The sequence below is a fragment of the Streptomyces sp. NRRL F-2580 genome (assembly GCF_000720115.1).
GTDB lineage: Bacteria > Actinomycetota > Actinomycetes > Streptomycetales > Streptomycetaceae > Streptomyces.
This window is the reverse complement of record NZ_JOIR01000010.1, coordinates 1-225506: the sequence shown is the minus strand read 5'-3', so window position 1 is coordinate 225506 and position 225506 is coordinate 1. Positions and strand designations below refer to the sequence as shown.

At 71.1% G+C, this 225506-nt stretch carries 221 protein-coding genes, 4 tRNA genes and 6 pseudogenes (1 of these 231 running past the window's edge); 75 read left to right on the top strand and 156 right to left on the bottom strand.

Features of this window, described 5'->3' with window-relative positions; all coding sequences use genetic code 11:
- The 3 genes in view from tsaD to tsaB are tightly spaced (at most 38 nt apart) and all read right to left on the bottom strand, a layout consistent with a single transcriptional unit that may run on beyond the window.
- Positions 1-270, bottom strand: the 5' end (the start) of a protein-coding gene (tsaD, locus tag IF88_RS0112890; protein ID WP_030710388.1) for a tRNA (adenosine(37)-N6)-threonylcarbamoyltransferase complex transferase subunit TsaD. It extends 900 nt beyond the left edge of the window; the window shows 270 of its 1170 coding nt (coding positions 1-270); it begins with the start codon at positions 268-270; its stop codon lies beyond the left edge, outside the window.
- The gene (rimI, locus tag IF88_RS0112885; protein WP_030710386.1) at positions 263-742 is read right to left on the bottom strand and encodes a ribosomal protein S18-alanine N-acetyltransferase; all 480 of its coding nucleotides are present in this window, start codon (positions 740-742) and stop codon (positions 263-265) included. The genes tsaD and rimI overlap by 8 nt, the downstream gene beginning before the upstream one ends.
- Before the next feature lie 38 nt (positions 743-780).
- The gene (gene tsaB, locus IF88_RS0112880) at positions 781-1443 is read right to left on the bottom strand and encodes a tRNA (adenosine(37)-N6)-threonylcarbamoyltransferase complex dimerization subunit type 1 TsaB (RefSeq protein WP_030710385.1); all 663 of its coding nucleotides are present in this window, start codon (positions 1441-1443) and stop codon (positions 781-783) included.
- Between the two features lie 187 nt (positions 1444-1630).
- Here tsaB and IF88_RS0112875 point away from each other — a divergent pair, with 187 nt between their 5' ends.
- Positions 1631-2188 carry a hypothetical protein gene (locus tag IF88_RS0112875; RefSeq protein WP_078892864.1) on the top strand — a complete coding sequence of 186 codons (558 nt, stop codon included), beginning with the start codon at positions 1631-1633 and terminating at the stop codon, positions 2186-2188.
- A 38-nt stretch (positions 2189-2226) separates the two neighbouring features.
- Here the strand turns inward: IF88_RS0112875 and IF88_RS45360 are convergent, their stop codons facing one another.
- From IF88_RS45360 to IF88_RS0112835, 8 genes are all read right to left on the bottom strand, one after another.
- Entirely contained in the window at positions 2227-2409 is a 183-nt protein-coding gene (locus tag IF88_RS45360; protein WP_063754790.1) for a hypothetical protein, read from the bottom strand.
- Positions 2410-2525: 116 nt separating this feature from the next.
- The gene (gene tsaE, locus IF88_RS0112865; protein ID WP_030710381.1) at positions 2526-3092 is read right to left on the bottom strand and encodes a tRNA (adenosine(37)-N6)-threonylcarbamoyltransferase complex ATPase subunit type 1 TsaE; all 567 of its coding nucleotides are present in this window, start codon (positions 3090-3092) and stop codon (positions 2526-2528) included.
- A complete protein-coding gene (locus tag IF88_RS0112860) occupies positions 3043-4254 on the bottom strand; it encodes an alpha/beta fold hydrolase (RefSeq protein ID WP_051836781.1) in 1212 nt (403 codons plus the stop codon). Before IF88_RS0112860 ends, tsaE begins: the two co-directional genes overlap by 50 nt.
- Complete coding sequence (alr, locus tag IF88_RS0112855) at positions 4251-5387, bottom strand: alanine racemase (protein WP_030710377.1); 1137 nt, start codon at positions 5385-5387, stop codon at positions 4251-4253. The genes IF88_RS0112860 and alr overlap by 4 nt, the downstream gene beginning before the upstream one ends.
- 142 nt (positions 5388-5529) lie before the next feature.
- A complete protein-coding gene (locus tag IF88_RS0112850) occupies positions 5530-6918 on the bottom strand; it encodes a bifunctional ADP-dependent NAD(P)H-hydrate dehydratase/NAD(P)H-hydrate epimerase (RefSeq protein ID WP_030710375.1) in 1389 nt (462 codons plus the stop codon).
- A gap of 26 nt (positions 6919-6944) precedes the next feature.
- The gene (locus tag IF88_RS0112845) at positions 6945-7313 is read right to left on the bottom strand and encodes a holo-ACP synthase (protein WP_030710374.1); all 369 of its coding nucleotides are present in this window, start codon (positions 7311-7313) and stop codon (positions 6945-6947) included.
- 23 nt (positions 7314-7336) lie between these two features.
- Positions 7337-9184 (bottom strand): glutamine--fructose-6-phosphate transaminase (isomerizing), encoded by a 1848-nt coding sequence (glmS, locus tag IF88_RS0112840; protein ID WP_030710373.1) that lies wholly within the window; start codon positions 9182-9184, stop codon positions 7337-7339.
- A gap of 108 nt (positions 9185-9292) precedes the next feature.
- On the bottom strand, positions 9293-10066 hold the full coding sequence (locus IF88_RS0112835) for a hypothetical protein (protein ID WP_051836779.1): 774 nt from the start codon (positions 10064-10066) through the stop codon (positions 9293-9295).
- A gap of 83 nt (positions 10067-10149) precedes the next feature.
- Between IF88_RS0112835 and coaA the strand changes: the two genes are divergently transcribed.
- The gene (coaA, locus tag IF88_RS0112830; protein WP_030710371.1) at positions 10150-11199 is read left to right on the top strand and encodes a type I pantothenate kinase; all 1050 of its coding nucleotides are present in this window, start codon (positions 10150-10152) and stop codon (positions 11197-11199) included.
- 16 nt (positions 11200-11215) lie between these two features.
- Entirely contained in the window at positions 11216-12190 is a 975-nt protein-coding gene (locus IF88_RS0112825; RefSeq protein ID WP_030710370.1) for a DUF389 domain-containing protein, read from the top strand.
- Between the two features lie 12 nt (positions 12191-12202).
- Here IF88_RS0112825 and glmM read toward each other — a convergent pair whose 3' ends face one another.
- From glmM to rfbB, 46 genes are all read right to left on the bottom strand, one after another.
- Positions 12203-13561: a phosphoglucosamine mutase gene (gene glmM, locus IF88_RS0112820; protein ID WP_030710368.1), complete on the bottom strand. Its 1359-nt coding sequence runs from the start codon at positions 13559-13561 to the stop codon at positions 12203-12205.
- A 135-nt stretch (positions 13562-13696) separates the two neighbouring features.
- Entirely contained in the window at positions 13697-14215 is a 519-nt protein-coding gene (rpsI, locus tag IF88_RS40255; RefSeq protein WP_030710366.1) for a 30S ribosomal protein S9, read from the bottom strand.
- A gap of 42 nt (positions 14216-14257) precedes the next feature.
- Positions 14258-14701 carry a 50S ribosomal protein L13 gene (gene rplM, locus IF88_RS0112810; protein ID WP_008739660.1) on the bottom strand — a complete coding sequence of 148 codons (444 nt, stop codon included), beginning with the start codon at positions 14699-14701 and terminating at the stop codon, positions 14258-14260.
- Between the two features lie 231 nt (positions 14702-14932).
- Entirely contained in the window at positions 14933-16201 is a 1269-nt protein-coding gene (locus IF88_RS0112805) for a glycosyltransferase family 87 protein (RefSeq protein WP_030710364.1), read from the bottom strand.
- A 69-nt stretch (positions 16202-16270) separates the two neighbouring features.
- Positions 16271-17899: an ABC-F family ATP-binding cassette domain-containing protein gene (locus IF88_RS0112800; RefSeq protein ID WP_030710362.1), complete on the bottom strand. Its 1629-nt coding sequence runs from the start codon at positions 17897-17899 to the stop codon at positions 16271-16273.
- A gap of 44 nt (positions 17900-17943) precedes the next feature.
- Positions 17944-18795, bottom strand: coding sequence for a tRNA pseudouridine(38-40) synthase TruA (truA, locus tag IF88_RS0112795; protein ID WP_030710360.1), 852 nt, complete (start codon positions 18793-18795; stop codon positions 17944-17946).
- A gap of 99 nt (positions 18796-18894) precedes the next feature.
- Positions 18895-19356 carry a 50S ribosomal protein L17 gene (gene rplQ / locus IF88_RS0112790; protein ID WP_030154710.1) on the bottom strand — a complete coding sequence of 154 codons (462 nt, stop codon included), beginning with the start codon at positions 19354-19356 and terminating at the stop codon, positions 18895-18897.
- A gap of 104 nt (positions 19357-19460) precedes the next feature.
- Positions 19461-20483: a DNA-directed RNA polymerase subunit alpha gene (locus IF88_RS0112785; RefSeq protein ID WP_007265920.1), complete on the bottom strand. Its 1023-nt coding sequence runs from the start codon at positions 20481-20483 to the stop codon at positions 19461-19463.
- Positions 20484-20632: 149 nt separating this feature from the next.
- Positions 20633-21037, bottom strand: a complete 405-nt coding sequence (rpsK, locus tag IF88_RS0112780; RefSeq protein WP_003956432.1) for a 30S ribosomal protein S11 — start codon at positions 21035-21037, stop codon at positions 20633-20635.
- 54 nt (positions 21038-21091) lie between these two features.
- Positions 21092-21472 carry a 30S ribosomal protein S13 gene (gene rpsM / locus IF88_RS0112775; protein WP_030710357.1) on the bottom strand — a complete coding sequence of 127 codons (381 nt, stop codon included), beginning with the start codon at positions 21470-21472 and terminating at the stop codon, positions 21092-21094.
- Positions 21473-21673: 201 nt separating this feature from the next.
- A complete protein-coding gene (gene rpmJ, locus IF88_RS0112770) occupies positions 21674-21787 on the bottom strand; it encodes a 50S ribosomal protein L36 (protein ID WP_003956441.1) in 114 nt (37 codons plus the stop codon).
- Positions 21788-21861: 74 nt separating this feature from the next.
- A complete protein-coding gene (infA, locus tag IF88_RS0112765) occupies positions 21862-22083 on the bottom strand; it encodes a translation initiation factor IF-1 (protein ID WP_003956442.1) in 222 nt (73 codons plus the stop codon).
- Positions 22084-22225: 142 nt separating this feature from the next.
- A complete protein-coding gene (gene map, locus IF88_RS0112760) occupies positions 22226-23077 on the bottom strand; it encodes a type I methionyl aminopeptidase (protein WP_030710355.1) in 852 nt (283 codons plus the stop codon).
- A gap of 92 nt (positions 23078-23169) precedes the next feature.
- Positions 23170-23817: an adenylate kinase gene (locus IF88_RS0112755; RefSeq protein WP_030710353.1), complete on the bottom strand. Its 648-nt coding sequence runs from the start codon at positions 23815-23817 to the stop codon at positions 23170-23172.
- Positions 23817-25130 (bottom strand): preprotein translocase subunit SecY, encoded by a 1314-nt coding sequence (secY, locus tag IF88_RS0112750; RefSeq protein WP_030710351.1) that lies wholly within the window; start codon positions 25128-25130, stop codon positions 23817-23819. The genes IF88_RS0112755 and secY overlap by 1 nt, the downstream gene beginning before the upstream one ends.
- Positions 25131-25317: 187 nt before the next feature.
- Positions 25318-25773: a 50S ribosomal protein L15 gene (gene rplO / locus IF88_RS0112745; RefSeq protein ID WP_008739693.1), complete on the bottom strand. Its 456-nt coding sequence runs from the start codon at positions 25771-25773 to the stop codon at positions 25318-25320.
- Position 25774: 1 nt separating this feature from the next.
- On the bottom strand, positions 25775-25957 hold the full coding sequence (gene rpmD / locus IF88_RS0112740; RefSeq protein WP_005313525.1) for a 50S ribosomal protein L30: 183 nt from the start codon (positions 25955-25957) through the stop codon (positions 25775-25777).
- Complete coding sequence (gene rpsE / locus IF88_RS0112735) at positions 25957-26562, bottom strand: 30S ribosomal protein S5 (RefSeq protein ID WP_030298218.1); 606 nt, start codon at positions 26560-26562, stop codon at positions 25957-25959. The genes rpmD and rpsE overlap by 1 nt, the downstream gene beginning before the upstream one ends.
- A 45-nt stretch (positions 26563-26607) precedes the next feature.
- Entirely contained in the window at positions 26608-26991 is a 384-nt protein-coding gene (rplR, locus tag IF88_RS0112730; RefSeq protein ID WP_030026334.1) for a 50S ribosomal protein L18, read from the bottom strand.
- Between the two features lie 2 nt (positions 26992-26993).
- Positions 26994-27533 carry a 50S ribosomal protein L6 gene (gene rplF / locus IF88_RS0112725; protein WP_030710347.1) on the bottom strand — a complete coding sequence of 180 codons (540 nt, stop codon included), beginning with the start codon at positions 27531-27533 and terminating at the stop codon, positions 26994-26996.
- A 20-nt stretch (positions 27534-27553) separates the two neighbouring features.
- Entirely contained in the window at positions 27554-27952 is a 399-nt protein-coding gene (gene rpsH / locus IF88_RS0112720) for a 30S ribosomal protein S8 (RefSeq protein WP_007265911.1), read from the bottom strand.
- A gap of 223 nt (positions 27953-28175) precedes the next feature.
- On the bottom strand, positions 28176-28361 hold the full coding sequence (locus tag IF88_RS0112715; RefSeq protein ID WP_003956452.1) for a type Z 30S ribosomal protein S14: 186 nt from the start codon (positions 28359-28361) through the stop codon (positions 28176-28178).
- Between the two features lie 5 nt (positions 28362-28366).
- Positions 28367-28918 (bottom strand): 50S ribosomal protein L5, encoded by a 552-nt coding sequence (gene rplE, locus IF88_RS0112710; protein WP_030388859.1) that lies wholly within the window; start codon positions 28916-28918, stop codon positions 28367-28369.
- Positions 28918-29229 carry a 50S ribosomal protein L24 gene (gene rplX / locus IF88_RS0112705; RefSeq protein ID WP_030008468.1) on the bottom strand — a complete coding sequence of 104 codons (312 nt, stop codon included), beginning with the start codon at positions 29227-29229 and terminating at the stop codon, positions 28918-28920. The genes rplE and rplX overlap by 1 nt, the downstream gene beginning before the upstream one ends.
- 2 nt (positions 29230-29231) lie before the next feature.
- A complete protein-coding gene (gene rplN, locus IF88_RS0112700; protein WP_008739701.1) occupies positions 29232-29600 on the bottom strand; it encodes a 50S ribosomal protein L14 in 369 nt (122 codons plus the stop codon).
- Positions 29601-29737: 137 nt separating this feature from the next.
- Positions 29738-30019, bottom strand: a complete 282-nt coding sequence (rpsQ, locus tag IF88_RS0112695; protein WP_030008467.1) for a 30S ribosomal protein S17 — start codon at positions 30017-30019, stop codon at positions 29738-29740.
- Positions 30019-30243, bottom strand: coding sequence for a 50S ribosomal protein L29 (gene rpmC, locus IF88_RS0112690; protein WP_008739703.1), 225 nt, complete (start codon positions 30241-30243; stop codon positions 30019-30021). The genes rpsQ and rpmC overlap by 1 nt, the downstream gene beginning before the upstream one ends.
- Positions 30243-30662 (bottom strand): 50S ribosomal protein L16, encoded by a 420-nt coding sequence (rplP, locus tag IF88_RS0112685; protein WP_008739704.1) that lies wholly within the window; start codon positions 30660-30662, stop codon positions 30243-30245. The genes rpmC and rplP overlap by 1 nt, the downstream gene beginning before the upstream one ends.
- A 5-nt stretch (positions 30663-30667) precedes the next feature.
- The gene (gene rpsC, locus IF88_RS0112680) at positions 30668-31510 is read right to left on the bottom strand and encodes a 30S ribosomal protein S3 (protein ID WP_008739710.1); all 843 of its coding nucleotides are present in this window, start codon (positions 31508-31510) and stop codon (positions 30668-30670) included.
- Positions 31510-31857 carry a 50S ribosomal protein L22 gene (gene rplV, locus IF88_RS0112675; protein WP_007265904.1) on the bottom strand — a complete coding sequence of 116 codons (348 nt, stop codon included), beginning with the start codon at positions 31855-31857 and terminating at the stop codon, positions 31510-31512. Before rplV ends, rpsC begins: the two co-directional genes overlap by 1 nt.
- 43 nt (positions 31858-31900) lie before the next feature.
- Complete coding sequence (gene rpsS / locus IF88_RS0112670; protein WP_008739713.1) at positions 31901-32182, bottom strand: 30S ribosomal protein S19; 282 nt, start codon at positions 32180-32182, stop codon at positions 31901-31903.
- 12 nt (positions 32183-32194) lie between these two features.
- Entirely contained in the window at positions 32195-33031 is an 837-nt protein-coding gene (gene rplB / locus IF88_RS0112665; RefSeq protein WP_008739715.1) for a 50S ribosomal protein L2, read from the bottom strand.
- Between the two features lie 39 nt (positions 33032-33070).
- Positions 33071-33394: a 50S ribosomal protein L23 gene (rplW, locus tag IF88_RS0112660; protein ID WP_030154694.1), complete on the bottom strand. Its 324-nt coding sequence runs from the start codon at positions 33392-33394 to the stop codon at positions 33071-33073.
- On the bottom strand, positions 33394-34044 hold the full coding sequence (gene rplD / locus IF88_RS0112655; RefSeq protein ID WP_030710344.1) for a 50S ribosomal protein L4: 651 nt from the start codon (positions 34042-34044) through the stop codon (positions 33394-33396). Before rplD ends, rplW begins: the two co-directional genes overlap by 1 nt.
- 4 nt (positions 34045-34048) lie before the next feature.
- Positions 34049-34693, bottom strand: a complete 645-nt coding sequence (gene rplC / locus IF88_RS0112650) for a 50S ribosomal protein L3 (RefSeq protein ID WP_007265899.1) — start codon at positions 34691-34693, stop codon at positions 34049-34051.
- 14 nt (positions 34694-34707) lie between these two features.
- The gene (gene rpsJ / locus IF88_RS0112645) at positions 34708-35016 is read right to left on the bottom strand and encodes a 30S ribosomal protein S10 (RefSeq protein WP_003948644.1); all 309 of its coding nucleotides are present in this window, start codon (positions 35014-35016) and stop codon (positions 34708-34710) included.
- Positions 35017-35485: 469 nt separating this feature from the next.
- Positions 35486-36586, bottom strand: a complete 1101-nt coding sequence (locus tag IF88_RS0112640) for a hypothetical protein (protein WP_030710342.1) — start codon at positions 36584-36586, stop codon at positions 35486-35488.
- 104 nt (positions 36587-36690) lie between these two features.
- The gene (locus tag IF88_RS47750; RefSeq protein ID WP_078892862.1) at positions 36691-37245 is read right to left on the bottom strand and encodes a hypothetical protein; all 555 of its coding nucleotides are present in this window, start codon (positions 37243-37245) and stop codon (positions 36691-36693) included.
- Positions 37245-38993, bottom strand: coding sequence for a peptidoglycan recognition protein (locus IF88_RS0112630; protein WP_051836775.1), 1749 nt, complete (start codon positions 38991-38993; stop codon positions 37245-37247). Before IF88_RS0112630 ends, IF88_RS47750 begins: the two co-directional genes overlap by 1 nt.
- Before the next feature lie 192 nt (positions 38994-39185).
- A complete protein-coding gene (locus tag IF88_RS0112625; protein WP_158754362.1) occupies positions 39186-40946 on the bottom strand; it encodes a hypothetical protein in 1761 nt (586 codons plus the stop codon).
- A gap of 115 nt (positions 40947-41061) precedes the next feature.
- Positions 41062-41961: a glycosyltransferase family 2 protein gene (locus tag IF88_RS0112620; RefSeq protein WP_030710334.1), complete on the bottom strand. Its 900-nt coding sequence runs from the start codon at positions 41959-41961 to the stop codon at positions 41062-41064.
- A 6-nt stretch (positions 41962-41967) separates the two neighbouring features.
- Entirely contained in the window at positions 41968-42411 is a 444-nt protein-coding gene (locus tag IF88_RS40250) for a DUF2304 domain-containing protein (RefSeq protein WP_063754789.1), read from the bottom strand.
- Positions 42408-43097 (bottom strand): glycosyltransferase family 2 protein, encoded by a 690-nt coding sequence (locus tag IF88_RS0112610; protein ID WP_030710330.1) that lies wholly within the window; start codon positions 43095-43097, stop codon positions 42408-42410. Before IF88_RS0112610 ends, IF88_RS40250 begins: the two co-directional genes overlap by 4 nt.
- Positions 43098-43165: 68 nt before the next feature.
- Positions 43166-44500: a lipopolysaccharide biosynthesis protein gene (locus IF88_RS0112605; RefSeq protein ID WP_199808067.1), complete on the bottom strand. Its 1335-nt coding sequence runs from the start codon at positions 44498-44500 to the stop codon at positions 43166-43168.
- On the bottom strand, positions 44497-45417 hold the full coding sequence (gene rfbD / locus IF88_RS0112600; RefSeq protein ID WP_030710328.1) for a dTDP-4-dehydrorhamnose reductase: 921 nt from the start codon (positions 45415-45417) through the stop codon (positions 44497-44499). The genes IF88_RS0112605 and rfbD overlap by 4 nt, the downstream gene beginning before the upstream one ends.
- The gene (gene rfbB, locus IF88_RS0112595; protein ID WP_030710326.1) at positions 45414-46391 is read right to left on the bottom strand and encodes a dTDP-glucose 4,6-dehydratase; all 978 of its coding nucleotides are present in this window, start codon (positions 46389-46391) and stop codon (positions 45414-45416) included. Before rfbB ends, rfbD begins: the two co-directional genes overlap by 4 nt.
- An 81-nt stretch (positions 46392-46472) precedes the next feature.
- Here rfbB and rfbA point away from each other — a divergent pair, with 81 nt between their 5' ends.
- On the top strand, positions 46473-47348 hold the full coding sequence (gene rfbA / locus IF88_RS0112590) for a glucose-1-phosphate thymidylyltransferase RfbA (protein WP_030710324.1): 876 nt from the start codon (positions 46473-46475) through the stop codon (positions 47346-47348).
- Positions 47345-47944, top strand: a complete 600-nt coding sequence (rfbC, locus tag IF88_RS0112585; protein WP_030710322.1) for a dTDP-4-dehydrorhamnose 3,5-epimerase — start codon at positions 47345-47347, stop codon at positions 47942-47944. Before rfbA ends, rfbC begins: the two co-directional genes overlap by 4 nt.
- A 180-nt stretch (positions 47945-48124) precedes the next feature.
- Here rfbC and tuf read toward each other — a convergent pair whose 3' ends face one another.
- The 5 genes from tuf to IF88_RS0112560 all read right to left on the bottom strand — a co-directional run bounded on the left by tuf (position 48125) and on the right by IF88_RS0112560 (position 53202).
- Positions 48125-49318: an elongation factor Tu gene (gene tuf, locus IF88_RS0112580; RefSeq protein ID WP_030710320.1), complete on the bottom strand. Its 1194-nt coding sequence runs from the start codon at positions 49316-49318 to the stop codon at positions 48125-48127.
- 146 nt (positions 49319-49464) lie between these two features.
- Positions 49465-51597, bottom strand: a complete 2133-nt coding sequence (gene fusA / locus IF88_RS0112575; protein WP_030710317.1) for an elongation factor G — start codon at positions 51595-51597, stop codon at positions 49465-49467.
- 39 nt (positions 51598-51636) lie between these two features.
- On the bottom strand, positions 51637-52107 hold the full coding sequence (rpsG, locus tag IF88_RS0112570; RefSeq protein ID WP_007265894.1) for a 30S ribosomal protein S7: 471 nt from the start codon (positions 52105-52107) through the stop codon (positions 51637-51639).
- Between the two features lie 2 nt (positions 52108-52109).
- A complete protein-coding gene (rpsL, locus tag IF88_RS0112565; RefSeq protein WP_007265893.1) occupies positions 52110-52481 on the bottom strand; it encodes a 30S ribosomal protein S12 in 372 nt (123 codons plus the stop codon).
- A gap of 337 nt (positions 52482-52818) precedes the next feature.
- The gene (locus tag IF88_RS0112560; RefSeq protein ID WP_234323503.1) at positions 52819-53202 is read right to left on the bottom strand and encodes a helix-turn-helix domain-containing protein; all 384 of its coding nucleotides are present in this window, start codon (positions 53200-53202) and stop codon (positions 52819-52821) included.
- Between the two features lie 381 nt (positions 53203-53583).
- Here IF88_RS0112560 and IF88_RS45355 point away from each other — a divergent pair.
- A pseudogene (locus IF88_RS45355) lies at positions 53584-53960 on the top strand (N-acetylmuramoyl-L-alanine amidase); the annotation flags it as partial.
- A 228-nt stretch (positions 53961-54188) separates the two neighbouring features.
- Complete coding sequence (locus IF88_RS0112550) at positions 54189-56657, top strand: YfhO family protein (RefSeq protein ID WP_234323502.1); 2469 nt, start codon at positions 54189-54191, stop codon at positions 56655-56657.
- Between the two features lie 109 nt (positions 56658-56766).
- Here IF88_RS0112550 and IF88_RS0112545 read toward each other — a convergent pair whose 3' ends face one another.
- From IF88_RS0112545 to IF88_RS0112500, 10 genes are all read right to left on the bottom strand, one after another.
- Positions 56767-60666 (bottom strand): DNA-directed RNA polymerase subunit beta', encoded by a 3900-nt coding sequence (locus IF88_RS0112545; protein WP_030710310.1) that lies wholly within the window; start codon positions 60664-60666, stop codon positions 56767-56769.
- 97 nt (positions 60667-60763) lie between these two features.
- Positions 60764-64246 (bottom strand): DNA-directed RNA polymerase subunit beta, encoded by a 3483-nt coding sequence (gene rpoB, locus IF88_RS0112540; RefSeq protein WP_030710308.1) that lies wholly within the window; start codon positions 64244-64246, stop codon positions 60764-60766.
- 587 nt (positions 64247-64833) lie between these two features.
- On the bottom strand, positions 64834-65217 hold the full coding sequence (gene rplL, locus IF88_RS0112535) for a 50S ribosomal protein L7/L12 (protein WP_030710306.1): 384 nt from the start codon (positions 65215-65217) through the stop codon (positions 64834-64836).
- Positions 65218-65327: 110 nt separating this feature from the next.
- Complete coding sequence (rplJ, locus tag IF88_RS0112530) at positions 65328-65858, bottom strand: 50S ribosomal protein L10 (protein WP_030710304.1); 531 nt, start codon at positions 65856-65858, stop codon at positions 65328-65330.
- A 309-nt stretch (positions 65859-66167) separates the two neighbouring features.
- On the bottom strand, positions 66168-67115 hold the full coding sequence (locus IF88_RS0112525; protein WP_030710302.1) for an LppX_LprAFG lipoprotein: 948 nt from the start codon (positions 67113-67115) through the stop codon (positions 66168-66170).
- 178 nt (positions 67116-67293) lie between these two features.
- Complete coding sequence (gene rplA / locus IF88_RS0112520) at positions 67294-68022, bottom strand: 50S ribosomal protein L1 (RefSeq protein WP_030710300.1); 729 nt, start codon at positions 68020-68022, stop codon at positions 67294-67296.
- Positions 68023-68110: 88 nt separating this feature from the next.
- Positions 68111-68545: a 50S ribosomal protein L11 gene (gene rplK, locus IF88_RS0112515; RefSeq protein WP_030710298.1), complete on the bottom strand. Its 435-nt coding sequence runs from the start codon at positions 68543-68545 to the stop codon at positions 68111-68113.
- Between the two features lie 164 nt (positions 68546-68709).
- Positions 68710-69624, bottom strand: coding sequence for a transcription termination/antitermination protein NusG (gene nusG, locus IF88_RS0112510; protein WP_030710296.1), 915 nt, complete (start codon positions 69622-69624; stop codon positions 68710-68712).
- A gap of 84 nt (positions 69625-69708) precedes the next feature.
- Positions 69709-69990, bottom strand: a complete 282-nt coding sequence (secE, locus tag IF88_RS0112505) for a preprotein translocase subunit SecE (protein WP_030710294.1) — start codon at positions 69988-69990, stop codon at positions 69709-69711.
- Positions 69991-70096: 106 nt separating this feature from the next.
- A tRNA-Trp gene (locus tag IF88_RS0112500) sits at positions 70097-70169 on the bottom strand.
- A gap of 248 nt (positions 70170-70417) precedes the next feature.
- On the opposite strand from IF88_RS0112500, the gene IF88_RS0112490 reads away from it, so the two are divergent.
- Entirely contained in the window at positions 70418-71644 is a 1227-nt protein-coding gene (locus IF88_RS0112490) for a pyridoxal phosphate-dependent aminotransferase (RefSeq protein ID WP_030710293.1), read from the top strand.
- A gap of 222 nt (positions 71645-71866) precedes the next feature.
- Positions 71867-72886: an adenosine deaminase gene (locus tag IF88_RS0112485; RefSeq protein ID WP_030710291.1), complete on the top strand. Its 1020-nt coding sequence runs from the start codon at positions 71867-71869 to the stop codon at positions 72884-72886.
- Here the strand turns inward: IF88_RS0112485 and IF88_RS40240 are convergent.
- The 10 genes from IF88_RS40240 to IF88_RS0112435 all read right to left on the bottom strand — a co-directional run bounded on the left by IF88_RS40240 (position 72876) and on the right by IF88_RS0112435 (position 78935).
- On the bottom strand, positions 72876-73292 hold the full coding sequence (locus IF88_RS40240) for a hypothetical protein (protein WP_030710289.1): 417 nt from the start codon (positions 73290-73292) through the stop codon (positions 72876-72878). The genes IF88_RS0112485 and IF88_RS40240 overlap by 11 nt on opposite strands.
- Positions 73293-73308: 16 nt before the next feature.
- A complete protein-coding gene (locus tag IF88_RS0112475; protein WP_078892860.1) occupies positions 73309-74424 on the bottom strand; it encodes a UDP-N-acetylmuramate dehydrogenase in 1116 nt (371 codons plus the stop codon).
- On the bottom strand, positions 74421-74819 hold the full coding sequence (locus IF88_RS0112470; RefSeq protein WP_030710285.1) for a DUF3291 domain-containing protein: 399 nt from the start codon (positions 74817-74819) through the stop codon (positions 74421-74423). Before IF88_RS0112470 ends, IF88_RS0112475 begins: the two co-directional genes overlap by 4 nt.
- A 111-nt stretch (positions 74820-74930) precedes the next feature.
- Positions 74931-76382 carry an MFS transporter gene (locus IF88_RS0112465; RefSeq protein WP_051836773.1) on the bottom strand — a complete coding sequence of 484 codons (1452 nt, stop codon included), beginning with the start codon at positions 76380-76382 and terminating at the stop codon, positions 74931-74933.
- Positions 76383-76462: 80 nt separating this feature from the next.
- Entirely contained in the window at positions 76463-77032 is a 570-nt protein-coding gene (locus IF88_RS0112460; protein ID WP_030710281.1) for a TetR/AcrR family transcriptional regulator, read from the bottom strand.
- Positions 77033-77464: 432 nt separating this feature from the next.
- Complete coding sequence (locus tag IF88_RS0112455) at positions 77465-77893, bottom strand: MaoC family dehydratase (protein ID WP_030710279.1); 429 nt, start codon at positions 77891-77893, stop codon at positions 77465-77467.
- 1 nt (position 77894) lies between these two features.
- Positions 77895-78347, bottom strand: coding sequence for a MaoC family dehydratase N-terminal domain-containing protein (locus IF88_RS0112450; protein WP_030710277.1), 453 nt, complete (start codon positions 78345-78347; stop codon positions 77895-77897).
- 141 nt (positions 78348-78488) lie between these two features.
- Positions 78489-78653 (bottom strand): 50S ribosomal protein L33, encoded by a 165-nt coding sequence (rpmG, locus tag IF88_RS0112445; protein ID WP_003956487.1) that lies wholly within the window; start codon positions 78651-78653, stop codon positions 78489-78491.
- A gap of 88 nt (positions 78654-78741) precedes the next feature.
- Positions 78742-78814, bottom strand: a tRNA-Met gene (locus IF88_RS0112440).
- 48 nt (positions 78815-78862) lie between these two features.
- A tRNA-Thr gene (locus tag IF88_RS0112435) sits at positions 78863-78935 on the bottom strand.
- A 452-nt stretch (positions 78936-79387) separates the two neighbouring features.
- Here IF88_RS0112435 and IF88_RS0112430 point away from each other — a divergent pair.
- Both IF88_RS0112430 and IF88_RS0112425 read left to right on the top strand, forming a co-directional pair.
- Positions 79388-80656 (top strand): amidohydrolase family protein, encoded by a 1269-nt coding sequence (locus IF88_RS0112430; RefSeq protein ID WP_030710275.1) that lies wholly within the window; start codon positions 79388-79390, stop codon positions 80654-80656.
- 53 nt (positions 80657-80709) lie between these two features.
- Positions 80710-81366 carry an SDR family oxidoreductase gene (locus IF88_RS0112425; protein ID WP_030710273.1) on the top strand — a complete coding sequence of 219 codons (657 nt, stop codon included), beginning with the start codon at positions 80710-80712 and terminating at the stop codon, positions 81364-81366.
- A 43-nt stretch (positions 81367-81409) separates the two neighbouring features.
- On the opposite strand, the gene IF88_RS0112420 is transcribed toward IF88_RS0112425, so the two are convergent.
- Positions 81410-81850, bottom strand: coding sequence for a DUF3574 domain-containing protein (locus tag IF88_RS0112420; RefSeq protein ID WP_030710271.1), 441 nt, complete (start codon positions 81848-81850; stop codon positions 81410-81412).
- Between the two features lie 590 nt (positions 81851-82440).
- Here IF88_RS0112420 and IF88_RS0112415 point away from each other — a divergent pair.
- The gene (locus tag IF88_RS0112415) at positions 82441-83601 is read left to right on the top strand and encodes a hypothetical protein (RefSeq protein WP_158754360.1); all 1161 of its coding nucleotides are present in this window, start codon (positions 82441-82443) and stop codon (positions 83599-83601) included.
- A 110-nt stretch (positions 83602-83711) separates the two neighbouring features.
- Here the strand turns inward: IF88_RS0112415 and IF88_RS0112410 are convergent.
- A tRNA-Tyr gene (locus IF88_RS0112410) sits at positions 83712-83793 on the bottom strand.
- Between the two features lie 199 nt (positions 83794-83992).
- On the opposite strand from IF88_RS0112410, the gene IF88_RS0112405 reads away from it, so the two are divergent.
- Together IF88_RS0112405 and IF88_RS0112400 are read left to right on the top strand one after the other, a co-directional pair.
- Positions 83993-84481, top strand: coding sequence for a YajQ family cyclic di-GMP-binding protein (locus IF88_RS0112405; protein WP_030009008.1), 489 nt, complete (start codon positions 83993-83995; stop codon positions 84479-84481).
- Between the two features lie 144 nt (positions 84482-84625).
- Positions 84626-85915, top strand: a complete 1290-nt coding sequence (locus IF88_RS0112400) for an APC family permease (protein WP_420710945.1) — start codon at positions 84626-84628, stop codon at positions 85913-85915.
- On the opposite strand, the gene IF88_RS0112395 is transcribed toward IF88_RS0112400, so the two are convergent.
- The 13 genes from IF88_RS0112395 to IF88_RS0112335 form a co-directional block, all read right to left on the bottom strand.
- Positions 85899-86423, bottom strand: a complete 525-nt coding sequence (locus IF88_RS0112395) for an SMI1/KNR4 family protein (RefSeq protein ID WP_030710263.1) — start codon at positions 86421-86423, stop codon at positions 85899-85901. The genes IF88_RS0112400 and IF88_RS0112395 overlap by 17 nt on opposite strands.
- Positions 86424-86477: 54 nt before the next feature.
- Entirely contained in the window at positions 86478-86870 is a 393-nt protein-coding gene (locus IF88_RS0112390) for a YccF domain-containing protein (protein WP_030710262.1), read from the bottom strand.
- Complete coding sequence (gene htpX / locus IF88_RS0112385; RefSeq protein WP_030710259.1) at positions 86867-87730, bottom strand: zinc metalloprotease HtpX; 864 nt, start codon at positions 87728-87730, stop codon at positions 86867-86869. Before htpX ends, IF88_RS0112390 begins: the two co-directional genes overlap by 4 nt.
- 216 nt (positions 87731-87946) lie before the next feature.
- Positions 87947-89488: an NADH-quinone oxidoreductase subunit N gene (locus IF88_RS0112380; protein ID WP_030710257.1), complete on the bottom strand. Its 1542-nt coding sequence runs from the start codon at positions 89486-89488 to the stop codon at positions 87947-87949.
- Positions 89485-91038, bottom strand: a complete 1554-nt coding sequence (locus tag IF88_RS0112375) for an NADH-quinone oxidoreductase subunit M (protein WP_030710255.1) — start codon at positions 91036-91038, stop codon at positions 89485-89487. Before IF88_RS0112375 ends, IF88_RS0112380 begins: the two co-directional genes overlap by 4 nt.
- Before the next feature lie 38 nt (positions 91039-91076).
- Positions 91077-93155 (bottom strand): NADH-quinone oxidoreductase subunit L, encoded by a 2079-nt coding sequence (locus IF88_RS0112370; protein WP_030710253.1) that lies wholly within the window; start codon positions 93153-93155, stop codon positions 91077-91079.
- Entirely contained in the window at positions 93152-93526 is a 375-nt protein-coding gene (gene nuoK, locus IF88_RS0112365) for an NADH-quinone oxidoreductase subunit NuoK (RefSeq protein ID WP_030710251.1), read from the bottom strand. Before nuoK (IF88_RS0112365) ends, IF88_RS0112370 begins: the two co-directional genes overlap by 4 nt.
- On the bottom strand, positions 93526-94128 hold the full coding sequence (locus tag IF88_RS0112360) for an NADH-quinone oxidoreductase subunit J (protein ID WP_051836770.1): 603 nt from the start codon (positions 94126-94128) through the stop codon (positions 93526-93528). Before IF88_RS0112360 ends, nuoK (IF88_RS0112365) begins: the two co-directional genes overlap by 1 nt.
- Positions 94125-94745, bottom strand: a complete 621-nt coding sequence (locus tag IF88_RS0112355) for a NuoI/complex I 23 kDa subunit family protein (RefSeq protein WP_037805836.1) — start codon at positions 94743-94745, stop codon at positions 94125-94127. Before IF88_RS0112355 ends, IF88_RS0112360 begins: the two co-directional genes overlap by 4 nt.
- On the bottom strand, positions 94742-95710 hold the full coding sequence (locus tag IF88_RS0112350) for a complex I subunit 1/NuoH family protein (protein ID WP_030710246.1): 969 nt from the start codon (positions 95708-95710) through the stop codon (positions 94742-94744). Before IF88_RS0112350 ends, IF88_RS0112355 begins: the two co-directional genes overlap by 4 nt.
- Positions 95707-97254, bottom strand: coding sequence for an NADH-quinone oxidoreductase subunit C (locus tag IF88_RS40235; RefSeq protein ID WP_051836767.1), 1548 nt, complete (start codon positions 97252-97254; stop codon positions 95707-95709). The genes IF88_RS0112350 and IF88_RS40235 overlap by 4 nt, the downstream gene beginning before the upstream one ends.
- Complete coding sequence (locus IF88_RS0112340) at positions 97251-97838, bottom strand: NADH-quinone oxidoreductase subunit B (protein WP_030710244.1); 588 nt, start codon at positions 97836-97838, stop codon at positions 97251-97253. Before IF88_RS0112340 ends, IF88_RS40235 begins: the two co-directional genes overlap by 4 nt.
- Positions 97829-98236 (bottom strand): NADH-quinone oxidoreductase subunit A, encoded by a 408-nt coding sequence (locus tag IF88_RS0112335; protein WP_030710243.1) that lies wholly within the window; start codon positions 98234-98236, stop codon positions 97829-97831. The genes IF88_RS0112340 and IF88_RS0112335 overlap by 10 nt, the downstream gene beginning before the upstream one ends.
- 147 nt (positions 98237-98383) lie before the next feature.
- Here IF88_RS0112335 and IF88_RS0112330 point away from each other — a divergent pair, with 147 nt between their 5' ends.
- From IF88_RS0112330 to IF88_RS0112300, 7 genes are all read left to right on the top strand, one after another.
- The gene (locus IF88_RS0112330; protein ID WP_030710242.1) at positions 98384-99565 is read left to right on the top strand and encodes a sensor histidine kinase; all 1182 of its coding nucleotides are present in this window, start codon (positions 98384-98386) and stop codon (positions 99563-99565) included.
- A gap of 250 nt (positions 99566-99815) precedes the next feature.
- Complete coding sequence (locus IF88_RS0112325; RefSeq protein ID WP_107050524.1) at positions 99816-101195, top strand: sensor histidine kinase; 1380 nt, start codon at positions 99816-99818, stop codon at positions 101193-101195.
- Between the two features lie 419 nt (positions 101196-101614).
- Positions 101615-102274 carry a response regulator transcription factor gene (locus IF88_RS0112320; RefSeq protein WP_030710237.1) on the top strand — a complete coding sequence of 220 codons (660 nt, stop codon included), beginning with the start codon at positions 101615-101617 and terminating at the stop codon, positions 102272-102274.
- A gap of 152 nt (positions 102275-102426) precedes the next feature.
- Entirely contained in the window at positions 102427-104370 is a 1944-nt protein-coding gene (locus IF88_RS0112315) for a 2-oxoacid:acceptor oxidoreductase subunit alpha (protein WP_030710235.1), read from the top strand.
- A complete protein-coding gene (locus IF88_RS0112310; protein ID WP_030710234.1) occupies positions 104363-105439 on the top strand; it encodes a 2-oxoacid:ferredoxin oxidoreductase subunit beta in 1077 nt (358 codons plus the stop codon). Before IF88_RS0112315 ends, IF88_RS0112310 begins: the two co-directional genes overlap by 8 nt.
- Positions 105440-105665: 226 nt before the next feature.
- Positions 105666-106610 carry an EamA family transporter RarD gene (gene rarD / locus IF88_RS0112305; RefSeq protein ID WP_030710233.1) on the top strand — a complete coding sequence of 315 codons (945 nt, stop codon included), beginning with the start codon at positions 105666-105668 and terminating at the stop codon, positions 106608-106610.
- 223 nt (positions 106611-106833) lie between these two features.
- Entirely contained in the window at positions 106834-108150 is a 1317-nt protein-coding gene (locus IF88_RS0112300; RefSeq protein WP_030710232.1) for a M28 family metallopeptidase, read from the top strand.
- Between the two features lie 99 nt (positions 108151-108249).
- Here the strand turns inward: IF88_RS0112300 and IF88_RS0112295 are convergent, their stop codons facing one another.
- The 5 genes from IF88_RS0112295 to IF88_RS46470 form a co-directional block, all read right to left on the bottom strand.
- Positions 108250-108666 carry a hypothetical protein gene (locus IF88_RS0112295; RefSeq protein ID WP_234323500.1) on the bottom strand — a complete coding sequence of 139 codons (417 nt, stop codon included), beginning with the start codon at positions 108664-108666 and terminating at the stop codon, positions 108250-108252.
- Positions 108663-108866: a hypothetical protein gene (locus IF88_RS0112290; RefSeq protein ID WP_234323499.1), complete on the bottom strand. Its 204-nt coding sequence runs from the start codon at positions 108864-108866 to the stop codon at positions 108663-108665. Before IF88_RS0112290 ends, IF88_RS0112295 begins: the two co-directional genes overlap by 4 nt.
- Before the next feature lie 117 nt (positions 108867-108983).
- On the bottom strand, positions 108984-110207 hold the full coding sequence (locus IF88_RS0112285; RefSeq protein WP_030710229.1) for a LolA family protein: 1224 nt from the start codon (positions 110205-110207) through the stop codon (positions 108984-108986).
- 241 nt (positions 110208-110448) lie between these two features.
- Positions 110449-111459: a polyprenyl synthetase family protein gene (locus IF88_RS0112280; protein ID WP_030710228.1), complete on the bottom strand. Its 1011-nt coding sequence runs from the start codon at positions 111457-111459 to the stop codon at positions 110449-110451.
- 298 nt (positions 111460-111757) lie between these two features.
- Positions 111758-111910 carry a hypothetical protein gene (locus tag IF88_RS46470; protein ID WP_158754358.1) on the bottom strand — a complete coding sequence of 51 codons (153 nt, stop codon included), beginning with the start codon at positions 111908-111910 and terminating at the stop codon, positions 111758-111760.
- Positions 111911-111948: 38 nt separating this feature from the next.
- Here IF88_RS46470 and IF88_RS0112270 point away from each other — a divergent pair.
- Together IF88_RS0112270 and IF88_RS0112265 are read left to right on the top strand one after the other, a co-directional pair.
- Positions 111949-112140 (top strand): annotated as a pseudogene (locus IF88_RS0112270) (MFS transporter); the annotation flags it as partial.
- 22 nt (positions 112141-112162) lie between these two features.
- Positions 112163-114169 carry a CocE/NonD family hydrolase gene (locus tag IF88_RS0112265; RefSeq protein WP_030710226.1) on the top strand — a complete coding sequence of 669 codons (2007 nt, stop codon included), beginning with the start codon at positions 112163-112165 and terminating at the stop codon, positions 114167-114169.
- A gap of 189 nt (positions 114170-114358) precedes the next feature.
- Here the strand turns inward: IF88_RS0112265 and IF88_RS0112260 are convergent, their stop codons facing one another.
- Positions 114359-115177, bottom strand: coding sequence for an HAD family hydrolase (locus tag IF88_RS0112260; protein WP_030710225.1), 819 nt, complete (start codon positions 115175-115177; stop codon positions 114359-114361).
- Between the two features lie 141 nt (positions 115178-115318).
- Here IF88_RS0112260 and fahA point away from each other — a divergent pair, with 141 nt between their 5' ends.
- The 9 genes from fahA (at position 115319) to IF88_RS0112215 (ending at position 124881) form a co-directional block, all read left to right on the top strand.
- Positions 115319-116542 (top strand): fumarylacetoacetase, encoded by a 1224-nt coding sequence (gene fahA, locus IF88_RS0112255; RefSeq protein WP_030710224.1) that lies wholly within the window; start codon positions 115319-115321, stop codon positions 116540-116542.
- 139 nt (positions 116543-116681) lie between these two features.
- Complete coding sequence (locus IF88_RS0112250; protein WP_030710223.1) at positions 116682-117452, top strand: GntR family transcriptional regulator; 771 nt, start codon at positions 116682-116684, stop codon at positions 117450-117452.
- A gap of 33 nt (positions 117453-117485) precedes the next feature.
- Complete coding sequence (locus IF88_RS0112245) at positions 117486-117713, top strand: 4Fe-4S dicluster domain-containing protein (RefSeq protein WP_030710222.1); 228 nt, start codon at positions 117486-117488, stop codon at positions 117711-117713.
- Positions 117714-117727: 14 nt separating this feature from the next.
- Complete coding sequence (locus IF88_RS0112240; RefSeq protein ID WP_030710221.1) at positions 117728-119074, top strand: ABC transporter substrate-binding protein; 1347 nt, start codon at positions 117728-117730, stop codon at positions 119072-119074.
- Complete coding sequence (locus IF88_RS0112235; RefSeq protein ID WP_030710219.1) at positions 119071-119946, top strand: ABC transporter permease; 876 nt, start codon at positions 119071-119073, stop codon at positions 119944-119946. The genes IF88_RS0112240 and IF88_RS0112235 overlap by 4 nt, the downstream gene beginning before the upstream one ends.
- 5 nt (positions 119947-119951) lie before the next feature.
- Complete coding sequence (locus IF88_RS0112230) at positions 119952-120704, top strand: ATP-binding cassette domain-containing protein (RefSeq protein WP_030710217.1); 753 nt, start codon at positions 119952-119954, stop codon at positions 120702-120704.
- Positions 120705-120715: 11 nt separating this feature from the next.
- The gene (locus IF88_RS0112225; protein ID WP_030710215.1) at positions 120716-123490 is read left to right on the top strand and encodes a fumarate reductase/succinate dehydrogenase flavoprotein subunit; all 2775 of its coding nucleotides are present in this window, start codon (positions 120716-120718) and stop codon (positions 123488-123490) included.
- 121 nt (positions 123491-123611) lie between these two features.
- Positions 123612-124190: a hypothetical protein gene (locus tag IF88_RS0112220; protein WP_037805783.1), complete on the top strand. Its 579-nt coding sequence runs from the start codon at positions 123612-123614 to the stop codon at positions 124188-124190.
- Positions 124191-124260: 70 nt separating this feature from the next.
- Positions 124261-124881: a Uma2 family endonuclease gene (locus IF88_RS0112215; RefSeq protein WP_030710212.1), complete on the top strand. Its 621-nt coding sequence runs from the start codon at positions 124261-124263 to the stop codon at positions 124879-124881.
- A 65-nt stretch (positions 124882-124946) separates the two neighbouring features.
- Here IF88_RS0112215 and nuoN read toward each other — a convergent pair whose 3' ends face one another.
- Genes nuoN through IF88_RS0112145 form a run of 14 tightly spaced genes read right to left on the bottom strand, consistent with a single transcriptional unit; the run spans position 124947 to position 140919 of the window.
- Entirely contained in the window at positions 124947-126593 is a 1647-nt protein-coding gene (nuoN, locus tag IF88_RS0112210) for an NADH-quinone oxidoreductase subunit NuoN (protein WP_030710197.1), read from the bottom strand.
- A gap of 5 nt (positions 126594-126598) precedes the next feature.
- Positions 126599-128191, bottom strand: a complete 1593-nt coding sequence (locus IF88_RS0112205; RefSeq protein ID WP_030710196.1) for an NADH-quinone oxidoreductase subunit M — start codon at positions 128189-128191, stop codon at positions 126599-126601.
- A gap of 1 nt (position 128192) precedes the next feature.
- Positions 128193-130133 (bottom strand): NADH-quinone oxidoreductase subunit L, encoded by a 1941-nt coding sequence (nuoL, locus tag IF88_RS0112200; RefSeq protein WP_030710195.1) that lies wholly within the window; start codon positions 130131-130133, stop codon positions 128193-128195.
- A gap of 9 nt (positions 130134-130142) precedes the next feature.
- The gene (nuoK, locus tag IF88_RS0112195; protein WP_030027720.1) at positions 130143-130442 is read right to left on the bottom strand and encodes an NADH-quinone oxidoreductase subunit NuoK; all 300 of its coding nucleotides are present in this window, start codon (positions 130440-130442) and stop codon (positions 130143-130145) included.
- Entirely contained in the window at positions 130439-131245 is an 807-nt protein-coding gene (locus tag IF88_RS0112190; protein ID WP_030710194.1) for an NADH-quinone oxidoreductase subunit J, read from the bottom strand. The genes nuoK (IF88_RS0112195) and IF88_RS0112190 overlap by 4 nt, the downstream gene beginning before the upstream one ends.
- Complete coding sequence (gene nuoI / locus IF88_RS0112185) at positions 131242-131853, bottom strand: NADH-quinone oxidoreductase subunit NuoI (RefSeq protein WP_030710193.1); 612 nt, start codon at positions 131851-131853, stop codon at positions 131242-131244. The genes IF88_RS0112190 and nuoI overlap by 4 nt, the downstream gene beginning before the upstream one ends.
- A 3-nt stretch (positions 131854-131856) precedes the next feature.
- The gene (gene nuoH, locus IF88_RS0112180) at positions 131857-133224 is read right to left on the bottom strand and encodes an NADH-quinone oxidoreductase subunit NuoH (RefSeq protein ID WP_030710188.1); all 1368 of its coding nucleotides are present in this window, start codon (positions 133222-133224) and stop codon (positions 131857-131859) included.
- The gene (locus IF88_RS0112175; RefSeq protein ID WP_030710185.1) at positions 133221-135725 is read right to left on the bottom strand and encodes an NADH-quinone oxidoreductase subunit G; all 2505 of its coding nucleotides are present in this window, start codon (positions 135723-135725) and stop codon (positions 133221-133223) included. The genes nuoH and IF88_RS0112175 overlap by 4 nt, the downstream gene beginning before the upstream one ends.
- Positions 135722-137119, bottom strand: a complete 1398-nt coding sequence (gene nuoF, locus IF88_RS0112170; protein ID WP_030710183.1) for an NADH-quinone oxidoreductase subunit NuoF — start codon at positions 137117-137119, stop codon at positions 135722-135724. Before nuoF ends, IF88_RS0112175 begins: the two co-directional genes overlap by 4 nt.
- Positions 137116-137898 carry an NADH-quinone oxidoreductase subunit NuoE gene (gene nuoE / locus IF88_RS0112165; RefSeq protein ID WP_037805778.1) on the bottom strand — a complete coding sequence of 261 codons (783 nt, stop codon included), beginning with the start codon at positions 137896-137898 and terminating at the stop codon, positions 137116-137118. The genes nuoF and nuoE overlap by 4 nt, the downstream gene beginning before the upstream one ends.
- On the bottom strand, positions 137895-139235 hold the full coding sequence (locus IF88_RS0112160; RefSeq protein ID WP_030710179.1) for an NADH-quinone oxidoreductase subunit D: 1341 nt from the start codon (positions 139233-139235) through the stop codon (positions 137895-137897). The genes nuoE and IF88_RS0112160 overlap by 4 nt, the downstream gene beginning before the upstream one ends.
- Complete coding sequence (locus IF88_RS0112155) at positions 139235-139993, bottom strand: NADH-quinone oxidoreductase subunit C (protein WP_030710178.1); 759 nt, start codon at positions 139991-139993, stop codon at positions 139235-139237. The genes IF88_RS0112160 and IF88_RS0112155 overlap by 1 nt, the downstream gene beginning before the upstream one ends.
- Positions 139990-140544: a NuoB/complex I 20 kDa subunit family protein gene (locus IF88_RS0112150; protein ID WP_030162005.1), complete on the bottom strand. Its 555-nt coding sequence runs from the start codon at positions 140542-140544 to the stop codon at positions 139990-139992. The genes IF88_RS0112155 and IF88_RS0112150 overlap by 4 nt, the downstream gene beginning before the upstream one ends.
- A 15-nt stretch (positions 140545-140559) precedes the next feature.
- Complete coding sequence (locus IF88_RS0112145; RefSeq protein ID WP_030010013.1) at positions 140560-140919, bottom strand: NADH-quinone oxidoreductase subunit A; 360 nt, start codon at positions 140917-140919, stop codon at positions 140560-140562.
- A 778-nt stretch (positions 140920-141697) separates the two neighbouring features.
- Between IF88_RS0112145 and IF88_RS0112140 the strand changes: the two genes are divergently transcribed.
- Entirely contained in the window at positions 141698-142537 is an 840-nt protein-coding gene (locus IF88_RS0112140; RefSeq protein ID WP_030710175.1) for a C40 family peptidase, read from the top strand.
- A 78-nt stretch (positions 142538-142615) separates the two neighbouring features.
- Here the strand turns inward: IF88_RS0112140 and IF88_RS0112135 are convergent, their stop codons facing one another.
- Positions 142616-143575, bottom strand: a complete 960-nt coding sequence (locus IF88_RS0112135; RefSeq protein WP_030710174.1) for a hypothetical protein — start codon at positions 143573-143575, stop codon at positions 142616-142618.
- Positions 143576-143598: 23 nt separating this feature from the next.
- Positions 143599-144009: a hypothetical protein gene (locus tag IF88_RS0112130; RefSeq protein WP_158754357.1), complete on the bottom strand. Its 411-nt coding sequence runs from the start codon at positions 144007-144009 to the stop codon at positions 143599-143601.
- Positions 144010-144260: 251 nt separating this feature from the next.
- Here IF88_RS0112130 and IF88_RS42035 point away from each other — a divergent pair, with 251 nt between their 5' ends.
- From IF88_RS42035 to IF88_RS0112105, 5 genes are all read left to right on the top strand, one after another.
- The gene (locus tag IF88_RS42035) at positions 144261-144713 is read left to right on the top strand and encodes a hypothetical protein (protein ID WP_030710171.1); all 453 of its coding nucleotides are present in this window, start codon (positions 144261-144263) and stop codon (positions 144711-144713) included.
- Positions 144710-146332: a peptidoglycan-binding domain-containing protein gene (locus IF88_RS0112120; protein WP_063754794.1), complete on the top strand. Its 1623-nt coding sequence runs from the start codon at positions 144710-144712 to the stop codon at positions 146330-146332. Before IF88_RS42035 ends, IF88_RS0112120 begins: the two co-directional genes overlap by 4 nt.
- A gap of 248 nt (positions 146333-146580) precedes the next feature.
- Entirely contained in the window at positions 146581-147240 is a 660-nt protein-coding gene (locus tag IF88_RS0112115) for an ABC transporter ATP-binding protein (RefSeq protein WP_030710169.1), read from the top strand.
- Positions 147237-148457, top strand: coding sequence for an ABC transporter permease (locus IF88_RS0112110; protein ID WP_030710167.1), 1221 nt, complete (start codon positions 147237-147239; stop codon positions 148455-148457). Before IF88_RS0112115 ends, IF88_RS0112110 begins: the two co-directional genes overlap by 4 nt.
- A 50-nt stretch (positions 148458-148507) precedes the next feature.
- A complete protein-coding gene (locus tag IF88_RS0112105) occupies positions 148508-148801 on the top strand; it encodes a hypothetical protein (RefSeq protein WP_030710165.1) in 294 nt (97 codons plus the stop codon).
- A 41-nt stretch (positions 148802-148842) separates the two neighbouring features.
- On the opposite strand, the gene IF88_RS0112100 is transcribed toward IF88_RS0112105, so the two are convergent.
- Positions 148843-150126 (bottom strand): geranylgeranyl reductase family protein, encoded by a 1284-nt coding sequence (locus IF88_RS0112100; RefSeq protein WP_030710163.1) that lies wholly within the window; start codon positions 150124-150126, stop codon positions 148843-148845.
- 97 nt (positions 150127-150223) lie between these two features.
- Here IF88_RS0112100 and IF88_RS0112095 point away from each other — a divergent pair, with 97 nt between their 5' ends.
- Complete coding sequence (locus tag IF88_RS0112095) at positions 150224-150751, top strand: GNAT family N-acetyltransferase (RefSeq protein ID WP_030710162.1); 528 nt, start codon at positions 150224-150226, stop codon at positions 150749-150751.
- 156 nt (positions 150752-150907) lie between these two features.
- On the opposite strand, the pseudogene IF88_RS40225 reads toward IF88_RS0112095, so the two are convergent.
- Positions 150908-151803 (bottom strand): annotated as a pseudogene (locus IF88_RS40225) (glutaminase).
- Between the two features lie 32 nt (positions 151804-151835).
- Positions 151836-152528 (bottom strand): demethylmenaquinone methyltransferase, encoded by a 693-nt coding sequence (locus IF88_RS0112085; RefSeq protein WP_030710159.1) that lies wholly within the window; start codon positions 152526-152528, stop codon positions 151836-151838.
- A gap of 265 nt (positions 152529-152793) precedes the next feature.
- Between IF88_RS0112085 and IF88_RS0112080 the strand changes: the two genes are divergently transcribed.
- Positions 152794-153690, top strand: coding sequence for a DUF3152 domain-containing protein (locus IF88_RS0112080; protein ID WP_037805773.1), 897 nt, complete (start codon positions 152794-152796; stop codon positions 153688-153690).
- Between the two features lie 46 nt (positions 153691-153736).
- Complete coding sequence (locus tag IF88_RS0112075; protein ID WP_199808066.1) at positions 153737-154102, top strand: response regulator transcription factor; 366 nt, start codon at positions 153737-153739, stop codon at positions 154100-154102.
- Here IF88_RS0112075 and IF88_RS0112070 read toward each other — a convergent pair.
- The 4 genes from IF88_RS0112070 to IF88_RS0112055 form a co-directional block, all read right to left on the bottom strand.
- On the bottom strand, positions 154068-154712 hold the full coding sequence (locus IF88_RS0112070; RefSeq protein WP_030710155.1) for an imidazolonepropionase-like domain-containing protein: 645 nt from the start codon (positions 154710-154712) through the stop codon (positions 154068-154070). The genes IF88_RS0112075 and IF88_RS0112070 overlap by 35 nt on opposite strands.
- Positions 154713-154725: 13 nt before the next feature.
- Positions 154726-155925, bottom strand: a complete 1200-nt coding sequence (gene mqnC, locus IF88_RS0112065; RefSeq protein ID WP_030710154.1) for a cyclic dehypoxanthinyl futalosine synthase — start codon at positions 155923-155925, stop codon at positions 154726-154728.
- A 78-nt stretch (positions 155926-156003) separates the two neighbouring features.
- Positions 156004-157812 carry a serine/threonine-protein kinase gene (locus tag IF88_RS0112060; protein ID WP_030710153.1) on the bottom strand — a complete coding sequence of 603 codons (1809 nt, stop codon included), beginning with the start codon at positions 157810-157812 and terminating at the stop codon, positions 156004-156006.
- 199 nt (positions 157813-158011) lie between these two features.
- Positions 158012-158875 (bottom strand): menaquinone biosynthetic enzyme MqnA/MqnD family protein, encoded by an 864-nt coding sequence (locus tag IF88_RS0112055; RefSeq protein ID WP_030710151.1) that lies wholly within the window; start codon positions 158873-158875, stop codon positions 158012-158014.
- A 237-nt stretch (positions 158876-159112) separates the two neighbouring features.
- Between IF88_RS0112055 and IF88_RS0112050 the strand changes: the two genes are divergently transcribed.
- Entirely contained in the window at positions 159113-159316 is a 204-nt protein-coding gene (locus IF88_RS0112050) for a cold-shock protein (RefSeq protein WP_030162033.1), read from the top strand.
- Between the two features lie 207 nt (positions 159317-159523).
- Here the strand turns inward: IF88_RS0112050 and IF88_RS0112045 are convergent, their stop codons facing one another.
- From IF88_RS0112045 to IF88_RS46465, 3 genes are all read right to left on the bottom strand, one after another.
- Positions 159524-161173 carry a lytic transglycosylase domain-containing protein gene (locus IF88_RS0112045; protein WP_030710149.1) on the bottom strand — a complete coding sequence of 550 codons (1650 nt, stop codon included), beginning with the start codon at positions 161171-161173 and terminating at the stop codon, positions 159524-159526.
- A gap of 228 nt (positions 161174-161401) precedes the next feature.
- On the bottom strand, positions 161402-164140 hold the full coding sequence (locus IF88_RS0112040) for a PKD domain-containing protein (protein ID WP_030710147.1): 2739 nt from the start codon (positions 164138-164140) through the stop codon (positions 161402-161404).
- A gap of 201 nt (positions 164141-164341) precedes the next feature.
- A complete protein-coding gene (locus tag IF88_RS46465; protein WP_158754355.1) occupies positions 164342-164515 on the bottom strand; it encodes a hypothetical protein in 174 nt (57 codons plus the stop codon).
- Between IF88_RS46465 and IF88_RS0112030 the strand changes: the two genes are divergently transcribed.
- Both IF88_RS0112030 and IF88_RS45345 read left to right on the top strand, forming a co-directional pair.
- Positions 164502-165098 carry a dihydrofolate reductase family protein gene (locus tag IF88_RS0112030; RefSeq protein WP_030710145.1) on the top strand — a complete coding sequence of 199 codons (597 nt, stop codon included), beginning with the start codon at positions 164502-164504 and terminating at the stop codon, positions 165096-165098. The two genes, IF88_RS46465 and IF88_RS0112030, sit on opposite strands and share 14 nt — an antisense overlap.
- 188 nt (positions 165099-165286) lie before the next feature.
- Complete coding sequence (locus IF88_RS45345) at positions 165287-166663, top strand: Kelch repeat-containing protein (protein ID WP_030710143.1); 1377 nt, start codon at positions 165287-165289, stop codon at positions 166661-166663.
- Between the two features lie 62 nt (positions 166664-166725).
- On the opposite strand, the gene IF88_RS0112020 is transcribed toward IF88_RS45345, so the two are convergent.
- From IF88_RS0112020 to IF88_RS0112010, 3 genes are all read right to left on the bottom strand, one after another.
- Positions 166726-167037 carry a hypothetical protein gene (locus IF88_RS0112020; protein WP_030710142.1) on the bottom strand — a complete coding sequence of 104 codons (312 nt, stop codon included), beginning with the start codon at positions 167035-167037 and terminating at the stop codon, positions 166726-166728.
- 124 nt (positions 167038-167161) lie between these two features.
- On the bottom strand, positions 167162-167785 hold the full coding sequence (locus IF88_RS0112015; protein ID WP_030710140.1) for a histidine phosphatase family protein: 624 nt from the start codon (positions 167783-167785) through the stop codon (positions 167162-167164).
- Between the two features lie 174 nt (positions 167786-167959).
- Positions 167960-169732, bottom strand: coding sequence for an AMP-dependent synthetase/ligase (locus tag IF88_RS0112010; RefSeq protein WP_030710139.1), 1773 nt, complete (start codon positions 169730-169732; stop codon positions 167960-167962).
- Between the two features lie 152 nt (positions 169733-169884).
- Between IF88_RS0112010 and IF88_RS0112005 the strand changes: the two genes are divergently transcribed.
- The 3 genes from IF88_RS0112005 to IF88_RS0111990 all read left to right on the top strand — a co-directional run bounded on the left by IF88_RS0112005 (position 169885) and on the right by IF88_RS0111990 (position 172588).
- Positions 169885-170895, top strand: a complete 1011-nt coding sequence (locus IF88_RS0112005; RefSeq protein ID WP_030710137.1) for an AraC family transcriptional regulator — start codon at positions 169885-169887, stop codon at positions 170893-170895.
- Positions 170896-171105: 210 nt separating this feature from the next.
- The gene (locus IF88_RS0111995; RefSeq protein ID WP_030710135.1) at positions 171106-171288 is read left to right on the top strand and encodes a hypothetical protein; all 183 of its coding nucleotides are present in this window, start codon (positions 171106-171108) and stop codon (positions 171286-171288) included.
- A gap of 136 nt (positions 171289-171424) precedes the next feature.
- The gene (locus IF88_RS0111990) at positions 171425-172588 is read left to right on the top strand and encodes a lipase family protein (RefSeq protein ID WP_030710134.1); all 1164 of its coding nucleotides are present in this window, start codon (positions 171425-171427) and stop codon (positions 172586-172588) included.
- Between the two features lie 118 nt (positions 172589-172706).
- Here IF88_RS0111990 and IF88_RS0111985 read toward each other — a convergent pair whose 3' ends face one another.
- From IF88_RS0111985 to IF88_RS0111970, 4 genes are all read right to left on the bottom strand, one after another.
- Complete coding sequence (locus tag IF88_RS0111985) at positions 172707-174617, bottom strand: AMP-dependent synthetase/ligase (protein ID WP_030710132.1); 1911 nt, start codon at positions 174615-174617, stop codon at positions 172707-172709.
- A 458-nt stretch (positions 174618-175075) separates the two neighbouring features.
- The gene (locus IF88_RS0111980) at positions 175076-175999 is read right to left on the bottom strand and encodes a DUF1648 domain-containing protein (protein WP_234323498.1); all 924 of its coding nucleotides are present in this window, start codon (positions 175997-175999) and stop codon (positions 175076-175078) included.
- A gap of 95 nt (positions 176000-176094) precedes the next feature.
- Entirely contained in the window at positions 176095-176442 is a 348-nt protein-coding gene (locus tag IF88_RS0111975) for a GntR family transcriptional regulator (protein WP_030710128.1), read from the bottom strand.
- Positions 176443-176486: 44 nt separating this feature from the next.
- Positions 176487-177377, bottom strand: coding sequence for an MBL fold metallo-hydrolase (locus tag IF88_RS0111970; RefSeq protein ID WP_030710126.1), 891 nt, complete (start codon positions 177375-177377; stop codon positions 176487-176489).
- Between the two features lie 134 nt (positions 177378-177511).
- On the opposite strand from IF88_RS0111970, the gene IF88_RS0111965 reads away from it, so the two are divergent.
- Positions 177512-177940: a MarR family winged helix-turn-helix transcriptional regulator gene (locus tag IF88_RS0111965; protein ID WP_030710124.1), complete on the top strand. Its 429-nt coding sequence runs from the start codon at positions 177512-177514 to the stop codon at positions 177938-177940.
- A 27-nt stretch (positions 177941-177967) separates the two neighbouring features.
- On the opposite strand, the gene IF88_RS49325 is transcribed toward IF88_RS0111965, so the two are convergent.
- A complete protein-coding gene (locus tag IF88_RS49325) occupies positions 177968-178336 on the bottom strand; it encodes a hypothetical protein (protein WP_324617193.1) in 369 nt (122 codons plus the stop codon).
- Positions 178337-179422: 1086 nt separating this feature from the next.
- Between IF88_RS49325 and IF88_RS0111955 the strand changes: the two genes are divergently transcribed.
- From IF88_RS0111955 to IF88_RS0111940, 4 genes are read left to right on the top strand one after another with little or no spacing between them, the layout of a single operon-like run.
- Positions 179423-179851, top strand: a complete 429-nt coding sequence (locus IF88_RS0111955) for a hypothetical protein (RefSeq protein WP_234323497.1) — start codon at positions 179423-179425, stop codon at positions 179849-179851.
- Complete coding sequence (locus IF88_RS0111950) at positions 179848-181236, top strand: hypothetical protein (protein ID WP_030710118.1); 1389 nt, start codon at positions 179848-179850, stop codon at positions 181234-181236. Before IF88_RS0111955 ends, IF88_RS0111950 begins: the two co-directional genes overlap by 4 nt.
- Complete coding sequence (locus IF88_RS0111945) at positions 181233-181553, top strand: hypothetical protein (RefSeq protein ID WP_051836758.1); 321 nt, start codon at positions 181233-181235, stop codon at positions 181551-181553. Before IF88_RS0111950 ends, IF88_RS0111945 begins: the two co-directional genes overlap by 4 nt.
- Positions 181550-181864, top strand: a complete 315-nt coding sequence (locus tag IF88_RS0111940) for a hypothetical protein (protein ID WP_051836756.1) — start codon at positions 181550-181552, stop codon at positions 181862-181864. Before IF88_RS0111945 ends, IF88_RS0111940 begins: the two co-directional genes overlap by 4 nt.
- 125 nt (positions 181865-181989) lie before the next feature.
- Here IF88_RS0111940 and IF88_RS0111935 read toward each other — a convergent pair whose 3' ends face one another.
- From IF88_RS0111935 to IF88_RS0111910, 5 genes are all read right to left on the bottom strand, one after another.
- Complete coding sequence (locus IF88_RS0111935) at positions 181990-183312, bottom strand: dicarboxylate/amino acid:cation symporter (RefSeq protein WP_030710112.1); 1323 nt, start codon at positions 183310-183312, stop codon at positions 181990-181992.
- Positions 183313-183684: 372 nt separating this feature from the next.
- Entirely contained in the window at positions 183685-183957 is a 273-nt protein-coding gene (locus tag IF88_RS0111925) for a DUF4229 domain-containing protein (RefSeq protein WP_051836751.1), read from the bottom strand.
- 151 nt (positions 183958-184108) lie between these two features.
- The gene (locus IF88_RS0111920; RefSeq protein WP_030710108.1) at positions 184109-184633 is read right to left on the bottom strand and encodes a GNAT family N-acetyltransferase; all 525 of its coding nucleotides are present in this window, start codon (positions 184631-184633) and stop codon (positions 184109-184111) included.
- 108 nt (positions 184634-184741) lie between these two features.
- Entirely contained in the window at positions 184742-185905 is a 1164-nt protein-coding gene (mqnE, locus tag IF88_RS0111915) for an aminofutalosine synthase MqnE (RefSeq protein ID WP_030710107.1), read from the bottom strand.
- A 60-nt stretch (positions 185906-185965) separates the two neighbouring features.
- On the bottom strand, positions 185966-186421 hold the full coding sequence (locus IF88_RS0111910) for an Lrp/AsnC family transcriptional regulator (RefSeq protein WP_030710106.1): 456 nt from the start codon (positions 186419-186421) through the stop codon (positions 185966-185968).
- A 122-nt stretch (positions 186422-186543) separates the two neighbouring features.
- Here IF88_RS0111910 and IF88_RS49025 point away from each other — a divergent pair, with 122 nt between their 5' ends.
- Positions 186544-186678, top strand: a complete 135-nt coding sequence (locus IF88_RS49025; protein ID WP_267884487.1) for a hypothetical protein — start codon at positions 186544-186546, stop codon at positions 186676-186678.
- Here the strand turns inward: IF88_RS49025 and IF88_RS0111900 are convergent.
- Positions 186675-187364, bottom strand: coding sequence for a UbiX family flavin prenyltransferase (locus IF88_RS0111900; RefSeq protein WP_030710105.1), 690 nt, complete (start codon positions 187362-187364; stop codon positions 186675-186677). The two genes, IF88_RS49025 and IF88_RS0111900, sit on opposite strands and share 4 nt — an antisense overlap.
- A 91-nt stretch (positions 187365-187455) precedes the next feature.
- Between IF88_RS0111900 and IF88_RS0111895 the strand changes: the two genes are divergently transcribed.
- Positions 187456-188070 (top strand): rhomboid family intramembrane serine protease, encoded by a 615-nt coding sequence (locus IF88_RS0111895; protein WP_030710104.1) that lies wholly within the window; start codon positions 187456-187458, stop codon positions 188068-188070.
- A 62-nt stretch (positions 188071-188132) separates the two neighbouring features.
- On the opposite strand, the gene mqnP is transcribed toward IF88_RS0111895, so the two are convergent.
- The 3 genes from mqnP to IF88_RS0111875 all read right to left on the bottom strand — a co-directional run bounded on the left by mqnP (position 188133) and on the right by IF88_RS0111875 (position 191057).
- Positions 188133-189056, bottom strand: coding sequence for a menaquinone biosynthesis prenyltransferase MqnP (mqnP, locus tag IF88_RS0111890; RefSeq protein WP_030710103.1), 924 nt, complete (start codon positions 189054-189056; stop codon positions 188133-188135).
- Positions 189057-189135: 79 nt separating this feature from the next.
- A complete protein-coding gene (locus tag IF88_RS0111880) occupies positions 189136-189603 on the bottom strand; it encodes a hypothetical protein (RefSeq protein WP_234323496.1) in 468 nt (155 codons plus the stop codon).
- Positions 189600-191057: a menaquinone biosynthesis decarboxylase gene (locus IF88_RS0111875; protein WP_030710099.1), complete on the bottom strand. Its 1458-nt coding sequence runs from the start codon at positions 191055-191057 to the stop codon at positions 189600-189602. The genes IF88_RS0111880 and IF88_RS0111875 overlap by 4 nt, the downstream gene beginning before the upstream one ends.
- Before the next feature lie 89 nt (positions 191058-191146).
- Here IF88_RS0111875 and IF88_RS0111870 point away from each other — a divergent pair.
- Positions 191147-191461, top strand: a pseudogene (locus IF88_RS0111870) (PLD nuclease N-terminal domain-containing protein); the annotation flags it as partial.
- Positions 191462-191498: 37 nt separating this feature from the next.
- Here IF88_RS0111870 and IF88_RS0111865 read toward each other — a convergent pair.
- Complete coding sequence (locus IF88_RS0111865; RefSeq protein WP_030710097.1) at positions 191499-191870, bottom strand: cupin; 372 nt, start codon at positions 191868-191870, stop codon at positions 191499-191501.
- Between the two features lie 157 nt (positions 191871-192027).
- On the opposite strand from IF88_RS0111865, the gene IF88_RS0111860 reads away from it, so the two are divergent.
- Positions 192028-192429, top strand: a complete 402-nt coding sequence (locus IF88_RS0111860) for a MarR family transcriptional regulator (RefSeq protein WP_107050532.1) — start codon at positions 192028-192030, stop codon at positions 192427-192429.
- A gap of 81 nt (positions 192430-192510) precedes the next feature.
- Here IF88_RS0111860 and IF88_RS0111855 read toward each other — a convergent pair whose 3' ends face one another.
- The 8 genes and pseudogenes from IF88_RS0111855 to hemL form a co-directional block, all read right to left on the bottom strand.
- Positions 192511-193014, bottom strand: coding sequence for an SRPBCC domain-containing protein (locus IF88_RS0111855; RefSeq protein ID WP_030710095.1), 504 nt, complete (start codon positions 193012-193014; stop codon positions 192511-192513).
- Positions 193015-193039: 25 nt separating this feature from the next.
- The gene (gene ccsB / locus IF88_RS0111850) at positions 193040-194131 is read right to left on the bottom strand and encodes a c-type cytochrome biogenesis protein CcsB (protein WP_030710094.1); all 1092 of its coding nucleotides are present in this window, start codon (positions 194129-194131) and stop codon (positions 193040-193042) included.
- On the bottom strand, positions 194128-195906 hold the full coding sequence (gene resB, locus IF88_RS0111845) for a cytochrome c biogenesis protein ResB (RefSeq protein WP_030710091.1): 1779 nt from the start codon (positions 195904-195906) through the stop codon (positions 194128-194130). Before resB ends, ccsB begins: the two co-directional genes overlap by 4 nt.
- A 13-nt stretch (positions 195907-195919) precedes the next feature.
- The gene (locus IF88_RS0111840; RefSeq protein ID WP_030710089.1) at positions 195920-196693 is read right to left on the bottom strand and encodes a cytochrome c biogenesis CcdA family protein; all 774 of its coding nucleotides are present in this window, start codon (positions 196691-196693) and stop codon (positions 195920-195922) included.
- Between the two features lie 4 nt (positions 196694-196697).
- Positions 196698-197336 (bottom strand): TlpA family protein disulfide reductase, encoded by a 639-nt coding sequence (locus IF88_RS0111835; protein ID WP_030710087.1) that lies wholly within the window; start codon positions 197334-197336, stop codon positions 196698-196700.
- 66 nt (positions 197337-197402) lie between these two features.
- Positions 197403-198717: pseudogene (locus tag IF88_RS40220) on the bottom strand (hypothetical protein).
- 220 nt (positions 198718-198937) lie between these two features.
- Positions 198938-199618, bottom strand: a complete 681-nt coding sequence (locus tag IF88_RS0111825) for a histidine phosphatase family protein (protein ID WP_030710085.1) — start codon at positions 199616-199618, stop codon at positions 198938-198940.
- Complete coding sequence (hemL, locus tag IF88_RS0111820; protein WP_078892852.1) at positions 199615-200937, bottom strand: glutamate-1-semialdehyde 2,1-aminomutase; 1323 nt, start codon at positions 200935-200937, stop codon at positions 199615-199617. Before hemL ends, IF88_RS0111825 begins: the two co-directional genes overlap by 4 nt.
- A 134-nt stretch (positions 200938-201071) precedes the next feature.
- Here hemL and IF88_RS0111815 point away from each other — a divergent pair, with 134 nt between their 5' ends.
- Both IF88_RS0111815 and IF88_RS43390 read left to right on the top strand, forming a co-directional pair.
- On the top strand, positions 201072-201680 hold the full coding sequence (locus IF88_RS0111815) for a hypothetical protein (protein WP_078892851.1): 609 nt from the start codon (positions 201072-201074) through the stop codon (positions 201678-201680).
- 472 nt (positions 201681-202152) lie between these two features.
- Entirely contained in the window at positions 202153-203985 is a 1833-nt protein-coding gene (locus IF88_RS43390) for an ice-binding family protein (RefSeq protein WP_234323495.1), read from the top strand.
- Between the two features lie 538 nt (positions 203986-204523).
- Here the strand turns inward: IF88_RS43390 and IF88_RS0111800 are convergent.
- The gene (locus tag IF88_RS0111800) at positions 204524-205909 is read right to left on the bottom strand and encodes a hydrolytic protein (RefSeq protein WP_234323494.1); all 1386 of its coding nucleotides are present in this window, start codon (positions 205907-205909) and stop codon (positions 204524-204526) included.
- A gap of 168 nt (positions 205910-206077) precedes the next feature.
- Here IF88_RS0111800 and IF88_RS0111795 point away from each other — a divergent pair, with 168 nt between their 5' ends.
- From IF88_RS0111795 to IF88_RS47740, 17 genes and pseudogenes are all read left to right on the top strand, one after another.
- Entirely contained in the window at positions 206078-206749 is a 672-nt protein-coding gene (locus tag IF88_RS0111795) for a helix-turn-helix transcriptional regulator (protein WP_030710077.1), read from the top strand.
- A gap of 178 nt (positions 206750-206927) precedes the next feature.
- Positions 206928-210113, top strand: a complete 3186-nt coding sequence (locus IF88_RS0111790) for a DUF11 domain-containing protein (RefSeq protein WP_051836802.1) — start codon at positions 206928-206930, stop codon at positions 210111-210113.
- Complete coding sequence (locus IF88_RS0111785; RefSeq protein WP_030710073.1) at positions 210110-210889, top strand: DUF4255 domain-containing protein; 780 nt, start codon at positions 210110-210112, stop codon at positions 210887-210889. The genes IF88_RS0111790 and IF88_RS0111785 overlap by 4 nt, the downstream gene beginning before the upstream one ends.
- Entirely contained in the window at positions 210886-212979 is a 2094-nt protein-coding gene (locus tag IF88_RS0111780) for an ATP-binding protein (protein WP_037805767.1), read from the top strand. Before IF88_RS0111785 ends, IF88_RS0111780 begins: the two co-directional genes overlap by 4 nt.
- Positions 212980-213136: 157 nt before the next feature.
- Positions 213137-214696 (top strand): phage tail sheath family protein, encoded by a 1560-nt coding sequence (locus IF88_RS0111775; protein WP_030710069.1) that lies wholly within the window; start codon positions 213137-213139, stop codon positions 214694-214696.
- A gap of 38 nt (positions 214697-214734) precedes the next feature.
- Positions 214735-215175, top strand: coding sequence for a phage tail protein (locus IF88_RS0111770; protein WP_030388073.1), 441 nt, complete (start codon positions 214735-214737; stop codon positions 215173-215175).
- Complete coding sequence (locus IF88_RS0111765; RefSeq protein ID WP_030710066.1) at positions 215172-215669, top strand: zinc-ribbon domain-containing protein; 498 nt, start codon at positions 215172-215174, stop codon at positions 215667-215669. The genes IF88_RS0111770 and IF88_RS0111765 overlap by 4 nt, the downstream gene beginning before the upstream one ends.
- Complete coding sequence (locus tag IF88_RS47220) at positions 215666-215824, top strand: DUF6760 family protein (protein ID WP_190184831.1); 159 nt, start codon at positions 215666-215668, stop codon at positions 215822-215824. The genes IF88_RS0111765 and IF88_RS47220 overlap by 4 nt, the downstream gene beginning before the upstream one ends.
- Before the next feature lie 1689 nt (positions 215825-217513).
- Positions 217514-218911 carry a hypothetical protein gene (locus IF88_RS0111755; protein ID WP_158754353.1) on the top strand — a complete coding sequence of 466 codons (1398 nt, stop codon included), beginning with the start codon at positions 217514-217516 and terminating at the stop codon, positions 218909-218911.
- Positions 218912-218943: 32 nt separating this feature from the next.
- The gene (locus IF88_RS0111750) at positions 218944-219369 is read left to right on the top strand and encodes a phage tail protein (protein WP_030710062.1); all 426 of its coding nucleotides are present in this window, start codon (positions 218944-218946) and stop codon (positions 219367-219369) included.
- A gap of 76 nt (positions 219370-219445) precedes the next feature.
- On the top strand, positions 219446-220171 hold the full coding sequence (locus IF88_RS0111745) for a LysM peptidoglycan-binding domain-containing protein (RefSeq protein WP_030710060.1): 726 nt from the start codon (positions 219446-219448) through the stop codon (positions 220169-220171).
- Positions 220168-221985 carry a VgrG-related protein gene (locus IF88_RS0111740; protein ID WP_030710058.1) on the top strand — a complete coding sequence of 606 codons (1818 nt, stop codon included), beginning with the start codon at positions 220168-220170 and terminating at the stop codon, positions 221983-221985. Before IF88_RS0111745 ends, IF88_RS0111740 begins: the two co-directional genes overlap by 4 nt.
- 53 nt (positions 221986-222038) lie before the next feature.
- Positions 222039-222356, top strand: a complete 318-nt coding sequence (locus IF88_RS0111735) for a PAAR domain-containing protein (RefSeq protein ID WP_030710057.1) — start codon at positions 222039-222041, stop codon at positions 222354-222356.
- The gene (locus tag IF88_RS0111730; RefSeq protein WP_030710056.1) at positions 222356-222778 is read left to right on the top strand and encodes a GPW/gp25 family protein; all 423 of its coding nucleotides are present in this window, start codon (positions 222356-222358) and stop codon (positions 222776-222778) included. The genes IF88_RS0111735 and IF88_RS0111730 overlap by 1 nt, the downstream gene beginning before the upstream one ends.
- Positions 222778-224748 carry a putative baseplate assembly protein gene (locus tag IF88_RS0111725; RefSeq protein WP_030710055.1) on the top strand — a complete coding sequence of 657 codons (1971 nt, stop codon included), beginning with the start codon at positions 222778-222780 and terminating at the stop codon, positions 224746-224748. The genes IF88_RS0111730 and IF88_RS0111725 overlap by 1 nt, the downstream gene beginning before the upstream one ends.
- Positions 224745-225317, top strand: coding sequence for a phage tail protein (locus IF88_RS0111720; RefSeq protein ID WP_030710054.1), 573 nt, complete (start codon positions 224745-224747; stop codon positions 225315-225317). Before IF88_RS0111725 ends, IF88_RS0111720 begins: the two co-directional genes overlap by 4 nt.
- 5 nt (positions 225318-225322) lie before the next feature.
- A pseudogene (locus IF88_RS47740) lies at positions 225323-225506 on the top strand (zinc-ribbon domain-containing protein); the annotation flags it as partial.

Sequence of the window (225506 nt, the reverse complement as noted above, 5' to 3'; positions counted from 1 at the left end):
TGCCCCCGCGAGGCCCGGTCCGGCCGTGACCGCGATGCCGTCGAGGTCGCGGGCGCTGACCCCGGCCTCCTTCAGGGCGCGCTCGATGGTGGGGACCATCGCCTCCAGGTGGGCCCGCGAGGCCACCTCGGGCACGACGCCGCCGAAGCGGGCGTGCTCGTCGACGCTCGACGCGATGGCGTCCGCGAGCAGGGTGGTGCCGCGGACGACGCCGACGCCGGTCTCGTCGCAGGACGTCTCGATTCCGAGGACGAGCGGTTCGTCAGCCATTGCTCTCACTGCTCTCAGTTCGTGCTTGTGCGGGGTCGGTCAGTCGCATGACGAGCGCGTCGACGTTGCCGGGCTGGTAGTAGCCGCGCCGGAAGCCGATGGGCTCGAAGCCGAAGCGCTCGTAGAGCTTCTGGGCCCGGGTGTTGTCCACCCGTACCTCCAGCAGCACCTCGGCGCACTCGAACGCGGTGGCGGCCCGCAGCAGGTCGGTCAGGAGCCGGGCGCCGAGCCCGGTCCCCCACTGGTCGCGGGCGGCCGCGATGGTCTGTACGTCGGCCAGGTCGCCGGCGGCGGCCAGCCCGGCGTATCCCACGAGCCGGCCCGACGCGTCCTCGGCCACGACGTAGCGGCGGGTGGCCTGCGGGCCGCGGGCGTGGGCGAGCTCGGACCAGAACATCCCGGCGGACCAGGCGTCCTCGGGGAACAACTCGTGCTCCAGTTCCAGCACGGGCCCGATGTCCCACCAGCGCATCTCGCGCAGGGAGTGCGGGGTGTGCGGGGTCGCCGGGGTCACTGCGGGGTGACCACCTTGTAGTTCTTGGGCACCTGCGCGTCGGGCCGGCGCAGGTAGAGCGGGGTCGGGGGCAGGAAGTCCGCCCCCGCCGCCAGCCGTTCCGCGGCCAGGGAGGCCAGCGCGGCGGCGGACTGGTGCTCGGGGCCGCGCGCGTCCGGGAACACCTCGGGGTACAGGAGCGCGCCCTGGCCCACCGCGGGCACACCCGCGACCTGCTCGGCGATCTCGGCCGGGCGGTCCACGGCGGGCTCTGCGACGCGCGTGCGCGGGTCCTCGTACCGGGCCCAGTAGACCTCCTTGCGCCGCGCGTCGGTGGCGACGGTGAAGGGGCCCTCGATCCCGGCGGTGCCGGCGGCGTAGGCGAGGCCGTCGAGCGTGCACAGCCCGTGCACGGGCACGCCCAGCACGGCGGCGAAGGTGGTGGCGGTGACGAGGCCGACGCGCAGCCCGGTGTAGGGGCCGGGGCCGACCCCGACGACGATGCCGGTGACGGCGTCGAGCTTCACCCCGGCCTCGGCGAGGACCCGGTCCACGGAGGGCAGCAGCAGCTCCCCGTGGCGGCGGGCGTCGACCTGGTTCGACTCGGCGAGGACGGTCTCGCCGTCGTGCAGGGCGACGGTGACGGCGGGCGTGGCGGTATCTACAGCGAGCAGGAGCACGCGAACAGCCTACGACTCCGGCGGCCGCGCCCCTTGCGGCCGGTCGAAAAAGGGGGGCGGCTGCTACCTTTCGACCGAGGGATCACTGAGGTATCGGTCGAGCCGTCGGCCGAACTGTCGGTCGAAGCATCGGTCATCGGTCGAAGCATCGGTCGGGGTGTCGGTCAGCGCGGAGAGGTGGAGCAAGGTGGCACGCAGCAGCTCGGGAATCGTGGCCGGGCTCACCATCGTGGCGGTGGCGGCGGTCGGTTTCCTCGGCTACCAGGCCTCCGCCACGGCGCCGCCGCGCCCCCCGAAGGCGGCCGCGCAGAACCCGGCCCCCGCTCCGAGCCAGCCCGCCGCCAAGCAGGACGCGGCGAAGCCGGTGCCCGTGCCGGAGGGCTCCGGCACCGGGACGCGCGTCGTGTACTCGGTGGGTCAAAAGCGGGTGTGGCTGGTGGGCGAGGCCGGGCAGGAGCCGAAGTCGTTCACGGTGATGCCGAGCACGGTGCATCCGAAGGCGGGCACCTACATCGTCGGTTCGCGCTCCGGTTCGGTCACCGGCTCGGACGGCGTGCCGATCGAGCACGTCGTGCGGTTCGCCACCGCCGAGGGTGTGGCGGTCGGTTTCAGTGCCCGGCTGGACGGCGCGACGCCGGCGCCCGACGCGGCGAAGAAGACCGGCGGGATCCGCATGACGCGCGCCGACGGCGACGCGATGTGGGCCTTCGCGACGATCAACTCGAAGGTCGTCGTCGTTCCCTGACCGGAACCCCGACCTTCACCCGTACGTGCGACTGCGACTCAGGCCGCTTCGGATTCCGGAGCGGCCTCTTCGCGTGCGGCGCCGTCCTGGGGCCCGCCCGGCACGTGTTCACGTGCGGGCGGTGTCGAGACGGCGGTGGCGGCCACTCCGGCGGCGAGCAGCGTCCGCATGGAGACGACGGACGGGCGGGGATCGCGCTGTGCTCCTGCTGGTGCCGACATGGCTGCCTCCTGGACCCCGGGACACCGAACTTAGGCATACCTAAGAAACTCTCGGTACCATGTCACCACGAGGGCTGCCACCAGCGCAATATCTTGCCGACGAGTTGTCGGTACGTTTACTCCGAGAAGGCGCCCGCCAGTGAGTCCAGCCCGGCCCCGGCGGTCCAGCGCGTCCCGACCCCGCGCACCGCGACCTCGCGCACGTCGTCCAGCACCTCCTCGTGGCCGACCGCGCGCGCGATCACCACGTGCAGGCGGTCGTCGGAGAGCTCCTCCACCTTGCCGTCGCCCCATTCCACGACGACCACGGACTCGGGCAGCGAGACGTCGAGGTCCAGATCCTCCATCTCGTCCAGCCCGCCGCCCAGGCGGTACGCGTCCACGTGCACCAGCGCCGGCCCGCCGGTCAGCGAGGGGTGCACGCGGGCGATCACGAAGGTCGGCGAGGTCACGGCCCCGCGCACGCCCAGGCCCTCGCCCAGGCCGCGGGTCAGCGTGGTCTTGCCCGCCCCCAGCTCGCCGGTCAGCAGGACGAGGTCGCCGGGGCGCAGCAGCGCGGCGATCCTGCGGCCCAACTCCTGCATCGCGTCCGGGGAGCCGACGGTGATCCGGGTCTCTGCGCTGCCCTCGGCCTCAGGTGCCGGCGCCTGGCTGCGCTGTGCTTCCAGCGGTACTTCTTCCATGCGCGCCAACGTTAGTCGGTGTGGGGACCGGGACCGCGCCGGTCTGCGCCAGCAGTCCGGTGAGCAGCCGCGTCACGGTCTCCGGGCGCTCCAGCATCATCAGGTGGCCGGTGGACTCCAGGACCACGAGGTCGGCGCCGGGCAGCGCCTCCTTGATGGCCACGCTGTGCCCCGGCGGAGTGATCATGTCCTTGTCGCCGGCGATGACGGTGACCGGGATGTCCGCGAACAGCCGGAGCGCGGCCGTCTTGTCGTGGGTCTGGAAGGCCGGGTAGAACTCGGCGACCACGTCGATCGGGGTGGCCTCGATGAGCCGCTCCGCGAAGCGCGTGACGCCCGGGTCCACGTCCCGGGAGCCGAAGGAGTACATCTTGATCATGCCGGCGAACAGGTCGGCGGTGGCCCGGCGGCCCTTCTCCACCAGCTCCACCTGCGAGCCGAGCGCCCTCAGCACGCCCGGCAGGATCCGGCGCACGGCGCCCACCCCGACGGACGGCAGCCCGTACGTCACCTCGCCGAGGCGGCCGCTGGAGGTACCGACCAGGGCCACGCCGACCACGCGCTCGCGCACCAGGTCGGGGAACTGCTCGGCGAATCCCATGATGGTCATTCCGCCCATCGAGTGACCCACGAGGATCAGCGGGCCCTCGGGGGCGGCGGCGTCGATGACGGTCTTCAGGTCGCGGCCGAGCTGCTCCATGGTCAGCGGCTCGCCGTCCGCCTGGGCGAGGCCGCGGGCGCTGCGGCCGTGGCTGCGCTGGTCCCAGTAGACCGCGCGGACCATTCCGCGCAGGGCGGCGCGCTGGAAGTGCCAGGAGTCCTGGCTGAGGCAGTAGCCGTGGCAGAAGACGACGGTGGCCGGGGACGCGGCCTTGCGCCGCAGCCGGCGCCGCTTGCCCTCGTCGGGCACCTCTTCGACCTCGTAGTACAGCTCGGTGGCGTCCTCGGCCCGGCAGGTCCCCTCGGTGCCGCGCAGGGAGCCGTAGTCCCCGGCGGCGTCGAGGGCCAGGCGCGCCTTCATGCGCATGCCGCGCCCCACGGTGATCCGCTCGACCGCGACACCGGCCGCCGCGCCTGCGGCTATCACGCCGATGGCGGCGCCGGCCCAGCCGGCCTTGCGCCAGTTCTCGCTCACGCCGCCGCCCTCACTCCGCTCGCTCAGCCGCCCAGGTACACCCGGGGCACACGGCCACCGATACGGGTGACGATCTCATACGCGATCGTGTGCGCCGCTTGTGCCCAGTCCTCGGCGGTGGGTTCACCGCGTTCCGCGTCCCCGAAGATGACGGCTTCGTCGCCGACGAGGGCGTGGTCTCCATCCAAGTCGACCACGAACTGGTCCATGGCGACGCGCCCGGCGACCTGGCGGATCCGGCCGGCGACGAGCACCGGACCGCGCCCGGAGGCGTTCCGCGGGATGCCGTCGGCGTAGCCGGCCGGGACCAGCGCGAGGTTCGTCTCGGTCCCGGTGACGTAGTGGTGGCCGTAGCTGACGCCGTGCCCGGCGGGGACGGTCTTGACCAGGGCCAGGGAGGCCTTGAGGGTCATCGCGGGCCGCAGGCCCAGCTGGGCCGGGGTGCCGAGCTCGGGCGCGGGCGAGACCCCGTAGACGGCCAGCCCGCAGCGCACCAGGTCGAAGTGGGACTCGGGCAGGGTGAGGGTGGCCGGCGAATTGGCGATGTGCCGGACCTCGGGCTCGACGCCCTCCTTCTCGGCGTACGCCAGCATGTCGCGGAAGGCGGCGAGCTGGAGCTGGATGGAGGGGTGGCCGGGCTCGTCGGCGCAGGCGAAGTGCGACCAGACGCCGGTGACCCGGACGGTCCCCTCGGCCTGGGCGGCGACGGCCGCCCCGACCAGGGCCTCCCATTCGGCGGGCTGGCAGCCGTTGCGGCCGAGGCCGGTGTCGGCCTTGAGCTGGATGCGCGCGGTCCGGCCCGCCGCGCGGGCTGCCGCGCGTACCTCGTCGAGGGCCCACATACCGCTGACGGACACGTCGATGTCGGCCTCGACGGCCTCCCGCCAGGGCCCGCCGGGGGTCCACAGCCAGCACATGAGGCGCCCCCGGATGCCGGCGGCGCGGAGCGCGAGGGCCTCGTCGGGCGTGGCCGTCCCCAGCCAGGTGGCACCGGCCTCCTGGGCGGCCTTGGCGCACTCCAGGGCCCCGTGTCCGTAGGCGTTCGCCTTGACCACGGCCATCAACTCGGCCCGGGGTGCCCGCTCGCGCAGTGCGCGCACGTTCTCCCGTACAGCACCAAGATCGATCTCGGCGTACACGCGCGTCGGTGTCTCGTTCATCGCCCCCAGTCTCTCAGAACCCCCACCCTGCCCTGCCTTTCAGCCCCCGCGCCCCTCCGGCTTCGCCGCGCCATTCCAGCCCCGCCGGCGTTTGAGGCGCGGGGCTCCGGGGGCCGGCCCCCGGCAGCGGCGCGGCGCGAGGTCACGGGCGGGCGGCGTTGCGCCACGCGGTGGGGAGGGCTTCGGCCAGGTGGTGGGCCAGAAGGGGGCCGCCGGTGAGTCTGGCGGCCAGGCCGTGGAGGTACGCCGCCACCGCACCCGCGTCCGCCCCCGACAGGCCCGCCGCCAGCAACGACCCCGCCAGCCCCGACAACACGTCCCCGCTGCCTGCGGTGGCCAGCCACGAACTCCCCGTCGGATTCACCCGAACCGCGCAACCGCCGGAGGCGACCAGCGTCGTCGACCCCTTCAGCAGGACCGTCGCCCCGTACCGGGACGCCAGCCTCCGCACCGCCCCCAGCCGCCCCGCCTCCACCGACTCCCGCGACACCCCCAGCAGCGCCGCCGCCTCCCCCGCGTGCGGGGTCAGCAGCGTCGGGGCCGTCCGGGCCCGCAGCACGTCCGCGTCCAGCCCGCGCAGCCCGTCCGCGTCGACCAGCACCGGTACGTCGCCCGCGAGCAGGTCCGCGACCTCGCCCGCGCGGCCCTCCCCCAGTCCCGGCCCGACCACCCAGGCCTGCACCCGGCCGGGCCCGATCAGCGTCTCCGGGTACCGCGCGAGCACGGCCTCCGCCGCCGGCCCCACGTACCGCACCGCACCCGCACCGCCCCGCAGGGCCCCCGCCACGGTCAGTACGGCCGCGCCCGGGTACTGCGCGGAGCCTGCGACGATCCCGACCACGCCCCGCCGGTACTTGTCGCTCGACGCCGTGGGCACCGGCAGCAGCCCCGCGACGTCCGCGTGCTGCAACGCCTCCACCTGCGGCGACGGCAGCTCCAGCCCGATGTCCACCAGCCGCACCACCCCCGCTCGCGAGGCCCCGGGATCGATCAGCAGACCGGGCTTGTACGCCCCGAAGGTCACCGTCACGTCGGCCGTGACGGCAGGCCCCGCCACCTCGCCGGTGTCCGCGTCCACCCCGCTCGGCAGGTCCACGGCCACCACCGGGACCCCCGACGGGATCCGTTCCACGAGCGCGGCCGCCGCAGGCCGCAGCCCGCCCCGCCCGCCGATCCCGAGCAGCCCGTCGAGTACGAGGTCCGCGCGGTGCGGGACGGCCTCCTCGACCCGGCCGCCGGCGGCCCGCAGCGCGGCCAGCCCGCCCGGGTGCATCCGTTCGGGGTCCATCGGCACCGCCGTCACCGCGGCCCCGCGCCGGGCGAGGCGCGCCCCGGCGTAGAGCGCGTCACCCCCGTTGTCGCCGGGCCCGACCAGCAGCACGGTCCGGGACCCGTACACCCGTCCGAGCAGCCCCGCGCAGACGGCGGCCAGTCCGGCCGCCGCCCGCTGCATCAGGGCGCCTTCGGGCAGCCGGGCCATCAGCTCCCGCTCGGCGGCCCGTACGGTCTCCACGCTGTAAGCAGTACGCATGGCACCAGCCTGCCCCACGGCGGGCGTCAGCCCTCGGCGATCACCACGGCGGAGGCGACGCCGGCGTCGTGGCTCAGCGAGATGTGCCACGACTTCACCCCCAGCGCCAGCGCCCGCGCCTCGACCGTCCCCGACACCCGCAGCCGCGGCTGCCCACTGTCCTCCACGTACACCTCGGCGTCGGTCCACAGCATCCCGGCGGGCGCGCCGAGCGCCTTGGCCAGGGCCTCCTTCGCGGCGAACCGCGCGGCGAGCGAGGCGGTCCCGCGCCGCTCACCGCTCGCCAGCGTCAACTCGGCGTCGACGAACAGCCGCCGCGCGAGGCCCGGCGTGCGCTCCAGCGCCGCGCCGAACCGTTCGATCTCCGCCACGTCGATCCCGACGCCGATAATCACGTGCTACAGCTCCATCCAGGTCACTACTCCACGGTCACGGACTTTGCGAGGTTACGCGGCTGGTCCACCTCGTTCCCCCGCGCCGTCGCCAGTTCGCACGCGAAGACCTGCAAGGGCACGGTCGCCACCAGCGGCTGGAGCAGCGTCGGCGTCGCCGGGATCCGGATCAGGTGGTCGGCGTACGGGACGACCGCCTCGTCGCCCTCCTCCGCGATCACGATGGTCCGCGCCCCGCGCGCCCGGATCTCCTGGATGTTCGACACGATCTTGTCGTGGAGCACGGAACGTCCGCGCGGCGACGGCACGACCACGACCACCGGCAGGTCCTTCTCGATCAGCGCGATCGGCCCGTGCTTGAGCTCGCCCGCCGCGAAGCCCTCGGCGTGCATGTACGCGAGCTCCTTGAGCTTGAGCGCGCCCTCCAGCGCCACCGGGTAGCCGACGTGGCGGCCCAGGAACAGCACGGTGTTCTTGTCGGCGAGGGAGCGCGCGAGCTGCCGTACCGGCTCCATGGTCTCCAGTACGGTGTCCACCGCCGCGGCGATGTCCGACAGTTCGCGGACCACGGCCTGGATCTCGTCGCCCCACTTCGTCCCCCGCACCTGCCCGAGGTACAGCGCCACGAGGTAGCAGGCGACCAGCTGCGTCAGGAACGCCTTCGTCGAGGCGACGGCCACCTCCGGACCCGCGTGCGTGTAGAGCACGGCATCCGATTCGCGCGGGATCGTGGACCCGTTCGTGTTGCAGACGGCCAGCACCCTGGCCCCCTGCTCGCGCGCGTGCCGCAGCGCCATCAGGGTGTCCATGGTCTCGCCGGACTGGGAGATCGCGACGACCAGCGTCCGCTGGTCCAGGATCGGGTCGCGGTAGCGGAACTCGCTCGCCAGCTCCGTCTCGCACGGGATGCGCGTCCAGTGCTCGATGGCCAGCTTCGCGATCATGCCCGCGTGGTAGGCCGTACCGCACGCCACGATCACGACCTTGTCGACCTCCCGGAGCACCGAGACCGGGATGCGCACCTCGTCCAGGGTCAGCGAGCCGCTCGCGTCGATCCTGCCCAGGAGGGTGTCGGCGACGGCCTTCGGCTGCTCGGCGATCTCCTTGAGCATGAAGTAGTCGTAGCCGCCCTTCTCGGCCGCCGAGGCGTCCCAGTCCACGTGGTACGCCCGCACGTCCGCGGGCGCACCGTCGAAGGTGGTCACCGTGACCCCTTCGCGGCGCAGCTCCACGACCTGGTCCTGGCCGAGCTCGATCGCGGACCGGGTGTGCGCGATGAACGCGGCCACGTCCGAGGCGAGGAAGTTCTCGCCTTCGCCGACGCCCACCACCAAGGGCGAGTTGCGGCGCGCGCCGACCACCACGTCCGGCTCGTCGGCGTGCACGGCGACCAGCGTGAAGGCGCCCTGCAGACGCCGGCACACCTGCCGCATGGACTCCGCGAGGTCGCCCGTCGCCGAGAAGTGCTCGGCCAGCAGGTGCGCCACGACCTCGGTGTCCGTCTCGGACTCCAGCCGGTGTCCGCGCTCGGCGAGTTCGGCCCGCAGCTCGGCGAAGTTCTCGATGATGCCGTTGTGCACGACGGCGACCCGCCCCGAGTTGTCGAGGTGCGGGTGGGCGTTGGCGTCGGTGGGCCCGCCGTGGGTCGCCCACCGGGTGTGCCCGAGTCCCGTGGAGCCGGCCGGCAGCGGGTGCCCGACCAGTTCCTTCTCCAGATTGACGAGCTTGCCGGCCTTCTTGGCGGCGGCCAGGCTGCCGTCCGAGAGCACGGCGACCCCTGCCGAGTCGTAGCCGCGGTACTCCAGCCGCTTGAGTCCGGCGATGACCACATCGAGCGCAGACTGCGCTCCCACGTAACCCACAATTCCGCACATAGGCCGCAGCGTACGCCGTAGTTGGCCCTGCGCCCCGTACCTGAACAAGACGAAAACCCCGCCCCGGCGACTGAGCCGGAGCGGGGTTGCCGTTCGGTCGGGCGGGGTTCAGCCGAGCTTCTTCACCTGCGCGGCCACGATGGCGGTCGGCTTCTCCGCGACGCCCAGGGCCGACGCGGTGTGGGTGGCCAGCACGTTGCCCTTGCGGACGACGACGGTCTCGGTCGTGACCTTCGTGCCCTCGACGTCGGCCTCCAGCGTCAGGGCGATCGCCTCGTCGCCCCCGGTGGCAGCGGAGGACACCACCTTGTCGATCTTGGTGTTCTCGCCCTCCATCGTCAGCGAGAAACCGCCCGCGCACGCGGTGGCCGCGGTCTTGACGGCCGCGAAGGCCTCCTCCGCGCCCTTGCCCTCGTACGAGGCGAGGGTCACCGAGGTCCGGGTGCCGGCGAGGGCCTTCAGCCCCGCGGTGGCCGCGTCCTCGGCGCCGGCGCCCTCCTTGGGCTTGGCGACGGCCTTCATCCGCGCCACACCGGCGGCCGTACCGACGGTGGCCGTGCCCTGCGTCCTGACCACGGGCTGGCACTCGGCCTTGTCGCCCTTCGCGGCCTCACCGATCGCCACCTCGTCCTTCGGGACGGCGACGACCACGTGGTCCGGCAGATCGGCCTTGGTCAGGATCAGGGCGGACAGCTCGGCGTCCGTCTTCGCCTTGGCGGCCGGGGCGGCCGGGGCCGACGAGGAGGCGGGCGCCGACGGCTTGGCATCGGCCTTGGTGTCGGCCTTGTCGGAGCCGCAGGCGGTGGCCAGCAGGGCCAGGTGCGCCGGTTGGTGAGCGGGGCGAGCCCCCTTTTGCCCCGAATCGAGCCCGCCCCGCCGCAACCCCCCGCCCGCCCCTCCCCCGCCCCCGCGCACGTGACCGACCACACCACCCACAACCGCCCCCGAGCCCCGACAATGGCGGTGTGATCACTTCGCCGCCACGAAGCAGCACGCCGGACGACGCAACGGAGCGACGCGGCCGGGAGGGGCACCCCACGCGCCCTGCCCACCGCCGGGGCCCCGAGGCCTCGCCGTACGTCGACCTCACCCGGGACGAGTGGAGCGCCCTGCGCGAGCGGACCCCGCTGCCGCTGACCGCCGACGAGGTGGAGCGGCTGCGCGGCCTCGGCGACGTCATCGACCTCGACGAGGTCCGCGACGTGTACCTGCCGCTCTCCCGCCTCCTGAACCTCTACGTCGGCGCCACCAGCAACCTCCGCGGCACCCTGAACACCTTCCTCGGGGACGCGGGCAACGGGCACGGCGCCCAGCAGGGCACGCCCTTCGTCATAGGGGTCGCAGGTTCGGTCGCCGTCGGCAAGTCCACCGTCGCCCGCCTCCTCCAGGCCCTGCTCGCCCGCTGGCCCGAACACCCGCGCGTCGAGCTGGTCACGACCGACGGGTTCCTGTACCCGATGAAGGAGCTCCAGCGGCGCGGCCTCACCTCCCGCAAAGGCTTCCCGGAGTCCTACGACCGCCGCGCGCTCACCCGTTTCGTCGCCGACATCAAGGCCGGGAAGGACGAGGTCAGGGCCCCGGTCTACTCGCACCTGATCTACGACATCGTCCCCGGCGAGGAGCTCGTCGTCCGCCGCCCGGACATCCTCATCGTCGAGGGCCTCAACGTGCTCCAGCCGGCCCTCCCCGGCACGGACGGCCGCACCCGCGTCGCCCTCGCCGACTACTTCGACTTCAGCGTGTACGTGGACGCGCGCCCCGAGGACATCGAGCGCTGGTACCTCAACCGCTTCCGGAAGCTGCGCGAGACCGCCTTCCAGAATCCTTTCTCCTACTTCCGCAAGTACACCCAGGTCTCCGAGGAGGAGGCCATGGAGTACGCGCAGACGATGTGGCGGACGATCAACAAGCCCAACCTGCTGGAGAACGTGGCACCCACCCGCGGCCGGGCCACCCTCGTCGTCCGCAAGGGTCCGGACCACAAGGTGCAGAAGCTGAGCCTGCGCAAACTCTGAAAGCTACGCTGCGGGCATGCTGCATCTGCGGATGATCACCCCGCACCACCTCACGGAGCGGGTGGTGGAGCTGATCGACCAGACGGTCGGCACCACCCACCTGGTCGTCCTGCCCGGAGCCGCCCGCGACCCGGAGGGTGACCTGGTGCTCTGCGACATCGCCCGCGAGTCGGCCGACGAACTGCTCCAGGAGATGCGCGCCCTCGGCGTCGACCGGACCGGTTCGATCGCCGTCGAGAACATCGACCTGTCGATCTCCCGGCGCGCCGACCAGGCGGAAGAGGAGGCTCCGGGCGAGGCCGCCGACGCGGTGGTCTGGGAACAGCTCGCCGAGTCGACGCACGAGGAGTCCACCCTCACCATCACCTACGCCGCCTTCATGATCCTGGCGACGATGATCGCGGCGTGCGGTGTCGTGCTCGACAACGCCGTGCTGATCGTGGGCGCGATGGCGGTCGGCCCGGAGTTCGGCCCGCTCGCCGGCATCTGCACCGGTCTGGTGCGGCGCAGACCCAAACTGGCCTGGCGCTCGTTCGTCGCGCTGGCGGTCGGTTTCACGGCGGCGATCATCGCGACGACGGTCTTCAGCCTGGTCATGGACGCGCTGGGGCTCTTCCACGAGCACCTGCTGGAGAACGAACGGCCGAACACCAGCTTCATCTGGCAGCCCGACCCGTTCTCGTTTGTCGTGGCGCTGCTCGCGGGCGTGGCCGGCATGCTCTCGCTGACGTCCGCGAAGGCCGGTGCCCTGGTCGGCGTGGCGATCTCCGTGACCACCGTCCCGGCGGGCGCCAACGCCGCCGTGGCCCTCAGCTACGGCGACCTCGGTCAGATGTGGGGCTCGGGCATCCAGCTGGCACTCAACCTGGGCGGCATCATCCTCTCGGGGACGCTCACCCTCATCGCCTGGAAACTGCTGTGGCGCACCCAGCACAACCGGATGATCCGGAAGCCGGGTGCGCCACGCAGACCTGGTGGAGGCGCCCTCTAGGAGGTGGGCCTGCTAGCCGAGCGCCGACTTCACGACGTCCGCGAGACGGCTGGCGATCGCGCGGGCCTGCTCGATGTCGGCGGCCTCGACCATCACCCGTACGAGGGGCTCGGTGCCGGACGGACGGAGCAGCACCCGTCCGGTGGTGCCCAGCTCACGCTCGGCGTCGGCCACGGCCGCCGCCAGCTCCGCGGAGGTGGTGACCCGGGACCTGTCCACGTCGGGAACGTTGACCAGCACCTGCGGCAGCCGCTGCATGACGCCCGCCAGCTCGGCGAGGGACTTGCCGGTGGCCGCGACCCGCGCCGCCAGCAGCAGGCCGGTCAGCGTGCCGTCACCGGTCGTCGCGTGGTCGAGGATGATCACGTGGCCGGACTGCTCGCCGCCCAGCGCGTAGCCGTGCTCCTTCATCGACTCCAGCACGTACCGGTCGCCGACCCCGGTCTGTACGACCTGGATGCCCTCGCCCTCCATGGCCAGCTTGAAGCCCAGGTTGGACATCACGGTGCCGACCACGGTGTTCCCGCGCAGCTGGCCGGCCTCGCGCATGGCCAGCGCCAGCACCGCGAGGATCTGGTCGCCGTCGACCTCCGCGCCGGAGCCGTCCACGGCGAGGCAGCGGTCGGCGTCACCGTCGTGCGCGATGCCGAAGTCGGCGCCGTGCTCGACGACGGCCGCCTTGAGCAGGCCGAGGTGGGTGGAGCCGCAGCCGTCGTTGATGTTCAGGCCGTCCGGCGCGGCGCCGATCGTGATGATCTCCGCGCCGGCCCGGGCGAAGGCCTCGGGCGAGACGTAGGCGGCCGCGCCGTGCGCCTCGTCCAGGACGATCTTCAGGCCGTCGAGGCGGTTGGGGAGGACCCCGATGAGGTGGGCGACGTACTTCTCGAAGCCCTCGGTGTAGTCGGAGACCCGGCCGACGCCGGAGCCGGTGGGCCGGTCCCACGGGGCGCCGGTGCGGTGCTCCTCGTAGACGGACTCGATGCGGTCCTCCAGCTCGTCGGCGAGCTTGTGGCCGCCGCGCGCGAAGAACTTGACGCCGTTGTCCGGCATGGCGTTGTGGCTGGCGGAGAGCATCACGCCGAGGTCGGCACCCAGCGCACCGGTGAGATACGCCACCGCCGGGGTGGGCAGCACACCGACGCGCAGGACGTCCACGCCCGCGCTCGCGAGGCCGGCCACGACCGCCGCCTCGAGGAATTCGCCGGAGGCCCGGGGGTCCCGGCCGACCACGGCCGTCGCCCGGTGGCCCGCGAAGGTGCCCGCTTCGGCCAGTACGTGGGCAGCCGCCACGGAGAGGCCGAGCGCGAGCTCCGCCGTCAGATCCGCGTTGGCAACGCCGCGTACACCGTCCGTCCCGAAGAGTCGTCCCACTGTTGTCCTCCCGAGTTTCCGCATCGCATTGTGACCGCTTGTGACAGGTTTTGCCGCTTGTGGCGGTAAACGAACCGCCCCGGCAGCACAGAGAGTGCTGCCGGGGCGGTTTCGTTGCAGAACAGCAGGCGCAGATTAACGCTTGCTGTACTGCGGAGCCTTACGGGCCTTCTTGAGACCGGCCTTCTTGCGCTCGACCGCACGGTCGTCGCGGGAGAGGAAGCCGGCCTTCTTCAGCGCCGGGCGGTTGTTGTCCACGTCCGCCTCGTTCAGCGCACGGGCCACGCCGAGGCGCAGGGCGCCGGCCTGGCCGGACACGCCGCCACCCGAGATGCGGGCGATGACGTCGTAGCGGTTGTCGAGCTCGAGCAGCTTGAACGGCTCGTTGACTTCCTGCTGGTGCACCTTGTTGGGGAAGTAGTCCTCAAGGGTGCGACCGTTGATCTTCCACTTGCCGGTGCCCGGAACGATCCGGACGCGGGCGATGGCGTTCTTGCGACGGCCCAGGCCGGCGGCCGGCTGGGGGTCGCCGAAGCGGCCGGCAAGGGACTCGGAGGTGTAGTCGCCCTCGACGACAACCTCGGACTCGCTGGTGTACTCCTCGACGTTGCCCTCGAACTCTTCGACGGTCGTCTCGGCGGTGGTCTCGGCCACGATGCTCCTCAGAATTTTCTACGTCTTAGGGGGTGGCCGGAACTACTGCGCGACCTGGGTGATCTCGAACGGCACCGGCTGCTGGGCAGCGTGGGGGTGCTGGTCGCCCGAGTAGACCTTCAGCTTCGAGAGCATCTGACGGCCCAGGGTGTTCTTGGGGAGCATGCCCTTGATGGCCTTCTCGACGGCCTTCTCCGGGTTGTTCGCCAGGAGGTCGTCGTAGCGCACGGAGCGGAGACCACCCGGGTAGCCGGAGTGGCGGTACGCCATCTTCTGCGACGCCTTGTTGCCGGACAGGTGAACCTTGTCGGCGTTGACGATGATGACGAAGTCGCCCATGTCCATGTGGGGGGCGTAAGTCGGCTTGTGCTTACCCCGCAGGAGGGCAGCGGCCTGGGTCGCCAGACGGCCGAGGACAACGTCCTGGGCGTCGATGACGAGCCACTGGCGCGAGATGTCGCCGGGCTTGGGGCTGAACGTACGCACGCGTATGCCTTCGCTTCTTCAGTGGTGGTATCCCACGGGCGCAAGCCCCACGGGAAGGTCCTGACAGGGTCACCACGGACGATCACGACAGCCCTCGTTCACATCGGGGACGCAACCCGTGTGAACCGCTGGTCATCGGTCCGGTGGACCGGCGCAAGGCCCTTTCACGTGAGAATGAGCAAGCCAATACGCATAACAAACCAGCAGGATACCCAAGCAGACCCGTACGGGTCAAAACGCGGTCCGCGATGCCGATTCTGCTGGCGTCGCGGCGCACTCCGGTTCGGTCCTGGGTGGGGACCCCGCAGTTGTTACTGGCCCCAGAATAACCCGACCGGAGCGCAGCACACGACGCGCCAGCAGAATCACGAGCCCGCACAGGGTCGCGCAGTCCTTGAAGGCGCGCCGCTTGTGGGCCAGCTCCGAGGGCCACGGGACCAGGGCCACCTGGGGCGTCAACGCCAGCCAGAACCAGGGCGATCGGGGCATCGAGCCCGGCCGCACCGCCGAGGCCAGCAGCAGCGGAAGCACCACCAGCAGGTAGTGGTCGAAGGACGGCCGCGACACCAGGAATGCGGCGAGCATCACCAGGCAGGCGGTCTCCACCAGCCGCAGCTCACCCCCGTCGGCCTCGTCCTGCCTGTGCCACCGCACCCAGACCGCCCACAGACCGGCCCCGGCCCCCGCGAACGCGAACAGCACCGCGAGCGGCTCGGGCACCCCCAGCCGCGGCAGCACCGCGATCGGCGAGGCGTCCCAGGGCAGCGCGTACGCGTCCTGCCCGTGGAGCAGGAAGGGCAGGGTCTTGGTGAAGAACAGCGACGGGCTCGGCATCATCAGCGCGCCGGCCAGCGAGAGCCCCAGCGGCACCAGCACCGCCGCGGCCAGCCCCCGCCACTGCCGGGCGAGCAGGAACAGCAGCCCGATCGGCACCAGCATCGGCTTGCACGCGATCGCCAGCCCGACCACCAGCCCGGCCGCCGCCCACGACCGCCGGTGCGCGAGCAGCAGCGCCACCGGCAGCGCGGCCGCCGAGATGGCGGTCCAGTTGCCGATCAGCACGAGGTTCACGTACGGCTTGTAGGCGAGGGCGAAGACCGCGAAACCGCCGACCGCGAAGCGCGAGCGCAGCGGCACCGAGAACATCCGCAGCGCGGCCAGCCAGCCCGCGCCCAGCAGCCCCGACATCCCGACCGGCAGGACCCACTGCAGCACCATCCGCGGCAGCAGGGCCTCCGGGACCGCCATGATCACGGCGCTGGGGAGGTAGAGGAAGCGCTTGTCCTCGTACGGGGACCCGCCCGCGAGCAGCGTCTGCGCCGCCTTGACCACGAAGGCGTTGTCCGAGCCCCAGTTCGCGCGCAGGCTCGTGGAGACGGCGACCCCGAGGAGCACCGCGAGGGAGAGCACCTGCAAGGACCGGGAGGCCGGCCGCAGCAGCCAGTCGATCAGCCGGCTCCCAGAGGCCGGCGTTCCGGAGGTCTGGTTCTCCCACTTCATCAGCCAGATGCTAGGCCGCAGCCCCACGACGCCTGCCCCTCACTCATCCGAGGGGGTGACGGTATCCCCCTAGCGCTTGCGTTCGACTCTACGTTCGTCCCAGACGGGCTCCTGAGTCTCCCGCACAACACCGTCCGAACCGAAGACCAGGTAACGGTCAAATGTGCGCGCGAACCAGCGGTCGTGCGTGACGCACAGCACAGTCCCCTCGTACGCCTCCAGGCCGTCCTGGAGCGCCTCCGCGGACTCCAGGTCCAGGTTGTCCGTCGGCTCGTCCAGCAGCAGCGCCGTGGTCCCCGCCAGCTCCAGCAGCAGGATCTGGAAGCGTGCCTGCTGGCCGCCCGAGAGCTTCTCGAACGGCTGGTCGCCCTGGCGCTCCAGCTCGTACCGGCGCAGCGCGCCCATCGCCGCGCCGAGCGGCTTCGCCGCCTCCGTCCACAGGATGTCGACGAGGGTGCGGCCGAACAGTTCGGGGTGGGCGTGCGTCTGCGCGAAGTGGCCGGGAACCACCCGTGCGCCCAGCTTCCACGTGCCCGTGTGCTTGACGTCCTCGCCGGCCATCAGCCGCAGGAAGTGCGATTTGCCGGAGCCGTTCGAGCCCAGCACGGCGACCCGCTCGCCGTAGAAGACCTCCAGCGAGAAGGGCTTCATCAGCCCCGTGAGCTCCAGGTTCTCCACCGTCAGCGCGCGTACGCCCGTACGCCCGCCCTTGAGCCGCATCCGGATGTCCTGCTCCCGCGGCGGCTCCGGCGGAGGGCCCGCCTCCTCGAACTTCTGGAAGCGGGTCTGCATCGCGCGGTACCGCGAGGCCATGTCGGGGCTGCTCGCGGCCTGGTTGCGCAGCCGCAGGACCAGGGCCTTGAGCCGGGCGTGCTCCTCGTCCCAGCGCCGCTTGAGCTCCTCGAAACGCGCGAAGCGCTCCTTGCGGGCGTCGTGGTAGGTGTCGAAGCCCGCGCCGTGCACCCAGACGTCGGAGCCCATCGGGCTCGCCTCCAGGCTGATGATCTTCTCGGCGGCCCGGGTCAGCAGCTCCCGGTCGTGCGAGACGAACAGCACGGTCTTGCGGGTCGCCTTGAGCTGGTCCTCCAGCCACCGCTTGCCGGGGACGTCGAGGTAGTTGTCCGGCTCGTCGAGCAGCAGCACCTCGTCCGGCCCGCGCAGCAGCGCCTCCAGCACGAGCCGCTTCTGCTCACCGCCCGACAGCGTGCGGACCTCGCGGAACTGCGCGGTGTCGTACGGGATGGCCAGCGCGGCCATGGTGCAGACGTCCCACAGGGTCTCCGCCTCGTAGCCCTGGACGTCCGCCCAGTCGCTGAGCGCCTGCGCGTAGGCCATCTGCGCGGCCTCGTCGTCGACGGTCAGGATCAGCTGCTCGGCCCGGTCCACGGCCTTGGCGGCCTCCCGGATCCGCGGCTGGGCCACCGACACCAGGAGGTCCCGCACGGTCGTCTCGTCCCGCACCGAGCCGACGAACTGCGACATCACGCCGAGACCGCCGGAGACGGTCACGCCGCCGCCGTGCGGCTGGAGCTCCCCGGAGATCATCTTCAGCAGGGTGGTCTTGCCGGCCCCGTTCGCCCCCACGAGGGCGACCACCGACCCCTCCCCCACGCGGAAGGAGACGTCGGGGAGCAGGACCCGCCCGTCGGGAAGGTAGTACTCCAGGTGGCTGACTTCGAGATGTCCCATGCCCGGCATTCTCCCGGTCCGGTGCCGATCCACCCAACCGGATTGGCGGGCGCTCAGCAGCAGCCGGCTCCGGGGAGGGTGCGCATGTTGCGGGCTTCCTTGCTGCGGGCGGCCAGCAGCTCGTCCGCCGGGTAGCCGACCTCCTCCAGGGTCAGCCCGTGCGGCTTGACCACGTGCACCGAGGAGTCCCGTACGGCGGCCCGCAGGACCTTGCCGGGCCAGTCGGTGGGCCGGTGCCCGTCGCCGACGTGCAGCAGGGCGCCCACCAGCGAGCGGACCATGTTGTGGCAGAAGGCGTCGGCGCGGACGGTCGCGGTGACGATCCCGTCCTCGGCGCGCTCCCAGCTGAGCTGCTGGAGCGTGCGGATGGTCGTGGCGCCCTCGCGCTTCTTGCAGTACGCGGCGAAGTCGTGCTCGCCGAGCAGCGGGGCGGCGGCCTCGTTCATGGCGTCCACGTCGAGGGGCCACTGGTGCCACAGCACGTGGCCGCGGCGCAGCGGGTCGACGCCCCCCTGGTGGTCGCCGACGCGGTAGGCGTAGCGGCGCCAGATGGCCGAGAAGCGCGCGTTGAAGCCCTCGGGGGCCTCGGCGACCTTCCACACCCGTACGTCGTGCGGCAGCCGTCCCGCGAGGCGGCGCAGCAGCTTGTCGTGGTGCTCGGCCCACACCTCCTCGGCGAGGTCGAACTGGGCGACCTGCCCGCGGGCGTGCACGCCCGCGTCGGTACGCCCGGCCACGGTCAGCTCGACCGGCTCGGACAGCCGCATCACGGTCTGCAGGGCCGACTCCAGCTCGCCCTGGACGGTGCGCAGCACGCGCTGCTTCGCCCAGCCGGAGAAGTCCTTGCCGTCGTAGCTCAGGTCCAGCCGCACCCGGACGTGCCCGGGCTCCACCTCGTCACTCACGTGACAGATCCTCTCAGAGTCACCGCAATGCAGAACGGGCCCGCCCCCGGAAGGGGCGGGCCCGTTCAGAGCCGATCAAGCAAGCGTGATCCCGGGGGATCAGGCCTCCTTGGTCTCCTCGGCGGGGGTCTCGACAGCCTCCGCCTCCTTGACCGCGCGCTTGGTGGCGGCCTCGGCCTCACCAGTGGCCTGCTGGGCGACCGTGAGGGCCTCGACCAGCTCGATCACGGCCATCGGGGCGTTGTCGCCACGACGGTTGCCGATCTTGGTGATGCGCGTGTAACCACCGGGGCGGTTCTCGTAGCGCGGGGCGATCTCGGTGAACAGCGTGTGCACGATGCTCTTGTCCGTGATCGTCTGCAGCACCAGGCGACGGTTGTGGATGTCGCCCTTCTTCGCCTTGGTGACCAGACGCTCGGCGTAGGGACGCAGGCGACGGGCCTTGGCCTCGGTGGTGGTGATGCGGCCGTGCTCGAAGAGCGCCTTCGCGAGGTTCGCGAGGAGGTGCTTCTCGTGCGCGGCGGAGCCGCCCAGGCGGGCACCCTTTGCGGGACGCGGCATTGTTACTCCTTCAAATCTGCACCGGCCGTGTCAGGTACCGGAGTCAGTTCCCTCAAGCGGTCGCGAGAGGGGGGTGCGGGGGGCGTGAGCCCCCCACAAGTTTTCTAGTACTGCTCGGTCTCGACGAAACCGGCGTCCGCGTCGTCGTCGGCGCCGAAGGCGTCGGCGGCGGCGGTCGGGTCGAATCCGGGCGGGCTGTCCTTGAGGGCCAGGCCCATGCCGGCCAGCTTCGCCTTGACCTCGTCGATCGACTTCGCACCGAAGTTGCGGATGTCGAGCAGGTCGGCCTCGGAGCGGGCGACGAGCTCACCCACGGAGTGGATGCCCTCGCGCTTGAGGCAGTTGTACGACCGAACGGTGAGCTCGAGCTCCTCGATCGGCAGCGCCAGGTCGGCGGCCAGGGCGGCGTCCGTCGGGGACGGGCCCATGTCGATGCCCTCGGCGTCGATGTTGAGCTCGCGCGCCAGACCGAACAGCTCGACCAGGGTCTTGCCGGCGGACGCCATGGCGTCGCGCGGGCGCATGGCCTGCTTGGTCTCGACGTCGACGATCAGCTTGTCGAAGTCGGTGCGCTGCTCGACTCGGGTCGCCTCGACCTTGTAGGTGACCTTGAGGACCGGGCTGTAGATGGAGTCGACCGGGATGCGGCCGATCTCCTGGCCCAGCTGCTTGTTCTGGACGGCGGAGACGTAGCCGCGACCGCGCTCGACGGTCAGCTCCATCTCCAGCTTGCCCTTGCCGTTGAGCGTGGCGAGGACCAGGTCCGGGTTGTGCACCTCGACACCGGCCGGGGGCGCGATGTCAGCGGCGGTGACCAGGCCGGGACCCTGCTTGCGCAGGTACATCACGACCGGCTCGTCGTGCTCCGAGGAGACGACCAGCTGCTTGATGTTCAGGATGATGTCGGTGACGTCTTCCTTCACACCCGGCACGGTGGTGAACTCGTGCAGGACGCCGTCCACGCGGATGCTGGTGACAGCGGCACCCGGGATCGAGGACAGGAGCGTGCGGCGCAGGGAGTTGCCGAGGGTGTAGCCGAAGCCCGGCTCCAGCGGCTCGATCACGAACCGCGAGCGGTACTCGTCGACGACCTCTTCGGTCAGCGAAGGACGCTGAGCGATAAGCATGTCTGTGTTCCTTCATTCGTGGACGCCCACTATTTGACGCCCGACGGGGTGCAGCCGGAGCTGCGGACTACAAGGGTACGGGCGGTACGTCCCCCGCGAGGGGTTCGTACCGCCCGGACACTCAAGAACGCACAGGTGCGTCCGCTGCGTCAGACGCGGCGGCGCTTCGGCGGGCGGCAGCCGTTGTGCGGGGTGGGGGTGACGTCCTGGATCGAGCCGACCTCGAGGCCGGTGGCCTGGAGGGAGCGGATCGCGGTCTCGCGGCCGGAGCCCGGACCCTTCACGAAGACGTCGACCTTGCGCATGCCGTGCTCCTGCGCGCGGCGGGCGGCCGACTCGGCGGCCATCTGCGCGGCGAAGGGGGTGGACTTGCGCGAGCCCTTGAAGCCGACGTGGCCGGCGGAGGCCCAGGAGATCACGTTGCCCGAGGGGTCGGTGATCGAAACGATGGTGTTGTTGAACGTGCTCTTGATGTGGGCGTGCCCGTGAGCGACGTTCTTCTTTTCCTTGCGGCGCACCTTCTTGGCAGCGCCCTGACGACCCTTGGGGGGCATCTAAATCTCCTACGGGAGGTGGTCGGTCCTACAGCGCAAGACCGCTGAACAGGACTACTTCTTGCCCGGCTTCTTCTTACCGGCGATCGCGCGACGCGGGCCCTTGCGGGTACGCGCGTTCGTGCTGGTGCGCTGACCGTGCACCGGGAGGCCGCGACGGTGGCGGATGCCCTGGTAGCACTGGATCTCGACCTTGCGACGGATGTCGGCCTGGATCTCGCGGCGGAGGTCACCCTCGGTACGGAGGTTGGCGTCCACGTACTCGCGGATCTTGACCAGGTCCTCTTCGGCCAGGTCACGAACGCGGGTGTTCGGGTTCACGCCGGTGGAGGCGAGGATCTCCTTGGACCGGGTGCGCCCGATACCGAAGACGTAGGTGAGTGCGATCTCCACACGCTTTTCGCGCGGGATGTCAACACCGGAAACGCGTGCCATTCAATGGCTCCTGTGTGTTCGGGGGTCTTCCGCAGAATCAGTCCCGACCGCCGACCACACCTGAATGGGTGGTGGTACGTCCGGGTCCCCGGCCCCCGCCGGAGGTGCCGCCGGCCCCTTGCAGGGCTGGGCGGATTCTGCGTATGTACGTTTTCTTACGTCGCGCGAAGAACTGCGTTAAGGCAGGTCGGTCGGCGTGCGTCAGCCCTGGCGCTGCTTGTGGCGCAGGTTGTCGCAGATGACCATGACCCGGCCGTGACGGCGGATCACCTTGCACTTGTCGCAGATCTTCTTGACGCTCGGCTTGACCTTCATGTTGGTGAGGTTCTCCGGGTCAGTGCCACCACCCGCACCGGGACAAGACGCCCAGGCAGGAGTGAGGACAAGATCTACTTGTATCGGTAGACGATCCGGCCACGCGTCAGGTCGTACGGAGACAGCTCCACGACGACCCGGTCATCCGGGAGGATGCGGATGTAGTGCATGCGCATCTTGCCGCTGATGTGCGCGAGGACCTTGTGACCGTTCTGCAGTTCCACCTTGAACATCGCGTTCGGGAGGGACTCGATCACGGTGCCCTCGATTTCGATGGCACCTTGCTTCTTGGCCACGCTTCGCCCTTCGAATCGGCTACCTTGATCGGCTCGGTGCGCCACGCTTGCAGGCATGGATGTGCACGAGAGCCGACGAGTCAGTCTACGTCAGGGCTCCCAGAAAGACGAATCCGGAAAGTGTGCCCCAGAGTGTAGATCATTACGCCAGAGGGTCCGGAGCCGTGGTGACTCCGTACTCCGCCAGCTTCGCCTTGCCGCAGTCCGGGCTGGTCAGAACGATCGGACCGGCCTCCGTCAGGGCGATGGAGTGCTCCCAGTGCGAGGACCAGGTGCCGTCGGTCGTGATGACCGTCCAGTCGTCCGCCAGTACCTCCGTCTGGGCGGTGCCCAGGGAGACCATCGGCTCGATCGCCAGGCAGATGCCCGGGACCAGCTTGATCCCCTTGCCCCGCTTGCGCGAGACGTAGTTCAGCAGGTGGGGGTCCATGTGCATCTCGGACCCGATGCCGTGGCCGCCGTAGTCCTCGATGATCCCGAACTTGCCGAGGCTGTGGTCACCGGTGGCGGGACGCGGCTGGCGCTTGATGTACGTCTCGATCGCCTTGGAGATGTCCACAAGGCGGTTGCCGAGCTTCATGGCGGCGATGCCGGCCCACATGGACTCCTCGGTCACCCGGGAGAGCTCCACGAGCTCAGGGGCGTGCCCAGTCCCCACGAAGGCGGTGTACGCGGCGTCGCCGTGCCAGCCGTCGACGATGGCGCCGGCGTCGATCGAGATGATGTCGCCGTCCTTGAGGACCGTCTTGTCGTCCGGGATGCCGTGGACGACGACCTCGTTCACCGAGGTGCAGATCGTCGCGGGGAAGCCGCCGTAGCCGAGGAAGTTCGACTTGGCGCCGGCGTCCGCGATCACCTTGCGGGCCACCATGTCCAGATCATGCGTCGTGGCGCCCGGAACGGCCGCCTCACGGGTCGCCGCGTGGATCGCGGCGACGACCAGCCCCGCCTCGCGCATCTTCGCGATCTGCTCGGGGGTCTTGATCTGGACCATGAAAAACGCCTTCCAGCCTCGGTACGAGTCTTCTCAACAGTACGGCCGCGATGCCCTGGGGACACCGCGGCCGTTCTTGCCCTACGGGGGTACTACTTCGGGAGGGCGTCCATCGCGCGCCGCGTGATCTCCGCGACCTCGCCGAGAGCCGGAATCGTCGACACGAGGCCCTGGGCCTTGTAGTAGTCGATGATCGGCTCGGTCTCCGCGTGGTAGACCGCGAGCCGGTTGCGGACCGTGGCCTCGGAGTCGTCTCCGCGCTGGTACAGCTCGCCGCCGCAGGTGTCGCAGACACCCTCGGTCTTCGGCGGCGCGTACGTGACGTGGAAGACGTGCGCGGAGTCCTTGCGGCAGGTCCGGCGGCCGGCGATCCGCTTGACGACCTCGTCCTCCTCGACCTCCAGGTCGAGGACGGCGTCCAGTCGCAGGTCGGCGTTCTTGAGGATCTCGTCGAGCGCCTCGGCCTGCGAGAGGTTGCGAGGGAAGCCGTCGAGCAGGAAGCCGTTCGCGGCGTCGGGCTGCTCCATCCGGTCCTTGGCCATGCCGATGGTGACCGAGTCCGGGACAAGCTCCCCTGCGTCCATGTAGGACTTGGCGCTCTTGCCCAGCTCGGTGCCCTGGCTGATGTTGGCCCGGAACAGGTCGCCCGTGGAGATGTGCGGGATCGACAGGTTCTTGGCAAGGAACGCGGCCTGCGTTCCCTTGCCCGCACCGGGCGGTCCGACGAGGACGATTCGCATCAGCGGAGGAACCCTTCGTAATTACGCTGCTGGAGCTGGCTCTCGATCTGCTTCACGGTTTCCAGACCCACACCCACGATGATCAGGATGCTCGTCCCGCCGAACGGGAAGTTCTGGTTCGCTCCGAAGCCGGCCAACGCCATCGTCGGCACAAGAGCGATGAGACCCAGGTACAGCGACCCCGGCCAGGTGATCCGGTTGAGCACGTAGCTCAGGTACTCGGCGGTGGGTCGACCGGCACGAATACCGGGGATGAACCCACCATACTTCTTCATGTTGTCTGCAACTTCCTCGGGGTTGAACGAGATCGCCACGTAGAAGAACGCGAAGAAGACGATCAGGAGGAAGTAGGTCGCGATGTAGTACGGGTGGTCGCCCTTGACGAAGTGCTTCTGGATCCAGGTGGCCCAGCCCGCGGTCGAGCCGCTGAACTGGACGATCAGTGCCGGGATGTAGAGCAGCGACGAGGCGAAGATGACGGGGATGATGCCCGCCTGGTTCACCTTGAGCGGGATGTAGGTCGAGGTACCGCCGTAGGCACGGCGGCCGATCATGCGCTTCGCGTACTGGACCGGGATCCGGCGCTGCGCCTGCTCGACGAAGACCACCAGACACACCATCGCCAGGCCGACCAGGATGACGACGCCGAACTCGACCCAGCCGTCGGCGATCTTGCCCTGGAGCTTGATCTGCCACATGGCGCCGATGAAGCCGGCGGCGATCGAGATGAACATGAGGATCGACATGCCGTTGCCGATGCCGCGGTCGGTGATGAGCTCACCGAGCCACATCACGACGCAGGTACCGGCGGTCATGGTGACCACCATGACGACGGTGGCGAAAATCGACCGGTCGGGGACGATGTCGCGGGCGGCGGAGCAGCCCTGGAACAGGGCACCCGTGCGGGCAGTGGCGACGAGGCCCGTGCCCTGCAGGATCGCCAGCGCGACCGTCAGATAGCGCGTGTACTGAGTGATCTTCGCCGTGCCGGACTGGCCCTCTTTCTTGAGGGTCTCCAGCTTCGGGATGACCACGGTCAGCAGCTGCAGAATGATGCTCGCCGTGATGTAGGGCATGATGCCGAGCGCGAAGATCGTGATCTGCAGCAGCGCACCGCCGCTGAACATGTTGACCAGACCGAACAGCCCGTTGCTGCTGCCCGCCTGGTCGACACAGATCTGAACGTTCTTGTAGCTCACGCCGGGTACCGGGATGTGGGACCCGAGCCGGAACAGCACGATGATGCCGAGCGTGAAGAGCAGCTTCTTGCGCAGGTCGGGCGTCTTGAACGCCCGGGCGAACGCGGTGAGCACGGTGCCTCCTGCGACCCCCGCGCTACTGCGTCAGAGGTGACGGTCTGAGGGATCGACGTATACGACAAAGCAATGGTGCACGCCACCTTACCGGCGAGTGTGCCTCCCGTGGAACGACCAACCGGGGATGCCCCATATGTGAGGCACCCCCGGTTGGGTTTTGAGCTATTCAGCCACTGAAATCGTCTTAGACGAGCTCGGTGACGGTGCCACCGGCAGCGGCGATCTTCTCCTTGGCGGAGGCGGAGACGGCGTCAACCGAAACCTGCAGCGCCACGGAGAGCTCGCCCTGGCCCAGGACCTTGACGAGGCTGTTCTTGCGAACCGCGCCCTTGGCGACCAGGTCGGCCACCGTGACTTCTCCACCCTCGGGGTAGAGAGCGCCGAGCTTGTCCAGGTTGACGACCTGGAACTCGGTGCGGAACGGGTTCTTGAAGCCCTTGAGCTTCGGCAGGCGCATGTGGAGGGGCATCTGCCCACCCTCGAAGCGCTGCGGGATCTGGTAGCGGGCCTTCTGGCCCTTCGTACCACGACCGGCCGTCTTACCCTTCGACGCCTCACCACGACCGACACGGGTCTTCGCGGTCTTGGCGCCGGGGGCGGGACGGAGGTTGTGGGCCTTCAGCGGGCTGTTCTCAGCCATGTTAGTCAACCTCCTCAACCGTCACGAGGTGGCGGACGGTGTGAACCATTCCGCGGAACTCGGGGCGGTCCTCCTTGACGACCACGTCGTTCAGGCGCTTGAGCCCGAGCGAACGCAGAGTGTCACGGTGGTTCTGCTTGCTGCCGATGTACGACTTCGTCTGCGTGATCTTGAGGCGAGCCATTACGCAGCACCCGCCCCGGCACGTGCACGCAGCAGAGCCGCGGGGGCGACGTCCTCGAGGGGCAGACCACGGCGAGCCGCGATCTCCTCGGGACGCTGCAGGCCCTTGAGCGCTGCCACGGTCGCGTGCACGATGTTGATCGCGTTCGACGAGCCGAGCGACTTCGACAGGATGTCGTGAACGCCGGCGCACTCCAGAACGGCGCGCACCGGGCCACCGGCGATAACACCGGTACCGGGGGAAGCCGGCTTCAGCAGCACGACGCCCGCGGCACGCTCGCCCGTGATCGGGTGAGGGATGGTGCCCTGGATGCGCGGAACCTTGAAGAAGTTCTTCTTCGCTTCCTCGACACCCTTGGCGATGGCCGCGGGAACTTCCTTGGCCTTGCCGTAACCGACACCTACAGTGCCGTCACCGTCGCCCACCACGACCAGCGCGGTGAAGCTGAAGCGGCGACCACCCTTGACAACCTTGGCGACGCGGTTGATCGCGACAACGCGCTCAACGTAAGCGGTCTTCTCGGCGGCAGGGCCACCGTCGCGACCCTTCCGGTCCCGCCGCTCGCCGCCACCGGCACCGCTTCCGCGGCGCTGGGGTCCAGCCATTGGATTACCTCTCTCTGTTACGTCCGTGAGTCCCGGAACCGGGGCTTAGAACTTCAGCCCGGCTTCGCGGGCGGCGTCAGCCAGAGCGGCAATGCGCCCGGCGTATCGGTTGCCACCGCGGTCGAACACGACGGTCTCGACACCCGCAGCCTTGGCACGCTCGGCGACGAGCGCGCCGACAGCCTGGGCCTGGGCGCTCTTGTCGCCTTCGCCACCGCGGATCGAAGCGTCCAGGGTCGACGCGGACGCCAGGGTGTGACCCTGGAGGTCGTCGATGACCTGAGCAACGATGTTGCGGTTGGAACGCGTCACGACGAGGCGCGGACGCTCCGCCGTACCCGAGACGTTCTTGCGGATGCGGATGTGGCGGCGAGCCTTGGCAGCGCGCTTGTACGCGTCGCCCTTGGCGATCTTCACACCGTATGCCATGGCTACTTACCAGCCTTTCCGACCTTGCGGCGGATGACTTCGCCGGCGTACTTGACACCCTTGGCCTTGTACGGGTCGGGCTTCCGCAGCTTGCGGATGTTGGCGGCGACCTCGCCGACCTTCTGCTTGTCGATGCCCTCGACCGTGAACTTGGTCGGCGACTCGACCTTGAAGGAGATGCCCTCGGGCGCCTCCACCAGGATCGGGTGGCTGTAACCCAGCTGGAACTCCAGGTCGGAGCCCTTCGCCAGGACACGGTAACCGACACCGCTGATCTCGAGAGCCTTGACGTACCCCGTGGTCACACCGGTGATCATGTTCGCCACCAGCGTGCGGGACAGGCCGTGCAGGGCCTTGTTCTGACGCTCGTCGTTCGGGCGGGTGACGTTCAGAACGCCGTCCTCGTCCTTGACGACTGCGATGGGCGCCTTAACGGTGTGCGCGAGGGAACCCTTGGGGCCCTTCACAGCGACCGTCTGGCCATCGATGGTGACGTCCACACCGGCGGGAACCTGGATGGGGAGCTTGCCGATTCGCGACATTGCTTTTCCTCCGTTCCCGACTACCAGACGTAGGCGAGGACTTCCCCACCTACGCCCTTCTTGCCTGCCTGCTGACCGGTCAGGAGACCGTGGGACGTGGAGATGATCGCCACGCCCAGGCCGCCGAGGACCTTCGGCAGGTTGGTGGACTTCGCGTACACGCGCAGACCGGGCTTCGAGATCCGCTTGATGCCCGCAATGGAGCGCTCGCGGTTCGGCCCGAACTTCAGCTCGAGGACGAGGTTCTTGCCGACCTCGGCGTCCTCGACCTTCCAGCCGGTGATGAAACCCTCCTGCTTGAGGATCTCTGCGATGTGCGACTTGATCTTGCTGTGCGGCATCACGACGGTGTCGTGGTACGCCGAGTTAGCGTTACGCAGACGCGTGAGCATGTCTGCGATCGGGTCAGTCATGGTCATGAAGTGGCCTTCGGCCTCTCTCGCCGGGGTTTCCTGTATGCGCCATCCCTCTCCCCACTCAGTGGCGGGACGGGTGCGGTGCGGGGACCTACGGCGTAGTAAGTCGTTATGGGCGGCGGACGCCCAACCACACAAGCCTAAGGCATGCGCGGCCGGGCACCCACCGTCCAGATGCTTACCGAGAGTGCCTGGTACCGCCCAAGTCCTTGCGGACGAGGGTGATTTACCAGGAGCTCTTGGTCACGCCCGGCAGCTCGCCACGGTGAGCCATCTCACGAAGGCAGACGCGGCACAGGCCGAACTTGCGGTACACGGAGTGGGGGCGACCGCAGCGCTGGCAGCGGGTGTACGCACGCACACCGAACTTGGGCTTGCGGGCAGCCTTCGCGATGAGAGCCTTCTTCGCCATCTCGCTTACGCCTCCTTGAAGGGGAAGCCGAGGTGACGAAGGAGGGCACGGCCCTCGTCGTCGTTGGTCGCCGTGGTGACCACGGTGATGTCCATACCCCGGGTACGGTCGATCTTGTCCTGGTCGATCTCGTGGAACATGACCTGCTCCGTGAGACCGAAGGTGTAGTTGCCACGGCCGTCGAACTGCTTCGGCGACAGACCACGGAAGTCACGGATACGCGGCAGCGCGAGCGACAGCGTACGGTCCAGGAACTCCCACATGCGGTCACCACGGAGGGTGACGTGGCAGCCGATCGGCTGACCCTCGCGCAGCTTGAACTGCGCGATGGACTTCCGGGCCTTCGTGACGGCCGGCTTCTGACCGGTGATCGTCGTCAGGTCCTTGATGGCGCCGTCGATCAGCTTGGAGTCGCGGGCGGCGTCGCCCACACCCATGTTGACCACGATCTTCACGAGGCCGGGGATCTGCATGACGTTCTCGTACGAGAACTCCTCACGCAGCTTGCCCGCGATGTCCTCGCGGTACTTCGTCTTGAGACGCGGAGTGGTAGCCATCAGATGTCCTCACCCGTCCGCTTGGCAACGCGGATCTTGTTGCCCTCGTCGTCGAAGCGGTAGCCGACGCGGGTGACGACCTTCTTGCCGTCCTTCTCCACAACCAGCTGAACGTTGCTGACGTGGACCGGGGCCTCGGTGATCACAATGCCACCGGCCTGGTTCTGCGCAGCCTTGGTGTGCTTCTTGACCCGGTTGACACCCTCGACGAGGACACGGTTGTCGGCGGGGAAGGCAACGATGACCTTGCCCTGCTTGCCCTTGTCCTTACCGGTGATGACCTGGACCAGGTCGCCCTTCTTGATCTTCATGCTTACAGCACCTCCGGCGCGAGCGAGATGATCTTCATGAACTTCTTCTCGCGCAGCTCACGGCCCACCGGGCCGAAGATACGGGTGCCGCGAGGGTCGCCGTCGTTCTTCAGAATGACGGCGGCGTTCTCGTCAAAGCGGATGTACGAGCCGTCCTGGCGGCGGCGCTCCTTCACGGTGCGAACGATGACCGCCTTGACGACGTCACCCTTCTTCACGTTGCCACCGGGGATCGCGTCCTTGACGGTGGCGACGATGACGTCACCGATGCCCGCGTAGCGGCGACCGGAACCACCGAGAACACGGATGCAAAGGATCTCCTTTGCACCAGTGTTGTCGGCGATACGCAGTCGCGACTCCTGCTGGATCACGTGTATCTCCTGTTTGTCTGCCGGTTCCCGGCGGGGGCTTCACTCCGAGGAGCGAGGCCCCCACCGAGCCTGGCGGAACGAATCTGAGGGAAACCCCTCAGACTGTGTCTATTGGGAATTCGCTTGCGCGAATTGCCTTACTTGGCCTTCTCGAGGATCTCGACGATGCGCCAGCGCTTGCTCGCCGACAGCGGACGCGTCTCCATGATGAGGACGCGGTCGCCGACGCCGGCAGCGTTCTGCTCGTCGTGCGCCTTGAGCTTGTTCGTACGGCGGATGACCTTGCCGTACAGGGCGTGCTTGACGCGGTCCTCGACGGCGACGACGACGGTCTTGTCCATCTTGTCGCTGACGACCAGACCCTCACGGGTCTTGCGGAAACCGCGCTCGGTCTTCTCAGTCACGTTGTTCTCGCTCATCAGGCGCTCTCCACCGTCTCGATACCGAGCTCACGCTCGTGCATCAGGGTGTAGATGCGAGCGATGTCCTTACGGACGGACTTGAGCCGGCCGTTGTTCTCCAGCTGACCCGTGGCCGCCTGGAAGCGGAGCTTGAACAGCTCCTCCTTGGCCTCGCGCAGCTTGCCAACGAGCTCCTCGTTGCCGAGCTCACGCAGCTCGGACGCCTTGGTTCCCGTCGCCATCACGACTCACCTGCCTCGCGCCGAACAATCCGGCACTTCATCGGAAGCTTGTGAGCAGCGCGGGTGAGCGCCTCACGAGCAATCTTCTCGTTCGGGTAGGACAGCTCGAACATGACCCGACCCGGGTGCACGTTGGCGATCCACCACTCGGGAGAACCCTTACCGGAACCCATGCGGGTCTCGGCAGGCTTCTTCGTCAGCGGGCGGTCCGGGTAGATGTTGATCCAGACCTTGCCGCCACGCTTGATGTGGCGGGTCATCGCAATACGAGCCGCCTCGATCTGGCGGTTCGTCACGTACGCCGGGGTCAGCGCCTGGATGCCGTACTCGCCGAACGTGACCTCAGTACCGCCCTTCGCCATACCACTGCGCTTGGGGTGGTGCTGCTTGCGGTGCTTGACCCTACGAGGGATCAGCATGTCGGTCAGGCCTCCGTTCCGGTGCTCTCGGCCGGAGCGGCGGCGGGAGCGTCGGCCTTGGGGGCCTCGGCACCAGCAGCCTGCTGCGGCTTGCGGCCACCACGGCCGCCGCGCTCGCCACCACGGCCACCACGGCCGGCGGGACGGTCGCCTGCGCCCTGCGCGCCACGGGCCGGGCGGTTACCCGCACGGGCCGCAGCGTTCTCGGCGCGAACCTCGGCGATGTTCTTGACGTCGCCCTTGTAGATCCAGACCTTCACACCGATACGGCCGAAGGTGGTCTTGGCCTCGAAGAAGCCGTAGTCCACGTTCGCGCGCAGCGTGTGCAGCGGCACACGACCCTCGCGGTAGAACTCGGAGCGGGACATCTCGGCGCCGCCGAGACGACCGCCACACTGGATCTTGATGCCCTTGGCGCCGGCCTTCATCGTGCCCTGCATGCTCTTACGCATGGCGCGACGGAAGGAGACGCGGGAGGAGAGCTGCTCGGCAACGGCCTGGGCAACCAGCTGAGCGTCAAGCTCGGGGTTCTTGACCTCGAGGATGTTCAGCTGGACCTGCTTGCCCGTGAGCTTCTCGAGGTCACCGCGGATGCGGTCGGCCTCGGCGCCACGGCGGCCGATGACGATGCCCGGACGAGCGGTGTGGATGTCCACACGCACGCGGTCACGGGTGCGCTCGATCTCAACCTTCGAGATGCCGGCGCGCTCCATGCCGGACGTCATCATCCGACGGATGGCGACGTCTTCCTTGACGTAGTCCTTGTACAGCTTGTCGGCGTACCAACGCGACTTGAAGTCGGTGGTGATGCCGAGCCGGAACCCGTGCGGGTTTACCTTCTGGCCCATTACCGGGAACCTTCCTTGCTGCTGACGACCACGGTGATGTGGCTGGTCCGCTTGCGGATCCGGTAGGCACGGCCCTGCGCACGCGGACGGAACCGCTTCAGGGTCGGGCCCTCGTCCACGTACGCCTCGCTGATGACCAGCGTGGAGGCGTCCGGGTGGTTGTAGTTGTGTGCGGCGTTGGCAATGGCGCTGTCAAGCACCTTGCCAACCGGCACGCTCGCGGCCTGCGGGGCGAAACGCAGGACCGCCTGAGCCTCCGTGGCATCCATGCCACGGATAAGGTCCACCACTCGGCGGGCCTTCATGGGCGTGACGCGGATGTACCGCGCCTGGGCCCTGGCTTCCATGGTTGTCCCTTCGGTGTAAGTCATAGTCGTAACCACCCCGCCTTTAGCGGCGCTTCGACTTCCGGTCGTCCTTGACGTGGCCGCGGAAGGTGCGAGTCGGCGAGAACTCGCCGAGCTTGTGGCCGACCATCGACTCGGTGACGAACACCGGGACGTGGGTCTTGCCGTTGTGCACCGCGATGGTGTGACCCAGCATGCTGGGGATGATCATCGAGCGACGGGACCAGGTCTTGATGACGTTCTTGGTGCCGGCTTCGTTCTGGACGTCCACCTTCTTTACGAGGTGGTCGTCGACGAAGGGCCCCTTCTTGAGACTGCGCGGCATCTAAACCCGCTCCTAGCGCTTCTTGTTCGTCTTGCGGCGGCGGACGATGTACTTGCTCGAAGCCTTCTTCGGCGAGCGAGTACGACCCTCCTTCTGACCCCACGGGGAGACCGGGTGGCGGCCACCACTGGTCTTGCCCTCACCACCACCGTGCGGGTGGTCAACCGGGTTCATCGCGACACCGCGGACGGACGGGCGAACGCCCTTCCAGCGCATGCGGCCGGCCTTGCCCCAGTTGATGTTCGACTGCTCGGCGTTGCCGACCTCGCCGACCGTGGCGCGGCAGCGCGCGTCGACGAGACGGATCTCACCGGACGGCATGCGGAGGTGGGCCATGGTGCCCTCCTTCGCCAGCAGCTGCACGGAGGCACCAGCGGAGCGGGCGAACTTCGCGCCGCCACCGGGACGGAGCTCGATCGCGTGGATCGTGGTACCGACCGGGATGTTGCGGAGCGCGAGGTTGTTGCCGGGCTTGATGTCGGCCGTCGGGCCGTTCTCAATCCGGTCACCCTGCTTGAGTGCCTTCGGCGCGATGATGTAGCGCTTCTCGCCGTCGGCGTAGTGCAGCAGCGCGATGCGCGCGGTGCGGTTGGGGTCGTACTCGATGTGCGCGACCTTGGCCGGCACGCCGTCCTTGTCGTGACGACGGAAGTCGATCACGCGGTAGGCGCGCTTGTGTCCACCACCCTGGTGGCGAACGGTGATCCGGCCGGTGTTGTTACGGCCGCCCTTGCTGTGCAGAGGGCGAACCAGCGACTTCTCCGGCGTGGACCGCGTGATCTCGACAAAGTCGGCGACGCTGGAGCCACGACGGCCCGGGGTCGTCGGCTTGTACTTGCGGATACCCATTTCTCAGTCCTCGTCCGATTCCGGACGACTAGACCTCCGTTAGGAGGCCTGGCCGCCGAAGATGTCGATTCGGTCGCCCTCAGCGAGGGTCACGATGGCGCGCTTGGTGTCTGCACGCTTGCCGAAACCGGTCTTGGTGCGCTTGCGCTTACCCTGACGGTTGATCGTGTTGACCCCGGTGACCTTGACCCCGAAGACCGCTTCCACGGCCTGCTTGATCTGGGTCTTGTTGGAGCCGGGCGCGACGATGAACGTGTACTTGTTCTCGTCCAGCAGCGCGTAGCTCTTCTCCGAGACAACCGGCTTGATCAGCAGGTCGCGCGGGTCAGTGAAGGTCTTGCTGGTAACGGTCGCCTCAGACATCAGGCGTCGCTCCCTTCGGTCTCATCGGCCTTGGGGCCAGACACGAAGGACTCGAAAGCGGCCTGAGTGAAGACCACGTCGTCAGAGACGATCACGTCGTACGTGTTCAGCTGGCCCGGCTCCAGGATGTGAACCTGGGGCAGGTTGCGGGCGGACAGCCACGCGGCCTCGTCGGCGCGCTCGACGACCAGGAGCAGGTTCTTGCGCTCCGAGATCTTGCCGAACAGCGTCTTGGCGGCCTTCGTGGAGGCGGAACCCTCGACCACGCCGGTGACGACGTGGATGCGGGAGTGACGCGCACGGTCCGAGAGGGCACCGCGGAGGGCGGCGGCCTTCATCTTCTTCGGGGTCCGCTGGGAGTAGTCACGCGGCTGCGGGCCGTGGACAACGCCACCGCCGACGAACTGCGGCGCACGGGTCGAACCCTGGCGCGCGCGGCCGGTGCCCTTCTGGCGGTACGGCTTGCGGCCACCACCACGGACTTCGCCACGACGCTTGGTCTTGTGCGTGCCCTGACGGGCAGCAGCCAGCTGAGCGACAACGACCTGGTGGATCAGCGGAACGCTGGTCTTCGCGTCGAAGATCTCCGCGGGGAGCTCGACGGTACCGGCCTTGTCGCCTGCCGGCGAAAGGATGTCAATGGTGCTCATTACCTCAAGCCCCCTTGGCCGCGGTACGGACCAGGACGAGGCCGCCGTTCGGACCGGGGACCGCACCCTTGATGAGGAGCAGACCCTTCTCCGCGTCAACCGCGTGGATGGTCAGGTTCTGGGTGGTGACGCGCTCGTTGCCCATACGACCAGCCATGCGCATGCCCTTGAAGACACGCCCAGGGGTGGCGCAGCCACCGATCGAACCGGGGGAGCGGTGCTTGCGCTGCACACCGTGACCGGCGCCGAGGCCCCGGAAGTTGTGCCGCTTCATGACACCGGCGAAGCCCTTGCCCTTGCTGTTGCCCGTGACGTCAACCTTGACGCCGGACTCGAACACCTCAGCAGTGATCTCCTGGCCGAGCGTGTACTCGCTGGCGTCGGAGGTGCGGAGCTCCACCAGGTGGCGGCGGGGGGTCACGTCGGCCTTGGCGAAGTGGCCCTTGAGGGGCTTGTTCACCTTGCGCGGGTCGATCTCGCCGAAGGCGATCTGGACCGACTCGTAGCCGTCGATGTCGTTCGTACGGACCTGGGTAACGACGCAGGGTCCGGCCTTGACCACGGTCACCGGGACGACACGGTTGTTCTCGTCCCAGACCTGGGTCATGCCGAGCTTCTCGCCCAGGACGCCCTTGATCTGCTTTGCCATCTTCTCGACGCCTCTCAGAGCTTGATCTCGATGTCAACGCCGGCCGGAAGGTCCAGGCGCATCAGCGAGTCAACGGTCTTGGGGGTCGGGTCGAGGATGTCGATCAGGCGCTTGTGCGTGCGCATCTCGAAGTGCTCGCGCGAGTCCTTGTACTTGTGCGGCGACTTGATGACGCAGTACACGTTCTTCTCAGTGGGCAGCGGCACCGGGCCCGCGACCGACGCACCAGTGCGCGTCACCGTCTCGACGATCTTCTTCGCCGAGGAATCGATGACCTCGTGGTCGTAGGCCTTGAGCCGGATGCGGATCTTCTGTCCCGCCATGGCTACTCCGTAGTCCTGTCTGTATGTGGAAACGCTCTGGCTCTCGGTCGGCTGCGGGACGGATCCCGCCGCTTCCCTCCGACCCACGCGGTCGGGCGTGTCGCACTCCCTCTACAGAAAATTTCCATACGGAAATTCCCTCGTCCAAGGGGGTGCGGTCCCTGTGACCGCGCTTCGGGGGAGAAACACCCACCGAGTGCCTGGTGGGCACCGTGCTGACGCTTCCCAGAAGATTCCCGTACGTCCGTCCCCATTGCTGCCCCGAGAGGCAGATTAAGAACGACGAGTACTGTGGGACTCGCTTCCGGTCCTCCCGGCGGGAGGCGCGCAGCATCGGCACTCAGCCGAGCAACTTGAGTAGTCTGCCATACGAGGCACGTACCTGGCCAATCGGGCCGAAGAGAATACCCCGCCACGCTGAGTGGTCAAACTGCACCACGCGCATCGCCCGGCGGGGCTCCTCCCCCGGTCAGGAGCGCGTGACCGTCCCGCACCCTTCGCCCTCGATGTCCCTGCTGCGGTCGTACGGATCCACGGCGGGACCGGTGGGCGCCGGCCCGGCCGGAGCCTCCCGCGGGAAGTCAGGGTGCAGGAAGCCGTCGGCCGTCTCGCATGCGACGTTCGACCACTCCGAGACGTACTTGCGCAGCTGGAGCCGGCCCCGGGTGGCCTCCCAGCGCGCCGGGTCGAGCAGGCTCAGGGTGACCTGCCGGCGCACGATGGTGCGCTGCACGCCCGTGCCCCCGTTCGTCATGGGGTGGACGAAGGTGTAGTCCGTCACCACGAGCAGTTCCCCGGGCTCCCCCGCCTCCGCGCGCATGCTGCCGCGCACCTTGACGACGTCACCGACCGGCTTGACCTTCGTCTGGTCGAAGCGGGTGAAGAGCATCACCGGGGTGTTCTCCGCGGTGGGCTTGGTCAGGGACTGCTCCAGCCGCTGCGGGACCTCCGGCTGCTTGGGGTCCAGGATCGCCAGGGCGGCGGCCGGCCGCTCCCCGCGCAGGGTCGCCGGGTCGAGGTTGGTCGCGATCAGGAACTGCCTGGCCTTTTCCAGCGCGTCCGCGACCTGCTGCTGGGACATCCCGCCGACGGCCGTGGCCGCGGGGAGCTCGATGCCGGCGGCCCCGTCGGCCCACTGGAGGGCCGGGGAGCCGCGGAAAGGTTCCTGCAGAGTCGGCTGGTCGGGCGCCGTCGACGGCGGTGGCGCGGTCGGACGGCCGGACTCCCCGGGCAGCGGAGCGGCGTTCGAGGCCTCCTGGCGGGCCTCGGTCCTGCCGGTGAGCCGGTCGATCACCAGCTCGGGCCGTACGGCGATCAGCGCGAGCGCGGCGACGCCGAGGACGGCCAGAGCGGCCCCCAGCCGCCCGGGACGCCGGCGCTCGCGCCGTCCGGGCCCGGTCCGCCAGCCCGGCGGCTCCTGCCCCTGCGTGGCCCGCAGCCGTTCGGTCACCATCCGCGCCCGTGCGGAGGGCTCGGTCGGTGCGTTGCCCGCGCCCCGGGCGGCCTGCTCCATGAACCGGGCCAGCTCCTCGTCGGAGATGCCCGCCCTGTCGCCCTCGTTCGTCCCCATGTCCCCTGTGTCCCCCTGTTTCCGTTCCCTGACCTGACATGCGCGAGGGGCCCCGCACCTTGCGGTGTGGAGCCCCTCACCTGCGAAAAGACGCGTTCACGCCCCTAGCTGAAGTACCCCGTGATGTCCGCGATGAGATCCACGGAACCGGTGTTGTTGTAGAAGCTGACCTTGCCGTCCACCACCGGGACGACCACCAGGTTGGGGATCGTGAGACCGGCGGTGAAGTTCAGGTTGGAGGCGCTGGAGCGGGTCGTGCCGCTCGGGAAGACCGACACGTAGCTGGCCTCGGTCGGGTTGGTCGCCGTCACGTTCAGCACCACGGCCTTGATCCCGGTGGCCGGGATGCCGCCGACGCCCGCCACGGGCAGCGTGACCACACCGCCCCCGGTGACCCGGCCCTGCCGGACGCCGAGGCCCGTGCGGGTGTCCATCAGCCGCTTCGGGCCGAAGTTCAGGTTCGAGGCACTGGAGCGGGTCGTACCGCTCGGGTACACCGACACGAAGCTCGGCTGCGTCGGGTTGGTCGCCGTCACGTTCAGCACCACGGCCTTGACGCCGGTGGCCGGGATGCCGTCGACGCCCGCCACGGGCAGGGTGACCACACCGGCGGTACCGACCGAGCCGGCCGGAACGCCGAGGCCCGTACGGGTGTCCATCAGCCGCTTCGGAAGTTCAGGTTCGAGGCACTGGAGCGGGTCGTACCGCTCGGGTACACCGACACGAAGCTCGGCTGCGTCGGGTTGGTCGCCGTCACGTTCAGCACCACCGCGGTGGGCGTGCCACCGGTGGCGGCGGCCACCGGCAGGGTGACCACGCCGGCGGTACCCACGGGGCCGGAGCGAACGCCCAGGCCGGTACGGGTGTCCATCAGCCGCTTCGGCGCGACGGGGACGAACTTGGTGCCCTTGACGTCCGCTTCGACGGTGACCGCGAGGCTCGTGGAGACCTTGCCGTTCGCGGCGGTCGCGCGGACGCGGACCTCGTGCTTGCCGTGGGTCACGACGGCGGTCGCCTTGCGGGCGGTGCCGTCGGTGACGGCGGTGGCCTCACCGTCCACCAGCAGCTCGAACTTGTTCAGCGCGCCACTGGCAGTGCTGGTGGTCCAGTCGACCGTCAGGGCCGCGCCGCCGGGGTAGGTGGCGCCCGGCACGGCCGGCGCCCCGTTCACCGAGGCGATCTTCAGCTGGGCCGCGGGGCCCGTCTGGCGGAGCGCCTCCAACTGCGGGTAGAGGGAGTTGCCCGGGCACTGGGTGTTGAAGCCGTCCCGGTGGCCCGAGAGCGACTTGAACTCGTAACTCTGCTTCTCGGTGTAGCTCTTGCCGAAGAAGTTCTTCTGGGTGGCGCCGGCGGTCAGCGTCGTCGTGCCGTTGATGTCGCCGTCGTACTGGCCGAGCTTGTACGCGGCGACCTTGGAGACGGCTTCGAGCGCGGCGGGCGAGGCCCCCGCGTTCGTGTAGTCACCGAGGATCGAGACGCTCGTCGACTCGGAGTTCCAGCCGAAGGTGTGCGCGCCCTGGACGGGCTGGTCCACACCGCCCTGACGGCCTTCGAAGACCGTGCCGCACTTGTCGACGAGGAAGTTGTAGCCGAGGTCGCGCCACTTCTCGATCTCCACGTGGTACTTGTGGATGCTCCGGACGATGGCTGCGGACTCGGAGCACTCGTACGGCGCGGTGGCGGCGGTGTGGTGGACGAAGACCGCCTTGATCTTCGCTCCGGCGAGGTAGATCGGGCCCTCGTTGTTCAGGGACTCGTCCGCGCCCCACTGCACGCGCGAGACCACGTCCGGCCGCGGGGCGGTCGACTCCGGTCCCGGCGTGGTCGGCGGGGTCTGCGGGATCGGCGTGGGGTCCTCGGCGGGAAGGGCGAAGGCGGCCGGACCGAGGCCCAGGTTGCCCTTCTTCTTGGCCTTCGCGCCGCCGGCCCCCGGGTCCACCAGGTTCAGTTCCATGCCGGCGGGCAGCTCGGCGCCGCCGGCCACCCGTACCTCGGCTCCGTCGGACGGGCCGACCCAGACCGGCTCGGTGGCTCCGCGCAGCCCGGGGCGCTTGCCGTCGAGGCCGGACTCGGCCTGCTCCAGCACGACCCACTTCGACCACTTGCCGGTGTCGGCGTCCCGGGTGCGGGCCTCGATCTTGCCCTTGACCTCGGCCTCGGGGTCGCTCCAGGAGACGCCGAGGAGCCCGAAGGGCTCGGTGCCCTGCTGGGAGAGGACGGCCTCGCCCCTGCCCTTGGGCTTCAGCGCGAGCCGGTGCAGCTCGCCCTCGACCGGACCCTTCTCGCGGGCGCGGGTGCTGTAGGGCGACACCTCGCCCCCGTCGGAGGCACCCGTTCCGCTGGCGACGCCCTGGATGCCGAGCACCGTCACGACACCGAGCGCGGCGGCAAGAGCCGTCCCGCGCACACGACCTAGTTTCAAGTTGTCCGTCCCCGCCCCTGTGGTAATGCAGAAGTAATGGCTGCCCGGCCGGATGCTACTGGCCGCCGGCGCCGGCCCGATCAGGGGGGTCGGTCTCGGGCGAACACGGGTACGGATACGCGAAGACCCCCGGTCCGCGACGAAGTGCGGGACGGGGGTCCTCGGTTGGGACGAAGGCTACTTCTTCGCCTTCTCCCGCTCCTTCTGCTCCTGCTCTTCCTTCTTCAGCTCCGACTCCGGCGCCTTGCGCCCGCAGACGGCCTGCCAGTTCAGCGGACCGATGCCACCGCACCAGATCTCGCCGTCGTCGGCGTTCTGCTTCCAGTCGGTCGTGACGATGTCCGCGCACTTCTTCTTGTCCGGCGCGAAGCGCGGGCAGGTGCCGTCCGCCTTCTTGATGGTGTGGGCCCGCCAGGCGTCGATGCCCATCGTCATGTTGTCGGACTGCGGCATGTACCGGTTGACCGACCAGGACGCGCCCATCGTGGCGAACAGCGCGACCACGCACACCATGCCGGCCGCGAGCTGCGCGACGACCCGCCGGGGCACGACGCGGGCGGCCGGGGCCGCGCCGCTCGGCCGCAGGGTGCGCTCGGCCCAGCCGGAGCTCCGGTTCACCACGGCCATCATGCCGAGGACGGCCAGGATCATCAGGCAGTACATGATGATCCAGGTGGTGCGCGGGAAGAGCTGCACGGCCTTGTCGTGCGCCATGTGCGAGGCGAACCAGAAGCGGGCCAGCCAGGCGCCGGCCAGCGTGGCCGCGGCGGTCAGGACCATGATGTTGCGCAGCGCCAGGCCGATTCCCAGGCCCACGGCGAACAGCAGCAGCAGGGCGAAGCCGCTCTGGCCCGCCATCTCGCCGGCCACCGGCCAGGTCTGGTACTCCAGCTTCCCGGAGCGGTCGGACACCCAGCCCAGGACGTACGCCGGGTCGACGTAGACGGCCAGGAAGGCGTAGCGGTCCGGGGTCTGGGAACCGAGCCGGGCCATCTGGTAGATCAGCGGGGCGCCCACGATGCCGGCCGTCAGCAGGGTGGCACCGACGAACGCGGCGGTCCGCTTGACCACGGCCTTGCCGGCGCGCCACGGGAAGATGCACAGCGTCAGCAGGAACACGCCGGGCGCGGCCCAGACGTACCAGCCGGAGTACCAGAGGAACACCACGCCGAAGACGAGGCCGAGGAGCGCGCCGCGGAGCAGCACCCGGCGCAGCGGCTGCTCGCCGGCGCGGCGCATCTCGCGCAGCGTGTAGCCGAGCAGCGGCAGCAGGACGAGCATGCTGGCGTGGCTGTACGGGCGGATCGGGTCCATGAAGAGGATGGCCGAGGGCACGGCGATCAGCAGCGCCCAGAACGGCCGGAGCAGCAGCCGCCAGGCCAGGTACGTCATCGGGCCCGCGATCGCGGTGAAGAAGATCTGGAAGTCCTTGAGGGCGAACCCGGCGCCGCCGATGCCGCCGTAGCGGATCTTCGCCCAGACGGCCATCAGGCCGGGGAAGAGCGGCGGGTAGATGCCCGAGGGGCCCTCGCCGTGCAGGAAGGAGTTGGCCATGGCGATCAGGGCGCTCGGGTCGCCCTCCTGGCCGCCGAGGCCCCAGAGCGTACCGCGCAGGGCGACGACCACGCCGCCCGCCACCACGCCGGTGGCGAGGCCGGCGAGGGCGGCGCACACCAGGCGCTTGACCAGCTGGTGGCGGTGGAGGCCGCCGCGGTAAGCGGTGTAGAGCAGGACCGCGAGCAGCGGCAGACCGAGGACGGCCGCGTACACCTGGAGCTTGGCCAGACCGCTGACCTGACCGACACGCACGAGCGGGTTCACGCTGATGTGCGTGCTCAGCAGCGTGAACCCGAGGGCCGCCACCAGACTGACGACGACCTCGGCCAGGGCCTGCACCCACCGCCGGGACAGCCACGCCTCGCTCCGCGAAGGGGACAAGTGGCTCGTGCCTTGGGCCGGTTCGGCAGGCCGCTGCGCCGGAGCGCCGGCCTCACCGACCTGCTCGGGGGCCAGGTGTGTCATCTCAGTCCGTTTCGTGGTGGGCGGAGTCGGCTCAGTTCTGGCCGGAGGTGAACGCGTGCTTCGCCAGCGTACGAGCGCCTTCCTTGTGTCCGCGGCGCAGGGCTCCGGGGAGCATCGTCAGCGCGTGCAGACGGGAGGCGCTGTGGAAGCGGGCCGCGCGGGCCGCCTTCGGCCAGCCGCGGGCGTCCATGCGCGCGGCGACCGCGGAGAAGTACCGCTCGGCCTCGGCGAAGCGGGTTCCGGAGAAGGCCTGCACCGAGGACTCGCTGACCGCGTGGCGGCGGTACTGGAACACGGTGGTGGAGTTGTCGATGACCATCTCCTCGCCGTCTTCGAGCAGGTCGACGACGAGCGCGAGGTCCTGGATCACCGAGTAGTCGTCGCGGAAGTTCACCTTGCGCAGGACTTCGCCCCGCCAGGCGATCGACGGGAAGTAGAGCCAGTTGCCGCGCAGCACGCTGGCGGCCAGCTCCTCACCGGCCATCAGCCGGCGGCCCTTGACCTGCGGCGCGTACAGCCGCTTCTTGGTGTTGTCCGCCAGGCCGGCCGTCACCTTGCCGTCGCCGTCGATGACCTCGACGCCGGGCTGGACCATGCCGATGCCCGGCCGGGCCGCGACGATCGCGCGCACGGTCTCCAGGTAGTGCGGGTGCAGCAGGTCGTCGCAGCCCATGATGACGACGTAGTCGGCCTCGGACAGCCGCACGCACTTCTGGAAGTTCTTGGTGATGCCGAGGTTCTGCTCGTTGCGCGTGTAGTGGACCCGGTCGTCACCGAGCTGTGCGAACCAGCCGGGTACGTCCGGCTCCTTGCCGTCGTCGATCACGACGAGGCGGAAGTCCCGGTCCGTCTGCGCCAGGACGCTGCGGACGGCGTCCTGCATCAGCTGCACGTCCCCGTAGTAGGGGAGCATGAAGTCGAAGGTCACCATGCGGCTTCAGGCCTTCACGGAGTCGGAGCCGGCGCCGGCCTCGGCCTTGGCGTCGGCAGCGGATTCCGGGGTCGCCTGCGCGACGACTGCGTCCTGACCCAGTCGCTCGTCGTTGTGCCGGACGCCCTCGTTGATGGCCACCGTCCGGGCCAGGTCGGTGATCTTCTTCTCCAGGGAGCGGAAGCGCAGGAAGGTGTTGAGCGTGAGAAAGCCCATCGCGAGCACCATCACGTACAGCACCAGGTCGGTGCCGCGGCCGACGCCGAGCTGCTGGGCGAGCCAGGTGACGTCGGTCGGGCGGAGCACCGCGTACACGTTGACTATGACGAAGGCCGAGAACGCGATGCGCTTCCACGCGCGGTTCTTCGCCTGGCCCCAGGTCCGGATGAACATCAGGGCCATCGACACCGAGCCGACGATCAGCAGCAGCTGGATCCAGAAGTACTTCATCGACGCCCACGCTCCCGCAGCGAAATGTCAAAAAGGATGTTGACGCCGTTGATCAGGGACTGACCCTTGGCGCGTGAGTAGTCGGTGTAGAGGATGTCCACCGGTACCTCGGTGACGCGCAGCGTGGAGCCGGCGAGGAAGCCGACGAGCTCGGACGCGTGGGCCATGCCGTTCATGGTGATGTTCAGCTGCTCGGCGGCCTCCCGGCCCAGCACGCGCAGGCCGTTGTGCGCGTCGGTGAGCTTGAGCTTGCGCGCGGTCGGGCTGACGGCGGCGGCCGTGCGCAGCACGACCTGCTTGATCCACGGCACCTGGCCGTTCTGCTCGATGAAGCGGGAGCCGAGCACGACGTCGGCCTCGCCGCGGCGCAGCACGCCGACCATCGTCTCGACGTCCTTGGTCTGGTGCTGACCGTCGGCGTCGAAGGTGGCGAAGTAGCGGGCGCCGGGCTGGGCGAGCGCGTAGGTCAGGCCGGTCTGCAGGGCCGCGCCCTGGCCGAGGTTGACCGGGTGGCGCACCAGGTGGGCGCCGGTCGTGGCTATGTGCTTGGCCGAGTCGTCGGTGCTGCCGTCGTCGACGACGACGATGTTGGGGAACGTCTTGCGGGCCCCCTCGACCACGTCGGCGATCACCTGGCCCTCGTTATAGGCCGGTATGACCAGCCAGACATCGTCGTATTGGGACACGGTAGCTCCAGCGGGATGTGGCACAAACGAGTGCTCGGTGATCGGTGTGACGTCGTGGGGAGGCATGGTCATTTCCCGACCGCTCCCACACCCGGGCTGCCTGTGTCGGCCAACTGCCGGGGGCCTTCACCGGCTGTGGCGGCGGCTCCGGGGAAGCTCAGCCTGAGGGCTGCCAGCATAGCGAGGACCGTGGCGGTCGAACCGAGGGCGTAGGCGACGATCACGCGCACGGCCACGTCGCCCGGTATCAAGGTGATGCCCACCAGGACCGCCGTGCCGAGGGCCCAGGAGAGCAGCTGCAGGTTGTGCCGCTTGAATACCATGAGCGCCTGTCCGAGGACCATCGCGAACATGTACGCCGCGGTGCCGGCGGACAGCAGGAAGAAGTCGAAGCTGCCCAGCACCGGGTCCCCGGTGCCGAAGAGCACCTCGATGAGCCAGGGGCCGAGGACCGTGGCCGGTACGCCGCCGAGCAGTCCGAGCGCGGCGACGACCATGGCGATCCGGCGCAGCATCGCCCAGAAGGCCACCCGGTCGCCGGCCGTGAACGCGGCGGTGAGACCGCTGAGCAGCGAGGCCTGGAGCGAGCCGAAGACGAAGAGCGGCACCCGCGCGAGCACGGTCGCGCTCATCAGCGCCGCGATCAGCGCGCTGTCGGACGGGGCCAGCAGCTTGGTGCTCATGACGGCCGCGTTGACGACGACCTGGGACAGCAGGGTCGCGCACACGAGCAGGCCGAGCCCGCTGCACAGGTCGCGCCAGGCGATCGGCTCGCCGGGCCCGACCGCGCGCAGCAGCGCAGGCAGGGTGACCAGCGTCGCGATGACCGGCGCGACGGCCAGGATGAGGCTGAAGGCCAGCGCCGAGTGCAGGCCGAGGAGCGCGCAGCCGAAGGCCAGCACGATGCGCAGCCCGCCGTCGACGGCCAGCTGGGTGCCGTACGCGCCGAACAGGCCGAGGCCGGCCAGCACGCCGCGGGTGAGGTAGCACAGGGCCATGCCGGCGAAGGCACTGCCGAGCGCCGCCACCAGGGCGCGGTCCCCGTGGAAGAGCAGGTCGGCGATGGGTCCGGCGCCGAGGACGAGGACGAGCAGGGTCGCGCCGAGGATGCCCGCCGTGAGCAGGCCGGCCCGGCGCAGCACGGGGGCCGCGCCCTGGCCGAGGACCACGCGGGCCGAGACGATCCGGGTGAGTTCCTGCTCCATCGGGAAGAAGATGCCGATGCCGATGGACATCACGATCGTCCACAGCACGGAGACGTTCGCGTAGCCCGTGTCGGACAGGCTGTGGCCGGCCACGCCCAGGTGGGCGTAGGAGGCAGCGCCGAGCACGACGGTGCCGCCGGCCACCGCGACGGTGCCCGGCGGCAGCGCCGCGCTCAACTTGTTCAGCAGGGCTTTCATCCCGCTCGGCCGTCCCGGGCCTGTCCGGCCAGTGCGGCGAAGCCGGGGGTGGCCAGCGCTTCGGCCAGCTGTTCGCGCCAGTCGGCGAGCGGGGCCATGCCCGCCTCGTCCCAGCGGTCGTGCGCGAGCACGCTGAAGGCGGGGCGGACGGCGGGGCGGACGAACGCCTCGGAGGTGGTCGGCCGGATCCGCTCGGGGTCGAGTCCGCTCAGCCGGTACGTCTCGCGGGCGAGCCCCATCCAGGTGGTGCGGCCGCTCGCGGTGCCGTGGTAGATCCCGCCCATGGCATGGCCCTTCAGCGCGGCCAGGCCGAGCTCGACCAGGTGCCGGGCCAGCGCGTAGGACCAGGTGGGCTGGCCGTGCTGGTCGTCGACGACGTCGAGGGTGTCCCGCTGGGCGGCCAGCTTCAGCATGGTGGCGACGAAGTTCGGCCCGTGCTCGCCGTACAGCCAGGCGGTGCGGACCACGTAGCCGTCCTGCGGCAGCAGTTCGGTCACGGCCTGCTCGCCGACCAGCTTGGAGCGGCCGTACGCGTTCACGGGCCCGGTGGCGGTGTCCTCGCGGTAGGGCTCCGAGGCGTCGCCGGGCAGCACGTAGTCGGTGGAGACGTGCAGCAAGCGCACGTGGGCGTCGGCGCAGGCCTCGGCGAGGACGCGCACGCCGGTGCCGTTGACGGCGGTGGCGGCTTCCTCGGCGGTCTCGGCGCCGTCCACGTCGGTCCAGGCGGCGCAGTTCACGACCACGGTGGCGCCCTCGACCGCGGCCCGGACGGCGGCCGGGTCGGTGATGTCGAGGTCGGCGCGGCGCAGGCCCACGGCTTCGATCCCGGAGGCCTTCAGCACGGCCAGGACGTCCTGGCCGAGCATCCCGGCGGCGCCGGTGACGAGCCAGCGTCCGGCTCGCGGGTTGGCGCTCACTTCTGCAGGGCCGCCTTCACCTTGAGCGGCTCCCACCAGGCGCGGTTCTCGCGGTACCAGTCGATGGTGGCCTTGATGCCGTCCTCGAAGGTGACCTGCGGGGCGTAGCCCAGCTCGGCGCCGATCTTGCTGATGTCGATGGAGTAGCGGAGGTCGTGGCCCTTGCGGTCCTCGACCTGCTCGACCATCTCCCAGCCGAGGCCGGCGGCCTCCAGCAGGACGCCGGTGAGCTCCTTGTTGGTGAGCTCGGTGCCGCCGCCGATGTTGTAGACCTCGCCGGCGCGGCCCTTGCGCATGGCCAGGTCGATGCCGCGGCAGTGGTCGGAGACGTGCAGCCAGTCGCGGACGTTGCCGCCGTGGCCGTACAGCGGGACCTTCTTGCCGTCCATCAGGTTCGAGACGAACAGCGGGATGACCTTCTCCGGGAACTGGTAGTGCCCGTAGTTGTTGGAGCAGCGGGTGACCACCACGTCCATGCCGTGGGTGCGGTGGTAGGCCAGCGCCAGCAGGTCGGACGACGCCTTGGACGCGGAGTAGGGGGAGTTGGGCACCAGCGGCCACTCCTCCGTCCAGGAGCCCTCGTTGATCGAGCCGTAGACCTCGTCGGTGGAGATGTGGACGAAGCGGCCGACGCCGTGCTTGCGGGCGGAGTCGAGCAGGACCTGCGTGCCGACGACGTTGGTCATCACGAAGGGGCCCGCGCCGGCGATGGAGCGGTCCACGTGGGACTCGGCGGCGAAGTGCACGACGACGTCGTGGCCGGGCATCACCTGGTCGACGGCCTCGGCGTCGCAGATGTCGCCCTTGACGAAGGTGTATCCGGGGTGATCCGCGACCGGGGCGAGGTTGGCCTCGACGCCCGAGTACGTCAGCTTGTCGAAGACAGTGATCTGCGCCGTGGCATCTGCACCGAGCTGCTGGCGGACGAATTCTGAACCGATGAAGCCGGCGCCGCCGGTCACGAGGATGCGCATAATACGAAGAGTCTAGCGGCCTGCCGAACGTCACATTCCCTTGGCTCGGCTCCCCCGCACGCTCTCGCATAGGGTTCACCCATGCGTGGAATCCTTTTGGCCGGTGGCACCGGATCGCGACTCTGGCCGTTGACCCGGGCCGTCTCGAAGCAGTTGCTGCCCGTCTTCGACAAGCCGATGATCTATTACCCCCTCTCCACCCTGGTGATGGCGGGCATCAGCGAAATCCTGATCATCACCACCCCCGAAGACCGCGACCAGTTCGAGCGCCTGCTCGGCGACGGCTCGCAGTTCGGCCTGCGGCTGGAGTACGCCGTCCAGGAGCGGCCGGAGGGCATCGCCCAGGCCTTCGTCCTCGGCGCCGACTTCATCGGTGACGAGTCCGTCGCGCTGATCCTCGGCGACAACATCTTCCACGGCAGTGGCCTCGGCACCCGCCTCGCCCAGCACACCGGCGCCAAGGGCGGCCGCGTGTTCGCGTACCCGGTGGCGGACCCCACCGCGTACGGCGTGGTCGAGTTCGACGAGAACGGCCAGGCCATCTCCATCGAGGAGAAGCCGGAGAAGCCCAAGTCCCGCTACGCGGTGCCGGGTCTCTACTTCTACGACAACCAGGTCGTCGAGATAGCCCGCGGCCTGAAGCCCAGCGCCCGCGGCGAGCTGGAGATCACCGCCGTCAACGACGCGTACCTCCAGGCCGGCGAGCTGAACGTCACCATCCTCGACCGCGGCACCGCCTGGCTCGACACCGGCACCTTCGTGTCGATGGTCCAGGCCTCCGAGTTCGTCCGCGTGATCGAGGAGCGCCAGGGCTTCAAGATCGGCTGCATCGAGGAGGCGGCCTGGCGGGCCGGCCTGATCGACTCGGTGCAGCTGCGCGCGCTCGCCGAGCCCCTCACCAAGAGCGGCTACGGCAACTACCTGCTGACGCTGCTCGACGAGGAGGACGCCCGATGAAGTTCCGCGAACTCTCCATAGCGGGTGCCTTCGAGGTCACCCCGCAGCTGCACGGCGACCCGCGCGGCCTGTTCACCGAGTGGTACCGCTTCGACAGGCTGGCCGAGGTCGTCGGCCACTCGCTGAACCTGGCGCAGGCGAACCTCTCGGTCTCCTCCGCCGGCGTGGTCCGCGGCATCCACTTCGCCGACGTGCCGCGCGGCCAGGCCAAGTACGTGACCTGCGTGCGCGGCGCCGTGCTCGACGTCATCGTCGACCTGCGGGTCGGCTCCCCCACGTTCGGCAAGTGGGAAGGCGTCCGCCTGGACGACGTGGACCGCCGCGCGGTCTACATCCCCGAGGGCCTGGGCCACGGCTTCTGCGCGCTGAGCGACGACGCCACGCTTTCGTACCTCTGCTCGGAGACGTACAACCCGACCGGCGAGCACTCGGTCCACCCCCTCGACCCCGACCTGGGCATCGAATGGCCGGCGGACGTCCCGCTGCTGTCCGCCCGCGACGAGGCCGCCCCGTCGCTGGCCGAGGCCATCGAGACCGGGCTGCTGCCCGACCACGCCGCCTGCCTGGAGTTCACCGAGTCCCTGCGCGTGAACTGACCCCGCCGCACGTACGCGGGAGGGCCGCACCCCGTCCGGGGGTGCGGCCCTCTCGCGTACCCGGGCCCGCGCTCGGACCCGTAACGCCGAAGGGCCCCGTCCCACCGCCGAGGCGATGGGCCGGGGCCCTTCAGTGCAACTTGGTGCCCGCTTCAGCGAGCTACCAGGTCAGAGCACGAATTACTTCGTGATCTTGGTGACCTGGCCGGCGCCCACGGTACGACCACCCTCACGGATGGCGAACTTCAGGCCCTCCTCCATGGCGACCGGCTGGATCAGCGCGACCGACATCTCGGTGTTGTCGCCCGGCATGACCATCTCCGTGCCGGCCGGCAGGGTGACGACACCCGTGACGTCCGTGGTACGGAAGTAGAACTGCGGACGGTAGTTGTTGAAGAAGGGGGTGTGACGGCCACCCTCGTCCTTCGACAGGATGTAGGCCTGGGCCTCGAACTCGGTGTGCGGCGTGACCGAACCCGGCTTGATGATGACCTGGCCGCGCTCGACGTCCTCGCGCTTGATGCCACGGAGGAGCAGACCGACGTTCTCGCCCGCCTGGCCCTCGTCGAGCAGCTTGCGGAACATCTCGATACCGGTGACCGTGGTGGTGGTCTTCTCTTCCTTGATACCGATGATGTCGACGGTCTCGTTGACCTTCAGGACACCACGCTCGATACGGCCGGTGACGACCGTACCGCGACCGGTGATCGTGAAGACGTCCTCGACGGGCATGAGGAACGGCTTCTCGGTGTCACGCGGCGGGGTCGGGATGGCCTCGTCGACGGCAGCCATGAGGCCGAGAAGCTTCTCGCCCCACTCCTTGTCGCCCTCGAGGGCCTTCAGCGCGGAGACGCGGACGACCGGCAGGTCGTCGCCCGGGAACTCGTACTCGGAGAGCAGCTCACGGACCTCGAGCTCGACGAGCTCCAGGATCTCCTCGTCGTCCACCATGTCGGCCTTGTTCAGGGCGACGACGATGTAGGGGACGCCGACCTGGCGGGCCAGGAGCACGTGCTCCTTGGTCTGCGGCATCGGGCCGTCGGTGGCGGCGACCACGAGGATGGCACCGTCCATCTGTGCGGCACCGGTGATCATGTTCTTGATGTAGTCCGCGTGACCCGGGCAGTCGACGTGGGCGTAGTGACGCGCCTCGGTCTGGTACTCGACGTGCGCGATGGAGATGGTGATACCGCGCTGGCGCTCCTCAGGAGCCTTGTCGATCTGGTCGAAGGCCGAGGCCTCGTTCAGGTCCGGGTACGCGTCGTGCAGCACCTTGGTAATGGCGGCCGTGAGGGTCGTCTTACCGTGGTCAATGTGACCGATGGTGCCGATGTTGACGTGCGGCTTAGTCCGCTCGAACTTCGCCTTCGCCACGGGGTCCTCCTGGAGAGTGGTTCTGTACGCCTTACTCATCGGCGCCAGGTGATCTTTGCTGGAATGCCGGCCCCTCGGGGCAACGGGAGTTATTCCTGTTGCCCCAGAGGATCCGGTGACAAGCCTAAAGCGTGTACTCGGAAGAGTTACTCGCCCTTGGCCTTCGCGATGATCTCCTCAGCGACGTTCCGGGGAACCTCGGCGTAGGAGTCGAACTGCATCGAGTAGCTGGCGCGACCCGAGGTCTTGCTGCGGAGGTCTCCGACGTAGCCGAACATCTCCGAAAGGGGCACGAGGCCCTTCACGACGCGAGCACCGTGACGCTCCTCCATGGCCTGGATCTGGCCACGGCGGGAGTTGATGTCACCGATGACGTCACCCATGTAGTCCTCGGGCGTGGTGACCTCTACGGCCATCATCGGCTCGAGGAGCACGGGAGAAGCCTTGCGCGCGGCCTCCTTGAAGGCCTGCGAGCCGGCGATCTTGAACGCGAGCTCGGAGGAGTCGACCTCGTGGTAGCCACCGTCGAGAAGCGTGACGCGAACGCCCGTCATCTCGTAGCCGGCCAGGATGCCGAATTGCATGGCCTCCTGCGCACCGGCGTCGACCGAAGGGATGTACTCCTTCGGGACGCGTCCGCCGGTGACCTTGTTCACGAACTCGTACGCCGGACCGTCGGTCTCGGTGATGGGCTCGATCGCGATCTGCACCTTGGCGAACTGACCGGTACCACCGGTCTGCTTCTTGTGGGTGTAGTCGTGACGCTCGACGGCCTTGCGGATCGTCTCACGGTACGCGACCTGCGGCTTGCCGACGTTGGCCTCGACCTTGAACTCGCGCTTCATACGGTCGACCAGCACCTCGAGGTGCAGCTCGCCCATACCGCCGAGGATGGTCTGGCCCGTCTCCTCGTCCGAGTGAACGTGGAAGGAGGGGTCCTCCTCCGCGAGACGCTGGATGGCGACACCCAGCTTCTCCTGGTCACCCTTGGACTTGGGCTCGATGGCGACCTGAATGACAGGGGCCGGGAAGTCCATGGACTCCAGGATCACCTGGTTCTTGTCGTCACACAGCGTCTCACCGGTGGTGGTCTGCTTCAGGCCCATGACGGCGACGATGTCGCCGGCGCCCACCGAGTCGATCTCCTCACGCTTGTTCGCGTGCATGCGGTAGATCTTGCCGATGCGCTCCTTCTTGCCCTTGACGGAGTTCAGCACCGCAGTGCCGGCCTCCAGGCGGCCCGAGTAAACCCGGACGAAGGTGAGCTTGCCGAGGTGCGGGTCGCTCATGATCTTGAACGCCAGCGCCGCGAGCGGCTCCTCGTCGGAAGGCTTGCGCTTCACGACGACCTCGGGGTCCTTGACGTCGTGGCCCTCGATGGCCTCGATGTCCAGGGGGGACGGCAGGTAGCGGACGACAGCGTCGAGCAGGGGCTGAACGCCCTTGTTCTTGAACGCCGTGCCACAGAACACCGCGGTGATCGTGGGCTCGCCCTTGCCCTTGCCGGAGCCGAGGATGATGCGACGGACGGCGGCGTGCAGCTGCTCCACGGACGGCTCGTCGCCGTTCAGGAAGAGCTCCATGATCTCGTCGTCGTTCTCGGCGACGGTCTCGACGAGCTTCCCGCGCCACTCTTCAGCGGCCTCGGTGTGCGTGTCGGGGATGTCGACGATGTCGTACATCTCGCCCTTGGTCGCCTCGGCGGACCAGACGAACGCCTTCATCGTGACGAGGTCGACGACACCCTGGAAGTCGGCCTCGGCACCGATCGGGAGCTGCATGACGATCGGGATCGCGCCAAGGCGGCTCTCGATCATGTCGACGCAGCGGTGGAACTCGGCGCCCGTACGGTCGAGCTTGTTGACGAAGCAGATGCGCGGCACGCCGTAGCGGTCCGCCTGACGCCAAACGGTCTCGGACTGCGGCTCCACACCGGCGACACCGTCGAACACGGTGACGGCGCCGTCGAGGACGCGGAGCGAACGCTCCACCTCGACGGTGAAGTCCACGTGACCCGGGGTGTCGATGATGTTGATGGTGTGGTCGACGTCCTCGAGCGGCCAGTGGCAGGTCGTCGCGGCGGACGTGATCGTGATGCCGCGCTCCTGCTCCTGCTCCATCCAGTCCATCGTGGCAGCGCCGTCGTGGACTTCACCGATCTTGTAAGACACACCGGTGTAGAACAGGATGCGCTCGGTGGTGGTCGTCTTGCCCGCGTCGATGTGGGCCATGATGCCGATGTTGCGCACCTTGGCCAGGTCAAGCGAAGTGGTAGCCATATCGGCTCAGTCTTCTCTCGGTCTCGATGTGGGTTGGGACTACCAGCGGTAGTGCGCGAAGGCCTTGTTGGACTCGGCCATCTTGTGCGTGTCCTCGCGCTTCTTGACGGCAGCGCCAAGACCGTTGGAGGCGTCGAGCAGCTCGTTCATGAGGCGCTCGGTCATGGTCTTCTCACGACGGGCGCGGGAGTAACCCACGAGCCAGCGGAGGGCCAGGGTCGACTGGCGACCCGGCTTGACCTCGACGGGGACCTGGTAGGTCGCGCCACCGACACGGCGGGACTTGACCTCAAGGGACGGCTTGACGTTCTCCAGCGCGCGCTTCAGCGTGATGACCGGGTCGTTGCCGGTCTTCTCGCGGAGGCCTTCCATGGCGCCGTAAACGATGCGCTCGGCGGTGGAGCGCTTGCCGTTCAGGAGGATCTTGTTGATGAGCGACGTCACCAGAGGAGATGCGTAGACCGGGTCGATGATGACCGGGCGCTTCGGGGCGGGGCCCTTACGAGGCATTCTTACTTCTCCTTCTTGGCGCCGTAGCGGCTGCGGGCCTGCTTGCGGTTCTTGACAGCCTGGGTGTCAAGCGCACCGCGGATGATCTTGTAACGAACACCCGGCAGGTCCTTCACACGGCCACCACGCACGAGCACGATCGAGTGCTCCTGCAGGTTGTGTCCCTCACCCGGAATGTAAGCGGTGACCTCGATGCCAGAGGTCAGACGCACACGCGCGACCTTGCGCAGCGCCGAGTTCGGCTTCTTCGGGGTGGTCGTGAACACTCGCGTGCAGACGCCGCGACGCTGGGGCGAAGCCTCAAGCGCGGGGGTCTTTGTCTTCTCGACCTTGTCCTGCCGGCCCTTCCGGACCAGCTGCTGGATCGTAGGCACTACTTCTCCGGTTTCTGTGTGCCGTGTAGTGAAACTAACCTGGAACTCCCCCGACCCACGCGGTCGGGTGTGTCGGAAGCTGCACGCTCTCACCAAGGTGAGACAGGCACAGATCGCAGTGTGTTCTTCTCGACTCTCCGCGGGGTCTTATGCACACGCGGGAGCCAGGGCACACCCCAGGCACAAGGTCAGAGCGTACCTACCTCACAGAGGTAGGTCAAAACAAATGCCCAGCACGAAAACCGACTGCGCGCAAGCGGGACGCATCGGCCTCCTCCCGGAGACCGGGCCGCACACGGGTCCTGCCCGGTCCTACGGGTCCCGCGTCAGCCCCGCCTCAGTCCCGCGCGCGGCGGCGGGCCTCGGCGGCGGTCGGTGCCTCCGCGGGCACCTCGCCGTCGGCCACGTCGGGCTCCAGGAACTGGCTGACCACCTTGGCGAAGACCGCGCGGCGGACCTCGGGGACGCCGAGCCACTGGGCGAAGTCCTCGATGGTGGGCCGCCGGCCGCCCGGGACCGGCTCCGGGGAGGCCGGCGGGAGCTCTTCCGGGGCCACCCGGCCGGAGCGGATCAGCATGTCGCGCACCGAGACGCCGAGCAGCGGGGCGATCCGGCGCATGGTCTCCAGGTCGGGCATGCTCTGCCGCTGGAGCAGCCGGGTGACGGCGGCCCGGTGCACCCCGGCCTCGTCCGCGATCCGCGACTTGCCGCCCCGCCGCACCAATCTCAGCCTCGCCGGCGTTTGAGGCGCGGGGCCCGGGGGCGGAGCCCCACCCCTGGCCGCCCCGCCGCACCAATCTCAGCCTCGCCGGCGTTTGAGGCGCGGGGCACGGGGGCGGAGCCCCACCCCTTGCCGCCCCGCCGCACACATCTCAGCCCCGCCGGCGTTTGGGGCGCGGGGTCCGGGGGCCTCGCCCGCCCCTTGCCGCCCCGCCGCACCAATCTCAGCCCCGCCGGCGTTTGAGGCGCGGGGCCCGGGGCGGAGCCCCGGCAACGGCCCGCACCGCCCACCGCACCGCACCGCCACACCCACCGCCCCGCCCCGCCCGCATACGCAAAGACATCCGCGGCCGGGGCTTTCCCATGCCCGAAGGAGCCCGACGTGGCCACCCCCCTCACCGCCGACACCCTCCTCGCCGCCCTCAAAGCCGAAGGCGTGAACGTCGTCGAGTACCCCGGCTGTCGCACCCACAACCGCAACCACAAGGGTGCCTGGGGCCCGGTCAACGGCGTGATCGTGCACCACACCGTCAGCAGCGGCAGCGCCGAAAGCGTCGCCCTCTGCCACGACGGCTACGACGAACTTCCCGGCCCGGCCCCCTCTGCCACGCGGTGATCGACAAGGCCGGCGTCGTCCACCTCATCGGCCACGGCCGCATCAACGACGCCGGCCTCGGCGACGGCGACGTCCTCGACGCCGTCGCCGCCGAGACCACGCTCCCCGCCCCCCGCCGCCTCGACACCGACGGCAACGCCCACCCGCCGACCACGAGGCCCGGCTGGACTCCCTGGAGCGTGCCCGCCGGCCCCTGGCCAGCGTGACCGCGCTCGCGGCCGTCTCCGCCGTCGCCGTCACGGCCTGGCAGGTCACCGGCCAGTAGGTGCTCCCGCCGGGGCACGGGGCGGCCCGTCCTGCGGACCGTCCCACCCCGGCGACCTAAACTGGCGGCTTGCCGTCGAGCAGCAGGGAGCAGGACATTGGGGACCGTGGCACCGGAGCAGACCGCAGTCGGCGCTCCTCCCCCCGACCCCGTCCCCGGTCCCGCCCGGCGGACCCGCCGCCGGGCCGCCCGGCTCTACGGGCCCCTGCTCGCCTTCGTCGTCACCTCGGCCGCGTTCTGCGCGGCCTGGGTGGCGCGCGGCACCTTCCCCCTCGGCGACACCGGCCGCGCCCTCAACGACCAGGCCAACCAGTACGTGCCCTTCCACCGGGCACTGTGGGACCTGGTCCACGGGCAGGCCGCCGGCGACCTGCTCTTCAGCTGGCGCGGCGGCTTCGGACAGCAGTTCCTGTCCGACTACTACACCTACCTCGGAAACCCGTTCTCCTGGCTGGCCGTCCTCGTCCCGCGCGCCCACGTCGACCTGGTGGTCTTCGCGATCACCCCGCTCACGATGGGCGCCGCCGCGGCCGTGATGACGGTGTACCTCGGCAAGCTGCACCCCGGCCCGTGGTGGCAGCGGGGCGTCCTCGGAGCCACGTACGGCCTGTGCGGCTGGGCGCTCAGCGACGCCTCGTACATCCCGATGTGGCTGTGGGGTCTGGTCGCGCTCCCGATGCTCGGCATCGCCGTCGAGTGGTGCCTGGAGGAGCGCCGCTGGCCGGGCGTGGCCCTGCTGGTCGCCCTCGCCTGGTTCGGGAACTTCTACACCGCGATGATGGCCACGATGGCCGCCTGCGTCCTGTTGGCCATCCGCCTGGCCACCCGTGACATGACGGGCCGGCAGCGGCTGCGCGCCGTGTGGCGGGCCGCGACGGCCGCCGGGACCGGGGTCCTGCTGACCCTCCCGCTCCTCCTGCCGTCGTTCCTGTCCAGCGGGGCCGCGCAGCCCACCAAGGCCGCCGCCTTCGACCCCGTACGCATCGAGGTCTTCTTCGCCGGCATGCTCCCGGCCACCCACCTGTGGGGCGGCCGGCCGCGCCTGTACGTGGCCTCGCTGGGCCTGATCCTGGCAGGCAGCTTCCTCTTCAACACCCGGGTGGCGAAGCGGACCCGCCTGGTCTGGGCGGCGGCGACCCTGCTGGTGCTCGCCTCCTTCCAGTTCCCGCCGACGCAGTTCGTCTGGCACGGGCTGGCGGTGCCGAACGGCAACCCGTACCGCGAGACCTTCGTCTTCAGCGGCATGGTGGTGATCGTCGCCTGGCTGGCGCTGGCGAACCGGCCGCGCCCCCTCCACCTGTCCCTGGTCGCCGCCCTGCTCGTCGCGGCCACCTTCGTCCTGCGCCACACCGACGACTTCGGCGGCTGGACCTGGCCCGCCGTGCTCGGCGGCGGCGCGGTCTCGCTGCTCGCGCTCCTCCTGCTCTCCCTCGGCGAGAAGCGCCGCCTCCTCGTCCCCGTGGCGGCGGCCCTGATGATCGGCGTGGTCTTCGCCGAGTCCACCGTCGCCGCGGCGAACGCCGACTCCCGGCGGGCCCGCGAGCGCTGGGCCAAGCCGATCGCCACCTCGAACCGGTCGATCACCGGCCACTTCGACGCGGTCCGCGGCGTGGCCGGCTGGCCCGCGTACCGCACCGACTCGGGCGCACCGCAGACCTCGTACAACGACGCCCTCGCCCTGCGGGCGGAGGGCCCGCAGTACTACAGCAGCTACCTCCCGGAGGCCACGTACCAGGCCCTCGAACCCCTCGGCTACGGCTTCAAGAACGACGGCCGGACCTTCTTCGGGGCCGACAACCCGGTGCTCGACGCGATCTTCTCGATCGGCGCGCGGGTCCGCCCGGGGGCCGCCCCGGGCACCTGGACGGCCTCGAAGTTCCCCGCGCCCCCGCTCGTCACCGTCCGCACCGGCCCCTACGCCTCCCCCAACCCGGCCGACAGCGTCTACGCCCGCCAGGAGAACGTCCTGGGCGCGACCGTCTACCAGGTCCCGCAGGTCACCCGCGGGGGCAGCGCCACCGAGCAGACGTACGCCGCCCAGTGCGCCCCCGGCTCCGAGGCCTACTGGTTCTCCCCCGCCCTCTACGGGACCCTCGAAACGGGCGGCGCGCAGCACCGGCTGGAGGACGAGATGACCGGAGTCGTCCCGCTCGGCCCGGTCCCCGCCTCCGGCCGGATCGACGCGACGGTGCGGACGCAGACCAAGGACGCCACCGCCGGCGACCACCCGCTGGGCTGCCTGAACCGCGCGGCCCTCGACACCGCGGTCCGCCACCTGACCACCACCGGCGCCACCGAGGTCACCACGGGGGGCCACTCCATCGAGGCCGCCCTCCCCGGGGGCGCCACCGGCACGGCGGTCCTGGCCGTGACCGACGCCCCCGGCTGGGAGTGCTCCGCCCCGGCCAAGAGCTTCCACGGCCTGCTCGCTGTGGACCTCCCCCCGGGCACCCACAAGCTCTCCTGCACCTTCACCCCCAAGGGCCTCACCCCCGGCCTGGCAGCCGGCACCCTCGGCCTGATGATCCTCATCGGCGCCACGACCCCCACCCTCCGCCGCCGCCGCCGCACCTGAGCCCGCCCCGTCCCCCGTCCTTGCAGGAACGGGGGACCCGGGAACCCGGGAACGAGGAAACCCCCCGCCGCTCCTCTCGGAGCGACGGGGGGTTTCTTCATACGAGCTGTCAGCCGTTGTACGGGCCGTAGTCGTAGTCCTCCAGCGGGACAGCCTGGCCGGAGCCGGTGCCGAAGGGCGAGTAGTCGATGTCGTCGTAACCGACGGCCGAGTACATCGCGGCCTTGGCTTCCTCGGTCGGCTCGACCCGGATGTTGCGGTAGCGGGCGAGGCCCGTACCGGCCGGGATGAGCTTACCGATGATGACGTTCTCCTTGAGGCCGATGAGGCTGTCGGACTTGGCGTTGATCGCCGCATCCGTCAGGACTCGGGTCGTCTCCTGGAAGGAGGCGGCCGACAGCCAGGATTCCGTCGCCAGCGAGGCCTTGGTGATACCCATCAGCTGCGGACGGCCGGAGGCGGGGTGACCGCCCTCGGTGACCACACGACGGTTCTCGGTCTCGAACTTCGACCGCTCGACCAGCTCGCCCGGCAGGAGCTCCGCGTCGCCGGACTCGATGATCGTCACGCGGCGCAGCATCTGCCGGATGATGATCTCGATGTGCTTGTCGTGGATCGACACGCCCTGCGAGTTGTAGACCTTCTGGACTTCGCCGACCAGGTGGACCTGGACGGCACGCTGGCCGAGGATGCGCAGCACGTCGTGCGGGTTGGTGGCACCCATGGTGAGCTTCTGGCCCACCTCGACGTGGTCGCCCTCGTGCACGATGACCTTGGCGCGCTTGGAGATCGGGAACGCCGTCTCGTCGCTGCCGTCGTCGGGCGTGATGACGATCTTCTTCGTCTTCTCGGTCTCCTCGATCCGCACGCGGCCGGCGGCCTCAGAGATCGGGGCGACACCCTTCGGGGTACGGGCCTCGAAGAGCTCGACGACACGCGGCAGACCCTGCGTGATGTCGTCACCGGCCACACCACCGGTGTGGAAGGTACGCATCGTCAGCTGGGTACCGGGCTCACCGATGGACTGGGCGGCGATGATGCCGACCGCCTCACCGATGTCGACCAGCTTGCCGGTGGCGAGCGAGCGTCCGTAGCAGAAGGCACAGGTGCCGACCGCGGACTCACAGGTCAGGACCGAGCGGGTCTTGACCTCCTCGACGCCGTTGGCGACCAGGGCGTCGATCAGGACGTCACCGAGGTCGACGTTGGCCGGCGCGATGACCTTGCCGTCGATGACGACGTCCTCGGCCAGCATGCGGGCGTAGATCGAGGTCTCGACGTCGTCGGCCTTGCGCAGCACGCCGTCCTCACCGCGAACGGCGATCTTCAGCTTCAGACCGCGCTCGGTGCCACAGTCCTCCTCGCGGATGATGACGTCCTGCGAGACGTCCACCAGACGACGGGTGAGGTAACCCGAGTCGGCGGTACGCAGGGCGGTGTCCGCCAGACCCTTACGGGCACCGTGCGTGGAGATGAAGTACTCCAGAACGGTGAGGCCCTCACGGAAGGACGCCTTGATCGGACGCGGGATGGTCTCGTTCTTCGCGTTCGACACCAGACCACGCATACCGGCGATCTGTCGCATCTGCATCATGTTTCCTCGGGCACCCGAGTCAACCATCATGAAGATGGGGTTCGTCTTGGGGAAGTTCGCGTTCATCGCCTCGGCAACCTCGTTGGTCGCCTTGGTCCAGATCGCGATGAGCTCCTGCGTGCGCTCGTCCTTGGTGATCAGACCGCGCTCGTACTGCTTCTGGACCTTCTCGTCCTGCGCCTCGTAGCCCGCGACGATGGCCTTCTTGGCCTCGGGCACGACGACGTCGGAGATGGCCACGGTGACGCCCGAACGGGTCGCCCAGTGGAAGCCGGCCGCCTTCAGGTTGTCGAGCGTCGCCGCCACGATGACCTTGGGGTAGCGCTCCGCCAGGTCGTTGACGATCTCGGAGAGCTGCTTCTTGCCCACCGAGTAGTCGACGAACGGGTAGTCCTCGGGCAGCAGCTCGTTGAAGAGCGCACGGCCCAGGGTGGTGCGCAGACGGAAGCTGTCGCCCGGCTGGAACTCCTGCTCGCCCTCCTCGGCGACCGGCGGCACCCAGCCACGCGGCGGGATGGTGCCCACCGGGAAGCGGATGTCGACGGACGACTGGAGCGCCAGCTCGCCGTTGTCGAACGCCATGGTCGCCTCGGCCGTGGAGCCGAACGCGCGGCCCTCGCCCTTGGTGTCACGGAGCTCACCATCGGTGGTCAGGAAGAACAGACCGAGGACCATGTCCTGGGTCGGCATCGTGACCGGACGGCCGTCGGCCGGCTTGAGGATGTTGTTCGAGGACAGCATCAGGATGCGGGCCTCGGCCTGCGCCTCCGCGGAGAGCGGCAGGTGCACGGCCATCTGGTCACCGTCGAAGTCCGCGTTGAACGCGGTGCAGACGAGCGGGTGGATCTGGATGGCCTTGCCTTCGACCAGCTGGGGCTCGAAGGCCTGGATGCCGAGGCGGTGCAGCGTGGGCGCACGGTTCAGGAGGACCGGGTGCTCGGCGATGACCTCTTCGAGCACGTCGTACACGACCGTGCGGCCGCGCTCGACCATGCGCTTCGCCGACTTGATGTTCTGCGCGTGGTTCAGGTCGACCAGGCGCTTCATCACGAACGGCTTGAAGAGCTCCAGCGCCATGGCCTTGGGCAGACCACACTGGTGCAGCTTCAGCTGGGGACCGACGACGATCACGGAACGCGCGGAGTAGTCCACGCGCTTGCCGAGAAGGTTCTGACGGAATCGACCCTGCTTGCCCTTCAGCATGTCGCTGAGGGACTTCAGGGGCCGGTTGCCGGGACCGGTCACCGGACGACCACGACGACCGTTGTCGAAGAGGGCGTCGACGGCCTCCTGGAGCATGCGCTTCTCGTTGTTCACGATGATCTCGGGGGCACCGAGGTCGAGAAGGCGCTTCAGGCGGTTGTTGCGGTTGATCACGCGGCGGTACAGGTCGTTCAGGTCGGAGGTCGCGAAGCGGCCACCGTCCAGCTGCACCATCGGACGCAGGTCCGGCGGGATCACCGGCACGCAGTCCAGAACCATGCCCTTGGGCTTGTTGCTGGTCTGCAGGAACGCGGAGACGACCTTGAGGCGCTTGAGCGCACGGGTCTTCTTCTGGCCCTTGCCGGTACGGATGATCTCGCGGAGGCGCTCGGCCTCCTCCTCGAGGTCGAAGGACTCCAGGCGCTTCTGCAGCGCGGCGGCGCCCATGCAGCCGTCGAAGTACGTGCCGAAGCGGTCACGCAGCTCGCGGTAGAGCAGCTCGTCGCCCTCGAGGTCCTGGACCTTGAGGTTCTTGAAGCGGGCCCACACCTCGTCGAGGCGGTCGATCTCGCGCTGGGCGCGGTCACGGAGCTGCTTCATCTCGCGCTCGGCACCTTCGCGCACCTTGCGGCGTACGTCGGCCTTCGCGCCCTCGGCCTCGAGCTCGCCCAGGTCGGTCTCGAGCTTCTTGGCACGGCCTTCGAGGTCCGCGTCACGGCGGTTCTCGATCTGCTGGCGCTCGACGGAGACGTGCGCCTCCAGCGACGGGAGGTCGCGGGTGCGACGCTCGTCGTCGACGAACGTGATCATGTACGCGGCGAAGTAGATGACCTTTTCGAGGTCCTTCGGCGCGAGGTCCAGCAGGTATCCGAGGCGCGACGGGACGCCCTTGAAGTACCAGATGTGGGTGACGGGAGCGGCAAGCTCGATGTGGCCCATCCGCTCACGGCGCACCTTGGCGCGCGTGACCTCGACGCCACAACGCTCACAGATGATGCCCTTGAAGCGGACACGCTTGTACTTGCCGCAGTAGCACTCCCAGTCCCGGGTAGGACCGAAGATCTTCTCGCAGAAGAGTCCGTCCTTCTCGGGCTTGAGGGTGCGGTAGTTGATGGTCTCCGGCTTCTTGACCTCGCCGTGCGACCAGGTTCGGATGTCGTCCGCGGTGGCAAGGCCGATCCGCAGCTCGTCGAAGAAGTTGACGTCGAGCACTGTGCGTCAATCCCTCTTTCGGGGTCGAGTCTCAATCATGGTCTGAACGGTCCCGGGGATGACGGGGGGCTCTTGAGCGAGCCCCCCGTCAGGCCCGTCAGACCTCTTCGACGCTGCTCGGCTCGCGCCGGGACAGGTCGATACCGAGCTCCTCCGCCGCGCGGAAGACGTCCTCGTCGGTGTCGCGCATCTCGATGGACATGCCGTCCGAGGACAGCACCTCCACGTTGAGGCAGAGCGACTGCATTTCCTTGATGAGCACCTTGAAGGACTCGGGAATGCCCGGCTCGGGGATGTTCTCGCCCTTGACGATGGCCTCGTAGACCTTCACGCGGCCGGTGACGTCGTCGGACTTGATGGTCAGCAGCTCCTGGAGGGCGTAAGCGGCGCCATAAGCCTCCAGCGCCCACACCTCCATCTCACCGAAGCGCTGGCCACCGAACTGCGCCTTACCACCCAGCGGCTGCTGCGTGATCATCGAGTACGGACCGGTCGACCGAGCGTGGAGCTTGTCGTCGACCAGGTGGTGGAGCTTGAGGATGTACATGTACCCGATCGAGATCGGGTCCGGGAACGGCTCACCGGAGCGGCCGTCGAACAGACGCGCCTTGCCGGACGGGAGGACCAGGCGGTCGCCGTCACGGTTCGGGATGGTGTGCTCGAACAGGCCCGCGAGCTCGTCCTCACGCGCACCGTCGAACACCGGGGTGGCGACGTTGGTACCCGGCGCGACCTTGTCGGCGCCGATGACCTTCAGCCGCTCGGCCCATTCCTCGCCGAGCCCGGAGACGTCCCAGCCGCGGCTGGCGAGCCAGCCGAGGTGGATCTCCAGGACCTGTCCCGGGTTCATTCGGGACGGGACACCCAGCGGGTTCAGGATGATGTCGACCGGCGTGCCGTCCTCAAGGAAGGGCATGTCCTCGATCGGAAGGATCTTGGAGATGACACCCTTGTTGCCGTGGCGGCCGGCGAGCTTGTCACCGTCGGTGATCTTGCGCTTCTGGGCGACGTAGACGCGGACCAGCTGGTTCACGCCCGGAGGAAGCTCGTCGCCCTCCTCGCGGTCGAAGACGCGGACACCGATGACCTTGCCGATCTCACCGTGAGGGACCTTGAGCGAGGTGTCACGCACCTCGCGGGCCTTCTCACCGAAGATCGCGCGGAGCAGGCGCTCCTCCGGGGTCAGCTCGGTCTCACCCTTGGGCGTGACCTTGCCGACCAGGATGTCGCCGGCGACGACGTCCGCACCGATGCGGATGATGCCGCGCTCGTCGAGGTCCGCGAGGACCTCCTCGGAGACGTTCGGGATGTCCCGGGTGATCTCCTCGGGGCCGAGCTTGGTGTCACGGGCGTCGACCTCGTGCTCCTCGATGTGGATCGAGGAGAGGACGTCGTCCTGCACGAGGCGCTGCGACAGGATGATCGCGTCCTCGTAGTTGTGACCTTCCCACGGCATGAACGCGACGAGCAGGTTCTTGCCGAGGGCCATCTCGCCCTCTTCGGTCGCCGGTCCGTCGGCGAGGACCTGGGACTCGATGATCCGGTCACCCTCGTTGACGATGACCTTCTGGTTGACCGAGGTGCCCTGGTTCGAGCGGGAGAACTTGGCGACGCGGTACGTGGTGTACGTGCCGTCGTCGTTGGCGACGGTGATGTAGTCGGCCGAGACCTCCTGGACGACACCGTCCTTCTCCGCACGGATCGAGTCACCGGCGTCGACCGCACAGCGGTACTCCATGCCGGTGCCGACGAGCGGGGCCTCCGCCTTGATGAGCGGAACGGCCTGGCGCATCATGTTCGCGCCCATGAGGGCACGGTTGGCGTCGTCGTGCTCCAGGAAGGGGATCATCGCGGTCGCGACGGACACCATCTGGCGCGGGGAGACGTCCATGTAGTCGACGTCGTCGCCGGCGATGTAGTCGATCTCGCCGCCACGACGGCGCACCAGCACGCGGTTCTCGGTGAAGCGCATGTCCTCGGACAGGCCGGCGTTGGCCTGGGCGATGACGAAGCGGTCTTCCTCGTCGGCCGTCAGGTAGTCGACCTCGTCGGTGACGACGCCGTCGATGACCTTGCGGTACGGGGTCTCCACGAAGCCGAACGCGTTGACGCGGCCGTAGGAGGCGAGCGAGCCGATCAGACCGATGTTCGGGCCTTCAGGGGTCTCGATCGGGCACATGCGGCCGTAGTGCGACGGGTGAACGTCACGGACCTCGAAGCCGGCCCGCTCACGGGACAGACCGCCGGGGCCCAGCGCCGACAGGCGGCGCTTGTGGGTCAGGCCCGAGAGCGGGTTGTTCTGGTCCATGAACTGCGACAGCTGGCTGGTGCCGAAGAACTCCTTGATGGAGGCGACGACCGGCCGGATGTTGATCAGGGTCTGCGGCGTGATGGCCTCGACGTCCTGCGTGGTCATGCGCTCGCGGACGACGCGCTCCATACGAGCCAGACCCGTGCGGACCTGGTTCTGGATGAGCTCGCCGACGTTGCGCAGACGACGGTTGCCGAAGTGGTCGATGTCATCGGTCTCGACCACGATCGAACGGCCGGACTCGCCGGTCGTCTCGGTCTCGCCGGCGTGCAGCTTGACCAGGTACTTGATCGTCGCGATGACGTCGTCGGTGGTGAGCACGCCGGCGTCGAGCGGCTCGTCGGCGCCGAGCTTCTTGTTCACCTTGTAGCGGCCGACCTTGGCGAGGTCGTAGCGCTTCGGGTTGAAGTAGAGGTTCTCGAGCAGCGTCTGAGCGGCCTCGCGGGTCGGCGGCTCGCCCGGGCGCAGCTTGCGGTAGATGTCGAGCAGCGCGTCGTCCTGACCCTGGGTGTGGTCCTTCTCCAGGGTGGCGCGCATGGACTCGTACTCGCCGAACTCCTCGAGGATCTGCTCGGTGGTCCAGCCGAGAGCCTTCAGGAGGACGGTGACGGACTGCTTGCGCTTGCGGTCGATGCGTACACCGACCATGTCGCGCTTGTCGATCTCCATCTCCAGCCAGGCACCCCGGGACGGGATGATCTTGGCGGAGAAGATGTCCTTGTCGGACGTCTTGTCGATGGAGGAGTCGAAGTAGACACCAGGGGAGCGGACAAGCTGCGACACGACGACACGCTCGGTGCCGTTGATGACGAAGGTGCCCTTGTTGGTCATGAGCGGGAAGTCGCCCATGAAGACCGTCTGAGACTTGATCTCTCCGGTCTCGTTGTTCGTGAACTCGGCCGTGACGAACAGCGGAGCCGCGTACGTGAAGTCGCGCTCCTTGCACTCGTCGACAGAGTTCTTCGCCGGCTCGAAACGGTGGTCGCGGAAGGTCAGCGACATCGACCCGGAGAAGTCCTCGATCGGCGAGATCTCCTCGAAGATCTCTTCCAGACCGGACTTGGTGGGGACGTCCTGTCCACTCTCAAGCGCCGACTCGACGCGAGACTTCCAGGCAGCATTGCCGAGAAGCCAGTCAAAGCTCTCGGTCTGCAGCGCCAGGAGGTTCGGAACCTCGAGGGGCTCCTTGATCTTTGCAAAGGAGATGCGCAGCGGGGCGGTGCTGGCACCGTTGTTCGTATTGGTCGAGGCGTTGCGCGAGGCGGCCAAGAGGGGGTCCTTCCGAGGGCTCGGACTCACTACGCGCGTACCGGTCCCAGCAGACACAGAAGACAAGCCCCCCAAATCCAGCTGAAAGGCCAGTTCGGGGCGGATCAATCAAGTGTGCTCAAGCGTGGGCATGTCCCTGGCGACGGGCAGGGGACAGCTAACAGGCAGCGCAAAGGGTCAGTGTAGCCACTTGGCTCACTGATGTCCAGACCAGGTTTCCGGAAACCGGCAACAGGCCTTCCCCAACTCGTTCCACCAACGCAGTGCTCATCCGATCCTGCGTCCCACGCGTGCGGCTCTCGTACACAGAGCGCGTATCAGTACTGCCCTCTTCGTAGTCGATCCATGCCTCGGATCTCGCATCGAGGTGGTCGACCTCTCGACGGGTCTGAGAATTGCGCGCCGCGTCCCGTTCGTCAAGGCCCCCTGCTCCGAGCGGATCATCTTCGGACCCTGCTTCGGGGCAACGATGATCACCCTACTCCCCAACGAGACCAGGGCAAGTCAGGCACTGCGGGTACGCCAAAGGGCGACCACCCTTACGGGTGATCGCCCTTGGTTGGGGCCTCAGAGAGGCCCCAGAGGTGTTACTTGACCTCGACAGCCGCGCCGGCAGCCTTGAGGGACTCGGCGGCCTTGTCAGCGGCCTCCTTGGCGACCTTCTCGAGGACCGGCTTCGGAGCGCCGTCCACGAGGTCCTTGGCCTCCTTGAGGCCCAGGGAGGTCAGCTCGCGCACGACCTTGATGACCTGGATCTTCTTGTCGCCGGCACCGGTGAGGATGACGTCGAACTCGTCCTGCTCCTCGGCGGCCTCGGGGGCAGCGCCACCGGCGGCGGGGCCGGCAACGGCGACGGCCGCGGCGGCGGTGACGTCGAACTTCTCCTCGAAGGCCTTCACGAACTCAGAGAGCTCGATGAGGGTCATCTCCTCGAACTGGGCGAGGAGGTCGTCCTGAGAGAGCTTCGCCATGATGGGCGATCCTTCCACTAATTCGGCAGGTGCCGGATGTATATAGAGGCGGGCGTAACGGCCCGCTACGACCCACGCACTAGGCGGCGTGGATCAGTGCGCGAGCCGAATTACTCGGCACCGCCCTGCTCGGCGAGCTTGACGCGAAGCGCTTCCGCGGTGCGGACGAACTTCGACGGCAGCGCCTGGAAGAGCGAGGCAGCCTGAGACTGCTTGCCCTTGAACGCGCCGGCCAGCTTGCTGAGCAGAACCTCGCGGGACTCGAGGTCCGCAAGCTTCTTGATCTCGTCGGCGGTGAGCGCCTTACCATCAAGGACACCCGCCTTGATGATGAGATTCGGGTTGTCCTTGGCGAAGTCACGCAGGCTCTTCGCCGACTCCACCGGGTCACCGGTGATGAAGGCGACCGCGGTCGGACCAGCGAAGTGCTCGTCCAGCGCGGTGATCCCGGCCTGGTTGGCCGCAATCTTGGTCAGCGTGTTCTTCACCACGGCGTACTGGGCGTTCTCACCGAGCGAACGACGCAGCGTCTTGAGCTGCGCGACGGTGAGACCCCGGTACTCGGTCAGCACGGCGGCGTTCGAGCTCTGGAACTGGTCCGTGAGCTCGGCTACCGCGGCAGCCTTGTCGGGCCTTGCCATAGAGCGTCGGCCTCCTTCCGGGTGATGAGGACCGCTCAGAAGGGGCTGAACAAAACGAAACGCCCCGGCGCAAGCGCACGGGGCTGAAGCTCGACCGAATCACTCCGGGAGCTTTTCCACGAACACCTGCGCAGGACGTCCGCACTCAGCGGATCCTTCGGCCGCCGCTCCCTTGCGGGCACGGCAACGACCAGCGGTCTTTGGCTTCTCCGGAAGAGTACGTGAAGGCCGCCAGTCGAGGCAAATCGCCTCGGGCCCGGCCGACCCGGGAGGCGCCGGGACCGACCTCCGGAGCCGCCGGGACCGGCCTCAGGAGCCGCCGAGACCGCCCAGTCCGGCGTCCCGCAGCGTCTTGTCGGCCTCCTTCAGGTCCGCGTCGACGTCCTTCAACTTCTGGTCCGTCTCCTTCAGGCTCTCGCGGGTGTCCTTCAGGCTCTGGTCGGTGTCCTTGAGACTGTCCTCCAGGTCGACGACCTGGTCGGCCGGCGGGGCCTGCACCGGGGCGGCCTTCCCGAAGTCCGAGAACTTCGCCGTGGTCTTCGTCGAGCCGGTCCCGTCCGTGCTCACGCTGTCGACGCGGACGGGGTAGCCGTCCTTGTCGATCCACAGGTCCACCTCGAAGGTCTTGACGTTCTTCACGGACTCGTGGAGGTACTGGCGGTTCTTCTCCTCCATGACCTTGGTGGACTCGTCCGCCTTGAGCAGGTCCTCGTTGGTGAGGGTGCCCTTGTAGTGCTGGGCGTCGATGCCGTCGGTCTTCTCGGCCCCGACGTGGGTCAGCTTCTCCTGGCCCAGCACCATCGCCAGGTACTCGGCCGGGTCGTCGTTCAGCCGGACCCCCGGCTTGCCGTCCTTGGCCAGGTTCATCCTCATCCAGGTCTTGCCCTTGAGGGGCTTGTCCAGCCGGGTGTAGACCAGGTCCTCGATCATGATCGAGCGGGTCTCGGGCCGCTCGCCCTTCAGCAGCACGTCGTGGCTGGACGGGTACCAGCCCTTCGTACCGGACTGGGTGCTGGTCTTGCCGTCGGCCCCGACGATGGACAGCTCCGCCTTGGCGAACTTGGCGGCCACCGTCTTCAGGTAGGACGCCTTCAGCGCCTCCACGGGCGAGTGCGCCTTCGCGTCCGCGCCGTGGCCCCCCTCGGCCCTGCCACTGCCCGCGTCGGCCTTCTCGCCGCCGCAGGCCGTGAGGCCGCCCACGAGCAGTGCGGTACCCGCGATCGCGATACCGGCTCGGGTCCGGACAGCCTGGTGCATGTGTTCTCCCCCATGATCGTGCGTCGAATTCAGGGCGGCCCTACGTGCCCCCTCGGCCGGATCTCGCCCCCATTACGCCTGTATCGGGGGACATGTGGCCCGAAACACGGAAACGGGCCCCTCGCCACCCTGTGAAGGGGGCGAGGGGCCCGTTCAGCCACTCAGCGAGCCGTCAGGCTCAGACAGCAGCCGGGTCTTCCTCGACGAGGAGGTTCCGGGTGCGGTTCGAGTCCAGCTGGATGCCGGGACCCATCGTGGTGCTCAGGGCGGCCTTCTTGATGTAGCGGCCCTTCGCGGCGGACGGCTTCAGACGAAGGATCTCGTCGAGGGCCGCGCCGTAGTTCTCGACCAGCTGCTCATCGGAGAAGGAGACCTTGCCGATGATGAAGTGCAGGTTCGAGTGCTTGTCGACGCGGAACTCGATCTTGCCACCCTTGATCTCGGTGACGGCCTTCGCGACGTCCATCGTGACGGTGCCGGTCTTCGGGTTCGGCATGAGGCCACGGGGACCGAGCACGCGGCCGAGGCGGCCGACCTTGCCCATGAGGTCCGGGGTGGCCACAACGGCGTCGAACTCGTTCAGGCGGTTGCCCTTGGCGATCTCGTTGATCAGCTCGTCGTCGCCGACAATGTCGGCGCCGGCGGCTTCCGCGGCCGCAGCACGGTCACCGGTCGCGAAGACCAGGACCCGGGCGGTCTTGCCGGTGCCGTGCGGGAGGTTCACGGTGCCACGCACCATCTGGTCGGCCTTGCGCGGGTCGACACCCAGGCGGAAGGCGACCTCGACGGTGCTGTCGAACTTGGTCGCGGAGGTCTCCTTGGCGAGACGGACGGCCTCGAGCGGGGCGTACAGCTTCTCCCGGTCGACCTTGGCGTCCGCAGCGCGGAGAGTCTTGCTGCGCTTCACTTCTGCTCCTGTTTGTTTTCTTCAGGCGTGGAGTCGTGGTGCGGACCAGCGCTTGGTCCTACCACTGGTGGTGCTGGAGGGGGCTGGATCAGCCTTCGACGGTGATGCCCATCGAGCGCGCGGTGCCGGAAATGATCTTCACGGCGGCGTCGATGTCGTTGGCGTTCAGGTCGGGCATCTTCAGCTCGGCGATCTCCTTGACCTGGGCGGCCGTGAGCTTGGCGACCTTGGTCTTGTGGGGCTCGCCGGAGCCCTTCTCCACGCCCGCGTGCTTCAGGATGAGGCGCGCGGCCGGCGGAGTCTTGGTGATGAAGGTGAAGGAGCGGTCGTCGTAGACCGTGATCTCCACCGGCACGACCATGCCACGCTGCGACTCGGTCGCGGCGTTGTAGGCCTTGCAGAACTCCATGATGTTGACGCCGTGCTGACCGAGCGCGGGGCCGACCGGCGGAGCCGGGTTGGCCGCACCGGCCTTGATCTGGAGCTTGATGAGCCCCGTGATCTTCTTCTTCTTGGGAGGCATTGCTCTCTCCGGGTCCTAGTGAGAGTTTTTCGCCGCCAACCGGTCATCCGGATGGAGGCATACCGCACCACGATAACGGGTATCGGTGCGGGGCTGAAAACCGAGCAGGTCAGACCGCCCTTTACGGGGCGATCTGACCTGTCCGGAAGCGTTGTCTCAGAAGATCAGTTCTTCTGGATCTGGTCGAAGCTGAGCTCGACCGGGGTCTCGCGACCGAAGATCTCGACGAGGCCCTTGACCTTCTTCGAGTCGGGGTTGATCTCGTTGATCGTCGCCTGCAGCGTCGCGAACGGGCCGTCGGTGACGGTGACCGAGTCGCCGACCTCGAAGTCCAGGACCTCGATGGTGCGCTTGACGGCGGGCGCCGGCAGACCGGCGGCCTCCGCGGCGGCCTTGTCGGCCTTCTCCTTGGCCTCCGGCGCGAGCATCTTGACGATCTCGTCCAGGGTCAGCGGGTACGGGTCGTACGCGTTGCCGACGAAGCCGGTGACGCCAGGCGTGTTGCGCACGACGCCCCAGGACTCGTTCGTCAGATCCATGCGGACGAGAACGTAACCGGGCAGCTTGTTCTGCCGGACGTTCTTGCGCTCGCCGTTCTTGATCTGGACGATCTCTTCCTCGGGCACCTCGGCCTGGTAGATGAACTCCTCGACGTTCAGCGAGACGGCGCGCTGCTCCAGGTTGGCCTTCACGCGCTTCTCGTAGCCGGCGTAGGTGTGGATCACGTACCACTCGCCGGGAAGCAGGCGAAGCTCGTCGCGCAGGGCCTGGACGGGGTCCACGGGCTCGGCGGGCTCGACCGGGGCGGCCTCTTCGGCCTCCTCGTCGCCGGCCTCGGCCTCGACGTCCTCTTCGACCTCGTCGGCGGCCTCTTCGACCTCGGCGTCGTCCTCGATCTCGGCGTCGTCCTCGATCTCGCCCTCGACGTGCAGCGCGGCCTCTTCGGCGGCGACACCCGCCTTGGCGTCGGCGTGCTCGGCCTCATCGGGGTCCACAGCGTCTGCCGCCTCGACGATGTCGAGCTCGTCCTCGACGGACTCGACGGAGTCGTGGCTCGCGTTCAGGTTCGGGTCAGACACGGTGGCTGCTTCTTCCTGGATACAAAAGGTGGTGGAACATGCGAAAACGGGCGGCACCCATCAAGGCGCCGCCCTCCGCGGGGATCAGCCGAAGACGAACTTGATGGCTTCCTGGAACCCATAGTCAATCACGGTCACCAGACCGATCATGATGACGACGAAGACAATCACCACGGAGGTGTACGTCGTGAGCTGGTTGCGAGTGGGCCAGACAACCTTGCGGAGTTCCGCGACGATCTGGCGGTAGAAAAGCGCGAGCCGGCCCAGAGGGCCCTTCTTGCCGCGCTTGCCGCCCTTGCGGGCCTTCTTCTCGCGCGTCTCGTCCTCGGCGTCAGGCATGTCGATGGAGCCCAGGGCGTCCGTCACGTCTCTCACCTGAATCCGGGTCGTGGCCGTACCGCGCCCGGTTGCGCCGCACGGCGTTGCATCTAAGTACGTACCTGCGCACACACATCCGAGAAGGAGTGTGGAGCAGGGCCGGAGGGACTCGAACCCCCAACCGCTGGTTTTGGAGACCAGTGCTCTACCAATTGAGCTACGACCCTTTGCGTCCCCCAACCTACCGCATCCGGGCGAGTGCACGGAGTGCTCACGCTTTGCAGCGACTGGCGAGGTCCAACGACAGGTGAGTGTACGTGAACTGGGCCCTGACGTCGAACAGCACCCGGGCTGACATGCTCCGGTCGCCGTCCGGCGGGGTGTCCGTGAGTGTCCGTCCCATGTCCCGTGCGGGTCCGGTCCGATGACTGAAACGGTGTGCGGCGCTTCTTTGCCGTCTGGGACGATTGCTCGCATGACCTCTGCAACGCCTTCCTCCGAGCGCCGGGTGTCCGCCCGTATCGGCGCCATTTCCGAGTCCGCCACCCTCGCCGTCGACGCCAAGGCCAAGGCCCTCAAGGCCGCCGGGCGCCCGGTGATCGGCTTCGGTGCCGGCGAGCCCGACTTCCCGACCCCGGACTACATCGTCGAGGCCGCGGTCAAGGCCTGCCGCAACCCGAAGTACCACCGCTACACGCCGGCCGGCGGCCTGCCCGAGCTGAAGGCCGCGATCGCCGCCAAGACGCTCCGCGACTCCGGCTACGAGGTCGACGCGTCGCAGGTCCTGGTGACCAACGGCGGCAAGCAGGCGATCTACGAGGCCTTCGCTGCCATCCTGGACCCGGGTGACGAGGTCATCGTCCCGGCTCCGTACTGGACCACCTACCCGGAGTCCATCCGTCTCGCCGGCGGTGTGCCGGTCGAGGTCGTCGCCGACGAGACCACCGGCTACCGCGTCTCCGTCGAGCAGCTCGAAGCGGCCCGCACCGAGCGCACCAAGGTCGTCCTCTTCGTCTCCCCGTCCAACCCGACCGGCGCCGTCTACTCCGAGGCCGACGCCGAGGCGATCGGCCGCTGGGCCGCCGAGAAGGGCCTGTGGGTCCTCACCGACGAGATCTACGAGCACCTCGTCTACGGCGACGCGAAGTTCGTCTCCCTCCCGGCGATCGTCCCCGAGCTGGCCGACAAGTGCATCGTCGTCAACGGCGTCGCCAAGACGTACGCGATGACCGGCTGGCGCGTGGGCTGGATCGTCGGCCCGAAGGACGTGGTCAAGGCCGCGACGAACCTGCAGTCGCACGCCACCTCCAACGTCTCCAACGTGGCCCAGGTCGCGGCGCTGGCCGCCGTCTCCGGCAACCTGGACGCCGTGCACGAGATGCGCACCGCGTTCGACCGCCGCCGCCAGACGATCGTGCGGATGCTGAACGAGATCGAGGGCGTGGTCTGCCCGACCCCCGAGGGCGCGTTCTACGTGTACCCCTCGGTCAAGGCGCTCCTCGGCAAGGAGATCCGCGGCAAGCGCCCGCAGAGCTCCGTCGAGCTCGCCGCCCTGATCCTCGACGAGGTCGAGGTCGCGGTCGTCCCCGGCGAGGCCTTCGGCACCCCGGGCTACCTGCGCCTGTCCTACGCACTGGGCGACGAGGACCTGGTCGAGGGCGTCTCCCGCATCCAGAAGCTCCTGGCGGAGGCCAAGGCCTAGAGCGGCCCGCAGCAAAGGTCCGAGCGGCGCCACCCCGACGGGGGCGGCGCCGCTCGGCCGTTCACGGCGCCGGCCGCACTCTCCAGCCCCGCCGACGATCGAGGCGCGGGGCCGGGCAGCGCCGGGCACCCCACACACACGCCCCGCTCTCGCGTTCGGGCAAGCCCCCAAAAAAGGTAAAACCCCCTCCCGCCAAGCGCAGCGGTACGGCAGGATCAACCAATGGAGCACGCACGCGATCTCACGCTTCTGCCGAAAGCCCACCTCCACCTGCACTTCACCGGGTCGATGCGACCATCGACCCTCCTGGAGCTCGCCGACAAGTACGGCGTGCGCCTCCCGGACGCGCTCACCGCCGGCGAGCCCCCGAAGCTCCGCGCCACCGACGAGCGCGGCTGGTTCCGCTTCCAGCGGCTCTACGACGCCGCCCGCTCCTGCCTCCGCGAGCCCGACGACATCCGCCGCCTCGTGCGCGAGGCCGCGGAGGAGGACGTACGGGACGGCAGCGGCTGGCTGGAGATCCAGGTGGATCCCACCTCCTACGCCCCCCTGCTCGGCGGCATGATCCCGGCCGTCGAGATCATCCTCGACGCCGTCGACGCGGCCTCCCGCGAGACCGGCCTCGGCATGCGGGTCCTCATCGCCGCGAACCGCATGAAGCACCCCCTCGACGCCCGTACCCTGGCCCGCCTCGCTGTCCGGTACGCCGACCGCGGGGTCGTCGGCTTCGGGCTCTCCAACGACGAGCGCCGCGGCATGGCCCGTGACTTCGACCGGGCCTTCGCCATCGCCCGCGAGGGCGGCCTCCTCGCCGCCCCGCACGGCGGCGAGCTCACCGGCCCGGCCTCGGTCCGCGACTGCCTCGACGATCTGCTCGCCGCCCGCATCGGGCACGGCGTACGGGCCGCGGAGGATCCCCGGCTGCTGAAGCGGCTCGCCGACCGCCAGATCACCTGCGAGGTCTGCCCGGCCTCCAACGTCGCCCTCGGGGTGTACGAGCGCCCCGAGGACGTCCCGCTGCGCACCCTCTTCGAGGCCGGGGTGCCGATGGCGCTGGGCGCGGACGACCCGCTGCTGTTCGGGTCCCGGCTCGCGGCCCAGTACGAGATCGCCCGCCGCCACCACGGTTTCACGGACCCGGAGCTCGCCGAGCTGGCCCGGCAGTCCGTCCGCGGCTCGGCCGCGCCCGCCGACGTACAGGAGAAGCTGCTGGCCGGGATCGACCACTGGCTCACCGGGTGAGCCGCAGGTCCCCCTCGTAGCAGTCGGCCCGCACCCGGCGCCCGTCCTGGAAGCCGATCTCCAGGTGGGTGCGGCCCTGCTCGGGCAGCGCGAACTCGGCGACCGAGGCGACGGTCTCGCCGAGGTGGCGCAGGAAGGGGTGGTCGCCGAGGTCCTCGCCGACCTCGATGCGGCCCCACTCCCCCATGTCGTACGGCTCGTGGGGCGGGGCGGACTCGACGATTAGGCACTGGTCGGACCCGGTGGTGATCCGGATCGTGTCGCCGACGCTGTCGATCAGCCAGACGTCGAGGGGCGCCTCGGAGCGTTCGCCGTCGCTGATGTGCCAGGACGCGACGACTCTGCTGAGCGTGCGCCCCACGAGACGGGTGGGGTCCGTACCGGCCCCGTGCAGGGGACAGAGCATGGGCGGCCGGGGCTCCTCAGATGCTGACGCCGACCGTCACCGGCTCGTTGACCAGGGTGACGCCGAAGGCCGCGTGGACGCCCGCGACGACCTCGCGGGCCAGGGTGAGGAGGTCCTCGGTGGTGGCCTCGCCGCGGTTGGTGAGGGCGAGGGTGTGCTTGGTGGAGATGCGCGCGGGGCCAGTGCCGTAGCCCTTGGTGAAACCGGCCTTGTCGATCAGCCAGGCGGCGCTGGTCTTCGTACGGCCGTCGCCCGCGGGGTAGGCGGGCGGGGCGGTGTCGGGGCCGAGGCGGTCCTGGACGCGGGCGAGGAAGGCGGCGTACGCCTCGTCGGTCAGGATCGGGTTGTGGAAGAAGGAGCCGGCCGACCAGGTGTCGTGGTCGGCCGGGTCGAGGACCATGCCCTTCCCCGCGCGCAGGCGCAGCACGGTCTCGCGCGCGGTGGCGGCCGGGACGCGGTCGCCGGCTTCGACGCCGAGGGCGCGGGCGGTCTCGGGGTACTTGACCGGCGCGGACAGACCGCCCGCGTCCTCCAGGGCGAAGCGCACGCGCAGGACGACGTAGCGCTCGGGCTGGTCCTTGAAGGTGCTGTTGCGGTACCGGAAGGCGCACTCGGCGGCGCTCAGGGTGACCGTTTCGCCGCTGGTGCGGTCGTAGGCGACGACCTCGGTGATCGTGTCGCAGACCTCCTGGCCGTACGCCCCGACGTTCTGGATGGGCGTGGCACCGGCCGAGCCGGGGATTCCGGCGAGGCACTCGATGCCGGCGAGGCCGGCCTCGACGGTGCGGGCGACGGCGTCGCTCCAGTTCTCGCCGGCGGCGAGCTCCAGGGTGGTGCCGTCCAGGACGAAGCCGGTGGTCGCGATGCGCAGGGCGGTGCCGTCGAAGCCCTTGTCACCGATGACCAGGTTGCTGCCGCCACCGATGACCAGGAGCGGAGTGCCGCTCTCGTCCGCGGCGCGCACGGCGGCGACGACCTCGGCGTCGGTGGTCGCGGTGACCAGGCGGGCAGCGGGGCCACCGAGACGGAAGGTGGTCAGCGGGGCGAGGGGGGCGTCGTGGAGTTCCTGCACGTGGACAAGAGTACGGTCCGTGTCCCTCGCATCCCTGCGGGGCCACGGACCGTGACTCACGAGGCGGCCTTCTGTTCGGCCAGCCGGCGCTCGGCCTCCTGCCAGCCGATGGGCAGCTCGTCGGCGCGCACGGTCCAGAAGGTGAAGGCCGATTCCTTCATGAACGCGGCGGCCGCGCGGGAGCTGGACCGGTGCGGCTCGCTCCCCGCGAACCGGTAGAGCGCGTCCCGGTCCTCCCAGGCGGAGAGGGTCAGGAAGGTGCGCCGCAGGACCCGGGCCCGCAGGGCGACCCCGTGGGCGCCGGGAGCCTTGCGGATCTGCAGGACGATGCCGGGGGCCTTGAGGAAGAACCTGACGGCGCCGGCGAGGGTGGCGGTCTCGAAGCGGGAGGCCATGACGTAGACCTCGGCGTCGGGGGCCGCCTGGGTGGGGGTGGACCAGGGGATGTCGGGCATGGCGGGCGCTCCTTCGCGATGATGCGTACGGATCTTCGTGCGCGGGCGGTGCTGCGGTTCTCCCGGCCTCCTCCCGCACGGGCCCCGGCCGGCGAGCGGGGTCGGGCGCGGTCAGCCGGCGGCGGGCACCTTCTGGAGGGGTGCGACCTCGTCGACGGCGGCGGGGACCGCGGAGGGCTTCGGCCGGCGCGGCAGGAGCAGGGCGAAGGCGGCGGCCAGGGCGACGGCGCCGGCGCCGATCCACAGGGCGGGGACGGTGCCGTCGGTGAAGGCCTGCGGGGATTCGTAGCCGCCCTGGGCGGAGAAGACCGAGGCCAGGACCGCGACACCGAGGGCTCCGCCGACCTCGCGCAGGGCGCTGTTGGTGCCGGAGGCCTTGCCCTGGTCGGCGGGGGCCACGGTGGACATCAGGACGTTGGCGGAGGGGGCGAAGTAGAGGGCCATGCCGATCCCGCTGAGGATCAGCGGCGGCAGCTGGGCGGCGTACGAGACGTCCGTGCTCAGGACCGCCGCGAACCAGCCGAGGCCGAGGGCCTGGAAGGCGAGCCCGGCGGCGACGACGGGGCGGCCGCCGATGCGGTCGGAGAGGATGCCGGCCAGCGGGGCGACGATCATCGGCATGCCGGTCCAGGGGAGCATGCGCAGGCCGGCTTCGGTGGGCGAGTAGCCGGCGACGCCCTGGAGGAACTGGCTGAGCAGGAAGATCGAGCCGAACATGCCCAGGAACATCAGCAGGCTGGCGATGTTGATCCCGAGGAAGCCGCGGTTCTGGAAGAGCCGCATGGGGAGCATCGGGTTGGCGTTGTTGAAGCCGTGGTGGATGAAGCCGCCGACGAGCGCGGCGCCGACGATCAGGCCGGTGAGGACGGGGGCACTGGTCCAGCCCTCGGAGTTGGCGTTGACCAGGGCGTAGACGATGCCGAAGAGGCCACCGCTGATGAGCAGGGTGCCGGGGATGTCGAGCCGGGCGCCGGGGGCGGTGGACTCGGCGAGCCGCAGGCGGGCGAGCGGTATCAGCGCCAGCCCGATCGGGACGTTCAGCCAGAAGATCCACTGCCAGGAGATGTGCTCGGTGAGGCTGCCGCCGATCAGGGGCCCGCTGGCGACGGCGAGGCCGGTGACGGCTCCGTAGATCCCGAGGGCCATGCCGCGCCGGGCGGCCGGTACGGCCGCGGTGAGCAGCGTGAGGGTGAGCGGCATCATGACCGCGGCGCCGACGCCCTGGACGGCGCGGGCGGCGATGAGCGCGTCGATGCCGGGCGAGAGCGCGGCAGCGGCGGAGGCGCCGGTGAAGACCGCGAGACCGGCGATGAAGAGCCGGCGGCGGCCGAAGCGGTCGCCGAGGGCGGCGCCGAACATCAGGAGGACGGCGAAGGTGAGCGTGTACGCGTTCACCGTCCACTCCAGGTCCTCCAGCCGGCCGCCGAGGTCCTCGCGGATGGCGGGGAGGGCGGTGGTGACGACCAGGTTGTCGAGCGCGGCCATGAAGCTGGCCGTGCCGGTGAGGATGAGGGCCCATATGGCGGGCCCCCGGAGCTTGGTGTCCGTGTCCTGCGTGTTCACGATTCCCCCTGCGACTTGTTAGTTATTGCTGACTAACTTTCCTGCCCATGGAAATGCGCGCGAGCCGATCTCGCGCGCCCTCACTTCTCCAGGCGCCCCTTGGCGCGGGCCGACGGGTAGAGACCCTCCCAGACCCGGTGCTCGGGCGGGAACCCCATGGCGGCGAGGGTGTTGATCAACATCCCGTACGCCATGAAGGTCGTGGTCTCGCCGACGTCCCCGCCGAAGGGCACGTGGACCGTGTCCCAGAGCTCCATCCAGCCCTTGCGCACGAGCTCGCCGAGCTCATGGTCCCCGGCCGCCTCGGCGGCGGCGACGGTGACGTACATCTGGAGCTGCATCTGGAGCTTGTCGGGATCCTCGGCGATCAGCCGGGTGTAGGCGTTCGCCATGGCATGGGTGGCCTCCTCGCCGTGCAGCCCCTCGGCAGCCTCGGCGAAGACCGCCCGCGTATCCCTCATACAGCGCTCGGCCGCGGCGAGGAAGATGGCGGGCTTGTTCGGGAAGAGCCGGAAGAGATACGGCTGCGAGACACCCACCCGCTTGGCGATCGCCTCGGTGGAGGTCCCGTAGTAGCCCCCACGCGCGAACTCGTGCATCGCCGCACGAATAACGCTCTCCCGCCGCTCATCTGCACTCATCCTTGCCATGGCTCAAAGTTAGTGCTCAATCACTAACTAAGTCAAGAGGACGGCCCTGCAGGGGGCTCCGGTTGGCGGGAAAGACGACCGCCGGCCGCTGAGCCGAGGGGAGCATGTAGCGATGGATGGCGGCTTATGCGCAGCCCAGGACGGCCGGCAGACGCTTGGACGCGCGAAGCGCGTAGCGATGTGACGCGCACCGGAACCCGGCCCGAAGGCCACCGACGTGGCCGCTCCTGAAAGAAGGGGCCCGGCCCGTTCTCCTGGGGGTTTCCCGGCTGTCTTCGTGTTTCCGTGGCGGGTCGGTCGGTCAAGGGGGGCCGAAGGCCATCGCGAAGCGACGCGACGAAGGAGCGCCCTTAAGGGACCGACCCGCCACGGGAGGACGATGGGACCGACGGGAAACCCCGCCCGCCGCCTCCCCCCGACGGCCGCCCAGCCTCAGGCCAGTTCGACCACCGCGCGGGACATGCCCAGGACCTTCTGACCCGCGCTCATGGCCGTCAGGTCGACGCGGACGCGATTGTCGTCCAGCTTCGCGGCCACCTTGCCGGTGACCTCGATCAGGCCGCCCCGCTCGTCGTTCGGGACCACGACGGGCTTGGTGAAGCGCACGCCGTACTCGACGACCGCACCCGGGTCGCCCACCCAGTCGGTGACCACACGGATCGCCTCGGCCATGGTGAACATGCCGTGTGCGATCACGTCCGGCAGTCCGACCTCCTTGGCGAACTTCTCGTTCCAGTGGATCGGGTTGAAGTCACCCGAGGCGCCGGCGTACTGGACGAGCGTGGCGCGCGTCACGGGGAAGGACGCCGCCGGCAGTTCGGTGCCGACCTCGACGTCGGCGTACTGGATCTGCGCTGCCATGTCAGGCCTCCTCGGGGGCGCGGGAGACGAGCTTCGTCCACGCCGTCACCACGTGCTCGCCGGTCTCGTCGTGGACCTCACCGCGAATGTCGATGATGTCGTTGCCCGCCATGGACCTCACGGTCTCGATGGTGGAGGTCACGGAGAGCCGGTCACCCGCGCGCACCGGGCGGGAGTACGCGAACTTCTGGTCGCCGTGCACGACTCGGCTGTAGTCCAGCCCCAGCTGCGGGTCCTCGATGACCTGGCTCGCCGCCTTGAAAGTGATGGCGAACACAAAAGTCGGCGGCGCGATCACGTCGGAGTAGCCGTACGACTTGGCAGCTTCGGGGTCGGTGTAGACGGGATTGGCGTCACCCACAGCAACCGCGAATTCGCGGATCTTCTCCCGGCCGACCTCGTACGGATCGGTGGGCGGGTAGCTCCGCCCCACGAAGGACTGGTCGAGAGCCATGCTCACTACCTCCTGTTGAAGGGACACGAAAGACACGAGAACAAGAAGAAAGACAAAGGCGGGCACGGAAACGACACAAGGCCGCCCCCAATGAAGGGGACGACCTCATGACGGTGCCTGTTATTCGAGACTTCGCTGGGGTCAGCGGGTCTCGCGGTGCGCGGTGTGCGAGTTGCAGCGCGGGCAGTGCTTCTTCATCTCAAGACGGTCCGGGTTGTTACGCCGGTTCTTCTTGGTGATGTAGTTCCGCTCCTTGCACTCCACGCAGGCCAGCGTGATCTTCGGGCGGACGTCGGTGGCAGCCACGTGAGTGCTCCTTGACGGAAATTGGGACGGATGAACGCATACAAGAGTAGCCGACCGGGAGACCGACCCCGCAATCGGCTACTGTGTGTAGCGGCGACCGGACTTGAACCGGTGACACAGCGATTATGAGCCGCTTGCTCTACCGACTGAGCTACGCCGCTTTGATGTGATCAGCTCCCCACCCGAGGGTGGGGGGCCTCTCTCACCAGAGCCCCAATGCGGAATCGAACCGCAGACCTTCTCCTTACCATGGAGACGCTCTACCGACTGAGCTATTGGGGCGAGCGATGAAGACATTACACGGTTGCCCGCCGATCGCCCAAATCCTTTGCGGGGACCGGGCTCCGAGGGGGTCGCGCGGCCCTTCTCGATCAACCCACCGACCACTCCCACCCCACTTTTCAGCCGGAATGTGTGCCGTCTCACATCCGCGCGGGCGCCCCGCGGGCATCACATGGCACACGGGCACCCACGGGCACCACACGCACACCGCACGGACACCACACGAGGACGGCCCCGACCCATCGGGAGGCACACACGGGGGACCACGTACGGGCGTCCTCCACCGCACCCGAGCACCAGACCCCCCGGCTACGGGCACCACACCGGTACGACTATTGCGCTCTTCCGTGAAGCGGGGTGCGCCGCGCCCTAGGCTCTGAGCACGCTGCGTGATCTTGGGCCGTGGGCCGCGGCCGGGGCCCAGGAACCGCCCGAGCCACCGCAGGAGCGCGATGTCCGACAGCCAGCCGCAGCAGCCGTTCCGAGCCCCCCGCCATGGCAACGGCAACGCGGCCGCAGCCGAGGCCACCACCCTGCTGCTCGCCGGAGCCCGCCTCACCGACGGCCGGACCGTCGACGTCCGCCTCAGCGGCGGCCGGATCCAGGCCGTCGGCACCGCGGGCAGCCTCCCCTCCCCCGCGCTCTCCCGGGTCGACCTGGGCGGCTACCTGCTGCTCCCCGCCCCCGCCGAGCCCCACGCCCACGGGGACACCGCGTTGACCGCCGACGGCGAGGGCCCCGTCTCGTACACCCCCGACGAGGTCCAGCGCCGGGCCACGGAGGCCGCCCTGCTCCAACTCGGCCACGGCGCCACCGCCGTGCGCTCCCACGTGCGGATCGGCGACGTGCACGGCATCGGCCCCATGGAGGCCGTGCTCCAGGCCCGCCGCTCCCTGCGCGGGCTCACCGACCTCACCGCCGTGGCCGTACCCCGGCTGCTGACCGGGGTGGCCGGCGCGGACGGGCTCGCCATGCTGCGGGACGCGGTCAAGATGGGCGCCTCCGTGATCGGCGGCTGCCCGGACCTGGACCCGGACCCGACGGGCTTCCTCGAAGCCGTCCTGGAACTCGCCGCCGAGCACGGCTGCCCCGTGGACCTGCACACGGACGGTGACGATCCCGGCCGCCTCTCCCGGCTCGCCGCGATGGCGGGCGGGCTGCGCCCCGGGGTGACCATCGGGCCGTGCGGCGGTCTGTCCCGGCTCCCGCTGGACGCGGCGGCCCGCGCCGCCGACCAACTGGCGGCGGCGGGCGTACGGGTGACCTGCCTGCCCCAGGGCGACTGCGCGGCCCTGGAACGCCGCGGCCTGCGCACCGCGCCCGTGCGGCTGCTGCGGACCGCCGGCGTACGCGTCGCGGCCGGCAGCGGGGCCCTCAGGGACGCTGGCAACCCCGTCGGCCGCGGCGACCCGCTGGAGGCCGCGTACCTGCTGGCCTCCCAGGGCGGTTTGCGGGCGGGCGAGGCCTACGACTCGGTCAGCGCCTGTGCCCGCGAGGCCATGGGCCTTCCGGAGGTGCGGGTGGAGGCCGGCTTCCCCGCGGAGCTGCTCGCCGTGCGTGGGGACCGGATCGCGGGCGTGCTGTCCCTCGCCTACAGCCGGATCGTGATCCACCGCGGGCGGGTGGTAGCCCGTACGAGTGCCGTACGGGAGTACTGCGACTCCGCGGTCGCGGTGGCGCTCGACCTGCCCCGGCAGGGCCGTACGGAGCCCGGTCCCTGAAGTTCGCCGTGCGTTCGCGGGCGTGGGCGTCCGGCTCGTCGTACGGTCGGGTCATGCGCATCGTCATCGCGGGTGGACACGGTCAGATCGCGCTGCGGCTGGAGCGCCTGCTCGCCGCGCGCGGGTACGAGGTCGCGGGCATCATCCGCGATCCGGCACAGGGCGACGACCTCAGGGAGGCGGGCGCCGAGCCGGTGCTCTGCGACCTGGAGTCGGCCTCGGTGGAGCACGTGGCGGGGATCCTGCACGGCGCGGACGTGGCGGTGTTCGCCGCCGGCGCGGGGCCCGGCAGCGGCATCGGCCGCAAGGACACCGTGGACCGGGGCGCGGCGGTGCTGTTCTCCGATGCGGCCGAACGGGCCCGTGTGCGCCGTTTCCTGATGGTGTCGTCGATGGGCGCGGACGCGCACCACGAGGGCGACGAGGTCTTCGACGCCTATCTGCGGGCCAAGGGCGAGGCGGACGACCACGTACGGACCCGGCTGGGCCTGGAGTGGACGGTCCTGCGCCCCGGCTCGCTGCTCGACGACGCCGGGACGGGGCTGGTCCGGCTGGAGGCACAGACGGGCCGTGGGGCCGTCCCGCGCGACGACGTGGCGGCGGTGCTGGCCGAGCTGATCGAGACCCCGGCGACGGCGGGGCTGACGCTGGAGCTGGTCTCCGGTTCGACCCCTGTCCAAGTGGCCGTCAAGGACGTGGCGGGCAACTGACCGTCGCTCGGACGCCCGCCCGGACGGGAATTCAGGCGGCGCCTCAGAACCCGGCGTTGACCTTGTCGTCGGACCGCCCGACCGAATCCTGCTGGTACCGGTCCTCGTAGACCTGCCGGATCCGCTCGATGCGCGTGCTACGCTCGCCGGCCTCCTTCTCGGGGTACAGCAGGACCACTTCGTACGAGGTCTCGCGGATGGCCTTGCCGTCCTTGCCGCGCCACTGGCCGTACCCGTCGTGGAGCGTCAGCCCCTCGGGGAAGGCGGGGGTGATCTCCTGGTCCAGGAACCGCATGAACTCCCGCTCCACGATGGGCCCGCGGCCGTCGGGGCGTTCGGTGCCGAAGTACAGCCGGGTCTCCTGGTACGGCTCCCCCACGTGCGTGTGCAGGGCCGCTCCCATCAGAGCCGGAATCCCCGCGCCGAGCAGGGCGACGAGCACCCCGCCGCCGATCTTCCCCCGTGTGCCAGATGTCCATTTCACCCCCGGTGAACGAACAGGAGCCCGCGACGATGCGGGCGACGGCGAGAAGCCCGCCCGGCCCGGGTCGTCGGGCGCGGGACGGCTTCTGGCAGGTGGAACGATGAGCGGGTACGCCACGGGAACCACGGGAGCCACCGGACCGCCGCCCCGGCCGCCGTCGCCGCCGACCGCCCTACCCTGCGGGAGCTCACCGAGGTGACGCCCGGCGGGGCCGTTCGTGGCCGTGCTTCTTGGTCTCGGCCACCTTGGCGCTCTGCTGGTCCGGCGGCTTGGGATCGCCCGCGGACGCCGTCGGTGCCACCGTGCTGGGCCATGGATGTCGCCGCCCTGGGGCCCTGTGAGTTCTTCGCGCGACCGCCCCCCGGAATCGACGTGGGCGGGGCTTTGCTGCGCAGGGCCGGGGGCGAACGGGCGACCGCCATTCGAATGGAATCTCAGAGCGTCCGGACCAGGGTGCGGGAGATGACCCGTCGCGAGCGATACCACTCGTACCGTCTTGCCGGGCTCCATGATCAGGTTCCTCCTCCTCTCCACGTGCAGGGAGAGGAGCAGGAGGGCTGCCCGGCTTGTAACCGAGAGGAAGGGCATCGATGAAGAATCGTCTCGTACTCGCTGGATGTGCCGTGGTGGCGAGCGTGGGCATGTGCATGGCGGCTTCGCCGGCCATGGCGCAGGCGCCGACCAAGGTGACCATCGCCTGTGGCGATGTGGCCGCACTGATCACCGCCGTGGAGCAGGCGAATACGAACGGCGGCACGATCAACCTGGCCAAGGATTGTGCCTACCGCTTCGACATCGACTACGGCAACACCTCGGGTAATGCCCTGCCGGCCATCACCGGGAACGTCGCGATCGTCGGCCACAACTCGACCCTGATCCGCTCCGTGAGCGGCGGCAGCCCGTTCTTCCGCCTGCTCTCGGTGGACGAGGGCGCCACCCTCACCCTCAAGGGCATCACCGTGACCGGCGGCCGCACTGAGGGGAACGGCGCCGGCATCGCCAACGCGGGCACCCTGCGCCTGGAGGACAGCAAGGTCGCCGGCAACCAGGCGGGCGGGGTCGGCGGAGGCATCTCCAACGAGGGCGGCGACGTCACCCTCGTCGACACCGAGATCCTGACGAACGTGGCGACGTCCGCCACGGACGACGCGGGTGACGGCGGCGGCCTCAGCAACAGCGCGAACGGCAACCTCACGCTCCACAAGAGCACCGTCGCGGGCAACACCGCGGACGAGGACGGCGGCGGCATCCAGAACGAGGGCACGCTGACCGTCGAGCACGGCCTCCTCACGAACAACGAGGCCCGCGACGGCAGCGGCGGCGCCATCAACAACCTGGGCTCCGCGAACATCAGGCACACCAAGCTCATCGAGAACTGGGCCGGTCTCAACGGTGGGGCCGTCAACAACGCCGCGGGCGGGACCCTGGAGATCCAGCAGTCCACCCTCGCCAACAACAAGGCGGGCAACGACGGCGGCGCCATCAACAACGCGGGCACCGCGACGCTGGAGAAGACGAAGGTCGAGTCGAACTCGGCCGGGCACGACGGCGGCGGCATCAACAACGCGGAGGATGCGGGCGGCGACACCACCCAGCTGACCCTGGAGCACTCGACGGTGGCGGAGAACCGCGCCGCCGGCGTCGGCGGCGGCATCAACAACCAGGCCGGCGCGGTCGTGACCCTCAAGGAGAGCAAGATCATCAAGAACCTGCCCGCGAACTGTGCCGGTACGGTCGCAGGCTGCTCCTGAACCCCCGGCCACGGCGCTGAAGCCGGCCCGGCCGTAGCCCCGTGGTCCCGGCGTTAACGAAGAAGCCCCTCTGGTCTGCGCTTCCGCAGATCAGAGGGGCTTCTTTCGCGTGGCGGCGCCAGGGTTCGAACCTGGGTAGGCTGAGCCGGCAGATTTACAGTCTGCTCCCTTTGGCCACTCGGGCACACCGCCAAGAGTTGCTGCCATTTTTTCCGCCTTGCGGCGGCGCTCCCTGGCAACGACGTAAACGATACCTGATGACCGGGGGTGCTTCGCCACCGGATTGATCAGCGATGCGGGTGGGTGCGGTGGCTAGGCTTTGCCGAGCGGGCCGGGGATGTCCGGCCGCGCCCTCCGGGGTGATCAAACCGACTTCAAGGAGCCACAGCACATGGCCGACTCCAGTTTCGACATCGTCTCGAAGGTCGAGCGGCAGGAGGTCGACAACGCCCTCAACCAGGCCGCCAAGGAGCTCTCGCAGCGCTACGACTTCAAGGGCACCGGCGCCACGATCGCCTGGTCCGGCGAGAAGATCCTGATGGAGGCGAACTCCGAGGAGCGCGTGAAGGCCGTCCTCGACGTCTTCGAGACCAAGCTGGTCAAGCGCGGGATCTCGCTCAAGGCGCTGGACGCCGGCGAGCCCCAGCTGTCCGGCAAGGAGTACAAGATCTTCGCCACGATCGAGGAAGGCATCTCCCAGGAGAACGCCAAGAAGGTCGCGAAGATCATCCGGGACGAGGGTCCCAAGGGCGTCAAGGCCCAGGTCCAGGGCGAAGAGCTGCGCGTCAGCTCCAAGAGCCGTGACGACCTGCAGGAGGTCCAGGCGCTGCTCAAGGGCAAGGACCTGGACTTCGCGATCCAGTTCGTGAACTACCGCTGACCCAGGTCCGAGACCTGCCACCACGCCGGCCCGGCGGTCCTCACGACCGCCGGGCCGCGGCGTGTGCGGGGTGCGGAGGTGTGTGCCGGGCGTGTGCGCCACCTCGACCACGCCTGTCTGACCGCCCTGGAGGGCTGGGAGCGGATGCGGACGCCGCTCCCCGGCCGGGAGGGCGTCATCCAGCCGGGTTACCCTCCGCCCGTGGAACAGCTGAAGCGCACCCTGGGCGTCTCCGACGCCGTCGTCGTCGGGCTCGGCGCGATGGTCGGCGCCGGCATTTTCGCGGCCCTCGCCCCCGCGGCGGGAGCTGCGGGCGGTGCGCTGCTCGCCGCGCTCGCCCTGGCGGCCCTCGTGGCCTACTGCAACGCGCACTCCTCGGCGCGGCTCGCCGCCCGCTACCCGGCTTCGGGCGGCACGTACGTCTACGGGCGCGAGCGGCTCGGGCCCTTCTGGGGCCATCTGGCCGGCTGGGGGTTCGTGGTCGGCAAGACCGCGTCCTGCGCGGCGATGGCCCTCACCGTGGGCGCGTACGTCTGGCCCGGGCGGCAGCACGCCGTGGCCGTCGCGGCGGTGGTGGCGCTGACCGCCGCGAGCTACGGCGGTGTGCAGAAGTCCGCCCGGATCGCCCGGGTGATCGTGGCGGCGGTACTGGCGGTGCTGGCCGGGGTGGTCGTGGTGTGCCTGACCTCGGGTGCGGCCGGGGCGGGGCGGCTGAGCGGCTCGGACTGGGACGCCGCCGGGCTGTTGCAGGGGGCCGGTCTGCTGTTCTTCGCCTTCGCGGGCTACGCCCGGATCACCACCCTGGGCGAGGAGGTGCGCGACCCGGAACGGACGATCCCGCGGGCGGTGCCGCTCGCGCTGGGGATCGCGCTGCTGGTGTACGCCGCGGTGGCGGTGGCGGCGCTGTCGGTGCTCGGTGCGGACGGGCTGGCTCGGTCGGCGGCCCCGCTCGCCGACGCGGTCCGGGCGGCCGGCCGGCCGGAACTGGCCCCTGTCGTCCGGGTGGGCGCGGCCCTGGCCGCGCTGGGCTCGCTGCTGGCCCTTGTGCTCGGGGTTTCGCGGACCGCGCTGGCGATGGCCCGGGACGGTCATCTCCCGCGCGCGCTGGCCGCCGTACATCCCCGGCACCAGGTGCCGCACCATGCGGAGCTGGCAGTGGGTGCGGTCGTGGCGGTGCTCGCGGCCACCGCCGATCTGCGGGGCGCGATCGGTTTCTCCTCTTTCGGGGTGCTCGTCTACTACGCGATCGCGAACGCCTCCGCCTGGACTCTCGATTCAGGTGTCAAGGGGCGGGCCGTGGCAGCGGTCGGACTGTCCGGCTGTGTGGTGCTGGCGTGCGCGCTGCCCCTCGCGTCGGCGGTGGCGGGGGCGGCGGTGCTGGCGCTCGGCGCGCTGGCCTACGGGGTGCGGAGCCGCTTCAGATCCGCGATCTGAACTCGGTCCAGGGCTCCAGCTCCAGGTCGCAGTCCTCCCCCAGGCCGGACTCCTCGCAGAACCAGGCGGTGCCGTCGAGCCAGCCGCGCAGCCAGCCGGCCAGGCTCGGGGTGTCGACGGACCAGGCGAGGTCCGGCTCCCCCAGGCTGGGGTCGAACAGCAGCACTTGGGCGGTCTCGGAGCGGCAGTCCACGCAGGCGTACATGGTGCAGCCGAAGTCGGCTATCGGCAGCACGCCCTCGGGCCAGCGCCAGCCGGACGCGCGGTGCGCCTCGTAGCTCCGGAGGGTCTGGCTCAGCGGCAGCAGTCCGCATTCGGGGCCGAATCCGCCGTCGCCGACGCGGGTGTACAACGCGGTGAGCAGCGGGGGCAGGGCGAAGCCGAGTATGCCCTCGGCCCGGGTGATCTCTCCGCTGCCCAACGGCGCGGGCAAGGGCCTTCCGTGCCCGTGCGCGGAGTTGCGCGCACGGTCGGTGACTTGCTCCAGCAACTGCTCGGTCTCGTTCATGCGTTCATGGTGACGCACCCCACCGACAGCCCGCTCGCCCTGTGGATAACCCGGTCAGCGGGAGGCGAACGGGGCGTCCGTCGGGACGATTTCGCGGCCCAGGGGGAGCAGGGAGAGCGGGACCATCTTGAAGTTGGCGATGCCGAAGGGGATCCCGATGAGCGTGATGCAGAGGGCGATGCCCGTGACGATGTGGCTCAGGGCCAGCCACCAGCCGGCCAGGACCAGCCACAGGACGTTGCCGATGCAGGAGCCGGCGCCGGCGTCGTGGCGCTCGACGGTGGTGTAGCCGAAGGGCCAGAGGGCGTAGACGGCGATGCGGAAGGCTGCGATGCCGAAGGGGATGCCGATGATGGTGATGCAGAGCAGCACGCCTGCGAGGAGGTATCCCAGGAACAGCCAGATGCCGCTCAGGATGAGCCAGATGACGTTCAGGATTGTCTTCATTGGCGGCGGCCTGCCATCTGTTCGAGCCGGGCGATGCGCTCGGCCATCGGAGGGTGTGTGGAGAACATCTTAGAAAGGCCCTCACCTGGACGGAACGGGTTGGCGATCATCATGTGGCTCGCCGTCTCCAGCCGGGGCTCCGCCGGCAGCGGGAGCTGCTTGGTGCCCGCGTCCAGTTTGCGCAGGGCGCTGGCCAGGGCGAGCGGGTCCCCCGTGAGCTGGGCGCCGGATGCGTCGGCCTCGTACTCGCGCGAGCGGCTGATGGCGAGCTGGATCACGGAGGCGGCCAGCGGGCCCAGGATCATGATCAGCAGCATGCCGAGGAGGCCGGGGCCCTCGTCGTCGTTCGACCGACCGACCGGCATCAGCCAGGCGAAGTTCACCAGGAACATGATCACCGAAGCGAGGGCGCCGGCGACCGACGAGATCAGGATGTCGCGGTTGTAGACGTGGCTGAGCTCGTGGCCGATGACCCCGCGCAGCTCGCGCTCGTCGAGGATGCGCAGGATGCCCTCGGTGCAGCAGACCGCGGCGTTGCGCGGGTTGCGGCCGGTGGCGAAGGCGTTGGGGGCCTCGGTGGGCGAGATGTAGAGGCGTGGCATGGGCTGGCGCGCGGACGTGGAGAGCTCGCGCACCATGCGGTAGAGCTGGGGCGCTTCGAACTCGCTGACGGGGCGGGCGCGCATCGCGCGTAGAGCCAGCTTGTCGCTGTTCCAGTACGCGTAGGCGTTCGTCCCCAGGGCGATGACGACGGCGACGATCAAGCCGGTCCGTCCGAAGAAGCTTCCGATGAGGATGATGAGTGCGGACAGCCCGCCGAGGAGTACGGCGGTCTTGAGCCCGTTGTGCCGGCGGTGCACGGTACGCCCTCCAAGTGGTGCGGCAGGGGGAGCCCCGTCATGGGTCTGAGGGTCTACGGTCCAGTGGACCCTCCCTTCCTGGTCAACGCGAGGTGAGGGCGTCTGGTTCCCAGGGCGCACGGGGGCGGCCGCCCGCCGCCGCCCCTTCCCGAGGGGCGGCGGGACCGCGGCGGGCCTTGCCCCGTACGGGTGAGGGGCGGGTCCGGCGGCGTACGGCTACTGCGCGAAGAGGCTGCCCGACGCGACGCGCAGGACCAGCTGCGGGGCGCCCGAGAGCACGACGGCGGTGATCGCGGTGACGATGATGGCCGCCGTCACCGGCCAGGGGGCCTTCGTACGGGTCCGCGCGCCCTCGGCGGCTTCGGCGCCCTCCGGCCCGCGGAAGAGCAGCGCGGTCCACCGCAGGTAGTAGTAGAGGGCGATGACGACGTTGACGGCCATGACCACGGCGAGCCAGCCCAGGCCCGCGTCGACCGCGGACCGGAAGACGGTGACCTTGGCGAAGAGCCCGATGATGCCCGGCGGCAGGCCCGCCAGGCAGAGCAGGAAGAAGGCCAGCGAGAGGGCGGCCAGCGGGCGCTCGGCGTACAGGCCCCGGTAGTCGCTGATGCGGTGGAGCGGCTTCGTACGGGCGACGAGGGCGGCCACGGCGAAGGCGCCGAGGTTCACGGCGGCGTACATCAGGGCGTAGGCGACGGTGGAGCCGATCTGGTCGCGGCCGGAGTACGCGGCCGCGGCGATCGGGACCAGCAGGTAGCCGGCCTGGCCGACGGAGGACCAGGCGAGCAGCCGTACGGCGCTGTTCGGGCGGTCGGCGGACTGGCGGAGCGCGCCGGCGTTGCCCACGGTCATGGTGAGCGCGGCGAGGACGGCGAGGGCCGGGCCCCAGATGTCGGAGTACGCCGGGAAGGCGATCACGGTGACGAGGATGAGGCCGGTGAAGCCGACGGCCTTGCCGATCACCGAGAGGTAGCCGGCGATGGGCAGGGGGGCGCCGACGTAGGTGTCGGGGACCCAGAAGTGGAAGGGGACGGCCGCGGTCTTGAAGGCGAAGCCGACGAGGGTGAGCGCGACGCCGGCCATGGCGAGGGTGTCGAGCTGCCCGGGGACGTCTTCGAGGCGGTCGGCGACCTGGGTGAGGTGCAGGGAGCCGGTGGCGGCGTAGACGAAGCTGACGCCCATCAGCGACACGGCGGTCGCGGTGACGGAGGAGAGGAAGAACTTGAGGGCGGCCTCGGAGGAGAGCCGGTCGCCGCGGCGCATGCCGACGAGGGCGAAGGCGGGCAGCGAGGCGACTTCGAGGGCGACGATCAGGGTGGCGAGGTCGCGGGACGCGGGCAGCAGGGCCGCGCCGGCGGCGGAGGAGAGCAGCAGGAACCAGTACTCGCCGGCGGGCATGCGGGTGTCGCGGACGGCGGTGACCGACAGCAGCGCGGTGACGAGGGCTCCGACCAGCACCAGGAACTGGATGACGAGCGCGAAGTGGTCGGCGACGTAGCTGCAGGCCGCCGGGTCGCCGGTCAGGCAGAAGGTGGTGCGGTCGCCGGCGCGCAGCGGCAGCAGGGTGGCGGTCGCGGCGGCCAGGCCGGCCACCGAGATCCAGCCGAGGACCGGCTTGCTGCGCTCGGGCACGAAGAGGTCGGCGACGAGGACGAGCAGGCCGACGGCGGCGGTGATCACCACGGGTGCGATGGCGAGCCAGTCGACGGACTGGACCAGGCTGGGGGTCTCGGCGGCGAGGACCGTCAGGGCCGTCATGAGTTGCCTCCTGCGAGGAGCTTCTGGACGGCCGGGTCGGTGAGGCCGAGGAGGACCGCGGGCCACAGGCCGGCGAGGACGGTGAGGGCGACGAGGGGGGTCCAGGCGGCGAACTCGTAGCGCTGGATGTCCGCGACGGTGAGCTCGGGGCCGGCCTTGGGGTCTCCCATGCAGACGCGTCGTACGACGATCAGCAGGTAGGCGGCGGTGAGCAGGGTGCCGAACGCGCCGATGGCCATGTAGGTGAGGAAGGCGGGGCGGGAAAGGCCCTCGGCGGGGTCGAAGGCGCCGAAGAGGGCCAGCATCTCGCCCCAGAAGCCGGCCAGGCCCGGCAGGCCGAGAGAGGCGACGGCGGCGAAGGCGAGGAGGGCGCCCATGCGGGGGGCGCGGCCGTAGAGGGCGGCGCCGGTGGCTCCGGCGAGGGTGTCGAGGTCGGCGGTGCCGTAGCGGTCCTTGAGGGCACCGACCAGGAAGAAGAGGAGGCCGGTGATCAGACCGTGGGCGATGTTGGCGAAGAGGGCGCCGTTGACTCCGGTGGGGGTCATGGACGCGATGCCGAGGAGGACGAAGCCCATGTGGCCGACGGAGGAGTACGCGATGAGGCGCTTGAGGTCGCCCTTGTTCCCCTTGCGGGCCAGCGCGAGGCAGGCGAGCGATCCGTAGACGATGCCGACGGCGGCGAAGGCGCCCAGGTAGGGGGCGAAGGTGGCCATGCCGTCGGGGGTGACGGGGAGCAGGATGCGGACGAACCCGTACGTGCCCATCTTGAGCAGGACGCCGGCCAGCAGGACGGATCCGACGGTCGGGGCGGCGGTGTGCGCGTCCGGCAGCCAGCTGTGCAGCGGCCACATCGGGGTCTTCACGGCGAGGCCGATGCCGATGGCGAGGACGGCCAGCAGCTGGGTGGTGTGGGTGAGTTCGCGGCCGTTGTCAGTGGCCAGTGCCACCATGTCGAATGTGCCGCTCTTCAGTCCGATCAGCAGCAGACCGAGCAGCATGACCACGGAGCCGAGGAGGGTGTAGAGGATGAACTTCCAGGCGGCGGCCTGCCGCTGAGCACCGCCCCAGCGGGCGATGAGGAAGTACATCGGGATGAGGACCATCTCGAAGGCGAGGAAGAAGAGCAGCAGGTCGAGGACGGCGAAGGTCGCGAGGGTGCCGGACTCGAGAACGAGGAGCAGCGCGACGAAGGCCTTCGGGGAGGGGCCCGCGGGGAGCTTGAAGTAGCTGTAGAGCGCGCAGAGGAAGAAGAGCAGCGCGGTCATCAGGAGGAGGGGGAGCGAAATGCCGTCGACACCGAGGTGGATCCGGACGTCGAGCGCCGGGATCCAGCTGATGTCCGTCGTCGCCTGGAAGCGGGACGGGGCGTCGTGGTCGAAGCCCAGGGTGAGGGCGATCGCCGCGGCGAGGACCACTCCGGTCACGGTCACGCCGTGGCGGAGCACGGCCTGTTCGGGGCTGCGGCCCTTGAGGCCGGGCGGGGCCGGCAGGAGCGCGGCGACGGCGCCGAGGAGCGGTGCGGCCATGGTGAACGCCAGAAGGAACTGCATCACGGACGGGCTGATATCAATCACGGCTGACTCACGGCTCACGATCCGGCGTTGACGTTGGCGAGGACGGCGGTGGCGATCGCCAGGACCACGGCGCCGGCGAGCAGGGCGCTCAGGTAGCTCTGCACGTTGCCGGTCTGGGCGCGGCGTACGAGGCTGCCGAACAGCCGGGGGCCGGCGCCCGCGCCGCGGACGTACGTGTCCACGACCTCGCGGTCGAGGAAGCGGACGAGGCTTGCCGCCGCCCGGACGGGGCGGACGAAGAGCCGGTCGTAGACGGCGTCGAGGTGGAAGCCGTCGGCGGCGTGGCGGTGCAGCGGGCCGAGGAGCGCGCGTCCGGGGTCGGGGGCGGGCCCGGCCGGGACGGCGGGGTGGTCGTGGGTCACCTCGGCGACCTCGGGGGTCTCGGCCGCGGACTCGGCGGCGGCGGTGGCCGCGGATGCGGCGGCGGCCACGGCGGCGGGCTGCGGGGCGCCCGCTCCGATGACGGGCACGGCACCGGTGACGGCTCCGGGGACCGCTCCGGCGGTGGCGGGGGCCGTGGCCGTGCGGGCCGCGGCGCGCTGCCAGAGGGCGTAGGTGAGCATCACGCCGATGACCGCGGCGCCCGTGCCGAGGACCGAGGTGACCAGGGTCGGGGTGAGCTCTTCGCCGTCGAACCAGTCGGCGATGGGTCCCGCGGCGAGGCCGAAGCCGACCGACGGGATCGCGAGCAGCCACAGCACGCCGGTCATGGCGACGGGCTCCTTGCCGTGGTCGGGGGCAGCTGCGCCCCGGCCGCGGAAGGCCATCAGCCACAGCCGGGTGGCGTAGGCGGCGGTGAGCAGGGCGGTCAGCACGCCGGCGACGAGCACGAGCCAGCCGGCGCCGCTCGGGGCGAAGTCCGAGTGGCCGGTGGCGGTCTGCTCGGCGGCGACGAGGACGGCTTCCTTGGAGAAGAAGCCGGCGAAGGGCGGGATCGCGGCGAGCGCGAGCAGCGCGATCGTCATCGTCCAGAAGGCGTCGGGGATGCGCTTGGCCAGGCCGCCCATTCGGGACATGGCGGCCAGGGAGTTCGTACCGGCGGCGTGGATGATCACGCCCGCACCGAGGAAGAGGAGCGCCTTGAAGACGCCGTGGGACAGGAGGTGGAAGACGGCGGCGCCACGGTCGCCGACGGCCAGGGCGCCGGTCATGTAGCCGAGCTGGCCGATCGTGGAGTAGGCGAGCACTCGCTTGATGTCGTCCTGGGCGAGGGCGGCGAGGGCGGAGCCGACCATCGTGACGGCCGCCATGACGGCCATGACCACCAGTGCGGCGCGGGAGGCCGCGAAGACGGGGAGGAGGCGGGCGATGAAGTAGACACCGGCGGCGACCATCGTCGCGGCGTGGATCAGCGCGGAGACCGGGGTGGGGCCCGCCATGGCGTCGGGGAGCCAGGTGTGCAGCGGGAACTGCGCGGACTTGCCCGCGACTCCGGCGAGCAGGAGCAGCGCGATCAGCGTCGGATGGTCGAGGCCGCCGGCGGCGACGGTGCTCAGGATCTTCGTGATCTGGAAGGAGCCGGCGTCGGCGGCGAGCGCGAACAGGCCGATCAGGAAGGGGACGTCGCCGAGCTTGGTGACGAGGAAGGCCTTCAGGGAGGCGGAGCGGGCCGCCTCGGTCTCCCAGTAGTGGCCCACCAGGAAGTACGAGCAGATGCCCATGACCTCCCAGCCGACCAGCAGCACCATCAGGTCGCCGGAGTAGACGACGAGCAGCATCGCGGAGGTGAACAGTGAGACGAGAGCGGCATACGACGGGTAGCGCGGGTCCTCACGGAGGTACGCCGTCGAGTAGAGCTGTACGCAAGTGGCGACGAGCCCGACCAGGACGGCGACCAGCACGGCGAAGCCGTCCAGGTAGAGCGAGAGGTCGATCGGCACCGAGCCGGTCGGGGTCAGCTCGGTCGCCGTGCTGATCGCCGGGCCGCCGCCCTGGCGGACGGCGACGATCACGGCCAGTACGGCGGCGCCGAGCGTCGGCAGGATCGCGAGCGGCCGGACGAACCCGGGGGCGGTGCGGCCGAAGAGCAGTCCCGCCACCGCGCCCAGGAAGGGGAGCAGCGGGACGAGCACGGCGAGGGTCGTGGTGCTCACGCGGTGACCTCGCTCTGGGTCTTCGGAGTGTTCGGGGTGTTAGTGGAGTTCTGGGCGGGCTCGTGGCCTTCGGCGGTGTCGCGCAGCCGGTCGACGTCGGAGGTGCCGCGGTTGCGGTAGACCATCAGCACGATCGCGAGGCCGATGCCGATCTCGGCGGCGGCGATGGCGATGGTGAAGAGGGTGAGGGCCTGGCCGGCGTGCAGGGCGTCGCGCAGCCAGACGTCGAAGGCCACCAGGTTGAGGTTGACGGCGTTGAGCATCAGCTCGACGGACATCAGGACCAGGATGGCGTTGCGGCGGGCGAGTACGCCGTACAGGCCCGTGCAGAAGAGGAGCGCCGCGAGGACCGCGGGGTAGGCGAGGTGCATCAGCGCTGCCCCTTGTCACTGGCGACGCCGTCTTCGGCGGGAGTGTTCCTGCGGGACAGCACGATCGCGCCGATCAGGGCCGCGAGGAGGAGGACGGAGAGCGCCTCGAAGGGCAGCACCCAGTGCTGGAAGAGGATCTCGCCGGAGACCTTGGTCGAACCCTGGACCGGCCCGTCGAGGTCGATCCAGGTCGTGCGGAAGGCGTCGACGACGACCCAGACCAGGGCCACGGCGGCGACGGCGGCGACACCGAGCGCGATCCAGCGGTTGCCGGAATCCGCGTCCGGGGAGCGGCCGATGGGCGCCTTGGTGAGCATCAGCCCGAAGAGGAGGAGGACGACCACGGATCCGAGGTAGATGAGGACCTGGACCCAGGCGATGAACTCGGCGGTCAGCAGCAGGTACTCGACGGCGATGCCGCCGAGTGCGACGACCAGCCAGAGGGCGGCGTGCACCAGCTGCCGGGTGGTGACCGTGACGAGGGCCGCGCCGAGGGCGGCGAGTCCGACGAGCACGAAGGCGATCTCGACGCCGGTCGGGGAGAGGAAACCGGGCCCGGTGGCGGCGGCTTGGGCTGCGGCCAGGGTGGCGGCGGGGGTCACGCGTCTCCCTCCGGGGTCGGGGTGGTCGGGGGTTCGGCTCCGCCGTCGGGCGCGGTGGCGGCTGCGGCCTCGGCTGCCGCGGCCGCCGCTGCTGCCGCCGCTTCGGCCTTCTCCACTGCCTTGCGGGCGGCGGCGATCTCCTTGGGCTCCTCGGCGGCCGGGTCCAGCGCGGGCGGGGCCGGGACGGTCCACATCCACTCGCGGAGCTTGTCGCGCTCGTGGGTCAGCTCGTGGATGTCGGTCTCCGCGTACTCGAACTCCGGCGACCAGAAGAGGGCGTCGAAGGGGCACACCTCGATGCAGATGCCGCAGTACATGCAGAGGGAGAAGTCGATGGCGAAGCGGTCGAGGACGTTGCGGCTGCGCTCGCGGCCACCGGGGGTGGAAGCGGGGACCGTCTCCTTGTGGGAGTCGATGTAGATGCACCAGTCGGGGCACTCACGGGCGCACAGCATGCAGACCGTGCAGTTCTCTTCGAACAGGCCGATGACCCCGCGGGAACGGGGCGGGAGTTCGGGCTGGACCTCGGGGTACTGGGCCGTGTGCGAGCGCTTCGTCATCGTGCGCAGCGTGACGGCCAGGCCCTTGGCGAGGCCGGATCCGGGGATGGGCATCAGTTCATCGCCACCTTCACGATGCCGGTGAGCGCGATCTGGGCGAGCGCGAGCGGGATGAGTACGGTCCAGGCGAGCTTCTGGAGCTGGTCCTCGCGCAGGCGCGGGTAGCTCACGCGGAGCCAGATCACGACGAAGGCGAGGATCCCGGTCTTGAGCAGGGTCCAGACCCAGCCGAGGCCGTCGGCGCCGAAGGGGCCCTGCCAGCCGCCGAGGAAGAGGACGGTGGTGAGGGCGCAGAGGACGACGATGCCGGCGTACTCGGCGAGGAGGAACAGCGCGAAGCGGAGGCCGGTGTACTCGGTGTACGCGCCGAAGATGATCTCGGAGTCGGCGACGGGCATGTCGAAGGGGGGCCGCTGCAGTTCGGCGAGGCCGGCGGTGAAGAAGACGAGCGCGCCGACGATCTGCCAGGGCAGCCACCACCACTCGAAGCTCTCCACGATGCCGGGGAGGGAGACCGTCCCGGCGGCCATCGCCACGGAGGCGGCGGCGAGCAGCATGGGGAGCTCGTAGGCGAGCAGCTGGGCGGCGGTGCGCAGGCCGCCGAGCAGGGAGAACTTGTTGGCGGAGGCCCAGCCGGCCATGAGCGAGCCGAGGACTCCGACGCCCATGACGGCGAGCACGAAGAACAGACCCGCGTCGATGACCTGGCCGACCGCGCCCTCGCCCGGGCCGATGGGGATGGCGAGGAGGACGAGGAGGTACGGCAGCAGGGCGACGGCGGGGGCCAGCTGGAAGATCCGGCGGTCGGCGTTGGCCGGGACGATGTCTTCCTTCTGCGCGAACTTCACGCCGTCGGCGACGAGCTGGGCCCAGCCGTGGAAGCCGCCGGCGTACATGGGGCCGAGGCGGCCCTGCATGTGGGCCATCACCTTGTGCTCGGTCTGCCCGACGACGAGCGGGAGCACGAGGAAGACGGCGAAGACGACGATCAGCCGCAGGGCGACGTCGAGGACATCGTTCACGCGTCGCCTCCGTTGTCGGTGGTGGGGTGGGTCCGGGGGGTGTGGGGGTCGGGGGCGCCGGCGTCTGCGTCTGCGTCTGCCTCCGGCGCGGTCTGCGGGGCGTCGACCTGCGGCCCGGTGGCCTCAGGCTTCGCCGCGTCTGCGTCTGCCTCCGGCGCGGGGGGCGGGGTCTCGGCCTGCCGGGCCGTGGTTTCCGGCTTCGCCGTGTCCGCCTCCGGCCGGGTCGCCTCCGGCGGGGTCGGCGGGGTGTCGGCCTGCGGCTCGGTGACCTCGGGCTTCGCCGCGTCTGCGTCTGCCTCCGGCGCCGTCGGCTTCGCCGGGGCTGGCGGCTCGTCGAAGGCGGGCTTCGGGTCGTGCCAGGGGGCGTCCGAGCTGCGGGGCGCGACCCGGCGGGGCGCGGGTGCGGGCTGCGGCGCCTCCGGGGTCTGGCTCGCGGAGCCCTCCGTCGCCGAGCGGGTACGGCGCGGCGGGAGGGCCTCGGGAGCTTCGGGCGTCGGGGTCTCCCCCGGCTCCGGGGCGGTCGGGGCCTGGCTCGCGGAACCGTCGCTCGCGCTGCGGGTGCGGCCCGGCGGTCGGGCCGGGGCTTCGGGGGCCAGGGGCGCCGGCGCGGCCTCGCTCGACGGGTCCTCCGGGGTGGAGGGGGTGGGGGCGGCCCCGGCTTCGGCGTCCGGGGTCGCCGGGCCGGCCTGGCTGGCCGAGCCTTGCGCGACCGAGCGGGTGCGGCGCGGCGGTCGGGCCGGGGCTTCGGGGGCCGGGGGCGCCGGGGCGGCCTGGCCGGCCGAGCCTTCGGCGACCGAGCGGGTGCGGCGGGGCGGGCGGGCTTCGGCTGCCGGGGGCTGGGTGGCCGAGCCTTCGGCGACCGAGCGGGTACGGCGGACCGGGGCGCCCTCGCGCGGGGTGCGCGCGGCGGCGCCCGCCGCGCCGGCGGCGCGCGGGGTGCGGGCCGGGCGGGCGGGGGCCGGCGGGAGCTGGCCCTTCATCGGGCCCCAGTCGTTGGGGTCCGGGACGCCCGGCGGAAGCATCTGACGGCGCTTCGGCGCGTCCGGATCGTGGGCCTCGCCCGGTTCCTTGGCGCCGGGCCAGGCCTTGGCGACGCGCGCGGCCAGGACGAAGTCCTTGCGCAGCGGGTGCCCCTCGAAGTTCTCCGGGAGGAGGAGGTGGACGAGGTGCGGGTGGTCGGTGAAGACGACCCCGAACATCTCGTACGTCTCGCGCTCGTGCCATTCCGCTCCCGCGTAGACGGCGATCGCCGACGGCAGGGAGGGGGCGCTGTGCGGGACGGTCGTGCGCAGCAGGAGGCGGCGTACGCGGTGGTTCTCCAGCGAGGCGACGTGCGCGCAGATCCGGAAGCCGGTGCCGGGCTCGTCGACCGCGCTCAGCCAGTCGAAGTACGTGCAGCCCAGCTTGTCCCGGGCGATTTCGAGGGCGGCGATCCAGCTGCCGACGGGCACGTCCACGGTGAGGACGTCGTACGAGAAGTCGGCGACGGCCTCGGCTCCGAAGACCGTCGGCGCCGCGTCGGGGAGGGAGTCGTAGAGGTTCACGCACCGCTCCCGGGGGCCGGCGGGGCCGTGACCAGGTCGCTCGTGAGCTGGGAGACGGACGGCCCGGACGCGTAGCGGTCGGCCAGCGACTCGCGGGCGATCTTCTCCTGGAGCTTGAGGATGCCTTGGAGGAGCGCTTCCGGGCGCGGCGGGCAGCCCGGGACGTAGACGTCGACGGGGATGATCTGGTCGACGCCCTTGGTGACCGAGTACGAGTCCCAGTACGGGCCGCCGCAGTTGGAGCAGGCGCCGAAGGAGATGACGTACTTCGGCTCCGGCATCTGCTCGTAGAGCCGCTTCACGGCCGGGGCCATCTTGTCCGTGACGGTGCCAGAGACGATCATGAGGTCGGCCTGGCGCGGTCCGGGTGCGAAGGGGATCACGCCGAGGCGGATGAAGTCGTGCCGGGCCATGGACGCGGCGATGAACTCGATCGCACAGCAGGCCAGACCGAAGTTGAAGACCCACAGGCTGTACCGGCGGCCCCAGTTCAGGACCACCTTCATGGGTTCCGGGGCGAGGCGGGAGAGGACTCCCAGGCGCTTGGGCTCAGGGAGCAGCTCCGGCTGAGGTGTCACGTCCATTCGAGGACGCCCTTCTTGTACGCATAGAGCAGGCCGACGGCCAGGAAGCCCAGGAAGATGAACATCTCCACCAGCGTCGTGGCGCCGTAACCGGCGGCGGCGAACACCGTCGCCCACGGGAACAGGAAGATCGAGTCGACGGCGAAGATGACGTAGAGGAACGCGTAGACGTAGTAGCGGACCTGGGTGTGCGCCCAGCCCTCGCCCACCGGGTCCACGCCGCATTCGTACGTCAGCAGCTTCTCGTGGGTCGGGACCACGGGCCGCAGCAGGCGGCCGGCGCCGAAGGCCACGGCCACGAAGAGCACACCGAGGGCGGCCAGCAGACCGACGACCGAATAACTCCGGAAGTAGTCCGCCGCGAGCACGGTTACGGTCGATACCGTTGGTTCGGGCACGTCCGTTCCTCGCTCCTCGGTCACTGTCGACGATCTGGTACGGACGGGAGTCTAGGGCCTGCCTCACACAGGGTGGGGTTATCCCCCGTTCACAGCACCCCGGACACCCCATGGCATCAGCGGGCCGCTCTTGACAGGCTGTGGCCCATGACCACGAGCCGTGCCATCCCCGACAACGATCGGCCTCCTCCCGTGCGCGCCGCTTTCAGCGCCGTGACGTGGAAGGAGATCGCCCATCTGCTGACCAATCTGCCGTTGGCGATCGTCGGATTCGTTTACGCGGTTGTCATGGTTTCCGTCACGGGCGGTCTTTCCGTGACCGCGATCGGAATTCCCCTGCTCGCATGCGGTCTCTATCTGTCTCGACAAATGGGACGGCTGGACCGGGCACGTGCCCGCGTGCTGCTCGGCGTACGGGTGGACGAGCCGACCCCGATCCCCGGTCCGAAGCGGTCCGGCGGATTCTTCCCCTGGTTGTGGACGAGCATCAAGGACCCGGTCGGCTGGCGGACCGTGCTGTACCAGCTGATCCGGCTGCCGTGGGGGGTGCTCACCTTCACGGTAGCCCTGACCGGCCTGTTCGTGCTGTGGCCGGTGCTGCCGTACGTGGCGCGGCTGCTGGCGAACGCGGACCGCGCGATGGTACGGGGGCTGCTGTCGCCCTCCGACGACCTGGAGCGGCGGATCGCGGAGCTGGAATCCGACCGCGGCGTGGTCGTCGACACCGCGGCGGCCGACCTGCGGCGCATCGAGCGGGACCTGCACGACGGGGCGCAGGCGCGGCTGGTGGCGCTGGCGATGGGGCTGGGCCTGGCGAAGGAGAAGCTGCTGGAGGACCCGGAGGGCGCGGCCGCGATGGTCGACGAGGCCCACGGGGAGGTGAAGCTGGCGCTCCAGGAGCTGCGGGACCTCGCGCGCGGGATTCATCCGGCCGTGCTGACGGACCGGGGGCTGGACGCGGCGCTGTCGTCGGTGGCCGCGCGGTGCGTGGTGCCGGTGAAGGTGGCGGTCGACCTGCCGGAGGCGCGGCCGGCGGAGGCGATCGAGGGGATCGCGTACTTCGTGGTGTCCGAGCTGCTGCAGAACGTGAGCAAGCACGCGGGGCCGGGGGCGCGGGGCGCGAGCGTGGAGGTGTGGCGGGCGGGGGCGCGGCTGCTGATACGGGTGTCGGATGACGGGCGGGGCGGAGCGGATGCCTCTGGTGGGGGGAGCGGGTTGGCGGGGTTGACGGGGCGGTTGGACGCGGTGGATGGGGTGCTGGTGGTGGACTCCCCCGCCGGTGTCGGGACTACGGTCACGGCGGAGCTGCCGTGGCGTGACCGGGGGTAGCCCCCCGGGCCCCCTTCGTTGCTGGTGAGCGGGACTCCCGTCCGGGGTGGGCGGGGGTCCCGCTCGCGTGTGGCTGGTGCGTGTGCCCGGTGCGGGTGCGAGTGCGGGTGCGCTTCCTGGGGCGCCGCCCCAGACCCCGCGCCTCAAACGCCGGCGGGGCTGGATTTGGAGCGGCCAGGGCTTCGAACGGCCCGGGGGTGGGTTGGGCGGAAGTGGGGTTAACCCCCCGGGCGAGAGGCCGACTCGCTGCATGGTTCGGGGGTGGGGTGGGGCGGCAGGGTGGGGGTGTAGCCGAGGAGCGGAAGGGCGGGTCGGGATCATGGACAACGACAAGGGCACGGGCGGTGGTGTCGGCGCGGTGCTGCGGGCTCCGGTCGAGGGGCGGACCTGGCGGGAGTTCGGGTACCTGCTGATCGGGCTGCCGCTGAGCACGCTGTACTTCTCGCTCGCCATCACCGGTGTGAGCCTCGGCGCCGGGCTGCTCGTCACCTTCCTCGGCGTGCCGGTCCTCGCCGGCGTGCTCGCCATGTGCCGCGGGTTCGGCGCGGTGGAGCGGGCCCGGGTGCGCGTGCTGCTCGGGGCGGACATCGCCGGGCCCGCGCCGATCCGGGCCAAGAAGGCCGGGCCCCTCGCCGCCATGGGTGCGCTGCTCAAGAGCGGGAGCGCCTGGCGGCACGTGCTGTACTCCGTGATCCACTTCCCGTGGGCGGTGTTCGGGTTCTGCCTGGCACTGACGTTCTGGGCGTCGGGCTGGACGCTCCTGCTGTACCCGCTCTGGTTCTGGGTCATCCCGACCTACACCGACCAGCCCGGGATGATGCTCTTCCAGAACGACGACTACTCCTTCTTCGTCGATTCGCCCGTGGAGATCGCCCTCGCCTGCCTCGCCGGGCTGGCGCTCACCCTGGCCACCCCCTGGGTGATCCGGGCCCTGACCACCGTCGACCGCGTCATGGTCGGCGGCCTGCTCGGGCGCTCCCGTCTGGCGAGCCGCGTCACCGAGCTGGAGTCGGACCGGGGCGTGGTGGTGGACACCGCGGCGGCCGACCTGCGGCGCATCGAGCGCGATCTGCACGACGGGGCGCAGGCCCGGCTGGTGGCGCTCGCGATGGACCTGGGGCTGGCGAAGGAGAAGCTCACCGAGGATCCCCAGGCTGCCGCGCGCATGGTGGACGAGGCGCACGGCGAGGTGAAGATCGCGCTGCAGGAGCTGCGGGACCTCGCCCGCGGGATTCATCCGGCCGTGCTGACGGACCGGGGGCTGGACGCGGCGCTGTCGTCGGTGGCCGCGCGGTGTGCGGTGCCGGTGCGGGTGGCCGTGGACCTGCCGGCCCGGCCGGTGGCGGCGATCGAGGGGATCGCGTACTTCACGGTCTCGGAGCTGCTCCAGAACATCAGCAAGCACGCGATGGCCCGGTCCGCCTCCGTGGACGTGTGGAAGTCCGGGGGGCGGCTGCTGATCCAGGTCGCGGACGACGGGCGGGGCGGAGCGGATGCCTCTGGTGGGGGGAGCGGGTTGGCGGGGTTGACGGGGCGGTTGGACGCGGTGGATGGGGTGCTGGTGGTGGATTCGCCCGCCGATGTCGGGACTACGGTCACGGCGGAGCTGCCGTGGCGTGACCGGGGGTAGCCCCCCGGGCCCCTTCGTTGCTGGTGAGCGGGACTCCCGTCCGGGGTGGGCGGGGGTCCCGCTCGTGTGTGCCGGGTGCGGGTGCGGGCTGCGGGTGCGGGTGCGTTTCCTGGGGCGCCGCCCCAGACCCCGCGCCTCAAACGCCGGCGGGGCTGGATTTGGCGCGGCCACGTCTCGAAGGCCCGGCAAGGCTGAAAGACCGGGGCTCCGCCCCGCACCCCGCGCCTCAAACGTCGGCGGGGCTGGATTTGGCGCGGCCCCGTCTCGATGTGTGACCTTCCGGTTCGGGAAAAGTGGCCCCGGACGCCCACGTGTTGTCCCGGCTCTGCCTTCACCAGGACTTAAGGCTGGGATGCTTGGCTGAGTCGTGTAGTGCGGGAACGAGTGGACGCGGGAGCTGCAAAGTCGTGGAAGACAGGGTGCGGGTGGTCATCGCCGAGGATTCAGTGCTGCTGCGTGAGGGCCTGACCCGGCTGCTGACCGACCGGGGGCATGACGTCGTGGCGGGCGTCGGGGACGCTGAGGCCCTGCTCAAGACGATCGCGGAGCTGGCGGCCGAGGACGCGCTGCCGGATGTGGTGGTGGCGGACGTACGGATGCCGCCGACGCACACCGACGAGGGCGTACGGGCGGCCGTACGGCTGCGCCGGGACTATCCCGGGATAGGCGTGCTCGTGTTGTCGCAGTACGTGGAGGAGCAGTACGCCACTGAACTCCTGGCCGGTTCGAGTACCGGGGTGGGGTACCTGCTCAAGGACCGGGTGGCCGAGGTACGGGAGTTCCTGGACGCGGTGGTCCGGGTGGCCCGGGGCGGTACGGCCCTCGACCCCGAGGTCGTCGCCCAGCTGCTCGGCCGCAGTCGCAAGCAGGACGTCCTGGCGGGTCTGACCCCGCGCGAGCGCGAGGTGCTCGGGCTGATGGCCGAGGGACGCACCAATTCCGCCGTGGCGAAACAACTGGTCGTGAGCGACGGAGCCGTGGAAAAGCACGTCAGCAACATCTTCATGAAGCTGGGCCTCTCGCCGAGTGACGGGGATCACCGACGTGTGCTGGCCGTTCTCACTTATCTGAAATCTTGATCCACTGACACTCTGTCAGATACGGCATACCGGTCGGGTCGTCTCAAGGGGCGGTCCTACGGTCCAGAATGTGGTCGCCTCCGGGGAGCCTGATCCCTACGGACGTAGGGTGGGTTCTGGGGGTGCTCACGCCTCGAAGGAGGTCCAGTTCAGTGACCAGCCAGGTCAGCAGCCCAGCCGAGCAGGCCGACGGGGCTGGGGGTGCGGTTGTCGGTGGACAACGCACTCCGGCGAGCCCGGGCAGCAAGGAAGTACGCCGTCTCGATCGTGTGATCATCCGGTTCGCGGGTGACTCCGGTGACGGTATGCAGCTCACCGGTGACCGCTTCACCTCGGAGACCGCGTCGTTCGGAAACGACCTGTCGACGCTGCCGAACTTCCCCGCCGAGATCCGCGCCCCCGCCGGAACCCTCCCGGGCGTCTCCTCCTTCCAGCTCCACTTCGCCGACCACGACATCCTCACGCCCGGCGACGCCCCGAACGTGCTGGTGGCGATGAATCCCGCGGCGCTGAAGGCGAACATCGCGGACGTGCCGCGCGGCGCGGAGATCATCATCAACACGGACGAGTTCACCAAACGTCCCATGGCCAAGGTCGGCTACGAGACCTCGCCGCTGGAAGACGGCTCCCTGGACGCGTACAACCTCCACCCGGTACCGCTGACCACCCTGACGGTCGAGGCGCTGAAGGACTTCGGGCTCTCCCGCAAGGAGGCCGAGCGCAGCAAGAACATGTTCGCTCTGGGCCTGCTGTCGTGGATGTACCACCGGCCCACCGAGGGCACCGAGACGTTCCTGCGGCAGAAGTTCGCGAAGAAGCCGGAGATCGCCGAGGCGAACATCGTCGCCTTCCGGGCCGGCTGGAACTTCGGGGAGACGACGGAGGACTTCGCGGTCTCCTACGAGGTCGCCCCCGCCACCCGCGCCTTCCCCACCGGCACCTACCGCAACATCTCGGGGAACCTGGCCCTCTCCTACGGCCTCATCGCCGCGAGCCAGCGGGCGGACCTGCCCCTCTACCTGGGCTCCTACCCGATCACCCCGGCCTCGGACATCCTGCACGAGCTGTCGAAGCACAAGAACTTCGGCGTGCGGACCTTCCAGGCCGAGGACGAGATCGCCGGCATCGGCGCGGCGCTCGGCGCGGCCTTCGGCGGGGCGCTCGGGGTGACCACCACCTCCGGGCCCGGTGTGGCGCTCAAGTCGGAGACCATCGGTCTCGCGGTGTCGCTGGAGCTTCCGCTGCTCATCGTGGACATCCAGCGTGGCGGGCCCTCCACCGGTCTGCCGACGAAGACGGAGCAGGCGGACCTCCTCCAGGCCATGTTCGGGCGCAACGGCGAGGCGCCCGTCCCGATCGTGGCCCCGCGGACACCCGCGGACTGCTTCGACGCCGCCCTCGACGCGGCCCGGATCGCGCTCACCTACCGGACCCCGGTCTTCCTGCTCTCCGACGGCTACCTCGCCAACGGGTCCGAGCCCTGGCGGATCCCGGAGGTCACGGACCTGCCCGACCTGAAGGTCAAGTTCGCCACCGGCGCGAACCACGCCCTCGCCGACGGCACCGAGGTGTTCTGGCCGTACAAGCGGGACCCGGAGACCCTCGCCCGGCCGTGGGCCGTTCCCGGCACGCCCGGCCTCGAACACCGCATCGGCGGCATCGAGAAGCAGGACGGCACCGGGAACATCTCCTACGACCCGGCCAACCACGACCTCATGGTCCGCACCCGGCAGGCGAAGGTCGACGGCATCCGGGTACCGGACCTGGACGTCGACGACCCGGACGGAGCAACCACCCTGGTCCTGGGCTGGGGTTCCACCTACGGCCCCATCACCGCCGCCGTGCGCCGGCTGCGGGGCGCCGGACTCCCCGTCGCGCAGGCCCACCTGCGCCACCTGAACCCCTTCCCCGGGAATCTCGGCGAGGTCCTGGAGCGTTACGAGAAGGTAGTGGTGCCGGAGATGAACCTCGGGCAGCTCGCCATCCTGATCCGGGCGAAATACCTGGTCGACGCGCAGTCGTACACCCAGGTCAACGGAATGCCGTTCAAGGCGGAGCAGCTCGCAAAGGTCCTCGAGGAGGCCATCAATGACTGAGGTGACCGTGACCGACGGGTCCCGCACACTGCTTTCGCTGGTGCCCAAGGCCGAGTCCAAGCAGTCGATGAAGGACTTCAAGTCGGACCAGGAGGTCCGCTGGTGCCCCGGCTGCGGCGACTACGCCGTGCTCGCCGCCGTCCAGGGCTTCATGCCCGAACTGGGGCTGGCGAAGGAGAACATCGTCTTCGTCTCCGGCATCGGCTGCTCCTCGCGCTTCCCGTACTACATGAACACGTACGGGATGCACTCCATCCACGGCCGTGCGCCCGCCATCGCCACCGGCCTCGCCACCTCCCGGCGCGACCTGTCCGTATGGGTGGTCACGGGCGACGGGGACGCGCTCTCCATCGGCGGCAACCACCTGATCCACGCCCTGCGCCGCAACGTCAACCTCAAGATCCTGCTGTTCAACAACCGGATCTACGGGCTGACCAAGGGGCAGTACTCCCCCACGTCCGAGGTCGGCAAGATCACCAAGTCCACGCCGATGGGCTCGCTGGACTCGCCGTTCAACCCGGTGTCGCTGGCGATCGGCGCCGAGGCCTCCTTCGTCGCCCGTACGGTCGACTCCGACCGCAAGCACCTCACCGAGGTGCTGCGCGCGGCGGCCGACCACCAGGGCACGGCGCTCGTGGAGATCTACCAGAACTGCAACATCTTCAACGACGGCGCCTTCGAGGTCCTCAAGGACCGGGACCAGGCGCTGGAGGCCGTGATCCGGCTGGAGGACGGCCGGCCGATCCGCTTCGGCGCGGACGGCGCGAAGGGCGTCGTGCGCAACCCGGCCACCGGGGACCTGGAGGTCGTGGAGGTCACCCCGGACAACGAGTCGCGGATCCTGGTCCACGACGCGAAGACCGCCAGCCCCACGACGGCGTTCGCGCTCTCCCGCCTGGCCGACCCCGACACCCTGCACCACACCCCCATCGGGGTCTTCCGCAGCGTCGAACGGCCCGTCTACGACACCCTCATGGCGGACCAGCTCGACACGGCCATCGACCGCAGCGGCAAGGGCGACCTCGGTGCGCTGCTGACCGGCAACGACACCTGGACCGTCGTCGGCTGACCCGCACGACACGCACACGGCCGTACGAAGCAGCACGAAGCCGTACGAAGCCCGGATCTCGCGGGGGATCCGGGCTTCGTCATGTGCGGCTCTCAGGTGGGCGGGGGCGGGCCCGGCCACGCAAGCCCCTGGCGATGTCATGAGTATCTCGCAAGAACGGGCATGACATCCGGGCCGCGCGGCGCTACGGTCGTGGAAGTTGGCTGGAAGTCGTACAGGAGGCCCCGTGAAGGCGGAGAACGAGCAGCGCACGGGTTTGCTCTACGGATTCGGCGCATACGGGATGTGGGGCCTGGTCCCCCTCTTCTGGCCGCTCCTGATGCCCGCGGGAGCCGTGGAGATCCTCGCCCACCGCATGACGTGGTCCCTGGCCGTGGTCGGCCTGGCGCTGCTCGCGGTGCGCCGCTGGGGCTGGATACGGGAGCTGCTGCGCCAGCCGCGCAAGCTCGGCCTGACCGCGCTGGCCGCATCGGTGATCAGCGTGAACTGGGGCCTGTACATCTGGTCGGTCAACAACGGCCACGTCGTCGAATCGAGCCTCGGCTACTTCATCAACCCGCTGGTCAGCATCGCGATGGGCGTGCTCGTGCTGGGCGAGCGGCTGCGCCGCGTGCAGTGGGTGGCGGTCGGCCTCAGCTTCGTCGCCGTCCTCGTGCTCGCCATCGGCTACGGCCGGCCGCCGTGGATCTCGCTGGTCCTGGCCTGCTCGTTCGCGACGTACGGGTTGATCAAGAAGAAGCTCAACATGGGCGGGCTGGAGTCGCTGGCCGCCGAGACGGCCCTGCTGTTCCTGCCGGCCCTGGGCTACCTGCTGTGGCTGACCGCGCAGGGCCGGTCCACCTTCGCCTCGCAGGGCGTCGGGCACGCGCTCCTGCTGGCCGCGACCGGACTGGTCACCGCGATCCCGCTGGTGCTCTTCGGGGCGGCCGCCATCCGCGTCCCGCTGTCCACCCTCGGGCTGCTCCAGTACATGGCCCCCGTCTTCCAGTTCGGGCTGGGCGTCCTGTACTTCCACGAGGCCATGCCGCCCGAGCGCTGGGCCGGCTTCTCCCTGGTGTGGGCCGCGCTCGCGCTCCTGACCTGGGACGCGCTGCGCACGGCTCGGCGCTCCCGGGCGGCCCTCGCGGCGGCCCCCGCCGTCGTGGCGGCGCCGGCCCGCGAGCCCGCGTAACAGCCGCCGCCGGGTACGCACCGGCAAACGCTCCGCCCTCACGATCCCCGGTACGGACCACCCGTACCGGGGATCGTCCGTTTTCCGAACTGCCCTGACCGAATTGTGGTCTTGACGGACAGTCATACTCTCGCTGAACATCAGGCTCGCACTGACGCACTAACGCTCACCTGCTCTATCCCGCTCGTTCCGTCATATCCCCGCGGAATCCCGGAGCCCCCACATGAGCCTGTCCGTCTCCCGGCGCCTTGCTGCCGTGACCGCTTTCGCGGTCGCCGGCCTGATCGCCTCCACCGCACCCGCCGCCCTCGCCGCCCCCACGGCGGTCACCGCGGCGCCGACCCCGCCCGACATACCGCTGGCCAACGTCAAGGCCCACCTGTCGCAGCTCTCCACGATCGCCGCGAACAACGGCGGCAACCGCGCCCACGGCAGGGCCGGCTACAAGGCCTCGATCGACTACGTGAAGGGCAAGCTCGACGCGGCCGGCTTCACGACCACGCTGCAGACCTTCACCTCCAGCGGCGCCACCGGCTACAACCTGATCGCCGACTGGCCGGGCGGCGACCCCAACTCGGTGCTGATGTCCGGCTCGCACCTGGACTCGGTGACCGCGGGCGCCGGCATCAACGACAACGGCTCCGGCAGCGCCGCCGTCCTGGAGGCCGCGCTCGCCGTCTCCCGTGCGGGCCTGCAGCCGACGAAGCACCTGCGCTTCGGCTGGTGGGGCGCGGAGGAGCTGGGCCTGATCGGCTCGAAGTACTACGTCAACAACCTGCCGGCCGCCGAGAAGGCGAAGATCTCCGGCTACCTGAACTTCGACATGATCGGCTCGCCGAACCCGGGCTACTTCGTCTACGACGACGACCCGACGATCGAGCAGACCTTCAAGAACTACTACGCGGGCCTCGGCATCCCGACCGAGATCGAGACCGAGGGCGACGGCCGCTCCGACCACGCGCCGTTCAAGAACGCGGGCATCCCGGTCGGCGGCCTGTTCTCCGGCGCCGACTACACCAAGACGGCGGCCCAGGCGCAGAAGTGGGGCGGCACCTCCGGTCAGGCCTTCGACCGCTGCTACCACTCCTCCTGCGACAGCCTGTCGAACATCAACGACACGGCCCTGGACCGCAACGCCGACGCCATCGCGTACGCGATCTGGAACCTCGGGGCGGGCACCCCGGTCCCGCCGGGCCAGTCCTTCGAGAGCACGACGGACGTGAACATCCCCGACTCCCCCGCCGCCGCGGTCAACTCGCCGATCACGGTCTCGGGCGTCGCGGGCAACGCCCCGGCCACCACCAAGGTGGACGTGAACATCGTCCACACCTACCGCGGTGACCTGATCGTGGACCTGGTCGCCCCGGACGGCACGGTCTACAACCTGCACAACCGCGCCGGCGGCAGCGCCGACAACCTCGTGCAGTCGTACACCGTCAACGCCTCCAGCGAGGTCGCGAACGGGGTCTGGAACCTCCGGGTGAAGGACGCGGCCGCGCAGGACGTCGGTTACATCAACAGCTGGAAGATCACCTTCTAGGCGCACCGCCGGCCACGCGGCACACGGCCTGAGCACCGAGAGCACCGAGAGCTCCGGCACGATCCGACCCGATCGTGCCGGGGCTCACCGCCGTCTCGGCTACGCCTCCTCGGCGCGGCCCTGCAGCGAGGCCGGCAGCGGTTCCTGGATCCGGGCGCGCAGCTCCTCGGCGACGGCCGCGATGTCCGCGCGCCCCAGCTTCGCCGCCTCCACGAGGTCGCCGAGCTCCTCCGGCGAGGGCAGCTGCCGGGCTCCGGCCACGCGGAGGTACGAGCGGGTCGCGGCGGCCGCGTAGAACTCGTTCATCGGGGATTCCAGCGCCGGGCACACCGCGAGGGTGTGCAGAAACGCGGCGGCCCGCCACGCGGTGTCCGGGGCGGGCTGTTCGGGCACGAGGACGAGGTCGTTCTGGTGCCGGGCGACCGCGGCGGCCACCCCGGAGGGGTCCCAGACCGCGGGGTCGGACGGGAGATGGTGGGCCAGAGCGGTCCAGGCCCACTCCATGGTGATCTTCAATGCCCGAACCGCTCCTGGAAGTAGCTCCAGTGGTCGGCGAACTCCTCTATGCCGGACAGGAACTTCTTCCGGTCCTCGTCGAGTTCGCGTTCCGTGACCTCGGTGATCAGCGCGGTGACCGTCGTCCCCAGCGCCGCCGCGCGCGCCTTCAGGCGTTCGTGGAACTCTTCGTCCAGGCGGATGGTGACGTGTCTCGACATGTCCAACACCGTACAGCGGCCGTGCTGTACGGGCAGCCGGAATGCCGCGAGGGTGGGCCGGGACACAGTCCCGGCCCACCCTCGCGGCGCTCTCGTGCGCGGTGACCGCCCGAGTGACTACTTGTTGGCGTCGGCCGCCTTCACCAGCGCGTCCTTGGTGACCGCGCCGACGTAGACCTTGCCGTCGTCCGTTACCAGGGCGTTGACCAGGCGGGTCGACAGGACCCGGCCCTCGCCGAACTTCCCGGTGACCTTGTCCCCGAGGGAGTCGAGGAACTGCTTGGCCCCCTTCGGGGCGTTCTTGTCGTTCGCCGAGTTCTCGAAGTCCTTCAAGCCCTTGCCGGCGCCCGAGTCGATCCGCGCGACGGTCGCCCAGCCCTCGCCGAGCACCTTCACGTCGCCCCGGCCGTTCGGGCCTCCCAGCAGGCCGTCCAGGCCCGGGAAGGACTCCAGCGCCTTGAACCCCTCGCCCTTGTCGCCCTTGCCCGCCTCGTCGACGCCCTCGGTCAGCTTGGCGCCCTTGGGCGGGGTGAAGGCGAAGGTGTCGGCGGCCGGCTTGGCGAAGTCCACCTTGGTGAAGCCGGCGTCCACGATCGGCTTGCCGCCCTGGGAGGAGAGCAGCTGCACGCGCAGCGGCACGCCGTTCTTGGCGTCCACCGCGATCTGGACCGAGCCGACGGTGGAGCCGCTCTGCTTGGGCTTGAGCACCAGCTGGTAGGCGTCCCGGCCGGCCACCTGCGCGGTGTCGCCCACGCTGACGTCGGTGGTCGGGCCGGCGGCCTTCAGGAGCTCCTCGGCCATCTTCTGGGGGGAGGCGGCCAGCCGGTCGGCCGTCTTGTGGTCCTTGCCCTTGTCCTTGCCGGCGTCCTTGCCGGACTGCGGGTCCTTCTCGTGGAAGACCTCGTTCGACTTGGAGTCGTAGCCCCAGACGTCGTCGCCGTTGTGGATGAGGCTGTACTCGTCCTTGCCGTCCAGGAACGTCAGCTTCTGGCGGTCGGGGCCGTCGGCCGCGACGCGGAAGGTGTGCGTGCCGTTGGCCAGCTGCGCGACCTTGTCCTCCGGGTTGGCGGAGCCGCCGGCGACCCCACCGCCGCCGAGCAGTCCGGTCGCGATCTTGGGAAGACCCAGGTCGGTGCTGATCTTGGCCGTGCCCGACAGCTGCTGTACGTCGGAGGCGGCGACCTTCTCGATGAGCTGCTGCGCCGTCACCTTCGGCAGGTCGGGCCCGCCGGCGTTGGCGAAGGCCGGGACCATCGCCACGGTCGCCGCGGCCACACCCGCCACCGCCACCGGTACGGCGTACCGGGCGACCTTGCGAGAAGTCTTCGTGTTCGCTGCCATGTCAGTGCCCTGCCCTCTTGTGTCGACGGCGGCGACCGCCGTGTCGCCGCGCTCACCCGATCTGGTGGGGTTGATGACTCCATCTGACCAAATCACCGGCGCCGGGGCGTCAGTCCCCGGACGCAACTGCGCGTACGACCGTGGGATGACACGGGAAGGGCCCTCCTGCCCGGACCCGTAGGGGTCACCGGGGCGGAAGGGCCCGTTCCGATCCTGCGGGTGCGGGACACCCCTCGCTGGCCTAGCCGGCGCGGTGCACCACGGCGTCGCAGAGCTCTTCGAGCGCCGACTTGGCGAAGCACTCGGGCAGCGGCGCGAGCGTGGCCCGCGCCTCCTCCGCGTACCGGACGGTGTCGCGGCGGGCCTGCTCCAGGGCGGGGTGCGCGCGCAGCCGGGTCAGCACCTCGGCGTGGCGGGCGTCGTCCGTCAGGTCGCCGTCAAGGAGGCGTACGAGTTCCAGGTCCTCGGGGCGCCCGTCCCGCTCGGCCATCTCGCGCAGCCGCAGCACGGGCAGCGTGGGAATGCCCTCGCGCAGGTCGGTGCCCGGGGTCTTGCCGGACTCGTGCGCGTCGGAGGCGATGTCGAGGACGTCGTCGGCGAGCTGGAAGGCGGTGCCGAGCCGCTCGCCGTACTGGGTGAGGATGTCGACGACCGACTCGTCGGCGCCGGCCATGAGCGCGCCGAAGCGGCCGGAGACGGCGATCAGCGAGCCGGTCTTGCCGGCGATGACGTCGAGGTAGTGGGCGACGGGGTCGCGGCCGTCGCGCGGACCGGCCGTCTCCAGGATCTGACCCGTCACCAGCCGCTCGAAGGCCTCGGCCTGGATGCGTACGGCCTCGGGGCCGAGGTCGGCCAGGATGTGCGAGGCGCGGGCGAAGAGGAAGTCGCCGGTCAGTACGGCGACCGAGTTGCCCCAGCGGGCGTTGGCGCTCTCCACGCCGCGGCGCACGTCGGCCTCGTCCATGACGTCGTCGTGGTAGAGGGTCGCCAGGTGGGTGAGCTCGACCACCACGGCGGAAGGAACGATTCCGGGCGCGTGGGGATCCCCGAAGCGGGACGCGAGCATCACCAGCAGCGGCCGGAACCGCTTGCCCCCGGCCCGGACCAGGTGCTGTGCGGCCTCGGTGATGAAGGGGACTTCGCTCTTGGTGGCCTCCAGCAGACCCGCCTCGACGGCGGCCAGTCCGGCCTGGACATCGGTCTCAAGAGCCTGGTCCCGCACGCTCAGTCCGAACGGCCCGACGACGGTCACGAGGGGTACTCCTGTCTGCTGACGATCACGCTGACGATCACATGGATTGTCGATGTGTCGCTGCCATCACTCAAGCCAGCGTATCGGGTCTCTTTTCGATCACCGAGAGCGCCTTCCCGGCCACCACCCGAGCACTGTCCGATGCGCACCGGTATGTTCTGAAAGAGCCGAAACAACCGGAGCATATGTTTTGTCCAGAACTGCGACCGACAGGGACGAGCCCGCGGATCCGGCGGACGAGCGGCCGCCACCCCGCGACGACCACGCCTTCCTCGGCCACCCGCGCGGCCTCGCCACGCTATCCGGCCTGGAGGTCTGGGAGCGCTTCTCCTTCCTCGGCATGCAGGCGATCCTCGTAGATGCGGTCGGCGAGCCATCCGCCGGCGACGGAGACGAGGTAGACCATGGTCCCGTACGCCGCCGAGACGGAGGCCGCGGTGCCCGGGGCCATGCCCAGGCCGCCGTTCGCCACCGCGTCCGCGAAGTCGCAGCCAGACGATGGCGCTGTGGTTCCTCTCCCTCGCGCTCGCCAACGGCATCCAGGCCCCGGTGGTCACGGTGTACGGGCAGGTGTCGAACCCCGTGTACTTCGGCCTCAACGGCGCCGTCGCGGTGGCGGTGGGCCTCGCCGTGATCGCGCTGGCCCCGTGGCTGCGGCGCACGATGCACCCCGTCCGCTGAGGTCCATGGAGGTGGTTCCCGCATGATCATCCGTACCGCGTTCCCGTACGAGACCACCCACGAGGATGTCCGGATCCCGATGGCCGACGGCGTGGAGCTGTACGCGCGCGTCTGGCGGCCGGTGACGGACCAGCCGGTTCCGGCACTGCTGGAGTACCTCCCGTACCGGCTCACCGACTGGACCGCGCCGCGGGACTGGCAGCGCCATCCCTGGTACGCGGGCCACGGCTACGCGTCGGTACGGGTGGACGTGCGCGGCCACGGCTGCAGCGGAGGCCGTCCCGGCGACGAGTACGACGCCCGGGAGCTGGCCGACGGCGTCGCGGTGGTGGAGTGGCTGGCGGCGCAGCCGTGGTGCACGGGCTCGGTGGGGATGTTCGGGATCTCCTGGGGCGGCTGCAACTCCCTCCAGATCGCCGCCCTCGCCCCGGAGGCGCTGAAGGCGGTCGTCACCGTCTGCTCGACGGACGACCGCTACGACAACGACGTGCACTACATGGGCGGCTCGGTGCTGGCCGTGGACATGCACGCCTGGGCGGCGACGATGCTGGCCTTCGCCTCCCGGCCGCCGGACCCGCTGTTCGTCGGCGACGGCTGGCGGCAGCAGTGGCTGGACCGGCTGGAGGCCGTCGAACCGCTGGTCCACACCTGGCTCTCGCACCAGACCCGCGACGCCTACTGGCGCCACGGCAGCGTCTGCGAGGACTACGGGGCGATCGGCGCGGCGGTGCTCGCGGTCGGCGGCTGGCACGACCCGTACCGGGACACCGTGCTGCGGCTGGTCGAACACCTGCCGTCCGGGCGGGTACGGGGTCTCATCGGGCCTTGGTCGCACCAGTACCCGGACCGCGGACTGCCCCCGGGACCGGCGATCGGCTTCCTCCAGGAGACCCTGCGCTGGTGGGACCACTGGCTGCGGGACATCGACAACGGGGTGATGGACGAGCCGCTGCTGCGCGCCTGGATCAGCGACTCGCACCCGCCGGCGACGGTGTACGAGGAGCTCCCGGGCCGCTGGGTCGGCGAGAAGGCCTGGCCCTCGGCGTCCGTGATCCCCGTGCCGTACGTGTTCCAGGGCGCGCCGGTGGACGTCGCCTCGCCGCAGCACACCGGGATGGACGCCGGCCGCTTCTTCCCCTTCGGCAACGACGCCGACCTGCCGCCGGACCAGCGGGAGGAGGACGCGAAGTCGGCCTGCTTCGAGTTCCCCGTGGCGGCCGGGGAGCCGGTGGAGATCCTGGGCCGGCCCTCGGTGACCCTGCGGCTGCGGCTCGACGTGCCGTACGGGCAGGTCGTGGCCCGGCTGTGCGACGTCGCCCCGGACGGGACCTCGACGCTGGTCACGCGGGGCGCGCTGAACCTGTCGGCCCGCCAGGGCCGGGACCGGGCCGTGCCCTGGCCGGTGGGCTCGTACGAGGACGTCACCTTCGAGCTGAACGGCATCGGCCACGCCTTCCCGCCCGGGCACCGGATCCGGCTCGCCGTGTCCTCCGCGTACTGGCCGTGGATCTGGCCGCGCGCCGGGTCGGAGGCCGGCTGGACCCTGGACCCGGCGGGCAGCGCGCTGACCCTGCCGGTGCGGGCGGCCTCGCCGGCCGTGGACGGGGGGATCGTGTTCGAGCCGCCGGAGCAGGCGCCGCCGCTGGGGGTCGCCTTCCCGGCCACGCTGGACGAACCGCGCCCGGAGCGAGTGGTCGTACGGGACGTCGCGCGCGGAACGTGGCGGCTGGAGGTGGACCCGCGGTACGGGGGCACGCGGGTGTACCCGGACGGCCTGGAGTTCAGCGAGGACGCGGAGGAGGTGTACGAGATCCAGGACGCCGACGCGCTGTCCGCGCGGGCCCGGTCCCAGTGGCGGATCCGGCTCCACCGGCCCGAACTGGGCTGGGACGTACGGGTGGAGACCCGGGCGGAGATCTCGTGCGACGAGGGCGGCTTCCTGACGTCGAACGAGGTGGTGTGCCGGGAGGGGGGCGAGGTGGTCTTCCACCGCACGTGGGAACGGCGGTTGCCTCGGGCGGCGGGCTGAGCGGGTCCAGGGGTGGGTTCCGCCGCCTGCCCGGCGCGGCGCCGCTGCTGGGGCTCCGCCCCAGACCCCGCTCCTCAAACGCCGGAGGGGCTGGAATCGCGCGGCCCGCGCTGGAGGGCTGACGCCGGCAAAATCCAGCCCCGCCGGCGATTGAGGCGCGGGGGTGCGGGGGCGCCCCGGAGACGGCGGTCAGCCGTACAGGCGCTCCAGGACCACCGCGACGCCGTCCGCCTCGTTCGACAGTGTCAGCTCGTCCGCCACCGCGACCAGCTCGGGGTGGGAGTTGGCCATGGCCACCCCATGGGCGGCCCACGCGAACATCGGGACGTCGTTCGGCATGTCCCCGAAGGCGATCGTCCCGGCAGGGGACGCCCCCAGGACTTCGGCCGCCCGCGCGAGCCCACTGGCCTTGTCGATGCCCGGCGGCTGGAGTTCCACCGTGTGCTCCCCCGCCATCGTGACGTTCACCAGGTCCCCGACCACCGCCCGCGCCACCCGCGTCAGCTCGTCGTCGTCCAGCTCCGGGTGCTGGAGCAGCACCTTGTTGATCGGGGCGGCCCACAGGTCCGACCGCCGCGGCACCGGCACCGTCGGCAGGTGCGGGTGCCACATCCGGTAGCCGGGCCCTATCAGCATCTCCGCGTCCAGTCCCTCCTGGTTCACCGCCGCGTAGACCTCGCCGATCTCCGCCTCGATCTTGCCGAGGGCCACCTCGGCCAGTTCCCGGTCCATGGCCACGGAGTGCAGCAGGCGCCCGCGCGCCGCGTCGTACACCTGCGCGCCCTGCCCGCACACCGCGAGCCCTGTGTAGCCGAGGCCGTCCAGGACGTGTCGGACCTGGGGGACCGGGCGGCCGGTGACGATGATGTGCCGGGCGCCGGCCGCGCGGGCCGCCGCGAGGGCCGTGTACGAACGGGCCGAAACGGTGTCCCCGGCGCGCAGCAGAGTCCCGTCCAGGTCAGTGGCGATCAAGGCATAGGGGAGGGCCGGAGGCGGGGCGGAAGTCACGGCGCCAAGGATACGGACCCCTTTGGACAAGTCCTACAAATAGAGCGCGAATCCGGCCTCCCACACGCCCCGCCAGCCACGTAACGTGTCAACCAGCTCCCGGGACACCCCCGGACCGCGTCGAAAGCGAGGCAGCACCCCATGCCCCAGCAGAGCCCCCTCGATCTCCCCGAGGGCGACCCGTTCGGGCCGCACAACCTCCCGTACGGCGTCTTCTCGACCTCCGCCGAGGACCGCCGCCGCATCGGTGTGCGGATCGGCGGGCACGTGCTCGACGCGGGGGCGGCCGCCGCCGCGCTCGGTTCCCCGTACGCCGGGCTGCTCGGGCGGTCCTCCCTCAACCCGCTGCTGGCCGCCGGGCGCACCACCTGGCGCGACGTGCGCCGCGCGCTCACCGCCTGGGTGACCGACCCCGGCCACCGGGTCACGGTCGAGGCGCACCTGCTGCCGCTCGACGAGGTCACGCTGCACCTGCCGTACGAGGTCGCCGACTACGTCGACTTCTACGCGAGCGAGCACCACGCCACCAACGTCGGCCGGATCTTCCGCCCCGACGGCGACGCGCTCACGCCCAACTGGAAGCACCTGCCGATCGGTTACCACGGCCGCTCCGGCACGATCGTGGTCTCCGGAACCGACGTCGTACGCCCCTCCGGGCAGCGCAAGGCACCCACCGACCCGGCGCCCGTCTTCGGCCCGTCCGTCAAGCTCGACATCGAGGCGGAGGTCGGCTTCGTCGTCGGCGCCCCCTCCGAGCTGGGCCGCCCGGTGCCGCTGGCCGACTTCGAGGACCACGTCTTCGGGCTGTTCCTGCTCAACGACTGGTCCGCGCGCGACATCCAGGCCTGGGAGTACGTGCCGCTGGGCCCCTTCCTCGGCAAGTCCTTCGCCACCTCCGTCTCCGCGTGGGTCACCCCGCTGGAGGCCCTGGACGCGGCCCGCGTCGCCCCGCCCGCCCGGGACTTCCCGCTCCTGCCCTACCTGGACGACGCCGAGCTCGACCGCCCCGGCGGCTTCGACCTGCGCATCACCGTCTCCATCAACGGGCAGGAGGTGGCGCGGCCGCCGTTCGCGTCGATGTACTGGACCGCCGCCCAGCAGCTCGCGCACATGACCGTCAACGGCGCCTCCCTGCGCACCGGCGACGTGTACGGCTCCGGCACCGTCAGCGGCCCCGAGACCGGCCAGCGCGGCTCGCTGCTGGAGCTGACCTGGAACGGCCGGGACGCGATCGAGCTCGCCGACGGCAAGCGCACCTTCCTGGAGGACGGGGACACCGTCACCCTCACCGCCTGGGCCCCCGGCCCGGACGGTACGCGCGTCGGCCTCGGCGAGGTCACCGGCCGCATCGTGGGACAGCGCTAGTCCACCCCTCGGTCGGCGGGGTGGCGGATCTTTCCGACGCCCCGCCGAAACCGCAGCTCAGAGCCTTGCGAATGCGCCCTCAGGTGGCGCAACACTGCGGCAACACCACCGTCCCCGGGCCCCCGGTACGTTCCCTGCCATGCCAGCCGAACGCACCGCCACGCACACCGTCCCGGTCGCCGCCGCGCGCCGCCGGCGGCTGCGCGCGGACCAGGCGCGACAGCTCGCCGACCTGCTCCGCCACCAGATCCTGGCGGGCGGCTACCCCGGTGGGGTCCTCCCCCTGGAGAGCACCCTCGCCGCCGACTACGGCGCCGGCCGCAACACCGTCCGCCAGGCCCTCGACCTGCTGCGCGGCGAGCAGCTGGTGGAGCGCCGGCCGGGCGTCGGCACCGTCGTCGTCTGCGAGAAGTACCCGCACGGCCTGGACCGCCTGCAGGGTCTGGCCGAGACCCTGCACGAGCACGGCCGGGTCACCAACGAGGTCCGCAACGTCGGGCCCGTGCGCGCCCCCGCCCCCGTCGCCGGACGCCTCGGCCTGCCCGAACACGCCGACGTGCTCTACATCGAACGGCTGCGGCGCCTGAACGGACTGCCGCTCTCCCTCGACCTCACCTACGTACCGATGGACATCGGCGCCGAACTGCTGGGCTGCGACCTGGAGAACACGGACGTCTTCCGGCTCCTGGAACAGCTGACCCGGCAGCCGCTCGGCCACGCCGAGATCACCCTTGAGGCCGTCAACGCCGACGCGCACTCCGCCGCCGTCCTGCATGCCCCGCGCGGGGCCGCCGTCCTGATGCTGGAACGACTCACCCACCTGCGCGACGGCCGGCCCGTGGACCTGGAGTTCATCCGCTTCCGCGGCGACCGCATCACCATGAGCGGCCTGCTGCGCCGCTCCCTCTGAACCCCTGCCACACCCCCTTCCCTGGAGACAGCCATGCCTCTGGTCCCCCAGCGCGGCGACGTGCCCGTGACCATCGACGAGTCCCTGTGCATCGACGGCTGCACCCTCTGCGTCGACATGTGTCCGCTCGACTCGCTCGCGATCCGCGAGGACAACGGCAAGGCCTACATGCACGTGGACGAGTGCTGGTACTGCGGCCCGTGCGCCGCCCGCTGTCCCACCGGCGCGGTCACCGTCAACATGCCCTATCTGCTCCGGTGAAAGGCCCCAACCCCATGCGTACGAAGGCCCTCGCGCCCGCGCTCGTCCTGCTGCTCGCCCCCCTCGCCACGGCCTGCGGCGGCGACGCCTCCGGGGCGTCCGGCTCCAGGACGGTCACCGTGACCGTCGGCTACCAGTCCAAGACCATCAACACCGTCACCGCCGGCACCCTGCTGCGCTCCCTCGGCTACTTCGAGCAGGAACTCGCCGCGCGCGGCAAGCAGGACGGCGTCACGTACAAGGTGGACTGGCAGGACTACGCCACCGGCGCCCCGATCACCGCCCAGATGACCGCCGGGAAGATCGACATCGGCTCGATGGGTGATTTCCCGCTCCTCATCAACGCGGCGCGCGGCAAGGAACTCAAGCAGCCCACCCACCTCGTCTCCGTGACCGGCTACAACCTGCGCGGCGGCCTCAACACCGTCGTCACCGCGCCGGATTCGAAGCTCGGATCCCTCGCCGACCTGCGCGGCAAGAAGGTGTCGACCAGCGTGGGCTCCGCCGCCGACGGGACCCTCGTACGGGCCCTGCAGCGCGCCGGGATCGACCCGGAGAGCGGGATCCAGAAGCTCAACCAGCAGCCCAGCGTGGGAGCTTCGGCCCTCCAGGCGGGCAGCGCGGACGCGCTGTCGCAGTTCGTGGCGTGGCCGGGGCAGCTGGCGTACGAGGGCAGGGCGAAGGCCTTGTACGACGGCGCCGAGCTGAACCTGCCGACCTTCCACGGGGTCACCGTGCGCGAGAAGTTCGCGAAGGAGCGGCCGGGCGTACTGGACGACTTCCTGAAGGCGCAGCGCAAGGCCACCGACCACCTGCGCGCGGAGCCGGTGGCGGCCGCCGAGTCGGTGGCGAAGGAGACGGGCCTGCCGGCGGAGGTCGTGTACCTCTACAACGGCGCGAACGGCATCGCCACCTTCGACCCCGCCCTGCGCCCCGAGCTGATCGACGCCCTGAAGCAGGACGTGCCGGTGCTACAGGCGGGCAAGCTGGTCGGCGACGTGGACGTGGACTCCTTCGTGGACCCCGAGCCCCTGAGGCGGGCGGCGGCCGGCGCGCCGGAGTACCCGAAGGCGGCGGCCCCCCAGTCCGAGCTGTGGCTGAAGGGCCAGAGCCGCACGCAGTCCTTCGACTCCCCGCGCGAGCTGCTGAAGGCGGCGCGCGGCGCGGACGTCCGGGCGGCGTACGTGCCGGACGCCGTGACCGGCACGCTGTGGTTCGCGGACAAGGCGGTGTGGGTGGCCGAGGGGCCGGAGCTGCGCGCCTTCGTCACGCAGGCGGGCGCCACGGCGTACGTCGACCAGCACCGGGAATCCGGGGCGCGGATCCTGAGCTTCGCCGAGGCCGGGGCCCTGGCGTCATGACGGGCGGCCGCTGGCTGCTGCGGGCGGCTTCGCTCGCGGCGGCGCTCCTCCTGTGGCAGGGGCTGACCTCGCTCGACGTGAACCTGTGGCTGCGCTTCGAGCAGTTCCCGACGGTGGGGGAGATCGCCTCGACGTTCGCGGAGCGGGCCCGGACCCCGGGCTACTGGCAGGACCTGGCTTCCAGCCTGCGCCGGATCGTGACGGGCTTCGTGCTCGCCGCCGTCCTGGGCGTGGTGGTGGGCACGGCCGTCGCCCGGTCCCGGATCGCGGCCGACGTACTGGGCCCGCTGCTGGAGGTGCTGCGTCCGATCCCGGCCATCGCGCTGGTCCCGGTGGCGATCCTGATGTTCCCCTCCAACGAGCAGGGGATCGTCTTCATCACCTGCGCGGCCGCCTTCTTCCCGGTGCTGGTCTCGACGCGGCACGCGGTGCGGGCGCTGGCCCCGGTGTGGGAGGAGGCCGTCCTGACGATGGGCGGCGGGCGGGCGCGGGTGCTGTTCTCCGTGGTCCTGCCGGGGGCCCTGCCGGGCATCTTCGGGGGCCTGTCGGTCGGCATCGGCGTCTCGTGGATCTGCGTGATCTCGGCCGAGATGATCTCCGGCGAGTACGGGGTCGGCTACCGCACCTGGCAGGACTACACGGTGGTCGATTACCCGGGCGTCTTCGTCGGCATGGTCACCATCGGCGCGCTGGGCTGGCTGACCTCCACGGCCGTGGAACGCGCGGGCCGCCGCCTGACGTCCTGGCTCCCCCGCGCCGCCGTGTCCTCGTCCCCCGCCACCCCGCCTCGGCCCCGCCCCTCTGTTCAGCCCGCGCGGCGTTCGAGCGCACCGGCCCCGCAGGGCACGACCACCGGAGGGACGCAGAAGTGACCACCCTGACCACCCGGAAACCCGACGCCGCCCAAAGGCCCGGCGCCACCCTCGCCCTGCGCGGGGTACGGCTCGGCCACCGCGGGCACGTGGTGCTCGACGGGGTCGACCTGACGGTCGAGGCCGGGGAAGTGCTGGCCGTCGTGGGCCCGTCCGGATGCGGGAAGTCGACGCTGCTGCGCACCCTGGCCGGCCTGCTGCCGCCGCTGGGCGGCACGGTCGAGCAGGACGGGCGGCCGCTGACCGGCCCGGCCGCCGACCGCGCCCTGGTCTTCCAGGACGACGCCCTGCTCCCCTGGCGCACGGTCCGCGCCAACGTCGAACTCCCCCTCGCCATCCGGCGCTCCCGCCGGCTGCCGCGCGCCGAGCGGCGGCGGGTCGCCGAGGAGTGGCTGGAGCGCGTCGGGCTCGGCGGCCACGCCCACCGGCTCCCGCACCAGCTCTCCGGCGGGCAGCGCCAGCGCGTGCAGCTGGCCCGCGCCCTCGCCGCGCGCCCGCGCGCCGTCCTGATGGACGAGCCCTTCGGGGCGCTCGACGCCCAGACCCGGGCCGAGATGCAGGACCTCCTCGTGGACGTCCTCGCCGGCACCGGCGCGAGCGTCGTCTTCGTCACCCACGACGTGGACGAGGCCCTGTTCGTCGGGGACCGCGTCGCCCTGCTCGGCACCGGCGAGGTGGTCTCCGTACCGCATCCCCGCGACCGCGAGCGCGCGCCGGCCCGTGCCGCCCTGCGGCAGCAGATCATCGACTCTCTCTGAAAGGCAGCACCGTGGACATCCCCGCGATCGGCGACGCCGAGGAACTCTCCTGCGACGTCCTCGTCATCGGCGGCGGCACCGCCGGCACGATGGCGGCGCTGACCGCCGCCGAGCACGGGGCCCGCGTCCTGCTGCTGGAGAAGGCCCACGTACGCCACTCCGGCGCGCTCGCCATGGGCATGGACGGCGTCAACAACGCCGTCGTCCCGGGCCGCGCCGAGCCCGACGACTACGTCGCCGAGATCACCCGCGCCAACGACGGCGTCGTCGACCAGTCCACGGTCCGCCAGACCGCCACCCGCGGGTTCGCGATGGTGCAGCGGCTGGAGTCGTACGGGGTGAAGTTCGAGAAGGACGAGCACGGCGAGTACGCGGTGCGCCAGGTCCACCGCTCGGGCTCGTACGTGCTGCCCATGCCCGAGGGCAAGGACGTCAAGAAGGTCCTCTACCGGCAGCTGCGGCGCCGCGAGATGCGGGAGCGGATCCGGATCGAGAACCGGGTGATGCCGGTGCGCGTCCTCACCTCGCCCGAGGACGGCCGGACGGTCGGCGCGGCCGCCTTCAACACCCGCACGGGCGCCTTCGTGACGGTGCGCGCGGGGGCGGTGATCCTGGCGACCGGCCCGTGCGGGCGCCTCGGACTGCCCGCCTCCGGGTACCTGTACGGGACGTACGAGAACCCGACCAACGCCGGGGACGGGTACGCGATGGCGTACCACGCGGGCGCGGCCCTCACCGGGATCGAGTGCTTCCAGATCAACCCGCTGATCAAGGACTACAACGGGCCGGCGTGCGCCTACGTGGCGAACCCCTTCGGCGGCTACCAGGTCAACCGGCACGGCGAGCGCTTCGTGGACTCCGACTACTGGTCGGGGCAGATGATGGCGGAGTTCGCGGCCGAACTCGCCTCGGACCGCGGCCCGGTGTACCTGAAGCTCAGCCACCTTCCCGAGGAGTCGGTGGCCTCGCTGGAGTCGATCCTGCACACCACCGAGCGCCCGACGCGCGGCACCTTCCACGCGGGCCGCGGCCACGACTACCGCACGCACGACATCGAGATGCACATCTCGGAGATCGGGCTGTGCGGGGGCCACTCGGCCTCGGGCGTCCGCGTCGACGACCACGCCCGCACCACGGTTCCGCGGCTGTACGCGGCCGGGGACCTGGCGTCGGTACCGCACAACTACATGATCGGGGCGTTCGTCTTCGGCGATCTGGCGGGCGCGGACGCGGCCCGGTACGCGGCGTACGAGGGCGAGTTGCCGGCCGGCCAGGTGGCGGCGGCCCACGAGCTGATCTACCGGCCGCTGCGCCATCCGGACGGGCCGCCGCAGCCGCAGGTGGAGTACAAGCTGCGGCGGTTCGTGAACGACTACGTCGCCCCGCCGAAGACGGGCGCGAAGCTCTCCCTCGCCGTGGCGGCCTTCGACCGGATGACCGGCGAGATCGCGGAGATGGGCGCGACCACGGCGCACGAGCTGATGCGGTGCGCGGAGGTGTCCTTCATCCGCGACTGCGCGGAGATGGCGGCCCGCTCCTCGCTGGCCCGTACGGAGTCCCGCTGGGGCCTCTACCACGAGCGGCTCGACCACCCGGAGCGCGACGACACCGGCTGGCTGCACCACCTCGACCTGCGCAAGTCGGCCTCGGGCGCGATGGAGTTCACGGCCCGGCCGGTGGAGCCGTACCTGGTGCCGGTGGACGGGTTCGCCCCGGCCGGCGGCCCCTCGCGGCACCTGGGCGAGGTCGCCCTGGTGCCGGTGGCCACGGCGGGGCGGGCGGAAGCACCACCGGCGCCCGGGGCCGGGCGGCCGTCGGACGCCGGGCCCGCGGGCGGGGAGGCCGGGCTCGTGGGGGCCCTGACTACGGAGGGGGCCGCCGGACCGGAGGACCCGCCCGCCGAGCCGGCCGGGAGCGCCTCGCCCCGGATCCTGGAACTGCTCGCCCTGGCGGAGGAGTCACCCGGCCTGGACCTCCTGGGCCCCTATCTCGACGACCCCGATCCCGCGGTCCGGGCGGCGGCCGTCGCCGCGCTCGGCGAGACCGTCCCCGCGGGGGCCGGGCCCGCCCTGGCCGCACGGCTCGCGGACACGGCCCCCGCCGTCCGGGCGGCCGCGGCGGCCGCGCTGCGCGAGCTGGTGGAGGTGCTGCCGGGCGGGCCGGAGCTGGCGGCCGGGCTGCGCACCGCGCTGGCCGTGCCCGACGCGGCGGTGCGCTCGGCCGCGCTCGAAGCCCTGCGGGCCCTGCGGTTGGGCGACGCCGGGCTGTACGCGGCCTCGCTGGCCGATGCCGACCCGGAGGTCCGCATCCACGCGGTGCGGGCCCTGGTCTCGGTGGACGCGGTCCCGGCGCTGGCCGCGGCCGCGGCGGATCCGGCCCGCGAGGTCCGGGTGGCGGTGGCCAAGGGGCTGGCCTCGGTGCACGCCCCGGCCCCGGCCCCGCTGGACCCGCTGCTGGGCGACCCGGATCCGCTGGTGCGGGGCGCCGCCCTGGCGGCGCTGGCCTCGGCCGGCTGCCCCGCAGGGTACGCCGGGAGGGCGGTGGCGGCCCTGGCGGACGCCGCCTGGCAGGTCCGGGCCGGGGCGGCCGCCGCGCTGTCGGCCGCCGCGCCCGGGGCGGCCGTACCGGCCCTGGCGGGGGCGCTGGCCGACGACAACGCCGATGTGCGCAAGGCCGCGGTCCTCGCCCTGCTGGCCCACCGGGACACCGCGGCGGCCCGGGCGGCGCTCGCCACGGCGGTCACGGACCCGGACGCGGACGTCCGCGCGTACGCCGGCCGCGCCTGAGGGCACGGTGGCCCCGTTCGGAGGCGCGCCGCGTGCGGCGGACCGGACGGGCCGGGATGGTGGACGGACGAACCGAAGCGGGAACCCGTACCCCGTACCCCCACCGCCAGGAGCCGCCGCCATGTCCGTACGCAGTCTGAAGACCGCCCTCACCTGTGCGGCCGCCCTGTCGCTCGGCCTGGCCGCCGTGGCTCCGGCGCACGGGGTCGAGGGGCCCGCCCCCGACCCGCGCGATGCCAAGGCCATGAAGGACATGGCGGTGGCCATCGCAGTGACGGCCAAGTACGTGGACGAGCGGGAGGCCCTCAAGGACGGGTACGTCCCGAAGGGCGAGTCCTGCATGACCAACCCGTTCGGGGTGGGCTCGATGGGCTACCACTACGTCAAGCAGGCCAACTGGGGCTCGATGGACCCGGCCAGGCCGACCGCGCTCCTCTACAGCACCGAGAAGGACCACAACGGCCGCCGCAAGCTGCAGACCGTGGAGTGGATGTACACCGACCGGGACCAGGACCTGAAGACCGCCGACGACCGTCCGAGCATGTTCGGGCTGCCCTTCGACGGCCCGATGCCGGGCCACTGGGCGGGCATGCCCAAGCACTACGACCTGCACATGTGGGCGTACAAGAAGAACCCGGCCGGCCGCTTCCACAACTGGAACCCGGCCCTCAAGTGCCCCGCGCATATGACTCACCCGTAGGGCGGCTTTTCGCGAGAACTCCGGCGATACGCTGAACGCACTCGCGAGACTCTGCCCCATGGGAGCACTGATGAGCGTCGAACCCGCAGCGCCGCCGCCTGAGCCGGAGCCGGGACCCCGCTGGCCCATCCCGCCTGCGGGTGGCTGGACAGCGGACGACCTGGACACGCTACCGAATCTGCCTCCGCACACGGAGCTGATCGACGGGAGCCTGGTCTTCGTGAGTCCGCAGAGCATCTTCCACGAGCGAGCGATCGACTTGTTCAAGTGGCAGTTGCGGTCGGCGGCCCCGGCCGACTTCGAGATCTTTCGCGAGTTCACGATCGACATCGACAAACGGAATCGGCCCGAGCCGGACGTGGTGGTCGTACGCACCGACGTCGTAGACGATCTGGAACAGACCCGGTTCCCTGCCGAGGCAGTGGTGCTGGCCATCGAGGTGGTCTCCCCCGACTCGGTCGGACGTGACCGCGAAACCAAGCCGTTGAAGTACGCCAGGGCCGGGATCGTCCACTTCTGGCGGGTCGAGAACAAGGACGGACGTGCTGTGGTCTACGTCTACGAGTTGGATCCCGCCACGGGCGCCTACGTCGCGACGGGGATCTTCCACGACCGGCTGAAGGTCTCTGTACCGTTCACCATCGATGTCGACCTCACGGCGATCACACCCCGGCACCGTCCGGAGAAGTAGCCCGTGCAACGGCGAAGGGCCCGGCTCCCCGAAGGGGGCCGGGCCCTGTCCGTACGGCGAACCGGTCAGCGGACGAACGTGCTCGCCTGCCCGGCCAGGTCCAGGAAGTACTGCGGAGCCACGCCCAGGACCACGGTGACCGCGACGCCCACCGCGATGGTGGTCATCGTCAGTGGCGAGGGGACCGCCACCGTCGGGCCGTCGGCCTTCGGCTCGCTGAAGAACATCAGGACGATCACCCGGATGTAGAAGAACGCGGCGATCGCGGACGAGAGGACACCGACCACGACCAGCGCGCCCGCGCCGCCCTCCGCCGCCGCCCGGAACACGGCGAACTTGCCCGTGAAGCCCGACGTCAGCGGGATGCCGGCGAAGGCCAGCAGGAACACCGCGAAGACGGCCGCCGTCAGCGGCGAACGCCGGCCCAGCCCCGCCCACTTGGACAGGTGCGTCGCCTCGCCGCCCGCGTCGCGCACCAGTGTGACCACCGCGAAGGCGCCGATCGTCACGAAGGAGTACGCGCCCAGGTAGAAGAGGACGGACTGGACGCCCTGCGCCGAGGTAGCGATCACACCGGCCAGGATGAAGCCCGCGTGCGCGATCGAGGAGTAGGCGAGGAGCCGCTTGACGTCGGTCTGGGTCACGGCGATGACCGCGCCCGCCAGCATCGTGACGATGGCGATCGCCCACATCACCGGCCGCCAGTCCCACCGCAGGCCCGGCAGCACCACGTACAGCAGCCGCAGCAGGGCGCCGAACGCGGCGACCTTCGTGGCGGCGGCCATGAAGCCGGTGACCGGGGTCGGGGCGCCCTGGTAGACGTCCGGGGTCCACATGTGGAACGGGACCGCGCCGACCTTGAAGAGCAGGCCCATGAGGATCAGCGCGCCGCCGATCAGCAGCAGCGCGTCATTGCCCATGGTGGAGGCCAGCGCCGGGTCGATCTTCGTGACCGTGCCGTCGACCACGTCGGCGATCACCGCGTACGAGACCGAGCCCGCGTACCCGTAGAGCAGCGCGATGCCGAAGAGGAGGAAGGCGGAGGAGAAGGCGCCCAGCAGGAAGTACTTCACCGCGGCCTCCTGCGACATCAGCCGCTGGCGGCGGGCGACGGCACAGAGCAGGTACAGCGGGAGGGAGAAGACCTCCAGCGCGACGAACAGCGTCAGCAGGTCGGTGGCCGCCGGGAAGATCAGCATCCCGGCGATCGCGAACAGGGCCAGCGGGAAGACCTCGGTGGTGGTGAAGCCCGCCTTGACGGCGGCCTTCTCGCTGTCGCTGCCCGGTACGGACGCCGCCTGGGCGGCGAAGGAGTCCACCCGGTTGCCGTGCGCGGCCGGGTCGAGGCGCCGCTCGGCGAAGGTGAAGATCGCGACGACCGAGGCCAGCAGGATGGTGCCCTGCAGGAACAGCGCCGGACCGTCGACGGCGACGGCGCCCATCGCGGCGATGTGGGCCTTCGTCGACCCGTACCCGCCGGCCGCGAGGCCGACGACCGCTGCGAAGGCCGAGGCCAGCGCCGCCACGGCGAGGAACACCTGCACGTAGTAACGGGACTTGCGGGGCACGAAGGCCTCCACGAGGATCCCGAGGACCGCCGCGCCCACCACGATCAGCGTGGGTGCGAGCTGTGCGTACTCGATGGTCGGTGCCGGGATCCGGTCGACCGGTGCCTCGGCCGCCAGTGTCCACAGGCTGTGGGCGGAAGTCACTGTGCTCACTTCGCCGCCTCCCCGTTCTTGGCCTCGACAGCCACCTCGGGCTTCGGGTCCGTCTGCTTCACGTCCGACATGGTGTGCTCCACCGCCGGGTTGACGATGTCGGTGAGCACCTTCGGGTAGACGCCCAGCCCGATCAGCAGCGCGATCAGCGGGGCGACCACCAGCAGCTCCCGCAGGCGCAGGTCCGGCATCGTGCGGACCTCCTCCTTCACGGGGCCGGTCATCGTGCGCTGGTAGAGCACCAGCGTGTAGAGCGCGGCGAGCACGATGCCGACGGTGGCGATGATGCCGACGACCGGGTACCGGGCGAACGTGCCGACCAGGACCAGGAACTCGCTGACGAAGGGCGCGAGGCCCGGCAGCGAGAGGGTGGCGAGGCCGCCGATCAGGAAGGTGCCGGCGAGGACCGGGGCCACCTTCTGGACGCCTCCGTAGTCGGCGATGAGCCGCGAGCCGCGCCGCGAGATCAGGAAGCCGGCCACCAGCATCAGCGCCGCCGTCGACAGGCCGTGGTTGACCATGTAGAGGGTGGCGCCGGACTGGCCTTGGGAGGTCATCGCGAAGATGCCCAGGATGATGAAGCCGAAGTGCGAGATCGAGGCGTAGGCGACCAGCCGCTTGATGTCCCGCTGACCGACCGCGACCAGCGCCCCGTAGACGATGCTGATCAGGGCCAGGACCAGGATCACCGGCGTGGCCCACTTGCTGGCGTCCGGGAAGAGCCCGAGACAGAAGCGGAGCATCGCGAAGGTGCCGACCTTGTCGACGACCGCGGTGATCAGGACGGCCACCGGGGCGGTGGACTCGCCCATCGCGTTCGGCAGCCAGGTGTGCAGCGGCCACAGCGGGGCCTTCACCGCGAAGGCGAAGAAGAAGCCGAGGAAGAGCAGCCGCTCGGTGTTGGTCGCCATGTCGAGCGTGCCCGCGGCGCGGGCGGCGGTGATCTCCTGGAGCGAGAAGTTCCCGGCGACCACGTACAGCCCGATGACGGCGGCCAGCATGATCAGGCCGCCGACCAGGTTGTAGAGGAGGAACTTGACCGCCGCGTACGAGCGCTGCGCGGCCGCGTTCTCGTCGGTACCGGAATGCGCCCGGTCCCCGAAGCCGCCGATGAGGAAGTACATCGGGATGAGCATGGCTTCGAAGAAGATGTAGAAGAGGAAGACGTCGGTGGCCTCGAAGGAGATGATCACCATCGCCTCGACCAGCAGGATCAGGGCGAAGAAGCCCTGGGTCGGCCGCCACCGGGAGCTCTTGGTCTCCAGGGGGTCGGCGTCGTGCCAGCCGGCCGCGATCACGAAGGGGATCAGGAGCGCGGTGAGCCCGATGAGGACCACCCCGATCCCGTCGACGCCCAGTTCGTAGCGGACGCCGAAGTCGGCGATCCAGGGGCGGGATTCGGTGAGCTGGTAGCGGTCGCCACCGGGGTCGAAGCGGACCGCGACGAGCACGGCCAGGGCCAGTGTCGCCAGCGAGAAGAACAGCGCGAGCCACTTGGCGGCAGTCCTGCGGGCGGCCGGGACGGCCGCCGTCAGGATCGCGCCGGCCGCGGGGACCGCGGCCGTCACCGTCAGAAGCGGGAAACTCATTTCACACCGCCCTCATCAGCAGGGTCGCGGCGATCAGGACCACCGTGCCCCCGAACATCGAGACCGCGTAGCTGCGGGCGTAGCCGTTCTGCAGCTTGCGGAGCCGGCCCGAGAGCCCGCCGACCGAGGCGGCCGTCCCGTTGACCACACCGTCGACCAGGCTGTGGTCGACGTACACGAGCGAGCGGGTCAGGTGCTCCCCGCCGCGCACCAGCACGACGTGGTTGAAGTCGTCCTGGTACAGGTCCCGGCGGGCCGCCCGGGTGAGGAGCGAGCCGCGCGGGGCGACGACCGGGACGGGCCGCCGGCCGTACATCGCCCAGGCGATGCCGACGCCGACGACCAGGACCACCATGGTCGAGGCGGTCACCGTCATGGCGCTGACCGGCGGGTTGCCGTGCTCGTAACCGGTGACGGGCTCCAGCCACTTGAGGAAGCGCTCGCCGATCTCGAAGAAGGCGCCGGCGAAGACCGAGCCGAAGGCCAGGATGACCATCGGGATGGTCATCGACTTCGGGGACTCGTGCGGGTGCGGCAGCTCGCCGGGGTGCACCTCGACGCCGGGCTCCACGCCCGGCGTCCTGTCCGGATCCGGCGCCGGCTGCCAGCGCTTCTCGCCGAAGAAGGTGAGGAGCATGACGCGGGTCATGTAGAACGCCGTGATGCCGGCGCCCAGCAGGGTCACGCCGCCGAGGATCCACCCCTCGGTGCCGCCCTTCGCGAAGGCGGCCTCGATGATCATGTCCTTGGAGAAGAAGCCGGACAGGCCCGGGAAGCCGATGATGGCCAGGTACCCGAGTCCGAAGGTGACGAAGGTGACCGGCATGTACTTCCGCAGGGCGCCGTACTTGCGCATGTCCACCTCGTCGTTCATCCCGTGCATCACGGAACCCGCGCCGAGGAAGAGGCCTGCCTTGAAGAAGCCGTGCGTCACGAGGTGCATGATGGCGAAGACGTAGCCGATCGGGCCGAGGCCGGCGGCGAGGATCATGTAGCCGATCTGCGACATCGTCGAGCCCGCCAGGGCCTTCTTGATGTCGTCCTTCGCGCAACCGACGATCGCACCGAAGAGCAGCGTGACCGCGCCCACGACGGTGACCACCAGCTGCGCGTCCGGCGCCCCGTTGAAGACGGCGCCCGAGCGGACGATCAGGTACACGCCCGCGGTCACCATGGTGGCGGCGTGGATCAGGGCCGAGACCGGGGTCGGGCCCTCCATCGCGTCACCGAGCCAGGACTGCAGCGGGACCTGCGCGGACTTGCCGCAGGCGGCCAGCAGCAGCATCAGGCCGATCGCGGTCAGGGTGCCCTCGGAGGTCTCGCCCACCGACGCGAGCACCGGCCCGAAGGTGAAGGTGCCGAAGGTGGTGAACATCAGCATGATCGCGATCGACAGGCCCATGTCGCCGACGCGGTTGACGAGGAAGGCCTTCTTCGCGGCGGTGGCCGCGCTGGGCTTGTGCTGCCAGAAGCCGATCAGGAGGTACGAGGCGAGGCCCACGCCCTCCCAGCCGAAGTACAGCAGCAGGTAGTTGTCGGCGAGGACCAGCAGCAGCATGGCCGCGACGAACAGGTTGAGGTAGCCGAAGAAGCGGCGGCGGCGCTCGTCGTGCTCCATGTACCCGATCGAGTACACGTGGATGAGCGTGCCCACCCCGGAGATCAGCAGGACGAACGTCATCGACAGCTGGTCCAGCTGGAAGGCCATGTCCGCCTGGAAGCCCTCGACGGGGACCCAGGTGTACAGGCGCTGGTGCAGGGTCCGGTCGTCGCCGCTGCGCGACAGCATGTCGGCGAAGAGGGCGGCGCCGATCCCGAAGGAGACGGCCGCGAGCAGGGTGCCGATCCAGTGACCGACCTTGTCGAGGCGCCGGCCGCCGCACAGCAGCACCACCGCTCCGAGCAGGGGCGCCGCGATCAGCAGCGCAATCAGGTTCTCCACAGCGACCCCTTACAGCTTCATCAGGCTGGCGTCGTCGACCGAGGCCGAGTGGCGGGTACGGAACAGCGACACGATGATCGCCAGGCCGACCACGACCTCCGCGGCGGCGACGACCATCGTGAAGAACGCGATGATCTGGCCGTCGAGGTTGCCGTGCATCCGCGAGAAGGCGACGAAGGCGAGGTTGCAGGCGTTGAGCATCAGCTCGACGCACATGAACAGCACGATCGCGTTCCTGCGGATCAGCACGCCGGTCGCGCCGATGGTGAACAGCAGGGCCGCCAGGTACAGGTAGTTGACCGGATTCACTTGGATGCCTCCTCGCGGCCGAGGCGCTCCGCCGACGCCTGCTCCAGCGCCTTCAGGTCGTTCAGCGCCTCGCTCGACACGTCACGGATCTGGCCGCGGGCGCGCAGCGTCTTGCTGACCGTCAGCTCGGACGGGGTGCCGTCCGGCAGCAGACCGGCCACGTCCACCGCGTTGTGCCGGGCGTAGACGCCGGGCGCGGGCAGCGGCGGGAGCTGCACGCCCTCGCGGACGCGCTTCTCGGCCAGCTCGCGCTGGGTGGCGGCCCGTTCGGTGCGCTCGCGGTGGGTGAGCACCATCGCGCCGACGGCCGCGGTGATCAGCAGCGCGCCGGTGATCTCGAAGGCGAAGACGTACTTGGTGAAGATCAGCTGTGCCAGGCCCTCGACGTGTCCGGCGGAGTTGATCCGGCCGAGTCCGTTGAAGTGGGTGAGCTTGGCGTTGCCGATGCCGGCGATCAGCAGGATGCCGAAGCCCAGCCCGCACAGGGCGGCCAGCCAGCGCTGCCCCTTGATGGTCTCCTTCAGGGAGTCGGCGGCGGTGACGCCGACGAGCATGACCACGAAGAGGAAGAGCATCATGATCGCGCCGGTGTAGACGATGACCTGGACGACGCCCAGGAAGTACGCCCCGTTGGCGAGGTAGAAGACCGCCAGGATGATCATCGTCCCGGCCAGGCTGAGGGCGCTGTGCACGGCCTTCTTCATCAGGATCGTGGCCAGGGCGCCGATGACGGCGACCGTGCCGAGGACCCAGAACTGCACGGCCTCGCCGGTGGAGGTGAGGCTTGCCGCGGTGGTGCTCACGCCTGCGCCTCCTCGGCCTTGGACGCCTGGACCGGCTCGTCCACGGGCTTCTCGCCCTTGGTGACCGCGACCTGGCGGACCGTGCCGGGGGCGGCCCCCGTCACCTGCCCGCGGTAGTAGTCGGTGTCCTCCGTGCCGGGGTACATCGCGTGCGGAGCCTCGACCATGCCCTCGGTGAGGCCGGCGAGCAGCTGCTCCTTGGTGTAGATGAGCGACTCACGGCTGACGTCGGCCAGTTCGAACTCGTTCGTCATGGTCAGGGCCCGGGTCGGGCACGCCTCGACGCACAGCCCGCACAGGATGCAGCGGGCGTAGTTGATCTGGTAGACGGCGCCGTACCGCTCGCCCGGGGAGTAGCGCTCCTCCTCGGTGTTGTCCGCGCCCTCCACGTAGATCGCGTCGGCGGGACAGGCCCAGGCGCACAGCTCACACCCGATGCACTTCTCCAGACCGTCGGGGTGCCGGTTGAGCTGATGCCGTCCGTGGAAGCGCGGGGCGGTCGTCTTCTGCTGCTCCGGGTACTGCTCGGTGAGGCGCTTCTTGAACATGGCCTTGAAGGTCACGCCGAAGCCCGCCACCGGGTTCTGCCACTTGTCGTCGTCGGACATCTCTCAAGCCTCCTCTCGGTCACTCTCAGTATTCGTCCCGCCACTGACAATCAGCTCCCGCTCGCTGCGAGGCCGCCTGCGGGGTACGGGTGCCAGGTGCTGGCCGGGCTTGGGCGGTACGGGGAATCCGCCCGCCAGCGGGTCGAAGGGCGCGGCGTCGTCGACGGCCTTGGCGGCCTGCGCCTTCTCGCGCTTGTCACGGAAGAGGTCCGCGACGAAGGAGAGCAGCAGGATCGCCACGACTCCGCCGCCGACGTAGAGGACGATCTCGCTGAAGTCGTACGCCTCGTTGCGCAGCGCGCGGACGGTCGCGACCAGCATCAGCCAGACCACGGAGACCGGGATCAGCACCTTCCAGCCGAGCTTCATCAGCTGGTCGTAGCGCACGCGCGGCAGCGTGCCGCGCAGCCAGATGAAGAAGAACAGCAGCAGCTGCACCTTGAGGACGAACCAGAGCATCGGCCACCAGCCGTGGTTCGCGCCCTCCCAGAAGGTGCTGATCGGGTACGGGGCCCGCCAGCCGCCCAGGAAGAGGGTGACCGAGACCGCCGAGACGGTGACCATGTTGACGTACTCGGCCAGCATGAACAGCGCGAACTTGATCGACGAGTACTCGGTGTTGAAGCCGCCGACGAGGTCGCCCTCGGACTCCGGCATGTCGAAGGGGGCGCGGTTCGTCTCGCCGACCATCGTGACGACGTAGATGATGAAGGACACCGGCAGCAGGACGATGAACCAGCGGTCCTCCTGCGCCTCGACGATCGCGGAGGTCGACATCGATCCGGAGTAGAGGAAGACCGAGGCGAAGGCCGCGCCCATGGCGATCTCGTAGGAGATCATCTGCGCGCAGGAGCGCAGTCCGCCGAGGAGCGGGTACGTGGAGCCGGAGGACCAGCCCGCCAGCACGATGCCGTAGATGCCGACCGAGGCCACCGCGAGGATGTAGAGCATCGCGATGGGCAGGTCGGTCAGCTGCATGCTGGTGCGCTGGCCGAAGATGGAGACCTGGTCGTCCGCGGGCCCGAAGGGGATCACCGCGATGGCCATGAAGGCCGGGATCGCCGCGATGATCGGGGCCAGGACGTAGACCACCTTGTCGGCCCGCTTGACGATGAGGTCTTCCTTGAGCATCAGCTTCACGCCGTCGGCGAGCGACTGGAGCATGCCCCAGGGGCCGTGCCGGTTGGGGCCGATGCGCAGCTGCATCCAGGCGACGACCTTGCGCTCCCACACGATGGAGAAGAGCACGGTCACCATCAGGAAGGCGAAGCAGAACACCGCCTTGAGGACGACGAGCCACCAGACGTCCCGGCCGAACAGGGACAGGTCCTCCGCGGCCAGTTGTACGAAGTCACCGTGTACCGCGTTCACGCGTCCACCTCCGCAGTGGTGTCGCCGGCGCCGGCCGGGGTCGCCGGGCCGATGCGTACGAGGCTGCCCGGGCGGGCGCCGGCGTCGGCGAGGACGCCGGAGCCGGTGGAGTTCAGCGGGAGCCAGACCACGCGGTCGGGCATCTCGGTGATCCGCAGCGGGAGTTCCACGGAGCCGGCCGGCCCGGTCACCGCGAGGACGTCGCCGTCCTTGACGCCCGTCTCGGCGGCCGTGGCGGCCGACAGCCGGGCGCTCGCCTCGTGCCGGGTGCCGGCCAGGGCCTCGTCGCCCTCCTGGAGCCGGCCCAGGTCGAGGAGGAGCCGATGGCCCGCGAGGACCGCCTCGCCGATGCCCGGGCGGGGCAGCGGCGCGGTGTCGGCGGACTGTTCGGCGGCGCGCTCGCCGGCCCACGGGCCGAGCGCGTCGAGCTCCCGGCGTACGGCGTGCACGTCGGGCAGCGCGATCGGCCGGTCGGCGGCGTCGGCCAGCATGTGGAGCACGCGGGCGTCGGCCGGGGCGAGCCGGCGGGTCATCTGGTCAGGCTTGAGCGCCGCCTCGAAGGGGCGGACCCTGCCCTCCCAGTTGATGAACGCGCCGGCCTTCTCGGCCACTGCGGCGACCGGGAGGACCACGTCCGCGTGGGCGGTGACCTCGCCGGGCCGCAGCTCCAGGGAGACCACGAAGGCCTCCTGGAGGGCGATCCGCGCGCGGACCGGATCCGGCAGGTCGCTCACCTCGACGCCCGCGACCAGCAGGGCCGAGAGCTCGCGGGAGGCCGCGGCCTCGACGATCTGGCCGGTGTCGCGGCCGTAGCGGTGCGGGAGCTCGTCCAGGCCCCAGGCGGTGGCGACCTCGTCGCGGGCCCGCGGGTCGGTGGCCGGGCGGCCGCCCGGCAGCAGGGACGGCAGCGCGCCCGCCTCGACGGCGGCCCGCTCACCGGCCCGGCGCGGGATCCACACCAGCTTCGCGCCGGTCGCGGCGGCCGCCCGTACGGCGGCGGACAGCGCGCCGGGAACCCCGGCGAGCCGCTCCCCGACCACGATGACGGCGCCGGGCGCGCGCAGCGCGTCGGCGGCCGCGGGCCCGCCGGCCTCCAGGCCGGTCCGGGAGGCCAGTGCGTCCAGCCACTCCGGCTCGGTGCCGGGGGCGGCGGCCAGCAGCGTGCCGCCCGTCTTCTCCAGGCCGCGGGTGGCGAACGGGGCGAGGGCGAAGGTCCGCTGCTTGTGCTTGCGGTGGGCCTTGCGCAGCCGCAGGAAGACGCCGGGGGCCTCCTCCTCCGCCTCGATGCCGACGAGGAGGACGGCCGGGGCCGCCTCCAGCGAGGCGTTGGTGACGCCCCTGCCGTCGAGGTCCTTGCCGGTGCCGGCGACGGTGGCGGCCAGGAACTCGGCCTCCTCCGCACTGTGCACGCGGGCCCGGAAGTCGATGTCGTTGGTGTCGAGCACGACCCGGGCGAACTTGGCGTACGCGTAGGCGTCCTCGACGGTCAGCCGGCCGCCGGTGAGCACCCCGGCCCGGCCGCGCGCGGCGGCGAGCCCGTTGGCCGCGGCCTCCAGGGCCTCGGGCCAGCTCGCCGGCTCCAGCACCCCGGCGGAGTTGCGCACCAGCGGGGTTTCCAAGCGGTCGCGCTGCTGGGCGTATCGGAAGGCGAACCGCCCCTTGTCGCAGACCCACTCCTCGTTGACCTCGGGGTCCTCCGCGGCGAGGCGGCGCAGCACCTTGCCGCGGCGGTGGTCGGTACGGGTCGCGCAGCCGCCCGCGCAGTGCTCGCACACGCTCGGGGAGGAGACGAGGTCGAACGGGCGGGAGCGGAACCGGTACGCGGTCGAGGTGAGGGCGCCGACCGGGCAGATCTGGATGGTGTTGCCGGAGAAGTACGACTCGAAGGGGTCGCCTTCGCCGGTGCCGACCTGCTGGAGCGCGCCGCGTTCCAGCAGCTCGATCATCGGGTCGCCGGCGATCTCGTTGGAGAAGCGGGTGCAGCGGGCGCACAGCACGCAGCGCTCGCGGTCCAGCAGCACCTGCGTGGAGATCGGGACCGGCTTCTCGTAGGTGCGCTTCCTGCCCTCGAACCGCGATTCGGCGTTGCCGTGCGACATCGCCTGGTTCTGCAGCGGGCACTCGCCGCCCTTGTCGCAGACCGGGCAGTCCAGCGGGTGGTTGATGAGCAGCAGCTCCATCACCCCGCGCTGGGCCTTGTCGGCGACCTCGGAGGTCAGCTGGGTCTTGACGACCATGCCGTCGGTGCAGGTGATGGTGCAGGAGGCCATCGGCTTGCGCTGGCCCTCGACCTCGACGATGCACTGGCGGCAGGCGCCGGCGGGGGAGAGGAGGGGGTGGTCGCAGAACCGGGGGATCTCGATGCCGAGCTGTTCGGCGGCCCGGATGACGAGGGTGCCCTTGGGCACGGACAGCTCGGCACCGTCGATGGTCAGCGACACCAGGTCCGCGGGCGGAACGGCCGCGTCTCCTCCGGAGGCGGCCGTAGTGGTGACGGTCATGCGTTCACCTCCGTGTCGGCCCAGAGGGTCGACTTCCTGGGGTCGAAGGGGCAGCCCTTGCCCGTGATGTGCTGCTCGTACTCCTCGCGGAAGTACTTGAGCGAGGAGAAGATCGGGCTGGCCGCGCCGTCGCCGAGCGCGCAGAAGGACTTGCCGTTGATGTTGTCGGCGATGTCGTTCAGCTTGTCGAGGTCGGACATGACGCCCCTGCCGGCCTCGATGTCGCGCAGCAGCTGGACCAGCCAGTACGTGCCCTCACGGCACGGCGTGCACTTGCCGCAGGACTCGTGGGCGTAGAACTCCGTCCACCGGGTCACGGCCCGCACCACGCAGGTGGTCTCGTCGAAGCACTGGAGCGCCTTGGTGCCGAGCATGGAGCCGGCCGCGCCGACGCCCTCGTAGTCGAGCGGGACGTCGAGGTGCTCGTCGGTGAACATCGGGGTGGAGGAGCCGCCCGGGGTCCAGAACTTCAGCCGGTGCCCGGGCCGCATGCCGCCGCTCATGTCGAGGAGCTGGCGCAGGGTGATGCCGAGCGGGGCCTCGTACTGGCCGGGGCCGGCGACGTGCCCGGAGAGCGAGTACAGCGTGAAACCGGGGGACTTCTCGGTCCCCATCGACTTGAACCAGTCCTTGCCCTTGTTCAGGATCGCGGGAACCGAGGCAATGGACTCGACGTTGTTCACGACAGTGGGGCACGCGTAGAGCCCCTCGACGGCAGGGAAGGGGGGACGCAGCCGGGGCTGACCGCGCCGGCCTTCGAGGGAGTCGAGCAGCGCCGTCTCCTCGCCGCAGATGTACGCGCCCGCGCCCGCGTGCACCGTGATGTCGAGGTCGAGCCCGCTCCCCAGGCCGCTCTTCTCCCTATCTGCAGCCTTCCCGAGGTAACCGGCCTCGTACGCCTCGCGCACCGCCTCGTGCAGGCGCCGCAGGACCGGCACCACCTCGCCGCGCAGGTAGATGAAGGCGTGCTGCGAGCGGATCGCGTAGCACGCGATGATCATTCCCTCGATGAGGGAGTGCGGGTTGGCGAAGAGGAGGGGGATGTCCTTGCAGGTCCCCGGCTCCGACTCGTCCGCGTTCACGACGAGGTAGTGCGGCTTCCCGTCGCCCTGCGGGATGAACTGCCACTTCATCCCGGTGGGGAAGCCGGCGCCGCCGCGTCCGCGCAGGCCCGAGTCCTTGACGTAGGCGATGAGGTCGTCCGGGGTCATCGCGAGCGCCTTGCGCAGGCCTTCGTAGCCCTCGTGGCGACGGTAGGTCTCCAGCGTCCACGACTGCGGCTCGTCCCAGAAGGCCGACAGTACGGGCGCGAGGAGCTTTTCCGGGCTCGTGCCGCCGCCGGCCTCCGGCCGGGAGGTGCTGCCCCCATTGCTCAGTTCGGAGGACACGGTCATCCCTCCCCTCCCTCGGTGGTGGTGTCGCCACGGGTCTCGCCGTGCGCCCCGGACCTCGGGTGCACGATCGAGGCGTGGGGGGACTCGCCGCGGGCGATGCGCAGCCCGATCAGGGAGGCGGGACCGGCGCCGCCGGTCGCCTCGACCGCGCCCTCGCGCTCGTCGGGGAACCCGGCCAGGATCCGGGCGGTCTCCTTGTACGTGCACAGCGGCGCGCCCCGGGTCGGCGAGACCTCGCGGCCAGCCAGCAGGTCGTCCACCAGCGCCCTGGCGGACTCGGGGGTCTGGTTGTCGAAGAACTCCCAGTTGACCATCACCACGGGGGCGAAGTCGCAGGCCGCGTTGCACTCGATGTGTTCGAGGGTGACCTTGCCGTCGGGGGTGGTCTCGTTGTTGCCGACCCCGAGGTGCTCCTTGAGTTCCTCGAAGATGGCGTCGCCGCCCATCACCGCACACAGCGTGTTCGTGCACACGCCGACCTGGTAGTCGCCGGAAGGCTTGCGCCGGTACATCGTGTAGAAGGTCGCGACGGCCGTGACCTCGGCGGTGGTCAGGCCCAGCACCTCGGCGCAGAAGCGGACTCCGGTGCGCGAGACGTGGCCCTCCTGCGCCTGGCACAGGTGCAGCAGCGGCAGCAGGGCCGAGCGGCTGTCGGGGTAGCGGGCGATGATCTCCTTCGCGTCCGCTTCGAGGCGCTCGCGTACCTCCGCCGGAAAGTCGGGGGCCGGCAGCTGGGGCATGCCCAGCGAGACCCCCTGGTTCTGAGGACTGACGGTCATCGGTCGACGCCTCCCATCACGGGGTCGATGGAGGCGACGGCGACGATGACGTCGGCGACCTGGCCGCCCTCGCACATCGCGGCCATGGCCTGCAGGTTGGTGAAGGACGGGTCGCGGAAGTGGACCCGGTAGGGGCGGGTGCCGCCGTCGGAGACGACGTGCACGCCGAGCTCGCCCTTGGGTGATTCGACGGCCGTGTACGCCTGTCCGGCCGGTACCCGGAAGCCCTCGGTCACCAGCTTGAAGTGGTGAATGAGGGCCTCCATGGAGGTGCCCATGATGTTCCTGATGTGGTCGAGCGAGTTGCCGAGGCCGTCCGGGCCCATCGCCAGCTGCGCCGGCCAGGCGATCTTCTTGTCGGCGACCATCACCGGGCCCGGCTCCAGGCGCTCCAGGCACTGCTCGACGATCCGCAGCGACTGGCGCATCTCCTCCAGGCGGATCAGGAAGCGTCCGTAGGAGTCGCAGCTCTCGGTGGTCGGCACGTCGAACTCGTAGTTCTCGTACCCGCAGTACGGCTCGGACTTGCGCAGGTCGTGCGGCAGGCCGGCGGAGCGCAGGATCGGGCCGGTGGCGCCGAGCGCCATGCAGCCGGTGAGGTCGAGGTAGCCGACGTCCTGCATGCGGGCCTTGAAGATGGGGTTGCCGGTGGCGAGCTTGTCGTACTCCGGCAGGTTCTTCTTCATCGTCTTGACGAACTCGCGCAGCTGGTCGACGGCGCCCGGGGGCAGGTCCTGCGCGAGGCCGCCGGGGCGGATGAACGCGTGGTTCATGCGCAGTCCGGTGATCAGCTCGAAGATGTCGAGGATCAGCTCGCGGTCGCGGAAGCCGTAGATCATGATCGTGGTCGCGCCCAGCTCCATGCCGCCGGTGGCGATGCACACCAGGTGGGAGGAGAGCCGGTTGAGCTCCATCAGCAGGACGCGGATGACGGTGGCGCGGTCCGGGATCTGGTCGGTGATGCCGAGCAGCTTCTCGACGCCGAGGCAGTACGCCGTCTCGTTGAAGAACGGCGTCAGGTAGTCCATGCGCGTCACGAAGGTGGTGCCCTGCGTCCAGTTCCGGTATTCGAGGTTCTTCTCGATGCCGGTGTGCAGGTAGCCGATGCCGCAGCGGGCCTCGGTGACCGTCTCGCCGTCGATCTCCAGGATCAGGCGGAGCACCCCGTGGGTGGACGGGTGCTGGGGGCCCATGTTGACGACGATCCGCTCGTCGTCGGCCCTGGCCGCGGACTGGACGATCTCGTCCCAGTCGCCGCCGGTGACGGTGTAGACGGTGCCCTCGGTCGTCTCGCGCGCGGATGCGTGGTCGGCGGAGGCGTGATTCGAAGTGGACATCAGCTGTACGACCTCCGCTGGTCGGGAGCCGGGATCTGGGCGCCCTTGTACTCGATGGGGATGCCGCCGAGCGGGTAGTCCTTGCGCTGCGGGAAGCCCTGCCAGTCGTCCGGCATCATGATCCGGGTGAGGGCCGGGTGTCCGTCGAAGACCAGGCCGAAGAAGTCGTACGTCTCGCGCTCGTGCCAGTCGTTGGTCGGGTAGACCGGGACGAGCGACGGGACGTGCGGGTCGCTGTCCGGGACGGACACCTCCAGCCGCACGATCCGGCCGTGGGTGAGCGAGCGCAGGTGGTAGACGGCGTGCAGCTCGCGGCCCTTGTCCTCGGGGAAGTGCACCCCTGAGACGCCGGTGCAGAGCTCGAAGCGCAGGGCCGGGTCGTCGCGCAGGGTGCGCGCGACCCGGACGAGGTGCTCGCGGGCGATGTGGAAGGTGAGCTCGCCCCGGTCGACCACCGTCTTCTCGATGGCGTTCTCGGGGAGCAGGTCCTGCTCCTCCAGGGCGCCTTCGAGCTCGTCGGCCACCTCGTCGAAGTAGGAGCCGTACGGGCGGCTGGTCGCGCCGGGCAGGGCCACGGTGCGCACCAGGCCGCCGTAGCCGCTGGTGTCGCCGCCGTTCCTGGCGCCGAACATGCCCTTGCGGACGCCGATGACCTCGGGTCCCTGGTCGCGCGGCGCGGGGACGTTGCTGCCGTTGCCGCCGTTGTTGTCGCCGTTGTCGCCCGTGGTGCCGTTCTCCGGCTCTTGGGTCTCGCTCACCGGAGCAGCCCCTTCATCTCGATGGTGGGGAGGGCCTTGAGGGCCGCCTCCTCCGCCTCACGTGCCGCCTCTTCCCGGTTCACGCCGAGCTTTCCGCCCTGGATCTTCTGGTGGAGCTTGAGGATCGCGTCCATCAGCATCTCGGGGCGCGGCGGGCAGCCGGGCAGGTAGATGTCCACCGGGACGATGTGGTCGACGCCCTGGACGATCGCGTAGTTGTTGAACATGCCGCCCGAAGAGGCGCAGACCCCCATGGAGATGACCCATTTCGGAGCGGGCATCTGGTCGTACACCTGCCGCAGCACCGGCGCCATCTTCTGGCTGACCCGGCCGGCCACGATCATCAGGTCGGCCTGGCGCGGGGAGCCGCGGAAGACCTCCATGCCGAAGCGGGCCAGGTCGTACCGGCCCGCTCCGGTGGTCATCATCTCGATGGCGCAGCAGGCCAGGCCGAAGGTCGCCGGGAAGACGGACGACTTGCGCACCCAGCCCGCGGCCTGTTCGACGGTGGTCAGCAGGAAGCCGCTCGGCAGCTTCTCTTCCAGTCCCATGGAAAATTCAGCCCCTCAGTCCCATTCCAGGCCGCCGCGGCGCCACACGTAGGCGTAGGCGACGAAGACGGTGAGCACGAAGAGCAGCATCTCGACGAGCCCGAAGATCCCCAGGGAGTCGAAGGTGACGGCCCAGGGGTAGAGGAAGACAACCTCGATGTCGAAGACGATGAAGAGCATCGCCGTCAGGTAGTACTTGATGGGGAAGCGGCCGCCGCCGGCCGGCATCGGTGTCGGCTCGATGCCGCACTCGTAAGCTTCGAGCTTCGCCCGGTTGTACCGTTTTGGGCCGATCAGCGTGGCCATGACCACGGAGAAGATCGCAAACCCTGCGCCGAGGGCGCCGAGCACGAGGATGGGTGCGTACGCATTCACGCTCCTCGCTCCTTCCAGTCGTCCTTGACCGTTGGACCGCCGCCGGCACCGCGTGCGCCGCCTCGCGAAGATCACGCTTCAATCGAGCGCTTGCATGTGAGGCAGTTCACAAGCCGGACTCGTGCGCATCTTATGCCCGCTCGTCTGTGATCTGCGACACGGGTTACAACACCGAGTTTGTGATCTCCACCACCCGACGAACGATCATGAAGCCCACCGAGTGGTGATCTTCATACGTGAAGCATCCACACGATCACCAAAGGTGACATCCGACCCCGTTACCGCAGGTAGAGGGCGCGCAGCACTATCAAACGATGGCCGGTGCAGGCAAATTGGCACCACGCACGCGGCGGTGATAAGGGGATCGACGTCGCCCGGTCGGGGGGCGGGCGCGTACGGAGGTGGACGCGGGGCAGAGGAGGGGAGCGGAGGGCGCCCGAGCGCGTGCATCCGTTCACGAACCTCCCGGGCTCTTCACAGGAAGGTCACGGCCGGGGCACAGCGTCCGCATCGCGTGACACTCCTGTGACCTGCGCCACTATGAATCCGTGCTTCCGAAAGAGGGCTTGGCCATCTGTGCGGAGGGATGGTAGGTCGTGGATCATTTCGGACTTATTTCAGAAACCCCATGATCACAGCCTTGTGAAGGCCTGTCCGTTTCGCCCGTTACGGCGTCAATAAGGAGCCGGACGCGCCCGGTTAGCGCCGTTCGCGGGCAACTGTGGCGCAACCCACGTTTCTTGAAGGGACCCCGGGCGCCCTGATAGCGGTTGTCCTCATGTCCCACACCGCTCACATACCCAGCCACCGGAAGCCCCGTCGTAGCGCCTCGAAGCTCGCGGTCCGCGCCGGAGTTGCCGGTGGCGTCCTCAGCACCCTGGCCATGGCCGGCACCGCGAGCGCGTCCCCGTCCGAGCCCGTGGCCGAGACGACGCTCGAAATGCCGGTCCTCAACCTGGACCTGGCCGCCGAGGTCTCCTCCGCCGTCACCACGGCAGCCGAGAACACCCGTCTCGCCGCCCTCGAGGGCGAACTGACCGCCCAGGAGGAGAGCGCCCGCACCGGCGCCGCCGCCGAGGCGAAGCAGGCCAAGGAAGAGGCCCAGCAGAAGGCCGACGAGGAGAAGAAGGAGAAGGAGGAGGCGGACCGCAAGGCCGCGGCCGAGCGCGCCACCCGCTCCTCCGCCCGCGCTTCCCTCAACAGCACCTCGGCCTCCGGCTCCGGCAGCTCCCAGGGCACCGGTACCGTCACCGCCCCGGCCACCGGCTCCGCCGCCGCGATCGTCAACTTCGCCCGTGCGCAGGTCGGCAAGGCGTACGTCATGGGCGGCACCGGTCCGTCCTCGTTCGACTGCTCCGGGCTCGTCCAGGCCGCCTACCGCCAGGCCGGCATCTCCCTGCCGCGCATGTCCCAGGCGCAGTCCTCGGCCGGCACCTCGGTGTCCCTGAACGCCCTTCAGCCGGGCGACATCCTGTACTGGGGCTCCAAGGGCAGCGCGTACCACGTCGCCATCTACGTCGGCGGCGGCAAGTTCGTCGGCGCGCAGAACCCCAGCACGGGCATCGTCGAGCGCAACCTGAGCTACGACAAGCCGACGGGCGCCGTCCGCGTCCTCTGATCCTCCGGATCGTCACCAAGGCACGAAAGGGCCGGTACTCCCCCGCTCGGGGGTGGAGTACCGGCCCTTCGGCCCGCCTCAGACGAGGCTCGCCGCCAGCTTGAAGCGTGCGTCGCGCTGCTTCTTGTAGAGCGCCAGCGTCTCGGCGTGCTCCTCGACGAGCCGCTCCTGGTAGGCCTTCTCGACCGCGGCCCAGATCCCGACGAGGTTCACCTCGCGCTTGCACGCGACGTCGGCCTTGGCGGCCGTGACGGCCTTCCTGCCGCCCTTGTCGTCCTGCAGGCCCAGCTTCTCGATGACCTCATACGGGGTGGCGACCCCGCCGTATCCCGATTTGTCCATGCATGCCGCCCAGTTCTTCAGCATGCCGACGACCCGGGAGTCCTGCCGGGACCGCTCGTGCGCCTCCGAGGCCAGCCCGAAGGTGAAGAGCAGGTCCACGCTGTCCCTCGTCGGCGCGTACAGCTTCCGGTAGCCCTCCCGCGCGCATCCGCCGGCCGGTACCTTCTGCCCGCCCGCCATCAGGCCGCTGTCCAGCTGTGCGGCCTCCTCCTCGGTGTTCGCGTCGGGGATCCTGCCGCCCTGGGCTCCCGGCTGCTCGCCGTTCATCACGACGTAGGCGCTGTCGCTCAGCTGCGGCGCCGGGGGCTTGGCCGGCACCCCCTCCCCCGCGGACTTGTCGTACCCGTGGGCCGCCGCGTACGCCGGATCGGCCAGGCCGAAGAGATACCGGTGCCGGTCCTCGGGCGCCCCGCCGCCGGACGGGGCGGCCGCCTTCACCCCCTCGTACGTGAACCCGTACCGGGCCATGCACCGGGAGACCAGCATCTGCTGGACCTGGCCCATGCGGATCCGCTCGGCTTCGGTGTCCGTGTACGCGTCCATCGGGAAGGACAGCGCGGCCGTCGCCGGATTGGACTCGACGGGGCCGAGCTCCGGTTCGCCGCCCTGCGCACCGCCGGCGCCGGAGCATCCGGCCAGCGCCGTGGCCAGCAGGACGGCCGGGGCGACGAGACGCAGGCGCCGGGCGGTGCGCATAGCAGGGAACTCCTTCGTCCGGATCAGGGGTGGAGGGTGTAGGTGGCCGAGCTGATCTTGTTCTTGAAGGTGGCCGAGGCGTTGCCGGAATAGTTCGACGGGATCTCACCGACATTGCCGTCGATGTTCGCGTCGGTGGCGACCTTCCAGGCGTAGACGTCGCGGTTCTTGTACGACTCGGTGTTGTCGTTCACGAGCGCCCCGGCACCCGTGCACCCGCTCTTGAAGTAGTTGTCGTTGAAGTTCAGGTCCTCGCCGTACAGGTCAAAGACACAACCGGACTGATTCTGGTAGTAGAAAAGACCGAACTCGTCGACTTCCAGATTTCCGTCCTTGCCCATGGCCGCGGCCGGTCCGGCCGTGCCCAGGAGAATCGCGCACACCGATACGGCGGCGACGCCGCCCGTGGTCAGCACGCGGAATGCCTTGTTCATGATCTGCTCCTCTGCAGGTGAAATGGCGACGTCGAGCCGGAACATGATCACGACTCTCCGTCGGCCGGGATTCAACAGGTCACGGCGCCCGAAAACCAAGTCCTTCTCACCTGATGGACAGTCATGTCTGGTTACTGACCAGGAACTTGTGCGCGCACTTTCTGCTCTCTACTATCCCCCGGCGCGCACTCCTCGCACTTCTCGCACGGGCGCGCCGATCCCACTTCTACCGCCGCAAGGGAACTCCCGTCGTGCACGCACGCTATTTCGCTCCACTGCTCCTCATATGCATTTCGCTGACGGGATGCGGCGGCGGGGACGACGAACCCGGGGCGAGCGACAGTCCGCCGCCCACCGCCGCGGAAATCGCCTACTACGACTGCCTGAAGAACCACGGCGTGGCCATCGTCCACACCGATTACGGCGCGCCCCGCGAGGACAAGTCGAAGCCCTGGAACGAGGAGGCGCACAAGGCCTGCGAGTCGCTGCTGCCGGCCCCGGCGAAGCCCCGGCCGGCCGAGCCGGAGCAGCTCGCCGCCGCGCAGAAGGAGGCCGCGTGCCTGCGGGCCGAGGGCGTGTCCTGGTACCCGGACCCCGACCCGGTCACCGGTGAGACCGACCAGACCAAGGGCACTCCCGAGCAGTGGTCCGCGCTCAAGCGCGACCACGTGGAGGCGTTGAAGAAGTGCCGGCCGCAGAGATGAGCGAGCTCGATCACGTCGTGGAGCACACCGAGGTCCCGGAGGACGACCGCAGCGGGCTCGCGCGGGGGCGGCGCGTGGTGCTCGGGGTCGTCGGCGGGGCCACGCTGATGGCCATCGGGGGGCTGCTGGCCACCACGCTCGTGAAGTCCCCCGCGCAGGTGGCCGCGGAGACCGGCCCGCCCGCGCAGGGAGCCCTGACGGCGGAGGTCGAACGGCGGGTCCTCGCGCAGACCCTGGTGATGCGCGGCTCCGTCGTCGCCGACCAGAGCGTCGAGGTGTCCCCGCAGGGGATCCGCTCCGGCGACGGCGCGGGGTCGGGGGCGGCCATGGTGACCAAGCTGCCGCCGAAGGCCGGGGACCCGGTCACGGCGGGCCAGCTGATCGCCGAGGTCTCCGGGCGGCCGGTGTTCACCCTGCACGGCACGCAGCCGATGTACCGGGACCTCAAGCCGGGGGCCACCGGGGACGACGTCGCGCAGGTCCAGCAGGCGCTGCGCGAGCTCGGGCACGGCACCGGCGCCGACCCGAAGGGCGTCTTCGGGGCCGGTACGAAGGCCGCGCTCGCCGCCCGCTACCGGGCCATCGGGTACGAGCCGCTGCCCGCGGTCGCCGACGGCGGCGCGGCGCTCAAGTCGGCGCGGGAGGCCGTCCGGGCGGCGACGTGGGCCGTCGAGGACGCGAGTGGCTCCGCCGGTTCCGCGGGTCAGGGCAGCGGACCCACCGCCGGGCCGGGCCCCTCGGGCACCCCCGCGCCCGCCGGAGCCGGAGCCGGATCCGGCTCCGGCTCCGGCTCCGGCTCCGGCAAGGGCGGCACGACGGCGGGCGCGGGAGCGGGCGGCGGCGCGGGCTCCGGCTCCGGGCGGGAGCTGGTGCGGGCCCGGCAGGCCCTCACGGAGGCGCAGGCGGCGCTCGCGGCCGCCGAGGGCGCCGACGGGCCGATGCTGCCCGCCGCCGAGACCGTGTTCCTGGGCTCCTTCCCGGCCCGCGTCAGCTCCGTCGGCGCCCGCGTCGGCTCCCCCGTCTCGGGCCCGGTGCTCACGCTCTCCGCCGGGGAACTCGTCGTCGAGGCCTACCTCAGGGACGACAAGAAGCAGCTGCTGCGCGCCGGGATGGCGGTGGTGGTCTCCTCGGAGGTCTCCGGCACCGACGTCCGCGGGAAGGTGGCGCTGGTCGCCGCCGAGCGGTCCGCCGCGCAGCCCGCCGGCCGGCCGCAGCAGCAGGACCAGGGCCAGAGCGCCAAGGGCGGCGGGGATTCCGCCGGCGGGGGCAGCGGCGGCGGAGCCGATCTCGGCTACCGGATGGTGGTCCGCGCGGACCAGCCGCTGCCCGCCGGCTTCGCCGGTCAGGACGTCCGGCTGACCATCGAGTCCGCCGCCACCGACGGCGAGGCGCTCGTGGTCCCGGTCACCGCCGTGTCGGCCGGCGCGGACGGGCGTACGGTCGTCACCGCCGTGTCCGCCGAGGGCAGCCAGCGGCGCATCGAGGTACGCACCGGCACCAGCGGCGACGGCTTCGTGGCCGTCACCCCGGCCCAGGCGGGCTCCCTCGTGGCCGGCACCCGCGTGGTGATCGGGGTCGCGCCCCGCGGGACCCGCGAGAACCGCGGGACGGCCGAGTGAGGCTCCTGCCGCGGCGCTCCCGGGCCGGCTCCCCCGATGCCGGGCCGCCCGAGGCCGACACCGAGGCGTCCGAAGCCGGGGCGCGCGAAGCCGAGGCGTCGGAAGCCGGGGCGCGCGAAGCCGAGGCGTCGGAAGCCGGGGCGCGCGAAGCCGAAGCGTCCGAAACCGAGGCGGGCGAAGCCGAAGCGTCCGAAACCGAGGCGGGCGCGGCCGAAGCGTCGGAAGCCGGGGCGCGCGGGGCCGCCCCCGTGATCGAGTTCCGCGGGGTCGGCCTCACCTACCCCGGGCCGCCGCCCGTCGAGGCCCTCCACCCCTGCGACCTGGTCGTGCGGCGCGGCGAGTTCATCACCGTCGTGGGCCCCTCCGGCTCCGGGAAGTCCACCTTCCTCAACGTCGCCGGACTGCTCGACTCCCCCACCAGCGGCCGGTACCTCCTCGACGGGATCGACACCGCGGCCCTTCCCGACCGGGAGCGCACCGCCCTGCGCGGCCGCCGCATCGGCTTCGTCTTCCAGTCCTTCCACCTGCTGCCCCACCGGTCCGCCCTGGAGAACGTCACCCTCGCCATGCTCTACACCGGAATTCCGCGCGCCCAGCGCCTCGTACGGGCCCGCGAGGCCCTGGACCAAGTCGGTCTCGGGCACCGGGCCGGCGCCGTGCCCGGGCGGCTGTCGGGCGGCGAACGCCAGCGCGTGGCCATCGCCCGCGCCCTCGTCGGACGGCCCTCGCTGCTGCTGTGCGACGAGCCGACCGGCAACCTCGACTCGGCCAACGCCGCCTCCGTCCTCGGGCTGCTGGACGACCTCCACCGCTCCGGGATGACCGTCCTCGTCATCACGCACGACCTCGAAGTGGCCCGGCGCGGCCGCCGGACCGTCACCATCCGCGACGGGCGGCTGCACCTGTGAGCACCGTCGCACCGACCCGGCTGTCCCTGCGCGACGCCCTGTCCGAGGCGGTCGCCGGCATGCTGCGCCGCCCCGGCCGGGCCGCGCTCACCGCCCTCGGCACGGTCCTCGGCGTCGGCAGCTTCGTGGCTGTACTCGGCCTCACCGCCACCATCTCCTCGCAGATCGACGGCCGGTTCAACGTCCTGACCGCCACCGAGGTGAGCATCGAGGACGTCGCCGGGCAGCAGGACGAGTTCGCCGGGCCCGGCCTCCCCGCCGATGCCGAACGGCGGCTGCGCGCGGTCGCCGGCGTCGAGCACGCGGGGGAGATGTGGACGGTACGGCTGGACTCGCGGACCTCCGTCGGCCCGCTGCCGTCCGGCGCCGGCGAGGCCACCACCGGCGCGGCCGTCGTCGCGGCGTCCCCCGGGGCCGTCGCCGCCCTCGTCCCGACCCTCCAGCAGGGGCGGCTCTACGACGACTTCGCGGAGCGCGGCCACGAGCGCGTCGTCGTCATCGGCAGCGGTCTCGCCGCCCGTCTCGGGATCACCACCCTGGCCACCCGGCCCGCCCTCTACATCGGCCACGAGCCCTTCACCGTCGGCGGCATCGTCGCCGACCTGGAACGCCGGCCCGAGCACCTGATGTCGGTCCTCGTCCCGCGCAGTACCGCGGAGCAGCTGTGGGGCCCGCCGTCGCCCGGTTCCGCGAGCATGCTGATCTCCACCGAGCTCGGGGCCGCCCGGCAGGTCGCCGACCTGGCCCCGCTCGCGCTGCGGCCCGACCACCCCGAGTACCTCAAGGCCGTCCCGCCGCCGGATCCGCGCACCCTGTGCTCGGGCGTCACCTCCGACCTGAGCGCGCTCTTCCTGCTGCTCGCCGGGATCTGCCTGGTCATCGGGGCCGTCGGGATCGCCAACACCACGCTCGTCGCCGTGCTGGAGCGGACCGGCGAGATCGGGCTGCGGCGGGCGCTGGGCGCCCGCGGCCGGCACGTCTCGGCGCAGTTCCTCACCGAGTCCGCGGCCCTCGGGGCCCTTGGCGGGCTGGTCGGCACCTCGCTGGGCGAACTGACCGTCGTCGCCGTCTCGCTCGCCCGGGACTGGACCCCGGTGATCCATCCGGTCACCGTCGCCGCGGCCCCGCTCGTCGGCCTGGTCACCGGGCTGCTGGCCGGCCTCTATCCCGCCTGGCGGGCGGCCCGTGTCGAACCGGCCGAGGCCCTGCGAAGATAGCGGCGGCGCCCTGACCGTCAGAGCGGCCCGCCCCCGGAGGTGGTGGTCCCGTGAACCCGAAGCCGTACGAGTCCCACGGCACCGGCGACCCCACCGCAGACCCCACCGCCGTCCCGGCCGCGCTCGGGCTCGGCCTGCTCGCCGTGGGGGGCTGGCTGCTGACGACCGCCCGCCCCTGGCAGAAGCCGGGGCACCCGCTCACGCTGGGGCTCGGCTGGACCGCCTCGGCCGCGCTGCTGGTGTGCGGGCTGGTGCTGCTGGCGAGGTGCGTCCGTACGGTGCACGGCCGCCCGGACACCGACCCCGACGCGGCCGTCGCCGAAGCCACGACCACGGAGGACTGAACGAGCGGCGCCCGCACGGGCGCCGCCGTCCACCGCCCGGTTCAGGCCTTCGGGGCCACCTTCGAGAGGCCGTTGATGATGCGGTCCATCGCGTCGCCGCCCGTGGGATCGGTCAGGTTGGCCAGCATCTTCAGCGTGAAGCGCATCAGGACCGGGTGGGTCAGGCCGCGCTGCGCGGCGATCTTCATCACCTTCGGGTTGCCGATCAGCTTCACGAAGGCGCGGCCCAGCGTGTAGTAGCCGCCGTAGGTCTCCTTGAGCACCTTCGGGTAGTTGTGCAGCGCCAGCTCGCGCTGGGCCGGCGTGGCCCGGGCGTGCGCCTGCACGATGACGTCCGCCGCGATCTGGCCGGACTCCATGGCGTACGCGATGCCCTCGCCGTTGAACGGGTTGACGAGCCCGCCCGCGTCCCCGACCAGCAGCAGGCCCTTGGTGTAGTGCGGCTGCCGGTTGAAGGCCATCGGCAGGGCAGCCCCGCGGATCGGCTGCGTCATGTTCTCGGGGGTGTAGCCCCAGTCCTCGGGCATGGACGCGCACCAGGCCTTGAGGACCTCGCGCCAGTCCAGCTCCTTGAAGGCGGAGGAGGAGTTGAGGATGCCGAGGCCGACGTTGGAGGTGCCGTCGCCCATGCCGAAGATCCAGCCGTAGCCGGGCAGCAGCCGGTCCTGCGCGCCGCGCCGGTCCCACAGCTCCAGCCAGGACTCCAGGTAGTCGTCGTCGTGCCGGGGCGAGGTGAAGTACGTGCGGACGGCGACGCCCATCGGGCGGTCCTCGCGCCGGTGCAGGCCCATCGCGAGGGACAGCCGGGAGGAGTTGCCGTCGGCCGCGACGACGAGCGGGGCGCGGAAGGTGACCGGGGTCTTCTCGTCGCCCAGCTTCGCCTGCACGCCGGTGATGTGGCCGGTGCGCGGGTCGCGTACGGGCTCGCCGACGTTGCAGCGCTCGTACAGCCGGGCGCCGGCCTTCTGCGCCTGGCGGGCCAGGGTCTCGTCGAAGTCGTCGCGCTTGCGGACGAGTCCGTAGTCCGGATAGGAGGCGAGTTCCGGCCAGTCCAGCTGCAGCCGCTGGCCGCCGCCGATGATGCGCAGACCCTTGTTCCGCAGCCAGCCGGCCTCTTCGGAGATGTCGATGCCCATCGCCACCAGCTGCTTGGTGGCGCGCGGGGTGAGGCCGTCACCACAGACCTTCTCGCGCGGGAACGCCGTCTTCTCCAGCAGCAGGACGTCCAATCCGGCCTTGGCGAGGTAGTAGGCGGTGGTCGAGCCGGCGGGCCCGGCCCCGACGACGATCACGTCCGCGGAGTGTTCGGAGAGGAGCTCGGTCACTGCGGGGTCTCCCGAAGGCTCGATAAAGGGTGCCCAACGGCACCGGACATGTGCAGTCTATGCAGCGAGAGAGATCGCGATCCGAAGGGTGCCTCCGATGACCACCTCCCCGACCCGGCCGCTTCCCGCCGTACAGCTCCGCGTGCCCACGGACGAGGACGCGCACGCCTGGCACGCGGTCTTCGCCGACCGCGACGTCATGGAGTTCCTCGGTGGTCCCGCGGAACTGTCCGCGTACGAGGAGCTGTCCGCGCGCCAGCGCATGCACGACGCCCAGCTGGGCTACTGCCTGTGGACCCTGCTGGACGGGGAGGGCGCGGTGATCGGCTTCACCGGCGCGCAGCCGTGGCCCGCGGAGAAGTCGTGGGGGCCGGTCGGCGAGATCGAGATCGGCTGGCGGCTGGGGCGCTCCGCGTGGGGGCGGGGCTACGCGTATGCCGCTGCGCTGGCCACGCTGGAACGGGTCCGGGCGGCCGGTGTTCCGCACGTGGTGGCGATGATCGACGCCCGTAACGCGCGGTCCGTGGCCGTGGCGGAACGGCTCGGGATGGAGCTGACCGAGGAGTTCACCACTCCGGCGGGCAACCCGGCCCGGCGCTACGAGCTGGCGCTCGGCCGGGGCTGACCGGGGCCGCTGCGCCGCGAGTGACCGGGCTCCGCCCGGCCCTGGGGCTCCGCCCCAGACCCCGCTCCTCAAACGCCGGAGGGGCTGGATGGTGCGGCCTCAGCCAAATCCAGCCCCTCCTGCGTTTGAGGAGCGGGGTTCGGGGCGGAGCCCCGTTCAGAAGACCGAGAGGCCCGTCAGGGTGGTGAAGCGGTCGAGGGCGGCCACACCCGCGACCGAGTTGCCGCGGGCGTCGAGGCCGGGGCTCCAGACGGCCAGGACGCACCGGCCGGGACCACCGCCACGATCCCGCCGCCGACCCCGCTCTTCCCCGGCAGGCCGACGCGGTACGCGAACTCGCCCGCCGCGTCGTACGTCCCACAGGTCAGCATCACCGCGTTGACCTGCTTCGCCTCGCTGCGCGTCAGCAGCCGCGAGCCGTCCGCCCGCAGCCCGTGCCGGGCCAGGAAGCGTCCGGCACGGGCCAGGTCGGCGCAGCTCATCTCGATGGAGCACTGCCAGAAGTAGTGCTCCAGCAGCGCCGGCACCGGGTTGACGATGTTGCCGTACGAGGCCATGAAGTGGGCGACGGCGGCGTTGCGGTCGCCGTGCGACTGCTCGGAGGCGGCGACCTCGGCGTCGAAGCCTATGTCGGGGTTCTGGCTCTCCTGCCGGAGGAACTCCAGCAGTTCGCTGCTCGCGTCACCCGTCAGGGTCTGGAGCACGTCGGTGACCACGAGGGCGCCCGCATTGATGAACGGATTGCGCGGAATGCCGTTTTCGTACTCCAGCTGTACGAGCGAGTTGAACGGGTTGCCCGAGGGCTCCCGGCCGACCCGCTCCCACAGGCTGTCGCCGCCCTCGGCCAGGGCGAGGGCGAGCGCGAAGACCTTGGTGATGGACTGCGCGGAGAAGGGCACCTGCCAGTCGCCCACCCCGAAGACGTTGCCGTCGAGGTCGGCGACCGCCATCCCGAACTGCCGCGGGTCCACGGAGGCGAGCGCCGGGATGTACTCGGCCGGGGTGCCGCTGCCCAGCAGCGGGGCGATGTCCGCCACGATCCGCTCCAGCAGCCCGCCGTAATCGAAAGGCGCGGTGTCCACCCTCAGGCCTTGGTGCCCCGGTGCAGGGCCACGATGCCGCCCGTCAGGTTGCGCCAGGCGACCTTGGACCAGCCGGCCTTCTGCAGCAGCCCGGCGAGCGTCGGCTGGTCGGGCCATTCGCGGATGGACTCGGCGAGGTACACGTACGCGTCGGGGTTGGACGACACGGCGCGGGCCACCGGCGGCAGCGCGCGCATCAGGTACTCCATGTAGAGCGTCCGGAAGGGCGCCCAGGTGGGCTCCGAGAACTCGCAGATGACGACCTGGCCGCCGGGCTTGGTCACCCGGTACAGCTCGCGCAGGGCGGCGTCGGTGTCCTGGACGTTGCGCAGGCCGAAGGAGATCGTCACGGTGTCGAAGACGTCGTCCTTGAACGGCAGCTTCGTCGCGTCGCCGGCGGTCAGCGGCAGCCAGGGGTGCTTCTTCTTGCCCTCCTGGAGCATGCCCAGGGAGAAGTCGCAGGGGACGACGTACGCGCCGGTCGCGGCGAACGGCAGCGAGGAGGTCGCCGTCCCGGCGGCCAGGTCGAGGACCTTCTGCCCGGGGCGCGCGTCGACCGCCTTGGCGACCTCCTTGCGCCACACCCGGTCCTGGCCGAGGGAGAGGACGTCGTTGGTCAGGTCATAGTTCGCCGCGACCCTGTCGAACATGGAGGCGACTTCGTGCGGCTGCTTGTCCAGGGAGGCCCTTGTCACTGGCGTTCGCCCCTCGGTGTGCGATGCGGATCGGCGGGTACGGCCCCATCCTCTCAGGCCGCGCCGCTCCCGACGGCCGGGGCTCCGCCCGTGCCCCGCAGTGGCGGGCCCGTTCCCCACCGCAGAACTGGTCCGAAGGACAGTTGCGCCGCGCCCCCGCGGACGCGTTGACTGCCCAGGGTGCGGCCCGGTGAGGGTCACCCACCGGATCAGAGCCCAGTCGCGGCCGGTCCGGCAGTGGCCGCCGCGAACAGAGGGCTCCACGATGCCGGCAGGCCATTCCACTGGTCGTTCCCGCCGCAACGGCCCGCGCGCCAGGCGCCGGGCCGAGCGGCGCAAGCGGCTGCGGCGCACCATACTCCTCGGCTCGGCCGCGCTCGTCGCGGTCTCGGCGACCGCGTACGCGCTGATCCCCCAGGACGAGGCCACCACGGCCGCCGGGGGCCGGACCGCGGTCCAGCCGGAGCCGACGGACGGGGAGTCCGCCGACGAAGCCGGGAACGCGGTCCCCAACGGCGGCAAGCCGTCCCCCGCACCGTCCCCGTCCTCCGCCGCACCCTCCCAGAAGCCGTCGGCCACGCCGTCGGGCGCCGCCACGCCCGCCCGGCCGGGCGCCTTCACCGCCTCCAGCACCGCCGGCGCGGCGAAGGGCAAGGGTCCCGCGCTGCGCTGGCGGATCGAGGTCGAGGAGGGCAGCGGGGTCGACCCGGAGTCGGCCGCCCGCTCGGTCGAGGCGATCCTCTCGGATCCGCGCGGCTGGACCCGGGACCCGGCGTACGGCTTCCAGCTCGTCGGAGCGGGCCAGCCGGTGGACTTCACCGTAAAGATCGCGACGCCCACCACCACCGACCTGCTGTGCGACGTGGTCACGCCCGAGCTCATCGGCGAGACCAACTGCCGGGCCGGACACACCGTCGTGGTGAACCTCAAGCGCTGGCAGGAGGGTTCACCGCAGTTCAACGGCCCGGTGGAGGAGTACCGGGCGCTGATCGTCAACCACGAGGTCGGGCACGAGATCGGCCGCGAACACGAGACCTGCCCGGCCCCCGGCAAGCCCGCACCTGCGATGATGCAGCAGATCAAGGGCCTGCTCGGCTGCAAGGCCAACGCGTGGCCGTTCGACCCGAATGGAACCTACCTGTCCGGTCCACGCGTCCCATAAGGGGGAGAGTCGCCCGCAGGAGGGCGGTTCGGGGGGAGTGGAATTCGTGCGCGTCGTCAGCTTCAGCGTCCCCTCGTGGTTCCCCTCGTACGAGTCGTACGGCGAACCGGCCGGGCCGCAGACGACGGGCGGGACCCTGCCCGCCGACCCGCACTGCGCCGAAGCACAGCTGACCGAGCAGGAGTCGGCCGTCTTCCTGTGCCTGGCCACCGGCGCCTCCAACCGGGAACTCGCCGTCGAGCTGCAACTGTCCGTCAGCACGGTCAAGTTCCACGTGGTCAACATAAGGGCCAAGCTCGGCGGGATCAGCCGCCTGCAGGCCTGCCTGCTCGCGGCCCTCGCCCGCGAGGACACCCGGCGCGCCGAGGTCGAACGCCTCAGCGGCGACGGTGGAGCAGTCGCCCGCCGATGACCGTGGCCACGCAGGTGGTCGCGCCCCGGGCGAGCAACTCCGCCTCGTCCGCCACCGCGAAGACCGCGAAGCGGGCCACGACGCCCGGCTCCAGGAGCCCGTGGAAGGCCTCCCCGGCCGTGTCCCGGCCGGCGAGGGGATCCAGGGCGGGCGGCCCCTCGTAGGCGGCCGGCGGCAGAATCACCAGCCCCGAGCGGCTCACCGCCGTGCGCACCGACGCGACCGTGAAGCGGCCGCACACGGCGACCACCCCGCGCGCGAGGAGCTTCTGCGTGCCGCGCCGGGCACTGTTGCCCCAGCGCGCCTCGGTCATCTTCAGCGCCTCCAGCGCGGCCTCACCGCTGATCGGGTCGGCGCCGAGCTCGGGGACCTCGTACGGGTCGTCCGGGTAGTACGTGCGCTCCAGCAGCTCGTCCGCCCCGCGCACCCGCAGCCCCGGGGTGAGCACCCCGGGCCAGCGGCGGGTGCGGGCGTGCGGAAAGGCCGCGGCGAGGTCCTCGTACGGTCCCACGCGGGCGATCCGGTCGCCCTCGACGAGGACCGCACCGCCGGGCAGCGCTGCGCAGCCCGGCCCGGATACGAGGAGTTCGGCGGTGTGGAGCGTCAGCATCGTGTCGGACGCGTCAGTTCGTGGAGATGAGCTTCAGTTCGGGGTGCGCCGTGCCGCCTTCGATGGCGGTGGAGGAGATGTGCGAGACGACGCGGTCGTCGACCGGGTCGTTCGCCGGGTCGTCGTGCACCAGGAGGTGCTCGTAGGTCGTCGCGCGCTGCGCCGGGGTGCGGCCCGCCTTGCGGATCAGGTCGATGATCTCCTGGCGGTTGGAGCGGTGCTTGGCACCGGCCGAGGAGACGACGTTCTCCTCCAGCATGATCGAGCCGAGGTCGTCGGCGCCGTAGTGCAGCGAGAGCTGGCCCGCCTCCTTGCCGACGGTCAGCCAGGAGCCCTGGATGTGGGCGATGTTGTCGAGGAAGAGCCGCGCGATGGCGATCATGCGCAGGTACTCGAAGATCGTCGCCTGGGTGCGGCCCTTGAGGTGGTTGTTCTCGGGCTGGTAGGTGTACGGGATGAAGGCGCGGAAGCCGCCCGTACGGTCCTGCGTGTCCCGGATCATCGCGATGTGCTCGATGCGCTCGGCGTTGGTCTCGCCGGTGCCCATCAGCATGGTGGAGGTGGACTCCACGCCCAGCTTGTGGGCGATCTCCATGATCTCCAGCCAGCGCTCGCCGGACTCCTTGAGCGGGGCGATCGCCTTGCGCGGCCGCTCCGGCAGCAGTTCGGCGCCGGCACCCGCGAAGGAGTCGAGGCCGGCCGCGTGGATGCGCTTGATGGCCTCCTCCGCCGAGACGCCCGAGATCCGGGCCATGTGCTCGACCTCGGACGCGCCGAGGGAGTGGATGACCAGCTGCGGGAAGTCCTTCTTGATGGCGGAGAAGTGGTGCTCGTAGTACTCGACGCCGTAGTCCGGGTGGTGCCCGCCCTGGAACATGATCTGCGTGCCGCCGAGCTCCACGGTCTCCGCGCAGCGGCGCAGGATGTCGTCGAGGTCGCGGGACCAGCCCTTCTTGGTGTCCTTGGGGGCCGCGTAGAAGGCACAGAACTTGCACGCCGTGACACACACGTTCGTGTAATTGATGTTCCGCTCGATGATGTACGTCGCGATGTGCTCGGTACCGGCGTAGCGGCGGCGGCGCACCGCGTCGGCCGCCTGGCCGAGCGCGTGCAGCGGCGCGTGGCGGTAGAGGTCGAGCGCCTCTTCCTTGGTGATCCGGCCCCCCGCGGCGGCGCGGTCGAGGACAGACTGGAGAACGGCCTGGTCGGTCACCGGTGAGTCACCTTTCGGCGGTGTGTCTGTGTCAAGGTCCGGACCGATCCAGCCTACGCCAGGGGTTCCCGCGCCCCGTCACGGGCTTCGGGTCAGGTCGCCCTCGGGGTTCCCCGCGGGGCTGTCGCCGGACTTGTAGTGCAGCGTCCCGTTGGCGTTGAGGGTGAAGCGCTCGTCGGCGGAGCCGTTGGAGCAGATCCCGGGAGCCGGGTTGCGGTTGCCCGAACTGTCCAGGACGAGCGAGCGGTCGGTGGCGGAGGACAGCTTCCAGTCACCGCTGCAGTCGGTGCCGAGGACCGCCAGGACCGACTTGTCCCGGGCGACGACCTCGCCGCTCTTTCCGCCCTTGATGGTGATCTCGAACTCGGTGGAGGCCCCGAGCCGGGCGGTGGTGACGGTGCCCTTCCAGGTGCCGATGAGCTCCTTGGGGACATCGGTGCGGGTCCCGGAGGGGGCCGCTGAACTCGCGCTCGGCGCCCCCGAGGGCCGGGTGGCGTCCGGGGCCGCCGGGCTGGAGGTGCGCGGGCCGTCCGAGGCGACGTCCCGCCCCTTGTCCCCCTGGCCGGGCAGCAGGCCCATCCCGTACAGCCCGCCGGACAGCCCCGCGAGCACGGCGGCCGCGGCGAGGACGAGGGTGCAGCTGAAGCGGCGGCCGGCCGCCCTGACGCTGATCTGCCGGCCCCCCGTCCCCTCCGCGGCGGTCCGCTGGCCGGGCAGCGGACCACCGGCGGTGGGACCGGAGGGGCCGTACGGGCCGGCGCCGCCGGCGCCCGAGCCCGCGGTCCCGGTCGGGGCCCCGAACACCCCGGGCGCCGAGCCCTGGCTCCCGTAGGACCGGTACGGGCCGGGCGCGGCGAAGCCGGCGCCCGCCGGGCCCCCGTACGAGGCGGCCGTGAACGGCACCGGCCCCGACGGGGCGTCCGCCGTGGCGCCGCCGCCCCCGTACGACGGGTCGGGCGCCCCGAAGCCGGCCCCCGGCCCGGACCCGCCGCCGGTGGAATCGGCGTCGAGGTCCAGCAGTGCCACGGCGGCCCGGCTGGCCTCCTCGACCAGGGGCGCGGGAAGCCAGCCGGGGGCGCCCAGCGCACCGCCGAGGGCCGCCGCGACCGCCTCCGGGGACGGCCGCTCGGCCGCCGCCTTGGCCAGGCAGGCCGCGATCAGCTCGCGCAGCTCCCCGGCCGGCAGCGCCCCGAGCTCGGGCGGCTCGTGCACCACCTTGTAGAGGAGGGTGGCCGAGTTGTCCCCGGTGAAGGGCGGCCGCCCGGTCGCCGCGAAGGCCAGGACCGCGCCGAGCGAGAACACGTCGGCCGCCCCGGTGACGCCCTTGCCGAGGATCTGCTCGGGCGACATGTAGCCGGGCGAGCCGACGGAGACGCCGGTGGAGGTGAGCGAGGCGGTGCCGTCCGTGGCCCGCGCGATCCCGAAGTCGATCAGCCGCGGGCCGTCGAGGGTGAGCATCACGTTCGACGGCTTCACGTCCCGGTGGACGAGGCCCAGCCCGTGCACGGCCACCAGGGCGCGGGCCAGACCCGCGCCGACGGCCCGTACCGAGGACTCGGGGAGCGGCCCGTGCGCGGCCAGCGCCCGGTCCAGGGAGGGCCCGGCCACGTATCCGGTGGCCACCCACGGCACCGGTGCCTCCGGGTCCGCGTCGAGCACCGGCGCGGTCCACTCGCCGCCCACCCGCCGGGCCGCCTCCACCTCGCGGCGGAACCGGGCCCGGAACTCCTCGTCGGCGGCGAAGTGCGGGTGCACGATCTTGACGGCGACGGTCCGGCCGCCCGCACTGCGCCCCAGGTAGACCCGGCCCATGCCACCCGCACCGAGCCGGCCGAGCAGCCGGTACGTGCCGATGGTCCGCGGCTCACCGGCTTCGAGCGGCTGCATCGCGTCCCCCAATCCCCCGTGATCGCGGGCGCCTTGTGCCACCCGGCCGAGCAGCAGCCTAGGCCGTGCGGGCGCGGGGGAAGGCCCCGTCACCCTTTTGCATTTCCCGTCCGCGATCAGAAATGCAAAAAGGCGTCAATTCCCGGGAAACTTCGCATTCGCCCGCCCGACACAATCGGCTACCGCTCGGTAAACCCGGTCAGCACTCCTGGACCACCGCGCTCAGCAGCTCCACGGCCACATCCGAGGCATACCCCGTCGTGGGTCCGGTACGGCGCGCGAATTCCCGTACGCCGGCCAGCTGATCGGGGCCGAAACGGAAGTCGAGCGTCGTGAAGTACCGCTCCAGCAGGTCCGCGTCGAAGGCCTCCCAGCGGGCCGCCTGCTCGGCGACCTTGGTGACCTCTTCCAGGGAGACGTCCCGGGAGGCGAGGAAGGCCTCGTGGACCTCGCGCACGACGCCGGGCTCACGGGCGAGGTAGTCCTTGCGGGCGGCCCAGACGGCGAAGACGAACGGCAGTCCGGTCCACTCCTTCCACATGTGCCCCAGGTCGTGCACGGTCAGCCCGAGCCGGGGCGCGTCGTGGAGCGAGGCGCGCAGCGCGGCGTCGCCGATCAGTACGGCCGCGTCCGCCTCCTGCATCATCACGCTCAGGTCGGGCGGGCAGGTGTAGTAGTCCGGACGTACCCCGTACTGCTCGGAAAGCAGCAGCTGAGCGAGTCGTACGGACGTACGAGAGGTGGAGCCGAGGGCGACGCGGGCTCCGTCGAGCTGTTCCAGGGGCACCTGCGAGACGATCACGCAGGACATCACGGGGCCGTCGCAGCCGACCGCGATGTCGGGGAAGGCGACGAGCTGGTCGGCGTTGCGGAGGAACTCCACGAGGGTGATCGGACCCATGTCCAGGTCGCCCTGGACGAGGCGTTCACTGAGTTTCTCGGGGGAGTCCTTGGTCAGCTCCAGGTCCAGCAGCGTGCCGGTTCTGGCCAGGCCCCAGTAGAGGGGAAGGCAGTTCAGGAACTGGATGTGGCCGACGCGGGGCCGGCTGCGGTAGACGTCCACATCGCGAGACTAGCCCCCGCATCCGCGTCAGCCTTCGGGCGGGTCTCAAACGTCCGGGTGACGTGATCTTTCCCTCTGGTCTCCGCCGCGGGGTGCGTGCTAGGCTCGACGCAAGTTGCAGTTTGGTTTCCCTTGCAGTACGAGGCCTGCGGAGAATGTGACCCGCAGGCTTTTGTAGTTTTCAGACTTCTTAGCAGGTTCTGGAGCAGGGCGACCCTTTGGCCCATAGGAGGGCTCATGGCTACCGGAACCGTGAAGTGGTTCAACGCTGAAAAGGGCTTCGGCTTCATCGCCCAGGACGGCGGCGGCCCGGATGTCTTCGTCCACTACTCCGCGATCAACGCCTCTGGCTTCCGCTCCCTCGAGGAGAACCAGATGGTGAACTTCGACGTCACGCAGGGTCCGAAGGGCCCGCAGGCGGAGAACGTCACCCCGGCCTAGTCGCCTGGGCCAACCTGTCGCGGGTTGGAAAAGCAGTACCCAAGGAGCCCTGTCACCTCTGCGCGAGCAGAGGTGACAGGGCTCCTGCCTTTTCCCTCCCGGGGTGGGGGCGGGGTACGGCAGTGGCCCCCGGCACCTTGACGGTGCCGGGGGCCACTTGCCGTACGGGCCGGGGCCCGGGCCGGTTTGGCCGGGGGCCCGTCGGCTTCAGGCCGGGGGCTGGGTGGTGCCGGGGGCGGTGATCTTGATGTCCAGGATCAGGGTCACGTTCTCCTTGGTGGTCAGGCGCAGGGAGTACGTGCCCGGGGCCGCGTCCGTGGTGAAGAGCTCCGGCAGGACGATCTTGCCGTCGGCGCCCGTCTTGGGGAGCACGCGGCCGAAGACCTTCTTGCCGTCCGCGTCCTTGAAGTACGGGGCCTTCGCGGTCGCCGGGTCCACCGGGACCCACTTGCCGTCCGCGTCCTTCACGACCAGGTCGGCGACCGTCTCCGTACCGGCGACGGCCTTGCCCGCGGCCGTGGCGAGGACCTCCACGCCCTTGAGGCTCGTACCGGCGACCGCCTCCAGCGGCTTCGAGCCCTCCGGGCGCGACAGCTTGTCGGCGACCGTCACCGTGACGCGGCCCTCGAAGTTCTCCGTGAGCCTGGTGGTGGTGTCGTAGGCGGAGACGCGCAGCTTGAAGGTGCCCGCCTTGGTGCCCGCCTTCAGGCCGGGCGCGGCGGCGATGCCGTCGGAGCCCGTCTTGACCACCAGGGACTTCTCCGCCCCGAAGAGCGTGCCGCCGGTGGTGTCCTCCTCGACCGCGAAGATCACCTCGCGGTCGGTGGCGGGCTTGCCGTCGCTCAGGAGCAGCTTGACCTTCGGGATCACGGTGAAGGCCGCGCCGGCCTCGGCCGTCAGCCCGGGCCCGTCGAGCACCGTCAGGTCCTGCAGGTGCGGGGCCGGCTTCTCCGGGGTCGGCGTCGGCGTGGGCGTCGGGGTGGGGGTCGGCGTCGGGGTCGGCTTGGGCGTCGGCGTCGGCGTCGGCGTGATCGGGGTCCGCGACGGGGTCGGCAGGGTGCCCGGCTGCACGGGCGGGTAGTTGCCGGCCGGCGGGTTCGCGACCTCGGCGGCGCCGCCGTCCTGGTACTGCCGCATGTAGCCGAGCACGGTGTTCACGTACTCGCGGGAGTTGTTGTAGCTGAGGATCGCCGCGTCGAGCTTGGCCTGGTTCGACAGGTCCCGGTCGCCCGCGCACAGGTAGAGCCCGGCGCCCAGCGCGGCGTCGTAGATGTTGTTCGGGTCGCGCTTGGCGTCGCCGTTGCCGTCGGCGCCCCAGGTGGCCCAGGTGGAGGGGATGAACTGGAGCGGGCCGACGGCGCGGTCGTAGACGGCGTCCCCGTCGAACTCGCCCTTGTCGGTGTCCCGGATCTCGGCGAAGCCGTTGCCGTCGAGGCGGGGGCCGCGGATCGGCTTCTCGGTGTAGCCGTCGGCCTTGAGCCCGTAGCCGGACGCGTGGACGGACTCGACCCGTCCGATGCCGGCGAGCAGCTGCCAGGGCAGCTTGCAGCCGGGGAGCGCGGCCGCCACCGAGAGTTCGGCGCGGTGATAGGCGTCGAGGGCGGTCGCGGGTATCCCGCTGGCCCCCTCCTGCGCGCCCGCGCCGGTGGGCGGCGGGTCTGCGACGGTGTCGGGCAGGTCCAGCCGGGCGTCACCGCGGTCGGTGGCCTGCGGGCTGTCCGGAGTCGGCTCGGACTCGCCCGCGTCGGCGGTCGACGGATTGGTCACGACCGCGGCGGTGGTCAGGCTGGCCGCGAGGGCGGCCGTGCACAGGACCTTGCGCGAGGTGTTGACGAGGTGACGGTGAAGCGGCTTCACAGTGCGGCGATCCCCCCAGGAGCCGTCAAGGGTGTACGGCAGGTCTAGCCGTGAATATCCACTGTCTATCAGGTATTCGAACCCGACTCGCCGTCCCGCCGACAGATGTGACGCACCATTCGTCTCGGCTTCACCGGGGTCTCGCGGCCGAACGGTCGGAGATCCCAACTCCCTGACCGGATTGCCCCGATCGGAAGTGATTTCCGATCGGGGCACCGGTGTGCACCGCTACGGCCGGCTGTAGGTGAAGTAGCCGAGCAGGTCGGTGATCACGTGGTTGCTGCCGCCCCAGCTGTTCCAGATGCTGACCTTGCCGTCCCCGACGGGGGTGATGACGTGGTTCGGAACGGTGTCGCCGGGCCGGGTGTTGAGGCTGCTCGCGTCCGTGCGGGCGGTCCCGTACCCGTGGACGGTGAGGAAGCCGGCGTCGCTGGTGTCGGTCGCGGTGACGTTCAGGGCCGCGCCGACGGCGTCGGCCGGCAGACCGGGGACCGTGGTGGTCGCGCCGGGGGCGAGCTTGCCGGTGGTGCGGGTGTCGGCCAGGCGCTTGGGAACGACGGGGGTGAAGAAGGCCCCGCCGCCGCCGTCGAGGTAGTAGCCGACCGCGTCGACGACCAGGTCGGTGGAACCGGCGTTGTTGTAGAGGGTGATGGTGCCGTCCGGGCCGACCGGGACGATGACCTGGTTGGACTTGTCCTTGCCCGGCTCCGGGTTCAGGTTCGAGGTGGCGGGCCGCTTCGTCGGGTCGGCATAGGCGATCACGTGCGTGCCGGCCGTGGCACCGGTGCTGGTCAGGTTCAGCGCGACGGCGGTGGCGTCCGGCGGAATGCTCCGCACGCCCGCGACCTTGACGGTCCGGGTCTGGCCGCCGCCCAGCGCGCCGCCCGCGGTACGGGTGTCGGCGAGCCGGGTCGGGGTGACCGGGGTGAACCGGTGCCCGGTGTTGGGCTGGTAGTAGCCGACGAAGTCGACGACGACGTGCCCCTGGCCGGAGTTGAGCTGGGCGAGGACCTTGCCGTCGGCGCCGATGGGCACGGTGACGGTGTTGGACGAGGTGCCGCCCGCGCGGACGTTCACGTTCGAGGTCGCCGGGCGCGGCTGGCCCGAGGGCCAGACGTTCAGGTGGGTGTCCTGGCTGGCACCGGTCACGGTCACGTTCAGGACGGCCGCGGTGGCCCCGCCCGTGTGGTGGGGGCCCGAGCTGTAGAAGACGACCGGCAGGGCCACCGGGGTGGCGGCGCCGGCCTGCACCGGGGTGCCCGCGGTACGGGTGTCCAGGACGCGGAACGGGTGCAGGGGCACGTAACCGGACGCGGCGTACGCGACCTGCACGGTCCGGCTGACCGCGGAGGTGGCGCCGTTGACGTCCTTGAGGGTGACGGTCACCTTGTAGTCGCCGGGCTGCGCGTAGGCGTGGCGGACGGGCTCCAGCGCGGACACCCGCTCCTTGGCCCCGTCACCGAAGTCCACGTCCACCTGCTGGACCGGCCACGGCGCGGTGGAGGTCCGCGGGTCGACCTCGACCGTCAGCGGGGCGACGTACGCCCGCGGGTCCTCGGCGGTCGGCAGGAACGGCTTGGAGGTGAAGCCGGCCGTCAGCGGGCCGGGCGCCGTCACCTTGGCCTTGTACCCGGCGACGACCTTCAGCTGGGCGTCGTTGTACACGGTGACCATCGCCGTGCACTCGCACGGCGAGCTGTAGACGTGCGTGGCGGTGGTCTCCTTGGTGACGACGGGGGCGGAGCCGTCACCGAAGTCGAAGTGGTGGGTGAGCCCACCGGGCCACGCGCTGACCGTGGTGGCCGTCGCCTTCACGGCGGCCCCGGCCGGCGCCCAGGGCTGGTCGAACTCCAGCCGGGTGCTCTCCAGCCAGTTCTGGCCCTCGCGCGCACCGCGGTCGAGGTACCCGCCGTCCTTGCCGGTGTTGGGCACGCGGGCGTCGTCTACGACCGGATATCCCTTGGAGTCGGTGAGCAGCACGCCGGGTGCCGTCGCGTCGGCGGAGTCGACGGCCTTCGTGCCGACTTCCCCGGCCGACGGGACCACGAGGTCCCGGCCGCCCTGGCCGGTCGCCGCGTGGAACGCCGCCTGGTCCTGGTGGGCGGCGCCGCCCCACTTGTAGACCTGTCCGGCCTTGAAATCGCCCGCGATCAGGTTGGAGTCGGAGCGGGTCCCGTCCGCGGCGCTCTGCGACACCGCGATGGCGCCGCGTCCCAGAGCCGGGTCGCACGGACCGGACAGGTCCTTGGCGTTGATCAGGTTGTTGAACACGGCGGAGCCGGACGAGCCGCCGCTGAGCGAAACGGCCGTGCCGCAGCCGAGTGCGACGGAGTTGTTCGTGATGACCGTGCCGGGGGCGTCCACCACGGCGAGCGGATCCGGCTTGTCGCCCTGGAACTCGTTGCGGCTGAGTACGGTGCGCTGGGCGCCGCCCTCGATCCGGACGCTGCCGTACAGCAGCGCCCGGCTGACGCGCACGTCCGTGCTCGCGTCGCCGACCACGAGGGACGCCCCGGTCGTGGGGGCGATCGTTCTGATCCGCTCCAGCTCGACATCGGCGGAGCGGCTGACCCTGAGGCCGCCGTTGGCGTTCAGATCGCGGAGCACCACGTGCGACGCGCCGCTGATGGTGAGCGCCTGCCGGAGGCTCACCGTGCTGCCCACCGGCCCGTCGGCCAGGAAGCTGACCGGGTTGCCCGGTGCGCCGGAGCTGCCGATGGTGACGGCCTCGTCGTAGGTCTTGCCCGTCTTGATCCGCACGCTCTGGCCCGGCGCCACGGCCTTGGCCGCCGCCGAGATGGTGCAGAAGGGCACGGCCTGCGAGCCGGGGCCGCCGTCCGTGCAGGAGGAGTCGGCGGAGTTGTTCACGAAGAGCGCGGGCGGGGCCTCGGCGGCCACGGCGGACGGAACACCGAGAAGGGTGACGAGACCTGCGGTGAGCAGGACCGTCGCAGGAGTGGGACGCACCAGGAGGGTTTCCTTCAGGCCAGAAGTGACGTGGGGTCACGCCGGTCGCGGCGCCGCACGACTGGTAGACGTTCTGTTCCCCCAGCGTCAGCCGGGCGCACGCGAGCTCGAACAGACATCGATCATCATCCCTTGCCGAACCAGCCACTGTCGTCCGTTTTCAGCCACGCCCGGCGGGTGACGGCGTGACCAGCGTCACCGTCACGAGCGCGTGGGGGCGCGATGAATTCCGGCGAGCGCGGCAGTCTCTCCTTCGTACGCACCGACCGCGTAGGCACCGACCGCGTACGCGCCGACCACGTACACGCCGACCACGTACACGCCGACCGGCTCGAAGAGCTCGAAGAAGAGGAAGACCCCCATGCGCATCGTCATCACCGAATTCATGAGCCTCGACGGCGTCGTACAGGCCCCCGGCGGCCAGGGCGAGGACAACGACGGCGGCTTCGCCCACGGCGGCTGGTCGCACCCGTTCTTCGACGCGGAGGTGGTGGGCGGCGCCTTCGCCGAGGCGATGGCGAAGGCCGAGGCGCTGCTCTTCGGCCGCCGCACCTGGCAGACGATGGCCGCGGCGTGGCCCGACCGCGCCGGCGACCCGTTCGCCGACCAGATGAACGCCATCCCGAAGTACGTGGTGTCCGCGACGCTGGGCGAGGACGAGCTGACCTGGAACAACACCACGCGCATCGCCGGCGCCGAGGCCGTGGCCCGCATCCGCGAGCTGCGCGCGGCCGACGGCGGCGACCTGGTGGTCATGGGCAGTCCCACCCTCGTACGCACCCTGCTGGGCGAGGGCCTGGTCGACGAGCTGCGGCTCATGATCATGCCGGTGCTCCTGGGCGGCGGTAAGTCGATCTTCCCGGCCGACGGCGGGCTGCGCACCCTCGAACTGGCCTCGACCACCATCAGCCCGGCGGGCGTCCACGTCTGCACCTACCGGCCGGTGACCCGGGGTTAGGCCCGGGACCACGCCCGGGCGAGTACGCCGACGGCCCGGGACCGGGCCGGGGCGGGGGGTGGCCCCGGCGGGGGCGTTGAGGCATATGGCCGTCACGACGCGCGACGCCATATGACCGTATGTAACTTCGCAGGTGTCCCGCTTCCCGCCGCGGCAGAGCCTGCCGAGGCATGCCACGAGAGGTGCCCATGAGGCGCACTGCACGAAGTGACCAAGACGATTCCCCGCCCGGCCGCGCCCCGCACCGAGGCTGGCGACGGCTCGCCGTCGCCGCCCTGGCCCCGCTGCTGGCCCTGTCGGCCACGACCGCGACGGCGCAGGGCGTGTGGGTGACCGTCCCGAACCTGCCGACCCCGAGATTCGGGCTGGCGAGCTCGGCAGCGGACTGCCCGGAGGGGCTGCGCGGCACCTGCGTGTACGCCGCCGGCGGCATCGCCAGTCCGGAGAAGTTCGAGGCGTACAGCCCCTCCAGCGGCACCTGGGCCACGCTGCCCGTGCTGAAGACCCCCCGCGACCACGCAGCGGCAACGACGGCGCCCTGTCCCAACGGGGTGCGGGGCGACTGCGTCTACGTCCTCGGGGGTTCCGTAGGAGCCGCGACCAGCAGGGTCGCCGAGGCGTACAGCACGGAGACCAACGCCTGGCTGTCCCTGACGCCCCTGACGGAGGACCGCACCCGCGCGGCGGCGGCCACGGCACCGTGCCCCGAGGGCCTGCGGGGCACGTGCGTGTACGTCTTCGGTGGCACCGGCACCGCCACGGCGGAGGCGTACAACCCGGCCACCAACCGGTGGGCCTCCGTGGCGAGCCTGCCGACCACCCGATCCGATCACGCCGGCGCGGCCGCGCCCTGCCCCGGGGACCCGAACCCTCGCCACCTCTGCGTGTACGCCATCAGCGGGACCAACGCCAACCCCCTCTCGGTGGACTTCTACAACCCCGACAACAACCAATGGGGGCCCGCGGCCGACATTCCGACCGCCCGCACCTTGGGGAGGGCGGCAACGGCCCCCTGCCCCGATGGCATGAGCAACGGCTGCATCTACACCGTGGGCGGAGACGAAGCGCCGACCACGGTCGAGGCCTACACACCGGTCACCAATGCCTGGGTGACGCTGCCCTCCACGCCGACGGGCCACACGGACCACGGTGTGGCCGCGGCGCCGTGCCCCAGGGACTCGAAGCACCACTGCGTGTACGCCATCGGAGGCCTGGTCCGCGCCGAGGGCCCCGCCACGAGCACGGTCGAGGCCTTCGCCATCGAGCGTCAGAGCGGCCGCCCCCGGCCGAGGCCGGAGCCCACCCCCGCGCCCACGGCTCCGAACGGCTCGCGGCCGGACTCCGCTCCGGCCCCGCGGCCCAACCCCGACGTGAAGCCGCAGCCTGACGTGAAGCCCCAGCCCGACGTGAAGCCCTGGCCGAAGCCCGAGCCCAAGCCCGAAAAGCCGGCGCCGAGGCCCCCGGCCGACAACCACCAGACCCGCCCCGCCCCGGACGCGGGCCTCGACCCGGACCTCGACCCGGAGTTCGGCCTTCCGGGCGACGACATGGAAGACGCCCGCTAGTCGGACCCGTCACCCAGGGCCGGCGCCGCCACGGCGCCGGCCCGGGCTGGGGCCGGCGACGGCTACCGCCAGACGACGGCCCGCCACTGGACCGGCCAGGCGCTGGAGCTCGCCATGTCGCCCGCGACGCTCCCGGCCGCGTTGATCGCGACCGGGTCGGCCTGGCCGAGGCCGACGGGAGGGGGCAGCGCGGTGACCTTGCCCTGCGCGTCCCGCGTCACGGCGCGTTCGTCGGAGGTGCCGACGCTGGTTCCCGCGTCGTTGATGCCCTGGACGAAGGCGTGGCCGGTACCCCGGAGCAGTTCGAGTTCGGTGACGGTGGTGCCGGCTGCGCTCCAGCGCGGGGAACGGTCCTTGACCTTCGCGACGACCACGCCTCCAGCCGGGTGAGGGCGCCTGACGCGGACCACCGGGCGGCGTGCCGTGCGCCGTCCGGCGTGTCGGTGAACCCTGCCACCGTGACTTCGTCCGGGGCGGGCAGGGGATCGTCCGTCAGCGTCAGAAGTGCAGCTCGGGCGGGAAGCCGGTCCAGCGGAGTTCGGCGGGGAGGTGCCGCATGTCGTTGGAGAAGAGGACGGCGGCGGGTCGATCAGGCGCGTACCGGATGACCGTCAGGGCGGCGTTGGCGTGGTTGAGGCCGAGCCAGCGCCACTTCGGAGCGTGCATGGCCTCGCGGACGAGCCAGGCGACCAGGAAGTTGTGGGTGACGACCAGTTCGTGGCGGTCCTCTTCGCCGTCCACCGGACCGGTGAACCGCTCCATCGCCTCGCGGACCAGCCCAGGTCCCCGCTCCCGCTCCTCGTCAGAGGCACCTTCGAGAAAGCGGAGGTAGAAGTCGGCGGATTCCGCCGGAAGCTCCTCCCTTTGCGGCAGGTAGGGGACGTAGTCACCGGCAGCCTCCGACCGGTGCAGAGGAACGTCCTTCAGCTGGTCGCCGATCAGCTGTGCCGTCTGCTCGGCCCGGGGCAGCGGGCCGTGGTGCACCGCCGCGAGCGGGACGTCTCGGAGGCGCCGGCCGAGCAGCGTGGCCTGCCGGCGGCCGCCCGCCGTCAGCCCGCTCTCGTCCGGCAGCGCCTCGCCGTGCCGGACGAGATGGAGGTACCGCGTGGCCGTGCCCGTCATGCCGAACTCCTTGGATCCGTTATCGATCTTGTGCACCACTGGACGCCCCCCTCCCCGTGCCGGTTCCTCCGAACTCAAGGCGTGTGCTCAGCGGCGAACCCGCGCCGTGCGTATGCGGCTGTCTCTTCGCTGGGGAAGGCGCGGGCCGGGCGCTCTTGGCGCTGCGCCAGACCCTCACCCCCCGTACAGCCCCTCGATCACCTCCGCGTACCGTTCCGCCACCGCCGCGCGGCGGAGTTTCAGGGTCGGGGTCAGGGTGCCCGCCGCCGTCGTGAAGTCCTCCGGGAGGATGTGGAAGGCGCGGATGCGGGCCGGGCGGGAGACCGTGGCATTGGCTTCGGCCACCGCCGCTTCGATCAGGGCGCGGACCGCCGGGTACGTGGCCGGGGTAGGGCCCGGGTCGAGGCCCTCGCGCGCCGCCCAGGCCGTGATCTCCTCCGCGTCCAGGGTGATCAGGGCGACCGGGTAGGGGCGGCGGTCGCCGATCAGGACCGCGCGGGAGACGTAGCGCGAGCGCTGGACGGCGAACTCGACCTCCGTCGGGGTGAGGTTCTTCCCGGCGGAGGTGATGATCAGCTCCTTCTTGCGGCCCGTGATGCGGAGGTAGCCGTCGGCGTCCAGTTCCCCCAGGTCGCCGGTGTGCAGCCAGCCCTCCCCGTCCAGCGCCCGCGCCGTCGCGGCGGCGTTCGCGTGGTAGCCCGGGAACACCATCGCCCCGCGCGCCAGCACCTCGCCGTCCTCCGCGATCCGTACCTCGCAGCCCGCGATCGGACGGCCGACCGTCCCGTGGCGCGCCGCCTCCGGGTGGTTGAGGGAGATGACTCCGCCCGACTCCGTCATCCCGTACCCCTCGAAGACGGTGATCCCGCAGGCGCGCAGGAAGTCCAGGGTCGCCGGGGCGATCGGGGCGCCGCCGGTGAGCGCCCATTTCAGCCGGCCGCCGAACGCGCCCCTGACCAGGGAGTAGAGGGACTTCTCCGCCGCCTCGTACTCCGCCCGCCGGTCCTCCGGCAGCCGGCCGTCCGCCGCGAGTATGCCCACCCGTACGGCCTCCTCGAAGCGTTCGCGGCCGCCCTCCCGGGACTCCGCCAGCGAGAGGACCACCGAGTGCAGCTTCTCGAACAGCCTGGGAACAGAGGGGAGATGGGTCGGTGCGACTTCCGCGATCTCCGTGAGCACGTCCTCGATCCGGCCGCCGAAGTAGCACAGCTCCCCGCCCTCCAGCAGGGTCGTGAACTGGATCAGCTGGGCGAGCATGTGCGCGAGGGGCAGGTACAGGTACGTGGAGTCCCCCGGCCCGCCCTTGATGAGGGGGACGGTGGCGTCCTGGATGGCGCCCAGGTTCCCGTGGGTGAGGCGGCAGCCCTTGGGCAGGCCCGTCGTGCCCGAGGTGTAGACGATCGACGCGTCCGCGGCGGGGGTCACGGCCGCCGCCCGAGCCCGCAGCTCGGCCTCGGCCCCGGCGTCCACCCCGGCCGGCCCGCCCACCCCAGCCGGCCCACCCCCCCCAGGCAGGTCGTCCAGGTCGTCCATCAGCACCACCGACCGCAGCGCGGGCAGTTTCGCCCGGAGCGCCCCGACGCGTTCCGCCTGTCTCCCGTCGTCGCAGACCACGACGACGGCCTCCGAATCCGACAGGACCCAGGCGAGTTCCTCCTCCCCCGCCGTCGGGTAGACCGGTACGAGGACCGCGCCCGCCGCCAGCACCCCGAAGTGCGTGTACGTCCACTGCGGCCGGGTCTCCGCCAGTACGGCGACCCGTTCCCCGGCCGCGACGCCCAGGCCGAGCAGCGCGCACCCGACGGCCCGTACCTCCGCGGCCAGTTCCCCGTACGTACGGGTCTGCCACCCGCCGTCGGGCGACCGGAACCGCAGGGCCGTCTCCGGCCCGTACCGCTCCTCGGTCCACTGGGTGAACACCGCCAGCGTGCTCGGCCGACCGTCCATCGCATGCCCTCCGGGGGAGTTGGTGACCCCCGACGCTAGGCAGGCGTACGGCCGCCGCGGCATGACCGGAAGCGTCACCCCTGCTGACCCGAGCGCTCACCGGTCCGCGCACGTCCGTATCGCCCCGCGCCGCCGCGGGCTACCGTCGAGGCATGGGGAGGCGGACGATCACCGTGCACCACGTACGCGCCCTGCTCGCGGGGGCGCGCGGCAGCGGCATCGACACCGTGCCGCTGCTCCAGGAGGCGCAGATCCCGCCGCTGCTGCTGGGCGACGACCGGGCGCGGATCACGCCCGCGCAGTTCGCCCGGCTGTTCCGGGCGCTGTACCGGACCACGCAGGACGAGTTCCTCGCGCTGAGCCCGGTCCCGAGCCGTCCCGGCACCTTCGCGATGATGTGTCACGCCTCGCTCGGCTGCCGTGACCTGGGCGCGGCGACGGAGCGGGCGGCCGCGTTCTACGGGCTGTTCCCGGGCGGGCCGGAGCTGGCGCTCGAAGTGGCGGGCGGCGAGGCCCGGTTCACCGTGCGCAACGACTTCGCCCGGGACGAGGACCGTTTCCTCACCGAGTGCGTGCTCGCGATCTGGCACCGGCTGAGCAGCTGGCTGGTGGGGCGGCGCATCCCGCTGGCGTACGCCGCCTTCGCCTATCCCCCGCCGCCGCACGAGGAGGAGTACGAGGTCCTCTTCGACTGCCCGGTCCGTTTCGGGGCGGACCGTACGGGCGCCGCCTTCGACGCGCACTGGCTGACCGCGCCGCTCGTACGGGACGAGCCCGCACTCGACGCGATGCTCCGGCGCGCGCCGTTCGACCTGCTGTCGCGCCCGGAGTACGGGACCACGGTCGCGGAGCAGGTACGCCGGACCCTGACGCAGCGGCTGCGCACGTCGCCGCGGCTGCCCGCGCTCGGCGAGGTGGCGGCGCGGCTCGCGGTGTCCCCGGCCACGTTGCGGCGCCGGCTCCAGCAGGAGGGGACCTCGTTCCAGCAGCTGAAGGACCACGTGCGGCGGGACGCGGCGATCGCGGGGCTGGCGGAGAGCGGCGAGCCGATCGCGGAGCTCGCGGCGCGGCTGGGCTTCTCGGAGGACACGGCCTTCCACCGCGCCTTCCGCCGCTGGACGGGCACGACCCCGGGCGCCTACCGCATTGCGTCGAGCAGCTAGCCCCCAGCCCAGGGCCGGTCCGCCGTCTGGGTTCGGGGCCCTCGTTCGGCCCCCGGGCCTGCTGTCAAGTCCCGGGATTCAGTGGCGTGACGCGGTGTCTCGCATGGAGCGCAATGGATGCACGGGGCTCGGTCCCCGCTCCCCGCTCCCCGCTTCCCTCTTCCCGTTCGCCATCGCCATCGCCATCGCCATCGCCTGAAGGAGACCGTCATGACCAGCATCCACCGCCTCGCCCTCCTCAAGGCCGCCATCGCCGTGGGAGCCATCCGCGTGGCCCCCAGTGCCCTCGGCTCCTCCCGCATGACGCCCTCCACCGGCAGCCTCATCCCCATGAAGCCCGACTCCGGCGAGCGGGACCAGGCGTACGCCGGCAGCAGGGCTCGCGCCGCCTGATTCGGCACACGGGCGCCCCGGCGGGTGCGTTTTCGGGCCAGGAAAGCTGAGCTGCGCGGTCAGCGACCTTCCTACTGGTCGGTCACTACCTTCGGCTCACCGATCCCCGCACGGAACGAGCCTCTGGGAGCCCCCCATGCGTTTGCGCAGCACCGCCCTCGCCGCCGTGGCCGCCCTGGCCGTCTCGGCGGTCCCGGCCGCGATCCCCACCGCCGGCGCCGCCCCCGTCTCCGCCCCCGCCTCCTCCCCCGGCGACATCGTCGCCAGCGCCCCGTCCGCCTTCCACCCGCTGCCCGGCCAGCCCACCAACACCAGGGCCTGGAAGATCCACTACCGCTCGACCACCGCCGATGGGACCCCGAACACCGTCTCCGGCACCGTCATCGTCCCGCAGGACGGCCGGAGCGGCCCGCGCCCCCTGATCACGTACGCCGTCGGCACGGTCGGCCTCGGCGACTCCTGCGCGCCGAGCGACAACCTCCCCCACGGCACCGCCATGGAAGCCAACCTCATCCAGCAGCTCACCCTCCGCGGCTGGGCCGTGGTCGTCACCGACTACGAGGGCCTCGGCACGCCGGGCGTCCACACCTACACGGTCGGCCCCTCCGCCGGGCACGCCGTCCTCGACGCGGCCCGCGCCGCCCAGCGGCTGCCCGGGACGGGCCTGTCGCCGACCGGCCCGGTCGGCATCATGGGCTACTCCCAGGGCGGGCAGGCCAGCAGCTGGGCCGCCGAGCTGCAGGGCTCGTACGCCCCCGAGCTCCAGGTGAAGGGCACGGCCACCGGCGGTGTCCCCGCCGACCTGCTGGAGGTGGCCGACTACAACAACGGCTCCTACGGCTCCGGGCTCATCTTCATGGCGGCCGCCGGACAGGACGCGGCCTTCCCGGAGCTGAAGCTGGACTCCTACCTCAACCCGGCGGGCCGGCTGCTGGTCTCCGGGATGAAGGAGAACTGCGTGGCGATCGACGCGATCGCCGGCTCCTTCAAGCGGATCTCCGACCTGACCACGCGCGACCCGCTCGCCCAGCCGGACTGGCGGGCCCGGCTGAACCAGAGCCGCCTCGGGCGGACGGCCCCGGCCGCGCCGGTGTACCAGTACCACGCGCTCGCCGACGAGCTGATCCCGTACGGGGTGGGCCGCCGGCTGCGCTCCGACTGGTGCGCCCGGGGCGCGAACCTCGAATTCGACACCGTCTGGGCCGGTGAGCACGTCAGCGGTGTGATCACGCACTCCCTGGCGGCCGGGAACTGGCTGGCGGACCGCTTCGCCGGCCGTACCACGCACGCCAACTGCTGACCGGCACGCCCCGTCCCGTCGGGGGGACCACTCCCCGACGGGACAGGAACGCAGCCCCAACCCGCCCAGCCCGCCCGGCCACACCCGCCCGGCTGGCCCACACCCACCCGGCCCGCCGCTAGGCGTCCCGCGGGCCCCGGTACAGCTCCTCGATCCGGTCCGCGTAGTCACGGGCGACCGCGCCCCGCTTGAGTTTCATCGACGGGGTCAGGTGGCCGCGCGCCTCGGTGAACTCGCCCGGCAGGACGGCGAAGCGGCGGATCGACTCGGCCCGCGACACCAGCCGGTTCGCCTCGTCGACCGCCCGCTGGAGGTCCGCCAGCAGTTCCTCGTCCCGCACCAGCTCGCGCATCGGCACGCCCTGCTTCCTGTGCATCTGGCGCCAGTGGTGCAGCCCGTCCGGCTCCAGGGTGATCAGCGCGGTGATGTACGGGCGGTTGTCGCCGACCACCATGCACTGGCCGACCAGCGGGTGGGCGCGCAGCCAGTCCTCCAGGGGTGCGGGGGCCACGTTCTTGCCGCCGGAGGTGATGATCAGGTCCTTCTTGCGGCCGGTGATGGTGAGGTACCCGTCGGCGTCGAGCTCCCCGATGTCGCCGGTGGCCAGCCAGCTCCCGTACGGGAGGGCGTGCCCGCTGTTCCAGTAGCCGGCGAAGACGTGTCCGCCGGCCAGCAGCACCTCGCCGTCCTCCGCGATGTGTACGGCCGTGCCGGGCAGCGGCCAGCCCACCGTGCCGAGCCGGGGGTGCTGCGGCGGGGTCACGGTGCTCGCGCCGGTGGTCTCCGTCAGGCCGTAGCCCTCGAAGACCTCGATGCCGGCGCCGGTGTAGAAGGCGGCGAGCCGCCGGCCCAGCGGGGAGCCGCCGCTCAGGATGTAGCGGACGCGGCCGCCGAGCGCGGCCCGGATCCGCCGGTAGACGAGCGGGTCGTACAGGGCGCGGCCGGCGCGCAGCACGAGTCCGGGGGCCTTGCCCTTGGCCAGCTCGCCGAGGCGCTGCGCGATGCGGGCGGCCCGGTCGAAGGAGGAGGCCCGGCCCATGCTCTCGGCGGTGGCCCGGGCGGTGTTGTAGACCTTCTCCAGCACGTACGGGATGGCCAGGAGGAAGGTCGGCCGGAAGCCTGCCAGGTCGGCGAGGAGGTCGTCGGTGCTGATGCTGGGGGCGTGTCCGAGCTTGACGCGGGCCCGCAGGCAGCCCACGGCGACCATGCGTCCGAAGACGTGGCTGAGCGGGAGGAAGAGGAGGGTGGAGGCCGGGTCCTTGCTGACGGACTTGAAGACGGGGTGCAGCAGTTCGACCGCGTTGTCCACCTGGGCGAAGAAGTTGGCGTGGGTGATCACGCATCCCTTGGGCTGCCCGGTGGTGCCGGAGGTGTAGATGAGGGTGGCGACGGCGTCCGGCGTACGGGCGGCGCGCCGGTTGTGCACCACCGCGTCGGGGATGCGTTCCCCGGCCTTGATCAGCCGGGCCACGGCGCCGGTGTCGAATTCCCACAGGTGGGCGAGCCAGGGCAGGTGGGCCCGCTCGTTGCTGATGAGCCGGGCCTGCGCCGTGTCCTCGACGGCGCAGGCCACGGCTCCGGAGTCCTGGATGATCCAGCGGGCCTGGAGGGCGGAGGAGGTGGGGTAGATCGGTACGGTGACCAGCCCTGCGGCCCATCCGGCGAAGTCGAGCAGGGTCCACTCGTAGGTCGTCCGGGCCATGATCGCCAGCCGGTCGCCCTCGCGCAGCCCCTCGGCGATCAGGCCCTTGGCGACGGCGAGCACTTCGGCCGCGAACTCGGCGGCCGAGACGTCTCGCCAGGACCCGTCCCGCTCCTTGCGGGCGAGGACCGCTTCGCGGGGAGCCTGGTGGGCGTTGTCGAAGGGGATGTCCCCGAGGGATCCCTGCTGCGGCGGGCCCACGAGCGCGGGGACCCGTACCTCGCGCACCACCCCGTTGATCACGGTCTTGACGGGTTCGACGGGTTGGACGGAGCTGATGGGGCTGGCGGTACCGGCGGGGCTGTCGGGCTTCAGCTCGGCTCCCATGGCGCACTCTCCTTGGCTCGGCACGAGCGTTACCGCGGGTAATTTACGTAGCGGTAACCCGGCCCGACCAGCCCCCGGAGCCCTTCTTCACGGACGCTCCACCCCACTGACACCGATCGGTGCCACTGACACCGATCTGTGCCGCACGCGTGGAGATGGCTGCCCCCGCGTGCAGATCACTGCCACACCCCCGTCGATCAGTGCCACACCCCGGCGGCGGCGGTGCGGCCGACGTAGTCGGCGAAGTCGCGGGGCTCGCGGCCCAGGGCGCGCTGGACGCCGTCGGCGAGGGTGGCGAAGCGGCGCTCCTCGATCCAGCCGTTGAGCAGGTTCAGCAGGGCGACGTAGTCCTCGGTCGGCTACCGCAGCGCCTTCGGACTGAGCGTGGCCTTCCAGCGGGTGTACGGCACCCGGCCGAGCCACCACCGCGCGGCTGCGGGCACGGTCCGCCGCGCTTCCTAGGACAGGGCCTGGGGCGTCGAACGGGTGCCGGTGACGAGGGAGTTGAGGAGGGCCGCGCCCCGGGCGGCGTCGTCGACGCTCACCGCGAAGTCCTTGCCGCGGGAGCGGACGACCAGGCATTCCCCGGCGCGCAGCATCACCGTCGTACCGAGCCCGCTGAGCCGGTAGCCCCAGCCGCCGACCTGGGTGGGCGTCCGGTCCTCGGCACGGGCCGATTCGATGTCCGCGGCGGCCCAGCGCCGTACGGGCCACCCGAGCGGCCCGAAGCCGACCTCCAGCCCCTGCCCGGTGACCCGTGCCCGTACGGAGGAGAAGGCGAGCGCCGACACGGAGGCGACGCCGAACGGCGCGACGAGCTGCCACGCCGGCCCGAGCAGCCCGCCCGCCCCGGCGACCGCGGCGACGGCCGCTACGGCTCCGAGGCCGGCGGCGGTGAGCCGGAGCCACGGGTTCGACGTCCGGGCGAGCCATACGAGCCGCTCGCCCGCGGGGATGTCCATGACGGGAGCACCGGCGGCCGGGCTCACGGCCGTCACCGGCCCCTGACGGTTGATCAACGCTCCGGCAACGGCCGCCAGGACCGCCGCGGCGAGCACCGCCGCCACCACCCGGCCGTCCGGCGGATCGGCCTGCCGCCAGTCCTCGTGGTCCAGGTTGGCCCGTACGATCGCGGCCTGCGCGCCGGCCAGGAGCACACCACTGGGCAGCAGTACGGTCGCGGCCCGAGCCCGGGCCACGGTGAACACGGCGACCCCCAGGGCCAGTACGGCCCAGATCGCCGTCGGGAGGGCCAGCGACTCCCCGAACGACGTGGAGCCGTCGGGTGCCGCGGACGCGCCACCACCGCCACCGCCACCGCCGCCCCAGTGGGTGGCCATCCGGTCCGGCAGCCGTGCACTCGCCGTCAGGGGCAGTCCCACCAGCACCGCCCCGACCCCGGCCACCCAGCCGGCCAGCCCTAACGCCCTGCCCCTGCCCCTACTCCTACTCCTACTCCTGCCCGTGCCCGTCCGGCTCACGGCGCCCCCTTGATCATTTCGATGAGATCGTCCTTGCCGTAGCCCAGGCGTGCCCCGTCGGCCACCAGCTCGCGTACGCGCTCCAGCAGCGCGGAGCGCGTGTCGGCTCCGCCGGCCACGGTGACCCCGCGCCCCCGCCGGAACTCCAGCACCCCTTCGTCGCGCAGGGCGCGCAGCCCGCGCAGGACGGTGTTCGCGTTCACCCCGAGCGCCTGCGCGAGGTCCCGCGCGGGCGGCAGCCGGTCCCCCGGGGCGCACTCCCCCTCGGCGACGGCCCGCCGCACGGCCCCGGCCACCTGCTCGTGCAGGGGCCGGTCGTCCGCGATGTTCAGCTTCAGCAACATGGTGCTAATGACGCTAGCACCATACCTCTCACCTGATCCAGTGCTCAGGCATCCAGGGGGCGCCAGGCCGGACCCTCTCCATCCCGCTGCACGCGGCCGAACACGACGTCGGCGAAGTGGACGCCGAAGCCGATCGTGTCGGGCTCCGCCAGCTCGGCGACGAGGCGGTGGCGGTGGTCGGCGGTCCGGGCCTGGTCGTGGTCGAAGGCCGAGGACCAGTCGGGGTGGTCGACCTGGATCGGGGAGTGCATGGCGTCGCCGAAGGCGATCAGGCGCCGTCCGCCCCCGGTGATGACGTACTCGGCGTGCCCGACGGTGTGGCCCGCGGTGATCCGCACGCGCACGCCGGGGAAGATCTCCTGCCCGTCGGTGACGGTACGCACCCGCGGCGCGAGGGCGGCGACCTGCTCGCCCATGCCCTGGTCCTCCAGGAGGTCGCGCCGCTCCCACTCCGGCTCGGAGATCAGGTAGTCGGCGTGGGCGAACACCGGCTGGTCGCCGCCGGGGGCGGGGTGGCAGGCCCAGCCGAGGTGGTCGGCGTGGAGGTGGGTGAAGGCCACGGCCTCGATGTCCTGCGGGCGGCGGCCGAGTTCGGCCAGGCCGTCGGCGAGGGCGCCTCCGTGGATCGTGCCGATGGGGCCGTCCGGGGCCTCGTGCGTCTGCGGGCCGAAGCCCGCGTCGATCAGCAGCGCGCGGTCGCCGCGCTCGACGAGCAGTGCGCCGACGCTGCCCACGAGGTGGCCCGTGGCGTCCAGGTACTCCGGGTGCGCGGCCCACACCTCGTCGGTGGTCCCGGGCAGCACGCTCAGCGGCCGGAGCCGCACATCGCCGTCCGGCACGTACGACACCTTCGTGTCGCCGAGCCGTATCGAGCGGATGCCCGCCGGGCGGCGCAGCCGTACGTCCTGCTCCTGGTCCACCGTCAACTCAGCCATGGGTCCTCTTCCGTGAGTCGTCATCAGGTCGCCACGGCGTTCGTGCCCCGCGGCGACGACGTCACCATAAACATCAAGCTCGAATCATTCAAGCTGGAAATATTCAGTCTTGACGGACTTGCTAGGGTGGTGGCATGACGACGCCCCCCGAGCAGCAGGTCATTGCCGAGCGCCAGCTGTGCGGTCTGGTGAACGGACTGGCGCAGCGGATCGCCGAGCACGTGCGGGAGCGCGCCGCCACCCTCGGCCTCACCGCGCCCCAGGCGACCGCACTGCGGGAGATGAGCGGGCCGATGACCATGCGGGAGCTCGCCGAACGCATGAGCTGCGAGCCCTCCAACACCACCTTCGTCGTCGACAAGCTGGAGAAGCAGAGCCTGGTGGAGCGCCACCCGCACCCCACCGACCGCCGCGCCAAGCACCTCGTCCTCACCGCCGAGGGCACCGCACTGCGCGAGCGCCTCCTGGCCCTGCTCGCCCTGGACTCCCCCCTGTCCGGCCTCACCCCCCAGGACCAGCGCGTCCTGCACGCCCTCCTGGAACAGGCCGTCACCTCCCGCTGAGCCCTGAGCCCTGAGCCCTGTCCGGGCCTAGGCGGCGGCCGGCGGACAGTCGCGGCAACGACCCGGAGCCGGGGCACGGAAGGCGCGATCGCAGCTGTCGCAGTTCTGGAGGGGATCCGGCCGTCTGGGCCGCCGGATCACCGGTGCGGGCGGGAGGTGCGGCGGGACCAGTTCGCCGAGCCGGTACGCGAGGACGGACGCGGGGTCGCGCATGTGCTCGGGGAGGTCGCTGGACAGTGCTCGCGCCACCGCCTCGGGGTCGGCCCCGCGCTCCAGCCAGGCCGATACCCCCGGAACGAGCCGCCGTACGTCGCGTTCGGACAGCAGGAGCCGCGAATCGTGCCGCCGCAGCCCGGCGAGCAGATCGGCCGCGCCGGGGTGCAACGCCCGCGGCACGGGCAGAGCATCGAAGGCCCGACCCCTCCGAGCCGACGCCGGCCCCGACCCCGGCGCCGGCAAGGGCTCCCGGACCGGCAGTGGCGGAGGCGGAGGCGGAGGCGGAAGCGGAAGCGGTGACGATGGAGGCGAAGGCGGGCCATCCGGAGGCGGCGGATCGTCGGAAGACGGGTGGTCATCGCAAGCCGGCGGGTCATCCGCAAGCGACGGCGGGTCATCGGCAGGCGACGGCGGCTCGTCGAGAGGCGACGGCGGATCATCGCAAGGCAGGGGCCCATCCGAAGTCGGCGGGCGGTCAGGACCAGCGACAGCTCCCGGCCTGTTGTACGAGAACGTCCGGGTCACCACCTGCCCGGTCGCCAGCCGTTCGCGCCGCCGCTCCAGGTAGCCGTGCCGCTCCAACTCCCGCAGGGCGGAGGCGATCCGCACCTCCCCCTCGCGGAACCGCTCCGTGAGCGCCTTGATCCCGACGGGGGCCCCGTCGGGCAGCGACTGGATGTAGGCGCCGACCCCGATCGCCGTCGCCGACAGATCGGCGTGCTGGAGGAGGTGGTTGCCCACCACGGTGAAGTGACGCCTGTGCGGCGTGTTGACGTGAAGGACACCGGATCGGGGGGTCCCGGGTCGAACACGGGCCGCTGCGCGCGTCGGCGCGCTAAGGTGCTGAGGAGCCATAGGGAAGGTGTTGCTTCCTAGTTGGTCAGGCCCTCGGCCGGGATGCCAGTCCCGCCGGGGGCCGTCTCATGTCTGTGGTGGTCGGGGCGAGCATATGCCCGCCAACCCTCCCCAAATCCAGCCCAGTTGCCACGTTTCACCCATCCGAGCGACACGGTCCGGGTTTGGTGGGGTTGGTTGGTTCTTTCCCCCAGTTCTTTGGGTCTTTCAACGTCCGCCCCCACCGCATCCCGGCCCCCCGCGCCCCGGCCCCCCGCATCCCGAAAACCCGCGCCCCGGTAACCGCCACCGCCGAGCTCGCGCGGCTCGCAGGGGCGAGGGGTTGGGGGTTTTGGGGTGTGAGGGGCGGTGGGGGCGCGAGGGGGGTGGTCCGACTTAACATGCGCATGACCACCACATCGGGGGGAAGTCATGACGTTCGACGCGGAGTGGGCCGAGTGCAAGGCCGCGGCGCAGGCCGGGGAGCAGCCCGTTCCCCCGCGCCTCCATCAGCCGGCGCCCGCGGGGGAACTGGTGGCCGGGGCACCGTCCATCAACGGCAACGCGAACCTGCTGATCGAGATCGCCGCGCTCCTGCACGAGGGCCGGCCCGACGGTGACGCGAGCACGATGGCCCGCGCGCCCCGCGCGCACCCCGATGTCGCGGCGCAGGCCCTGCGCTTCGCGCGGTTCGCCGACGACCAGTTCAAGGACACGGTGGCCCTGTTCGCCGGCCTGGCCACCCGCCTGAAGACCACCGGCACCGGCTTCGCCCGCGTCGACGACGACACCGCCGCCGCGTTCCTCCGCATGGTCGTCGACACCGGCGTGTACGTGAAGCCGGAGGACAAGGACCGTTGAGCGGCGGCCTGAGCCACCACGCGGACGTCCGCTTCCTCGCCGAGTGCAACCCCGCGCTCGTCGAGCGCAACGCCGACGAGTTCCGCCGGCTGCGCGAGCTCCTCGTACAGGTCGAGGAACCCGCCCTGCGGGCGGAGCGGCACACCCAGTGGCACAGCGAGGGGAGCGAGACGTACCGCGCGCGCCTCACCGCCGCCCGGGAGCTGGTGACGCACATGGCCGAGGCATTCGACAAGGCGGCGAGCGCCCTGCACGCCTACGCCCTGGCCCTCACCACCGCCAAGTCCCACTACGGCAACGGCACGCGGTCGGAGCGGGCTCTCGCCTCGCTCATCGCCACCAAGGGCGCCGCGATCACCAAGGTCGCGCAGGAGGCGGAACCGATGTGCCAGTGGGAGGACATGCGCGCGACGACCGGCGTCTTCGACTTCCTGGCCGAGGTCACCCTGGACGTGGACGACATCCGCGACGAGGCGAACCGGCTCCACGACGACGCGGGCGGCAGCTTCCACCTGGCCCGGACGGTGGAACGAGAGGCGCGCGAGGCCTGCGTCCACGCGCTGAAGCAGGCGTACGAGCTGATGCCCGAGCTGCGGATCCGCGGCGGCGAACGGCCCGACCTGTACGCCGCCATGGCGGACCTGCGCCGGGAGGGCGAGGAGGCGCGCAACAGCCCGCTGACGCACCTGCCGGGCAGCGGACCGAAGCGGGAGGTGCACGGGACGGTCGGGGACGTCTACATGTCGCCCGAGCTCAAGGACATCCGCACGCGCATCTCCGGGCTGCCGCAGGGCGAGGACATGTACTGGAACCCGCCGGAGAGCGACGCGGAGAAGGCCCGGTGGATCGCCCGCAACAAGGAGGTCCTGCGGGCCGCCGCCGAGCACGCGGGACTGCCCGTGGAGCTGGTCGCGGGCATCGCCTGGAACGAGATATCCGGGCAGCCCGGCTACGCCGACGACGTCACGGACCACCTGCGCCACGCGGCCGCCTTCCCGCTGAGCCCGATCACGCCCGAGAACCTCCCCCACCGGCTCGGCGGCGTGCCCGACCAGACGTCCTTCGGGCCGATCGCCATCCAGCTGCGGCGCGGTGCCGAGGTCCTCGGCTACGACCCCGCGCACCTCACGGACGCCCAGCGCGCCCTGGTGGAGGAGTCCCTCCAGGACCACCGGCAGAACGCGTTCATCGCCGCCGGCCACCTGGCCCAGATCAAGGCGGAGACCGCGTACGCGGACGTACCGGCCGACCAGTTGACCGAGGCCCAGATGCGCGAGATCGCGGCCCGCTACAACGGCGGCCCGTACTGGGAGTCGCAGAAGGCCCAGAACTACGGCGATGATTTCACCGACGGACTCGGCCAGGTGAAGGAAGCGATGCGATGACGCACCCGGGCGCGGGCGTCGACCTGCCCGAGGACCACGGCCCGCTCAAGTGGGTCGTCGGGGTCCCGCTCGCCCTCGTCAACCTGCTCGACGCCTTCTTCGTCTACACGGCGGTGCGCTACGGGCCGGCCGCCGAGTGGGACGACCAGGGGTACGCGGGGACGACGGCGGTGTGTCTCCTCGCCCTCGGCCTCAGCCTGACCGGGTTCCTCCTCACCCTCGTCCCGCCGGTCCGCCGGATGCTGGGCCCGTGGTGGTTCGCCCCGCCGGTCGTCCTCGGGGCGATCGCCTGGATCCGGATGGTGACGCTGTCATGAGGCTCCCCCGCGAGAACATCGACCTGCCCGAGGACCGGGGCTGTCTGCAGTGGGTGCTCGGCGTCCCGCTCGTACTGCTCTACGCCCCGGCCGCGTTCGCGTGCTACGTCGCCCTGGCCCTGCGGCCCGAATCGCCGTACGACCCGACCCGCGACGACGCCCGGTTCATGGGCGACTGCTCCGTCGTGCTCTGTCTGCTCGGGCTGCTGCTCACCATCACCCCCGTGTTCCGGCGGGCGATGGGCCGGTGGTGGTTCGCCGTGCCGTTCCTGCTCGCGACGGTCGCGTACTTCCGCGCCCGGACCGTCTGACGACCCGGTTCCGGAACCGGGCCCCGGGTCCGGAACCAGGGTCCGGAACCAGGGTCCGGACCCGGGGTCCGGACACGCCGCAGCCCCCGCCCGGACGGGGGCGGGGGCTGCGGCGAGAGCGGTGATCAGGCCGCGACGGCGACCGGGGCCGGGGCGGAGGAGGGCTCCTCGTCCAGCGGGGAGGCCGAGGCGGAGGCGTAGGCCTCCTTGTCCAGGATCCCCTCGCGGGCCGAGACGATGACCGGGACCAGGGCCTGGCCGGCCACGTTCGTGGCGGTGCGGATCATGTCCAGGATCGGGTCGATCGCCATCAGCAGGCCGACGCCCGCGAGCGGCAGGCCCAGCGTGGAGAGGGTCAGCGTCAGCATGACCGTCGCGCCCGTCAGACCGGCCGTGGCGGCCGAGCCGATGACCGAGACGAAGACGATGAGCAGGTACTCCTTGATGCCCAGCTGCACGTCGAAGATCTGCGCGATGAAGATCGCGGCGAGCGCCGGGTAGATCGCGGCGCAGCCGTCCATCTTGGTGGTGGCGCCGAACGGGACGACGAAGGAGGCGTACTCCTTCGGGACGCCGAGGCGTTCGGTGACCTTCTGGGTGACCGGCATGGTGCCGACCGAGGAGCGGGAGACGAAGGCCAGCTGGATCGCGGGCCAGGCGCCCTTGAAGAACTGGATGGGGTTGACCTTGGCGACCGTGGCGAGCAGCAGCGGGTAGACGCCGAACATCACGAGGGCGCAGCCGATGTAGATGTCGGCGGTGAAGGTCGCGTACTTGCCGATCAGGTCCCAGCCGTAGGTGGCGATCGCGGTGCCGATCAGGCCGATGGTGCCGATCGGGGCGAGGCGGATGACCCACCACAGAGCCTTCTGGAGCAGTTCCAGGGCGGACTCGGCGAGATCCAGGACGGGCTTCGCCTTGCTGCCCAGCTGGAGGGCGGCGATACCGGCGACGACGGCCAGGAAGACGATCTGAAGGACCTTCAGGTCGGTGAACGGCGTGACGATGTCCGTGGGCACGATCCCGGTCAGGAAGTCGATCCAGGAGCCGGTCTTCTTCGGCTCCTTGCCGTCGGCCGCGGTGAGGCCGGTGCCCGAACCCGGGTCGGTCAGCAGGCCGATCGCGAGGCCGATGCCGACCGCGATCAGCGAGGTGATCATGAACCAGAGCAGCGTGCGGGTGGCGAGCCGCGCGGCGTTGTTCACCTTCCGCAGGTTGGTGATCGACACCAGGATCGCGAAGAAGACGAGCGGGGCGATGGCCAGCTTCAGCAGCTGGACGAAGATGTCGCCGGTCTTCTCCAGGGTGGTGGCGAGCCAGCTGATGTCCTGGCTGCGGGCTATCCAGCCGAAGAGGACACCGAGGGCGAGACCGGCGACGATCTGGGCCCAGAAGGGGAACTTGAACGAGGCCTTGGCAGGGGCCTGGGGGGTCGCGGACACGGACACTCTCCGGAGGTGGCGCACAAAGACAGGGGGGAAGTGCTGCGGTGGTGATGCGGTGCGGCAGCAGCCGGAAGGAGCCGGCCGGGACCGCTGCTGTATCGATTCAGCTCAACAGCAACAGGCCGCGGACGCGCGGCGGCAGAGGTCGACGTGCAGGCGCATCACGAGCGGGACGCTCGTGGTCATCGGGTGCGCGGCTGTGGTCAACATGTTCAACACGCTAACACTTCTCCTTTGGGAATCTCAAAGGGGCCCTTTGAGACAACGGCGCACGAGGCCCTCTTGCGCCGACCCGGAAAACACCACCGCCCCAGCGTTACGGGCGGTATACCCGATGCTGGGGCGGTTCGGTGTGTGATGAAGCCAACTGTGCCGTTACGAGCGCACGCGCGCCGCGTCGTCGACCTCGTCCTCCTGGCTGCGGTTCGCGGCGAGCTTCTCCTTCGCACCCGTTACGCGCCCGGAGATCTGCTGGGACATCTCGTCGCGCTGCTTGCGCAGGAGGACGAAGGAGAGCGGCGCGGAGAGGACGAGGGCGAGCAGCACGATCCAGGCGGCGTTGGCGTCGCCGAGGCCGGCGGGCACCCAGCCGAGCCGGACGAGGCCCGCGACGACGACGAGGCATCCGACGAAGATGCCCAGGCGCATCGCGGTGTATCGGATCGTTGCGCTCGGCTTGAGGGACACGGTGACCCCTTCTCTCTCGTCGTGGTCGTACGTCGGCTGGTGCCCGTCCAGTGAAGCACGCCGGGCCCGCGCCGCGGCCCTCCGGGGTACGGGGCGGGCGACACCGCGCCCGTCAGTACAGCGGGAGCAGCATCGTGATGTCGTCGCGGTCGTCGCCCGGGGCCACCCGGACGGCGCCGGGGACGCGACCGACCTCCTTGTAGCCGCAGGCCTCGTAGAAGTGCTCCAGGCCGTGGCCGCCGCGGCAGGTGAGGCGGATGGCGTCGACGCCCCCGAGGGAGCGGGCCGCGGCCTCCGTCGCGGCCATCAGCTCGCGCCCGTAGCCCTTGCCCTGGTGGCGCGGATGGACCATGACCGTGTACGCCCAGAGCCAGTGGAGCTGCAGCCGGTGGGCGTTGCGGGTGAGGAAGGCGGTCGCGGCGACCGAGCCGTCCTCGTCGTGCCCGACGAGCAGGCGGCAGCTCCCGTCGGCGACGCCGACGAGGTGCTTGTCGAGTGCGGGGCGGATGTCGTCGAAGGTGACCGGCGGTACGAAGCCCACGGCGCCGCCCGCGTTCGAGACGTCGGCCCACAGCCCGAGGATTCCATCACGCAGGGAAGGGTCGACGACCGGGTCCAGGGTGAAAGTAAGGGTCATTTTGCAAGTTTACCCATTACCTCATCGGCCCGTCCAGAAAAAGTTAAACCCCGGCCCATGGGCCGGGGTTAACTCGCCGGGAGGGGGTCGAACCAGGCCGACGGGGCGTCAGACGCGCATGGCCTGCGGGGTCTCGCGCAGCCCCGCGTCCGGGCCGGGGTACTCACGGATGATCTCGTACCGCGTGTTGCGCTCGACCGGGCGGAAGCCCGCTTCCCGGATCAGCTCCAGCAGGTCGTCGCGGCCCAGCTTGTTCGGGGTGCCGTAGTTGTCCGCGTCGTGCGTGATCTTGTACTCGACGACCGAGCCGTCCATGTCGTCCGCGCCGTGCTGGAGCGCGAGCTGGGCGGTCTGCACGCCGTGCATCACCCAGAAGACCTTGACGTGCGGCACGTTGTCGAAGAGCAGGCGCGAGACGGCGAAGGTCTTCAGCGCCTCGGCGCCGGTCGCCATCGTCGTGCGCGCCTGGAGCTTGTTGCGCACCTTGCCGTCCTGCATGTCCACGAAGTCGTGCTGGTAGCGCAGCGGGATGAAGACCTGGAAACCGCCGGTCTCGTCCTGGAGCTCGCGCAGCCGCAGCACGTGGTCCACGCGGTGGCGCGGCTCCTCGATGTGCCCGTACAGCATCGTCGAGGGGGTCTTGAGACCCTTCGAGTGCGCGAGGCGGTGGATGCGCGACCAGTCCTCCCAGTGGGTGCGGTGGTCGACGATGTGCTGGCGCACCTCCCAGTCGAAGATCTCCGCGCCGCCGCCGGTGAGCGACTCCAGGCCGGCCTCGATCAGCTCGTCCAGGATGTCGGAGGCCGACATGCCGGAGATCGTCTCGAAGTGGTGGATCTCGGTCGCCGTGAACGCCTTCAGCGAGACGTTCGGCAGCGCCTTCTTCAGCTCCGAGAGCGAGCGCGGGTAGTAGCGCCACGGCAGGTTCGGGTGCAGGCCGTTGACGATGTGCAGCTCGGTGAGGTTGTCGTTCTCCATGGCCTTGGCCAGGCGCACGGCCTCCTCGATGCGCATCGTGTACGCGTCCTTCTCGCCCGGCTTGCGCTGGAACGAGCAGTACGCGCACGAGGCGGTGCACACGTTCGTCATGTTGAGGTGCCGGTTGACGTTGAAGTGGACGACGTCACCGTTCTTGCGCGTGCGCACCTCGTGGGCGAGGCCACCGAGCCAGGCCAGGTCGTCCGACTCGTAGAGGGCGATGCCGTCCTCACGGGTCAGCCGCTCGCCGGAGCGGACCTTCTCCTCCAGCTCACGCTTGAGCCCAGCGTCCATGTACCGGTCGCCTCCTCTAGATGCCTCTGCCAGTCCTGCGAACCCTGCCCCACCGTACTCTCAGGCTTCCTCGGGCAGCTCCCCGACCCGGTTCTCCCACTTCGTGGAGAGCACGATGGTGGTGCGGGTGCGCGAGACGCCCTTGGTGCCGGAGAGCCTGCGGATGATCTTCTCCAGGCCGTCCACGTCGTTGGCGCGCACCTTGAGCATGAAGGAGTCGTCGCCCGCGATGAACCAGCAGTCCTCGATCTCGTTGAGGTCGCGCAGCCGCCGGGCCACGTCCTCGTGGTCGGCGGCATCGGACATGGAGAGTCCGATCAGCGCCGTGACGCCGAGGCCGAGCGAACGCGAGTCCACGGTCGCGCGGTAGCCGGTGATGACGCCGGCCGTCTCCAGACGGTTGATGCGGTCGGTGACGCTGGGGCCGGAGAGGCCCACGAGACGGCCCAGCTCCGCGTACGAGGCACGACCGTTCTCCCGGAGTGCCTGGATGAGCTGCCTGTCCACCGTGTCCATTACGTGGAGCCTTCCATTATTCGGCGATCCTGCAAGTTTAGGTATAGAATCTAAGGCACACAGGGTCAACACCCTGTGAAATCTTTCAACAGATCGATGACGATCTTCAGGAGTGGTTCACCGTGTTCACGATCGAGATGGCCCACGCACACATGCGACAGCTCCAGGAGCTGGCCAACCGATCCCGTGCCCACCAGCCCGCCGCCGCCTACCGCGTCGACAAGGCCCGCAAGCCGCTGTCCGGCAAGAAGGCCTAGTCACCACCGTTCGCCTCCCGGGGAGTACGGGACCCTCCCAGCTCCCCCTCCCAACGGCGGTACAGCCGGTGCGGCACCCCTGCCGCGTCCAGCACCCGCCCCGCGACGAAGTCCACCAGATCCTGGATGTGCGTCGCACCCGCGTAGAACGCCGGAGAGGCGGGCAGCACGACAGCGCCCGCCTCGTCCAGCGCCACCAGGGCCTTGAGCGTCTGCCCGTTCAGCGGGGTCTCCCGCACCGCGACCACCAGCCGGCGACGCTCCTTGAGCGTCACGCTCGCCACGCGCTGGAGCAGGTCCTTCGACAGCCCGAGCGCCACCCCCGCCACGCAGGCCGTGGACGCGGGGACGATCAGCATCCCCTTGGCCGGGTACGAGCCCGAACTCGGGCCCGCGGCCAGGTCTCCGGCGCCCCAGTACCGGACGTCGTCCAGTTCGGGCCGCGCGAAGGTCCCGGGCTTCCCGTCGGCTCCCCGCTGCAGCCACGCCCCCAGATCGTCCCGCCAGTGCGCGTCGCGGAAGGCGATCCCGGTCTCGTCCAACAGGGTGAGCCGCGAAGCCCGGCTGACCACCAGGTCGACGCTCTCCCCCGCCGCCAGCAGTCCGCGGAGCACCGCCGCCGCGTACGGCGTCCCGGACGCCCCGGAAACCCCGACCACCCACGGGGTGCGCTTGCGCTCAGTCATACCTCCGAGACTATCCGGCCACCCCGGGCGGGCACTCGGTAAGGTGCCCGGACGTTCCGCACTTGGGGCGCTACGAGGGGGTACGGAGACGATGAGCACGACGAACACGACGGTCCGTCAGGCCGAGTGGCGGCAGAGCGACCGGGCGAAGGCGGCCGGAAAGCTCATGCTGGGCTGGGTCGCACTCCTGTGGGCCCTGGAGGCCGTGGACTACGCCACCGGACACGCGCTGGACGCGTACGGGATCGTGGCCCGCGACCCGGACAGCCTGACGGGCGTCGTCACGGGGTCCTTCCTCCACCTCGGCTTCGACCACGTCGCCTCCAACAGCGTTCCGCTGCTGGTCCTCGGTTTCATAGCGGCCTTGTCCGGGATCCGGCACTTCCTCGCGGTGTGCGGGCTGATCATGCTGGCCGACGGCATCGGCACCTGGCTGATCTCCCCGCCGAACACCATGACCCTGGGCGCCTCGGGCGTCGTCTTCGGCCTCTTCGGCTACCTGCTGGTCCGCGGCTTCGTGGAACGCAAGGTGCTGGGCGTCGCCGTCGCCGTGGGCATCGCGGCCGTCTGGGGCGGCACGATCGTGACGGGCATCCTCCCGACGGACGCGGGCGTCAGCTGGCAGGGCCACCTCTGCGGCCTGGTCGGTGGAGTGCTGACCGCCCTGTTCTACCGCCGCCCGACCCGCCCCGCCCTCACGGGCTGACGACAGAGGGGTCCACGGGCAGCTCGGAGGTGTCGACCGTCAGCCGGCCCGGTCCGAGCTGCTCAGAAGGTCAGGCCCCGGACCACGAGGTCCAGCGAGGCGCACACGAACAGGGCCATGCCGATGAACCCGTTGACGGTGAAGAAGGCGCGGTTCAGGCGGGACAGGTCGTGCGGGGTCACGATGGTGTGCTCGTAGAAGAAGGCCACGACGACGATCGCCAGGCCCGCCCAGAACAGCGCGCCCGCGTCGGTGGCGAGGGCGTACCAGACCAGCAGGGCCGTGGTCACGACGTGCGCGCCGCGGGCGCCCCACAGGGCGGCCGGGACGCCGAAGCGGGCCGGGACGGACTTGACGCCGTCCGCGCGGTCCGAGGCCACGTCCTGGGAGGCGAAGATCAGGTCGAAGCCGCCGATCCACACGCCCACCGCCAGGCCCAGGATCACCGCGTCCCAGGACCACTCTCCGGTGACGGCCAGCCAGGCCCCGATCGGCCCTATGGCCTGGGCCAGGCCCAGGATGGCGTGCGGGAAGTTCGTGAACCGCTTGCCGTACGGGTACACCACCATCGGGATCACCGCGACGGGCGCCAGCATCAGGCAGAGCGGGTTCAGCAGCGCCGCCGAGCCGAGGAAGACCAGGAGCGCGATCCCGGCGCCGGTCCAGGCCGAACGGACCGACACCGCGCCGGTGACCAGTTCGCGGCCGGCCGTGCGCGGGTTGCGGGCGTCGATCTCGCGGTCGATGATCCGGTTGGCCGCCATGGCGAAGGTCCGCAGCCCCACCATGCAGACGGTGACGAGCAGCAACTCGCCCCAGTGCACGTGCCGGTCGAGCTGGAACATGGCGGTGAGCGCCGCTATGTAGGCGAAGGGCAGCGCGAAGACCGAGTGCTCGATCATCACGAGCCGCAGGAACGCCCTGACCTTGTTGCCCGCCTCCGGCGCGGGTCCCGGTCCGAGGACACCCTCGGCGGTGGTCATCATGCGAGTTCCCTCCGGAACTGTTCGAGTTCGGCCCTCGGCCCGTCGAGCACCTCGTCGACGAGGGTCCGCAGTCTCGGGGTCACGCGAGGCTCCTGCGGAAGTCCTCAAGGTCGGTCAGCAGGGTCGCGCGGGGGATCGTGCCCGTCTCCAGGGAGACCGTGGGCGCGCCCTCGGGCTCGGGCGGGGTGGCGTGCACCGTGAACACGTAGCCCTCGCCCTCCGGACGGGCGTCGAGTCGGAGCACGGCGCCGGCTTCGACGGTGAACGGCCCGCCGGCGCCCAGCGCGGCCTGCAGCCGCTCCGCGAAGTCGTCGACCTCGGAGTCGCGCACGCCGGGCAGCTCGAAGCCGCCGTCGGATTCGAAGTCGTCGTCCAGCACCAGGGTCCACATGTTGCCCGGGCCGGCGAATTCCTCGGGCGAGATGCCCGCCTGCTTGGCGGCCGCGCGGACACCCGGGTCCGCCGGGTCGAGCTCGGGGCGCACGAGGAGGAGGAACGTCGTGTCCTCGCCGATGAACAGCGCCGGTCCGCCGAAGTCGGAACTCACAGGCCGTACTCCTTCCAGCGGCGGTCCACGAGGGCGGCGGTCGCCGGGTCGGACTCGACCATGTCGGGCCAGCCGCCGTCGCGGGTGTAGCCCTCCTCGGGCAGCTTCTTCGTCGCGTCGATGCCCGCCTTGCCGCCCCAGAACTGCTGGTACGAGGCGTGGTCCAGGTGGTCCACCGGGCCTTCCACGACCGTGAGGTCACGGGAGTAGTCCGTGTTGCCGAGGGCCCGCCAGGACACCTCGTGCAGGTCGTGGACGTCGCAGTCGGCGTCCACCACGATGATCAGCTTGGTCAGCGACATCATGTGCGCGCCCCAGATGGCGTGCATGACCTTCTGCGCGTGCTTGGGGTACTTCTTGTCGATCGAGACGATCGCGCAGTTGTGGAAGCCGCCCGACTCGGGCAGGTGGTAGTCCACGATGTCCGGCACGATGATCTTGAGGAGCGGGAGGAAGAAACGCTCCGTCGCGCGGCCCAGCGGCCCGTCCTCCGTCGGCGGCCGGCCGACCACGATCGACTGGAGCAGCGGCCGCTTGCGCATCGTCACGCAGTCGATCCTCAGCGCCGGGAAGGGCTCCTGCGGGGTGTAGAAGCCGGTGTGGTCGCCGAAGGGACCCTCCGGAAGCATCTCGCCGGGCTCCAGCCAGCCCTCGATCACGACCTCCGCGTTGGCCGGGACCTGGAGCGGGACGGTCTTGCAGTCGACCATCTCGATCCGCTTGCCGGCGACGAAACCGGCGAAGAGGTACTCGTCGATGTCGCCCGGCAGCGGCGCGGTGGACGCGTACGTCACCGCGGGCGGGCAGCCGAAGGCGATCGCGACGGGGAGCCGCTCGCCGCGCTTGGCGGCGACCGCGTAGTGGTTGCGGCTGTCCTTGTGGATCTGCCAGTGCATGCCGATGGTGCGCTTGTCGTGGCGCTGGAGGCGGTAGAGGCCCAGGTTGCGCACGCCCGTCTCCGGGTGCTTGGTGTGCGTCAGGCCGAGGTTGAAGAAGGACCCGCCGTCCTTGGGCCAGGTGAAGAGCGCCGGCAGCTGGTCCAGGTCCACGTCGTCGCCGGTGAGGACGACCTCCTGGACGGGCGCGGCGTCGCCCTTCACCTTCTTCGGGGGCACGTGCACCATCGAGCCGAGCTTGCCGAAGGCCTCGCGGACGCCGATGAAGCCCTGCGGCAGCTCCGGCTTGAGCAGGCCGCCGATCTTCTCGCTGATCTCGCCGTACGACTTGAGGCCGAGGGCCTTCAGGAGGCGGCGGTCGGTCCCGAAGACGTTCATGGCCAGCGGCATAGCCGAGCCCTTGACGTTCTCGAAGAGGAGCGCCGGGCCGCCGGCCTTGTTCACTCTGTCGACGATCTCCCCGACCTCCAGGTAGGGGTCGACTTCGGCCTTGATGCGCTTGAGGTCGCCCTCCCGCTCCAGAGCCCGGAGCAGCGAGCGGAGATCGTCGTAAGCCATAGGGGCAAGTATCCGTCACCAACTACTCTGGAGGTGTCACCGGGGCCCGAGCGGGCCTGCCGTCACTGCCGGGGAGTCGGTTCCACACCGTGCTGCGCTATCTGCCGTTCCTGCTGATCCTCGCGCTGACCATCTACGCCTTCATCGACTGCCTGAACACGCCCGAGGACGAGGTCAAGCACCTCCCCAAGGTGGTCTGGGTGATCATCATCCTGCTCTTCTCGATCGTCGGGCCGGTGGTGTGGCTGTTCGCGGGCAAGAAGCGCTCGGCCGTCGGAGGCGGCGGCCGCGGAGCCCGGAGGCGGACCCAGTGGGTCGCGCCGGACGACAATCCGGAGTTCCTGAAGTCCCTGCGCGACGAGCAGGAGAACAAGGACAAGAAGGACAAGGGCCGGGACCAGGACTAGGTGCGTTGTCCGGACAGTGGCCCCGTCGTCCGGGTCACCGCGCCCAGGGCAGGACGCGGGTGCCTTCGGTGCCCGGGACGGTGGCCACGCCGTCGGCGCGCATGGCCACGTACGCCTCGAAGTGCTCGCAGGCGTGGATCCGGCGCGGTACGTCGGGCGGCAGGACCAGGGTCTGGCCGGCGGCGACCTTCTCCGTGCGGCCGTCGCAGGTGACCTCCAGGGAGCCGACGGTGAGCAGCCAGACCTGCTCGCGGTTGACGGAGTGCTCGGGTCCGGTGATGCCGGCGGCCATGTCGACGTGCCAGGTGCTGAGCTCGGAGCTGCCGCGGCTGGGGGCGGCGCGGCCGGTCATGGTGGCGTTGGGGGTCGTTGTGACGTGCTCGGGCGAAACGGTGATGACGTGCAAGGCGGTCCTCGGCTTCTCGGGCGCGACTGAGTCAAGCTGCTTTACTCGACATGGTGAGTAAAGCAGCTTGACTCGGTCGTGTCACCATATTTGCGTGACGAGAGAAGAGAACGAGGGCGTCGAGCTGACCTTCCTGCTCGGCCTGGGCTTCCAGCTGATGCTGGGAGAGTTCACCCGGCGGGTGGCCGAGGCCGGATACCCGGACCTGCGCCCCCTGCACGGCATGGCCTTCCAGGCCCTGAAGGGTCCCGGCGCCACCGCCACCGAGCTCGCCGAACGGCTCGGGGTGACCAAGCAGGCCGCCGGACAGATCGTCGACGACCTGGAGAAGCGCGGCTACGTCCGGCGCGAGCCGCATCCCGGGGGCGGCCGCCGCAAGCTGGTCGTGCTGACGGCGGCGGCCCACACCCACCTCGCCGTCGCGGGCCGGATCCTGCACGGGCTGGAGGCCGAGCTGGCCGGGAGCGCCGACCTCACGGTCCTGCGCCGGGAGCTGGGGCACCTCGTGCGCGCACTCCACGGGGACGACGGGCTGCCGCCCCTGCGCCCGGTGTGGTGAGCTCGGCCCGGGCCCCGGCGTCTCAGGCCCTGGCGTCTCAGGCCCTGGCGGCTCGGGCACGGTCGGCCTGCGGGCGGTTGGCTACGCCCTGGTGAAGGAGGCGTAGGCCTCGCGCAGCTGGGACCAGCGGGCGTCCGTCCAGGCCGCCCAGTTCGCCGGCCGCCCGGACAGGGCTGATTCCAGCAGCTCGAAGTGCTCGTGCCAGCCGGCCAGGCAGTCGAGGCGCTCGTCCTCCGGCCCGCCCCGCTCGTTCACGAACCGGATCACCGTCGAATCGGTGCCGACCGCCTCCAGGTGGAAGCGGATCCGCCCGTGCTCGGTGACCGTGTACTCCACGACCCGCTCCACGTCCCAGGCGGTGACCCGCCCGGTCGCCACGGTCCCGGTGTTCAGCCAGCGCAGCGTGACCGCCCCGCCGAGCCTGCGCTCCAGGACGTCCGCCGCGGCCAGCCAGCCGCGCAGCCCCTCCGGTGTGGTCAGGGCGGGCCAGAGCGCCGCGTAGGAGTACGGCAGGTGCAGCTCGAAGCGGAGCAGCCAGCGGTCTTCGCCGCGGCGCTCGCTGGTGGCGTGGCTCACGAGAGACATGCCACCAGCGTCCCACTCCAACCGGTCAGACGCCCGAGTAGGAGTGCAGGCCGTTGAGGAACATGTTCACGCCGTAGTAGTTCCAGATCCAGCAGGCGAAGGCGAAGAGTGCCAGGTAAGCGGCCTTGCGGCCCTTCCAGCCGGCGGTGGCGCGGGCGTGCAGGTAGCAGGCGTACGCCACCCAGGTCACGAAGGACCAGACCTCCTTGGGGTCCCAGTTCCAGTAGCGGCCCCAGGCGTCGCCCGCCCAGATCGCGCCCGCGATGATCGTGAAGGTCCACAGCGGGAAGACGGCCGCGTTGATCCGGTACGAGAACTTGTCGAGCGAGGCCGCGGAGGGCAGCCGCTCCATGACCGACGCGTAGAACTTCCCCGCGGTCCGGCCGTTCGCGATCCGGCCCTCGTAGGCGTCGCGGAAGAGGTAGAGGACCGCGCCGGCCGCGCCGATGTAGAAGACGGCGCCGCAGAAGATCGCGGTGGAGACGTGGATCCACAGCCAGTACGAGTGCAGGGCCGGGACCAGCTGGTCGCTGTCGGTGTAGAGGATCTTGACGGCGATGCCGAGGTCCAGCAGCACGCTGGTGACCAGGATCAGGCCGAGCCAGCGGACGTTCTTCTTCAGCGCGAGCAGCGCCAGGTACGTGCCGACGGCCACCGTGGAGAAGGTGATCGAGAACTCGTACATGTTGCCCCACGGGGCCCGCTGCACCGACATCGCGCGGGCGAGGACGCCGCCCGCCTCGATGAGGAAGGCGAGCGCGGTCAGCGAGATCGCGATCCGCCCGTAGAGGTCGCCCTGGACGGTGCCGCCGCCGGCGCCGGGGCCGTCCGGCACGTCGCGGGTGCCCGCGGCCGAACGGGTGACGACCTTCGGTTGGTCGAGGACGGCGGTGCTGCCGCCCTTGCCCCGGACCTGCACGGCGGGCGCGGCGGCGGCCCGCTCTTGCGCGGACCCGGTCAGCGCGGCGGCCGTACGGGCCACCTTGCTGCGGCTGCCGAAGGTCCACTCGGCGATGTGCGCGAAGAAGGCGAGCGTGTAGACCGCCATCGACGAATAGATCAGGTAGTTGCTGATCTGAGCCAGGTTCTCATTGGCTGCGGCTGCGAGCGGCGTCATCCGCGCTCTCCTTCAGGGGTTTCTTCGACACGTGGTTCGGCAAGTGCGGCGGGCGCGGTCGGCGCCTGCTGGTGCAGCGCGGCGGCGAGGGCCGCCAGCTCCTGCGGGAGCCGGGTGGACTCGCTGCGGCCCAGGCCCGCCATCTCGACGACGGTCACGCCGTCCGGGCCGGCCACCGCGCGGACCCAGATCCGGCGGCGCTGGATGAACAGGGACCCGGCCAGGCCCGCGATCGCGGCGATCGCGCCGGCGAGGGCGAGGCCGCTGCCGGGCTGGTGGGTGACGGAGAAGGTGGCCCAGCGCTCGATGCCCTCGAACTTCACGGTGCCCGCGCCGTTCGGCAGGGTCATCGTGTCGCCGACCTTGAGCTTCTGCTTGAACGGCTCGCCGGACTCGTCCTTGAAGGACTGCATCTTGTCCGTCTTGAGCACGTACACGTTCTGCGGCAGGCCCGAGTCCACGCCGAGGCTGCCGTGCCAGGCGTTGAGCATGAGCCGCGGCTGGAGCAGGGCCGGGAACTGCGAGAACATCGTGCCCATGCCCTCGCCGGCGTAGCTCGGCACGAAGACGGCGTTGAAGCCGAGCTGCTCCGCCTTGCCGTCCTTGTCCTTGTAGCCGTCGGTGACCTTGACGGCTCCGGTGGAGGTGAGGTTGGAGTCCTGCGGGAGCATCGGCACGGCGTCCTTGTAGATCACCTTGCCGGTGGGGTCGGTCACCGAGAGGATCGGCGCGTAGCCGTGGCCCAGCAGGTAGACCTTGGAGCCGTCGACCTGGAGCGGCTTGTTGACCTGGATCTCGCGCTTCTCCGGCTTGCCGTCGGCGCCCTCGCTGAAGGTGACGTACGCCTTGAAGTCGCGCGGGGTGCCCTTCTGCGGGCCGCTCATCTCGTACGTCGCGTCGAACCGGTCCAGCGTGAAGCTGAACGGCGGCAGGTCGTCGGGGTGGAAGAGGGTGCCGGCCTTGAAGTCGTCGTACTGGGTGAGGGTGTTCGAGAAGCCGGTGCCGCGCAGGACCAGCTTGCCGCCCTCGGACTTGAAGTACTGGCCCCAGGCGAAGGCCACCAGCATCACGATCAGCGCGACGTGGAAGATCAGGTTGCCGGCCTCGCGGAGGTAGCCCTTCTCCGCCGCGACGTGCCCCTTGCCGGCCTCGGTGCGGAAGCGGCGCCCGCGGAGCACCGCCGTGGCGTACGAGAGGACCTCGTCCGGGGTCTTGCCGGTGCGCCAGGTGGTGTGGGCGGGGAGCCGGTCGAGCCGCTTGGGGGCGGCCGGCGGCCGGCCGCGGAGCTGGCCGACGAACTGCCAGGAGCGCGGCAGGATGCAGCCGACCAGCGAGATGAACAGCAGCAGGTAGATCGCGGAGAACCACACCGAGCTGTAGACGTCGAAGAGCTGGAGGTTGTCGGCGACGGTCACCCAGGAGGCGTGGGTCCGCTTCCAGTCGGCGACCTTCATCTCGTCGACGTTGCTCTGCGGGATGAGGGAGCCGGGGATGGCGCCCAGGGAGAGCAGGAAGAGCAGGATCAGCGCCACCCGCATGGAGGTGAGCTGCCGCCAGAACCAGCGGGCCCAGCCGATCACCCCGATGCCGACGGCCGGCCCGCTCGGGCCGTCGTCCAGCGGGGCGGTGGAGAGCTGGGCTCCGGCCACGGCCTCCGCGGCGTCCGCGGCGGCGTCCGCGGCGGCGGAGTCGATGGCGGGGTCGGTGGCGGAGGTGGCGTCCGCCGCGGCGGACTCGGGCGACGCCCCGGTGGGTGCCTTGTCAGTCGTACTCATGTCCGTGTAGTCCTCAGATCCCCACCGTGAAGGTTTGGGTCCAGCTCTGCATGTCGCTGACGATGCTGGCCCACATTCCTGTGACGAGCAGCAGACCGGTCAGGATCAGCATGCCTCCGCCGATGCGCATCACCCACGCATAGTGCTTCTTCACCCAGCCGAACGCCCCGAGCGCCTTGCGGAAGGCGATCGCGGTGAGGATGAACGGCAGGCCGAGCCCGAGGCAGTAGGCGACGGTCAGCAGCGCGCCCCGGCCGGCGCTCGCCTGGTCGAGGGAGAGCGTGGTGACGGCCGCGAGGGTCGGGCCCATGCAGGGGGTCCAGCCGACGCCGAAGAGCACGCCGAGCAGCGGGGCGCCGATCAGGCCTGCCGTCGGCTTCTTGTGGAAGCGGAACTCCCGCATCGTCAGACCCGGGATCGCGCCCATGAAGAACAGGCCGAGAACGATCACCAGGCCGCCCAGGACCCGGGAGATGATCTCGTTGTTCTCCCGGAGGGTCTCCCCGAAGTAGCCGAAGAGCGCGCCCGTGGAGACGAAGACGACGGTGAAGCCCGCGATGAACAGGGCCGCGCCCGCCAGCATCCGGCCGCGCCGCGCCTCGGCGAGGTCGGCGCCGCTGACGCCGGTCACGTAGGAGAGGTAGCCGGGGACCAGCGGCAGGACGCAGGGCGAGAAGAAGGAGACCAGCCCGGCGAGGACCGAGATGGGCAGCGCCAGCAGCAGCGCCCCGTTCAGGACGGTGGTGTTCACCCCGGTCGCCTCGGCGGCCAGCACGTACTCGACCACGAGGTCACTGCTCCGCGAGGATCGGGTCGATCATCGAGCGCAGTCTCTCCTCGCCCAGCGGGGCCAGGGTGCGGGCGGCGATCTTGCCCTCCCGGTCGAGGATGATCGTGGAGGGGATCGCGTTCGGGTTGAGCGTGCCCTTGGGGAAGCGGAGCATCAGCTTCCCGGCGGGGTCGTAGAGGCTCGGGTAGGTGATCCCGAAGGTCTCCTCGAAGGAGACCGCGTTCTGCGGGCTGCTGTCGCGGGTGTTGATGCCGACGAAGGCGACGTCCTTGCCGGCGTCGGCCAGCTCCTTGGAGACCTTCGCGAAGTCGGGGGCCTCGGCGCGGCACGGCGGGCACCAGGAGCCCCAGATGTTGAGGACGACGACCTTGCCCTTGAGGGTGGTGGTGTCGAGGGTCTTGCCGTCGACGGTCTCGCCGTCGAGCTGGGGGGCGTCGTCGCGCTCCCCCTTGGCGGCGGTGGTGATCCCGGTCGCGCCCGTGACGTAGTTGCCACCGGTGGAGGCCGTCTTGCCGCCGCCAGAGCCGCTGCAGGACGTCAGGGTCATGACGCCCGCTACGGCCACCGCGGTCAGCAGGGTGGCGCGGCCGCCGGTCGAGCGGCGGCGACTTCGACGGGCACGGGCGCGGCTAAGGCTCATGTGAAAAGTTTCGCATGAGCAATTCGCGGATCTACCGCGCCCCCCGCGGGGATGTCAATGCCCTGGTCAGGCAATGGACGGGCGGAGACCGGCCGCGGTCGGACCGCGGGGCGGCCCACGGTCGGGTCGCGCCGGGCCGCGGTCAGGCCACGGTCGGGCCGCGGTCAGGTACGTGTTCCAGCCGCCGACCGGCGACTGGCCCGGGCCGAGACCGCGGAGCCTGGCCAGCAGGTTCGGGTCCTGGACGTCCAGCCAGTCGGTGAACTGCCGGAAGGATACGAGCCGTACGTCCCTTTTGTCCGCCATGCCCTTGAGGGCTTCCTCGACGGCGTCCATGTAGATGCCGCCGTTCCACTCCTCGAAGTGGTTGCCGATGAAGAGCGGCGCGCGGTTGGTCTCGTAGGCCCGCCGGAAGCCGCCGAGGTAGGTGGCCGTGGCCTGGGTGCGCCAGGCCGGGTAGTTGGCGGGCACGCCCCTCGTGGTGTTCTTCGACTGGTTGGCGAGGATGTTGTAGTCCATCGACAGCACTTCGAAGGAATGCCCGGGAAAGGGCAGGGACTGCAGGGGCAGGTCCCAGACGCCGGACCGGCGCACCGGCCAGACCTGGAGGCCGCCGGGCGAGCTGGAGTCGTAGCGCCAGCCCAGCCTCTGGGCGGTCGGCAGCAGGTTGTCCCGGCCCAGGAGGCAGGGGGTGCGGGCGCCGGTCAGCTCCTTGCGGTAGTCGAAGGGCAGGGGGTCGAGGTCGGTGAAACCGGTGTGGGTGCGCCAGTTGGTGACGAACGACACGGCCTGGTCGATCTCGCTCTGCCAGTCCTCCGGGGCCCATCGGCCGACGGAGCCGGAGCCGCCGCAGAAGTGGCCGTTGAAGTGCGTCCCGATCTCGTGCCCGTCGAGCCACGCCTCGCGGACGTACTTGAGCGTGGAGCGGACGTTCTCGTCCTTGAGGTAGCCGATGTCCGAGGCCCCGACCGGGTTGTTCGGCGGCTGGTAGAGGCTCCGCTTCGCCTCGGGCAGCAGGTAGATGCCGGAGAGGAAGAAGGTCATGCCCGCGCCGTGGTCCTTGGCCAGCTTGAGGAAGCGGGGGAAGAGGCCGTTGCCGATCTCACCCGCGCCGTCCCAGCTGAAGACGACGAACTGGGGCGGGGTCTCACCCGGCTGCAGCGGCACGGGCCGGTCCGGCTGGTTCGGCTGGGGGCCGGTGTCGGCCGTGGAGCCGTCACCGATGAGCTTCGCCGCCGGCTTCCCGCCGGGCTTGGGGTTCTTGACCGGCCCGGGGGTGCCGGGCCCGGCCTTGCCGGGCGCGCCGCAGCCCGCGATCCCCACCGCGGCGGCAGCCCCAAGTCCGAGCGCCGAGCACTCCCCTTCGACTGAAGTCGCGCACGCCACCCTCCCCGTCGTCCCTCGCAAGCCCACGTCGAAATCCATATAAACGGACAACTCAGAGCGACTTGCAGCACTGGACGGTGATTCCCGGCGCAACTTGTATTTATTTAGGTAAAACTGTAACGGTTCGTAACAGAGCGTCGATCAAGCGCTGACGACGCCCGGACCGGCACCCGGACCAGCACCCGGAACGAGGCGCGGAACGGCGTAACGATCCCTCAGGCGCCGAACGCCTTGGACGCGCCCTTCACCGGCTTCGCCCCGGCCAGCAGGTGCGCCGGGACCAGGTCCCGGGCCGGCTCGCTGTAGCCCACCGACACCAGCTTGTCCCCCTGGAACGTGAAGGACGTCAGCGAGGCGAGGGTGCACTGGCGGCGGCGCGGGTCGTGCCACAGCCGGCGCTTCTCCGCGAAGCTGCGCACGATCCAGATCGGCAGCTGGTGGCTGACCGCCACCGCCTCGTGGCCGCGGGCCGCGTCGCGCGCGGCCTCCAGCGCGCTCATCATCCGGACCACCTGGTCGACGTACGGCTCGCCCCAGGAGGGCTTGAACGGGTTCGTCAGGTGCTTCCAGTTGCCGGGCTTGCGCAGCGCGCCGTCCCCGACGCCGAAGGTCTTGCCCTCGAAGACGTTCTCCGCCTCCAGCAGCCGGGTGTCGGTCGCCAGGCCCAGGCCGCGGGCCTTGGCGATCGGCTCGGCCGTCTCCTGCGCCCGCTCCAGCGGGGAGGACACCACGTAGGTGATGTCCCGGTCCTTGAGGTGCTCGGCGACCCGGTCGGCCATCTGCCGGCCCAGCTCGGAGAGGTGGTAGCCCTCGCGGCGCCCGTACAGGACCCCGTCCGGGTTGTGCACCTCGCCGTGGCGCACCAGGTGCACGACGGTGATCTCGCTGCTGCTCATGCGGTGGCCTCCGCGGCGGCTCGGGCGGCGGCGGGCAGCGCCGCCGCGATGCGCTCGATCGCCCGCTCGTCGTGGGCGGTGGACACGAACCAGGACTCGAACGCGGACGGCGGCAGGTAGACGCCCTGCGCCAGCATCGAGTGGAAGAAGCCGTTGAAGCGGAAGCTCTCCTGCTTCTTGGCGTCGTCGTAGTTGCGCACCTCGTCCTCGGTGAAGAAGACGGAGAACATGTTCGACGCGGTCTGCAGCCGGTGCGCCACGCCCTCCTTGGCCAGGGCCCCGCTGACCAGGCCCTGGATCTCCTTCGAGACCGCGTCGACCTTCTCGTACGCGGCCGCGTCGAGCAGGCGCAGCTGCGCGAGGCCGGCGGCGGTGGCGATCGGGTTACCGGAGAGGGTGCCGGCCTGGTAGACCGGGCCGGCGGGCGCGAGGTGGCCCATGACGTCGGCGCGGCCGCCGAAGGCCGCGGCCGGGAAGCCGCCGCCCATGACCTTGCCGAAGGTCATCAGGTCGGGCTTGACCCCGTCGACGCCGTACCAGCCGGCGCGGGAGGTACGGAAGCCGGTCATGACCTCGTCGGAGATGTACAGGGCGCCGTTCTCGCGGCAGAGGTCGGCGAGCCCCTGGTTGAAGCCCTCGGCCGGCGTCACGACGCCCATGTTGCCGGGCGCGGCCTCGGTGATCACGCAGGCGATCTCGCCGGGGTGCGCGGCGAAGGCCGCCCGGACCGCTTCGAGGTCGTTGTAGGGGAGCACGATCGTGTCGCCGGCCTGCGCGCCCGTCACGCCGGGGGTGTCCGGCAGCGCGAAGGTCGCGAGGCCGGAACCGGCCGCGGCCAGCAGCGCGTCCACATGGCCGTGGTAGCAGCCGGCGAACTTCACGACCTTGGCACGGCCGGTGAAACCGCGCGCCAGCCGGATCGCCGACATCGTGGCCTCCGTCCCCGAGGAGACGAGCCGCACCTGCTCGACGGGCTCGATGCGCGCCACGATCTCCTCGGCGAGCGCCACCTCGCCCTCGCCGGGTGTGCCGAAGGAGGTGCCGCGGGCCACGGCCGCCTGGACGGCCGCGATCACCTCGGGGTGGGAATGGCCGAGGATCATCGGTCCCCACGAGCACACGAGGTCGACGTACTCGCGACCGTCGGCATCGGTGAGGTACGGACCGGTCCCGGACACCATGAACCGGGGCGTACCGCCCACGGCGCGGAAGGCGCGCACGGGAGAGTTCACGCCGCCGGGGGTCACGAGGGAGGCGCGCTCGAAGAGCGTCTGCGAAACTGGGGCTTCATACGGGTACGGGTAGCTCACACCAGCCATGGTCTCAGAGGGCCGCGACAGACTTGCGGACGGGCGTTTCACCGCGTCGCCGCGGGGGAGGTCACTGCCATGATGATCAGGCTGCGTGGCGGGGGCCGCGGGGCCGGGGCAAGCAAGACCAGTCGGGTGGAGATATGCAACGCGGTGGTGGACCGGGCGAGGGTACGGACGGCCTCGATCCCCAGCGCGCCCGCGAAGCCCGCGAGGCCCGCCGCCGGGGCAAGCACCGCCGGCGTGCCACCGAGGCGGCCGACGCCGTCCCGGAACCCACGACGCCGGCGGAGGATCTGCCCAAGGGCCGTGGCATGGGAGTGACGTACAAGTACTTCGGCGCCCCCGACGGCGCCACGGCCGCCCGCGTGCCGGTCACGATGCGGCCCGAGGAGCTGGGCGGCGACGAGCTCGGCATGGGCGGCCTCTTCACCAAGATCAAGCCGGAGACGGTGGCCGCGATGGTCCTGACCGGCATCGAGGGCATACCCCTCCACAAGGTCCCGCCGCTGGAGCTGGTCGTCCTCCACCCCGACTACGCGGTGGTCAAGCTCCCCATGACGGTGGTCGACCCGCTGCGGGGCATCGGCGAGGAGTCGGTGGGCGCGGCGGCCTTCATCTGGTCCACGGTCCCGGACCGCGGCGGCCCGAGCGACGCCTTCAACGTCTACCAGCTGCTCCACGAGTGGCAGGACTTCTCCCACCGCCTGCACGAGGCGGGCCACCAGCCGTACTGCCTGGTCTGGCCCTGACCTGACCTTCGTCGAAGCCGGGCATCCCCTCCACGGGGCTGCCCGGCTTCGCGCTGCCCTGCCGGTTCGGCGATTCCTGACGTCACATCCCCCACATAGACCATTTTTTCCGATTTGCGCCCTATTGCTGTGAAATATGCGTGACTACTCCTGCGTGACGACGTATCACTACCTCGGGCAGGCAGTCGCTCGCGGTCCCCGCTCAGGGGGAGCCTGCACGCCGGCGCGGGCAGGGGGGCTCGCGGTCCTGAGTCGCCATCGTCGCGGGCGCTCGGGATCCTCCTCCGGGAGGTCTGAGACCCGAAGCAACAAGAAAGGTCCTGCTGTGGCATTGGATGTCATCCGGTCGGGTCCACCCGACAAAAGGCCTCGACGCAGTCTGTTCAAACGGGGAGTCCTCGTCCTGCTCCCCGCAGCGCTTCTGGCGGCGGCAGCCCTGACGCCGAACCTCGCGCACGCCTTGGAAGCCCCCGTGAACCTGGGGACCGCCACCAACTACGCGGTCCTGGCTGGTTCGACGGTCACCAACACGGGCCCCACCGTCATCAACGGCGATCTGGGGCTCCACCCGGGCACATCGGTGACCGGCTTCCCGCCCGGCATCGTCAACGGTACGCAGCACATCACCGACGCCGCCGCCGCTCAGGCGCAGTCCGACCTCGTCATCGCCTACAACGACGCGGCAAGCCGGGGCCCCGGCACCGCCACTCCGCCCGACATCGGCGGACTAACGCTGGCGCCCGGCGTCTACACGGCCTCGTCGACACTGAACCTCACCGGCACGGTCACTCTCGACGGCCAGAACAACCCGGACGCCGTCTTCATCTTCCAGATCCCCTCGACCCTGATCACGGCTCCGAACAGCGTCGTAGCCCTGATCAGGGGAGCAAATGCCTGCAACGTGTTCTGGCAGGTGGGCAGCTCCGCCACGCTCGACACGAACACCCAGTTCAAGGGCAACATCCTGGCCCTGACGTCCATCACGCTGAACACCGGCGCCGTGCTCGAAGGCCGCGCCCTGGCGCGTAATGGCGCGGTCACGCTGGACACCAACACCATCACGAGGGCGGCCTGCGCCGTTGGCCCGCCCGGACCTCCCGGACCGACGGGCTCGCCCGGCCCGACCGGCCCGACCGGCCCTCCCGGCCCGACGGGTGAGCCCGGCCCCACCGGCTCTCCCGGCCCGACGGGCGCCCCTGGCCCGACGGGTGCCCCCGGTCCCGACGGCAGCCCCGGTGCCCCCGGTGCCCCCGGCCCGACGGGCGCCCCTGGCCCGACGGGTGCCCCCGGCCCCGACGGCAGCCCCGGCGCCCCCGGCGCCCCCGGCCCGACGGGTGCCCCCGGCCCGACCGGCGCCCCTGGCCCCGACGGCAGCCCCGGCGCCCCTGGTGCCCCCGGCCCGACGGGCGCCCCTGGCCCGACGGGTGCCCCCGGTCCCGACGGCAGCCCCGGCGCCCCCGGCCCGACGGGTGCCCCCGGTCCCGACGGCAGCCCCGGCGCCCCTGGCCCGACGGGTGCCCCCGGTCCCGACGGCAGCCCCGGCGCCCCCGGCCCGACGGGTGCCCCCGGCCCGACCGGTGCCCCCGGCCCCGACGGCAGCCCCGGCGCCCCCGGTGCCCCTGGTGCCCCTGGCCCGACGGGTGCCCCCGGCCCGACCGGCGCCCCCGGCCCCGACGGGGCTCCCGGACCCAGCGGATCCCCCGGACCCGTCGGACCCGTAGGACCTGCGGGTCCCGCGGGACCGGCAGGACCCGCAGGACCGGCAGGACCCGCAGGACCGGCAGGACCCGCCGGTCCCAAGGGCCCTCGCGGTGACAAGGGCGAAAAGGGTGACTCGGGCGACCACGACCACGGTCACGACGACGAGGGCGACGAGGGCGACGAAGGCGACGAGGGCGAGCACGGTCACGACGACGACCACGGCAAGCCCGGCCACGGTCATGAAGACGACCACGGCAAGCCGCCCGGCCACGGTCACGACGACGACCACGGCAAGCCGCCCGGCCAGGGGCACGACGGCCCCGACCAGGGCAAGCCCCCGTGGGCCGGCTTCCTGCCCGGTGGCCTCGACGACGCTCTGGGTCAATTCCGCCCCGGCCACACCGCCAAGAGCGTCAACTTCGCCCCCGTGAGCGCCGCCACCGACCGGCAGCCGAAGGTGGCGTCGCAGAACCTCGCCACGACCGGCTCAAGCAGCGAGGCGAGCATCGTGGCTGCCACCGCAGTCGCGCTGGCCTTCATCGGAGGCTCGGCCCTCTTCGCCATGAAGCGGACCCGCCGAGGTGCAACAACCCGACAGGACTAGCCCGTCGCAGGCGTGACCGTTTCCCATCCGGTCCGCCGTTTGGCGACTGAGCCCCTGGACATGCGTCCAGGGGCTCAGCGCGTCCGGCCGGGACATCGTGCCGGGTCTGGTGGAGCGGGCCGTCGTGGAGTCCAGCGCCTCGAAGCGGTGAACCCCCGGCTCGCGGACCGGCTGAAGGCGATGTCCGGCGCCGATCTGAGCGTTTTCTCCTGAAGGACCTGCTGCGGCCGCAGGCGATGCTGCCGAACACGGTCGACCTCGGCGCGGCCACGGTGGTCCTGGAGTCCGGTCAGCAGGTGGGAGTCCCCACGCATTGACCGGATGAAAAGGCAGAGTCTAAATCAGGACATCTTTGGCACCCCGTCAACTGAGACCGTGCGTACCGGGGTTAACCGTTCCGGGCACTGTCGAAACGAAAGCGCACAGTCGTACGGGGAGCGTCTGATCGATACTCAGGAGTAGCTATTTCCGGACGCCGGGGCAAAGGCCTCCTTTGCCCCGGCGTGCAACCTGACCGACTATGTCCGTGCCGCTCGGGTCACCGGAGGTCGCTCAGCACACCGCTCACGTTGAGCACCTCGTGACACTCCTGCGCCTGACGGCCGGTGGCCGGGGTGCCCGGCTTCGCACAGGTCACCTGCACGGTCACAGTCTGGCTCTCGGTGATGCTGATGGGGGTGACCCAGTGGTAGTCCTGGTTGCGGAACGTCTCCAGCGCGATCGTCGTGATCTTGCGGTCGCCGAAGTCGATGGTCACCACCCCTTCGTCGCCCTGGAAGTTCGCGACGACGATGTCCGTGATCCCGAAGGCCTTGCCCGCGGGCACCGTGTAGGTGCCGGTCTTGGACTGTCCGGCGCCGGTCTGCAGGTCGATGGTGGCCGAGCTCTGCTGGCCTCCGCCTCCCGTACCGCCCCCGCCGCCACCCGCTCCGGTGCCGGTGCCGGTTCCCGTACCGGCTCCGCCCGCACCGGGCTGGGTGCCCTTGCCCCCGCCGGCCGGCTGCTTGCCGTCACCGGTCACCGGGGTCTGCCCGTTCAGGTCCGCACTGGGCGCCGGCTTCTTCTGGACCGCCTCGGCGGCCTCCTTCGCCGTACTGCGCACGGCCGGGCGCACCAGCAGGAACCAGGCGAGCAGCAGGGCGAGCAGTGCGGCCAGTACCGCGAGCAGCCACCTCGGGAAGATCGGGATCTGGACGAACTCCGCGTCCAGCGGCACCCGGACGCGCTCCGACGCGGGCCGCTCCGCGCCCTCCTCACGGCCACCGCCGGCTCCGGCGCCGGCGTCACGCGCTTCGGCCTCGATCTCGGCCACGTCCACCGTGAACGGCCAGGTCACCGGGGTCCCGAACCACACCGGCTTGCCGGTGCGGACCCGCAGTCCCACCTCGGCCGCCTCGCCCGGCTCCAGCTTCTGCGTCGCGGGGGCGAAGGCGAACTTCAGCTCCTCGCCCGGCTGGGCGGGCGTGAAGCCCAGCTGTACGGGGCAGTTGCCCTCGTTGCGCACGGCCAGCCGATAGCGTCCGCGCAGCCAGCCGCGGCGTCGTTTGGGAGCGCTCTCAGCCCTGAGCTCCCGGAACTCCTCGACATGCACGGTGGTTTCGGGCACCCGCACGGCCTCGGGGTGCTCGGTGGGCAGCACGCGCACGGCGAGCGGCACGTCCCCCGCCCGCACCTGCGGCGAACGGGGCGGAGCCAGCCGGATCGTCACGGTTTCCGAGGTGCCGGGGTAGAGGGAGACGCGCTCGGGCTCCACCGTGGCCCAGGCAGCGCAGTCGCCGACGACCTCCAGGCGGTACGCCTCGACGATGTCGCTGTCGTTGCGGACGGTCAGGCTCGTGGACGCGGTACCGCCAGGCGTCACGGAGACCGGCGGGATGTCGAGGCCGGGCGCGCCAGGGCTGGAAGAGGCTGCTGGGGATATCACGCCACGACGCTACGGCGCCGCTCCGGCCACTTCCACGGACGCGAGGGCAACGCCCCGGGCAGCCCCGATGCCCCTGCGGACGCTCACCAACTCCCCGCACCGAACGACTCGTTGAGCCTTCCCATCCATCCGTAACCCCACATACGCATCACGGAACAGGTACGACACATGCCTCAGCCTGAGAACAACCGACCCGTCTCCTCATCCGGCGCCGGCGAACGGGTCACCGTGGCCGTGTATGCGCCGGACCCGGTCCTGCACGTCGGGGTCGTCCACCAGCTGCGCCAGCGACCCGAGATCGAACTCGTCGACCTCGCCGACGCCGACGAGGCACAGGTGTCCCTCGTCGCCGTGGACAGCGTGGACGACGAGACGGCCGCCCTGCTGTACCGGCTGCGCCACAACTCCGGCACCCGTACCGGGCTCGTGGTCGGCACGTTCGAATCCGGGGACGCCCTGCAGCGCGCCATCGAATGCGGGGTCACCGCCGTGCTGCGGCGCACCGATGCCGACCAGGACCGGCTCCTGCGCCTGGTCCTGGCGATAGCCAACGGCGAGGGCGTACTGCCCGGCGACCTGCTCGCGAAACTCCTCGACCACGTGGGCAGCCTGCAGCGTTCGACGCTCGACCCGCACGCCGTGTCCCTGTCCACGCTGACCTCGCGCGAGGCCGACATGCTGCGCCTGGTGTCGGAGGGCCTGGACACCTCGGAGATCGCGCGCAAGACCTCGTACTCCGAACGGACCGTCAAGAACGTGCTGCACGAGATCATCACGCGGCTTCACCTGCGCAACCGCACGCACGCGGTCGGCTACGCCCTGCGCAACGGGCTGATCTGACCCCCCGGCCGGGCGCCGGTGGTCCGTCGGCCCCGGGCGGGCCGCGCCCCCCGCTGCCCGAAAGCGCACCGGGTGCTTCCCCCGGGTGCGGCCCCGCGGCCCTGCCGGCGGCACCCGCCCGGCCGCAGGATGGCGAGGTCATACGTGAATGCTGTACCTGACTGTGAGGTGGACCGTGATGGGCACGGGTGGCTCCTGCAGTCGTCGACGCCGCTGGGGGAGGGCCGGCGCGCCGCTGCTGCTGCTGGTGCCCTTGCTCGCGGTGACGGCGGCCACCGGCCCGGGCGACGCCGAGGCGCGCCCCCTGGCGGCCGACGCCGGTGACGGCCGGGTCGTGTACGCCGGTACGCGCCACCGGAGCCTCGGCCGGGTGGTGAGCGGCACGTCCAGCACACCGCTGTTCGGTGAGGGACCGGCCCACCTGGACACCCAGCCCGCCGCGCTGGGCGACCAGTTGGTCTTCGTCGGCCGCCGCGACGAGCGCACCCCGCAGGTCTACCTGCGGGCCGCGGACGGCTCGGTGCGGCGCCTGACCAGCGGCCTGGACGCGGCGAACCCCCGGCTGACCCCGGACGGCCGGTCCGTCGTCTTCGACTCGGCCCAGCCCGCCCCCGCCGGCGGCGGCACCCAGCGCGACCTGTGGCTGGTGCGCACCGACGGCACCGGCCTCACCCGGCTGACCGACTCCCCCGCGAACGAGGAGCACCCCACGGTCTCGCCGGAGGGCGGACGCCTCGCCTACTCCTCCGACAGCGACAAGGCCGTCGGCCGGCAGGTCTACGTACGTCCCCTGCGCGGCGGCGCCGCCACCCGCGTCACCGACCCGGCCAACGGCACGGCCACCGAGCCGGTGTGGAACCCGGTGGACGACAAGGCGAACCGGGACGTCATCGCCTACACCGCCACCCCGGCCACCGCCGACTCGACCGGGCCCCGCCTGCGCTGGACCGACGGGCGCGGCGACGGCCCGCTGCTGGCCGGCGCCCAGGCCGACTGGCGTACCCGCGGGGCAGCGTGGCTGCCCGACGGGAACGGTCTGCTCTTCCTCAGCCCCGACCGCACCTGTGACTGCAAGGGCGACTGGGACCACGTCTTCCGGGTGCCCGCGCACTCGGCGGACACCCCCCAGCTCGTGCTCAGCGAGGACCGCGAGGTCGCATCGCCCACCTGGCTCGGCCCGCTGAACGGCGGCGGCGTCGTGGCCGAGCGGACCTCGGCGGCCGGACCGCACGCGGTGACCCTGCAGGACGCCCGGATGGACGGCTCCGACCCGCGCGACCTCGGCCTGGACATCCTCAAGGAGGACCCGGCGGCCGACACCAACACCGACCCGGCCAAGGACCCGCTGTTCCGGCCCGCCCCCGGCTCCGACCCGTGGACCGAGCGGCAGAACTACACGCCCGACGGGCGCAGGATCGTGCTGACCCGCTTCGAGGGCGAGCCCGAAGCCCGGATCCAGCGGATCTGGATGGCGGACGCCGACGGAACCAACGCATCGGCCCTGCCGCTCGCCGGCCGCGGCCCCGAGGACTGGGACACCGACCCGACGTTCTCCCCCGACGGCAAGCTCCTGGCGTTCACCCGGACCTCGCCCGGCGGGGTCGGCGGTGACACGGGCGTCGCGCGCATCCTGATCGCGGACGCCGCCACCGGCGCGATCCGCGGCGAGATCGCCCCGCCCGCCGGCCAGGCCCGGCTGGGCGACGCCCAGCCCACGTGGTCCTCCGACGGAACGACCCTGGCCTTCACCCGCAACCTCGTGATCAACGGCAACGGCGGCAACAAGCACGTCTGGACCGTGCCCGTGGACCACCTGGACCGCCAGCGCGACCTGAGCGCCACCCTGTGCCCCGGTGCCTGCGAAGTCATCGACGACAGCCCGGCGTTCTCCCCGGACGGCGCCACCATCGCCTTCAACCGCAAGAACGGCGGCGGCCGCGTCGACGAGCGCAGCGGCATCCTGCTCGCCTCCGCGACCGGCGGTGGCTGCCGGGTCCTGCTGCCCGACGCCGCCCGCGACGTGCCGGGGGCCTGCGGCCGGGAACTGCCCGAGCCCACGGCCAAGGGACCGTTCCAACCCCGCGACGCCGCGTGGACCGCCGACGGCAAGAGCCTGGTGCTCAGTGCCCGCGGCTCCCGTGCCCCCAACAGCCCGGAGAAGCTGAAGCTGGTCGACGTGGCCTCCGGCGACCACACCCTGCTCGTCACCGGCCTGCCGGGCCGCCAGAAGGAACCCGGCGTGCAGCAGTCCGTGGACCTCGCGGTACGGGCACCCGAGAAGGCCGCGCCGCTCACCGTCGGCGGCTCCGCCACCGTCCGCGTGGACGTCGTCAACCAGGGCCCCGCGGCCTCACCCGGAACCCGGCTGACCGTCTCGCCCCCGCTCGGCGTGAGCGTCACCGGGCTCACCGCGCCCGGCGCCACCTGTGACACGGCCGCGCTGACCTGCACCCTGGGCGTGGTCCGCCCCGGCACCACCGTCCCGGTGACCGTCACCCTCACCGGCGTCACCCCCGGGGACCAGCCGGTGGACTGGTCCGTCACGGGCACCGTGATCGACCCCCGACCCAGCGACAACTCCGGGCGGACCGTGGTGCCGGTGCGCGAGGCACCCGTACCCCCGAAGCCGACCCCCACCCCGCCGACTCCGACCCCGGCACCGCCGACCCCCGCCCCGCCGACGACGCCCGCGCCGCAGCCGGAGCCGCCCGCACCCCCGGCCGGCCCCGGGCTGAGCATCACGGCGCAGCCGAACCCCGGCTACGTCGGCGGCCGCGTCGTCGTCACGTACACCGTCCGCAACGGCCGCAACGCCCTGGCCACCGGCCTGCGGCTGCGCATCGGCCTCCCGCAGGGCGTACCGAGCGCCGGAATGCCGCCGGGCTGCGACGCGTTCGGGGAGTGCGCCCTGCCGGACCTGGCTCCGGGCGCCCGGACCGTCCTGCGGGTCGTCCTCACCCCCGACAAGGCGCTCACCGCCCAGGTGACCGGCAACCTGACCACGACGGGCACGGACGCCGACCCCCGCGACAACACAGCCCAGCAGCAGCTGCGCATCCTCCAGCCGCGCATCGTCGCCGTGCCGCCGATCGGCAAGCCCGGCTTCGTCACCTCCGTGCGCGGCGAGGACTTCCCGCCCGGCGTGCCGGTGCGGTTCACGTGGAAGCCGGGCATCACGGCGGCCGCGGCACCGACGTTCCCGCAGCGCGACGGCACGTTCATCGGGCAGCTGCTGATCCTGGCCAAGGACCAGACGGGCCCCCGGACCATCACGGCGAGCGGCCCCGGCTTCTCGCCGGTGCAGACCGACTTCCTCGTGGTCGGCGGCTCGGTGCAGCCGCCCGACGAGGTGACCCGCCGATGATCCACGAAGTCGACGAGGGGCTGCGCCGGCTGCTGGCGGAGTCCGGCCTGGAGGCGTCGGGCATCGAGGTGGTCTTCGACGCCCCGACGAGTGACTGGGCGGCGCGCCGCAGCGCGCCCACGGTCTGCGTGTTCCTGTACGACATCCGCGAGGACCACACCCGGCGCGGCAGCGGCGCGGGCGAGGTGTACGACGCGGACGGTTTCGTCGTCGCGCGCCGCACCCCGCCGCGCTGGTTCGAGCTGACGTACCTGGTCACCGCGTGGGCGAGCAGACCGCAGGACGAGCACCGGCTGCTCTCCCAGGTGCTCTCCTGCCTCGTCAACACCGACACGCTGCCCCCGCGCCTGCTCACCGGCACGCTCGCCGAACTCGGCCTGATCGTGGACGTGGACGCGGGCGGTACCGGCATGGACGCACCGGCCGCCTCCGACGTGTGGTCGGCGCTGGGCGGCGACCTGAAGCCGTCCCTCGGGCTGCGCGTGAAGGCGCCGCTGGCCGGCATCAGCGCGATCACGGCCCCGCCGGTCACCGAGGGGCTCGTGGTGAACTCCGTACCGCAGGTCGATCCGGGAGGGTCCGAAGCGGACGGGTCCGCAACGGACAGGCCGGAGCCGGACGGGGCCGAGGCGGACGGGGCCGAGGCGGACGGGGCCGAGAGCCGGCGCCGCCTGCGCTACGTCGGGCTGAACGTGCCGGGACCCGAGGGCTTCGGCGGCTCCCGGCCACGGCCGAACGTACCCGCGCGCCGCCGACGGGGGGAACGACAGCCGTGACGCACACCGTCCAGCCGGAGACCGCGCCCGCGGCCCCGGCCGACACCACCCCCCATCTGTGGACGCGCCTGCGGCTCGTCGAGGAGCGGGTACGCCGGGCCGTGGAGCTCCGCCGGGCCGTCGATCCCGACCCCGACGACCCCTACCGGGGCCAGTACCTCACGCCCGAGGCCGCCGCCCGCGTCCTGGACGGACCGCACGGCTCCGGCCTGCCCGCGCTCGCCCCGGACGCGCCCCGGCCCGGCTCGCCGCTCGACGTCCTCGCCACGCGCTTCGCGCTGGAGCCGCTCGACGTGGACCTGCTCCTGGTGGCCCTGGCGCCCGACCTGGACGCCCGCTTCGAACGGCTCTACGGCTACCTCAACGACGACCTGACGCGCCGCCGGCCCACCGTCGGCCTCGCCCTCGAACTGTGCGGCCGCGCCGGCGTGGCCGCCGCGCGGTTCCGGCTCTCCCCCACCGCCCCCCTCGTCGCGGGCGGTCTGCTGGAGGTCACCGAGCCCGAACGGCCGCCCCTGTCACGGGTGCTGGCCGTACCGGACCGGGTCACCGCCCACCTGCTCGGCGACACCTCGCCCGACCCGCGGCTGGCCGATGTGCTCGCCGCGGCCACCGACGACCCGGCCGTCGAACCGGCCGAGCTGGTCCGGGCCGTCGCCGCGGCCGGCAGCGGCACCCGCCACGTCCACCTGCGGGCCCGCGGCGGCGACCCCGCGGGCCTCGCGGCCGCCGCACTGCACGCGTGCGGGCCCACTCCCCTCGCCCTGGACGCGGCGGCACTGGCCCCACACGCCCGGGCCCTGCCCGAACTCGTCCGCGCCGTCGCCCGCGAGGCCCGCCTGACGGGCGCCGGCGTGCTGCTCGGGCCGCTGGAGGAACTGCCCGACCAGCCCGACGAGCGGGCCCGCGTCCTGCGCACCCTGTGCACCGTGCTGCGCGGCATCCCCCTGTTCACGTACGGAACCAGCGGCTGGGAACCCGCCTGGGCGGCCGCCACCCCCGTCACCCTCACGGTGGCGGCCCCCACCCCCGAGCGGCACGCCACCCGCTGGCGGCACGCGCTGGAGCGGGCCGCCGGAGAGCACGGCGCGGCCGGGGACACCGACGCGCTCGCCCGGTCCGTGTCCGCGCACCGCCTCGACGCCGGCCAGCTGCGGCGCGCCGCCGACACCGCGGTGCGCACCGCCGCACTCGACGGCCGCCCGCTCTCCCCCGACGACCTGCGCGCCGCCGTACGGGCCCAGAACGGCGCGGGGCTCGCCCGCCTCGCCCGCCGGGTGGAGCCCGCGGTGGGCTGGGACGACCTGGTGCTGCCCGCTCCCACCCACCGCCGGCTGCGGGAACTCGCGGTGCGCGCCCGCCACCGCGACCAGGTCCTCGGCCAGTGGGGCATGCGGCCCGGCGGCGGGCGCGGACGCGGGGTGATCGCGCTGTTCGCCGGGTCCTCCGGCACCGGCAAGACCATGTCCGCCGAGGTGGTGGCGGCCGACCTCGGCATGGACCTGTACGTGGTGGACCTGTCCACCGTTGTGGACAAGTACGTCGGCGAGACCGAGAAGAACCTGGAGCGGATCTTCACCGAGGCGTCGGCCGTCAACGCGGTCCTGCTGTTCGACGAGGCCGACGCGATCTTCGGCAAGCGCTCCGAGGTGAAGGACGCCCACGACAAGCACGCCAACATGGAGTCGGCGTACCTGCTCCAGCGCATGGAGTCCTTCGACGGCATCGCCATCCTGACGACCAACCTGCGGGCCAACCTCGACGAGGCGTTCACCCGCCGCCTCGACGTGGTCGCCGACTTCCCCGTGCCCGACGCCACCCAGCGCCTGGCCCTGTGGGAGCGGTGCCTGGGCGAGCGGCTGCCCCGGGCCGGCGACCTCGATCTCGCCTTCTGCGCCGACCGCTTCGAGCTGGCCGGAGGCTCGATCCGGGCCTGCGCCGTGACGGCCGCCTACTTCGCGGCCGCGTCGGGCGAACCGCTGACCATGGGCCAGGTGGTGACGGCGGTCGCCCAGGAGTACCGCAAGCTCGGCCGGCTGGTCCTGGAGAGCGAGTTCGGTCCGTACCTGGGGCAGATCACGGAGGTGTGAGCGCGCTGCCTGGCCGGTCCGGCAGGGGCGACCAGGAGGGCAGCGCACTTGCCCCCGGCCAGGGCCGAACGTCTCTGCCCACGACGGCGACCTCCGGAAAGGCTGTGGACAGATCTGATCAGACCTGATCACAGAGCCGTAACCCGAAGGAGCGAGCATGCCGACGTACCTCACCCCGGGCGTGTACGTGGAGGAGGTGCAGTCCGGTGCTCGCCCGATCGAAGGGGTCGGCACCGCCGTCGCCGCGTTCGTGGGCTTCGCCCAGAGCGGCCCGTTCCACGAGCCGACCCTGGTCACCAGCTGGGACCAGTACTCCCAGCGGTTCGGCGGCTTCGGCGAGGGCACCTACCTGCCCCACGCCGTCTACGGGTACTTCGCCAACGGCGGCGGCGCCGCCTACGTCGTCCGCATCGGCGGACAGGCCCAGGACTCCTCCGCACCGGCCGCCGCGGGCTCCGTCCCGCAGCCCCGCGCCGCGGAGCCCGTCGAGCTCGGCGGCTTCGTCCTCACGGCCCGGCCGGGCGTCACCGGCGTGTCCGTGGAGATCGCCGACTCGGACGGCGAGAACCCGCCCGAGGACCGCTTCAAGGTCCTGGTCCGCCAGGGCGAGCAGGTCGCCGAGACCTACGAGGTGTCCGCCCGCAAGAACGTCAAGGGCTACCTCGTCACCCAGGCCCGCGCCTCGAAGCTGATCGAGGTCACCGAGCAGCGGGGCGCGGCCCAGACCCGGCCCGCCGCGCAGACCGTCGCCGTGCCCGACGCCCCCGCCGCGTCGCCCGCCCCGGCCGGCCGCGACGGCGTGGCCCGGCTCGACCCCGCCGAGTACGTCGGCGACTCCGCCGCCCGCACCGGGTTCGCAGGCCTGGAGACCATCGACGAGATCACCATGGTCGCGGTCCCGGACCTGATGAGCGCCTACCAGCGCGGCGACATCGACTCCGAGGGCGTGCGCACCGTACAGCTCGCGGTGATCTCGCACTGCGAGCAGATGGGCGACCGCGTGGCCGTCCTGGACACCCCGCCGGGGCTCTCCGCCCAGCAGGTGCGCACCTGGCGCAACGACGAGGCGGGATACGACTCCCGCTACGCCACCCTCTACTACCCGTGGGTGAAGGTCTTCGACCCGGCCGCCGGGCGCAACACGACCGTCCCGCCGAGCGGCCACGTCGCCGGCGTGTGGGCGCGCAGCGACGCCGAGCGCGGTGTCCACAAGGCCCCCGCCAACGAGGTGATCCGCGGCGCGGTGGACCTGGAACTGCGCCTGAGCAAGGGCGAGCAGGACCTGCTCAACCCGATCGGCGTGAACTGCGTACGGGCCTTCCCCGGCCGGGGCATCCGGATCTGGGGCGCCCGCACCCTCTCCTCCGACCCGGCCTGGCGCTACCTGAACGTGCGCCGCCTCTTCAACTACCTGGAGGAGTCCATCCTCCTGGGTACCCAGTGGGTGGTCTTCGAGCCCAACGACGACCGGCTCTGGTCGAGCATCCGGCGCAACGTCACCGCGTTCCTCACCGAGGAGTGGCGCCGCGGCGCGCTGTTCGGCCGCACGGCCGCGGAGGCGTTCTACGTCAAGTGCGACCGGGACAACAACCCGCAGGAGTCGATCGACCAGGGCCGCGTGGTCTGCGAGATCGGCGTGTCGCCGGTCAAGCCCGCCGAGTTCGTGGTCTTCCGGCTGGCCCAGTTCTCCGACAGCACCAGCCTCATCGACGAGTGACCCTCCGGGGCAGCAGCAAGGAAAGGTGAAGGACAGTCATGGCAGAGGGCGATGCTCTTTCCACCCATATCTTCGGCGTACAGCTCGGTGGTTACCTGGTCGAGTCGATCCAGGAGATCAGCGGCCTGACCGTCGAGGAAGAGGTCGTCGAGGTCCGCCAGGTCAGCGCGGAGGGCAAGCAGATCATCCGCAAGCAGCCCGGCGCCCGCCAGGCCGGCGAGGTCACGATCACCCGGGGACTCGACAAGAGCAGCGAGTTCACCAAGTGGATCAAGGAGACCCTGAACAACGGGGCCGTCGACACCGCACGGCAGAACCTCACCATCGAGATCAAGGACTCCACGGGCGCGACCGTCCGCCGCATCCAGCTGATGCAGGGCTGGGCCTCCAAGTGGGAGGGCCCCTCCCTCAAGGCCGGCGAGTCCGCCGCGGCCACCGAATCCGTGACCATCGTGTTCGAGGAGATCATCGTCGAATGAGACGTCGTACGGTGACGGCAGGAAGCCTGGAGGAGATCCTCCAGGTCACGGCGCCCACGACGGCCCCGGAGCAGGCGGCGGCGCCCCCGGCCGCCGCCGCTCCGGCGGCGCGCGAGGACCACGGCCTGCGGACGGAGTTCGAGTTCGAGCTGCCGCGCGGGTACGTCGACGAAGCGGGCACGCTGCACCGGCACGGCTCGATGCGCCTGGCCACCGCCCGCGACGAACTGCGCCCGCAGATCGACCTGCGGGTCAAGGAGAACCCGGCGTACCTGAGCGTGGTGCTGCTCAGCCAGGTGATCACCCGCCTCGGCACCATCACCGACGTGCACGCCGGGATCGTCGAGCGGATGTACGCGACCGACGTCGCGTTCCTCCAGGACTTCTACCGGCGCGTCAACAGCGAGGGGCACACCCGCGCGGCGGTCACCTGCCCGCACTGCGAAGGCGGCTTCGAGGTCGACCTGTCCGGTGGGCGCCTGGGGGAATCGTGACGTACGCCCTCCCCCGACTGAAGGAGGAGATCGCGTACATCGCCTACCACTTCCACTGGCAACGCGACGAGATCCTCGACCTGACCCACGGCGAGCGCCAGGAGTGGGTCACCGAGATAGCTCGAATCAACACCCGTGTGAACGAAGGCGGTTGAACGCATGGCATGGCGGGACAGGCTGCGTCGGCGCACCGCCGTGCCGGAGGTCGCGAGCGGCCGCGGAGCGGAGCCGTCCGCGCCGGGCGCGTCGGCCGCACCGGAGACCGGGGTACCGGAGACCGGAGTACCGGAGACCGGTGTACCCGGCGACTGGGACGGTGGCTGGCGCATGACGGCGCGGCCCGTGCTGACCGTGTCCCGCGCGGCCATCGGCGTCAGCGACGGGCTGGCCTTCCGGTCCGGCCTGGCCGCGTGGCGCGACCCGTCGTTCGACACCGGGCTCGGCCACGCCGTGCTGCCGTCCGCCCCGGCCGGTCTCGTACGCGGGGTCACCCGCCCCGCCGGAGCCGGCCCCGCGGCCACCGCCGCCAGTGGCGGCGGCCCGCTGCTGCTGCGGGCACTGCGGCAGCCGCAGGAGGCGGAGCCGCCCGCTGCGGGCCACCCCCCGCAGATATCGGGCGGTACGTCGTCCCGTCCGAGCAGCCCGGGCAGCCCGGGCACGCGTGGCGCGTCCACGCACTCCGCGGCCGTACTCGGCACGCCCGCTCCCGCCGTACAGCGGGCCGCGGCGACGGGCAGCGGCGCGGCCGTTCCCGCTGCCGCGCCCGACCGTGCGCCGACGCCTCCGACGTTCCCGCTGATCCGCCGTATCGCGGTGGTCCCCGACGCATCGGCGCCCCGGGGAGCGTCCGCCGGGGGTACCACCCCGTCCGCTCCGCCCGTGCAGCGGTCCGTGTCCGCCCCTGCGGCCGCGGGAGCCCGTCCCGGCCGCACAGGCGAGGAGACGCCCGCCGCGGTCCGGCCGCGCGCGGTCGGCCGGACGCTGACCGTCGCCCGGGTCCCGGCCACGCCCAGGCGCCGCGTGCCCGCCGTCCGCCCCGCTCCCGTACACACCCGGGGTGCTTCGGACACGCCCGTGCAGCGGGCGGCGAGCCGCGCACCGCTCGGCACCCCCCTCACCGAACTCCCGCCCGCGGCCACCCCGTCGGACGACCCCGCAGCGACCCCCGCGCCCACCCCGGCGATGCCGATGGTCCAGCGCCAGGCCGACCCCGACAGCGCAGGGCCGCAGCCCGCCCCGGCGAAGCCCACGGTCCAGGGCCGGGTCGAGACCTCGGCCGATCGGGCCAACACGCCCGACAGCAGTGGGCCCCAGCGCACCCCGCAGCGCCAGGCGGAGCCGGCAGCCGGGCCGAACGCGCCCGCGCAGCGCGCGGGAAGCCGGCCGCCGCTCGGCGCCCCGCTCACCGAACTCCCGCCCACGGACCGCCCGGCGGCAGCCCAGGCCCCTGCACCCACCCCGGCCATGCCCATGGTCCAGCGCCAGGCCGAGCCCGACAGCGATCGGCCGAAGCCCTCCCCGGAGCACCGCCACGCCGAGCCCACGGCCGGGCCGAGCGCGCCCGCGCAGCGCGCGGGAAGCCGGCCGCCGCTCGGCGCCGCGCTCACCGATGTGCCGCCCACGGCCACCCCCTCGGACCGCCCGGCGGCAGCCCAGGCCCCCGCACCCACCCCGGCCATGCCGATGGTCCAGCGCCAGGCCGAGCCCGACAGCGCAGGGCCCTCCCCGGAGCACCGCCCGGCGCAGCGCCACGGCGCGCGGGAAGCCGCCCGCCGCTCGGCGCGCCCCTCGCCGAACTCCCGCCCACCGCAACCCCGGCGGGCCGACCCGCACCCACCCCCGCCATGCCCATCGTCCAGCGCCAGACCGAGCCCGACAGCGCAGGGTCCTCTCCGGAGCAGCGCGCGGGAAGCCGCCCGCCGCTCGGCGCGCCCCTCGCCGAACTCCCGCCCACCGCAACCCCGGCGGGCCGACCCGCACCCACCCCCGCCATGCCCATGGTCCAGCGGGCCGAGCGGGCCGAGCGGGACAGCGCGGGGACGAAGCCGTCCCCGCAGCGCCACGCGGAGCCCACGGCCGGGTCGGACGTGCCCGTGCAGCGGGCGCGCAGCCGCGCACCGCTCGGCGCGCCCCTCACCGAACTCCCGCCCACGGCCACCCCGGCGGGCCGAACCGCGCCCGCCCCGGCCATGCCCATGGTCCAGCGCCAGGCCGAGCCCTCGGCCAGTGGTGTCGCCGAGCCCACACGGCGGTCCGCGCCGCGGGTGCGCACCGGCCTCGGCGCGCCGCTGACCGCGCTGCCGCCGAGCGCGGCGCCGCCCGTTTCCCCCTCGTCCCGGGCCCGGGCGGCGGCCCGGCCCATGTCCCACGCCGACATCCAGCGCGCACTCGCGGCCGGGGCCGCGTCGACACCGGCCGGCCGCGCGCCCGTGCTGGGGTCCGGCGCCGGACAGCCCCGTACGACCCCATCCGCCGCGCCCTCCGGTTCCGCTCGCCCGGTTCCGCTGGTCGTCGCCCGCTCGGTCACCGACGAGACCGCGGGCGACGCCTCGACGACGCCCTCCGCGCCCCGCGCGCTCCAGCTCCTGGCGGCCCGGCCGCTGTCCCTCGGCACCCGTGACATGGGGAGCGCGGCCGCGCCCGCCCCCCGCCCGGCGGGCCGTCCCGTGGTGGCAGCGCGCTGGCCCGCCGCGTCGAGCGCATCGCGGCAGGTCCAGCGCGCCGCGGTGGACGGGCCGTGCGGCGGCCACGGCGCGCGCCCGCCGCACGTCGTGCGCCCGGCGCCCGGCCCGCGTACCGCGCCCGCGTCGGCCCCCGCCCGCGCCGCGGCCACCCCCCTGCCCGTGACGAGCCCACAGGCACCGCCGGTCGTGGTGCAGCCGGCCCCGGCCGCGTCGCCGGCGCGGCCCGTACCCGTCGTACGCCCCAGGACACCGGCCCCCGCCGCCACCCCGGCAGCGGCCGCCACCGCGCCGACGGCAGGCGTCCCCCACGCGGCGGGCCCCCCGCCGGTGCAGCGGGCCCCGGTCGGCCGGAGCGGCCCCGGGCCGACCAGCCACGGGCCGAGCGGCGGCGGCGGTGCCAAGTCCGTCCCGGCCGACCGGCACGCGGCCCCACAGGTCCCCGACGCCGACCTGGACGATCTCGCGCGCCGTCTGTTGGATCCGGTCTCCCGCCTGCTGCGCACCGAGTTGCGGCGCGGTCGGGAACGCGCGGGCCGGCCCTTCGACGGCCGTCGCTGAGACCACGTAGACGAGAAACGGACGACGGACCGATGACGGACAACATCTTCGCGACCAGCGTGTTCTTCCGGCTGGCGATCGGCGGCAACGACCTGGGCGCCTTCCACACCTGCTCCGGCATGGGCGCCGAAGTCGAGATGGAGAGCTACGCCGAGGGCGGCAACAACGGCTTCACGTGGCAGCTGCCGGGCCGCGTGACCTGGTCGAACATCACCCTCACCCGGCCCGTCACCGCCGACACCGCGAAGATCGGCCGCTGGCTGGACGAGACGCTGCGGCGGGTCGAGCCCAAGGACGGGGAGATCGTGGCCCTGCGGCCCGACCTCAGCCGGATCATCAGCTGGCAGGTGTTCGGGATCGTCCCCGTGCGCTGGCAGGGGCCCTCCTTCGACCCCGCCAACTCCGCCGCCGCGGTGGAGACGTTGGAGATCGCCCACCAGGGCCTGCTGCCCTCCTGACCCCCCGGCACCCCGCCCGCCGCCCCGCCCACGACCGTCCTGTCCCTCGCCCCCGCTCCGGAAGGGAGTCCACGCCATGGCCTCATCGGCACGCGCCAGCCGCGCCAGGGCCCAGCTCACCCTCAAGGAGCCGCCGACCTCGGTCGGGGCCAAGCCGGGTGGGACGATCGCGAAGCTCGGCCTCCAGTTCAACCCCTCGACCCTGCAACTGGGCAAGACCACCGAGTGGCGGCGCTCCCCGTCCCGGATGGCGGGGCAGTCGGCGCTGCCCGAGTTCGTGGGCAGCGGTCCGCGCACGCTCAGCCTGGAGGTGTTCCTGGACGCCACCGCCACCCACGACAACTCCGTGGAGCAGGCGGTGGAGAAGCTGATGAAGGCGTGCGTGCCGACCCCCGCCAGCCTCGGCCGCAAGAAGCCGGCGAGCCCCTGGGTGCGCTTCGAGTGGGGCAGCGCGCGGACGACGTCGTTCGACGGGGTCCTGTCGAACCTGTCGGTGTCGTACACGCTCTTCGACGTGGACGGCAAGCCGCTACGGGCCACCTGCTCGCTGTCCATCGAGGAGGCGAGCGTCGACCCGCCGGGCCAGAACCCGACCTCCGGCGCACGCACCGCCCGCAGCACGCACATCGTGGTGGCGGGCGACAGCCTGGCGATGCTCGCCTGGCGCGAGTACGGCGACGCGACGGCCTGGCGGGCCATCGCGGAGGCCAACCGGATCGACGACCCGATGGCGCTCGTCCCCGGCACCGAACTCGTGGTGCCGGCCCTGCAAGACCAGCACGGCGAGGAGGAGCAGCGGTGAGCGGATCAGAATCCGGAGGCCGGTCGTTCGCGGCCGACCCGATCGTGGAAGCCCCCGGCGAACTGCCGCAGATCTGGGCGGCGCAGCTGGTGAGCTGTGTGGTCGACGAGAACGTGGGCCTGCCGGACACCGCGGTGCTCACCTACCGCGACCCCGACCACGAGTTCCTGCGCGCCACCGGCATCACCATCGGCTCGCCGCTGCGGGTGTCGGTGATGACCGTGAAGGGGCAGGCGCGGGAGCGGCTGTTCAACGGCGAGGTCACGGCCCTGGAGATCGACCGGGACCGCACCGGCTCGTTCACCGTCGTGCGCGCCTACTCCAAGGCGCACCGCCTCCAGCGCGGCCGCAAGGTCGTGGCGTACCGCAACATGACGGCCGCGGCCATCGTCCGCAAGGTGGCCGCCGGAGCGGGCCTCGCCGTCGGGAAGGTGGAGGCGGCGCCGGTGACGTACAAGCAGCTGTCCCAGGCGAACGTCTCCGACTGGGACTTCCTGCAGTTCCTCGCGGGCGAGAGCGGCGCGCAGGTGCGCGTCGACGACAAAGGACTGCTCCAGTTCACCCGGCCCGTGAAGGCGTCCGGGGCGCCCGCCCCCTCGACGTCGGCCGTGCGCAACCCGATGGTCCTGGAGTACGGGAGGAACCTCCTCGCCCTGCGGGCCGCGCTGTCGGCCGCCGACGGCGCCTCCAAGGTGCAGGTGCGCGGCTGGGACGTGACCACCAAGCGGCCGCTGGTCGCCGAGCAGCCGTCCGTGGTCAGCGACACGGTGGTGCCGGGCCTCAGCCCCCAGTTCGCCGCACGCTTCGGCAAGTCCGTCGTGGCCGTCACCGACACCCCGTACCGTACGCAGGCCGAGACCGCGGCGGTCGCGAAGGCGGCGGCGGACGAGGTCAGCTCCGGCTTCGGCGAGCTGGAGGCCGTCGCCGAGGGGAACCCGCTGCTGCGGGCGGGCAAGGCCATCGCGCTCGGCAACGTGGGTCAGGCCTTCTCCGGCCGGTACACGGCGACGGCCGTGCAGCACGTCCTGGAGCCGCACGGCGGCTACCGCACCACCGTGTGGGTCAGCTCCAGCCCCGACCGCTCCCTGGCCGGCCTGGTCACCGGCGCCAACGCGCCCGGGCGCGGCCCGCGCATCCCGGGGCTCGCGATCGGCGTGGTCACGGACGTCCGCGAACCGAACGGCTCCCAGCGCGGGGCGGTGCGCCTGAAGTTCCCCTGGCTCGACGACACGTACGTCACCGACTGGGTGCGCACCGTCCAGTGGGGCGGCAAGGGCGGCGGCGGCGTGGTGAGCCCCGAGGTCAACGACGAGGTGCTCGTCGGGTTCGAGCAGGGACTGCTCGACAGCCCGTACGTCCTCGGCGGGCTCTACAACGGTGTGGACCAGCCCTCCCCGCACGACGTACCTCTGATCGACAAGACCAGCGGGAAGGTGAACCGGCGTTCGGTGGTGTCGCGTTCGGGCCACCGCGTGGAGCTGCTCGACGCGGCGGCGCCGGGCCCCTCCGGGCTGCGGCTGGTGACCGGGGACGAGCGGCTCGAAGTACGCATGGACGACCGCAGGGACCGCATCGAGCTCACCGTGTACGCGGGGCGGGGGCGCCCGCTGACCTCGGTCCTCCTGGACAAGAACGGCATCACCCTGGACGCCCGGCGGGGCACGGTGAAGGTGTCCGGCCGCCAGGTGGACATCGACGGCACCGCCGGGGTCAGCATCGGCGGCCGCTCGGTGAAGGTGAACGGAACCGCCGACGTCACCGTCAACGGCGGCCTGCTCGCCACCCTCAAGGCCCGGCTCATCCGGATCAACTGACCCCCCTGCCCCCCGTCACTCGCACCATGACCGCTTCCCCCGAGGAGGACCCGATGCCAGCCGCAGCCCGTACCGGCGACCCCACCAACCACGGTGGCCGGATCGCCACGCCACCGCCCGGCGCCGCCGCGTCGGTGGCGACGGTGCTGATCGGCGGCCAACCCGCCGCCGTCGTCGGCAGCCTCCACGTCTGCGTGGTCCCGCCGCACGCCGCACTGGGCCCGGGCAACGTGGTCATGCCGAACCCGGCCGCGCTCGCCACGGGCACGGTGCTCATCGGCGGGCTGCCCGCCGCCCGGGCGCGCGACCAGACCTCGTGCGGCGCGATGATCCTCACCGGCGCCCCCACCGTCCTGATCGGCGGTGTGTGATGAGCGAACGGTTCATCGGGCGCGGCTGGGCGTTCCCCCTGCGGGTCGGACCGACCGGCGGGATCGCCATGGTCGAGCGGGAACGCGAACTGGAGGAGGCCATCCGGCTGGTCCTCGGCACCGCTCCGGGCGAGCGGCCGATGCGCCCCGAGTTCGGCTGCGGCATCCACGAGTACGTCTTCGCCCCCGGCGACGGCGACACCGCCGGGCGGATCGCCCAGCAGGTGCGCGAGGCCCTGGAGCGCTGGGAGCCCCGCATCGCGGTCGACGAGGTCGTCGTGGCCTTCGACGCCGTCGAGGCGGGCACCCTCTACATCGATGTGCACTACACGGTGCGCACCACCAACGACCGGCGCAACCTGGTCTTCCCCTTCTACACGATCCCCTCCGAGGAGGGGGCCGAGGAAATGGTCGCGGACTGATGGCCCTGCCCTCCCCCAACCTGGACGACCGCCGGTTCCAGCAACTCGTCGACGAGGCGAAGCGGTACGTGCAGCAGCGCGCCCCGGAATGGACCGACCACAACGTCTCCGACCCGGGCGTCACCCTGATCGAGACGTTCGCCTACCTCGTGGACCAGCTGCTCTACCGGCTGAACCGGGTCCCGGACAAGAACTACCTGGCGTTCCTGGACCTGTTGGACATCCGGCTGTACCCGCCGTCGGCGGCCGTCGCCGACGTCGACTTCTGGCTGTCCGCCCCGCAGCCCGAGACGCTGACGCTGCCCGCGGGCACCGAGGTGACGACCGCCGCCGGCGAGACCGAGGACGCCGTGGTCTTCGCCACCACCGACGATCTGCGCATCGTGCCCAGCGAGTTGACGCGCCTGGTCACCGCACCCCGCACCGGCGAGCAGAGCGACCGCACCGCCGCCCTCGCCGAGGGCCTCGACATACCGTGCTTCCAGGCGACGCCCGAACCCGGCGACGCCCTGCTGTTCGGCCTGCCGACGGCGGTACCGCGCTGCGTGGTCGCGGTGCGCCTCGACAGCCGCGTCGAGGGCGTCGGCGTCGACCCGCGCCAGCCCCCGCTGGTGTGGGAGGCGTGGGACGGCGGCCGGTGGCAGCGCTGCGAGACCGACTCCGACAGCACCGGCGGCCTCAACCGGCCCGGTGAGGTCATCGTGTACGTACCGGCCGGGCACACCGCGTCGCTGATCAGCGGCACCCGCGCCGGCTGGCTGCGCTGCCGGGTCACCGAGCCCGAGCCCGGCCAGCCGTTCTACTCGGAGTCCCCGACCGTGCGCGAGGCCGCCGTCTTCACCGTCGGCGGCACGATGACCGTGGAACACGCCGAGCGCGTGACCGACGTACCGCTCGGCCAGTCGGAGGGGGTGGCGGGGCAGACCTTCCGGCTCGGCCGCCCGCCCGTCCTGCTCGACGGGGAGCCCCCGGTGGTGGAGGTGTCCTCGCCCGAAGGATGGCAGCGCTGGGAGGTGGTGGACCACTTCGGCCGCTCCGCCGCCGACGACCGGCACGTCCGCGTGAACGCCACCACCGGCGAGTTCGGCTTCCCGCCGGTGCTGCGCGAGGCCGACGGCACCCTGCGCGCCTGCGGCGCCGTACCGCCCAAGGGCTCCCAGGTCCGCGTGGCCCACTACCGCACCGGGGGCGGCCCCGCGGGCAACGTCTCCCGCGGCGCGATCTCCGTCCTGCGCAGCTCCGTCCCCTACGTCGCCCGCGTCACCAACCGGGAGGCGGCGCGCGGCGGCGTCGCCGGGGAGACCGTCGACAACGCCAAGCTGCGGGCGCCGGAGACCCTGCGCATGCAGGAACGCGCGGTGACCGCCGAGGACTACGAGATCATCGCCCGCCAGGCGGCACCCTCGGTACGCCGCGTCCGCTGCCTGCCCGCCGCGGACGGCTCCGCCGGCGCGGGCGCGGTCCGCGTCCTGGTGGTGCCCGACGCGGTGGCCGACGAGGGCGACGACCGGCTCCGGTTCGAGCAGCTGATCCCCTCCGACCAGGTGCTCACCGCGATCACCACCAGCCTCGACGAACGGCGCCTGATCGGCACCCGCCTCGTCGTCGAACCGCCCGTCTACCAGGGCGTCACCGTGGTCGCCCGGCTGTCGGCGCCCGCCGCGGACGCCGACCGGGTGCGCGAGGCGGCGCTCGCCGCGCTGTTCCGCCACCTCAACCCGCTGCACGGCGGACCCGACGGCACCGGCTGGCCGTTCGGGCGGTCCGTGCAGTACGGCGAGGTGTTCGGCGTGGTGCAACGCGCCATCGGGGACGTCCTGGTGGAGGACATCCGCATGTTCGCCGCCGACCCGATCACCGGGCGGCGCGGCGCCCCCGTCGACAGGCTCGACATCGGAGCGGGCGCGCTCGTCTTCTCCTACCAGCACCAGGTCGTCGTGACGGAGCCGGAGCCGGGGGTGCGCGGATGAGCCGGGCCGCCGTCCCGGGCCTCCCCAGCCCGCACCCGATCGGCGGGCAACTGCCCGCGCTGTACGCCGACGACGACTTCGCCCAGCGGTTCACGGCGGGCCTCGACACGGTCCTGGCCCCGGTGTTCACCACCCTCGACAACCTGCCCTCCTACTTCGACCCCCGGCTCGCCCCGGCCGACTTCCTGCCCTGGCTGGCCTCCTGGGTGGGCGGCATCGACGACCCCCGGTGGCCGACCGCGCTGCGGCGCGAGGCGGTGGCCCGCGCGGTGGAACTGCACCGCTGGCGCGGCACCCGGCGCGGCCTGACCGAGGCCCTGCGGCTGGTCCTGGGCGTGTCCGCCGAGGTCAGCGGGGACGGCGGGGCCACCTGGTCCCGTACGGCGGGCGCGGACCTGCCGCCTCCGCCGGCCGACGAGGTCCTGATCCGGGTGTGGCCGGGGCGCGAGGGGGAGGCGTACGCGGTCGACGCGGACCGGGTCCGCGCACTCGTCCGCACCCTGTGCCCCGTCCACACGGTCTGCCGCGTGGAGGTCCTGGCCGGGCCGCCCGCGGGTGAAGGAAGGTGACGGCGATGCGTGCGTGTCCCGTGTGCGGTGCGTCCAACGGCGCGACGGACGACTTCTGCGGCAACTGCGGCGCCTACCTCGGCTGGTCCGACCCCACCCCCACCCGAGGCGCGTCCGCCCCAGGCGCCAACGCCGGCTCGGCGGACGCCCCCCAAGACCCCCCACCCCCGGCCCGGGCCACCCCACCGC

Coding starts and splice junctions, on each gene's coding strand:
- IF88_RS0112805 (WP_030710364.1), bottom strand. CDS start 16,201: ATGAAGTGGGAGAACCAGACCTCCGGAACGCCGGCCTCTGGGAGCCGG.
- IF88_RS0112160 (WP_030710179.1), bottom strand. CDS start 139,235: ATGTCCACTTCGAATCACGCCTCCGCCGACCACGCATCCGCGCGCGAG.
- mqnE (WP_030710107.1), bottom strand. CDS start 185,905: ATGGACGCTGGGCTCAAGCGTGAGCTGGAGGAGAAGGTCCGCTCCGGC.
- rfbB (WP_030710326.1), bottom strand. CDS start 46,391: ATGCGCATCCTCGTGACCGGCGGCGCCGGCTTCATCGGTTCAGAATTC.
- rpsC (WP_008739710.1), bottom strand. CDS start 31,510: ATGGGCCAGAAGGTAAACCCGCACGGGTTCCGGCTCGGCATCACCACC.
- IF88_RS0112070 (WP_030710155.1), bottom strand. CDS start 154,712: ATGCTGACGCTCCACACCGCCGAACTCCTCGTATCCGGGCCGGGCTGC.
- IF88_RS0111815 (WP_078892851.1), top strand. CDS start 201,072: ATGCAACGCGGTGGTGGACCGGGCGAGGGTACGGACGGCCTCGATCCC.
- IF88_RS0112250 (WP_030710223.1), top strand. CDS start 116,682: ATGCCAGCCGAACGCACCGCCACGCACACCGTCCCGGTCGCCGCCGCG.
- IF88_RS0112755 (WP_030710353.1), bottom strand. CDS start 23,817: ATGCGAATCGTCCTCGTCGGACCGCCCGGTGCGGGCAAGGGAACGCAG.
- alr (WP_030710377.1), bottom strand. CDS start 5,387: ATGAACGAGACACCGACGCGCGTGTACGCCGAGATCGATCTTGGTGCT.
- IF88_RS0111995 (WP_030710135.1), top strand. CDS start 171,106: ATGACCAGCATCCACCGCCTCGCCCTCCTCAAGGCCGCCATCGCCGTG.
- IF88_RS0112390 (WP_030710262.1), bottom strand. CDS start 86,870: ATGAAGACAATCCTGAACGTCATCTGGCTCATCCTGAGCGGCATCTGG.
- IF88_RS0112245 (WP_030710222.1), top strand. CDS start 117,486: ATGCCTCTGGTCCCCCAGCGCGGCGACGTGCCCGTGACCATCGACGAG.
- tsaE (WP_030710381.1), bottom strand. CDS start 3,092: ATGGAAGAAGTACCGCTGGAAGCACAGCGCAGCCAGGCGCCGGCACCT.
- IF88_RS0112290 (WP_234323499.1), bottom strand. CDS start 108,866: ATGTCGAGACACGTCACCATCCGCCTGGACGAAGAGTTCCACGAACGC.
- IF88_RS0112415 (WP_158754360.1), top strand. CDS start 82,441: ATGAAGAATCGTCTCGTACTCGCTGGATGTGCCGTGGTGGCGAGCGTG.
- IF88_RS0111940 (WP_051836756.1), top strand. CDS start 181,550: ATGAGGCTCCCCCGCGAGAACATCGACCTGCCCGAGGACCGGGGCTGT.
- IF88_RS0112715 (WP_003956452.1), bottom strand. CDS start 28,361: ATGGCGAAGAAGGCTCTCATCGCGAAGGCTGCCCGCAAGCCCAAGTTC.
- IF88_RS0111965 (WP_030710124.1), top strand. CDS start 177,512: ATGACGACGCCCCCCGAGCAGCAGGTCATTGCCGAGCGCCAGCTGTGC.
- IF88_RS47750 (WP_078892862.1), bottom strand. CDS start 37,245: ATGGACACCCGTACGGGCCTCGGCGTTCCGGCCGGCTCGGTCGGTACC.
- mqnP (WP_030710103.1), bottom strand. CDS start 189,056: ATGATGACCACCGCCGAGGGTGTCCTCGGACCGGGACCCGCGCCGGAG.
- IF88_RS0112080 (WP_037805773.1), top strand. CDS start 152,794: ATGCCGGCAGGCCATTCCACTGGTCGTTCCCGCCGCAACGGCCCGCGC.
- rplW (WP_030154694.1), bottom strand. CDS start 33,394: ATGTCTGAGGCGACCGTTACCAGCAAGACCTTCACTGACCCGCGCGAC.
- IF88_RS46470 (WP_158754358.1), bottom strand. CDS start 111,910: ATGGCCCCGGGCACCGCGGCCTCCGTCTCGGCGGCGTACGGGACCATG.
- IF88_RS0112140 (WP_030710175.1), top strand. CDS start 141,698: ATGTCCCACACCGCTCACATACCCAGCCACCGGAAGCCCCGTCGTAGC.
- nuoI (WP_030710193.1), bottom strand. CDS start 131,853: ATGTCCGACGACGACAAGTGGCAGAACCCGGTGGCGGGCTTCGGCGTG.
- rplF (WP_030710347.1), bottom strand. CDS start 27,533: ATGTCGCGAATCGGCAAGCTCCCCATCCAGGTTCCCGCCGGTGTGGAC.
- IF88_RS0111790 (WP_051836802.1), top strand. CDS start 206,928: ATGGGCACGGGTGGCTCCTGCAGTCGTCGACGCCGCTGGGGGAGGGCC.
- IF88_RS0111735 (WP_030710057.1), top strand. CDS start 222,039: ATGCCAGCCGCAGCCCGTACCGGCGACCCCACCAACCACGGTGGCCGG.
- rpsH (WP_007265911.1), bottom strand. CDS start 27,952: ATGACCATGACTGACCCGATCGCAGACATGCTCACGCGTCTGCGTAAC.
- IF88_RS0112485 (WP_030710291.1), top strand. CDS start 71,867: ATGGAGCACGCACGCGATCTCACGCTTCTGCCGAAAGCCCACCTCCAC.
- IF88_RS0111900 (WP_030710105.1), bottom strand. CDS start 187,364: ATGACTGAGCGCAAGCGCACCCCGTGGGTGGTCGGGGTTTCCGGGGCG.
- IF88_RS0111770 (WP_030388073.1), top strand. CDS start 214,735: ATGGCAGAGGGCGATGCTCTTTCCACCCATATCTTCGGCGTACAGCTC.
- IF88_RS0112135 (WP_030710174.1), bottom strand. CDS start 143,575: ATGCGCACCGCCCGGCGCCTGCGTCTCGTCGCCCCGGCCGTCCTGCTG.
- IF88_RS0112800 (WP_030710362.1), bottom strand. CDS start 17,899: ATGCCGGGCATGGGACATCTCGAAGTCAGCCACCTGGAGTACTACCTT.
- IF88_RS0112825 (WP_030710370.1), top strand. CDS start 11,216: ATGCTGCATCTGCGGATGATCACCCCGCACCACCTCACGGAGCGGGTG.
- rpsJ (WP_003948644.1), bottom strand. CDS start 35,016: ATGGCGGGACAGAAGATCCGCATCCGGCTCAAGGCCTACGACCACGAG.
- resB (WP_030710091.1), bottom strand. CDS start 195,906: ATGAGTACGACTGACAAGGCACCCACCGGGGCGTCGCCCGAGTCCGCC.
- IF88_RS40240 (WP_030710289.1), bottom strand. CDS start 73,292: ATGCTCTGTCCCCTGCACGGGGCCGGTACGGACCCCACCCGTCTCGTG.
- rplB (WP_008739715.1), bottom strand. CDS start 33,031: ATGGGTATCCGCAAGTACAAGCCGACGACCCCGGGCCGTCGTGGCTCC.
- rplV (WP_007265904.1), bottom strand. CDS start 31,857: ATGGAAGCCAGGGCCCAGGCGCGGTACATCCGCGTCACGCCCATGAAG.
- IF88_RS0111860 (WP_107050532.1), top strand. CDS start 192,028: ATGCTGGGAGAGTTCACCCGGCGGGTGGCCGAGGCCGGATACCCGGAC.
- IF88_RS0112470 (WP_030710285.1), bottom strand. CDS start 74,819: ATGCCCGACATCCCCTGGTCCACCCCCACCCAGGCGGCCCCCGACGCC.
- nuoK (WP_030710251.1), bottom strand. CDS start 93,526: ATGCACCTCGCCTACCCCGCGGTCCTCGCGGCGCTCCTCTTCTGCACG.
- rpsS (WP_008739713.1), bottom strand. CDS start 32,182: ATGCCGCGCAGTCTCAAGAAGGGGCCCTTCGTCGACGACCACCTCGTA.
- IF88_RS0112330 (WP_030710242.1), top strand. CDS start 98,384: ATGACCACGAGCCGTGCCATCCCCGACAACGATCGGCCTCCTCCCGTG.
- rplC (WP_007265899.1), bottom strand. CDS start 34,693: ATGGCAAAGCAGATCAAGGGCGTCCTGGGCGAGAAGCTCGGCATGACC.
- IF88_RS0112015 (WP_030710140.1), bottom strand. CDS start 167,785: ATGACGGGCACGGCCACGCGGTACCTCCATCTCGTCCGGCACGGCGAG.
- IF88_RS0112010 (WP_030710139.1), bottom strand. CDS start 169,732: ATGGACGGTCGGCCGAGCACGCTGGCGGTGTTCACCCAGTGGACCGAG.
- IF88_RS0112460 (WP_030710281.1), bottom strand. CDS start 77,032: ATGGCAAGGATGAGTGCAGATGAGCGGCGGGAGAGCGTTATTCGTGCG.
- IF88_RS0111955 (WP_234323497.1), top strand. CDS start 179,423: ATGACGTTCGACGCGGAGTGGGCCGAGTGCAAGGCCGCGGCGCAGGCC.
- rplO (WP_008739693.1), bottom strand. CDS start 25,773: ATGGCTGAGAACAGCCCGCTGAAGGCCCACAACCTCCGTCCCGCCCCC.
- IF88_RS0112205 (WP_030710196.1), bottom strand. CDS start 128,191: ATGAGTTTCCCGCTTCTGACGGTGACGGCCGCGGTCCCCGCGGCCGGC.
- IF88_RS0112235 (WP_030710219.1), top strand. CDS start 119,071: ATGACGGGCGGCCGCTGGCTGCTGCGGGCGGCTTCGCTCGCGGCGGCG.
- IF88_RS0111775 (WP_030710069.1), top strand. CDS start 213,137: ATGCCGACGTACCTCACCCCGGGCGTGTACGTGGAGGAGGTGCAGTCC.
- IF88_RS0112785 (WP_007265920.1), bottom strand. CDS start 20,483: ATGCTTATCGCTCAGCGTCCTTCGCTGACCGAAGAGGTCGTCGACGAG.
- glmS (WP_030710373.1), bottom strand. CDS start 9,184: ATGTGCGGAATTGTGGGTTACGTGGGAGCGCAGTCTGCGCTCGATGTG.
- IF88_RS0111895 (WP_030710104.1), top strand. CDS start 187,456: ATGAGCACGACGAACACGACGGTCCGTCAGGCCGAGTGGCGGCAGAGC.
- IF88_RS0112400 (WP_420710945.1), top strand. CDS start 84,626: ATGCGGACGCCGCTCCCCGGCCGGGAGGGCGTCATCCAGCCGGGTTAC.
- IF88_RS46465 (WP_158754355.1), bottom strand. CDS start 164,515: ATGACGATGCGCATGGGGGTCTTCCTCTTCTTCGAGCTCTTCGAGCCG.
- rplX (WP_030008468.1), bottom strand. CDS start 29,229: ATGAAGATCAAGAAGGGCGACCTGGTCCAGGTCATCACCGGTAAGGAC.
- rplE (WP_030388859.1), bottom strand. CDS start 28,918: ATGGCTACCACTCCGCGTCTCAAGACGAAGTACCGCGAGGACATCGCG.
- IF88_RS0111855 (WP_030710095.1), bottom strand. CDS start 193,014: ATGTCTCTCGTGAGCCACGCCACCAGCGAGCGCCGCGGCGAAGACCGC.
- fusA (WP_030710317.1), bottom strand. CDS start 51,597: ATGGCTACCACTTCGCTTGACCTGGCCAAGGTGCGCAACATCGGCATC.
- IF88_RS0112005 (WP_030710137.1), top strand. CDS start 169,885: ATGGGGAGGCGGACGATCACCGTGCACCACGTACGCGCCCTGCTCGCG.
- IF88_RS0112095 (WP_030710162.1), top strand. CDS start 150,224: ATGACCACCTCCCCGACCCGGCCGCTTCCCGCCGTACAGCTCCGCGTG.
- IF88_RS0111990 (WP_030710134.1), top strand. CDS start 171,425: ATGCGTTTGCGCAGCACCGCCCTCGCCGCCGTGGCCGCCCTGGCCGTC.
- IF88_RS0112300 (WP_030710232.1), top strand. CDS start 106,834: ATGAGCCTGTCCGTCTCCCGGCGCCTTGCTGCCGTGACCGCTTTCGCG.
- rplQ (WP_030154710.1), bottom strand. CDS start 19,356: ATGCCGCGTCCCGCAAAGGGTGCCCGCCTGGGCGGCTCCGCCGCGCAC.
- IF88_RS0112030 (WP_030710145.1), top strand. CDS start 164,502: ATGCGCATCGTCATCACCGAATTCATGAGCCTCGACGGCGTCGTACAG.
- rplL (WP_030710306.1), bottom strand. CDS start 65,217: ATGGCGAAGCTCTCTCAGGACGACCTCCTCGCCCAGTTCGAGGAGATG.
- IF88_RS0111730 (WP_030710056.1), top strand. CDS start 222,356: ATGAGCGAACGGTTCATCGGGCGCGGCTGGGCGTTCCCCCTGCGGGTC.
- IF88_RS0112640 (WP_030710342.1), bottom strand. CDS start 36,586: ATGGGGACGAACGAGGGCGACAGGGCGGGCATCTCCGACGAGGAGCTG.
- IF88_RS0112525 (WP_030710302.1), bottom strand. CDS start 67,115: ATGCACCAGGCTGTCCGGACCCGAGCCGGTATCGCGATCGCGGGTACC.
- IF88_RS0112220 (WP_037805783.1), top strand. CDS start 123,612: ATGTCCGTACGCAGTCTGAAGACCGCCCTCACCTGTGCGGCCGCCCTG.
- IF88_RS0111795 (WP_030710077.1), top strand. CDS start 206,078: ATGCCTCAGCCTGAGAACAACCGACCCGTCTCCTCATCCGGCGCCGGC.
- IF88_RS0112215 (WP_030710212.1), top strand. CDS start 124,261: ATGAGCGTCGAACCCGCAGCGCCGCCGCCTGAGCCGGAGCCGGGACCC.
- IF88_RS0111975 (WP_030710128.1), bottom strand. CDS start 176,442: ATGTTGCTGAAGCTGAACATCGCGGACGACCGGCCCCTGCACGAGCAG.
- IF88_RS0111875 (WP_030710099.1), bottom strand. CDS start 191,057: ATGGCTTACGACGATCTCCGCTCGCTGCTCCGGGCTCTGGAGCGGGAG.
- IF88_RS0112430 (WP_030710275.1), top strand. CDS start 79,388: ATGTCCGACAGCCAGCCGCAGCAGCCGTTCCGAGCCCCCCGCCATGGC.
- IF88_RS0111910 (WP_030710106.1), bottom strand. CDS start 186,421: ATGGACACGGTGGACAGGCAGCTCATCCAGGCACTCCGGGAGAACGGT.
- IF88_RS0111750 (WP_030710062.1), top strand. CDS start 218,944: ATGACGGACAACATCTTCGCGACCAGCGTGTTCTTCCGGCTGGCGATC.
- IF88_RS0112380 (WP_030710257.1), bottom strand. CDS start 89,488: ATGACGGCCCTGACGGTCCTCGCCGCCGAGACCCCCAGCCTGGTCCAG.
- rpsG (WP_007265894.1), bottom strand. CDS start 52,107: ATGCCTCGTAAGGGCCCCGCCCCGAAGCGCCCGGTCATCATCGACCCG.
- rimI (WP_030710386.1), bottom strand. CDS start 742: ATGCGCTGGTGGGACATCGGGCCCGTGCTGGAACTGGAGCACGAGTTG.
- IF88_RS0112310 (WP_030710234.1), top strand. CDS start 104,363: ATGACTGAGGTGACCGTGACCGACGGGTCCCGCACACTGCTTTCGCTG.
- rplR (WP_030026334.1), bottom strand. CDS start 26,991: ATGGCATACGGTGTGAAGATCGCCAAGGGCGACGCGTACAAGCGCGCT.
- IF88_RS0111825 (WP_030710085.1), bottom strand. CDS start 199,618: ATGAGCAGCAGCGAGATCACCGTCGTGCACCTGGTGCGCCACGGCGAG.
- IF88_RS0111755 (WP_158754353.1), top strand. CDS start 217,514: ATGCCCATCGTCCAGCGCCAGACCGAGCCCGACAGCGCAGGGTCCTCT.
- rpsM (WP_030710357.1), bottom strand. CDS start 21,472: ATGGCACGCGTTTCCGGTGTTGACATCCCGCGCGAAAAGCGTGTGGAG.
- rfbC (WP_030710322.1), top strand. CDS start 47,345: ATGAAGTTCCGCGAACTCTCCATAGCGGGTGCCTTCGAGGTCACCCCG.
- IF88_RS0112850 (WP_030710375.1), bottom strand. CDS start 6,918: ATGCGTACTGCTTACAGCGTGGAGACCGTACGGGCCGCCGAGCGGGAG.
- ccsB (WP_030710094.1), bottom strand. CDS start 194,131: ATGACGCCGCTCGCAGCCGCAGCCAATGAGAACCTGGCTCAGATCAGC.
- IF88_RS0112240 (WP_030710221.1), top strand. CDS start 117,728: ATGCGTACGAAGGCCCTCGCGCCCGCGCTCGTCCTGCTGCTCGCCCCC.
- IF88_RS0112050 (WP_030162033.1), top strand. CDS start 159,113: ATGGCTACCGGAACCGTGAAGTGGTTCAACGCTGAAAAGGGCTTCGGC.
- IF88_RS0111785 (WP_030710073.1), top strand. CDS start 210,110: ATGATCCACGAAGTCGACGAGGGGCTGCGCCGGCTGCTGGCGGAGTCC.
- IF88_RS0112450 (WP_030710277.1), bottom strand. CDS start 78,347: ATGGCTCTCGACCAGTCCTTCGTGGGGCGGAGCTACCCGCCCACCGAT.
- rpmJ (WP_003956441.1), bottom strand. CDS start 21,787: ATGAAGGTCAAGCCGAGCGTCAAGAAGATCTGCGACAAGTGCAAGGTG.
- IF88_RS0111745 (WP_030710060.1), top strand. CDS start 219,446: ATGGCCTCATCGGCACGCGCCAGCCGCGCCAGGGCCCAGCTCACCCTC.
- IF88_RS0111920 (WP_030710108.1), bottom strand. CDS start 184,633: ATGACCCTTACTTTCACCCTGGACCCGGTCGTCGACCCTTCCCTGCGT.
- IF88_RS0112425 (WP_030710273.1), top strand. CDS start 80,710: ATGCGCATCGTCATCGCGGGTGGACACGGTCAGATCGCGCTGCGGCTG.
- fahA (WP_030710224.1), top strand. CDS start 115,319: ATGCCCCAGCAGAGCCCCCTCGATCTCCCCGAGGGCGACCCGTTCGGG.
- IF88_RS0112605 (WP_199808067.1), bottom strand. CDS start 44,500: ATGAAAGCCCTGCTGAACAAGTTGAGCGCGGCGCTGCCGCCGGGCACC.
- IF88_RS0111765 (WP_030710066.1), top strand. CDS start 215,172: ATGAGACGTCGTACGGTGACGGCAGGAAGCCTGGAGGAGATCCTCCAG.
- IF88_RS0112455 (WP_030710279.1), bottom strand. CDS start 77,893: ATGGCAGCGCAGATCCAGTACGCCGACGTCGAGGTCGGCACCGAACTG.
- IF88_RS0112340 (WP_030710244.1), bottom strand. CDS start 97,838: ATGGACGTGACACCTCAGCCGGAGCTGCTCCCTGAGCCCAAGCGCCTG.
- IF88_RS0112325 (WP_107050524.1), top strand. CDS start 99,816: ATGGTTCGGGGGTGGGGTGGGGCGGCAGGGTGGGGGTGTAGCCGAGGA.
- IF88_RS0111835 (WP_030710087.1), bottom strand. CDS start 197,336: ATGAGCCTTAGCCGCGCCCGTGCCCGTCGAAGTCGCCGCCGCTCGACC.
- rfbA (WP_030710324.1), top strand. CDS start 46,473: ATGCGTGGAATCCTTTTGGCCGGTGGCACCGGATCGCGACTCTGGCCG.
- IF88_RS0112120 (WP_063754794.1), top strand. CDS start 144,710: ATGAGCGAGCTCGATCACGTCGTGGAGCACACCGAGGTCCCGGAGGAC.
- IF88_RS0111725 (WP_030710055.1), top strand. CDS start 222,778: ATGGCCCTGCCCTCCCCCAACCTGGACGACCGCCGGTTCCAGCAACTC.
- rpmD (WP_005313525.1), bottom strand. CDS start 25,957: ATGGCTCGCCTCAAGATCACGCAGACGAAGTCGTACATCGGCAGCAAG.
- IF88_RS0111720 (WP_030710054.1), top strand. CDS start 224,745: ATGAGCCGGGCCGCCGTCCCGGGCCTCCCCAGCCCGCACCCGATCGGC.
- IF88_RS0112395 (WP_030710263.1), bottom strand. CDS start 86,423: ATGAACGAGACCGAGCAGTTGCTGGAGCAAGTCACCGACCGTGCGCGC.
- IF88_RS0112620 (WP_030710334.1), bottom strand. CDS start 41,961: ATGGTGACCTTCGACTTCATGCTCCCCTACTACGGGGACGTGCAGCTG.
- IF88_RS0112150 (WP_030162005.1), bottom strand. CDS start 140,544: ATGGGACTGGAAGAGAAGCTGCCGAGCGGCTTCCTGCTGACCACCGTC.
- rpsK (WP_003956432.1), bottom strand. CDS start 21,037: ATGCCCCCCAAGGGTCGTCAGGGCGCTGCCAAGAAGGTGCGCCGCAAG.
- IF88_RS0112285 (WP_030710229.1), bottom strand. CDS start 110,207: ATGGCAGCGAACACGAAGACTTCTCGCAAGGTCGCCCGGTACGCCGTA.
- rpsE (WP_030298218.1), bottom strand. CDS start 26,562: ATGGCTGGACCCCAGCGCCGCGGAAGCGGTGCCGGTGGCGGCGAGCGG.
- IF88_RS0112130 (WP_158754357.1), bottom strand. CDS start 144,009: ATGAACAAGGCATTCCGCGTGCTGACCACGGGCGGCGTCGCCGCCGTA.
- IF88_RS0111985 (WP_030710132.1), bottom strand. CDS start 174,617: ATGGGAGCCGAGCTGAAGCCCGACAGCCCCGCCGGTACCGCCAGCCCC.
- IF88_RS0112060 (WP_030710153.1), bottom strand. CDS start 157,812: ATGCAGCCGCTCGAAGCCGGTGAGCCGCGGACCATCGGCACGTACCGG.
- IF88_RS40250 (WP_063754789.1), bottom strand. CDS start 42,411: ATGAAGTACTTCTGGATCCAGCTGCTGCTGATCGTCGGCTCGGTGTCG.
- rplD (WP_030710344.1), bottom strand. CDS start 34,044: ATGAGCACCATTGACATCCTTTCGCCGGCAGGCGACAAGGCCGGTACC.
- rpmC (WP_008739703.1), bottom strand. CDS start 30,243: ATGGCGACGGGAACCAAGGCGTCCGAGCTGCGTGAGCTCGGCAACGAG.
- IF88_RS45345 (WP_030710143.1), top strand. CDS start 165,287: ATGAGGCGCACTGCACGAAGTGACCAAGACGATTCCCCGCCCGGCCGC.
- IF88_RS0111970 (WP_030710126.1), bottom strand. CDS start 177,377: ATGGCTGAGTTGACGGTGGACCAGGAGCAGGACGTACGGCTGCGCCGC.
- nuoE (WP_037805778.1), bottom strand. CDS start 137,898: ATGACCGTCAGTCCTCAGAACCAGGGGGTCTCGCTGGGCATGCCCCAG.
- rplK (WP_030710298.1), bottom strand. CDS start 68,545: ATGCCTCCCAAGAAGAAGAAGATCACGGGGCTCATCAAGCTCCAGATC.
- IF88_RS0111945 (WP_051836758.1), top strand. CDS start 181,233: ATGACGCACCCGGGCGCGGGCGTCGACCTGCCCGAGGACCACGGCCCG.
- hemL (WP_078892852.1), bottom strand. CDS start 200,937: ATGGCTGGTGTGAGCTACCCGTACCCGTATGAAGCCCCAGTTTCGCAG.
- rplP (WP_008739704.1), bottom strand. CDS start 30,662: ATGCTGATCCCTCGTAGGGTCAAGCACCGCAAGCAGCACCACCCCAAG.
- IF88_RS0111925 (WP_051836751.1), bottom strand. CDS start 183,957: ATGCGCCTGGGCATCTTCGTCGGATGCCTCGTCGTCGTCGCGGGCCTC.
- IF88_RS45360 (WP_063754790.1), bottom strand. CDS start 2,409: ATGTCGGCACCAGCAGGAGCACAGCGCGATCCCCGCCCGTCCGTCGTC.
- IF88_RS0112405 (WP_030009008.1), top strand. CDS start 83,993: ATGGCCGACTCCAGTTTCGACATCGTCTCGAAGGTCGAGCGGCAGGAG.
- IF88_RS0112265 (WP_030710226.1), top strand. CDS start 112,163: ATGATCATCCGTACCGCGTTCCCGTACGAGACCACCCACGAGGATGTC.
- nuoF (WP_030710183.1), bottom strand. CDS start 137,119: ATGACCGTGTCCTCCGAACTGAGCAATGGGGGCAGCACCTCCCGGCCG.
- IF88_RS0112175 (WP_030710185.1), bottom strand. CDS start 135,725: ATGACCGTCACCACTACGGCCGCCTCCGGAGGAGACGCGGCCGTTCCG.
- rpsQ (WP_030008467.1), bottom strand. CDS start 30,019: ATGAGCGAGAACAACGTGACTGAGAAGACCGAGCGCGGTTTCCGCAAG.
- IF88_RS0112375 (WP_030710255.1), bottom strand. CDS start 91,038: ATGCAGTTCCTTCTGGCGTTCACCATGGCCGCACCGCTCCTCGGCGCC.
- rplJ (WP_030710304.1), bottom strand. CDS start 65,858: ATGGCAAGGCCCGACAAGGCTGCCGCGGTAGCCGAGCTCACGGACCAG.
- IF88_RS0112490 (WP_030710293.1), top strand. CDS start 70,418: ATGACCTCTGCAACGCCTTCCTCCGAGCGCCGGGTGTCCGCCCGTATC.
- map (WP_030710355.1), bottom strand. CDS start 23,077: ATGGTCCAGATCAAGACCCCCGAGCAGATCGCGAAGATGCGCGAGGCG.